Annotated in this window: 217 protein-coding genes, 1 tRNA gene and 2 pseudogenes (1 of these 220 running past the window's edge); 89 read left to right on the top strand and 131 right to left on the bottom strand. The window is 59.9% G+C overall.

Going from position 1 to position 228,317, the window contains the following annotated elements:
• The 3 genes from HF327_RS07850 to HF327_RS07840 form a co-directional block, all read left to right on the top strand.
• Positions 1-376, top strand: partial view of a serine hydrolase domain-containing protein gene (locus HF327_RS07850; RefSeq protein ID WP_169107699.1) — the 3' end only. 950 nt of this gene lie to the left of the window's left edge; only the last 376 of its 1,326 coding nucleotides appear in the window; its start codon lies beyond the left edge, outside the window; its stop codon occupies positions 374-376.
• A 4-nt stretch (positions 377-380) separates the two neighbouring features.
• The gene (locus tag HF327_RS07845) at positions 381-776 is read left to right on the top strand and encodes a hypothetical protein (RefSeq protein WP_169107698.1); all 396 of its coding nucleotides are present in this window, start codon (positions 381-383) and stop codon (positions 774-776) included.
• 165 nt (positions 777-941) lie between these two features.
• Positions 942-1,358: an organic hydroperoxide resistance protein gene (locus tag HF327_RS07840; RefSeq protein WP_169107697.1), complete on the top strand. Its 417-nt coding sequence runs from the start codon at positions 942-944 to the stop codon at positions 1,356-1,358.
• Between the two features lie 6 nt (positions 1,359-1,364).
• Here the strand turns inward: HF327_RS07840 and HF327_RS07835 are convergent, their stop codons facing one another.
• Positions 1,365-2,030, bottom strand: coding sequence for a 2'-5' RNA ligase family protein (locus tag HF327_RS07835; protein ID WP_169107696.1), 666 nt, complete (start codon positions 2,028-2,030; stop codon positions 1,365-1,367).
• 159 nt (positions 2,031-2,189) lie between these two features.
• Here HF327_RS07835 and HF327_RS07830 point away from each other — a divergent pair, with 159 nt between their 5' ends.
• Positions 2,190-3,224 (top strand): serine/threonine protein kinase, encoded by a 1,035-nt coding sequence (locus tag HF327_RS07830; protein WP_169107695.1) that lies wholly within the window; start codon positions 2,190-2,192, stop codon positions 3,222-3,224.
• 48 nt (positions 3,225-3,272) lie between these two features.
• Here the strand turns inward: HF327_RS07830 and HF327_RS07825 are convergent, their stop codons facing one another.
• Together HF327_RS07825 and HF327_RS07820 are read right to left on the bottom strand one after the other, a co-directional pair.
• Complete coding sequence (locus HF327_RS07825; protein ID WP_169107694.1) at positions 3,273-3,725, bottom strand: hypothetical protein; 453 nt, start codon at positions 3,723-3,725, stop codon at positions 3,273-3,275.
• A 10-nt stretch (positions 3,726-3,735) separates the two neighbouring features.
• Positions 3,736-4,443 (bottom strand): TetR/AcrR family transcriptional regulator, encoded by a 708-nt coding sequence (locus HF327_RS07820; protein WP_169107693.1) that lies wholly within the window; start codon positions 4,441-4,443, stop codon positions 3,736-3,738.
• Between the two features lie 122 nt (positions 4,444-4,565).
• Here HF327_RS07820 and HF327_RS07815 point away from each other — a divergent pair, with 122 nt between their 5' ends.
• Positions 4,566-5,777 carry an MFS transporter gene (locus tag HF327_RS07815; protein ID WP_198460438.1) on the top strand — a complete coding sequence of 404 codons (1,212 nt, stop codon included), beginning with the start codon at positions 4,566-4,568 and terminating at the stop codon, positions 5,775-5,777.
• 18 nt (positions 5,778-5,795) lie between these two features.
• Here the strand turns inward: HF327_RS07815 and soxR are convergent, their stop codons facing one another.
• Complete coding sequence (gene soxR, locus HF327_RS07810) at positions 5,796-6,299, bottom strand: redox-sensitive transcriptional activator SoxR (protein ID WP_169107692.1); 504 nt, start codon at positions 6,297-6,299, stop codon at positions 5,796-5,798.
• Between the two features lie 167 nt (positions 6,300-6,466).
• Here soxR and HF327_RS07805 point away from each other — a divergent pair, with 167 nt between their 5' ends.
• Positions 6,467-6,994, top strand: a complete 528-nt coding sequence (locus tag HF327_RS07805) for a RidA family protein (protein ID WP_169107691.1) — start codon at positions 6,467-6,469, stop codon at positions 6,992-6,994.
• A gap of 25 nt (positions 6,995-7,019) precedes the next feature.
• Positions 7,020-8,240: an MFS transporter gene (locus tag HF327_RS07800; protein ID WP_169107690.1), complete on the top strand. Its 1,221-nt coding sequence runs from the start codon at positions 7,020-7,022 to the stop codon at positions 8,238-8,240.
• Between the two features lie 206 nt (positions 8,241-8,446).
• Here the strand turns inward: HF327_RS07800 and HF327_RS07795 are convergent, their stop codons facing one another.
• Positions 8,447-8,938 carry a hypothetical protein gene (locus HF327_RS07795; RefSeq protein ID WP_169107689.1) on the bottom strand — a complete coding sequence of 164 codons (492 nt, stop codon included), beginning with the start codon at positions 8,936-8,938 and terminating at the stop codon, positions 8,447-8,449.
• A gap of 214 nt (positions 8,939-9,152) precedes the next feature.
• The gene (locus HF327_RS07790; RefSeq protein ID WP_169107688.1) at positions 9,153-10,043 is read right to left on the bottom strand and encodes a LysR family transcriptional regulator; all 891 of its coding nucleotides are present in this window, start codon (positions 10,041-10,043) and stop codon (positions 9,153-9,155) included.
• A 122-nt stretch (positions 10,044-10,165) separates the two neighbouring features.
• Between HF327_RS07790 and HF327_RS07785 the strand changes: the two are divergent.
• The 3 genes and pseudogenes from HF327_RS07785 (at position 10,166) to HF327_RS07775 (ending at position 12,818) form a co-directional block, all read left to right on the top strand.
• A pseudogene (locus HF327_RS07785) lies at positions 10,166-11,136 on the top strand (Bug family tripartite tricarboxylate transporter substrate binding protein).
• Positions 11,137-11,202: 66 nt separating this feature from the next.
• Positions 11,203-11,901, top strand: a complete 699-nt coding sequence (locus HF327_RS07780) for an RraA family protein (RefSeq protein WP_169107687.1) — start codon at positions 11,203-11,205, stop codon at positions 11,899-11,901.
• Positions 11,898-12,818, top strand: a complete 921-nt coding sequence (locus HF327_RS07775; RefSeq protein ID WP_169107686.1) for an NAD(P)-dependent oxidoreductase — start codon at positions 11,898-11,900, stop codon at positions 12,816-12,818. The genes HF327_RS07780 and HF327_RS07775 overlap by 4 nt, the downstream gene beginning before the upstream one ends.
• Before the next feature lie 88 nt (positions 12,819-12,906).
• Here the strand turns inward: HF327_RS07775 and htpG are convergent, their stop codons facing one another.
• The 3 genes from htpG to HF327_RS07760 all read right to left on the bottom strand — a co-directional run bounded on the left by htpG (position 12,907) and on the right by HF327_RS07760 (position 18,264).
• Positions 12,907-14,847: a molecular chaperone HtpG gene (gene htpG, locus HF327_RS07770; protein ID WP_169107685.1), complete on the bottom strand. Its 1,941-nt coding sequence runs from the start codon at positions 14,845-14,847 to the stop codon at positions 12,907-12,909.
• Between the two features lie 282 nt (positions 14,848-15,129).
• Entirely contained in the window at positions 15,130-17,334 is a 2,205-nt protein-coding gene (locus tag HF327_RS21885) for a pseudouridine synthase (RefSeq protein ID WP_206764367.1), read from the bottom strand.
• 198 nt (positions 17,335-17,532) lie between these two features.
• Complete coding sequence (locus HF327_RS07760; protein ID WP_169107684.1) at positions 17,533-18,264, bottom strand: Crp/Fnr family transcriptional regulator; 732 nt, start codon at positions 18,262-18,264, stop codon at positions 17,533-17,535.
• A gap of 229 nt (positions 18,265-18,493) precedes the next feature.
• Here HF327_RS07760 and HF327_RS07755 point away from each other — a divergent pair, with 229 nt between their 5' ends.
• The 9 genes from HF327_RS07755 to HF327_RS07720 all read left to right on the top strand — a co-directional run bounded on the left by HF327_RS07755 (position 18,494) and on the right by HF327_RS07720 (position 28,425).
• The gene (locus HF327_RS07755; RefSeq protein WP_169107683.1) at positions 18,494-20,431 is read left to right on the top strand and encodes an AMP-dependent synthetase/ligase; all 1,938 of its coding nucleotides are present in this window, start codon (positions 18,494-18,496) and stop codon (positions 20,429-20,431) included.
• Between the two features lie 11 nt (positions 20,432-20,442).
• Entirely contained in the window at positions 20,443-21,228 is a 786-nt protein-coding gene (locus HF327_RS07750) for an ABC transporter ATP-binding protein (RefSeq protein WP_169107682.1), read from the top strand.
• A gap of 10 nt (positions 21,229-21,238) precedes the next feature.
• The gene (locus HF327_RS07745; RefSeq protein WP_169107681.1) at positions 21,239-22,168 is read left to right on the top strand and encodes a branched-chain amino acid ABC transporter permease; all 930 of its coding nucleotides are present in this window, start codon (positions 21,239-21,241) and stop codon (positions 22,166-22,168) included.
• On the top strand, positions 22,165-22,296 hold the full coding sequence (locus tag HF327_RS22290; RefSeq protein WP_268904668.1) for a hypothetical protein: 132 nt from the start codon (positions 22,165-22,167) through the stop codon (positions 22,294-22,296). The genes HF327_RS07745 and HF327_RS22290 overlap by 4 nt, the downstream gene beginning before the upstream one ends.
• Before the next feature lie 17 nt (positions 22,297-22,313).
• Positions 22,314-23,378, top strand: a complete 1,065-nt coding sequence (locus HF327_RS07740; protein ID WP_169107680.1) for a branched-chain amino acid ABC transporter permease — start codon at positions 22,314-22,316, stop codon at positions 23,376-23,378.
• Between the two features lie 216 nt (positions 23,379-23,594).
• On the top strand, positions 23,595-24,908 hold the full coding sequence (locus HF327_RS07735) for an ABC transporter substrate-binding protein (protein ID WP_169107679.1): 1,314 nt from the start codon (positions 23,595-23,597) through the stop codon (positions 24,906-24,908).
• Positions 24,909-25,023: 115 nt separating this feature from the next.
• Positions 25,024-25,863, top strand: coding sequence for an ABC transporter ATP-binding protein (locus HF327_RS07730; protein WP_169107678.1), 840 nt, complete (start codon positions 25,024-25,026; stop codon positions 25,861-25,863).
• 128 nt (positions 25,864-25,991) lie between these two features.
• Positions 25,992-27,239, top strand: coding sequence for a phenylacetate--CoA ligase family protein (locus HF327_RS07725; protein ID WP_169107677.1), 1,248 nt, complete (start codon positions 25,992-25,994; stop codon positions 27,237-27,239).
• A 193-nt stretch (positions 27,240-27,432) separates the two neighbouring features.
• On the top strand, positions 27,433-28,425 hold the full coding sequence (locus HF327_RS07720; protein WP_169107676.1) for a tripartite tricarboxylate transporter substrate-binding protein: 993 nt from the start codon (positions 27,433-27,435) through the stop codon (positions 28,423-28,425).
• A gap of 73 nt (positions 28,426-28,498) precedes the next feature.
• Here the strand turns inward: HF327_RS07720 and HF327_RS07715 are convergent, their stop codons facing one another.
• From HF327_RS07715 to HF327_RS07705, 3 genes are all read right to left on the bottom strand, one after another.
• Positions 28,499-28,834 carry a DUF1840 domain-containing protein gene (locus tag HF327_RS07715; protein WP_169107675.1) on the bottom strand — a complete coding sequence of 112 codons (336 nt, stop codon included), beginning with the start codon at positions 28,832-28,834 and terminating at the stop codon, positions 28,499-28,501.
• 12 nt (positions 28,835-28,846) lie between these two features.
• The gene (locus tag HF327_RS07710) at positions 28,847-30,118 is read right to left on the bottom strand and encodes an SAM-dependent methyltransferase (protein ID WP_169107674.1); all 1,272 of its coding nucleotides are present in this window, start codon (positions 30,116-30,118) and stop codon (positions 28,847-28,849) included.
• 68 nt (positions 30,119-30,186) lie between these two features.
• Positions 30,187-30,804, bottom strand: a complete 618-nt coding sequence (locus HF327_RS07705) for a hypothetical protein (protein WP_169107673.1) — start codon at positions 30,802-30,804, stop codon at positions 30,187-30,189.
• 42 nt (positions 30,805-30,846) lie between these two features.
• On the opposite strand from HF327_RS07705, the gene HF327_RS07700 reads away from it, so the two are divergent.
• Together HF327_RS07700 and HF327_RS07695 are read left to right on the top strand one after the other, a co-directional pair.
• The gene (locus tag HF327_RS07700; protein WP_169107672.1) at positions 30,847-32,037 is read left to right on the top strand and encodes an aminopeptidase; all 1,191 of its coding nucleotides are present in this window, start codon (positions 30,847-30,849) and stop codon (positions 32,035-32,037) included.
• Between the two features lie 104 nt (positions 32,038-32,141).
• Positions 32,142-33,827: a phosphoethanolamine transferase gene (locus HF327_RS07695; RefSeq protein ID WP_169107671.1), complete on the top strand. Its 1,686-nt coding sequence runs from the start codon at positions 32,142-32,144 to the stop codon at positions 33,825-33,827.
• Positions 33,828-33,938: 111 nt separating this feature from the next.
• On the opposite strand, the gene HF327_RS07690 is transcribed toward HF327_RS07695, so the two are convergent.
• Genes HF327_RS07690 through HF327_RS07670 form a run of 5 tightly spaced genes read right to left on the bottom strand, consistent with a single transcriptional unit; the run spans position 33,939 to position 38,226 of the window.
• Positions 33,939-34,709 carry an ABC transporter permease gene (locus tag HF327_RS07690; protein WP_169107670.1) on the bottom strand — a complete coding sequence of 257 codons (771 nt, stop codon included), beginning with the start codon at positions 34,707-34,709 and terminating at the stop codon, positions 33,939-33,941.
• Positions 34,710-34,717: 8 nt separating this feature from the next.
• Complete coding sequence (locus HF327_RS07685) at positions 34,718-35,566, bottom strand: ABC transporter ATP-binding protein (RefSeq protein ID WP_169107669.1); 849 nt, start codon at positions 35,564-35,566, stop codon at positions 34,718-34,720.
• Positions 35,567-35,625: 59 nt separating this feature from the next.
• A complete protein-coding gene (locus tag HF327_RS07680) occupies positions 35,626-36,654 on the bottom strand; it encodes an ABC transporter substrate-binding protein (protein ID WP_169107668.1) in 1,029 nt (342 codons plus the stop codon).
• A 41-nt stretch (positions 36,655-36,695) separates the two neighbouring features.
• Entirely contained in the window at positions 36,696-37,196 is a 501-nt protein-coding gene (locus HF327_RS07675; RefSeq protein WP_169107667.1) for a nucleoside deaminase, read from the bottom strand.
• A 13-nt stretch (positions 37,197-37,209) separates the two neighbouring features.
• Positions 37,210-38,226 (bottom strand): ABC transporter substrate-binding protein, encoded by a 1,017-nt coding sequence (locus HF327_RS07670; protein WP_169107666.1) that lies wholly within the window; start codon positions 38,224-38,226, stop codon positions 37,210-37,212.
• 489 nt (positions 38,227-38,715) lie between these two features.
• On the opposite strand from HF327_RS07670, the gene HF327_RS07665 reads away from it, so the two are divergent.
• On the top strand, positions 38,716-39,711 hold the full coding sequence (locus HF327_RS07665) for an isopenicillin N synthase family dioxygenase (RefSeq protein ID WP_407927030.1): 996 nt from the start codon (positions 38,716-38,718) through the stop codon (positions 39,709-39,711).
• Positions 39,712-39,840: 129 nt separating this feature from the next.
• On the opposite strand, the gene HF327_RS07660 is transcribed toward HF327_RS07665, so the two are convergent.
• The 4 genes and pseudogenes from HF327_RS07660 to HF327_RS07645 all read right to left on the bottom strand — a co-directional run bounded on the left by HF327_RS07660 (position 39,841) and on the right by HF327_RS07645 (position 43,168).
• Positions 39,841-40,095, bottom strand: coding sequence for an acyl-CoA-binding protein (locus HF327_RS07660; protein ID WP_169107664.1), 255 nt, complete (start codon positions 40,093-40,095; stop codon positions 39,841-39,843).
• Positions 40,096-40,375: 280 nt separating this feature from the next.
• Positions 40,376-40,558: pseudogene (locus tag HF327_RS07655) on the bottom strand (quinone oxidoreductase); the annotation flags it as partial.
• Positions 40,559-40,711: 153 nt separating this feature from the next.
• Positions 40,712-41,923, bottom strand: coding sequence for a M20 aminoacylase family protein (locus HF327_RS07650; RefSeq protein ID WP_169107663.1), 1,212 nt, complete (start codon positions 41,921-41,923; stop codon positions 40,712-40,714).
• Between the two features lie 84 nt (positions 41,924-42,007).
• Entirely contained in the window at positions 42,008-43,168 is a 1,161-nt protein-coding gene (locus tag HF327_RS07645) for an ABC transporter substrate-binding protein (protein ID WP_169107662.1), read from the bottom strand.
• 155 nt (positions 43,169-43,323) lie between these two features.
• On the opposite strand from HF327_RS07645, the gene HF327_RS07640 reads away from it, so the two are divergent.
• Positions 43,324-45,381 (top strand): molybdopterin-containing oxidoreductase family protein, encoded by a 2,058-nt coding sequence (locus tag HF327_RS07640; RefSeq protein WP_169107661.1) that lies wholly within the window; start codon positions 43,324-43,326, stop codon positions 45,379-45,381.
• Between the two features lie 141 nt (positions 45,382-45,522).
• The gene (locus HF327_RS07635; protein WP_169107660.1) at positions 45,523-47,133 is read left to right on the top strand and encodes a sensor domain-containing diguanylate cyclase; all 1,611 of its coding nucleotides are present in this window, start codon (positions 45,523-45,525) and stop codon (positions 47,131-47,133) included.
• Positions 47,134-47,607: 474 nt separating this feature from the next.
• Here HF327_RS07635 and HF327_RS07630 read toward each other — a convergent pair whose 3' ends face one another.
• From HF327_RS07630 to HF327_RS07610, 5 genes are all read right to left on the bottom strand, one after another.
• Positions 47,608-49,233 carry an MFS transporter gene (locus HF327_RS07630; RefSeq protein WP_169107659.1) on the bottom strand — a complete coding sequence of 542 codons (1,626 nt, stop codon included), beginning with the start codon at positions 49,231-49,233 and terminating at the stop codon, positions 47,608-47,610.
• Entirely contained in the window at positions 49,223-49,630 is a 408-nt protein-coding gene (locus HF327_RS07625) for a DoxX family protein (RefSeq protein ID WP_169107658.1), read from the bottom strand. Before HF327_RS07625 ends, HF327_RS07630 begins: the two co-directional genes overlap by 11 nt.
• A gap of 1 nt (position 49,631) precedes the next feature.
• A complete protein-coding gene (locus tag HF327_RS07620; protein ID WP_169107657.1) occupies positions 49,632-51,521 on the bottom strand; it encodes an amidohydrolase in 1,890 nt (629 codons plus the stop codon).
• A gap of 104 nt (positions 51,522-51,625) precedes the next feature.
• Complete coding sequence (locus tag HF327_RS07615; RefSeq protein ID WP_169107656.1) at positions 51,626-52,303, bottom strand: isochorismatase family protein; 678 nt, start codon at positions 52,301-52,303, stop codon at positions 51,626-51,628.
• 85 nt (positions 52,304-52,388) lie between these two features.
• Positions 52,389-53,108, bottom strand: a complete 720-nt coding sequence (locus HF327_RS07610; RefSeq protein WP_169107655.1) for a pirin family protein — start codon at positions 53,106-53,108, stop codon at positions 52,389-52,391.
• Between the two features lie 177 nt (positions 53,109-53,285).
• On the opposite strand from HF327_RS07610, the gene HF327_RS07605 reads away from it, so the two are divergent.
• Positions 53,286-54,188, top strand: coding sequence for a LysR family transcriptional regulator (locus HF327_RS07605; protein ID WP_169107654.1), 903 nt, complete (start codon positions 53,286-53,288; stop codon positions 54,186-54,188).
• Positions 54,189-54,297: 109 nt separating this feature from the next.
• Here HF327_RS07605 and HF327_RS07600 read toward each other — a convergent pair whose 3' ends face one another.
• The 3 genes from HF327_RS07600 to HF327_RS07590 all read right to left on the bottom strand — a co-directional run bounded on the left by HF327_RS07600 (position 54,298) and on the right by HF327_RS07590 (position 57,547).
• On the bottom strand, positions 54,298-55,272 hold the full coding sequence (locus HF327_RS07600) for a Bug family tripartite tricarboxylate transporter substrate binding protein (RefSeq protein ID WP_169107760.1): 975 nt from the start codon (positions 55,270-55,272) through the stop codon (positions 54,298-54,300).
• Positions 55,273-55,370: 98 nt separating this feature from the next.
• The gene (locus HF327_RS07595; RefSeq protein WP_236024094.1) at positions 55,371-56,462 is read right to left on the bottom strand and encodes a TraB/GumN family protein; all 1,092 of its coding nucleotides are present in this window, start codon (positions 56,460-56,462) and stop codon (positions 55,371-55,373) included.
• A 17-nt stretch (positions 56,463-56,479) separates the two neighbouring features.
• A complete protein-coding gene (locus tag HF327_RS07590; protein WP_169107653.1) occupies positions 56,480-57,547 on the bottom strand; it encodes a fumarylacetoacetate hydrolase family protein in 1,068 nt (355 codons plus the stop codon).
• A gap of 108 nt (positions 57,548-57,655) precedes the next feature.
• Here HF327_RS07590 and HF327_RS07585 point away from each other — a divergent pair, with 108 nt between their 5' ends.
• From HF327_RS07585 to HF327_RS07575, 3 genes are all read left to right on the top strand, one after another.
• On the top strand, positions 57,656-58,447 hold the full coding sequence (locus tag HF327_RS07585) for an IclR family transcriptional regulator (RefSeq protein WP_169107652.1): 792 nt from the start codon (positions 57,656-57,658) through the stop codon (positions 58,445-58,447).
• A 27-nt stretch (positions 58,448-58,474) separates the two neighbouring features.
• On the top strand, positions 58,475-59,617 hold the full coding sequence (locus HF327_RS07580; protein ID WP_169107651.1) for a DUF3108 domain-containing protein: 1,143 nt from the start codon (positions 58,475-58,477) through the stop codon (positions 59,615-59,617).
• A 288-nt stretch (positions 59,618-59,905) separates the two neighbouring features.
• Positions 59,906-60,205: a BTH_I0359 family protein gene (locus HF327_RS07575; RefSeq protein WP_099735499.1), complete on the top strand. Its 300-nt coding sequence runs from the start codon at positions 59,906-59,908 to the stop codon at positions 60,203-60,205.
• A gap of 82 nt (positions 60,206-60,287) precedes the next feature.
• Here HF327_RS07575 and HF327_RS07570 read toward each other — a convergent pair whose 3' ends face one another.
• The gene (locus HF327_RS07570; protein ID WP_236024093.1) at positions 60,288-60,530 is read right to left on the bottom strand and encodes a hypothetical protein; all 243 of its coding nucleotides are present in this window, start codon (positions 60,528-60,530) and stop codon (positions 60,288-60,290) included.
• Positions 60,531-60,728: 198 nt separating this feature from the next.
• On the opposite strand from HF327_RS07570, the gene HF327_RS07565 reads away from it, so the two are divergent.
• The gene (locus tag HF327_RS07565) at positions 60,729-61,625 is read left to right on the top strand and encodes a ChaN family lipoprotein (protein WP_169107650.1); all 897 of its coding nucleotides are present in this window, start codon (positions 60,729-60,731) and stop codon (positions 61,623-61,625) included.
• Positions 61,626-61,656: 31 nt separating this feature from the next.
• On the opposite strand, the gene HF327_RS07560 is transcribed toward HF327_RS07565, so the two are convergent.
• A complete protein-coding gene (locus tag HF327_RS07560) occupies positions 61,657-64,374 on the bottom strand; it encodes a sensor domain-containing protein (protein WP_169107649.1) in 2,718 nt (905 codons plus the stop codon).
• Between the two features lie 51 nt (positions 64,375-64,425).
• On the opposite strand from HF327_RS07560, the gene purU reads away from it, so the two are divergent.
• The 5 genes from purU to HF327_RS07535 all read left to right on the top strand — a co-directional run bounded on the left by purU (position 64,426) and on the right by HF327_RS07535 (position 71,127).
• Positions 64,426-65,274: a formyltetrahydrofolate deformylase gene (gene purU / locus HF327_RS07555; RefSeq protein ID WP_169107648.1), complete on the top strand. Its 849-nt coding sequence runs from the start codon at positions 64,426-64,428 to the stop codon at positions 65,272-65,274.
• Positions 65,275-65,297: 23 nt separating this feature from the next.
• Positions 65,298-66,200 carry a LysR substrate-binding domain-containing protein gene (locus HF327_RS07550; protein WP_169107647.1) on the top strand — a complete coding sequence of 301 codons (903 nt, stop codon included), beginning with the start codon at positions 65,298-65,300 and terminating at the stop codon, positions 66,198-66,200.
• Between the two features lie 66 nt (positions 66,201-66,266).
• Complete coding sequence (locus tag HF327_RS07545; RefSeq protein ID WP_169107646.1) at positions 66,267-68,186, top strand: UvrD-helicase domain-containing protein; 1,920 nt, start codon at positions 66,267-66,269, stop codon at positions 68,184-68,186.
• A gap of 135 nt (positions 68,187-68,321) precedes the next feature.
• The gene (locus HF327_RS07540; protein ID WP_169107645.1) at positions 68,322-69,440 is read left to right on the top strand and encodes an ABC transporter substrate-binding protein; all 1,119 of its coding nucleotides are present in this window, start codon (positions 68,322-68,324) and stop codon (positions 69,438-69,440) included.
• A gap of 139 nt (positions 69,441-69,579) precedes the next feature.
• Positions 69,580-71,127, top strand: a complete 1,548-nt coding sequence (locus tag HF327_RS07535) for an FAD-linked oxidase C-terminal domain-containing protein (RefSeq protein ID WP_169107644.1) — start codon at positions 69,580-69,582, stop codon at positions 71,125-71,127.
• Between the two features lie 4 nt (positions 71,128-71,131).
• Here HF327_RS07535 and HF327_RS07530 read toward each other — a convergent pair whose 3' ends face one another.
• The 5 genes from HF327_RS07530 to HF327_RS07510 are packed head-to-tail and all read right to left on the bottom strand — an operon-like array spanning position 71,132 to position 78,664.
• A complete protein-coding gene (locus tag HF327_RS07530; protein WP_169107643.1) occupies positions 71,132-71,521 on the bottom strand; it encodes a hypothetical protein in 390 nt (129 codons plus the stop codon).
• Positions 71,518-72,858 carry a D-serine ammonia-lyase gene (locus tag HF327_RS07525; RefSeq protein ID WP_169107642.1) on the bottom strand — a complete coding sequence of 447 codons (1,341 nt, stop codon included), beginning with the start codon at positions 72,856-72,858 and terminating at the stop codon, positions 71,518-71,520. Before HF327_RS07525 ends, HF327_RS07530 begins: the two co-directional genes overlap by 4 nt.
• A gap of 34 nt (positions 72,859-72,892) precedes the next feature.
• The gene (locus tag HF327_RS07520) at positions 72,893-76,060 is read right to left on the bottom strand and encodes an efflux RND transporter permease subunit (protein ID WP_169107641.1); all 3,168 of its coding nucleotides are present in this window, start codon (positions 76,058-76,060) and stop codon (positions 72,893-72,895) included.
• Positions 76,061-76,074: 14 nt separating this feature from the next.
• A complete protein-coding gene (locus HF327_RS07515; protein ID WP_169107640.1) occupies positions 76,075-77,391 on the bottom strand; it encodes an efflux RND transporter periplasmic adaptor subunit in 1,317 nt (438 codons plus the stop codon).
• Positions 77,392-77,404: 13 nt separating this feature from the next.
• Entirely contained in the window at positions 77,405-78,664 is a 1,260-nt protein-coding gene (locus tag HF327_RS07510; RefSeq protein WP_169107639.1) for a TolC family protein, read from the bottom strand.
• A gap of 148 nt (positions 78,665-78,812) precedes the next feature.
• On the opposite strand from HF327_RS07510, the gene HF327_RS07505 reads away from it, so the two are divergent.
• Positions 78,813-79,502 carry a heavy metal response regulator transcription factor gene (locus HF327_RS07505; protein WP_169107638.1) on the top strand — a complete coding sequence of 230 codons (690 nt, stop codon included), beginning with the start codon at positions 78,813-78,815 and terminating at the stop codon, positions 79,500-79,502.
• Positions 79,503-79,518: 16 nt separating this feature from the next.
• On the opposite strand, the gene HF327_RS07500 is transcribed toward HF327_RS07505, so the two are convergent.
• Complete coding sequence (locus tag HF327_RS07500; protein ID WP_169107637.1) at positions 79,519-79,860, bottom strand: DUF5713 family protein; 342 nt, start codon at positions 79,858-79,860, stop codon at positions 79,519-79,521.
• A gap of 75 nt (positions 79,861-79,935) precedes the next feature.
• On the opposite strand from HF327_RS07500, the gene HF327_RS07495 reads away from it, so the two are divergent.
• The 3 genes from HF327_RS07495 to HF327_RS07485 all read left to right on the top strand — a co-directional run bounded on the left by HF327_RS07495 (position 79,936) and on the right by HF327_RS07485 (position 82,407).
• Complete coding sequence (locus HF327_RS07495) at positions 79,936-81,369, top strand: heavy metal sensor histidine kinase (protein ID WP_169107636.1); 1,434 nt, start codon at positions 79,936-79,938, stop codon at positions 81,367-81,369.
• 100 nt (positions 81,370-81,469) lie between these two features.
• On the top strand, positions 81,470-81,874 hold the full coding sequence (locus HF327_RS07490; protein WP_169107635.1) for a carboxypeptidase-like regulatory domain-containing protein: 405 nt from the start codon (positions 81,470-81,472) through the stop codon (positions 81,872-81,874).
• 101 nt (positions 81,875-81,975) lie between these two features.
• Positions 81,976-82,407: a hypothetical protein gene (locus tag HF327_RS07485; RefSeq protein WP_169107634.1), complete on the top strand. Its 432-nt coding sequence runs from the start codon at positions 81,976-81,978 to the stop codon at positions 82,405-82,407.
• A 103-nt stretch (positions 82,408-82,510) separates the two neighbouring features.
• Here the strand turns inward: HF327_RS07485 and HF327_RS07480 are convergent, their stop codons facing one another.
• A complete protein-coding gene (locus HF327_RS07480; RefSeq protein WP_169107633.1) occupies positions 82,511-83,836 on the bottom strand; it encodes a DUF445 domain-containing protein in 1,326 nt (441 codons plus the stop codon).
• A gap of 154 nt (positions 83,837-83,990) precedes the next feature.
• Here HF327_RS07480 and HF327_RS07475 point away from each other — a divergent pair, with 154 nt between their 5' ends.
• Complete coding sequence (locus tag HF327_RS07475) at positions 83,991-84,236, top strand: DUF3297 family protein (protein WP_169107632.1); 246 nt, start codon at positions 83,991-83,993, stop codon at positions 84,234-84,236.
• A gap of 205 nt (positions 84,237-84,441) precedes the next feature.
• On the opposite strand, the gene hmpA is transcribed toward HF327_RS07475, so the two are convergent.
• Positions 84,442-85,620 carry an NO-inducible flavohemoprotein gene (gene hmpA, locus HF327_RS07470; protein WP_169107631.1) on the bottom strand — a complete coding sequence of 393 codons (1,179 nt, stop codon included), beginning with the start codon at positions 85,618-85,620 and terminating at the stop codon, positions 84,442-84,444.
• A gap of 159 nt (positions 85,621-85,779) precedes the next feature.
• Between hmpA and norR the strand changes: the two genes are divergently transcribed.
• Positions 85,780-87,363 carry a nitric oxide reductase transcriptional regulator NorR gene (gene norR, locus HF327_RS07465; protein ID WP_169107630.1) on the top strand — a complete coding sequence of 528 codons (1,584 nt, stop codon included), beginning with the start codon at positions 85,780-85,782 and terminating at the stop codon, positions 87,361-87,363.
• Positions 87,364-87,378: 15 nt separating this feature from the next.
• On the opposite strand, the gene HF327_RS07460 is transcribed toward norR, so the two are convergent.
• The 4 genes from HF327_RS07460 to HF327_RS07445 form a co-directional block, all read right to left on the bottom strand.
• Complete coding sequence (locus tag HF327_RS07460; protein WP_236024091.1) at positions 87,379-87,750, bottom strand: FKBP-type peptidyl-prolyl cis-trans isomerase; 372 nt, start codon at positions 87,748-87,750, stop codon at positions 87,379-87,381.
• 117 nt (positions 87,751-87,867) lie between these two features.
• A complete protein-coding gene (locus HF327_RS07455) occupies positions 87,868-89,016 on the bottom strand; it encodes an aminotransferase class V-fold PLP-dependent enzyme (RefSeq protein ID WP_169107628.1) in 1,149 nt (382 codons plus the stop codon).
• A gap of 223 nt (positions 89,017-89,239) precedes the next feature.
• On the bottom strand, positions 89,240-92,539 hold the full coding sequence (locus HF327_RS07450; protein ID WP_169107627.1) for an acetyl-CoA carboxylase family protein: 3,300 nt from the start codon (positions 92,537-92,539) through the stop codon (positions 89,240-89,242).
• Positions 92,540-92,607: 68 nt separating this feature from the next.
• Positions 92,608-94,206 carry an AMP-binding protein gene (locus HF327_RS07445; RefSeq protein WP_169107626.1) on the bottom strand — a complete coding sequence of 533 codons (1,599 nt, stop codon included), beginning with the start codon at positions 94,204-94,206 and terminating at the stop codon, positions 92,608-92,610.
• A gap of 165 nt (positions 94,207-94,371) precedes the next feature.
• Between HF327_RS07445 and HF327_RS07440 the strand changes: the two genes are divergently transcribed.
• Both HF327_RS07440 and HF327_RS07435 read left to right on the top strand, forming a co-directional pair.
• Positions 94,372-95,160 (top strand): TetR/AcrR family transcriptional regulator, encoded by a 789-nt coding sequence (locus tag HF327_RS07440; RefSeq protein WP_169107625.1) that lies wholly within the window; start codon positions 94,372-94,374, stop codon positions 95,158-95,160.
• Between the two features lie 42 nt (positions 95,161-95,202).
• Positions 95,203-96,450, top strand: coding sequence for a branched-chain amino acid ABC transporter substrate-binding protein (locus tag HF327_RS07435; protein ID WP_169107624.1), 1,248 nt, complete (start codon positions 95,203-95,205; stop codon positions 96,448-96,450).
• A gap of 112 nt (positions 96,451-96,562) precedes the next feature.
• Here HF327_RS07435 and HF327_RS07430 read toward each other — a convergent pair whose 3' ends face one another.
• The gene (locus HF327_RS07430) at positions 96,563-97,285 is read right to left on the bottom strand and encodes a YggS family pyridoxal phosphate-dependent enzyme (RefSeq protein ID WP_169107623.1); all 723 of its coding nucleotides are present in this window, start codon (positions 97,283-97,285) and stop codon (positions 96,563-96,565) included.
• Between the two features lie 37 nt (positions 97,286-97,322).
• On the opposite strand from HF327_RS07430, the gene HF327_RS07425 reads away from it, so the two are divergent.
• The 3 genes from HF327_RS07425 (at position 97,323) to HF327_RS07415 (ending at position 100,684) form a co-directional block, all read left to right on the top strand.
• Entirely contained in the window at positions 97,323-98,366 is a 1,044-nt protein-coding gene (locus HF327_RS07425) for a type IV pilus twitching motility protein PilT (protein WP_099735472.1), read from the top strand.
• 141 nt (positions 98,367-98,507) lie between these two features.
• On the top strand, positions 98,508-99,644 hold the full coding sequence (locus HF327_RS07420) for a PilT/PilU family type 4a pilus ATPase (protein ID WP_099735471.1): 1,137 nt from the start codon (positions 98,508-98,510) through the stop codon (positions 99,642-99,644).
• A 131-nt stretch (positions 99,645-99,775) separates the two neighbouring features.
• Positions 99,776-100,684: an NAD(P)-dependent oxidoreductase gene (locus HF327_RS07415; RefSeq protein WP_169107622.1), complete on the top strand. Its 909-nt coding sequence runs from the start codon at positions 99,776-99,778 to the stop codon at positions 100,682-100,684.
• Between the two features lie 63 nt (positions 100,685-100,747).
• Here HF327_RS07415 and HF327_RS07410 read toward each other — a convergent pair whose 3' ends face one another.
• The 3 genes from HF327_RS07410 to HF327_RS07400 form a co-directional block, all read right to left on the bottom strand.
• Positions 100,748-101,401: a BON domain-containing protein gene (locus tag HF327_RS07410; protein WP_169107621.1), complete on the bottom strand. Its 654-nt coding sequence runs from the start codon at positions 101,399-101,401 to the stop codon at positions 100,748-100,750.
• Positions 101,398-102,006: an SIS domain-containing protein gene (locus HF327_RS07405; protein WP_099735469.1), complete on the bottom strand. Its 609-nt coding sequence runs from the start codon at positions 102,004-102,006 to the stop codon at positions 101,398-101,400. The genes HF327_RS07410 and HF327_RS07405 overlap by 4 nt, the downstream gene beginning before the upstream one ends.
• Before the next feature lie 86 nt (positions 102,007-102,092).
• Positions 102,093-102,509, bottom strand: a complete 417-nt coding sequence (locus tag HF327_RS07400) for a YraN family protein (RefSeq protein ID WP_169107620.1) — start codon at positions 102,507-102,509, stop codon at positions 102,093-102,095.
• Between HF327_RS07400 and rsmI the strand changes: the two genes are divergently transcribed.
• Positions 102,509-103,441, top strand: a complete 933-nt coding sequence (rsmI, locus tag HF327_RS07395; RefSeq protein WP_169107619.1) for a 16S rRNA (cytidine(1402)-2'-O)-methyltransferase — start codon at positions 102,509-102,511, stop codon at positions 103,439-103,441. The two genes, HF327_RS07400 and rsmI, sit on opposite strands and share 1 nt — an antisense overlap.
• Before the next feature lie 57 nt (positions 103,442-103,498).
• Here rsmI and HF327_RS07390 read toward each other — a convergent pair whose 3' ends face one another.
• From HF327_RS07390 to HF327_RS07295, 20 genes are all read right to left on the bottom strand, one after another.
• Positions 103,499-104,752 (bottom strand): Hsp70 family protein, encoded by a 1,254-nt coding sequence (locus tag HF327_RS07390; RefSeq protein ID WP_169107618.1) that lies wholly within the window; start codon positions 104,750-104,752, stop codon positions 103,499-103,501.
• A 190-nt stretch (positions 104,753-104,942) separates the two neighbouring features.
• Positions 104,943-105,019, bottom strand: a tRNA-Met gene (locus tag HF327_RS07385).
• A gap of 41 nt (positions 105,020-105,060) precedes the next feature.
• The gene (rplQ, locus tag HF327_RS07380; protein ID WP_099735465.1) at positions 105,061-105,444 is read right to left on the bottom strand and encodes a 50S ribosomal protein L17; all 384 of its coding nucleotides are present in this window, start codon (positions 105,442-105,444) and stop codon (positions 105,061-105,063) included.
• A gap of 132 nt (positions 105,445-105,576) precedes the next feature.
• Positions 105,577-106,575: a DNA-directed RNA polymerase subunit alpha gene (locus tag HF327_RS07375; protein ID WP_003050542.1), complete on the bottom strand. Its 999-nt coding sequence runs from the start codon at positions 106,573-106,575 to the stop codon at positions 105,577-105,579.
• A gap of 112 nt (positions 106,576-106,687) precedes the next feature.
• The gene (gene rpsD, locus HF327_RS07370; protein WP_099735464.1) at positions 106,688-107,311 is read right to left on the bottom strand and encodes a 30S ribosomal protein S4; all 624 of its coding nucleotides are present in this window, start codon (positions 107,309-107,311) and stop codon (positions 106,688-106,690) included.
• An 88-nt stretch (positions 107,312-107,399) separates the two neighbouring features.
• Entirely contained in the window at positions 107,400-107,804 is a 405-nt protein-coding gene (rpsK, locus tag HF327_RS07365; protein ID WP_003050538.1) for a 30S ribosomal protein S11, read from the bottom strand.
• Between the two features lie 17 nt (positions 107,805-107,821).
• Positions 107,822-108,187 (bottom strand): 30S ribosomal protein S13, encoded by a 366-nt coding sequence (gene rpsM / locus HF327_RS07360; protein ID WP_099735463.1) that lies wholly within the window; start codon positions 108,185-108,187, stop codon positions 107,822-107,824.
• 21 nt (positions 108,188-108,208) lie between these two features.
• Entirely contained in the window at positions 108,209-108,322 is a 114-nt protein-coding gene (gene rpmJ, locus HF327_RS07355) for a 50S ribosomal protein L36 (protein WP_003050535.1), read from the bottom strand.
• A gap of 117 nt (positions 108,323-108,439) precedes the next feature.
• Entirely contained in the window at positions 108,440-109,753 is a 1,314-nt protein-coding gene (gene secY / locus HF327_RS07350) for a preprotein translocase subunit SecY (protein ID WP_169107617.1), read from the bottom strand.
• A 24-nt stretch (positions 109,754-109,777) separates the two neighbouring features.
• A complete protein-coding gene (gene rplO, locus HF327_RS07345) occupies positions 109,778-110,209 on the bottom strand; it encodes a 50S ribosomal protein L15 (protein WP_099737787.1) in 432 nt (143 codons plus the stop codon).
• An 11-nt stretch (positions 110,210-110,220) separates the two neighbouring features.
• Positions 110,221-110,403 carry a 50S ribosomal protein L30 gene (gene rpmD / locus HF327_RS07340; RefSeq protein WP_099735461.1) on the bottom strand — a complete coding sequence of 61 codons (183 nt, stop codon included), beginning with the start codon at positions 110,401-110,403 and terminating at the stop codon, positions 110,221-110,223.
• Between the two features lie 14 nt (positions 110,404-110,417).
• Positions 110,418-110,939: a 30S ribosomal protein S5 gene (gene rpsE, locus HF327_RS07335; RefSeq protein ID WP_099735460.1), complete on the bottom strand. Its 522-nt coding sequence runs from the start codon at positions 110,937-110,939 to the stop codon at positions 110,418-110,420.
• A gap of 16 nt (positions 110,940-110,955) precedes the next feature.
• Positions 110,956-111,321 (bottom strand): 50S ribosomal protein L18, encoded by a 366-nt coding sequence (gene rplR, locus HF327_RS07330; RefSeq protein WP_099735459.1) that lies wholly within the window; start codon positions 111,319-111,321, stop codon positions 110,956-110,958.
• An 11-nt stretch (positions 111,322-111,332) separates the two neighbouring features.
• Positions 111,333-111,866, bottom strand: coding sequence for a 50S ribosomal protein L6 (rplF, locus tag HF327_RS07325; protein WP_099735458.1), 534 nt, complete (start codon positions 111,864-111,866; stop codon positions 111,333-111,335).
• 24 nt (positions 111,867-111,890) lie between these two features.
• Positions 111,891-112,286 carry a 30S ribosomal protein S8 gene (gene rpsH, locus HF327_RS07320; RefSeq protein WP_099735457.1) on the bottom strand — a complete coding sequence of 132 codons (396 nt, stop codon included), beginning with the start codon at positions 112,284-112,286 and terminating at the stop codon, positions 111,891-111,893.
• 20 nt (positions 112,287-112,306) lie between these two features.
• Complete coding sequence (rpsN, locus tag HF327_RS07315) at positions 112,307-112,612, bottom strand: 30S ribosomal protein S14 (protein ID WP_099735456.1); 306 nt, start codon at positions 112,610-112,612, stop codon at positions 112,307-112,309.
• An 8-nt stretch (positions 112,613-112,620) separates the two neighbouring features.
• Complete coding sequence (gene rplE / locus HF327_RS07310) at positions 112,621-113,160, bottom strand: 50S ribosomal protein L5 (protein WP_099735455.1); 540 nt, start codon at positions 113,158-113,160, stop codon at positions 112,621-112,623.
• Positions 113,161-113,170: 10 nt separating this feature from the next.
• A complete protein-coding gene (gene rplX, locus HF327_RS07305) occupies positions 113,171-113,491 on the bottom strand; it encodes a 50S ribosomal protein L24 (protein ID WP_099735454.1) in 321 nt (106 codons plus the stop codon).
• Positions 113,492-113,502: 11 nt separating this feature from the next.
• Complete coding sequence (rplN, locus tag HF327_RS07300) at positions 113,503-113,871, bottom strand: 50S ribosomal protein L14 (RefSeq protein WP_099735453.1); 369 nt, start codon at positions 113,869-113,871, stop codon at positions 113,503-113,505.
• Between the two features lie 423 nt (positions 113,872-114,294).
• The gene (locus HF327_RS07295; RefSeq protein ID WP_169107616.1) at positions 114,295-115,890 is read right to left on the bottom strand and encodes a glycerol-3-phosphate dehydrogenase/oxidase; all 1,596 of its coding nucleotides are present in this window, start codon (positions 115,888-115,890) and stop codon (positions 114,295-114,297) included.
• A gap of 525 nt (positions 115,891-116,415) precedes the next feature.
• Between HF327_RS07295 and HF327_RS07290 the strand changes: the two genes are divergently transcribed.
• The 3 genes from HF327_RS07290 to glpK are packed head-to-tail and all read left to right on the top strand — an operon-like array spanning position 116,416 to position 119,167.
• The gene (locus HF327_RS07290) at positions 116,416-117,180 is read left to right on the top strand and encodes a DeoR/GlpR family DNA-binding transcription regulator (protein WP_169107615.1); all 765 of its coding nucleotides are present in this window, start codon (positions 116,416-116,418) and stop codon (positions 117,178-117,180) included.
• On the top strand, positions 117,177-117,674 hold the full coding sequence (locus tag HF327_RS07285; RefSeq protein ID WP_169107614.1) for a GNAT family N-acetyltransferase: 498 nt from the start codon (positions 117,177-117,179) through the stop codon (positions 117,672-117,674). The genes HF327_RS07290 and HF327_RS07285 overlap by 4 nt, the downstream gene beginning before the upstream one ends.
• The gene (gene glpK / locus HF327_RS07280; RefSeq protein ID WP_169107613.1) at positions 117,671-119,167 is read left to right on the top strand and encodes a glycerol kinase GlpK; all 1,497 of its coding nucleotides are present in this window, start codon (positions 117,671-117,673) and stop codon (positions 119,165-119,167) included. Before HF327_RS07285 ends, glpK begins: the two co-directional genes overlap by 4 nt.
• A gap of 114 nt (positions 119,168-119,281) precedes the next feature.
• Here the strand turns inward: glpK and aqpZ are convergent, their stop codons facing one another.
• A complete protein-coding gene (aqpZ, locus tag HF327_RS07275; protein WP_169107612.1) occupies positions 119,282-119,980 on the bottom strand; it encodes an aquaporin Z in 699 nt (232 codons plus the stop codon).
• 153 nt (positions 119,981-120,133) lie between these two features.
• Between aqpZ and HF327_RS07270 the strand changes: the two genes are divergently transcribed.
• Positions 120,134-120,337, top strand: coding sequence for a hypothetical protein (locus HF327_RS07270; RefSeq protein WP_169107611.1), 204 nt, complete (start codon positions 120,134-120,136; stop codon positions 120,335-120,337).
• The gene (gene proC / locus HF327_RS07265; protein ID WP_169107610.1) at positions 120,334-121,173 is read left to right on the top strand and encodes a pyrroline-5-carboxylate reductase; all 840 of its coding nucleotides are present in this window, start codon (positions 120,334-120,336) and stop codon (positions 121,171-121,173) included. Before HF327_RS07270 ends, proC begins: the two co-directional genes overlap by 4 nt.
• Before the next feature lie 93 nt (positions 121,174-121,266).
• Here the strand turns inward: proC and HF327_RS07260 are convergent, their stop codons facing one another.
• From HF327_RS07260 to recG, 4 genes are all read right to left on the bottom strand, one after another.
• Complete coding sequence (locus tag HF327_RS07260; RefSeq protein WP_169107609.1) at positions 121,267-121,920, bottom strand: DUF1269 domain-containing protein; 654 nt, start codon at positions 121,918-121,920, stop codon at positions 121,267-121,269.
• Between the two features lie 212 nt (positions 121,921-122,132).
• Entirely contained in the window at positions 122,133-123,023 is an 891-nt protein-coding gene (gene ubiA / locus HF327_RS07255) for a 4-hydroxybenzoate octaprenyltransferase (protein WP_169107608.1), read from the bottom strand.
• A 145-nt stretch (positions 123,024-123,168) separates the two neighbouring features.
• Positions 123,169-124,137: a LysR substrate-binding domain-containing protein gene (locus HF327_RS07250; RefSeq protein ID WP_169107607.1), complete on the bottom strand. Its 969-nt coding sequence runs from the start codon at positions 124,135-124,137 to the stop codon at positions 123,169-123,171.
• A 143-nt stretch (positions 124,138-124,280) separates the two neighbouring features.
• Positions 124,281-126,479, bottom strand: coding sequence for an ATP-dependent DNA helicase RecG (gene recG, locus HF327_RS07245; RefSeq protein ID WP_169107606.1), 2,199 nt, complete (start codon positions 126,477-126,479; stop codon positions 124,281-124,283).
• 149 nt (positions 126,480-126,628) lie between these two features.
• Between recG and HF327_RS07240 the strand changes: the two genes are divergently transcribed.
• From HF327_RS07240 to HF327_RS07225, 4 genes are all read left to right on the top strand, one after another.
• Positions 126,629-127,849 carry an HD-GYP domain-containing protein gene (locus HF327_RS07240; protein WP_169107605.1) on the top strand — a complete coding sequence of 407 codons (1,221 nt, stop codon included), beginning with the start codon at positions 126,629-126,631 and terminating at the stop codon, positions 127,847-127,849.
• 87 nt (positions 127,850-127,936) lie between these two features.
• On the top strand, positions 127,937-129,025 hold the full coding sequence (gene queA, locus HF327_RS07235) for a tRNA preQ1(34) S-adenosylmethionine ribosyltransferase-isomerase QueA (RefSeq protein WP_169107604.1): 1,089 nt from the start codon (positions 127,937-127,939) through the stop codon (positions 129,023-129,025).
• A gap of 127 nt (positions 129,026-129,152) precedes the next feature.
• On the top strand, positions 129,153-130,013 hold the full coding sequence (locus tag HF327_RS07230; protein ID WP_169107603.1) for a Wzz/FepE/Etk N-terminal domain-containing protein: 861 nt from the start codon (positions 129,153-129,155) through the stop codon (positions 130,011-130,013).
• A 68-nt stretch (positions 130,014-130,081) separates the two neighbouring features.
• Complete coding sequence (locus tag HF327_RS07225; RefSeq protein WP_328701764.1) at positions 130,082-131,044, top strand: DMT family transporter; 963 nt, start codon at positions 130,082-130,084, stop codon at positions 131,042-131,044.
• 9 nt (positions 131,045-131,053) lie between these two features.
• On the opposite strand, the gene HF327_RS07220 is transcribed toward HF327_RS07225, so the two are convergent.
• A complete protein-coding gene (locus tag HF327_RS07220; RefSeq protein ID WP_169107601.1) occupies positions 131,054-131,791 on the bottom strand; it encodes a uracil-DNA glycosylase in 738 nt (245 codons plus the stop codon).
• Between the two features lie 172 nt (positions 131,792-131,963).
• Here HF327_RS07220 and HF327_RS07215 point away from each other — a divergent pair, with 172 nt between their 5' ends.
• Positions 131,964-132,368, top strand: a complete 405-nt coding sequence (locus HF327_RS07215; RefSeq protein WP_169107600.1) for a winged helix-turn-helix domain-containing protein — start codon at positions 131,964-131,966, stop codon at positions 132,366-132,368.
• A 22-nt stretch (positions 132,369-132,390) separates the two neighbouring features.
• Here the strand turns inward: HF327_RS07215 and trpC are convergent, their stop codons facing one another.
• From trpC to trpE, 6 genes are all read right to left on the bottom strand, one after another.
• Positions 132,391-133,191, bottom strand: coding sequence for an indole-3-glycerol phosphate synthase TrpC (trpC, locus tag HF327_RS07210; protein ID WP_169107599.1), 801 nt, complete (start codon positions 133,189-133,191; stop codon positions 132,391-132,393).
• Positions 133,184-133,345: a hypothetical protein gene (locus tag HF327_RS07205; RefSeq protein WP_169107598.1), complete on the bottom strand. Its 162-nt coding sequence runs from the start codon at positions 133,343-133,345 to the stop codon at positions 133,184-133,186. The genes trpC and HF327_RS07205 overlap by 8 nt, the downstream gene beginning before the upstream one ends.
• Positions 133,342-134,382, bottom strand: coding sequence for an anthranilate phosphoribosyltransferase (gene trpD / locus HF327_RS07200; protein WP_169107758.1), 1,041 nt, complete (start codon positions 134,380-134,382; stop codon positions 133,342-133,344). Before trpD ends, HF327_RS07205 begins: the two co-directional genes overlap by 4 nt.
• A gap of 119 nt (positions 134,383-134,501) precedes the next feature.
• A complete protein-coding gene (locus HF327_RS07195; protein ID WP_169107597.1) occupies positions 134,502-135,083 on the bottom strand; it encodes an aminodeoxychorismate/anthranilate synthase component II in 582 nt (193 codons plus the stop codon).
• Between the two features lie 4 nt (positions 135,084-135,087).
• Complete coding sequence (locus HF327_RS07190) at positions 135,088-135,420, bottom strand: chorismate mutase (protein ID WP_169107596.1); 333 nt, start codon at positions 135,418-135,420, stop codon at positions 135,088-135,090.
• Entirely contained in the window at positions 135,417-136,916 is a 1,500-nt protein-coding gene (trpE, locus tag HF327_RS07185) for an anthranilate synthase component I (RefSeq protein ID WP_169107757.1), read from the bottom strand. The genes HF327_RS07190 and trpE overlap by 4 nt, the downstream gene beginning before the upstream one ends.
• Before the next feature lie 424 nt (positions 136,917-137,340).
• Here trpE and HF327_RS07180 point away from each other — a divergent pair, with 424 nt between their 5' ends.
• Positions 137,341-137,946, top strand: coding sequence for a chalcone isomerase family protein (locus tag HF327_RS07180; RefSeq protein WP_169107595.1), 606 nt, complete (start codon positions 137,341-137,343; stop codon positions 137,944-137,946).
• A 1-nt stretch (position 137,947) separates the two neighbouring features.
• Here the strand turns inward: HF327_RS07180 and speE are convergent, their stop codons facing one another.
• The 3 genes from speE to rpe all read right to left on the bottom strand — a co-directional run bounded on the left by speE (position 137,948) and on the right by rpe (position 140,881).
• Positions 137,948-139,231 carry a polyamine aminopropyltransferase gene (gene speE / locus HF327_RS07175; RefSeq protein ID WP_169107594.1) on the bottom strand — a complete coding sequence of 428 codons (1,284 nt, stop codon included), beginning with the start codon at positions 139,229-139,231 and terminating at the stop codon, positions 137,948-137,950.
• A 137-nt stretch (positions 139,232-139,368) separates the two neighbouring features.
• Complete coding sequence (gene gph, locus HF327_RS07170) at positions 139,369-140,052, bottom strand: phosphoglycolate phosphatase (RefSeq protein WP_169107593.1); 684 nt, start codon at positions 140,050-140,052, stop codon at positions 139,369-139,371.
• Between the two features lie 148 nt (positions 140,053-140,200).
• The gene (gene rpe / locus HF327_RS07165) at positions 140,201-140,881 is read right to left on the bottom strand and encodes a ribulose-phosphate 3-epimerase (protein WP_169107592.1); all 681 of its coding nucleotides are present in this window, start codon (positions 140,879-140,881) and stop codon (positions 140,201-140,203) included.
• A 31-nt stretch (positions 140,882-140,912) separates the two neighbouring features.
• Between rpe and apaG the strand changes: the two genes are divergently transcribed.
• The 6 genes from apaG (at position 140,913) to HF327_RS07135 (ending at position 147,440) form a co-directional block, all read left to right on the top strand.
• Positions 140,913-141,320, top strand: coding sequence for a Co2+/Mg2+ efflux protein ApaG (apaG, locus tag HF327_RS07160; protein WP_169107591.1), 408 nt, complete (start codon positions 140,913-140,915; stop codon positions 141,318-141,320).
• A gap of 20 nt (positions 141,321-141,340) precedes the next feature.
• Positions 141,341-143,302, top strand: a complete 1,962-nt coding sequence (locus tag HF327_RS07155; RefSeq protein ID WP_169107590.1) for a site-specific recombinase — start codon at positions 141,341-141,343, stop codon at positions 143,300-143,302.
• A 143-nt stretch (positions 143,303-143,445) separates the two neighbouring features.
• Entirely contained in the window at positions 143,446-144,423 is a 978-nt protein-coding gene (gene thiL / locus HF327_RS07150) for a thiamine-phosphate kinase (RefSeq protein WP_169107589.1), read from the top strand.
• Between the two features lie 59 nt (positions 144,424-144,482).
• Positions 144,483-146,105, top strand: a complete 1,623-nt coding sequence (locus tag HF327_RS07145) for a DUF4139 domain-containing protein (RefSeq protein ID WP_169107588.1) — start codon at positions 144,483-144,485, stop codon at positions 146,103-146,105.
• Positions 146,106-146,205: 100 nt separating this feature from the next.
• Positions 146,206-146,805 carry a phosphatidylglycerophosphatase A family protein gene (locus tag HF327_RS07140; protein WP_169107587.1) on the top strand — a complete coding sequence of 200 codons (600 nt, stop codon included), beginning with the start codon at positions 146,206-146,208 and terminating at the stop codon, positions 146,803-146,805.
• Between the two features lie 101 nt (positions 146,806-146,906).
• Positions 146,907-147,440, top strand: coding sequence for a CinA family protein (locus HF327_RS07135; protein ID WP_236024090.1), 534 nt, complete (start codon positions 146,907-146,909; stop codon positions 147,438-147,440).
• Here the strand turns inward: HF327_RS07135 and HF327_RS07130 are convergent.
• From HF327_RS07130 to HF327_RS07065, 14 genes are all read right to left on the bottom strand, one after another.
• Positions 147,424-149,019: a pilus assembly protein TadG-related protein gene (locus HF327_RS07130; protein ID WP_169107586.1), complete on the bottom strand. Its 1,596-nt coding sequence runs from the start codon at positions 149,017-149,019 to the stop codon at positions 147,424-147,426. The genes HF327_RS07135 and HF327_RS07130 overlap by 17 nt on opposite strands.
• Before the next feature lie 24 nt (positions 149,020-149,043).
• The gene (locus tag HF327_RS07125; protein ID WP_169107585.1) at positions 149,044-149,487 is read right to left on the bottom strand and encodes a DUF3613 domain-containing protein; all 444 of its coding nucleotides are present in this window, start codon (positions 149,485-149,487) and stop codon (positions 149,044-149,046) included.
• A 30-nt stretch (positions 149,488-149,517) separates the two neighbouring features.
• A complete protein-coding gene (locus tag HF327_RS07120) occupies positions 149,518-151,227 on the bottom strand; it encodes a tetratricopeptide repeat protein (RefSeq protein ID WP_169107584.1) in 1,710 nt (569 codons plus the stop codon).
• Positions 151,224-152,168 carry a type II secretion system F family protein gene (locus HF327_RS07115; protein WP_169107583.1) on the bottom strand — a complete coding sequence of 315 codons (945 nt, stop codon included), beginning with the start codon at positions 152,166-152,168 and terminating at the stop codon, positions 151,224-151,226. The genes HF327_RS07120 and HF327_RS07115 overlap by 4 nt, the downstream gene beginning before the upstream one ends.
• Positions 152,168-153,136, bottom strand: a complete 969-nt coding sequence (locus HF327_RS07110; RefSeq protein WP_169107582.1) for a type II secretion system F family protein — start codon at positions 153,134-153,136, stop codon at positions 152,168-152,170. The genes HF327_RS07115 and HF327_RS07110 overlap by 1 nt, the downstream gene beginning before the upstream one ends.
• Positions 153,129-154,451: a CpaF family protein gene (locus HF327_RS07105; RefSeq protein ID WP_169107581.1), complete on the bottom strand. Its 1,323-nt coding sequence runs from the start codon at positions 154,449-154,451 to the stop codon at positions 153,129-153,131. Before HF327_RS07105 ends, HF327_RS07110 begins: the two co-directional genes overlap by 8 nt.
• Positions 154,448-155,794, bottom strand: a complete 1,347-nt coding sequence (locus tag HF327_RS07100; protein ID WP_236024089.1) for an AAA family ATPase — start codon at positions 155,792-155,794, stop codon at positions 154,448-154,450. The genes HF327_RS07105 and HF327_RS07100 overlap by 4 nt, the downstream gene beginning before the upstream one ends.
• A gap of 28 nt (positions 155,795-155,822) precedes the next feature.
• On the bottom strand, positions 155,823-157,175 hold the full coding sequence (locus HF327_RS07095; protein WP_236024088.1) for a type II and III secretion system protein family protein: 1,353 nt from the start codon (positions 157,173-157,175) through the stop codon (positions 155,823-155,825).
• A gap of 15 nt (positions 157,176-157,190) precedes the next feature.
• Positions 157,191-158,183, bottom strand: a complete 993-nt coding sequence (cpaB, locus tag HF327_RS07090) for a Flp pilus assembly protein CpaB (protein WP_169107579.1) — start codon at positions 158,181-158,183, stop codon at positions 157,191-157,193.
• A gap of 48 nt (positions 158,184-158,231) precedes the next feature.
• Complete coding sequence (locus tag HF327_RS07085) at positions 158,232-158,741, bottom strand: TadE family protein (RefSeq protein WP_169107578.1); 510 nt, start codon at positions 158,739-158,741, stop codon at positions 158,232-158,234.
• A 17-nt stretch (positions 158,742-158,758) separates the two neighbouring features.
• The gene (locus tag HF327_RS07080; RefSeq protein WP_169107577.1) at positions 158,759-159,229 is read right to left on the bottom strand and encodes an A24 family peptidase; all 471 of its coding nucleotides are present in this window, start codon (positions 159,227-159,229) and stop codon (positions 158,759-158,761) included.
• A 12-nt stretch (positions 159,230-159,241) separates the two neighbouring features.
• A complete protein-coding gene (locus tag HF327_RS07075) occupies positions 159,242-159,412 on the bottom strand; it encodes a Flp family type IVb pilin (protein ID WP_169107576.1) in 171 nt (56 codons plus the stop codon).
• 425 nt (positions 159,413-159,837) lie between these two features.
• On the bottom strand, positions 159,838-160,155 hold the full coding sequence (locus HF327_RS07070; protein ID WP_099735414.1) for a helix-turn-helix domain-containing protein: 318 nt from the start codon (positions 160,153-160,155) through the stop codon (positions 159,838-159,840).
• Between the two features lie 131 nt (positions 160,156-160,286).
• Positions 160,287-161,084, bottom strand: coding sequence for a YecA/YgfB family protein (locus HF327_RS07065; protein WP_169107754.1), 798 nt, complete (start codon positions 161,082-161,084; stop codon positions 160,287-160,289).
• A 198-nt stretch (positions 161,085-161,282) separates the two neighbouring features.
• Between HF327_RS07065 and HF327_RS07060 the strand changes: the two genes are divergently transcribed.
• Positions 161,283-163,031 (top strand): FMN-binding glutamate synthase family protein, encoded by a 1,749-nt coding sequence (locus HF327_RS07060; protein WP_169107575.1) that lies wholly within the window; start codon positions 161,283-161,285, stop codon positions 163,029-163,031.
• 68 nt (positions 163,032-163,099) lie between these two features.
• Positions 163,100-163,909 (top strand): RIO1 family regulatory kinase/ATPase domain-containing protein, encoded by an 810-nt coding sequence (locus HF327_RS07055; protein ID WP_169107574.1) that lies wholly within the window; start codon positions 163,100-163,102, stop codon positions 163,907-163,909.
• A gap of 106 nt (positions 163,910-164,015) precedes the next feature.
• Here the strand turns inward: HF327_RS07055 and HF327_RS07050 are convergent, their stop codons facing one another.
• Complete coding sequence (locus tag HF327_RS07050; RefSeq protein ID WP_169107573.1) at positions 164,016-165,350, bottom strand: dicarboxylate/amino acid:cation symporter; 1,335 nt, start codon at positions 165,348-165,350, stop codon at positions 164,016-164,018.
• Positions 165,351-165,655: 305 nt separating this feature from the next.
• Between HF327_RS07050 and HF327_RS07045 the strand changes: the two genes are divergently transcribed.
• The 4 genes from HF327_RS07045 (at position 165,656) to HF327_RS07030 (ending at position 170,011) form a co-directional block, all read left to right on the top strand.
• Positions 165,656-168,265 carry a hybrid sensor histidine kinase/response regulator gene (locus HF327_RS07045; RefSeq protein ID WP_169107753.1) on the top strand — a complete coding sequence of 870 codons (2,610 nt, stop codon included), beginning with the start codon at positions 165,656-165,658 and terminating at the stop codon, positions 168,263-168,265.
• A gap of 240 nt (positions 168,266-168,505) precedes the next feature.
• Entirely contained in the window at positions 168,506-169,042 is a 537-nt protein-coding gene (locus tag HF327_RS07040) for a DUF2867 domain-containing protein (RefSeq protein WP_169107572.1), read from the top strand.
• Positions 169,043-169,091: 49 nt separating this feature from the next.
• Positions 169,092-169,568 (top strand): hypothetical protein, encoded by a 477-nt coding sequence (locus tag HF327_RS07035; protein ID WP_169107571.1) that lies wholly within the window; start codon positions 169,092-169,094, stop codon positions 169,566-169,568.
• Positions 169,569-169,609: 41 nt separating this feature from the next.
• On the top strand, positions 169,610-170,011 hold the full coding sequence (locus HF327_RS07030) for a GFA family protein (protein ID WP_169107570.1): 402 nt from the start codon (positions 169,610-169,612) through the stop codon (positions 170,009-170,011).
• A gap of 94 nt (positions 170,012-170,105) precedes the next feature.
• On the opposite strand, the gene HF327_RS07025 is transcribed toward HF327_RS07030, so the two are convergent.
• The 5 genes from HF327_RS07025 to HF327_RS07005 form a co-directional block, all read right to left on the bottom strand.
• Complete coding sequence (locus HF327_RS07025) at positions 170,106-170,744, bottom strand: response regulator (RefSeq protein WP_169107569.1); 639 nt, start codon at positions 170,742-170,744, stop codon at positions 170,106-170,108.
• Positions 170,745-170,860: 116 nt separating this feature from the next.
• On the bottom strand, positions 170,861-171,835 hold the full coding sequence (locus HF327_RS07020) for a Bug family tripartite tricarboxylate transporter substrate binding protein (RefSeq protein WP_198460437.1): 975 nt from the start codon (positions 171,833-171,835) through the stop codon (positions 170,861-170,863).
• 100 nt (positions 171,836-171,935) lie between these two features.
• Positions 171,936-172,202: a DUF2783 domain-containing protein gene (locus HF327_RS07015; RefSeq protein WP_169107568.1), complete on the bottom strand. Its 267-nt coding sequence runs from the start codon at positions 172,200-172,202 to the stop codon at positions 171,936-171,938.
• Positions 172,203-172,233: 31 nt separating this feature from the next.
• Positions 172,234-173,922: an FAD-dependent oxidoreductase gene (locus tag HF327_RS07010; RefSeq protein WP_169107567.1), complete on the bottom strand. Its 1,689-nt coding sequence runs from the start codon at positions 173,920-173,922 to the stop codon at positions 172,234-172,236.
• A 161-nt stretch (positions 173,923-174,083) separates the two neighbouring features.
• Positions 174,084-175,040 carry an MBL fold metallo-hydrolase gene (locus HF327_RS07005; RefSeq protein ID WP_169107566.1) on the bottom strand — a complete coding sequence of 319 codons (957 nt, stop codon included), beginning with the start codon at positions 175,038-175,040 and terminating at the stop codon, positions 174,084-174,086.
• Between the two features lie 147 nt (positions 175,041-175,187).
• Between HF327_RS07005 and HF327_RS07000 the strand changes: the two genes are divergently transcribed.
• The gene (locus HF327_RS07000) at positions 175,188-176,015 is read left to right on the top strand and encodes an IclR family transcriptional regulator (RefSeq protein WP_169107565.1); all 828 of its coding nucleotides are present in this window, start codon (positions 175,188-175,190) and stop codon (positions 176,013-176,015) included.
• Positions 176,016-176,024: 9 nt separating this feature from the next.
• On the opposite strand, the gene HF327_RS06995 is transcribed toward HF327_RS07000, so the two are convergent.
• On the bottom strand, positions 176,025-176,840 hold the full coding sequence (locus HF327_RS06995; protein WP_169107564.1) for an IclR family transcriptional regulator: 816 nt from the start codon (positions 176,838-176,840) through the stop codon (positions 176,025-176,027).
• A 263-nt stretch (positions 176,841-177,103) separates the two neighbouring features.
• Between HF327_RS06995 and HF327_RS06990 the strand changes: the two genes are divergently transcribed.
• Complete coding sequence (locus HF327_RS06990; protein ID WP_169107563.1) at positions 177,104-178,090, top strand: Bug family tripartite tricarboxylate transporter substrate binding protein; 987 nt, start codon at positions 177,104-177,106, stop codon at positions 178,088-178,090.
• Positions 178,091-178,192: 102 nt separating this feature from the next.
• On the top strand, positions 178,193-180,544 hold the full coding sequence (locus tag HF327_RS06985; protein ID WP_169107562.1) for a cytochrome P450/oxidoreductase: 2,352 nt from the start codon (positions 178,193-178,195) through the stop codon (positions 180,542-180,544).
• Here the strand turns inward: HF327_RS06985 and HF327_RS06980 are convergent, their stop codons facing one another.
• Positions 180,545-181,375 (bottom strand): urease accessory protein UreD, encoded by an 831-nt coding sequence (locus HF327_RS06980; RefSeq protein WP_169107752.1) that lies wholly within the window; start codon positions 181,373-181,375, stop codon positions 180,545-180,547.
• Between the two features lie 168 nt (positions 181,376-181,543).
• Here HF327_RS06980 and HF327_RS06975 point away from each other — a divergent pair, with 168 nt between their 5' ends.
• Together HF327_RS06975 and HF327_RS06970 are read left to right on the top strand one after the other, a co-directional pair.
• Positions 181,544-182,611: a tripartite tricarboxylate transporter substrate binding protein gene (locus tag HF327_RS06975; protein WP_236024087.1), complete on the top strand. Its 1,068-nt coding sequence runs from the start codon at positions 181,544-181,546 to the stop codon at positions 182,609-182,611.
• Positions 182,612-182,637: 26 nt separating this feature from the next.
• Positions 182,638-183,627, top strand: a complete 990-nt coding sequence (locus HF327_RS06970; RefSeq protein WP_169107561.1) for a TauD/TfdA dioxygenase family protein — start codon at positions 182,638-182,640, stop codon at positions 183,625-183,627.
• A gap of 78 nt (positions 183,628-183,705) precedes the next feature.
• On the opposite strand, the gene urtE is transcribed toward HF327_RS06970, so the two are convergent.
• From urtE to HF327_RS06935, 7 genes are all read right to left on the bottom strand, one after another.
• The gene (gene urtE / locus HF327_RS06965) at positions 183,706-184,398 is read right to left on the bottom strand and encodes an urea ABC transporter ATP-binding subunit UrtE (RefSeq protein WP_169107560.1); all 693 of its coding nucleotides are present in this window, start codon (positions 184,396-184,398) and stop codon (positions 183,706-183,708) included.
• Positions 184,399-184,568: 170 nt separating this feature from the next.
• Positions 184,569-185,447, bottom strand: a complete 879-nt coding sequence (urtD, locus tag HF327_RS06960) for an urea ABC transporter ATP-binding protein UrtD (RefSeq protein ID WP_169107559.1) — start codon at positions 185,445-185,447, stop codon at positions 184,569-184,571.
• A complete protein-coding gene (gene urtC / locus HF327_RS06955; RefSeq protein ID WP_236024086.1) occupies positions 185,444-186,667 on the bottom strand; it encodes an urea ABC transporter permease subunit UrtC in 1,224 nt (407 codons plus the stop codon). The genes urtD and urtC overlap by 4 nt, the downstream gene beginning before the upstream one ends.
• Position 186,668: 1 nt before the next feature.
• Positions 186,669-188,282 carry an urea ABC transporter permease subunit UrtB gene (urtB, locus tag HF327_RS06950; protein ID WP_169107558.1) on the bottom strand — a complete coding sequence of 538 codons (1,614 nt, stop codon included), beginning with the start codon at positions 188,280-188,282 and terminating at the stop codon, positions 186,669-186,671.
• Between the two features lie 118 nt (positions 188,283-188,400).
• Positions 188,401-189,669 carry an urea ABC transporter substrate-binding protein gene (urtA, locus tag HF327_RS06945; protein WP_169107557.1) on the bottom strand — a complete coding sequence of 423 codons (1,269 nt, stop codon included), beginning with the start codon at positions 189,667-189,669 and terminating at the stop codon, positions 188,401-188,403.
• 213 nt (positions 189,670-189,882) lie between these two features.
• The gene (locus HF327_RS06940) at positions 189,883-190,614 is read right to left on the bottom strand and encodes a DUF4198 domain-containing protein (protein ID WP_169107556.1); all 732 of its coding nucleotides are present in this window, start codon (positions 190,612-190,614) and stop codon (positions 189,883-189,885) included.
• A 14-nt stretch (positions 190,615-190,628) separates the two neighbouring features.
• Positions 190,629-192,686 (bottom strand): TonB-dependent receptor, encoded by a 2,058-nt coding sequence (locus HF327_RS06935; protein WP_169107555.1) that lies wholly within the window; start codon positions 192,684-192,686, stop codon positions 190,629-190,631.
• Positions 192,687-193,033: 347 nt separating this feature from the next.
• Between HF327_RS06935 and HF327_RS06930 the strand changes: the two genes are divergently transcribed.
• The 4 genes from HF327_RS06930 (at position 193,034) to ureC (ending at position 196,062) form a co-directional block, all read left to right on the top strand.
• Complete coding sequence (locus HF327_RS06930) at positions 193,034-193,336, top strand: urease subunit gamma (RefSeq protein WP_099735397.1); 303 nt, start codon at positions 193,034-193,036, stop codon at positions 193,334-193,336.
• A gap of 72 nt (positions 193,337-193,408) precedes the next feature.
• A complete protein-coding gene (locus tag HF327_RS06925; RefSeq protein ID WP_169107554.1) occupies positions 193,409-194,026 on the top strand; it encodes a HupE/UreJ family protein in 618 nt (205 codons plus the stop codon).
• A 10-nt stretch (positions 194,027-194,036) separates the two neighbouring features.
• The gene (locus HF327_RS06920; protein WP_169107553.1) at positions 194,037-194,342 is read left to right on the top strand and encodes an urease subunit beta; all 306 of its coding nucleotides are present in this window, start codon (positions 194,037-194,039) and stop codon (positions 194,340-194,342) included.
• 1 nt (position 194,343) lies between these two features.
• Positions 194,344-196,062 carry an urease subunit alpha gene (ureC, locus tag HF327_RS06915; RefSeq protein WP_169107552.1) on the top strand — a complete coding sequence of 573 codons (1,719 nt, stop codon included), beginning with the start codon at positions 194,344-194,346 and terminating at the stop codon, positions 196,060-196,062.
• Here the strand turns inward: ureC and HF327_RS06910 are convergent.
• Entirely contained in the window at positions 196,047-196,538 is a 492-nt protein-coding gene (locus HF327_RS06910) for a gamma-glutamylcyclotransferase family protein (protein WP_236024085.1), read from the bottom strand. The two genes, ureC and HF327_RS06910, sit on opposite strands and share 16 nt — an antisense overlap.
• A gap of 96 nt (positions 196,539-196,634) precedes the next feature.
• Here HF327_RS06910 and ureE point away from each other — a divergent pair, with 96 nt between their 5' ends.
• The 4 genes from ureE (at position 196,635) to HF327_RS06890 (ending at position 199,664) form a co-directional block, all read left to right on the top strand.
• The gene (gene ureE, locus HF327_RS06905) at positions 196,635-197,165 is read left to right on the top strand and encodes an urease accessory protein UreE (protein WP_169107551.1); all 531 of its coding nucleotides are present in this window, start codon (positions 196,635-196,637) and stop codon (positions 197,163-197,165) included.
• Positions 197,155-197,886, top strand: a complete 732-nt coding sequence (locus HF327_RS06900) for an urease accessory protein UreF (RefSeq protein ID WP_169107749.1) — start codon at positions 197,155-197,157, stop codon at positions 197,884-197,886. Before ureE ends, HF327_RS06900 begins: the two co-directional genes overlap by 11 nt.
• On the top strand, positions 197,883-198,542 hold the full coding sequence (gene ureG, locus HF327_RS06895; protein WP_169107550.1) for an urease accessory protein UreG: 660 nt from the start codon (positions 197,883-197,885) through the stop codon (positions 198,540-198,542). The genes HF327_RS06900 and ureG overlap by 4 nt, the downstream gene beginning before the upstream one ends.
• 606 nt (positions 198,543-199,148) lie before the next feature.
• Positions 199,149-199,664, top strand: coding sequence for a GNAT family N-acetyltransferase (locus HF327_RS06890; RefSeq protein ID WP_169107549.1), 516 nt, complete (start codon positions 199,149-199,151; stop codon positions 199,662-199,664).
• Positions 199,665-199,773: 109 nt separating this feature from the next.
• Here HF327_RS06890 and HF327_RS06885 read toward each other — a convergent pair whose 3' ends face one another.
• Together HF327_RS06885 and HF327_RS06880 are read right to left on the bottom strand one after the other, a co-directional pair.
• Entirely contained in the window at positions 199,774-200,916 is a 1,143-nt protein-coding gene (locus tag HF327_RS06885) for a 3-deoxy-7-phosphoheptulonate synthase (RefSeq protein ID WP_236024084.1), read from the bottom strand.
• A gap of 44 nt (positions 200,917-200,960) precedes the next feature.
• Positions 200,961-201,281 carry a DMT family transporter gene (locus HF327_RS06880; protein WP_169107548.1) on the bottom strand — a complete coding sequence of 107 codons (321 nt, stop codon included), beginning with the start codon at positions 201,279-201,281 and terminating at the stop codon, positions 200,961-200,963.
• Positions 201,282-201,518: 237 nt separating this feature from the next.
• On the opposite strand from HF327_RS06880, the gene HF327_RS06875 reads away from it, so the two are divergent.
• The gene (locus tag HF327_RS06875) at positions 201,519-202,322 is read left to right on the top strand and encodes an SDR family NAD(P)-dependent oxidoreductase (protein ID WP_169107547.1); all 804 of its coding nucleotides are present in this window, start codon (positions 201,519-201,521) and stop codon (positions 202,320-202,322) included.
• Between the two features lie 38 nt (positions 202,323-202,360).
• Here HF327_RS06875 and HF327_RS22335 read toward each other — a convergent pair whose 3' ends face one another.
• The 8 genes from HF327_RS22335 to HF327_RS06835 form a co-directional block, all read right to left on the bottom strand.
• Positions 202,361-206,119: a pilus assembly protein gene (locus tag HF327_RS22335; protein ID WP_169107546.1), complete on the bottom strand. Its 3,759-nt coding sequence runs from the start codon at positions 206,117-206,119 to the stop codon at positions 202,361-202,363.
• Positions 206,120-206,130: 11 nt separating this feature from the next.
• Positions 206,131-206,787, bottom strand: coding sequence for a pilus assembly PilX family protein (locus HF327_RS06865; RefSeq protein ID WP_169107545.1), 657 nt, complete (start codon positions 206,785-206,787; stop codon positions 206,131-206,133).
• Positions 206,784-207,917, bottom strand: a complete 1,134-nt coding sequence (locus HF327_RS06860; RefSeq protein ID WP_268904674.1) for a PilW family protein — start codon at positions 207,915-207,917, stop codon at positions 206,784-206,786. Before HF327_RS06860 ends, HF327_RS06865 begins: the two co-directional genes overlap by 4 nt.
• The gene (locus HF327_RS06855; RefSeq protein WP_169107543.1) at positions 207,914-208,360 is read right to left on the bottom strand and encodes a type IV pilus modification PilV family protein; all 447 of its coding nucleotides are present in this window, start codon (positions 208,358-208,360) and stop codon (positions 207,914-207,916) included. The genes HF327_RS06860 and HF327_RS06855 overlap by 4 nt, the downstream gene beginning before the upstream one ends.
• Complete coding sequence (locus HF327_RS06850; protein WP_169107542.1) at positions 208,341-208,961, bottom strand: GspH/FimT family pseudopilin; 621 nt, start codon at positions 208,959-208,961, stop codon at positions 208,341-208,343. Before HF327_RS06850 ends, HF327_RS06855 begins: the two co-directional genes overlap by 20 nt.
• Positions 208,949-209,392, bottom strand: a complete 444-nt coding sequence (locus HF327_RS06845) for a type IV pilin protein (RefSeq protein ID WP_169107541.1) — start codon at positions 209,390-209,392, stop codon at positions 208,949-208,951. Before HF327_RS06845 ends, HF327_RS06850 begins: the two co-directional genes overlap by 13 nt.
• A gap of 454 nt (positions 209,393-209,846) precedes the next feature.
• Positions 209,847-210,341, bottom strand: a complete 495-nt coding sequence (locus tag HF327_RS06840; protein WP_169107540.1) for a PIN domain-containing protein — start codon at positions 210,339-210,341, stop codon at positions 209,847-209,849.
• Positions 210,338-211,636 carry a THUMP domain-containing class I SAM-dependent RNA methyltransferase gene (locus HF327_RS06835; RefSeq protein WP_169107539.1) on the bottom strand — a complete coding sequence of 433 codons (1,299 nt, stop codon included), beginning with the start codon at positions 211,634-211,636 and terminating at the stop codon, positions 210,338-210,340. The genes HF327_RS06840 and HF327_RS06835 overlap by 4 nt, the downstream gene beginning before the upstream one ends.
• 168 nt (positions 211,637-211,804) lie before the next feature.
• Here HF327_RS06835 and HF327_RS06830 point away from each other — a divergent pair, with 168 nt between their 5' ends.
• From HF327_RS06830 to HF327_RS06820, 3 genes are all read left to right on the top strand, one after another.
• Positions 211,805-212,143 carry a tRNA-binding protein gene (locus tag HF327_RS06830; RefSeq protein WP_169107538.1) on the top strand — a complete coding sequence of 113 codons (339 nt, stop codon included), beginning with the start codon at positions 211,805-211,807 and terminating at the stop codon, positions 212,141-212,143.
• A gap of 57 nt (positions 212,144-212,200) precedes the next feature.
• Entirely contained in the window at positions 212,201-213,433 is a 1,233-nt protein-coding gene (locus HF327_RS06825; RefSeq protein ID WP_169107537.1) for a DUF711 family protein, read from the top strand.
• A gap of 135 nt (positions 213,434-213,568) precedes the next feature.
• On the top strand, positions 213,569-214,492 hold the full coding sequence (locus tag HF327_RS06820; RefSeq protein ID WP_169107536.1) for an aspartyl/asparaginyl beta-hydroxylase domain-containing protein: 924 nt from the start codon (positions 213,569-213,571) through the stop codon (positions 214,490-214,492).
• A gap of 123 nt (positions 214,493-214,615) precedes the next feature.
• Here the strand turns inward: HF327_RS06820 and HF327_RS06815 are convergent, their stop codons facing one another.
• From HF327_RS06815 to HF327_RS06780, 8 genes are all read right to left on the bottom strand, one after another.
• The gene (locus HF327_RS06815) at positions 214,616-216,217 is read right to left on the bottom strand and encodes an RNA polymerase factor sigma-54 (RefSeq protein WP_169107535.1); all 1,602 of its coding nucleotides are present in this window, start codon (positions 216,215-216,217) and stop codon (positions 214,616-214,618) included.
• 142 nt (positions 216,218-216,359) lie between these two features.
• Positions 216,360-217,142, bottom strand: coding sequence for an LPS export ABC transporter ATP-binding protein (gene lptB / locus HF327_RS06810; protein WP_169107534.1), 783 nt, complete (start codon positions 217,140-217,142; stop codon positions 216,360-216,362).
• On the bottom strand, positions 217,139-217,795 hold the full coding sequence (gene lptA / locus HF327_RS06805) for a lipopolysaccharide transport periplasmic protein LptA (RefSeq protein WP_169107533.1): 657 nt from the start codon (positions 217,793-217,795) through the stop codon (positions 217,139-217,141). The genes lptB and lptA overlap by 4 nt, the downstream gene beginning before the upstream one ends.
• A 129-nt stretch (positions 217,796-217,924) precedes the next feature.
• Positions 217,925-218,575 carry a thiol:disulfide interchange protein DsbA/DsbL gene (locus HF327_RS06800; protein WP_169107532.1) on the bottom strand — a complete coding sequence of 217 codons (651 nt, stop codon included), beginning with the start codon at positions 218,573-218,575 and terminating at the stop codon, positions 217,925-217,927.
• A 178-nt stretch (positions 218,576-218,753) separates the two neighbouring features.
• Positions 218,754-219,482 (bottom strand): SPOR domain-containing protein, encoded by a 729-nt coding sequence (locus HF327_RS06795; protein WP_169107531.1) that lies wholly within the window; start codon positions 219,480-219,482, stop codon positions 218,754-218,756.
• 28 nt (positions 219,483-219,510) lie between these two features.
• Positions 219,511-221,220, bottom strand: coding sequence for an arginine--tRNA ligase (gene argS, locus HF327_RS06790; protein ID WP_169107530.1), 1,710 nt, complete (start codon positions 221,218-221,220; stop codon positions 219,511-219,513).
• Between the two features lie 82 nt (positions 221,221-221,302).
• A complete protein-coding gene (locus tag HF327_RS06785; protein WP_169107529.1) occupies positions 221,303-221,749 on the bottom strand; it encodes a DUF2214 family protein in 447 nt (148 codons plus the stop codon).
• 85 nt (positions 221,750-221,834) lie between these two features.
• Positions 221,835-222,770, bottom strand: a complete 936-nt coding sequence (locus HF327_RS06780) for a LysR family transcriptional regulator (protein ID WP_099735376.1) — start codon at positions 222,768-222,770, stop codon at positions 221,835-221,837.
• 388 nt (positions 222,771-223,158) lie between these two features.
• Between HF327_RS06780 and HF327_RS06775 the strand changes: the two genes are divergently transcribed.
• Both HF327_RS06775 and HF327_RS06770 read left to right on the top strand, forming a co-directional pair.
• Positions 223,159-224,373, top strand: a complete 1,215-nt coding sequence (locus tag HF327_RS06775) for a sensor histidine kinase (protein WP_169107528.1) — start codon at positions 223,159-223,161, stop codon at positions 224,371-224,373.
• A 12-nt stretch (positions 224,374-224,385) separates the two neighbouring features.
• Positions 224,386-225,072, top strand: a complete 687-nt coding sequence (locus HF327_RS06770; protein ID WP_169107527.1) for a response regulator transcription factor — start codon at positions 224,386-224,388, stop codon at positions 225,070-225,072.
• A 75-nt stretch (positions 225,073-225,147) separates the two neighbouring features.
• On the opposite strand, the gene HF327_RS06765 is transcribed toward HF327_RS06770, so the two are convergent.
• Positions 225,148-225,507 carry a hypothetical protein gene (locus HF327_RS06765; RefSeq protein ID WP_169107526.1) on the bottom strand — a complete coding sequence of 120 codons (360 nt, stop codon included), beginning with the start codon at positions 225,505-225,507 and terminating at the stop codon, positions 225,148-225,150.
• Positions 225,508-225,997: 490 nt separating this feature from the next.
• Between HF327_RS06765 and HF327_RS06760 the strand changes: the two genes are divergently transcribed.
• Positions 225,998-228,190, top strand: a complete 2,193-nt coding sequence (locus HF327_RS06760; RefSeq protein WP_169107525.1) for a malate synthase G — start codon at positions 225,998-226,000, stop codon at positions 228,188-228,190.
• Positions 228,191-228,317: the final 127 nt, after the last annotated feature.

Below are 228,317 nucleotides of genomic sequence, written 5' to 3'. Positions count from 1 at the left end.
GCTGAACACCACGCTGCGCGACCTGGCCAGATTTGGCGAGATGATGCGCAACAATGGCCGCGCCGCCAACGGTCAGCAGGTGCTGCCCAAGGCCGTGGTGGAGGACATACGCCGCGGTGCCGATCCGGCCCAGTTCGTCAAGGCCGGCTACACCACACTGCCCGGCTGGTCGTACCGCAATATGTGGTGGGTCTCGCACAATCCCAACGGGGCCTATATGGCGCGCGGCATTCACGGCCAGGCTATCTATATCGACCCCAAGGCCCAGATGGTGGTGGTGCGCTATGCGTCCCATCCGATTGCGGGCAACGCCGGCATCGACCCGACCAGCCTGCCCATGTACCAGGCACTGGCCGATACGCTCATGAAACAATGAGGGCGTGAATCTACGCCCCCAATACCACCTTCGCCCCAGCCCGCAAGGGCTGCTGGCCTGGGATGTGCGCAAGCTCATCGCTCTGGCCGCCCAACAGCAAATACAGCCGCGCTGGGTTGCGCTGTCTGACATTACCGAGCTGGATCAGCGCTACTGGTTCAGCGAGCCGGGCGACGAGCCCACACCCCGCGCGATTGCCGAGCACCTGAAGCTGGTCGAGGCGGCAGACACCGCCTATCCCATCCTGCTCGACGCCGAAGGCCGGCTGATGGACGGCATGCACCGCGCCGTCAAACGACTGGTACAGGGGCACACGGATATCTGGGCGCTGCAACTGCACAGCACGCCAGCGCCGGATTTTGTGGGCGCAGACCCCGAAAATCTACCCTACGATGACTGAGGTCGAACCACCAAAAATTATAGCTACCAGCGTTTGATAAATAAGAGCTAGCGGCAGATTTGATCAGGATTCATGCATTCTCCGCACAAGCGCCCTCACCCCTGCAGACGACTGGCGTCATCAACATGGGTTAGCGTATGCCTTTCACCAACCCAAGGAATCAACATGACCCAACTCGACAAGGTTCTGTACACCGCACACGCCCACACAACCGGCGGCCGCGAAGGCGCTTCGCGCACGGATGATGGCCGTCTGGACATCCAGCTGACCTCCCCCGGCGGCGCTGGCAAGGGTACCAACCCAGAGCAGCTGTTTGCTGCCGGTTACTCCGCCTGCTTTATCGGTGCCATGAAGGCTGTGGCCCCGCGCCAGAATGTGACTCTGCCAGCCGACCTGTCTGTGGACGCTGAAGTGGATCTGGGCCCCGTGGGTGAAGTGTTCGGCATCGCCGTGCGCATGAAGATCAGCCTGCCCGGCATGGACAAGGCCGCTGCCCAGCAACTTGTGGACGCTGCCCACAAGGTCTGCCCCTACTCCAACGCGACGCGCGGCAATATCGACGTGACACTGACCCTCGTCTAAACCTCGCTAAGTCAAGTCACGCCACAGGGCATCGGGGGCTGCAACGTAGCGCCCGGTGTCCAGCTCAAAGACACCCTCCAGCGTCAGCGGGCCGGCAATCTCTGCGCTCGCATAGCGGGCCAGCGCCAGCTGCGTGACCGTGATTTCGGGCAAGCCCTGGCCCAACGCCTGCAGCGGCTTCAACATCTCGCTTAAAGGCCGTTGCTTTGCATAGTGACCAATGGTCACATGGGGCAGATAGCGCCAGCCCGGCGCAGGCTCCTCGGGCACCAGCGCTGCATGCAGGCGCTGCAAAGCGGGCACATCTCCCTTCACACTCAGATACGGCACGGTGGTAAAGCTGTTTGCCCCAGCCACTTGCACAGCAAAGGGTTGCTGCTTCAGTTTTTGAAGCAAAGCCACATCCGCCCGCAGCGCCTGTGCGTCATATTCCTGCGCGGCATGTACCGCTTCGCCCTGACACAGCCCGCGATAGGCCAGCGTGATATGCGGCTGGCGCGCGTAACGAGGCAACAAGGCATCGCCCAGCCGCGCTCTGGCCTGCCGCAGCGCTTGCTCCAGCGCCGCATCTTCCAGCATCACCACCCAGACCGCGCACCACGGGCAGCCCTGATGCCATTCGGCAAAATCTCTATCCTCACAGGGCTCTGACAGTTCTGGGCGCACATCCATGACAGCGAGTGTGCCAGCTACACTGCAAAGCAGCCGTCTTTTGGGAAGCCCACCCAACGCAGACAGGCACCAGCCGCTCGCAAAACAAAAGCAGCACCGGGCAGATGAACACAATCCCATCCAGCCAAAACGGGCCGGAATGCGCATGACAATGCTGGCATGAGCGATACCCAAGACCCTTCTCACCCCTATGCAGACCTCACGCCAGATTGCGTGATGGATGCGCTGTGCAGCACGGGCCTTGTGCCGGATGGCCGCTTCACGGCGCTGAGCTCCTATGAAAACCGCGTCTACCTCGCGCATCAGGACGATGGCGATAAAGTCGTGGCCAAGTTCTACCGCCCCGGCCGCTGGAGCCGCGCGCAGATTGAGGAGGAGCATGCCTTCTCGCAAGAGCTGGCTGACAAGGAAGTGCCCGTGGTCGCCCCGCTGGTTCTGCAAGGCCAGACCGTACACGAGCACAGCGGCTTTCTGTTCAGCGTCAGCCCCTGGCGCGGTGGCCGCAGGCCCGAGCTGGATGACTGGGAGGTGCTGGAGTGGATTGGCCGCTTTCTGGCGCGCATTCACACCGTGGGTGTCACCCAACCCTTTGCCCATCGCCCGGCGCTTAATCTGAAAAGCTTTGGCTACGAATCCATGAACTACCTGCTGGAGCATGAAGTCGTCGCACTGGAAGTGCGCAACCGCTGGCAGCAGGCGTGTGAGAAAGCTCTTTCTTTAATAGCACCAGCCGCAGATGGATTAAGCGCTGCAGGTCATTTTGGCTTGCAAAGTGCGACACAGATACGCCTGCATGGCGACTGCCACCCCGGCAATATTCTCTGGACGCCGCTGGACGACGACGGCCACGGCGGCCCGCACTTTGTCGACCTGGACGACGCCCGCAGCGGCCCCGCCGTGCAGGACCTGTGGATGCTGCTCTCAGGCGACCGAGGCCAGCAGACCCAGCAGCTCTCCGCCCTGCTGGAAGGCTATGAGCAATTCCGCAGCTTTGACCGGCGCGAGCTGGCCCTGATCGAGCCACTGCGCACCCTGCGCCTGCTGCACTACAGCGCCTGGCTGGCACGCCGCTGGCAGGACCCTATCTTCGCCATCAACTTCCCCTGGTTTGGCAGCATGGATTACTGGCAGGGCCAAGTGGACATGCTCAACGAGCAGATCGAGGCCATGCAGCAAGAGCCGCTATACGCCTGATGCCGTGGCCTTGGAAGCCACGCATACGCGGCACCTGCCAGCCCAAACCTAGCAGCGCCCCTGCAGGCGGCATTCAGGCACCACATGTCCTCGCGCATCACGCCATTCAACCGCCTCGCCACCCTGAGCCGGAGCGGGGGGCGGGGCCGCAGGCAGCTCGGCCGCCTGCGAGCGATTCGGATCGTGCAGCACGGTCGAGGTACCCACCCCAACGCCCACACTGGCACCGCCCACGCCTGTAGATGCCCCCACACCGGCACTGCCCAGAACCTGCCCGCTCTGATTGACACCCACACCTACGCCCACCGGGCCAACGCCTGTACCTACACCTGCGCTCAGGCCACCGCGACCCAGGCCCACGCCCACGGAAAAAGGTCCAATCGGAATGCCCACACCAATGCCAGCACCCACGGAGCTGCAGCCGGGCAGAGCCATCAGCAACAGCGCAGCCAGCGTGGCGCTCAGGCCTGCTTTCCCGGTGATCTTCAAGGCAGTTTTCATCACAGCTCACTCATTGGCTTTTAACGGTGGCATTGTCGCCCGCCGATCTGGAAAAAAGGTTATCAATCAGTAGCTCGACCAGCGGCTTGAGTGCCAGCTTCTGAGGTGCATCAGGGGCCAGCAGACTGTTGTGCACCAGCACCATCCAGAACGGGCTGGCCAGCAACTGTGCACTGCGACTGACGGAGCGGGTCTTGAGCTCCCCCTCCTTCACCGCCAGCGCCAGCAAGTCCTGCACATAGGTCTGCCATGCATCAAAAGCCAGTTCTTTGTAGAGTCGAGCCAGTTCGGGGGCATGACTGGCTTCGCTGAGCACCAGCCGCGCCAGAAGGCCACGCTCGCTGTTTTCCACCGCTTCCATCGTCGGCAGCAAGCTGCGGCGCAAAAAGGCACGCACAGTCTCGCTTTTTCTGCGTTTGAGCGCCGTATAGACGGCCGAGTGCCTGAGCGCATGCTCAACCACCCCACGCAGTAATTCATCCTTGGAAGGGTAGTACAGGTAGAGCGTGCCCTTGGCCACCTGGGCGCGACGCGCAATGCGATCCATGGTGCTGCGGGCTACACCCACCTCGACAAACTCAGCCAGCGCAGCTTCGGCAATTTGCTGACGGGTCTGAGCCGTCTTGTCGAGACTAGGGCCACGCGTGCGACGTCTGGCCTGCGCGACATGGCCAATATCCGGGTCTGTGCAAGGGGCAGATGCATCAGCCTCAACCATGCGTTGCAATCCTTTTTTAGAATTCATAAATCTGACCAATAAGTCATTTTTAATAATTCTAGGTCAAGCTGATTTCCCCATGCCGGGTACGCAAAATGCCTGTCTTACCAAGTAGTCCCCAAATGCAATCTCGTCTGAGCCCCTATGCTTGGGTGTGCTTTTCCATGTGCGTAGGCGTCATGGGAACGGCCCTTGCCAGCCCGCTCTACCCCCTCTATCAGCAGGCCTGGGGGCTTCAACCCAGCCATATCACGCAGATCTTCGTGACCTATATGCTGGGCGCGCTGATCAGCCTCCTGTTTCTGGGGCGCCTGACAAACCGCTTTGGTTTTCTGAAGGTGCTGCGCATAGGTCTGATCATCATGACGGTGGGGGTCATCGGCTCGGCCATGGCCTGGAATGCTATCAGCCTGGGCGTTTGCCGCTTCATCATTGGTCTGGCGTCCGGGCTGATCACCACATCAGCCTCGGTGGGCATGACCCAACTGAACAACAAAGGCGACTTGCAACGCGCCGCCGCCACCACCAGCCTGACGATTGCCTTTGGCTTTGGCCTCGGCCCCGTGGTGGGCGGCTTGATGGCGCAATGGGTTCCGCACCCACTGCTCACCAGCTATCTGCCTCCCATCGCGCTGAGCTTTCTGGGCATCTACGCACTGTTTCAGATCAAGCTGCCAGCAACTTCGGAGCCTTCTTCCAGTGATGCACCCCGCCTGTCTTTCAAAGATGTGCTGCCCAGCATCTCCCAGCCACGCAAACCCTTTCTTTATCACTACGCTCTAGGCTGCATGGCTGCGTTTTCAGCCTTTGGCATGTTCAGCTTGTTTGCCGCCATGGCCCCCAGTTTCATGGCCAGGATGGTGCCCTGGCATGGGCCGGCCATTTCAGGTCTCTCGATCGGCGTCATCCTATTTCTGTCTGCCGGCATTCAGTTGATTGCACGCCCATACGCCACCAAAAGCGTGGCCGTCGTCGGCTTCTTCGCACTGACTGCCACCAATGCACTGCTCATCTTCAACAGCTTTGCAGCCTCGACGGCGCTGTTTGTTCTCTGCGTGATGAGCATGGCCTGCGGCCATGCTCTGTGCAATCTGGCGGGCATGTCCATCGTCAACAAAGTCTCCAAACCCGCTAACCGCACCGGCCTGCTGTCCACCTATTTGGTTGTGGGCTATGTGGGCACGATTATTCCCATTCTGGGCATGGGTTGGCTGTCGGACCATATCGGCCTGACGGGAGCGCTGATCGGCTTCTGCACCTGCCTGGGCCTGCTGACCACCTCGTTAGGCCTGCTTTGCCTGCGTGCCCGCGTTCTGCCTATTCCACGCAACTAAGAGCGGCTCTAAAGCCGCTTACCGGAAATGCGGACCAGCCCCTTGCCCGGCCAGGCAATCCTGCTCATTGCGCAGCGGGCAGACCTTGAGAGACAGGCAACCGCAGCCTATGCAGGAATCGAGCTGATCCCTGAGCTGGGTTAGCGTGGCAATGCGCTCGTCGAGCTGGCCCTTCCAGTGAGACGACAGGCTGGCCCAATCCCTTTTGCCGGGCACGCGGTTGCCGGGCAGATGCGCCAGCGCCTGTGCAATCTCGGCCAGCGGAACACCCATGCGCTGCGCCACTTTGATCACCGCCACCCGTCGCAGCACCGCGCGGGCATAGCGGCGCTGATTGCCAGCAGTGCGCGCACTCGCAATCAAACCCTGCTTCTCATAAAAATGCAAAGCGGATACCGCCACGCCGCTGCGGCTGGCCACTTCTCCCACGCTCAGCGACTGCCACCCATCTGCCTCCGGCAGATGCCTACCGTCGCACTCCACCGCATCAGCCCCCTCTTCACATTGCACGGTCGGTTCCATATTTCTCCTTGCTGTTCATGGCGGGCGTGTTATCGCCGCATTCCGAAGTGGTCTTACAAAACCCTTGACCTCAAGCTTAGTTGAGGTTGAACAATGCAAAGCAGCTTCCGGCCAAAAGCCCGCTCTTTGCAGGGCTTCGCCGGAGCAGGTTTTCCTGAAAGACTTCCATGGACTCCATGCCCAGCATCACCCCCCAGCTCCACACACAAGCGCAATACCTGCAACCCGCCGGTCTTTATGACTGCAGCCCTAACGGCTACACCCATGTGGTCACAGTCCAGGAGCCTCTGCGCTGGCTGTTCGTCTCGGGGCAGGGAGGAGAAGACGCACAGTCCGAATTGCCCGACAGCTTTGCCCAGCAGGCCGCGCAGGCTCTGGCCAACATCAAGATCGCCTTGGCTGCCGGTGGCGCGGACATGGGCCATGTGCTCAAGCTCACGGTGCTGATCGTCGATCATTCACTGGAGCGTTTCGAGCATTGGCAGCGCAGCGTGCGTCTGCACTGGGGCAGTGGCGAACCCGGCGACGCGCGACCGCGTTTTCCAGCCTGCACGCTGATCCCCGTACCCAAGCTGGCCTTGCCCGGCATGCTGATCGAAGTGGAAGCCACAGCAGCAGCCCCCATCGCAGCACTCACGCAGCCTGTCCTTGCCATATCACCGGCTCAGGCTCTCAGAGAGGCCACCGCGGCCTGACTTGCAACATCCATCCGCGCGCCTCATGAAACCCAACAACACGACCACGGCTCCGACGGTTCTCTCGAAAACAACCCTGCTGCTCATGGCTACGGCCTGCGGCCTGTGCGCGGGGGCCAATTACTTTAACCAGCCGCTGCTCAACTCCATGGTGCAGCACCTGCAGATCAGCGATGCCCAGGCATCCAGCACCGTGACCATGGCTCAGGTGTCCTATGGACTGGGCTTGCTGTTTTTGGTGCCGCTGGGCGACATGCTGGAGCGCCGTCGCCTGGTGCTCGTCCTGATGCTGCTGGCGGCCTGCGGCATGCTGCTCTCCGGCATCAGCGGCCTGGCAGGCAGTTTTGCACTGCTTGCGGCAGGCACTTTGATGGCTGGCGTGTTCTCCGTCGCCGCACAGGTTTTGGTGCCCATGGCCGCCACCTTTGCCGCCCCTGGCACCAGTGGCCGCGCAGTCGGGCTGGTCATGAGCGGGCTGCTGATCGGCATTCTGGCCTCGCGCAGCGTGGCAGGCATTCTGTCCGATCTGGGCGGCTGGAGTACCGTTTACTGGGTCGGTGCGGTCAGCACCGCCCTCATGGCCGTACTGCTGGCGCGCGCCCTGCCCTCGGCCGCTCCAGCCACCCCGGTGAGCTATGGCGCAGTCATGAAGTCGCTGGGCGAGCTGCTGCGCCAGCACCCACGTCTGCGCAGCCGTGCGCTGATTGGCGGAACCGGATTTGCCACCGTGAGCGTGCTGTTTTCCACCATGGCGCTGCTGCTGGCCGGACCGGGCTTTCAGCTCTCGGATTTGATGATCGGCCTGATTGGCATCGTTGGCATTGCCGGTGCGCTGATGGCCAATGTGGCTGGACGACTGGCCGACAAAGGGCTGGAGCAACCCACCACCATGGCGGGAGCCCTGCTCATGCTGCTGGGCTGGCTGTGCCTGTGGCTGGGCGGCACCAGCATCTGGTGGTTTATGCTGGGCCTGCTGGTTGTCGATGGCGCGCTGCAGGCGCTGCACATCAGCAACCAGAACGTGGTCTACGCACTGGCACCCGAGGCACGCTCGCGCATCAATGCCGTCTACATGACGACCTATTTTCTGGGGGCCTCCATTGGCTCGGCGCTGGGCTCCTGGGCCTGGCTCAACCATGGCTGGAACGGCACCAGTCTCATGGGCGGGTTACTGGGCCTGATCTCGCTGGGGGTGGTGCTCTGGGATCGCCGCTTGCTGGCGCAGCAAAAGGATCAACACTCTTGAATTGATAGCTCTCAGCGCTTTATGGATAAGTGCTGGAGGCAATTTTCATGTGCTTTTCGACTGAAAAAACCTGAGGCATAAACATCAAGTCAGTCGACCGAGAGGGATAGTGGTGACCTGTTGCAATTGCTCAGCACTCCTGAGCAAAGAACATCTCTTTATTTCCAAACCGCACGTGAAGTAAAGCCAGAGTCTTGCTCCTAGATTTAGTCCTCACTCGCACGCGGGTAGCCTGCGTCTGCCCAGCGCTGCGCAGATGCACGGGTAAGACCTTGGTCAGGACGGGCTCTTACCTTGGCCAGCTGGCTACCGTCCGCAGCAGTGGCCGTGAGAGTCGCCGTGGGGTTCTCTTCATCGGGCTCAATATCGAGAGCCACCACCACGCGCAGTCCACGAACTTCAATCTCTATCGTTTTGTGCAGCATCGCTGCCTGGTGCTGCTCATGCCTGCGTATTATTTCGCTGGCAGTCTTCACCAGCGTATTGAAGGCCGACACGTCAAGTGGCTTAGGACTTTTCTTGTCGCGACCCATAGTCCATGGGCCGACCAGAGCGGGCTCCGCCTGGCCGTCTTGAGTCATCGCTACTGCCCAGCCATCGTCATCTTCATTCTTGATCACGCGGGCTTCCCAGCCCTTGTGATGCCAAAGGCGGTCTTCGAAGATGGAGACGTCTTCTTGTTCGAGTTCTATTGACATGTTTGGCCTTTTTTTATGGAGCTACCAAGCTCTAATTTTACTGTTTATTTATACAGTTTTTGGACTAGGTGTATGCCAATGTCGAGCGTCTTGGGTTGCGCATTCCCTGATTAGGTCAATCCAGGGACGTTCATCTATCAACCCAGGTCCACTCGCGTCAGTTGCTAATGCGCCCAGCGAGTGCCCGCTCCCACGCTGGGTGGTTGGGCCATTCTTAATCGCTGACTGCCGCACTGGACAGCAAATCGATCAACAGTCTGGCCGCAGGCGCTACATAGCTTTTCTCGCGGTAGGTGACAACGAGCCGCCGGGTCATTGTTGTTTCCTTGATGGGAACTTCACGCAGACGAGATGCTGCATGGGTACTCTCAAGGTGATGACGTGAGATGAAGCTCAGCAGCTTGGTCTCTGCAATCAATGCGGGCAGCATCAATAGCATGGTGCTTTCTACCTGCACCCTAGGGCGCGGCAGGCGTTTACGGTCAAACGTGTGATCCAGCCAATCTCGGGTGGGAGCGCCCGGAGGTTGCAGCACCCAGCGGTACGCCGTCAAATCCCGCAAACCCGGTTGTATGCGGTGTATTTCATGCTCTGCGCTGGCAGCCACGACGATGGTGTCCGATGTCAGCACTTGTGAGATATAGCCGGGCTCATCGGGGCCTTCAGTCCCCACGAGCAAATCAATTGCCCCCGATTGCAGTTGCGGACGCAGCGTGTCAACTAGGCCCACCACGGTTCGCAACGTGACTTCCGGAGCCTGCGCCATGAGTTGCCGCGCCGCTTGTGGCAACAGAAATTGCGCAGCAGTCGGCACGATGCCCAGGCGAATATGGCCAGACAGGCCGAGGGCCATGTCTGCAATTTCCCGTTTTGCATCTTCAGCGTCGAAGCGCAGGCGTTGTGCCCATTTGAGCAAGACCTGACCTGCCGCTGTCAGTCGAATACCGCGGCCTGACTTTTCGAACAAGGGGGCACCACACTCTGCTTCCAACCGGCGTATGCAGCTCGTCAACGCCGGCTGGGTCCGGTGCAGGCGCTCTGTGGCTTGCCCAATATGTTCGAGTTCAGCAATGGTTTCAAAGTAGCGAAGATCACGCAGATCCATAGCAAAAGCTGTATTGATGTATTTGAAAGAATTATCGATTGGACTGTATCTTTTGCAGACCTAATACTCAAGCACATCACAAAAAATTCGGCGCTGTAGCCGATCCTAAATTGGAGACATACATGTTGCTGAACCGTCGTACCTTGGTCACTTTCTGTGTTTTCGCTGCTGCAGCAGCGACGTCGCACGCACAGAGCTACCCCAATCGCCCCATCCGGGTCGTTGTGCCTTTCCCCGCAGGAGGCGGCACCGACATCATTGCGCGCGAAGTCACACAAAAAGTGACCAGCGCCACAGGCTGGGTCTTTGTGGTGGAGAACAAGCCTGGTGCGGCCGGCAATATGGGGTAGATATGGCCGTCAAGGCACCTGCGGATGGCTACACCATCGTGCTAGGACAGTCCAGCAACCTCGCGATCAGTCCGTCGTTGTACGCCAAGATGCCCTATGACTCGGTAAAAGATTTGATGCCCATCGTGCTGGTTGCCAACGCGCCCTTTGTGCTGGTAACAGGCACCAATGCGCCGTACAAGACACTTGCTGACGTAGTGAGAGCGGCCAAAGCCAAACCCAAGCATCTCAACTTTGCGTCCCCCGGCAATGGCACGGTGGCGCACCTGACCGGCGAGCTGCTGCAGTCGGCAGCAGGAATCAAGATGCAGCATGTCCCTTACAAAGGCGCAGCTCAGGCATTGACCGATGTGGTCAGCGGAAATGTGGATCTGTACCTGGGATCGGTCCCCACGTTGATCGGACAAATCCGGCAAGGCAAGATGCGCTCGCTGGCCGTGACCTCCGCCAAGCGAGTGGATGACCTGCCTGACGTACCGAGCATCAACGAATCCGGCTACAAAGGCTTTGACGCCGTGACATGGTTTGGATTGCTTGCGCCTAATGGAACGCCCAAGGAAGTGATCACCAAGCTCAACAGCGAATTCAATAAAGCCTTGGGTCAGGCGGATCTACGGAAAAAACTCAGCGATCAAGGTGCTGTCCCTGTCGGCGGCACTCCTGAGCAGTTTGCCGCTTTGATCAAAGAAGACATCGTGCGCTGGGGGCAGGTGGTCAAGCAGTCCGGCGCGCGCATCGACTGATCCAGCCTCTTCCTTCTTTCTCACCCCTCAATCGGCCGGAATGCTCCGGCCCTCCTGGAGATTCTTATGAGTCAAGCCGCTGCATTGCCTGATGTGGTTCGCGATATTGCGCGCGTCGATGCGCAAGTGGTTGAACAAGCTGCCCAATTTCCTTCCTCCATCCTGGCCGACGTGGCCGGCCGCCGTGGCGGCCTGCACGGTCGCATTGCGCCGTTGGCTCCCAGCATGCGTTTTGCAGGGCCCGCCATCACTGTCGAGGTACGCCCAGGCGACAACCTGATGATTCATGCCGCCATGGCGGTGGCACAGCCCGGTGATGTCATCGTGGTGGATGGCAAGGGTGACCTCTCCAGTGCTCTGATGGGGGAAATCATGTCGCAGCAATGTGTAGCCTTGGGCATTGCTGCCGTGGTGATTGATGGCGCGGTGCGTGATAGTGAAGCCATCCGCGAACTGGGCTTTCCCATGTATGCCGCAGGCCTGAATCCGAATGGGCCGACAAAATTTGTTCCCGGTCGCTTGAATCACCCCATCTCCATTGGCGGTGTGACCGTACACCCAGGTGACCTGGTGGTGGGCGATGCCGATGGTGTGACTGTCATTGAGCGTGCCAAGGCGGCGGCGATGCTACCCCTGGCTGCCGACAAGGTGGCTGCAGAAACCAAACGCATTGCCGACATCCAAAATCGCTTAGCGCTGGCGCCGGCCTGGTTGGATGGTGCATTGCGCGCTGCGGGTGTGATCCGTGACGGGGAAACGCTATGAGCAAGCGCCCCGTTTTTTTGGTGACAGGTGCAGACCTGGCACCGCAAGCCTTGGCATTGTTGACCGACTTCGACATGGTGTATGCGGGCAAGACGCCCACTGAAGATGACGTGGTGCGTCTTTGCCAACAGCATGATCCGGTGGGCATCATCGTTCGCTATAGCAAGGTGGGGAAGCAGGCCATGGATGCAGCGCCCAGTCTGCGGGTGATTTCCAAGCATGGCAGCGGCACGGACACCATCGACAAACAGGCTGCAGAGGAGCGCGGCATTCGGGTCGTCGCGGCCGTAGGTGCCAATGCCGCGGCCGTCGCGGAGCAGGCCCTGGCTTTGATGCTGGCATGTGCCAAATCCGTGGTCCAGCTGGATCAACGCATGCGCGCAGGCCATTGGGACAAGGCTACGCACAAAAATGTGGAGCTCGAAGGGCGCACAGTCGGCGTCGTGGGCTTGGGCGCCATCGGTTTGCGTTTTGCCAAAGTGGCAAATGCCATGGGCATGCGGGTGCTGGGCTTTGATCCCTATGCCAAAGAGCTGCCGGCTTTTGTGCAGCGGGCAGATTGGAACGCCATTCTGAGTGAATCGGACGTCATCTCTTTGCACTGCCCTTTGACGAAGGAAAACGCTCATTTGCTCAATGCAAGCTCTTTGGCTGAATGCAAATCTGGCGTGCTCATTGTGAACACCGCCAGAGGCGGCTTGATTGATGAGCAAGCTCTGCTGGACGCGGTGAAGAGTGGTCAAGTGGGCGCAGCAGGTTTGGACAGTTTTGCGATAGAACCCATGGTTCATCCGCATCTTTTTCACGACGAGCCGCGCATCGTATTGAGTCCACATATCGGTGGGATCACGGCTGATGCCTATATCAAGATGGGTGTCGCGTCCGTACACAATGCGCTGCAAGTATTGAAAGCCTGAATCGCGCTGACTGGCACCCACCACAACCCATCAAAAAAATCCCCGCAGAGCCAGCACTCTGCGGGGATTTTTTATGAGGCTGAAGCGATTAAGCCAGCAGCGCGTTCACACGCTTGACATAGGCCGCCGGGTCTTCGGGCAGGCCACCTTCGGCCAGCACTGCCTGGTCAAACAGAATCTGCGCCAGATCATGGAAGTGGACGGAGCCGTCCAGCTTCTTGACCAGCGGGTGATCGGGGTTCACTTCCAGCACGGGCTTGGATTCAGGCGCTGCCTGACCGGCCTGCTTGAGCAAACGAGCCAGTTGCAGGCTCATGCCGTCATCGCTGACGACCAAGCAGGCAGGCGAATCCACCAGACGGCTGGTAGCGCGCACGTCATCCGCCTTGTCCTTGAGCGCTTCCTTGAGCTTGGCCAGCACGGGCTTGAAGACTTCAGCCGCTTCTTCAGCCGCCTTCTTCTCTTCGTCGTTCTGCAGCTTGCCCAGGTCCACAGCACCCTTGGCCACGGATTGCAGCGGCGTGCCGTCAAACTCATGCACAAAGTTCAGCGCCCACTCGTCCACGCGGTCCGTCATCAAGAGCACTTCAATGCCCTTTTTCTTGAAGACTTCCAGCTGCGGGCTGTTCTTGGCAGCGGCCAGCGTATCGGCGGTGATGTAGTAGATGGCATCCTGGCCATCCTGCATGCGGGCCTTGTAATCGGCAAACGAGGTATTCAGGCCTTCGTGCGTGGTCGATGCAAAGCGCAGCAGCTTGGCAATGCGGTCCTTGTTGGCTTGGTCTTCGCCCAGGCCTTCCTTGAGCACGGCACCAAACTCGTTGTAGAACTGCGTGAACTTGCCTTCCTTGGCCTTGTCGTCCGCATCCACCACATCGGTCACGCCGTCTGCACCCGCTTCGTGCTTGTCGTGGCGAGCCAGATCTTCCAGCATGGACAACACGCGCTTGGCCGAGCCTTCGCGGATCAGCTTCACGTCGCGGCTTTCCTGCAGCAGCTCGCGGCTGACGTTCAGCGGCAGATTGGCCGAGTCGATCACGCCCTTCACAAAGCGCAGGTACTGAGGCATCAGCGCTTCGGCGTCGTCCATGATGAAGACACGCTTCACATAGAGCTTGATGCCGGCGTGCTTGTCGCGCTGGTACAGGTCAAACGGCGCCTTGCCGGGGATATAGAGCAGCTGCGTGTACTCGGTATTGCCTTCAACGCGGTTGTGGCTCCAGGTCAGCGGGTCCTCGAAGTCATGGCTGATGGCCTTGTAGAACTCCTTGTACTGCTCTTCCGTGATGTCCTTCTTGGCACGGGTCCACAGGGCGCTGGCCTTGTTCACGGTTTCCCACTCGCCGGTCTTGACCATCTCGCCGGGCTGATCGTTCTCGCCGTCCTTCCACTCTTCCTTTTCCATCAAGATGGGCAGGCTGATGTGGTCGGAGTACTTGGCAATGACTTGCTTGAGCTTGTAGCCGTTGAGGAACTCTTCAGCATCATCACGCAGGTGCAGGGCAATGCTGGTGCCGCGCTCGGCGCGCTCGATTTGCTCGATCTCGAAGTCGCCCGTGCCGCCGCTGATCCAGCGCACGCCTTCAGACGTCGGAGCACCGGCACGGCGGGTTTCCACGGTGATCTTGTCGGCCACGATGAAGCCGGAGTAAAAGCCCACGCCAAACTGGCCGATCAGCTGCGAATCCGCCTTCTGATCGCCAGACAGCTTGTCCATGAACGCCTTGGTGCCGCTCTTGGCGATCGTGCCCAGGTTGTCGATGGCTTCCTGCTCGGTCATGCCGATGCCGGTGTCGGTGATGGTCAGCGTCTTGGCGGCCTTGTCAAAGGACACACGCACTTCCAGATTGGGCTGATCGCCGTACAGGCTGGCATCTGCCAGCGCTTCAAAGCGCAGTTTGTCGCAAGCATCCGAAGCATTGGAGATCAGCTCGCGCAGGAAAATTTCCTGGTTGGAATACAGCGAATGCGTAACAAGGTGGAGCAGCTGGGCCACTTCGGCCTGGAAGGAATGGGTTTGCTTTGTCATGTCTTTGTGAGCGAAAAACTGAAATCAAAAGCCGCCCGGAGATGCTCTCAAGGCGATTCATCGTCATAACTCGGGACAGCCCCTGATATTTCAAGGGGCTTTGGGCAAGAAAAAAGCGCAAGCGCTATTTCAAAAAGAATAGCTGCTTGCGCTTATCTATCAAGGGCTATAGCCCTATTTCATATCAAACCACCACACACCACCTCAGGGGCAGCGAGCAAGAGCCGCCTCGCCGCGAAGCTGCCCGTCCCCTTGGGGGAAGCCGCAAAGCGGCTCAGGGGATCAGAAACTCTCGTGAGGAGCCAGGTAACGCCACTGACCTACAGGCAAGTTGCCTAAAGTCACGCCGCCGATGCGGATGCGTTTGAGGCCCACCACGCGCAGACCCACTTGCTCGCACATGCGGCGAATCTGACGCTTCTTGCCTTCGGTCAGCACAAAACGCAGCTGCTCGGGGTTCTGCCAGTCCACCTTGGCGGGCTGCAGAGGCTGGTCGTCCAGCGACAGGCCATGGCGCAGCAGTTCCAGCTTTTCTTCAGGGAAGACAGACTGGATGTCCAGGTCGCGGTCACCCATGGTCACGCGCACCAGATATTCCTTGTCGACCTCAGAGTCCTCGCCAATGATCTGGCGGGCCACGCGGCCATCCTGAGTCATCACCAGCAGGCCCACGGAGTCAATGTCCAGACGACCGCAAGGTGCCAGGCCCTTGAGCTGGCTGAAGTTGAAGCGGGTCTTGCTGCGGTCTTCGTTCCAGCGGTTCTCGTTGGTGAACAGCACCACAGCCGGTTCGTGACCGTCTTCAGCCTGACCGCTCACATAACCCATGGGCTTGTGCAGCAGGATGGTGACTTGCTGCTCCTGGCGCTCCTGCGCCTTCTGGTCGATCTCAACCTTGTCGCCGGGAACCACGTTCTGGCCCATGATTGCGACTTCGCCGTTAACCGTCACCCAGCCGTTTTCCACCCACTCATCGGCCTCGCGACGCGAGCACATGCCCATGTCCGCAATGCGCTTGTTGATACGAACTGCGCCAGGACGATCGTCCTGACGAGCTTCCACCACTTCGGGCAGCTTGACGGGAATCACGCGGTCCGAACCATCCGCGGCGGGACGGTAAGTGCGGATACCAGTCGTTGGGCGGCGGGTCGCTTCAGAAATAAACGAGCCGGGGATATGGCGCTTTTCAGGCTCGCCACCACGCTCATTGCGACGGTCGTCGCGGCGCTCACCACGGCGCTCGTCATTGCGGCGGTCACCACCACGGTCGCTGCGGTCAAAGGAACGGCCTTCAGGACGGTCACCAAAACCACGGTTCTGTGGACGATCGCCAAAGTCACGACCTTGAGGGCGCTCATCACGGCGGCCTTCAAAGCGGTCACCGCCACGACGCTCAGCGTCGCGGGGCTGATAGTCGCGGCGTTCGCCGTCACGCGGACGGAATTCACGGCGCTCACCACCTTCGGAACGCTCAGGGCGACCATAGCCACGGTTTTGTGGACGATCACCAAAATCGCGGCCGCCTTGAGGACGGTCATCACGTCGGTCATCACGCGGACGGAACTCGCGGCGCTCGCCACCTTCGGAGCGCTCTGGGCGACCTTGGTCAGGACGGCCAAAACCGGACGAACGTGGACGGTCACCAAAGTCACGGCCACCTTGAGGGCGGTCATCACGGCGGTCGTCACTCGGACGGAACTCGCGACGCTCACCACCTTCGGAGCGCTCTGGGCGACCTTGGTCAGGACGGCCAAAACCGGAGGAACGTGGACGGTCACCAAAGTCACGGCCACCTTGAGGGCGGTCATCACGGCGGTCGTCACGCGGACGGAACTCGCGGCGCTCGCCACCTTCGGAGCGCTCTGGACGACCTTGGTCAGGACGGCCAAAACCGGACGAACGTGGACGGTCACCAAAATCACGGCCACCTTGAGGGCGGTCGTCACGCGGACGGAACTCGCGGCGCTCGCCACCTTCGGAGCGCTCTGGACGACCTTGGTCAGGACGACCAAAACCGGACGAACGTGGACGGTCACCAAAGTCACGATTTTGAGGACGATCGCCACCGCGATCACCATCACGCGACTCGCCGTAAGGTCGGAAGCCACGGTCACCACCGCCGAAGCTGCGTTCGCCGCCTTGAGCGGGGCGCTCATCGCGGTTAAATCGGGGACGATCATCACGTGGGGCAAAGCCACCACGGCGGTCGCCGTCATCGCGGGATGGGCGACCTTGCTCAGGGCGACCATAGCCGGAGGAGCGTGGACGATCGTCACGCTGAGGGCGTGCGCCGCGATCACCACGCGGTGCATCGCCACGGGAGCCACGATCGGAGCGGTCGCCGCCGGATCGGTAGCCACGGTCTTCAGCGGGCCTCTCGGCCTTGGCTGGTGCACGCAAAACAGGGCGTGCCGACGAGGAATCCGACGACGCGGAGGAATCGCCAGCACCAGGGGTGCCGGAATCTTTAGGAGTATTGACTGACATTTGGCCGCTATTTTCGCGCAACGCGCGTACGCGAGGCGAAAGTTATCCACAATTCCAGCGTGGCGCTGGGTTTTAGGACAAGGGGCCAGCGCAGCTTGCTTCAGAACGTGCTGAAGCTTTCTGGCTGCGCCCACAAACGCTATTGAATCAACGCCTTACGAAAAACACATGAAGTCAGCACAAACTTCATAGCAAACATCAGGCTACGGCCTTGCGCGGCGAGCTGAATTCGCCATAGCGCAGCGCTTCGAGGTCCAGCACGCGCAGTCCGCCGTACTCGATCTGAATCACCCGCTCGCGCTGCAGCACAGACAGTGCCTCGTTCACGCGCTGACGCGACAAACCGACGAGATTAGCCAGTTCCTGCTGGGTAATGCGCAGCACCTGCCCCACGCCGGGGTACAGCAAGGGGTTGAACAGCGCGGCCAGGCTGCGCGCCACGCGCAGGTCGGGGTTGCTCATGCGGTCAATCTCGCGCGCTGCGATGAACTGGCCCAGTCGTTCATTGAGCTGGTTCATCACAAAGCGGTTAAAGCCAATGGAGTGATCCAGCAGCCAGTGAAACATATCGATGGGCAAGCCGCCCACCACGCTTTTGCGCAAAGCCTGCACGTTGTAGCGGTAAGGTTCGCGTTTGATGACCGTGCCCTCGCCAAACCAGCCCCCTGGCGGAAGCCCGGCCAGCGTCATGCTGACCCCGTCGGCGTTCTCGGTGTTCATCTTGAACAGGCCATCCACCACGCCAAACCAGTAGGTGGGCGAGTGACCGGTGCGGCAGACATAGTCTCCGGGCTCGGCATCCCCCACCACCAGCACACGCTGCACGTTCTCGCGTTCAAGGGGTAGCAAAACCGGCCACCACGGAATGCCCTCCAGCTCAACAGCCAAAGGCTTGCGGCGCCTTTGATGCAATGACAGTTCTTGACTCATGGCATGCAGCATTGCCAAAGCCGGGCCAATGCAAAAGCGGGATTTCCACGAGGCAGCAAATGCGCCGTTTTCAGCAGCATTTGTCACAGCGGATATTCACTATGAAGGCTTTCCCGCAAATTGTCGCCCAACAGACATCCTGACGTCAAAGTCATCCTTAGCATGACTGCAAGACTTCAGGTTCCGGGTGTTCATCACGCCGGCACTCCCAAGACTCAAAGGACCCGGCATGACAACCACGTTTCCGCAACTGCTGCTCAAGCACGCGACAGAGCGCCCCGATGCGCCCGCCTTGCGTGAGAAGGAGTACGGCATCTGGCAAACCTGGAGCTGGCGCGAAGCCGCCCAAACCGTGCGCCACATGGCCTGCGGCCTGCGTGCGCTGGGGCTTGCACGAGGACAGAACCTGGCTTTTATCAGTGATAACCGCCCGCATGTCTACATGGGGTTTCTGGCGGTGCAGGCCTGCGGTGCCGTGCCCATCCCGCTATACCAGGATGCCGTGGCTGCCGAGATGATGTTTGTGATGGAGGACGCAGAAATCGCGTTTGCCTTTGCTGAAAATCAGGAGCAAGTGGACAAGCTGCTGGAAGTGCGCGAGAGCGTTTCCAGCATTCGCCACATCATCTATGACGACCCGCGCGGCCTGCGCAAGTACGACCAGCCAGGTCTCATCAGCACCGAAGAACTGCTGGCCAAGGGCAAAGAGTGGGATGCGCAAAATGCGGGTGCTTATGACGCCATGGTGAAGGCCGTGCAACCAGAGGATGTTTCAGTCATCCTCTACACCTCGGGCACCACAGGCAAACCCAAGGGCGTGTGCCAGACCCACGCCAGCTTTGGCGAATCCGCTCGCGGTGGCGCTCAGACCGACAAGCTCAATGCTTCAGACAACGTCATCTGCTACCTGCCCCCGGCCTGGGTCGGTGACCATCTGTTTTCCTTTGCGCAGTGGCTGGTGGCGGGTTTCACCATCAACTGCCCGGAGTCGGCAGCCACCATCTCCATCGACCTGCGCGAGATTGGCCCCAGCTATTACTTTGCGCCGCCGCGTATTTTTGAAGGCATGCTGACTTCGGTCTCCATCCGCATGGAAGACGCGTCGCCGCTCAAGCAATGGATGTACGCCAAGGCCATGGGCGTGGCCCGCCGCGTGGGCTCGGACATTCTGGATGGCAAGAACGTGGGTGCCATCGACCGGCTCAAGTACCAGCTGGGCAATCTCTTCATCTACGGGCCGCTGCGCAACGCCATGGGTTTGTCGCGCATCCGTGTGGCCTATACGGCGGGTGCGGCTATCGGTCCCGAGCTGTTTCGCTTCTTTCGCTCCATCGGCATCAACCTCAAGCAGCTTTATGGCCAGACCGAAACCTGCGCCTATGTCTGCCTGCAGCGCGACGGACAGGTTGAACTCTCCAGCGTCGGGCAGGCAGCACCCGGTATTGAGCTAAAAATTGCCGACAACGGCGAGGTACTGGTCAAGGGCGTCTCCGTGCTCAAGGAGTACTACAAGCGCCCCGACGCCACGGCCGAAGTGATGGATGCCAACGGCTACTTTCACACCGGCGATGCCGGCGTGATCGACGCCAGCGGCCAGTTGCGCATCATCGACCGCGCCAAGGACGTGGGCAAGACCAGCCGCGGTGCCATGTTTGCGCCCAACTACATCGAAAACAAGCTCAAGTTCTTTCCCCACATCAAGGAAGCCGTGTGCTTTGGCCATGGCAAGGACGAGGTCTGCGCCTTCATCAACATCGACTACGAAGCCGTCGGCAACTGGGCAGAGCGCCAGGGCCTGCCCTATGGCGGTTATGTCGATCTGGCCAGCAAGGCCAAGGTGCTGGAGCTGGTGGCCGAATGCATAGGCCAGGTCAACGCCGACCTGGCCAGCGAGCCTGGCATGGCCGACACCCAGGTGGCGCGCTTTCTGGTGCTACACAAAGAGCTGGACCCCGATGACGACGAACTGACCCGTACCCGCAAGGTGCGCCGCAACTTCATTGCCGACAAATACGGCGTACTGATTGAAGCGCTGTACACGGGCAAAAAAGAGCAGTTCATTGAGACGCTGGTGAAGTTTGAGGATGGCCGCACCGGCAGCGTCAGCGCCACGCTGTCCATCGTGGATGCGAGCATCCATCCCGCCGCCGTCAAAGCCGTCGCCTGAGAGGAATTTTCATGAATACAAAAACCGCTGGCGACGTGATTCTGGACATCAAGAACATCAGTCTGCGCTTTGGCGGCGTCAAGGCCCTGACCGATATTTCATTCAATGTCAAAGAGCATGAAATCCGCGCCATCATCGGCCCCAATGGTGCAGGCAAAAGCTCCATGCTCAACTGCATCAACGGTGTCTACACGCCATCCGAAGGCTCCATCACTTTTCGTGGCCAGACCTTCAACCACATGAACAGCCGGCAGGTTGCAGAGATGGGCGTGGCGCGCACCTTCCAGAACCTGGCGCTGTTCAAAGGCATGAGCGTGATTGACAACATCATGACCGGCCGCAATCTCAAAATCAGGAGCAACATCCTCATGCAGGCATTGCGCCTCGGGCCTGCACAGCGTGAAGAAATGCAGCACCGCGAGTTTGTCGAGCACATCATCGATTTCCTCGAAATTCAGGCCTGGCGCAAAACCCCTGTGGGCCAGCTGCCCTACGGCCTGCAAAAGCGGGTGGACCTGGGTCGCGCTCTCGCCATGGAGCCGCAGGTGCTGCTGCTGGACGAGCCCATGGCCGGCATGAACGTGGAAGAAAAGCAGGACATGTGCCGCTTCATCCTCGATGTGAATGAAGAGTTCGGCACCACCATCGTGCTGATCGAGCACGACATGGGCGTGGTGATGGACATTTCGGACCGCGTCGTGGTGCTGGACTACGGCAAGAAGATCGGCGACGGCGCTCCCGATGAAGTACGCAACAACGAAGACGTGATCCGGGCCTACCTGGGCGCGGGTCACTGAAGGAGCTGTCATGGGATTTTTCTTGGAAACCTTGTTCGGCGGCCTCATGGTGGGCACGCTTTACGCGCTGATCGCCATCGGCTTTGTGCTGATCTTCAAAGCCTCAGGCGTCTTCAACTTTGCGCAGGGTGCCATGGTGCTGTTCTCAGCCCTGACCATGGCGCGCTTTTCGCAGTGGATTCCCAGCTGGCTCGGCATGGAGCCCGGCTGGCTCGGCAACCTGCTGGCCATCATCGTCACGCTGGCGCTCATGGTGGTCGTGGCATGGGTGATTGAACGGCTGGCACTGCGCCACCTCGTCAATCAGGAACCCATCACCTTGCTGATGGCCACGCTGGGCATTGCCTACCTGCTTGACGGCCTGGGTCCCATGATTTTTGGCAGCGAGGTTTACAAGATTGATGTGGGCATGCCCAAGGACCCCATCTTCATCATGGATGGTCTCTTCCCCGGTGGCGTGATGATCAGCCTGGAAGACCTTTACGCCGCCGGCATTGCCGCCATCCTGGTGATTGCCTTGAGCATCTTCTTCCAGAAGACCAAGACGGGGCGCGCGCTGCGCGCTGTCGCCGACGACCACCAGGCCGCGCAGTCCATCGGCATTCCGCTGTCGCGCATCTGGGTCATCGTCTGGTCCGTGGCCGGTGGTGTGGCCCTGGTGGTCGGCATCATCTGGGGCAGCAAGCTCGGCGTGCAGTACTCGCTGTCGCTGGTGGCTCTCAAGGCCTTGCCGGTGGTGATTCTGGGCGGTCTGACCTCGCTGCCTGGCGCCATCATCGGCGGCCTGATCATCGGCGTAGGCGAGAAGCTCTCTGAAGTCTATCTGGGCCCTATGGTGGGTGGCGGCATCGAGACCTGGTTTGCCTATGGTCTGGCCCTGTGTTTCCTGCTGGTACGGCCTCAAGGCCTGTTCGGCGACAAAATTATTGATCGCGTATGAAATACGAGAGCAAGAATTTTGCGAAGTCGGCGCAGACTTTGCGCCGCGAAGACTGCAAGTGCAGCGACCTGCTGCACTTGGCTGCCGAAGGCAGCGCCCATGTGTACAAGATCATTGACCGCGTTTAAGGCCGAAGGAACGACCTATGTTTTATCGTGAAAACGGCCAGTTCAAGACCAGCTATGCGGCAGACCAACAGATCTTTGGCGTGGCGCAAGACCGCTGGGCCATCTTGCTGGTGCTGGCCTTCGCCTTTCTGATCGTCCCCTTTGTCGCCAGTGACTACACCTTTCAGGCGATCCTGATTCCCTTCGTCATCATGTCGCTGGGAGCGCTGGGTCTCAATATCCTCGTGGGCTACTGCGGTCAGATCTCTCTGGGAACCGCCGCCTTCATGGCCGTAGGCGCTTATGCGGCCTACAACCTGCAGGCCCGCATCGAAGGCATGCCGCTGCTGCTGGCATTGATCGGCGGCGGCGTGGTGGCCATGGTGTTCGGTGTGATCTTCGGCCTGCCCAGCTTGCGCATTCGTGGCCTGTATCTGGCCGTGGCCACACTGGCCGCCCAGTTCTTTGTGGACTGGCTGACCACCCGCGCTGCCTGGGTCACCAACAACTCCTCGTCCGGCTCGGTCAGTGCCAAGCCGCTGGCCATCTTGAGCTGGCAGATCGACACCCCCATGGAGAAATACCTGCTGTGCCTGGTGCTGCTGTGCGTGCTGGCCCTGGCGGCCAAGAATCTGGTGCGCAGCGCCATTGGCCGCGAGTGGATGGCCATGCGCGACATGGATGTAGCCGCCGCCGTGATCGGCATTCGCCCCACCTACGCCAAGCTCTCTGCCTTTGCCGTCAGCAGCTTCATCGTCGGCGTGGCTGGCGCACTCTGGGGCTTTGTGCACCTGGGTGCCTGGGAGCCCGCCGCCTTCAGCCTGGATCGTTCGCTGCAGCTACTGTTCATGATCATCATCGGCGGTCTGGGCTCGATTGTTGGCAGCATCTTTGGCGCGGCCTTCTTCGTGCTGCTGCCGCTGCTGCTCAATCAGGTGCCGCACTGGCTGGGGCTGCCCCTTTCAACGGCCACCGCCACCTATCTGGAACACATGATTTTTGGTGCCCTCATCGTGTTCTTCCTGATTGTGGAACCGCATGGATTGGCCAAGCTGTGGGCAACCGCACGCCAAAAGCTACGTGTCTGGCCCTTCCCACATTGATATGAAACACCTCCAGAGTCGCTTCGCGCCTTCCTCCTCTCTCGCTTCTCGGGAGGAGGACGACATCCTCGCTGCGGGGCGGCCCTTGCTGAATGCGTCTGAGACGGCTCTTGCCAGATCCAAAGACCGTTTTCATTGCCTTAGCTCATATTTTTCTTAAGACACCACAGAGTGCCTGCCCGGGACTTTGTCCCAAACCAACCAAGGAGACAGTTGATGATGTTCAAGAAAGTTGCGATGGCTGCCACTACTGTGGCGGCAAGCATGGGCGCCTTGATGACTGCGCCCGCCGTGCAGGCACAAGAACAGTTTGTCCCTCTGCTGGTGTACCGCACCGGTCAGTTCGCACCTCTGGGTATCCCATGGGCCGACGGCAAGCAGGACTACCTCAAGCTCATCAACGCCAAGGGCGGCATCAATGGGGTGAAGATCAAGTTTGAAGAATGCGAAACCGCTTATGACACCGCCAAAGGCGTGGAATGCTATGAGCGTCTGAAAGGCAAGGATGGCGGCGCATCCGGTTTTGACACCCAGTCCACCGGCATTACCTTTGCCGTAACGGACAAGGCCGTGGGCGACAAGATTCCTGTGGTCACGCCCGGCTATGGCCTGTCGCAATCGGCAGACGGCAAGGTTTTCGAGTGGAACTTCCCGCTGCTGGGCAATTACTGGACCGCCGCCGACTCCATCATCCAGGACATCCTGAAGAAGGAAAAAGGCAACCTCAAGGGCAAGAAGATCGCCCTCGTCTATCACGACTCGCCTTATGGCAAGGAGCCCATTCCATTGCTGGAAAAGCGCGCCGCCAAGGAAGGCTTTGAGTTGATCAAGCTGCCCGTGACAGCACCGGGTGTGGAGCAAAAATCGACCTGGCTGCAAATTCGCCAGAACCGCCCCGACTATGTGCTGCTGTGGTCTGCCGGCGTGATGACACCGACTGCCGTGCGAGAAGCACAGGCCACGGGCTACCCCCGCGAGAAAATGTATGCCATCTGGTGGGGCGGATCCGACCATGATGTGAAAGACATCGGTGCAGGTGCCAAGGGTTACAACACCGTGACCATTCACAACACGGCCGAGCGCGACAAGGTGCATGACGAAGTCAAGGCCCAGATTTACGACAAGAACCAGGGCACGGCCAAGGACGCCAAGGAGCTGGGCCAGCTGGCACACACCCGCGGCATGGTGATTTCCATGCTGCAGGTCGAAGCCATTCGCACCGCGCAAGACAAGTTCGGCAAGGGCAAGGTCATGACGCCCGAGCAAGTGCGCTGGGGCCTGGAGAACCTGAACCTGACCCAGGCTCGTCTCAATGAGCTGGGCTTTGGAAAAATGATTCGCCCCTTCAAGACCAGCTGCGACAACCACCTGGGCGCCGACTGGGCGCGCATTGCCACCTGGGACGGTGCCAAGTTCACCGTGACTTCCGACTGGTACCAATCCGACAAGACCTTGATTGATCCCCTGGTCAAGGAATACGCGGACAAGTACGCCAAGGAAAAGAACGTCAAGGTACGTAGCTGCAGCTAAGCAGCCCACAGGCCCGGCCCCTTGCGGGTTGGGCCTGTTTTCAAGATAAAAATGCCTCAAGAGCTTACCAGTCAAACGGAAGCCGCTATCAATTTAGAGATCATCAGGTGATGCCATGAGTGATACAGCGCCCACAGTTTCCGCCTCCACCAAGCCTGCGCCGCTGGTGGAAGTCAATGGCATCGAGGTCATCTACAACCATGTCATTTTGGTGCTCAAAGGCGTGTCGCTGCAGGTGCCCCACCAGAGCATCGTGGCGCTATTGGGTGGCAATGGCGCGGGCAAGACGACCACGCTGCGCGCCATCTCCAACCTGCTCAAGGGCGAGCGCGGCGAAGTCACCAAAGGCGGGATCACGCTGGAGGGCGAGCAGATTGCCAATCTCTCGCCAGCTGATCTGGTCAAGCGCGGTGTGGTGCAAGTCATGGAAGGCCGCCATTGCTTTGCCCACCTGAGCATTGAAGAAAACCTGCTGACGGGCAGCTACACCCGCACAGACAAAGGCGAGATCGCCGCCAATCTGGAAAAGGTCTACAACTACTTCCCACGCCTCAAGACCAGGCGCACCAGCCAGGCCGCGTACACATCGGGGGGCGAGCAGCAGATGTGCGCCATCGGCCGCGCGCTGATGAGCAACCCGCGCATGGTGCTGCTGGACGAGCCTTCCATGGGTCTGGCGCCGCAAATCGTGGACGAGGTGTTCCACATCGTCAAAGACCTCAACAGCAAGGAAAAAGTCACCTTCCTGCTGGCCGAGCAGAACACCAATATGGCACTCAAATACGCCGACTACGGCTACATCATGGAAAGCGGCCGCATCGTGATGGACGGCCCGGCTTCTGATCTCGCCAGCAATGAAGACGTCAAGGAGTTTTATCTGGGCGTTGGCGGTGGGGAGCGGAAGAGTTTCAAGGATGTGAAGAGCTACAAACGGCGCAAGCGCTGGCTGGCTTGATGGATACCCCCTGAGCGGCTTCGCCGCTTCTCCCAGCCTCACTGCGCGGCGGCGCTTGCTCGCTGTCTCAGACTTCAGGCCGCGCCAGTTTTAAAGATTTGCTTTCAGATTTTTCGACAGGATTTGCCATGAGTGCTTTCTACGACGCGCTGGAAACGCGCAGCCCTGATGAACGCGAAGCGGCATTGCTGGCTGCGCTGCCCACTCAGATCGCCCATGCGCAGCAGCGCTCCGGCGCTTTTGCAGAAATTCTCAAAGGTGTGAGTCCAGCAACCATCACCAGCCGCACGGCGCTGGCGCAACTGCCCGTGACGCGCAAGAGCGAGCTACTGGAGCGGCAAGGCGCACAGCGCCCGCAGCAAATTTTTGGTGGCTTCAACGCCATTGACCCGGGCCACGAAATGCCCAGGCTGTTTGCCAGCCCCGGCCCCATCTATGAGCCCGAAAGCCGCCGCCCTGATTACTGGCGCATGGCGCGCTCCATGTATGCCGCAGGCTTTCGCGCGGGCGAGCTGGTGCACAACTGCTTTTCCTATCACTTTGTACCTGCAGGCTCGATGATGGAAACCGGTGCTCACGCCCTGGGCTGCACGGTGTTTGCAGGCGGTACCGGCCAAACCGAGCAGCAGGTTCAGGCCATGGTCGACCTGCAGCCCGCCGCCTATGTGGGCACGCCCAGCTTTCTGAAAATCATTGTGGAAAAAGCGCAGGAGATGAACGTCAAGCTACCCAGTCTGACCAAGGCCATGGTCAGCGGCGAAGCTTTTCCGCCCTCGCTGTGCACGTGGATGCGCGACCATGGGATTGACGCGTATCAGAGCTATGGCACGGCTGATCTGGGCCTGATTGCCTATGAAACCTCGGCCCGTGAAGGACTGATACTCGACGAAGGCGTGATCGTAGAAATCGTGCGCCCCGGCACGGGAGACCCCGTGGCCGAAGGCGAGGTCGGCGAGCTGGTCATCACCACGCTCAACCCCGACTATCCGCTCATCCGTTTTGGCACCGGCGACCTGTCCGCCTATCTGCCCGGCCAATGCCCCACCGGCCGCACCAATGCCCGCATCAAGGGCTGGATGGGCCGCGCCGATCAGACCACCAAGGTGCGCGGCATGTTCGTGCATGCCAAGCAGGTGGCCGAAGTCGTCAAGCGCTTTCCGCAGATCGGTAAAGCCAGGCTGGTGGTCACGGGCGAGATGGCCAACGACCAGATGCAGCTGCTGGTGGAAACCACGGAAACCGCCCCCGGCTTTGCCCTGCAGGTGATTGAAGCCCTGCGCGAAGTGACCAAGTTGCGCGGCGAGGTACGGATGGTGGCACCGGGCAGCCTGCCCAATGACGGCAAGGTGGTGGAGGACGCCCGGTCTTACCAGTAAGTGCCAAAACCGGCTGGGTCGCAGCGGCACATTTGCGCAAGCGCAAGTCGCTCGTAAATACCCGAATGCTCACGGGATAACACTTAGAAAATAAGTAAAACCCTACACGTTCGGACTCCCTAGAATCCGGCCTTACACCTGATTCAGGCGATTTGCCTGACTCGTTCAGACTAGATTTTTAGGGGGAGACACCATGAAGACTTTTTTCAAAATCGCCACCGTGGCTTTGGCCGCTGCAGCAGCCATGAGCAGCCACGCCGACAGCAACTACCCTGTCGCCGGCAAGACCATCACCATCATTGTTCCGTTCACGGCCGGCGGCCCCACCGACAAGGTCGCCCGTGACCTCGCCGAGTCCATGCGCAAGCAGCTGGGCAATGCCACCATCGTGATCGACAACGCCGACGGCGCTGGCAGCACCATCGGCATCGGCAAAGCTGCGCGTGCCAAGAATGACGGCTACACGCTGCTGCTGACACACATCGCCATGTCGACCATCCCGACGCTGTATCGCAAGCTGCCCTTCAATGTGCTCAACGACTTTGAGTACGCCGGCATCATCAACGATGTGCCCATGACATTGATCGGCCGCCCGACACTGCCCGCCAAGAATTTCGCTGAAGTCAAAGACTGGGTCAGCAAGAATCAAGGCAAGGTGAACCTGGCCAACGCTGGCGTGGGCTCCGCCTCGCACCTGTGCGGCCTGATGTTCCAGTCGGCTCTGCAGCAAGACATGACGCCCGTGCCTTACAAGGGTGCAGCCCCCGCGATTGCCGATCTGATGGGCAATCAGGTCGACCTGCTGTGCGACCAGACCACCAATACCACATCGCAGATCGCTGCCAAGAAGGTGCAGGCCTATGGTGTGACCACCACCAAGCAGCTGACGACGCCTGCGCTCAAGGACCTGCCCACACTGCAGTCTCTGGGCCTGAAGGACTTCAACGTCACCATCTGGCACGGCCTGTACGCGCCCAAGGGCACACCTGCTGATGTGGTCGCCAAGGTCAACGCAGCCATGAAGACTTCGCTGAAGGATCCTGAGTTCATCAAGCGCCAGGAAGCGCTGGGTGCCGTGATCGCCTCAGATGACCGTATCAATCCCGCAGGTCACAAGAAGTTTGTGGAAAGCGAAATTGCCAAGTGGGGCCAGGTCATCAAGGCCGCAGGCATCTACGCCGACTAATCAAGCACCTGAACCAATAAAAAAGCCTGCGAAAGCAGGCTTTTTTATTGGTGGTCGGAGCAGAGAGCGCTGCTTACCAGGTGACATCCTTGCCCTCGGCTGCACTGCGGCGCAGCATATCGACCAGCGGCACGATGCGCTTGGCCAGAGCCACGCTGTCGTGGCTCACAGGATCGGCATCTTCGTCCTGCTCATCGCCCTCAGGCTGAGCATTGCTCTGGCCATTACGCCGCGCGGCTTCTTCTGCGGCGGCGGCTTCCAGAGCCGCGATGGCGGCCGGAATTTGCGCTACGGTGATGATGCCTTGCGCATCATCAGGCGACTTGCCCATGATTTCCAGCAGCGTGCGGGCATTGGCATCCAGCATGATGAGATCTGCGGTGGCGCGCGATTTGAATTTATAGGGCATGGTGCTGTTCCTTCAACGGTAGATGTATTCGCGGTTGAAAGGATAGCCGCTCTGCGCGCCTTTCATTTCACCGGTAGCCAGGTCGCCATCAGGTCTGCTGCACAGCATCTGATGCAGGGCAATCCAGCCATGCTCAAAACCCATGGCGCTGCCCGCCAGATACAAGCGATAAGCGCGTATGGCCTTGGCGGCCTTCGCCTCGTCATACTGGGCCTGCAGTATGGCCTGAGCCTCGCCCAGTTGCGCCTCCAGCGCATCCGACCAGGCCCAGAGCGTGCGCGCATAGTGGGGGCGCAGGTTTTCCGTGTCCACCATCTCCAGCCCGCTGGCCGCCACATCGTGCAACACGCGACTCACATGCATCAGCTCGCCGCCGGGGAAGATGTAGCGGTTGATGAAGTCGCCCATGCCCGCGCCCAGCTCTACGTTGCTGACGCCGCCTGCGGTGATGCCATGCACCAGCGCCAGCCCACCGGGTTTAAGCATGGCGTAGATGGTCTCAAAGTATTCAGGCAGATTGGCGCTGCCCACATGCTCGAACATGCCAACCGAGCCAATCTTGTCAAAGGGCTGTACACCCTCCATCTGCCGGTAGTCCCGCAACTCCACCTGCACGCGGCCCTGCAGGCCTTTTTCGGCAATCAGCCGCTGGACATGGTCAAACTGGTTGCGCGACAGGGTGATGCCGTGGGCCTGCACGCCGTAGTGCTCTGCGGCCCAGAAAATCAAGCCACCCCAGCCCGAGCCAATGTCCCAGAAGCGTTCGCCCGGCTGCAGCTTGAGCTTTTTGCAGATGTGGTCCAGCTTGGCTTCTTGCGCCTGGGCCAATGTCATGCCCGCCTCTTTGTAATAAGCGCAGGAATAAACGCGGCGCGGGTCTAGCCACAGCGTGTAGAAATCATCCGAGAGGTCGTAGTGAAACTGAATTTGCTCAGCATCATGCGTCAGCGTGTGCATGGCCAGCGAGCGAGCCTTGGAGATGGTCTGCCCCAGCCATGAGGGGGTATGACTGATCGGGTCTCCGTGCAGCAGGCCAGCAGCCACGGCCATGATGTCGCGCGGGCTGCCCTGCACTTCGACCCAGCCCTCAACAATGGCCGAGGCCACAGAACCTACCTCGCCCCCTAGCAGCGCCGCAAACGCTTTGGGAGAGCGAAAGATCAGCTGAACCGCACTGCCTTCAGGGCCGGTACGCTCACCCGAGGGGAGTTGCACCGATACCGTCACCGGAAGTTTTTCAAGCAGCGGCGCCAATGTGCTCAACAGGTTTTTCATGAAAACCATTGTTCACATCGACTATGGCAGGGTCAAGACGGGAAACTTCTCAACTACAAGGAAAGCCAGTTCAGGGCTCAGCTGCGAGCATTCACCAGCTTTTGATAGGCCTTGAGCGTTGCGGGTGCCACGGACTGCAGCACCTGTTCATACGCCGTCTTGTGGCGTGCCAGCAGGCGCATGGATGCCACGGTGCGGCCACGGCAGAACCAGTGGCAGGTGTGCTGCATCAGCATCAGCTCAGCCGTCATGGTGAAGGCACGGCGTTTGCGCTCTTCCTCGTCGGTGGCATCACCCACGCGGGCCGCAGCCATGGCCTTGGCGTGCAGCTTCATGGCCTCGCGCACATCCAGCGTGGCCGATGGCAGAACGCGGGTCATATAAGGCAAAGCCAGTGGCAAGGTGCTGGCGCGCGTCTGCTCAGCAGGCAGGGTGGCAAATTCATCGGCAAAGCGCTGAAACTGACTGACCAGACTGCTTTCGGTATTCTCAAGCACGGGCCAGATCTGATCACGGCGTTGGGCATCTGGCTCACCCAGCACGCGCAGATAGCCCTCCATCAGGTTGGCCATGAGTTTTTCAATCTGAAAACTCGACAAGTGCTGGCCCAGCAGCTGGGTGTGCTGGCGCTGCTCTTGCTTCTTGAGCACAAAGAGCACGGTGGTGACAATGATGGCGAGAGTTAAAAAATCCATGAAACAGAACCAGACTGGCGGACAAGCGCAATGAGAAAAAGGATGAGTGTAGTCAGCCTGACGGCTGCACTAGGCATTAGCGCCGTAATTGTCGGTCTTGCGGGCTGCAGCAGCGCAGGCTATTACTGGCAAGGATTCAAGGGGCAGATGCAAATCATGCAGGCCGCCAAACCCATTGATGACTGGCTGACCGACGAGGCACTAAGTCCGGCGCTGCGCCAGCGGCTGCAAACCGCGCGGCAGATGCGGCGCTTTGCCAGCCAGCAACTGGCCCTGCCCGACAACACCAGCTACACCCGCTTTGCCCAGCTGCAGCGCCCGTTTGCCGTGTGGAATGTGGTGGCCGCGCCGCCCTACAGCCTGACCATGCACCAGTGGTGCTTTCCCATCACCGGCTGCATTGCCTACCGCGGCTATTTCGCCAAGGGCGATGCGCAGACCGAGGCCAGCGCCATGCAAGCCCAGGGGCTGGAAACCAGCGTCTACGGCGTGCCCGCCTATTCAACGCTGGGCTATCTGAACTGGCTAGGGGGCGACCCGCTGCTCAGCACCTTTACCCACTGGCAGGAGGGCGACTTTGCCGGCCTGTTGTTCCATGAACTGGCGCATCAGCTGCTGTATGTGAAGAACGACTCGGCCTTCAACGAATCCTTTGCCAGCACGGTGGAGCGGATTGCCACGCCGCTGTGGCTGCAAACCCATGCCAGCGCCGCCACGCAAAAGCGCTGGCAGCAAGGCCAGCAGCGCCGCTCACTCTGGCAGCAGCTGAAGCGCGAGACCCGCCAGCGCCTGCAGAGCATTTATGAGTCAAACAGCACTCAACCGCTTGATGAGCAAGCGCTGATAGCTATCAAAAAAACAGTGTTTTCAGAATTTCGTGCCAGTTATGCACAGCTCAGAGCGCAATGGCTGGCCGTCGATGAGCCACTGCTCACCACGTTTGCACTGCGTGAGCAGTACCTGCAGCGACTGGCCCAGACCGATGACTGGGTAGCGAGCGCCAACAACGCCAGCTTTGGAGCCCTTTCCACCTACGACGACTGGGTTCCGGCCATGACGCACTGGTGGCAGCAGCTGCGCGGCAATGACCCGGCAACACCCGAGACTTGGCAGCGCTTTTACGCCCAAATGCGCGAGCTGGCCGAATTGCCTGCCGATGAACGCCGCCAACGCCTGTGCGCGCAGTGGAATGAAGCCGCTACGGCAGTCGCGCTCTGCCAATCAACCCGGTAAAAAAAATAAACAATTGCTTACAGGGGTTAACCATCTAGGAGGCTTCAGCGGTTTTTAAGAAAGTCCCGCCAGACTTCGCCGATACCTATTTACCCGCTGACGTTGTGGCTAACCTAGACTCCGCACTTCCCCCCTCGCACAAGCGACTTTTCCAGCCCCGGACCCCCCAGTTCATCGCTCTGGCTCTGGCCATCTGGCTGACGCTGACAGCCAACTGGGCCTTGTGGCTGCGCCTGCCTGAACTGGATGGCTACCACGGCAGCCTGACCCTGCTGGCCATTCGCATCCTGCCACTGGTGCTGGGTGCCAGCCTGCTGGCCACGGCCCTGTTCGCCTGGCCTCGCTTTACCAAGCCTTTCTGGATGGCGCTGCTGCTGGTGGCAGCCAGTGCCCAGTACTTCATGGTCAGCTACGGCACGGTCATGGACAAAGGCATGATTCACAACATCCTGCAAACGGATGCGCGTGAAAGTGCCGACCTGTTCAACATCAAGCTGCTGGGCGAGATGCTGGTGGTCGCCATACTGCCGGCTATCTGGCTGTGGAAAACCCCTCTCAAGCCTGCTCGAAGCGCTCTGCGCAATGTGCTGCGCACGGCGCTGATGCTCGTGCTGGGCGCAGCGCTCATCGCAGCGTCGCTGGCCGTGTCGTACAAAGACCTGGCGCCTGTGGTGCGCAACAACCTGTGGCTGCGCTACATGATCAACCCGATCAACCCGGTGCTCTCCGCCGCATCGGTGGCGCTGGACCCTATCCTCAACAAGACCAAGCCCTTTGTCAGCATCACGGCGGGCGCGGCGCTGGGCACAAGCTATGCCGCCGCTCAAAAGCCACCGCTGCTGGTGCTCGTGGTGGGTGAGACTGCCCGCGCCAAGAACTTCAGCCTCAACGGCTATGCACGCGACACCAACCCCGAACTGTCCAAACTCGACGTGCTGAGCTGGCGCAATGCCCGCTCCTGCGGCACCAGCACCCGCGAGTCCGTGCCCTGCATGTTCTCCAATCTGGGGCGCGAAGGCTATTACGCCTCCAAGATCGAGCATGACAACCTGCTCGACGTCATACAGGCCGCCGGTCTGGCCGTGCTCTGGGTCGACAACCAAGCAGGCTGCAAAGGCGTGTGCAAGCGCATTCCCATGGCCGATACCGCCGACAGCGTGAACACCGCTGCAGGCAAGGCGCTGTGCAGCAAAGACGGCGAATGTCTGGACGGCCTGCTGCTCAATGGCCTGGATGAACGTATCGCCAAGCTGGACCCCGCACGCCGCGCCAAAGGCCTGGTGCTGGTCATGCACCAGATGGGCAGCCATGGCCCTGAGTACTTCAAGCGCTCCACGCCCGATCTCAAGGCCTTCAAGCCTGAGTGCGCCACCAACGCCCTGTCGAGCTGCAGCAAGGAAAGCGTGGTCAACGTCTACGACAACTCCATTCGCTACACCGACCACTTTCTGGCCCAGACCATCGACTGGCTCAAGACCCAGCAAAGCCAGTACGAAACCGGCATGTTCTACATGTCCGACCACGGCGAATCACTGGGCGAGCTGGGCGTGTACCTACACGGCATGCCCTATGCCATGGCGCCTGATGACCAGAAGCATGTCCCCATGATTAGCTGGCTGGGCACGCTGGGCGCGCGCACCCGTCTTGACCAGAGCTGCCTGAGCAAGACGCTGGATCAGCCGTTCTCGCACGACAACCTGTTCCACACGGTGCTGGGCTTGATGGATGTGACAACGCCTACCTACAAGCCGCCTATGGACGCGTTCTCCAGCTGCCGCAAAGCCAGCTAAGCGTCACACTCTGCCGAAAACAAAAGGCCTGCCAGATTCATGATCTGGCAGGCCTTTTCCTTTTATGGATAGTGCTCAGGCAGCTATCAAAATCAGTGCGATGGTTTCAAATCACTCACCCTGTGAGCCACGATGGGCCCAGCCCGTGGTGTGCTTTTCGACCAGGTTGAACAGCTCATACATCACCATCGCCATAGCGCCCACCACGATGAGCCCGGCAAACGCCAGCCCCATCTGCATGGAGGAGCCGGCGGAGACCAGAAGGTAGCCAATGCCTTCGTTGGCGGCCGTCATCTCGCTGACAGTAGTGCCCACAAACGCCAGCGTGATCGCCACTTTGAGCGAACCAAAAAAGTAGGGCAACGAACGTGGCAGACCGACCTTCATCAGCACATCCCAGCGCTTGGCACCCAGCACGCGCAGCACGTCTTCCAGCTCAGGCTCCAGCGTGGCCAGCCCTGTCGCGATATTGACCATGACGGGGAAGAAGCTGATAAGAAACGCCGTCAGAATCGCCGGCCCCGCGCCAATGCCGAACCAGACCACCAGAATCGGCACAAACGCCGCCTTGGGCAGCGCATTGAACGCCGTCATCAACGGGTAGAAGGCTGCATAGGCCAAGCGCGAGGAACCGATCAGAAAGCCCAGTAGCACGCCCACCACAATCGCCAGTCCAAAGCCCGCCATCGTCACCCAGTAGGTGCGCCACGCGTGCATGGCAATCGTGCCTGCAAACTCATAAAGTTGATGACCTATGGCCCAGGGGCTGGGGAAGATGAATTCCGACACGCCAAAGCCCGCGCAGATCACCTGCCAGAGCAGCACGATCAGCAGCAGCAAGACCCACGGTGCCCAGCGTTCCGCTATTTTTTTGTGCTTCATGGTGCGCCTTATTGGTTGATCACAGTGGCGCTTGACGCGCCACTCTTGCGCATGGCACCGATATGGCCACGCAGTTCATAAACAATGTCTGAAAACTCTGGCGTGTAGGTCACTTCCAGATCACGCGGACGTGGAAGATCGATGTCGCGGCGCACCACAAATCGACCAGGGCTCTTGCTCATCACATAGATGGTGTCGGCCAGAAAAACGCTTTCGCGCAGGTCGTGCGTGACCAGAATCACGTTGAACTTCTGCTCGGCCTGCAGGTCCCGCAAAATGCACCACAGCTCCTCACGGGTGAAGGCATCCAGCGCGCCGAAGGGCTCATCCAGCAACAGCATCTGCGGCTCATGAATCAATGCCCGGCAAATGCTGGCGCGCTGCTGCATGCCGCCTGAAAGCTGCCACGGGAACTTGCGCTCATAGCCCGCCAGCCCCACCTTGGCCAGCAGCGCAATCGCACGCGCCTCATATTCCTTGCGCTTTTTCTTGAACTGCGAGCGGTGCGGCTCCACGATCTCCAGCGGCAGCAGCACATTGTCCAGCGTGGTGCGCCAGGGCAGCAGCGACGATGACTGAAACGCCATGCCCGAGATTTTGAGTGGTCCGGTCACGCGCTCGCCATCCACGGTAATCCGTCCTATGGACGGCATCTTCAGCCCCGTAGTCAGCTTCATAAAGGTGGACTTGCCGCAACCCGACGGACCGACGATAGCGATGAACTCGCCACGCTTGACCGTCAGGTCAATCGCCTCCACCGCAAAGTGATTGGCCTGCAGCAATTCCTCGTTGTAGGCCAGCCAGACATCCTTGAATTCGACAAACGGTCTGGCAGTTTCAGTATCTGATGAGTTCATAAGAAACAGGGCTGTAGCGCTTATCAATCAAGCGCATCCAGCTATCAATCAATGAGTAATTACTTCTTGGGGAAGACGTCGAGATCGGCAACAGGCGGCAGAAATCGGCCGCTCCAGACCAGATCAGGATTCACGCGGGTCTTGGTCGCGTACACATCCGACACCTGCGATGCCATCAGCGCCATGCGTGTGGCATTGATCTGGCCAAAACCCTCGGCACGTGCATCGCTGGTGTTGACCACGCCATCCAGCGCCAGCTGCAGGCGGCGGGTTTCCATGGCGGTGTTGACGATGCCGTCACGCTCTTTCACATAAGCAATGGAAGCTGCCGGGCTGGCCATGACCTCCTTGGCCCCTTTGGCAAAGGCTTTGAGAAAAGCGCGAATGGCTTCGGGGTTCTCGCGCACCATCTTGGCGCTGGCGATGATGGCGTTGCCGTAGTGCTTCACACCGTTGTCCGCAAACGGCATGACCACCACATCAGAAGCCTTGACACCACGCGCTTCCAGATTCAGCAGCGATGTGAAGCTGAAGCCCGTGATCGCATCAATATCACCACGCACCAGCATGGTCTCGCGCAGTGGTGGGTCCATGCTCGTCCACTGCACATCGCCCACCTTGTTGGCCTTGGCAAACAGCGCAAAACCACGGCGGCCACCATCAAACACCGGTGCGCCCATCTTCTTGCCCGTCAGATCCGCAGGCTTGGCGATACCGCTTTTCTTCAGAGCCAGCACCGATGATGGCGTGCTGTTGTAGACCATCATCACGGCCACAGGCTTGTCTTTCACCTCGGGGTTATTGGCGTAAAACTCCATCAGCGCTGCCATGTCGGCAAAACCCATGTCATACGACCCTGATGCCACGCGCTGAATGGCTCCGCCAGAGCCACTGCCCGCATCCACCACCACATTCAGACCTGCGGCCTGAAAGTAGCCCTTAGCGACAGGCTGCAAGAACAGGGCAGACGGCCCTTCAAAGCGCCAGTCCAGCTGAAACTTGATGGGCGTGGCGGCAAAGGCTGCCGTGGTGCTGGCGTAAGCACCCAGAGCCAGCACGGTCTGCATGAACAGTCGCTTGGTTTGCATGGTGAATTCCTCTCTCGTTGGCTTATAAAAATTCAATTCGTTCAGCTTTTCCAGCCACCCTGGTGCGACTGGCTAGCCTCGGCGATGAGTGACGGGCCAATACATTCAATGGGGTGTGACGAACGCTCAAAAACGTCGCGGCAAGACAGCTCTGCATCCTTCTGATCCAGCCTCTCTCCACGAAATACGCGCAGGCGCTCGGCATCAATGCCATAGACCACGCGGCCAATCGCAGACCAGAAAATGGCGCCCGCGCACATCACGCAGGGCTCGGCCGATGAATACAGCGTGGCGGTGGCCAGCGCATCACGGCAGTGCAGCGGGCTGGCCAGGCGAATAGCCGACAGCTCGGCATGGGCCGTGCAGTCGCCGCTTTCGCCATTGGCATTGCTGGCCTCGGCCAGCACGCGACCATTGGCCGCCACAATCAGCGCGCCAAACGGGCGGTTGCCGCGCTCACGCGCTTTGTCAGCCAAGGCGATGGCCTGGCGCAGATAGCGGCCATCCACGTCATTCAGTGCTTGTTCTTGAGGCAAGGACATGTGCATCTGCTCCTCAGGCCTTGAGCATTCGCACCGACTTGGGCGGCAACATGCTGCTGTTGAACAGGGCATCCGCCGATGGCGTTGTTTTGAGCGCAAAGGTTTGCACCACGCTGTCCACCTGCTGCTCCAGAAGGCGCTTGCTGAAATCGCCCAGACCATGGCTTTTCGTGTCTGCCGCCGCAATGTACTGGGTGGTGATGGCCCAGCGCGCCAGCTCCGTTTTTTCATCCAGAATCGGTTCGCGCTGGCGCACGGCCGCGACTGCAGCGGCCGGGTTGGCAATGCACTCCACAATCGCTCGGTTGGTGGCGCGCAAAAAGGCGGCCACCAGCTGCGGCTTTTCGGCAATCAATGCGCTGGATGCAAGGATGGCGTTGCCATACAACTGCACGCCCGCATCGGTGTAATGCAGTATGGAAAGCTCTTCGGGCTTGATGCGCGCAAACAGCGACACCGCAGAGTCATGGAAATAAGTGGCGGCATCCACATCACCCCGCACCATCACGTTATCGCGGGCAGAAAATTCGGTGGTAGACCATGAAAACAGATCGGCAGGCAGATGCTTGTTGCGCGCAACCATGGGCCATGCACGGCGCGTGGATTCCACCGCCGCAGCGGCGACCTTCTTGCCCTTGAGACTCAGGAAATCAGAGGTAATCCCGCGATCTTTGCGTCCAATGATGACGAAGGGTGCGCGGTTGTAGTACTGATAGACCACCTGCACACGCGGCGTTCCAGCGTTCTGCGCATTGAACTCGATCAGCGAGCTGATATCACCCAGTCCCAGTTGGTAAGCGCCGCTGGCAATGCGAGTAATCGAAGCCACCGAGCCTGACCCCACGTCCAGACTCACATCCAGCCCTTCTTCGCGGTAGTAGCCGTTTTGCAGCGCCAGAAAAAAAGGTGCCGTCTGCGAGGTGACCCGAAAATCCAGCGTGAATTTCAGCGGAGTCAGCGACTTGCCCTGCGCATGCACCCAGGGCGCAGAACATAGGGGTAAGGCGGCGAGAAAATGACGACGTTGCATGGCGGAACTCTCAAGTCTTGGGGCACAGATCCAGCAGCACAGCCACTGGCAGAACATGAGCAATTTCCGGGCGCTGCGTGGATGGCAGGCTGAACGCTTCTACTCGTTCATCAACTAAGCAATTGGCGTGCCTGCTTTTTGACGCCTCTTAAAAGTAGCGCCAACGACTCACAACGGTGCAAGCCACCAACCACTGTGCATGCGTTGATGCACAGGTCTGCACCAAATTAAAGCAATGCACCAAAAATGCCGCCTCCTGCCCCGTAAGCCTTGCTGGCACGGTGTTTGCTGCACTTCAATCAAGAGTAGAAGCGTTCAGCACGGTGCACTGTTCTCAACCCGAGTTCAGCAGCTTCGCGGGTCATTGCTCTTGAAGCGGGTACGGCTTTGGCCGCACCTGTTCCTCACACTTCAGAGGCCCGCCATTTCAAGCCAACGCTCCCTGCGCGTGCGTCTGAAGTCATTGCAAGAGAGAGACTTATGCAGACCATGAATGCCAGCCAATCCACTTACGCACTGGGCGAACTCAACAAGGAAGCCCGCATGGGCGGACAGGGCGCAGAGACCAGCGCCCGCGAAGTGCGCGTCATCGATATCAGCCACTTTGAAGCGCGCAAGCCGGAAATTGCCGAACAGCTATGGAGCGCTTCGGTAGATATCGGCTTTTTTCAGGTGTCGGGCCATGGCATTGCACAGGCCGATATCGATGCCGCGTTTGAGCGTGCGCAGCAGTTCTTTGCCCTGCCCGCAGTAGTGAAGGCGCAATGGCCGCTGGCGCGCAACGCCGGCTGGGAGCACAAGGCGCAGATTCGCCCGTCCACCAAGACCCCAGACCAGAAAGAGTCCTACCAGGTCACACGCCCGCGCATGGAAGGGCTGTGGCCTGCGGAAGAAGAACTGGCAGGCTTTCAGCAAGCCACACTGGCGTTTGAACAGCAATGCTGGAAGGTTGGCATGCAGCTGCTGTCTTGCTTTGCCTACAAACTGGGTTTTGATGAAGACTTCTTTACCCGTGCGCATAACCCGGAAGTACCCAGCTATCAGAGCACGCTGCGCATGCTGCATTACTTTGCGGTAGACCCGGCATTGAAAGAAGAAACAGGCCTGTGGCGTGCCGGCGCGCATACCGACTTTGATTGCCTGACCCTGCTGTTCCAGCGTGCCGGTCAGGGCGGACTGCAAGTGCTGCCCGGCAAGGAGGCCGAGGCCCAGCAATGGACGCCAGTAAAGCCCGTCGACGGCGTCATCACCTGCAATATCGGCGACATGCTGACGCGCTGGAGCGACGACCAGCTACCCAGCAACTTTCACCGAGTACGCAATCCGCAGCCGCATGAATACCAGGGCTCGCGCTACAGCTTGGCGTTCTTCTGCCAGGCCAATGAAGATGCGGTGATTGAAGGCCCGGCAAAAAAATATCCGCCCATCACAGGGGCGGATTATCTGCGGCAGCGCATCTCGGCCAACTTCTCGAACAAGTACTGACACCTCCTGAACGGCTTCGCCGCCTCCCCCTCTCTGGCGCTATGCGCTAGAGGGGAACGGACAGCCTCGCTGCGAGACGGATCTTGCACGTTTTCTCTGGCTTCAGGCTGTGCCAGTTTCAAGCAGTGGTCACTTCAACGACGCGATCAGGTCAATATAAAGCTGCTTGGCTTCATCGGGCGAGGTGCCTTCGAGCTTGGCCCAGGCATCCCACTTGGCACGCGCCACCATGTCGGTGAAGCTGGGCTTCTTGGTCTCGTTGTCGCCATCTGTGGCCTGCTTGTACAGACCATAGATCTTGAGCAGCGTGGCGTTATCGGGGCGCTCGCTGATCGAGGTGGAATTCTTAACGGCTTCTTCAAACGTGGTGTTCAGATCGGACATGAAGGGTCTCCTAGGCTTTGAATAGTTCAGCTCAGTGTAGCCAAAAATCCATAAAATTAGAACGACCGTTCTTTTTATTTCACAGGGCGCTCAATCCTTGAAAAGCAGGACGTAGCGAAAGCCAGATTGGCACGTCACAGCCACGCCAGCCTTGGGCGCCTCACTCAGCTTCAGAACACCATGCGCAGACCCAATCAAAGAAAAATGCCAGCGCTTGGGGATAAAGCGCTGGCACAGATCTCAGCAATGGCTTTACAAGCCCTGCATTTTCACCACGCTGTCACGGCACGAGCACGGTAGATCCCATGGTCTTGCGCGGCTCCCGCGCGCGATGGGCTTGCGCAGCATCCGCCAGCGCAAACTCCTGCTGAGGCTCGCTGACGAGACGCCCCGCCAGCACGTGACCAAAGAGCTCTGCAGCCATGTCCAGCATATGCGAGCGAGGCTGGATGTAATGCATCATGAAGTTCGATACGACCTGGCACAACGCTGTGTGCACAACCCGGAGTACTCCGTCGGCCAGATCGCGTCCATACTGGGCTACAACAGCCACAGCGCCTTCACGCGCTGGTTCAGCACGACTGCCCGCCGGGCAAACTCCAGCAGACAGAAGCAATCACCCGCGCGTTGGCTGCTCCAACCAGCGTTGTGCCAGCTTGACCCAGAAGGTTGCGCCCAGTGGGATCAGCTCGTCATTAAAGTCATAGCTGGGGTTGTGCAGCGTGCAGGGGCCGCCACCGTGGCCCAGCGCGCGGTGGTCGCCGTCGCCGTTGGCGATAAAGCAGTAGGCACCGGGCTTTTCCAGCAGCATGAAGGCAAAGTCTTCTGCGCCCATGGATGGCTCCTGCGGCACCACGCCGGCATCGCCCAGAATCTCACGCATCACGTTTTGCGCAAACTCGGCCTCAAGGGCGGTGTTGATGGTGGGCGGGTAGTTGCGCACAAACTCAAACGTGCATTGCGTGCCGTGGGCGGCGCACAGCGATTCGCTGATCTGCTTCATGCGCTGCTCGATCAGGTCCAGCACCTCCAGCGAGAAGGTGCGCACCGTGCCTTGCAGCTCTACGCTGTCGGGCACAACGTTGGTGGCTTCACCCGCATGAATCATGGTGACGGAGATCACGCCCGCTTCAATCGGCTTGACGTTGCGGCTGACGATGGTCTGAAAAGCCATGATGAGCTGGGCCGCCACGGGCACCGGGTCCACCACCATGTGCGGCATGGCTGCGTGACCGCCCTTGCCCCGCACGACGATCTTGAATTCATTGCTGGAGGCCATGGCCGGGCCTGCGCCCACGGCCATGGTTCCGGCCTTCATGCCGGGCCAGTTGTGCATGCCATACACGGCCTGCATGGGAAACTGGGTGAACAGGCCGTCATTGACCATCTCACGCGCTCCGCCGCCGCCTTCTTCTGCAGGCTGGAAGATGGCGTAGACCGTGCCTTCAAAGCTCTCGCGATGGGCCGCCAGATATTGCGCGGCGGCCAGCAGCATGGCCGTGTGGCCATCGTGGCCGCAGGCATGCATCTTGCCGGCGTGGCGGCTGGCATGTTCAAAGGTGTTGAACTCCTGCATCGGCAGGGCGTCCATATCGGCACGCAGGCCAATGGCGCGGCCATTCTTGCCACCATCGCGGCCGTGGATGATGCCTACGACCCCGGTTTTTCCCAAGCCTCTATGGGTAGGAATACCCCATTGCTCCAGCTTTTCAGCGACCAGATCGGAGGTGCGAATCTCCTCAAAACACAGCTCCGGGTGGGCATGAATATCGCGGCGCAGGGCGGCAATGTCAGGGGCGCTTTTTTGAAGTTCGGGCAGCAGGGCCATGCGCTCTCTCCTTGGGGTCATCATTAGCAAAAACAATATGATGACCCAAAGCAAGAGAGGCTGCGCCCTCGCTGCATCAAAGCCTCAAACTCTCGCTTTACCGTCGCTTGTGAGCATGGACAACTCCACAAAACCCGGCTTGCCTGCCTGTGGACGGAAAGCAATGGGAAAACCCGCAACCTGCTGGCCGTTCAGGGCTTCCAGCGCCGCCACTAGGCCGTCGCGCTGCAGCCGACCAGCGGCGGCGGCAGACTTCAGCGCCTCGCCGACAACACGGGCGGCCAGATAACCTTCCATGCTCGAGTAATTGGGCTGCAATGCGGCGCCATTTTTCTGCAGTGCCGCCTGAAACTCGCGCGCCAGAGGATGTGATGTCTTAAAGGGCGAGGGCACGACCTGGGTCACCACGACACCCTCGGCCTCCTTGCCCAAAGCCTGCGCCAGCGCCGAGGTCCCCACAAACGACACGTTGTAGAACTGACCGCCATAGCCGGCCTGTCGCGCGGCGCGCACAAAGGCAGCGCTGGCCGCATAAGTGCCCACCTGCACGATCACATCCGCCCCCAGTGGCAGCAATGTCTTGATCGCCTTGGCCACATCCTGAGAGTTGCGCTCCACAGTGGCAGCGCCCACGGGTTTAAGGCCCTGGCTTTGCAGTGCCTGGGTCACGCCGTCCAGACCCGACTGGCCATAGGCATCGTTTTGATAAAACACCGCGATCTTCTTGAGGCCCAGTGAGACCAGCTGCTTGACCATGAGCGCGGTTTCATCGGCATAGGAGGCACGCAGATTGAAGACCGTCTGCGCCAGCTTGGGGTCACGCAAAACGGCGCTACCTGTCAGCGGCGCAATCAGCGGCACCTTGGCTTTTTGCAGCAAGGGCAGTGCCGCCATGCTGGTCGGCGTGCCAAGATAACCAAACAGGGCCATCACGTTATCGGCCAGAAATTTCTGCGTATTGGCCACGCAGCGCTCGGGCTCGTAGCCATCATCCAGCGTGCGCAGCTCTATCAGGCGGCGGCCGATGCCGCCCTGGCTATTGAGCTGATCGAAGTACAGCTTGGCACCCTGCGAGAACTGCGTACCCAGTTGTGCTGATGCCCCTGTCAGTGCGCAAGACTGGCCCAGCACGATGGGGCCTGTCGCCTCCTGTGCGTAGCTGTTAACGCCCCAGACTCCAGCGGCCAAGCCTGCCGTGGCAGTCACAAACTGACGACGATTCCATCCCATCTGCATGTCTCGCATTGCTCTCGCTCTCATTACTGGCTGTTCATCGTTAAGAGCCTGATCGGCTCATTTCTGGTAGGTCGCATTTCACGTTTTTTGACATTCATGCGAGTCGCATAATAGGCTGACAAAGCGGTTTGTCCGCGAATTGCTCCTGTTTTCGAGCTCACAACATGCCCCACATCGCTCAAGTACGCGGCGCCTGCCCGCATGACTGCCCGGACACCTGCGCCCTCATCACCACCGTCGCAGACGGCACGGCCATCAAGGTCCAGGGCAACCCAGAGCATGCACACACCGATGGTGTTCTCTGCGCCAAGGTCAGCAAATACACGGAGCGCACCTACCATGCAGGCCGCGTGCTGCAGCCGCTCAAGCGCAGCGGCCCCAAGGGCAGCGGCCAGTTCACCCCCGTCAGTTGGGACGAGGCCCTTGCCGACATAGCCCAGCGCCTGCACCACATTGCGCAGCACAACCCCGAGGCGATTCTTCCCTACAGCTACGCCGGCACCATGGGCCTGGTGCAGAGCGAAAGCATGGACCGGCGCTTTTTTCACCAACTGGGTGCCAGCCTCCTGGACCGCACCATCTGCGCCAGCGCGGGCAGCGAGGCGCTGACCCACACCTATGGCGGCAAGTTGGGCATGCGGGTGGAATTTTTTGCCGAAAGCCAACTCATCCTGATCTGGGGCAGCAACAGCATTGCCAGCAATCTGCATTTCTGGCGCTATGCGCAGGTGGCCAAGCGCAATGGGGCCAAGCTGGTCTGCATAGATCCACGCAAAAGCGAGACCGCCGACAAATGCCATGAGCATCTGCAACTGCTGCCCGGCACCGATGCCGCGCTGGCACTGGCGCTGATGCATGAGCTGATCGTCAACAACTGGCTGGATCACGACTATCTGGCGCAATACACGCAGGGCTGGGAGGCCCTCAAAGCCAGAGCGCTTGAGTGGCCACCAGAGCGATCCGCTCAGGTCTGCGGGCTGACGGTGGAGCAGATTCAGTCACTGGCCCGCGACTACGGCACGACCAAGCCGGCAGCCATTCGCCTCAACTACGGCATGCAGCGCGTGCGCGGCGGCGGCAATGCGGTGCGAGCCATTGCCTGCCTGCCCGCCTTGATTGGCGCCTGGCGCAATCGTGCCGGAGGGCTGCTGCTATCAAGTTCAGGCGTATCGCCCTTCAACCGGCCTGCAGTGCAGATGCCGCAACTGCTGGGCCAGCGCAGGCCGCGCACGCTGAACATGAGCCAGATTGGCGATGTGCTGCTCCATGAAGGCGATGCCCAATTTGGCCCCAAGGTACAAGCAGTGGTGGTCTACAACAGCAACCCCGTGGCCGTGGCCCCGGAGTCTGCCAAGGTGGCGGCCGGTTTTGCACGGGAAGACCTGTTTACCGTGGTGCTTGAGCATTTCATGACCGACACGGCTGACAACGCCGACTATGTGCTGCCCGCCACCACCCAGCTCGAGCATTGGGACATTCACGGCAGCTACGGCCACACCGATGTGCTGCTCAACCGCCCCGCCATTGCGCCCGAGGGTCAGGCCCGCAGCAACGGGCAGATATTCCGCGACCTGGCCTCTCATATGGCCAGACTCGACTCTGCCTTTGCCGCAGCGCACTTTTCGGATTCAGATGAGGCTCTATGCCGCGCAGCCGTTGCGCATACAGCTATTGATTTTGAAGAGTTGATGGAGCGCGGCTTTGCGCATATCCCGCTGCCCGATGCGCCGTTTGCTGAAGGGCGCTTTGCCACCCCCTCAGGCAAGTGCGAGTTTGACAATCCGGCGCTGGCCCGGCTGGGCATCAACACCCTGCCCGACTACATTCCCAATTACGAACCCCCTACGGCCGACTACCCGCTGGCCATGATCTCACCGCCGGCGCGCAACTTTCTCAACAGCACATTTACCAATGTGGCCAGTCTGGCCCGCATGGAAGATAAGCCCATGCTGGAGATGCACCCTGACGACGCTGCCCTGCGCGGTATTACCGACGGTGACCGGCTGCGTGTCTTCAATGCTCGTGGCGAGCATGTCTGCCACGCCAGCCTCAACGGCCGCGCGCGTCTGGGGCTGGTGGTGGGACTGGGCATCTGGTGGCGCAAGCAAGGGGCCAATGGCACCAATGTGAACGAGCTGACGCACCAGAAGCTCACCGACATTGGCCGTGCGCCCTGCTTTTACGACTGTGCAGTGCAGGTTCAGCGAATAGCGCCGACCTGAAACGCCCCGGATCGTGGTTGACCGCGAACCGGGCTCTGGCCCGAAGAACCATAATGCGGGCAAGTACTCCATGAACATGTGACCGGGACTGCCCGCCCTGAAGCCCAGGAAACAGGCCGCTCCGCCACCGCAACATACACAGTGAAGAAATCCAACACATGGCGCCGCAGCCTCGCGCCCTCCCGGCTTGACCTGCGGCGTCTGATCCTCGCGCTGACTATCGCCAGCGCGCTGATTCCGTTTATCAACACCTTCTACGCCGGCTATCTGGTGCAGCGCCAGCAGTTGATAGACACCACTCTGGAAGGCCACCACGCCTACGCGACCAAGCTAGCCAAGAGCACGGACGATTTTCTGCAGTCCGCTCTGCAGCAACTGGCGTACAGCGCCCAGCTCATGGCCTCTCACATGAAGGAGCCTGGGTACCTGACCCAGGAAGCCCATCGCCTGCGCCTGCAGACCAAGAGTTTCAACTCCGTCACCATCATCGACCCCACGGGTTATGTGCTGGCCACCTCACCCGAAACCTTGCAAATCAAGGGCAAGACACTGCAAAGCGCAGGGGTCGTGGAGACGCTGACCAAACGCGGCCCGGTGGTCAGCCAGCCTTATTTGTCCACTGCGGGAAACTACATCGTCTTTATCTCGCAGCCCATTTTTAGTACTGACGGCCAATACCTGGGTGCCGTGGGGGGCAGCGTCTACCTCAAGGAAGACAATATTCTCGACACGCTGCTGGGCTCGCACTTTTATCAGGACGGCACTTACGTCTATGTGGTGGACAAGAACAAGCACATCATCTACCACCCCGACAGCCAGCGCGTAGGCGACAGAGTGATCAACAACGATGTCATCAACTCCGTGATCAAAGGGGAATCCGGCGCAGCGACCGTGTTCAACAGCAAGGGGGTTGAAATGCTGGCGGGCTACGCCATCATTCCCGTCGCAGGCTGGGGGATCGTGGCCCAGCGCCCCAAGGCCACCACGCTGGCACCGCTCAACAAGCTGATGCGCGCCGTGCTCTACAAAACCCTGCCCATCGCGCTGGTCATGCTGGTCGTCATCTGGTGGAGCGCACGCCGCATTGCCAGCCCGCTGCGCCAGCTGGCGAATGGCGCACACGATATGGACAAGCCCGAGACCGCGCAGAACATTCAGGCCGTCAAGTCCTGGTACTTTGAGTCTCATGAGCTGAAAAAAGCCATGCTCAAGGGTCTGAACCGGCTGCAACGCAACATCACCAAGCTGCGCGAAGACGTCAACACCGACCCGCTGACCGGCCTGGGCAACCGTCGCCATCTGGAAGCTGCGGTCACGGCCTTTCAGACACAGGAGCTATCCTTCTCCGTCATCGCCATCGACATCGACCACTTCAAACGCATCAACGACAGCTTTGGCCATGACACGGGTGACGAAGTGCTCACGCAACTGGCCCACACCATGCGCGAAGTCTCGCGCGTGGGCGATGTAGCCTGCCGTGTGGGCGGCGAAGAGTTTCTGCTGCTGCTGCCCAACACACCGCTGGATGCCGCCGCCAACGCCGCCGAGCGCTTGCGCCAACTGGTCGAGGACATGGCGCTGGCCGATGTCGGCCACATCACCATTTCGCTGGGGGTAGCGCACTGGCCCGACAGCGACATGGACATCAAAGCCGTCTTTCAGCAAGCCGATGCCATGCTCTATGCCGCCAAACGCAGCGGACGCAACCGGGTCATGGTCAGCGAAGCAGGCAGCATGCCGCACAAAACCTGAATCACGCTCGGGCATCCCTGCTGCCACGATGCCTCAAAGGCGTATCCGCAATGGTGGATGCGCCTTTTTCATTCATTCTGTGACTCAAATTAGTGAGCATCCATCACAAGCGATACATAGGCTTTATCAATATTTTTCTGACATCAACAACAAGTGACCGATTTCATTGCGCTAATGCACTAAAGCCCAGCGCTGGCACAGCTTTTGCTGAAACCGACTGCCCCCTGCACTGCAGGAACGGTGGACCGCTCAACAGCCAAGGAATACCCAACCCAACCTGCCCGCGCGCTCGGCCTTCCGGATTGCCGCCCTGGCCAACCCCGCCTGGTATGTGGAAATCGAGGTGGTGGCCGTGCACGCGGCCAAAACAGCCAAGTGAGTTGCTGCGCTGGCAATGATCCATCAACTGACTCTGCATAGAAATTGAGGAGCACTCATCGCTTATTCCATCAGCGATGAGTGCCGATTTCATATTCAGTGAAAGGACACACCCGGGCCTGCTTGAGTGCTGCGTCCATCTAGGGACAGGAAATGATGGACCACGGGCTTGTCAGGTCCCTGGTGGTAGCGCAGCGCTGCAGCCTGCAGATCGGCATCAGCCTTGGAAACCCGACCATGCTGACGCAGGTGCTCGGCCCAGGATTCGACCAGGAACCACTCGATCACGCGGCCTGGCTCTCCCGTGTGCTCGGCCACACCCCAGGCATAAGCGCCATCACGGCGGCGCTCATGGGCCACCTGCTGCATGGCCTGAAAAAAGGCGGGCAGGTCTTCGCCGGCGACCTGGTACTCGATCTGGATCATGACCGGGCCACGGTCGTGGGCCACAGGTTCTGCCAGCAGGGGCTCGGGCCAGTGGTTGGACGGCTGCAGATCGGCTTCGCCGCCAGGCAACTTGACGCGGTGGAAGACCAGGGACACCAGCACCAGGCCCACGGCTCCGATCAGCAACGTGACCGGAAGGCCCAACTGGCCAGCGATCAGGCCCCAGCCCAGGCTGCCCAGGGCCATGGCGCCGTTGAACACCATGAGGTAGATGGCGAGACCCCGGCCGCGCACCCAGTTGGGCAGCACCGCCTGGGCCACGCCGTTGAGCGTGGTCAGCGCGACAATCCAGCCCAGACCCAGCACCAGCATCAGCGCCACGGCAGCCCACTGGGGCGGCGCCAGGGTCAGGACGCCCATGACCAAGGCCGTCACCACAGAAGCCAGCAACACCAGACCGTCGGTGTCGAGGCGCTTGCGCAGCTTGGGCAGCAGCACGGCGCCCAGGATGGCTCCGGCACCGACGGCACCCAGCATCACGCCGTAGAAACCGGCCGTGCCGCCCAGCATGCGGCGCGCCACCAGGGGCAGCAAGGCCCAGACCGAGCTGGCGAACAGGAAAAAGACCGCAGCGCGCAGCAACACCACATGCAGCTCGCGACTGGCACGGGCATAGCGCACGCCGGCCCGGAAGGCGCCGAAGAACTGCTCATTGAGCGCCGAGGCCTCGGCCTTGGGGCGTTTCCACCAGACGAGGGCGGCGATCACGAACACATAACTGAGCACATCAAGCCCGTAGGCCGCAGCAGCGCCGAAGCTGGCCAGCAGCAGACCACCGGCGGCCGGGCCGATGGCACGCGCGATGTTGATGCCCAGGGAGTTAAGGGCCACGGCGCTCTTGAGTTCGCTGCGCGGCACCAGCTCGGGCACGATGGACTGCCAGGTCGGGCCCATGAGGGCGGCACCGATGCCGCCGACAAAGGTCAGGGCCACCAGGTATTCCACCGTGAGGGTGTTGCTCTGGGCCAGCACCAGCAGCGTACCGCTCACGGCTCCCAGCAGCACCTGCACGCCGATGAGGAAACGACGGCGGTCCAGGATGTCGGACAGCACGCCGGCGGGAATGGCCAGCAGAAAGACGGGCAGCGTGGCCGCCGTCTGGATCAGGGCCACGGCCGTGGGGCTGGATGAGAGTTCGGTCACCATCCAGGCACTGGCCACGTCGCGCATGAAGCTGCCGATGTTGCCCAGCACCGTGGCGGCCCACAGCACAGCGAAGACGGGGATGGCAAGCGGCGCGAAGCTGCCCGAGGCTGCTTTTGGGTTATCCGGCATGGGAGCCTCCGAGATCGTGCCAGGCGACGAGCAACATGCCGCCGACCAGGCCCCAGTGTTCAAAAAATGCGTTGGCAGCACGCTGGCGCTCGGCCTGCGGCGCTGCCCAGAAACGGTCGGCCAGCAAGGCCGCCAGCACCGTGAAACCTGCGAGGGCCAGCGCACCCAGCCAGCGGTACCAGCCTGTGAGGATCAGGGCCGAGGCCGCTAGCTGCAGCACCAGGACGGCCGCTGCAATGGGAGCAGCCGGAGTCAGGCCCAGGGCCTTCACCTCGGCCACTGCCCCGCGGAAATTCAGGGCCTTGTACCAGCCACCTTGCAGGTAGGCCGCACACAGGCACAGCAGGGCCAGCGACTGCACCCAGGGGGCGGTGGCAGCAGCGTGCAGCGCACCCATATCACACCGCCCAGCAGGCGCAGCCCAGCGCGCCCCAGAAGCCCTTGAGATCGGCCACGGGCAGCTTGCTGCTCCAGGCCGTGGCATGGGCGTGGCCGTGCATGCTGCAGTTGCTGGCGCAGCCGCAGTTCGCCGCAGCGTTGCGCATGACCGACTGCAGCGGTGCACCTTCCTGCACACCCCAGGCGCCATAGCCCTTGAAGGTGCGCACGGGGGACCAGTCAGGCATGGCCAGGGGCGGGGCCGATTCGTCGAAGTCGGCGAAGGCGCCGACGCCGTAGACCACCTTGCCGCCCACCACGGTGAGCAGGGCCGAGGTGTCGGTAATGTCGGACTCGGGGCAGGCGAAGAAGTCACGGTCGGGCACGATGAGGTCGGCCAGCTGGCCCACCTGGATGCGGCCTTTCTTGCCCTGTTCATTGCTGAACCAGGTCACGTTTTCGGTCCACATGCGCAGGGCCTGGTCGCGGCTCAGGCAGTTGCGCTGGGGCGTGAGCTGCAGACCGCCAACGGTCTTGCCCGTGATCAGCCAGGACAGCGAAACCCAGGGGTTGTAGCTTGCGACGCGGGTGGCATCGGTGCCGGCTGACACGTTGACGCCTTTCTCCAGCATGCGCTTGACGGGCGGCGTGGCCTCCGCTGCGGCGGCGCCATAGCGCTCGACGAAGTATTCGCCCTGGTAGGCCATGCGATGCTGCACGGCCACGCCACCGCCCAGGGCCGCGATGCGGTCGATGGACTTCTCGGAAATGGTTTCGGCATGGTCGAAGAACCAGTTCAGACCAGTCAGGGGCGTGTCTTCATTGACCTTCTCGAACACGTTGAGGGCGCGGTCGATGGTCTCGTCGTAGGTGGCGTGCATGCGCCAGGGCCAGCGGTTCTGGGCCAGGATACGTACCACTTCTTCGAGCTCGCCTTCCATGCCTGGCGCCAGCTCGGGCTGGGGCTGACGGAAGTCCTCGAAGTCGGCGGCCGAGAACACCAGCATCTCGCCTGCGCCGTTGTGGCGGAAGTAGTCCGTGCCCTGCTTGTACTGCGAGGTGGCGGTCCAGCGCAGAAAGTCGTCCTTCTCTTCCTTGGGCTTTTGCGTGAACAGGTTGTAGGCCAGACGGATGGTGAGCTGATCGGCATCGGCCAGCTCCTGGATCACGTCGTAGTCGTCGGGATAGTTCTGCATGCCACCGCCCGCGTCAATGGCGCCGGTCACACCCAGGCGGTTGAGCTCGCGCATGAAGTGGCGTGTCGAGTTGACCTGGTAGTCGCGCGGCAGCTTGGGGCCCTTGGCCAGTGTGGCATACAGGATGGAAGCATTGGGTTTGGCCAGCAGCAGGCCCGTGGGGTTGCCGGCGCTGTCGCGCAGGATCTGGCCGCCGGGGGGCTCGGGCGTGTCTTTGGTATAGCCCACGGCGCGCAGGGCGGCGGCGTTGAGCAGGGCTCGGTCGTACAGATGCAGGATGAAGACCGGGGTATCGGGCGCCACGGCGTTCAGCTCGGCCAGCGTGGGCAGACGCTTTTCCACAAACTGGTGCTCGCTGAAGCCGCCTACCACACGCACCCACTGGGGCGCAGGAGTCACATCCACCTGGGCCTTGAGCATGGCCATGGCATCGGCCAGGCTCTTCACGCCGTCCCAGCGCAGCTCCATGTTGAAGTTCAGGCCGCCACGGATCAGGTGCAGGTGGTTGTCGATCAGGCCCGGCAGCGCACTGCGTCCGCCCAGATCGATGCGTTGGGTCTGCGGGCCGGCCAGGGGCAGGACTTCGCGGTCGCTGCCGACGGCGCTGAAGCGCCCCTGGCTTACTGCCACGGCCGTGGCTGTGGGGTTGCTGCGGTCCAAGGTAGTGAAGCGGCCGTTAAACAGAATCAGTTCGGGCGTGGTGAGCTGGGTCATGGATGTCTCTGGAAGTTCAGCGGCGCAAAGAGTGCGCCAGGTTTCGTGGCGCGCAGACCGCAGATGCGAGATCGGTCTGCACGGCAGAAAGATGGTGCGCCTTTTTAGCCTTCGTGAGCGCCGAACATGGTCTTGGCGTAGGTGATACCAATGCCGTAGCCGCCGCCCAGTTTCTTGGCGATACCGGTTGTCATGTCATAGGTCTCGGTACGGGCCCAGTCGCGCTGCATTTCCAGCAGGTATTGCAGCGAGGTGATGGGCTGGGCACCGGCCTGCACCATACGGTCCATGGCGCGGTTGTGCGCTTCGGCGGAGATGTCACCGCAGGCATCGGCGATCACAAAGACTTCAAACCCTTGATCCAGAGCCGACAGGGCCGGGCCGACGATGCACACGCTGGTCCACAGGCCGGCCAGCACGATGCGGGGCTTGCCGATCTCGTTGACCTTCTTAATGACGGCATTGTCTTCCCAGGTGTTCATCGAGGTGCGGTCCAGCAGGGCCAGGCCGGGGAAAGGCGCGGTCACTTCCTCGAACATGGGGCCGGAGAAGCTTTTTTCGGCCACCGTGGTCAGGATGGTGGAGGCACCGAAGCCTGCTGCGGCCGAAGCGACCAGGGCAGCATTGGAGCGCAGCTGCACGGGATCGATGGAGTGCGTGGCAAAGGCCATCTGCGACTGGAAGTCGATCATGATCAGTGTGTGGTCATGAGGGTTGAGCAGCTTGGCACCGGGCTTGGCGACGGCGACGGGACGGGCGATGGAAGCGTTGGCGTTGGACATGGTGAAACTCCTGGGGAAAAGGTGAGCGAGAGGCTGCAGGGAAAACAAGAAAGCAGAATGAAAAACGGGGTATGAAAACTGTTGCTTACAAGGTGGGCAGTTCACGGGGGCGCAGGTCAAAGACCAGTACCTCGGCGCCTTCGCCGTGATCGAAGCGCAGGGCCCCGGCGTTGCGGATGCGGGCACCGTCGCCTTCGGACAGGCGCTCACCGTTCACGCTGAGGCTGCCGCGGGCCACATGCACATAGACATGGCGCTCGGGCCCCACATCGAGCTCGGCGGACTCTTCGCCGTCGAAAAGGCCGGCATAGACCCGGGCGTCCTGGCGCACGGCCAGCGTGCCGTCTGCGCCTTCGGGGGCGATGATCAGGCGCAGGCGGCCGCGCTTGTCGGCATCGTCCACATGAACCTGCTGATAGCGTGGAGCGGCGCCGCGTTCGGCGGGCACGATCCAGATCTGCAGAAAGTGCACCGGGTCCTGGGCCGAGTGGTTGAACTCGCTGTGCTGGACGCCGGTGCCGGCGCTCATCATCTGCACATCGCCGGGACGGATCACCGAGCCCGTGCCCATGGAGTCCTTGTGCTCCAGGGCGCCGTCGAGCACATAGGAGAAGATTTCCATGTCGCGGTGACCGTGGGTGCCGAAGCCCTGACCGGGGGACACATGGTCGTCATTGATGACCAGCAGATCCGAAAAGCCTTGCTGATTGGCGTCGCGGTAGTGGCCGAAGGAGAAGGTGTGGCGCGATTGCAGCCAGCCATGATTGGCGCGACCGCGGTGGTTGGATTGGCGAACTTCAAGCATTTTCATCTCCAAAAAAATCGATCGGTTTCACACTTCCTGCTGCAGGCATGTTTGCCTTGTTTCGCTGCGTTTCGTGTTGCGATGGATGAAGTATCGGCGGCCAACAAAGGTCAAATATTGAAAGAAAAATGCTTTAATCATCGAAAATTTCGATGATTATTTTTTACGCACATCATCATGCTCAAACTCTCTCTGGAAGCCATTGAACTCGTGGATGCCATCGCGCGTTATGGTTCTTTCGCCAGCGCAGCCGAACGGCTGCACAAAGTGCCATCAACCATCTCCTATGCCGTATCCAAACTCGAGGAGCAACTGGGCCTGAACCTTTTCATGCGCAACGGCCCGCGCATAAGCCTCACGCCAGCGGGCGAGGAACTGCTCAAGGAAGGGCGCTGGCTGCTGGCAGCCGCGCGTCAGCTCGAATCGCGGCTGCGCCAGATCGCCACAGGCTTCGAGACCGAGGTGCGCCTGGTGCATGACTCGCTGATCCCCACCAGCGCCTTCGGCGCCGACATTCAGGCCTTCGAGGCGCTGAACAGCGGCACGCGCCTGCGCATCGGCAGCGAGACGCTGACCGGCACCTGGGAAGCCCTGCGCGAAGGCCGGGCCGACCTGATCGTGGCGGCAGGAGAAGGCCCGGCCGGCGGCGGCCACAAGGCGGTGGCCGTGGGCCAGCTCGATTTCGTCTTCTGCGTGACGGCCAGCCACCCGCTGGCGCGATTGGGTCGGCCACTGGCGCGCAGCGACCTGCTGGAACACACGGCCGTGGTGGCGGGGGACGGCGCGCGCTCGCTGACCGACCGCACCGTGGGCCTGCTCACCGGCCAGCGGCGCATCACCGTGCCGAGCATGCAGGCCAAGATCGAATGCCAGGCCGCCGGGCTGGGCCACGGCTTTGTGCCGCGCGCCTGCGTGCGTGTGGAACTGGAGACCGGGGTGCTGGTGGAGCTGGCGGTGGAAGAACCTCGTCCGCCCGAAACCTTCTGGCTGGCCTGGCGCAGCGATGCCCGCGGCCGGGCCCAGCAATGGTGGCGCGAGCGCCTCAGCCGCCCACTGCTGCCCGGCGTACTGCCCTACTGAAACGGCCCTGCAACTCAAGGTGGCAGGGCCGTGGTGATATGAGCCGACGAGGTCTGCGCAAAGGCTTCAAGCCATGCTCAGGATCGCATGTAGCTCAGAGGAAAGACGATCAGTCCAGCTTCACGCCAGCCGTCTTGATGACCTCACCCCAGCGCTTGGCTTCGGTGCGTGCCAGCTGGTGGAACTGCTCGGGCGTGCCGGGCAGGGCTTCCATGCCGAAGTCGGCCATGCGCTTGACCACGTCGGGGTCCTTGAGGGCTTTTTGCAGGTCTGCATTGAGACGCTGCACGATGGCTGGCGGCAATCCCTTGGGACCCAGAATGCCCTGGAAGGCATAGACCTCGGAATCCTTGAGACCCAGCTCGGCCAGCGTGGGCACATTGGGCAGGTTGGGCACGCGCTTGGCCGTGCCTATGGCCAAAGCCCGCACCTTGCCGGACTGAATCACCGGCAGGCCCGATGCCAGATCCAGGAACATGCAGGGCACCTGGCCGCCCATCACATCGGCCAGCGCGGGCGCAGCGCCCTTGTAAGGGATATGGGTCAGACTCGCGCCAGTGCGATTCTTGAACAGCTCCATGGCCAGATGGTGGGGCGAGCCATTGCCGGGGGAGGCGTAGTTGAGCTTGCCGGGGTTGGCCTTGGCATAGGCTAGGAATTCCTTGAAATCCTTGGCTTCGAACGCGGGGTTGACCACCAGCGCCATGGGGAAGCGGCTGATGCCGCCCACATAGGTGAAATCCTTGTCAGGGCTGAAAGGCAGCTTGCTGAACAGGTGCTCGTTGAACGCCAGGATGGCGTTGTCGGCCGACATGATGGTGTAGCCATCAGGCTTGGCCGCAGCAACGAGCTGGCCACCGATATTGGTCGAAGCGCCGGGACGGTTGTCCACCACGATGGTCTGGTTCAGCGTCTTGCGCATGGACTCGGCCACAGTGCGGGCCAGCACATCGGTACCGCCTCCGGGTGGGTAGGGCACAACCCAGCGCACGGGGTTGGCGGGCCAGTCCTGCGCCATGGCGAAGGGGGAGGCTCCCGCAGCCGAAGTGGCAGCTACTGCGGCCAGAAATTGTCGACGATCCATCATTTGTCTCCTTAGGTTTATGTTTGGGGCGATGTAATCTTGTGCTGTCTTCGCAAGGCCGCTTGCTCTAATTGATTCATAGCAGCCTGCGCTTGTCTTTATTCGGTCTTCATGGGTTTTGACGATTTTTTCTGCAAGGGCCATGGTGTGAACTCCACCCGTTCGACCCGGTAGCCCTTTTGACGCAGTAGCTCGGGCAAGCCCATGGGACCGACCATGTGCAGCGCACCCACGGCAGCAAACACCGTTTTGTCTTGTTCAAGCAGCGCCGCAATGCCGTCGGCCATGCCGGGGTTGCGGCCGTCAATCATGCGTTTGAGCTGGGCGCGCTCGCGTTCGGTATTGGCACAGTCACACCAGTCGGCATAGTTCTCCAACTTGCTCGCATTACCGCTGGCCCACACCTGCGCCAGCAGTTGCAGCATCTCGGGAGCCATGCCATCTTCCAGCTGCTTGAGCCCGTCATCCACGGTTTCGGCGATCTCGATAGGATCATCGGACACCAGCTCGTTGAGCTGGGTCTGCACCGCTTCCAGCCCAGTGATGGGCTTGCCCAGCGCATAGGCCATTCCCGCCAGCGTGATATCTACGCCGTACTCCGCATTCAGCCCTTGCCGGCTCCCAGTCTTGGCCAGCAGGCCCAGAATCTGCGCTTCGGGCCGCAACCGAATCAAATCTTCGGCGCAGGCCAGCTTGAGCTGCCGGTTCAGTCGCTGGCTCAAGTCTGCAGCCAGCGGCGGCGCATCAGCACGCGCCTTCAGGCCTTCTGCCAGTGCTTTTCCCACCTCAGGGTCCAGAAGATTCAACTCCAGCGCCAGTTGATCTGCGCCCTGCACGGCACGCACAATGCTGCGCCCCGGCATCAGCCATTCGCGCTTGCCCACGTGCATGGTTCCGTAAAGCCAGCTGGCACGCGTGCCATCACCTTGGCTATCTGTCACGCGCCAGAGCAAACCCCTGTCCTGCGCCTGCGCGGCCAGCGCTTTCATCTCAGCCGGTGTAGGCACAGCGGGCTTGGCCGGGCAGATAACGGCCGCTTGCGCGGCGCTGCTGGCCTTGCTGCCCGCCTTCACGCCGTGGGCAGGCGATGCCGCCAGTACCAGCCCCGAAGTCAGTGCAGCGGCCAGCGCCAGAAAGCAGCGAGTCAACGGCGAGCAAGCAGGCTTGGGAGTCAGCATTCGGGCAGCCATCAGCATTCCAGCAAAGTTCAGACCTTGGGAGTATCGGCTGCGGCGCTTTCTGAAGCCTCATCATTGCCACCGGGCGGCGCAATGTTCTGGTCGATGGCGCCAAAAATGCTCTGGCCATCCTTGCCCTTCATCTCGATGCGAATGGTGTCGCCAAACTGCATAAACTCGGTCTTGGGAGCGCCATCCTGAATAGTCTCGATACAGCGCTTTTCAGCGATACAGCTATAGCCCTTGGGCCATTCCATACGCTTGTTCTTGCCGCTGCCAGTCTCCACGCCACGATTGCTCACGGTGCCGCTGCCCACGATGGAGCCGGCGCGCACATTGCGGGTCTTGGTGATATGGGCGATCAACTGACCGAAGTGGAAAGTCATGTCCTCGCCCGCATCGCACATGCCGACCTTGCGGCCATTCCAGGTCGATTGCAGCGTCAGGTGCAGACGCCCCCCCTTCCAGGCATCGCCCAGCTCGTCCAGCGTCACCGCCACAGGGCTGAAAGCCGTGGCTGGTTTGCTCTGGAAAAAGCCGAAGCCCTTGGCCAGCTCATTGGGAATCAGGTTGCGCAGGCTGACGTCGTTGACGAGCATGACCAGGCGAATACCGTCCAGCGCATCTTTGGCATCCGTGCCCATGGGCACATCGCCGGTGATGACGGCAATCTCGGCCTCAAAGTCGATTCCCATGGCCGTGCTGGGCACGATCACATCGTCACAGGGACCGATGAAGTCATCGCTGCCGCCCTGGTACATCAGCGGATCACTGTAGAAATTGGCGGGTACCTCGGCGTTGCGCGCCTTGCGCACCAGCTCCACGTGGTTGATATAGGCCGAGCCATCGGCCCACTGGTAAGCACGTGGCAGCGGCGCCATGCAGCGCAGCGGGTCAAACGGGAAGGCATGGCGTGCCTTGCCGCTGTTGAGCTCATGCGACAAATCCTGCAACTGGGGAGCCATATAGCTCCAGTCATCCAGCACCTGCTGCATGCGGTTGGCAATGCCAGTGGCATAGCAGGCCTGACTCAGGTCGCGCGACACCACGACCAACTGCCCGTCACGCGAGCCATCCTTGTACGTTGCCAGCTTCATGCTCTATCCCTCTGCTTTACTGGCGTTGCTGGCACAATGCCTGACAACGCTAGCCAAAATTACGATTGGTTAAATTGATTTAACTAAACAAAACACGATTCTATTGCAATGGATAAGGAACGCGCAGGGATTCAGTCGGTTGAAGTGGGTTTCTCCCTAGTCGAAGCACTGGCGCAAGCCAGCGGCCCGCTGATGCTGAAAGATGTTGCCGCCGCCGCCGGCATGAGTGCGGCCAAGGCTCACCGCTATCTGGTGAGCTTTCAGCGCATCGGCCTGGTCAGTCAGGACGAGCGCAACTCGCGCTATGACCTGGGGCCAGCGGCGCTCCAGATCGGCCTAGCCTCGCTGGCCCGGCTCGACCCGGTGCGTCTGGCCCGAGAGCGCATTCCCGGCCTGCTCGACACCCTCAACCACACGCTGGCGATTGCCGTCTGGGGCAATCACGGCCCCACCATCGTGCACTGGGAAGAGTCGGCGCAGTCCGTCACCGCCAATCTGCGTCTGGGCGATGTGATGCCCATGCTGGCCTCGGCCACAGGCCGCTGTTTTGGTGCCTGGCTGCCCCGCGAAATCACCGCGCCGTTGCTGGAGCCCGAGCTCGAGCGCGCCCGCAAGGCCAAGCGCCAGGACCTGCCGCTGACCGAAGAAGCCGTTGCCGCCATGCTGACCGAGGTGCGCGAGCGCGGCACGGCCCGTGTGGTCGACACAGTGTTGCCCGGCATCGTGGCCTTTTGCGTACCGGTCTTCGATGCATCAGGACACATCGTGCTGGGCCTGATGACCCTGGGCTCGCTGGCGACTTTCGACCCCGAATATGGTGGAGCCATCGACGCGCCGCTGCAGTCCGCCGCCCGCCAGCTCTCCAGCGATCTGGGCTGGCGCGCCACAGTCGGCCAATAAGCCACTCCCAGCCAATCCCCACAGCCCATGGGCCACACCACTCAGCCACGCAAAATCCTGCTGCCCATCACCGGCACGGTGCTGGTGGCACATGCACTGGCGTTATGGGGTCTGCCCCAGCTCAACCCACCCCAACCCGCAGATGCCCCCATCGTGATGGAGACACGCATGGTGGAAGCGGCTCCGCCGCCACCCACGACGCCGGCTCCCAAGCCCGCGCCTGAACCGGCGGCCCCTGCCCCCAAACCCACCAAGCCACGACCTGCGCCAAAGCCACCCGCTCCAGCGCCGGCTCCTGCGCCCACAGAGCCAGAACCTGAGTCCAATCAGCCTCCAGCCCAAGATACGCAAGCGCAACAAGCTCCTGAAACAGAAGCACCCGCAGAAGTACCACCACCTGCACCACCTCCAGCCCCTGAACCCCCAGCCGAGCCACCCGAAACCAACGGCGCAGACACCGCCCGCCCGATTCAGGTTACCCCCGCAGGCGGTGCGCCGCTGCCACCGGGCACGGTGCTGCCCGTCTCCCTGCCCAACTCGGCCACGCTGGAGTTCAATGCTTCCGGTCAGGTCAAAGGCTTTCAGTACTCGGCCGGTGCCCAGTTGCAGTGGCAGCATGACGGCCAGTATTACCAGGCGCGCCAGTCCATCAGCATGTTTTTGATGGGCGAGCGCTCTCAGACCAGTGAGGGCCTGATCACGCCCAGCGGCCTGCAGCCGCTGAACTTCAGCGACAAAGGTCGAAAAAACCAGTCCGCCAGCTTTGACGTAGCCAGCGGCAAGGCCAGATTCAGCGGCGGCACGGCCGACGCGGCGATTGCCGATGGCGTACAAGACCGTCTCAGCGTGTTTTTGCAGCTCTCCGCCCTCATTGCGGCGGACCCCGGCAAATACCCGCCCGGCACATTGATCGAGATGACCGCCAGCAGCGCCCGCTCAGCCGCCCGCTGGCAGTTCCGAGTGGGCGCGACCGAGGCACTGGATTTGCCGTTTGGCAGCGTCATGGCACTGCGGCTAGACAAGCTTCCCGGCATCAGCGGCAACGACCAGCGCGGGGCCGTCTGGCTGGCTCCAGCCATGCAATACCTGCCCGTGCGCATCAAACTCACACAGGGGCAGGATGATTTTGTCGACCTGCAACTCAAAAAATACTCGCCAGCGCCGCAATAGCCGCAAACCGACTTGCTCCTGACGTAAACCCCGAGCCCGCGCCAGATCAAGCACTCACACCCAGAGTGAAGCAAGGCCCGCCGCCTGCAAGCCCAAGAGCCCCGCGCTGGCGCGCCGCCCACAGCGTGGCCTACCACAGCAGGCGAAAGCCGGGCCTGCACAGCACGGCCCAAACCATGGAATACTGTGATCAAGTGCCAAGAGCAGGCATTTCCAGCTTGAAATGCGGCACCCTGTCGCCATATCCATGGCAGGCATGCTCATAACGGAAATGAAAGGGGGATCACCATGCAAATGCTTTACGACTCGGAATCCTTTGCGGTGCTCCATCTGCGTCCAGACATGGAGGCAGACGTTCCGGCAGGCACTGCCCCGGCCGCAACAGAGCGAAAGCACCAACTGCCCCGCCACGGCTTTGAAATTGTGGACAAGCGCTCGGGCAAAGAGGTGTATCTCGATGGTTCCTGGGCCGAAATGTTCCAAAAGACCATTTTGGCCTGGCAGCAAGACGCCCCCACTGAAGAAGAGGTAGAGGAAACGCTGGACAAGTACACCGGCCTTGCCCAGCAGCCAGTCATCATCCACTGAGCGATCCGTCTCACAACCAAAGCCACTCCATCACTTGAGTGGCTTTTTTCATGATTGACATAGATGCAAGAACAGCTTCCAGCTATGCTTTTTGCAACGTCTGCAGCACCCAGAGCAGCAATCCGCCCAGTGCCATGCTCGCTGCAAAACCCAACACCAGCCCCGCCCCACCCAGCGCCAGCCAGTAACCCCAGTCCACACCCAGCTCTGGGCAATGAATCTCGCATTGCGCGTTGTGCTGCCAGGCCATCCACATAAGAACAGCGCCCAGCAAACCGCCAAGGCTCAGGCTGATAAAGGTGCAGGTGCGCCAGTGCTTTTTCATCAACCCATTATGGTTTTGCGCAATGAGGCCCTGAATAAAGAGGCACTTTACGCAGCAAAGCTGCCCGCCAAGGCCTGACAATAGCTGCTAGGCAGCGGCCAATACCCGCTGCCTCATGTCAAATTTCGGTGGGCAAAGCCGGTGCGATTTTCTGAGGTACGAAGCCATGCCCCGTCTTTCAAAACAGGACTGGTCAATATGTGGACTTCTTCGCAGCTACTTCAACGCCCTTTTTTCAAACCGCTGGCGAAACCTCTCGTTCTTGCCACCGCCTTGCTGCTGGGCGGCTGCGCCCATCAGAAAAGCACAGAGCTGACTAGCGACGCCCAGTGGCAACAGACGCTGGCGCAATGGTCAGGTGCCCCCGCCATCTTGCTGGGCGAGCAGCATGACCAGACATCTCACCACCAGTGGGAAGCGGCCACTGTGCGCCACCTGGCAGCACAGGGGCAACTGGCTGCTTTGGTGATTGAGATGGCACCAGCCGGCGGCGATACCCGCGCCCTGAAGCCCGGTGCCAGCGATGAAGAGGTGAAGACCGCACTGCTGTGGGCACAGGGCGGCGGCCCCGGTGGCTGGCCTTGGCAGGACTATGGCCCCATGGTGATGGCGGCGGTGCAAGCGGGCGTGCCCGTGCTGGGCGGCAACCTGCCTCGCGCCCAGATGAAGCAAGCCATGGGCGAGGCCCGCTATGACAGCCACTTGCCCGCCGCAGGCTGGCAGCTGCAGCTGGATGCCATCAAGCAAGGCCATTGTGGCCTGCTGCCCGAGTCCCAGTTCGCCCCCATGGCCCGCATTCAGCTAGCGCGCGATGAAGCCATGGCCAAGGTCAGCACGGCTGCGCACAAACAGGCCAAGCCCGGCCAGACCGTGCTGCTGGTGGCAGGCCGCGGCCATGTGCGCAGCGATATTGGCGTACCGACCTGGCTGGCTGCAGATTTCGAGCCCAAAGTAACCATAGCGCAATCAGATAAAGCGCAAGTAGCTATCAATATGAAAGCAGACAAGCTGCTGACACTGCCAGGCACCGCCTCCAAAGATCACTGCGCAGAGTTAGGCGAGCAGTGGAAGAACAGGGCCGCACCCAAGCCCTGATTCCACGAATTAGCGTATCGGCAACTGACGCTCAAATCACCACAGGCTCGGCAGCCACAGCGATATCCACCAGCGGCAGGCCGTCACGCGCTTTCTCCAGCAGCCGCGTGAAGTCTTCCGCCGGAACGGGGCGGCTGCAGAGGTAGCCCTGAAAGTAGTCGCAGCCTTTTTCCTGCAAAAATGCCAGCTGCTCGCGCGTTTCCACCCCCTCGGCCAGCACCTTCAGACCCATGGCGTGGCCCAGTGCAATGACTGAGCTGCTGATGGTCATGTCGTCCGCGCTATGGGGAATGTCGCGGATAAAGCCCTGATCGATCTTGAGAAGATCGAGCGGAAAGCGCTTGAGGTGAGCCAGAGACGAATATCCCGTACCAAAGTCATCAATGGCCAGGCGCAGGCCCAGTTCACGCAGACGGGTGAGCACGGCCAGCGCGTCTTCAGGCTTTTCGGCCAGTGCGCTTTCGGTGATTTCAAGCTCCAGGAACTCCGCCGGAAAGCAGGATTCCGCCAGCACCTGGTTCGTCGCGCCCACCAGATCCGTGAGCAGAAACTGGTGCAACGAGACATTCACGGCAATCGTCAGATCGGGCAGGCCCGCAGTACGCCATTGCTGGCCCTGACGGCAAGCCTCGCCCAGCACCCACAACCCCAGCGGACCGATGACGCCCGAGCTTTCGGCCACCGGAATAAAGCGCGCCGGAGAAATCAGGCCCTCTTCAGGGTCCAGCCAGCGCAGCAGCGCCTCAGCGCCCATCAGGCGGCCGGTCTGCAAATCAATCTGAGGCTGGTAGTAGAGGCGCATATGGCCCTGATCCAGCGCACGACGCAGCCGCGCCTCCAGCTCAAGGCGCTCACGTGCGGCCTGCGTCATGTCTTCATGGAAGAAGCACCAGGCGTTGGAGCCTCGGCTCTTGGCCCCATACACTGCGGCATGGGCGCCTTGCAGCAAATCCTCGGCAGTCTGTGCATGCTCGGGGTACAGACAAATACCAGCGCTCACGCTGACCACGACCGACAGGCCATCTGGTGTGGTCCATGGTTTGCCCGCAGCAGCCATCAAACGCTCTGTCACCTCTATGGCGGCTTGGCGGCTAGGGAGGGAATTGGCTACCACACACAGCTCATCCCCGGCCAGTCGACCAATGATGTCGCCGCAGCGCAAGGCGGCCTGCATCTGATGCGATACATGCCTGAGCACCTCATCGCCAATGGAGTGACCGTAGCTGTCGTTCACGTCCTTGAAGCGGTCAATATTGAAGAGAATCACCCCCATGCCCGCACCGGTGAGCTGGCTGTCCGCCAGCGCATTGCCCAGCATCAGGCTGAACTGCGAGCGATTGGGCAGACCGGTCAGCACATCACGGTGCGCGAGAAACTCCAGCTGCTGCTCACGCGCCTTCTCGGCCGAGATGTCGGTGAACATGCAGACGTAATGGGTGACATGGTCGTTGGCATCCTTGACCGCGCTCAGCGACATGCGCTCGGGAAAGACTTCCCCGCTCTTGCGGCGATTCCAGATCTCGCCCTGCCAGTGCCCATGGGAGCGCATTCTTGCCCACATGGCGTCGTAAAACGCCTTGTCGTGACGGCCGGATTTGAACATGCGCGGGGTCTGGCCCAGCATTTCCTCTTCAGAAAAACCCAGCAGACGCGTGAAAGAGCGATTGACCGAGAGAATGCGGCTGTACGCATCGGTCACCACCACGCCCTCGATGGTGTTTTCCACCACGGTGGATGCAAGTCGGCGGCGCTCATCGGCCTCGCGGCTGGCGGTCTGATCAGACAGCAGGCCTGAAATGCGCAGCAATCGGCCATCCGCATCTTTGTGGGCCTGACCACGGGCGCGAAACCAGCGGTACATGCCATCAAAGCACAACAGCCGCGCCGTCAGCACCAGCATGCTGCCCTGCTCCAGCGCCTGATCCACCTGCAGGCGTGCCGCCGCTGCATCTTCGGGGTGCAGGCGCTGGTAGAAATCAAAGTCCGCAGCCAGGTCCTGGCCCTGATATTTCAGCAAGGCGCCCATGCCCGAAGAAAAGTTCAGGCGCAACGCCAGCGCATCCCATTCCCAGACGCCATTACCGCTGCCTTCCAGCGCCATGCGCAGCATGGTTTCACTGCGCACCATGGCATTGCGCGCATTCACCATCTCGCTTAAGTCTTGCAGCACACAGACCAAGGCCACCGGCCCGCCCACACCCGAGGACGCCACGCGACTGGTGGTGCACAACACAGGCGTGACCTTGCCGGTGGCGGCGTTGACGCAGCTGCGCAGAGCCTGGTAGTAGTTGGTGCTGCCGTCGAGCAGGCGCTCAAGCTGCAGGGCGATTTCTTCCTTGTCGTCAGCAGGCACCAGAACGCGAAAGTCCTGACCGCGCAGAGACTCCACGCTGCAGCCCAGCCAGCCAGCCAGCTTGGCATTGGCCCAGGCAATTTTGCCGCCGCCCAGGTGCACTCGGGCCATACCGGCCGGTGCGTAACGCACGATCAGCTCCAGCTCCTGCGCCGTTTCCCGGCTGCGCTGGTCAGCTTGCCGCTTGCGCTGCATGAACCACAGGGCCACCAGCGCAGTCACCAGCAACCAAACTAGAAACAAGCCTATCTGCCAACGCAGCGACTGGCGATTGAGCGATACCGCAAAATAGTCAAGCACGCTTGCCTGAGCGCCCAACCACATCATTCCCGCACACACATAGAGGGTGACAATCACCCAGGGTGTGAGGCGAGAATGGCCTCCATCGCTTTTCATGAATTTCCTTTGTCCGCAGGGTCCTCGCCTTGCTGCGACAATCGTCGAGCTATGACCCAAGCCTATATTTTGACTTTATCTTGCCCAGATCGACTGGGCCTGGTGCATGCCGTTTCGGGCTTTTTGCTCGAACAAGGCGGCAATATTGAAGAAGCAGCGCAGTACAACGACACGGTGACTGGCCTGTTTTTCATGCGCGTGCAGTTTGCCTGTGACGGCAAGGACCCCGCCGCTCTTAAAGCATCTGTCGCTGAATTAGCTGATCAATATCAAATGCAGTGGAGTTTGCACTCCAAAGCTGAGCGGATGAAGACCGTGATCATGGTCAGCAAGGAAGGCCATTGCCTCAACGACCTGCTGTTCCGCTGGAAGTCGGGTCTGCTGCCTATCGAGATCAAGGCCATCCTCAGCAACCACCGCGAGTTCTATCAACTGGCGGCGAGCTACAACATTCCCTTCCACCACATTCCTGTGACGGCTGCGACCAAGGCCCAGGCCGAAGAGCGCCAGTACGAGATCATTCAGGAGGAAGGCGCGGAGCTGGTCGTGCTGGCCCGCTACATGCAGGTGCTGTCCAACGATCTGTGCAAGAAATTGTCTGGCCGTGCCATCAACATCCACCACAGCTTTTTGCCCAGCTTCAAGGGCGCCAAGCCTTACTACCAGGCGCATGACCGCGGCGTCAAGCTGATCGGCGCTACCGCTCACTATGTGACGGCTGACCTGGACGAAGGTCCGATCATTGAGCAGGACGTCGCCCGTGCCGACCACACCGACACGGTGGAAGACCTGACCGCCCGTGGCCGCGACACCGAAAGCCAGGTGCTGGCCCGCGCCGTGAAGTGGCACAGCGAGCGCCGCGTGATCTTGAACGGTCACAAGACCGTAGTCTTCCGCTGACCCTCAGGCTTGGGACTTTTTGCATGACCCGCAGCCCCAGCGCCTTGAACAGCATCACCGCCCGGCGCATTCCGCCGATCCAGTGCCTGCTGACGTTTGAGGCCCTGGCACGGCTGCGTTCAGTCACGCAAACGGCAGAGGAGCTGTGCGTGACGCCCAGCGCCGTCAGCCACCGGGTCAAGCAGCTGGAGCAGATGCTGGGCTCGCGCCTGTTTGGTCGGGCGGATTTTTCGCTGACCACAGACGGCATCGCCTATCTGGCCCATGTCCGCGAAGGTTTGGGCGCGCTGCAGCGCTTTCCCGGCGCAGCCGCATCCCCGGGGCGCAGACGCCTGAAACTGGCCGTCACCCCGACCTTTGCGCGCGTGATTCTGATCCCGCGTCTGCGCCAATTCACCGAGGCCTACCCGGAGATCGACATTGCGCTGCAAGTCTCGATTCCGCTGCTGGACGTGATCGCAGAAGATGCCGATCTGATGGTGCGCTTTGGTGCAGGTCACTATGCCGATGTGGAGCATATCGAGCTGGCACGCGACACCATCACGCCCCTGGCATCCCCCAGCTTCATCCGGGAACATGGCCCTTTCGAGCGGCCAGAAGACCTTGAAGGCATGCCGCTGCTGCGCAGCCCGCTGGAGCCCTGGCGCACCTGGTTTGCAGCCACCGGCCTCGACATGGCCGAGCCCAACGAAGGCTCGCAATTCAACGACATTGGCCTGATGTGCGACGCCGCATCCGCCAGCATGGGCATTGCACTGGTGCGCCACAAACTGGGCGCGCCCTGGCTGGAGAACGGCACGCTGGTACGTCTGTTCGACACCGATGCCCACAGCCCGCATGCCCATTACCTGTGCTGGAAGACCGGCATCATGGACCGCTGGGAATGCGCGGCCTTTGCCGAGTGGCTGCGCAAGGCCATGAGCTGAGGACGGCTCCAAGAAGCACCCTTTGCATGGGCTGCGCCATGCATAACGACGATGGAGTATCACTGCATGAACCTTCAGCCCAGGCATTACCCCGGCCTTGACCAGAACCAGGCACTCAACAGCGAAGCGCCCTCTCTGCTCATCCGTGCCTTGGCCGGCACAGGCAAAACAACCACGCTGGCCATCAAGGCTGCCGACCTGATCCACACCAAGGGCGCGCGCAACGTGCTGATGCTGGCCTACTCGGAAGCCGGCATCAAGGCTATTCAGGCACGGCTGACCCGGTTCACCGCCGTGCAGCTCGAAGACCTGCATCTGCTCACACTGGAGCAGCTGTGCGCCCAGATGCTCCAAGAGCAAGGCGACCCTGTTCCCGTTCTCTCCTCCGATCTGGAAAAGAACCTGCTCATCGCTCAGGCGCAGGGAGCACTGTCTCAAGAGGTCGAACGGCACGCAGAGATAGACATCCCCGAGCTGGCCGACTACTTCGCCCGCCCTCTGGACATCAGCGCCTTTCTCGCCTTCGAGGCACAGGCCAAGCAGCGCATGCTGGAGCTCAGCATCGAGGACAGCGGCCTTGGCGCGCTGGCTTATTGCCGCGACAACGCAATGGACTACGGCCTGTACCGACTGTTGCGCAGCTATGAGCGGCTGCGCGCAGGCCCCACTCAGGAGCCACTGTTCTACGCACCCGGCGACTGCACCTATGCGCTGGCCTGCCAGTTGGCCGCACTGGACTTCAATGCCTACTTCGCGCCACTGCAAGGCCGCTTCGATGCGGTGCTGTTCGACGAGCTGCAAGACCTGGACGAAGCCGCACTGCTGGTGCTGCGCCACCTGGCGCGTGGCAACGGCAGCTTCATCGGTGTGGGCGACTTCAACCAGCACATCCTGCCGGGTGCATCCTCTGTTTTTGGAGACGGTGCCCAGCGCATTCTGCAAGAGCTACCCGCCGGAACGGCCCAGAGCACACTCAACACGACCTATCGCTTCGGCCCCGCCATCTGCCAGCAGCTGAACCGGTTCTTCAGCGTGGAGTTCGACGCCCACTACCGCAATGCTGCGGCATGGTTCGAGCATCGCCACGGCGATGATGAGGACTGCGCACGGCAATTGCTGGATATCCATGCCACGGTGGCCCGCCTGCCCCGCAAGCCACAAGACCCGCCCGCCGTGCTGCGAATCATCCTGCGCTCGCCCGAAGATTCGGTGCTGCTCGAATGGCTGTTCGCCCATGAAGGCGTGCACTATGCCTGCAAGGGCATGCAGCGCTTCTACCAGCGCCGCGACATCGCTCTGGTGCTGGCCATGCTGTGGGCCATGCAAGGCTGCAGCGGCAGCGCGCGGCTCTCACAAGGTATTTTGAACAGCGCAGCCGAAGGGCTGATGCGCTACGTGCGCCATGCCGCCTCGCCCGACCGTGACCTGCTGGCCAACGGCCTGTTCGACATGGGCGCATTGGGCGAGGTACCTCCTGAATCCGACACGCTGCGCATTGCCGCCGAACTCATGGGCCAGCAGGCCGCCATGCGCCGCTTCTTTGCCGCCCACATCACATCAGACTCGCCTGCTGCCCAGCTGCTAGCCCTGCCCGCTGACCAATGCGCCGATGCAGGGCGGCTGTGTCAGCACCCTCTGATGCGGCAATTCTTCGCGCAGGCCCCCATCAGTCAGGACGAACTGCGCCAGTGCCTGGCAAGCCTGAAAGCGCTGTCACGCATCTGCACCGGTCTTTCCGTCGATGAATTCCTGGGCCGTCTGAGCCTCATGATCCAGTCGAGCATTGCACAGCATCAGCGCCAGGAAAAGCCGAGCCTGCAACTGCTCACGGTGGAGCGCAGCAAAGGCCATGAATATGAGTTCGTCGCTGTGCCCTTCGTCGATAGCAGGCATCTCTCGCCCAATGCGAGCGACCCGGAGCGCAACATGCTCTACGTTGCCATGACCCGTGCCAGCAAGCGCCTGTGGATGCTGGAAAGACGCTGACCCCGGTCAAATGACCAAGCCATACGGGGGTCAAAACAGCATAACGTCGCCACCAGCCGACATAGCCACGGTTGCCCTCTCCCTCAGCTGTTGCAGCCCAACCACCATGGGCTGATAACAACGAGGAGGAGAGATATGCAATCCCTATTGCGCAGCGCCTGGCTTCTGGCCGCCGCCACCACCGCCCTGTCGCTGCACGCACAGGAAAGCAGCATCACCATCGGCACCAGCCTGCCCCTCTCCGGAGCGCAGGCCGAGGCCGGCAAGGAAGGGCTGGCCATCATGCAAGCCCAGATTGATGCACTCAACAAGCAAGGGGGCCTGAGCGGGCGGCAACTGACCCTCAAGGTGCTGGACGATGGCTATGAACCGCAGCGCGCCGCCAGCAATGCACGCCAGCTGACTCAGGAGGGTGCTGTCGCCCTGCTCAACTGCTGGGGCACGGCCAGCTGCGCCGCCATGCAGCCCGAAGTACAGCAGGGCCAGACCCCGTTGGTCGGCGTGATTGCCGGTGCCGGCAATATGCGCCAGCAACCAGGCCGCCACGCTTACCCGCTGCGCGCCACCACGCAGGCTGAAATCACCGCCATGCTGCAGCAAATGCAGACTCTTGGACTTCAACGTGTTGTCATCGTTTATCAAAATGATGGCTTTGGTAAAGACGGCCTGCAGATCGCAATGACCGCCTTCACCGCCAAGGGCTTGAAACCAATAACCACCCTGGCTGTGGAGCCATCAGGCGCCAATACCCCAGACCTGGCCAAGCAACTGGCCGCCCAGTCCGATCTGCAAGGCGTCATCGTGCTGGCTGGCACCCCTGCCACCATTGGCCTCATCACCATGGCAAGGCAGGCCCACATCACCGCTCCGTTCTACAACCTGGCCGCACAGGCCAACCGTGCCGTGGTGCAGGGACTGGGACCGTACACACGCGGCATTGCCTTCACCACGCTGGTGCCCAGCCCGTGGAAGGGTGCGGTGCCTGCCGTCAAGGATTACCAGCAGCTCGTCAGCCACAGCGGCATGCCGCCTGCGTCTTATCTGGGGCTGGAGGTTTTTCTCAACACCCGTACCCTGCTCGATGGTCTGCGCAAAGCCAGCCCTGCCACCAGTCGCGCAGCGCTGACCACCGCACTCGATGCCATGGGCGAAATTCGCTACGGCGCCATGAGCCTGCGCTTTGCCGCGCCACGCACAGGCTCCAGCTATGTGGGGCTGACCATGATTGATTCCGGCGGTCAATTCAGAGAATAAAAAGCCTTCGACGCTTACCAATAAACAGCTGTTAGCTATTATTCAAATAGCATTTAACAGCCTTATGCGCAGCGCATTTCAAGCAGCTTTGCAATAAAGCTCACACCACTGTGCGGGCTCATCCCCTACATTTGCAGGCATGACGCCCGCCAGCACCTTCACCGATCTTGTCGCCACCTCCAGCGATGCCGCCAACGCCGCGCACCGCCAGCCAGAACTGTCTGAGCGCGCCCAGCGCCAGGCCGAGGTGCTGGCCGCCTTGCGCCCCCATGTGCCAGCCCATGCCCTGCTCTACCAGAGTGAAGACACCACGCCCTATGAGTGCGATGGCCTGACCGCCTACCGCCAGCGCCCGCTGCTGGTCTGCCTGCCCGAGACTTATGCACAGGTACAGGCCGTGCTCAAGGCCTGCCACGCCATTGGCGCGCCGGTCATTGCACGCGGTGCGGGCACAGGTCTGTCGGGCGGAGCCATGCCTCACCCCATGGGCGTGACGCTGTCGCTGGCCAAGTTCAACCAAATTCTGAGCGTCGATGCCCATAGCCGTACGGCGCTGGTGCAATGCGGCGTGCGCAACCTCGCCATCAGCGAAGCCGCTGCGCCCTACGGCCTGTATTACGCCCCCGACCCCAGCAGCCAGATTGCCTGCACGATTGGCGGCAACGTGGCTGAGAACTCGGGCGGCGTGCACTGCCTGAAATACGGGCTGACGGTACACAACGTGCTCAAGGTCAAAGGCTTCACCATCGAGGGCGAGCCGGTCGAATTCGGCTCAGACGCGCTGGACACGCCGGGCATGGACTTGCTGGCCATCATGATCGGCAGCGAAGGCATGCTGGCCGTGGTCACCGAAGTCACCGTCAAGCTCATCCCCAAGCCCCAGCTCGCGCGCTGCATCATGGCCAGTTTTGACGATGTGCGCAAAGCCGGCGCGGCCGTTGCCGCCGTGATTGCGGCCGGCATCATCCCCGCAGGGCTGGAGATGATGGACAAGCCCATGACCGCCGCCGTCGAAGACTTTGTGCGCGCCGGCTACGACCTGACGGCCGAAGCAATTCTCTTGTGTGAGAGCGACGGCACGCCCGAGGAAGTAGAAGAAGAGATCGCCCGCATGAGCGAGGTGCTGCGCACCGCCGGTGCCACGGCCATCACCGTGAGCGAGAGCGAGGAAGAGCGCTTGCGCTTCTGGAGCGGACGCAAAAATGCCTTCCCCGCCAGCGGCCGTATCAGCCCTGATTACATGTGCATGGATTCGACCATTCCGCGCAAACGCCTGGCCGACATCCTGCTGGCGATTCAGGAGATGGAGAAGAAATACCAGCTGCGCTGCGCCAACGTCTTTCACGCCGGTGACGGCAATCTGCATCCGCTGATTCTGTTTGATGCCAACAACCCAGACGAGCTGCACCGCTGCGAGCTGTTTGGTGCCGACATTCTGGAGACCAGCGTGGCCATGGGCGGCACGGTGACGGGCGAACATGGCGTGGGCGTGGAAAAGCTCAACAGCATGTGCACCCAGTTCACCACCGCTGAAAACGCCCAGATGTTCGCCCTCAAGGCCGCGTTTGACCCACAAGCCCTGCTCAACCCCGGCAAGGTGATTCCCACACTCAACCGCTGCGCTGAGTACGGAAAAATGCTGGTGCGCGGCGGGCAGATCGCCCACCCCGATCTACCGAGGTTTTAAGCCTTCAACGCAGCTGAGCCAGTTGCTCTGCCAGCTCAGCGTCCTGCAAGGCCAGCATTTCCAGCTGTGCAAACACGGCGCTGGCTGCATCGGTCTTTTGCAGACCAAACAAGGCCTGATAGCAGTCCATGAACGGCAGAGCTGCATCATGCATGTGCAGCCACTGCGGCGCGCAGGCCAGCAAGGCCTGCTGCGCCTGTTCATGATTCCCCATTTGTGCAATAGCCCAAAGCGCAGACTGCGCCTCCACCTCATCCAGATCGGCATGGTCTTGCACCAGCAATTGCAAGGCAGCGCACTTGTCGGCATCGGCCACGGCAGGGTCGCCCAGCAGTCGGCCGATTTCTGCAATCGCCGGCACGCGAGACGGCAGGCCGTGGTTGTTAACGCTCATGCAGCCATCAGCGCTGCGCCGCGCTGCAAAAACTTGACGTATTCCTCATCGGGCACAAACAGGCCGCCCGTGGTCCAGACGATATGCGTGGCATTGGGCAGATGGGCCAGCAGGTTCTGGCGTTGCAGATAGTCCTGCCCGGCGGCGCTTTGCAGCAGCTCGCGCGGGCCGCTGAAACCTGCGGCAGCCGATGGCTCGATGTTCAGGCCTTCGCTGTTCTTCAGCAGGTAGAGGTGGCGAAACAGGGTTTCATCTTCCACCGTGAACACGCCGCCCAAAAAGCCGCGTACCACATCAGCCGCCAGCTCAGATGCGCGCGGTACAGCCAGACCATCGGCCTCAGTCTGGTTGTTCAGGCCCAGTTCATAGACCGAAGGATGCGCCTCCAGCCCCGGCAACGCAGACGCGCCAGCCAGCATCTCGACGATGAAACAAGGCGACTGCACGGGTTCGGCAAAAAAGCAGTGCACATGCGGCCCAAAGGCTTGCTGCAAACCCAGCGCCACGCCGCCCGGCGCACCGCCCACGCCGCAGGGGATATAGACAAACAAAGGGTGCGTTTCATCTACAGCGCGCTTGCTTTCTTTGATCTGAGCTACCAGATGCGGAGCAGCTGCGGCATAGCCCAGCAGCAGCGAAAGCGAATGTTCATCATCCACAAAGTGGCAATGCGGGTCTTGCTCGGCCAGCGCGCGGCCAGCGGCCACGGCCATGGCGTAGTCACCCGTGTGCTCCACCACTTGCACGCCACGGGCGCGCAGGCGCTGCTTTTTCCACTCCTTGGCGTCAGCAGACATGTGTACTGCGGCCTTGAAGCCCAGCGCCGAAGCCATGACGCCAATCGACAGGCCCAGATTTCCGGTAGAACCCACCGCCACCTGGTACTGGGCAAACACGGAGCGCGCGGCATCCGAGGCCAGCAGCAGATAGTCGCCATCGGCCAGCAGACCATGCTCCAGGGCGATGTTTTCGGCGTACTCCAGCACCTCGTGCACACCGCCACGCGCCTTGACGGAGCCTGCTACCGGCAGACTGTGATCAGCCTTGAGCCACAGCTGACCGGCCTCTGGCGGCAATTGCAACGCCTGCTGCATCTTCGGCACTTGCAGCAAGGGCGAATCGATACGGCCACCGGAGGCTGTCAACTCCGGGAACAGCTTCATCAACAGAGGTGCAAAACGCTCAAAGCGCAGCACAGCCTCCTGCACTTGCTGCGGGCTGATGTCGTGGGTGGACTGCTCCTTCGCACCCCGCCCTGCCCACAGCGTGGGCTTGGCGCTCTGCAAGGATTCAATGATGCTGGCTTGCAGATCGGTGGGGGCGGAGGATGGATGCATGACGAGGCTCTCTCAAAACCCGTATGTTAAGTGCTCACTCAGCCTTCAAAATCGTCGCCGCGTCGGCTTTTACACCTTGCTGTGACTTGTCGCCATAAACCAGTCGATACAGCAGCGGCAGCACCAGAAGCGTCAGGATGGTGGACGAAATAATGCCCCCAATCACCACCGTGGCTAGCGGCCTTTGCACCTCGGCTCCGGTGCCCGTCGCAATCGCCATGGGCACAAAGCCCAGCGATGCGACCAGCGCCGTCATCAGCACCGGGCGCAGGCGGGTCAATGCGCCTTCGGTCACGGCCTGCTCCACCCCCATGCCCTGCTCACGCAGAGAACGGATGTACGAGATCATGACCAGCCCGTTAAGAACGGCCACCCCGCACAGCGCGATAAAGCCAATGGCCGCCGAAATCGACAGCGGAATGCCCCGCAGCCACAGCGCGGCAATGCCGCCCGTCAAAGCAAACGGAATGCCGGTGAAGACGATAAGACCATCACGCACGTTGCCAAACATGGCAAACAGCAGTGTGAAAACCAGTGCCAGCGCCACGGGCACCACGATCAGCAGGCGCTTGCGAGCAGATTCGAGGTTCTCGAAGGTGCCACCCCAGCGTGTCCAGTAACCGGCGGGCAGCGCAATGCCTTGCAGCTCTTGCTGGGCCTGTGCCACAAACGAGCCGATATCACGCCCACGCACATTGGCGCTGACGACGATGCGGCGCTTGCCATCCTCACGGCTGACCTGATTGGGGCCGGGTGCCAGCTCTACCGTGGCAATGGAAGACAGCGGCACAAAGCCCAGTCGCCCGTCGCCACCGCGCGGCAACGCGATCGGCAGACGGCCAATGCCATCCATATCGCTGCGCACCGCCTCGGGCAGGCGCACCTGAATGGCAAAGCGGCGGTCGCCCTCAAACACAGTCCCCGCCTCACGCCCGCCCAGGCCGGTGCTGATGGCGTCCTGCACATCGCCCATATTCAGGCCATAGCGCGAGGCTTTCTCACGGTCGATCTGCACCGTGAGCATGGGCAGACCCGTGGTCTGCTCCACCTTTACTTCGGATGCGCCGGGAATCTTCTGCAGCATGGCAGCCACGCTTTGCGCGGACTTTTCCAGCTGCTGCATGTCGTCGCCAAAAATCTTGACGGCCACATCGCTGCGCACACCCGAAATCAGCTCGTTGAAGCGCAGCTGAATCGGCTGAGAAAATTCATAGTTGCTGCCCGGAATTTGCTCCACCGCTTCTTGCACTGCAGCCAGCAGATCATCACGCGTGCGCGCTGGATCCGGCCACTGATCGCGGGGCTTGAGCATGATGTAGCCGTCCGAGATATTGGGCGGCATGGGGTCAGACGCAATCTCGGCTGTTCCGGTGCGCGCAAACACACGCTCAATCTCCGGAAACTCCTTTTTCAGCGTGCGCTCCAGTTGCATCTGCATCTCTACCGATTGCGTGAGACTCGTGCCCGGTATGCGCAGCGCCTGGACGGCAAAGTCGCCCTCGTTCAGGTTGGGCGCAAATTCGCTACCCATGCGCGTAGCCAGCAACAAGCTCAATGCGACGACCACACCTGCCGCCGTCAACACCACGGCGGGTGCGTGCATGACCTTGTCCAGCACCGGCGCATAAGCACTGCGTGCCCAGACCATGAGGCGGTTTTCTTTCTCTGCAACCTTGTCGCCCATGAACAGCGCAATCGCTGCGGGGATAAAGGTGATGGACAGCAGCATGGCCCCGAGCAGCGCAATCACCACCGTCAGCGCCATCGGGTGGAACATTTTTCCTTCAACGCCCGTCAACGCAAAAATGGGCAGGTACACCACCATGATGATCAGTTGCCCAAACAGCAATGGGCGACGCGATTCCTTGGCGGCGGCAAACACTTCTTCAAAGCGCTCGCTGCGCGTGAGCGAGCGGCCTGCTGCCTGCTGCGCGTGAGCCAGACGCCGCACGCAGCTCTCCACAATCACCACCGCACCATCAATGATGATGCCGAAGTCCAGTGCCCCCAGACTCATCAGATTGGCGCTGACACGCATTTGCACCATGCCCGTGAAGGTGAACAGCATGGACAGCGGAATAATCAGCGCCGTAATCAGCGCCGCACGCAGATTGCCCAAAAACAAGAACAGCACGACCACCACCAGCGCAGCGCCTTCGACCAGGTTCTTCTTCACGGTGGCAATGGCTTTGTCCACCAGATGCGTGCGGTCGTACACAGTCACTGCCTTCACGCCGGGCGGCAGGCTTGTGTTGATCTCCTGCATGCGCGCATCCACGGCCTGCGACACGGCACGGCTGTTCTCGCCAATCAGCATGAAGACAGTGCCCAGCACCACCTCGCGCCCGTTATCCGTCGCAGCGCCGGTGCGCAGCTCGCGCCCCAGCTCCACATCCGCCAGATCGCGCACGCGAATGGGCTGGCCCTGGGCCGTGCCCACAATGACCTCACGAATATCGGCCATGCCCCGTACCTGGCCTGGTGCGCGAATCAGGTACTGCTCCCCCTGGCGCTCGATATAGCCTGCGCCCACGTTGGCGTTGTTGCGCTCCAGCGCCGTGACGATATCGGCCAGCGTAAAGCCATAGGCCGCCAGCTTTTGCGGCTGCGGCGCGACCAGATATTCCTTGGCAAAGCCTCCAATGGAATTGATCTCTGTGACCCCCGCCACATTGCGCAGCTGGGGTTTGATGACCCAATCCTGAATCTCGCGCAAGTCCATGGGGGTATAGGGCGACCCGTCGGGCTTCTTGGCGCCGTCATCGGCCTCCACCGTCCACAGATAAATCTCACCCAAACCGGTAGAAATAGGCCCCAGTGCCGGGGCCACGCCCGCAGGCAGGGCATCCCGCGCCTGCTGCAAACGCTCGTTGACTAGCTGGCGCGCAAAGTAGATGTCGGTGCCATCCTTGAAGACCACGGTGACCTGCGACAAGCCATAGCGCGACAGCGATCGCGTCTGCTCCAGGTGCGGCAGGCCCGCCATGGCGGTCTCGATGGGGAAGGTCACGCGCTGCTCGGTCTCCAGCGGCGAATAGCCGGGCGACGAGGTATTGATCTGCACCTGCACATTGGTAATGTCCGGCACGGCATCAATGGACAGGCGCTGGTAGTTGTAGATGCCAAGACCGATCAGCGCGATGGTGGCCAGCATGACCAGCCAGCGTTGGACAATGGCGAAACGGATGATGCGTTCAAACATGAAGAATCACCCTGTCAATGAACGTGTTCAGCACTGGCTTTGCCCAGCTCAGACTTCAGCACAAAGCTGCCGCCCACCACATAGCGCTGGCCTGCGCTCAGGCCCTGCAGCACTTCAGTGTTCTGGCTGTCGGCCTTGCCCAGCTTCACGCTTTGCGCCTTGAAGCCCCCTTGCACCGGCACAAACACCACGGTTTTTTCGCCCTCCATTTTCTGAATGGCTGCGCTGTTCACCGTCACCGCCGCCTTCTGGCTGGATGCCGTCAAATCCACATTCACAAACAGACCCGGACGCCAGATGCCGTCTGGGTTATCCAGCGTGATGCGCGCGGGGGCCGTGCGTGTCTCCTGGCCAATCAACGCTCCCACATAGGCCACCGTACCCGTGCCCTTGGATTCAAAAGCCGTGGCATGCACCGTGGCCTTTTCGCCCACGCGCACAAATGGCAAGTCAGATGCGGCCACCTTCATCTCGGCCCAAACGGAGCGCAAATCGGAGATGGTGAACACCGCCGTGCTGTCCTGCACGGCTTCGCCCACGGACAAATGCTTTTCCACCACCACGCCATCAAACGGTGCCCGCAGCTCAAAGCGGTTCAGCGCGCCGCCAGAGGCCACGCCAGCGCCAATGGCAGCCAGCTTTTGCTGGGCATTGGCCGCGGCAATTTCGGCTTCACGCAGCGCCTGCTGGGCCTGCAGATAATCCTGCTCGGCCGAGATTTTTTCCTGCCACAGCTGTTTTTCACGCTGATACGTGGTGCGCGCCAGACCCAGTCGTTTTTGCGAAGCCATCAACTCGCTGCGCTGCTCGGACACTGTGGGGCTGGTCAAGATGGCCAGCAACTGCCCTTTTTTTACCACCTGCCCCAGATTGGCGGCCACGCTCTCGGCCACACCCGCCACGCGCGGCACGACGTGGGCGGTCTTGTCTTCGTTGAAGCGAATTTCACCCGGCAATTGCAGCGTGCTGCCGATGCTGGCAGCACCTGCTTCGGCCAGCGTGACACCGGCCACCTTGGCGCGAGCGGCATCGAGCTGGAGCACGCCTTCTTCATGCTCTTCTCCGCCTTCTTTGGCGTGATCATGATCGTGATCTTTCTCACCTTCTGCAGCGGGCTTTTCATGACCCTGGTCATGGTCGTCATGCGCTTCATCTTTGCCATGCGAATGCGCATCTGACGATTTTTTTTCGCCTGCATGGGAGTGGCTGTCAGCGCCCGCAGCGGCAGGTTCCGTGCCGCGAACAATGAAAAAAGCGGCGGCCGCGCCCAGCGCCAGAATGGCGGCAATGGCAATCGCCGTGCGGCGCGATGTGGTGGGTTGTGCGTTCATGGGTGGTGACTATTTATTCAAGACCGGGCACATCGCCCAGCTGACGGGTGATGTCGGCAGCCGCCTGATGGGTGGCGACCAGCTGCTCCAGATACAGGCTGCGCGCATCGGCCAGCGTGCGCTGCGCATCCAGCACTTCCAGATAGCTGAATTTGCCCAGCGCAAAGCCCTTGGCAGAGACCTCGTAAGCGGACTCTGCCGCTGGCAACACCTGCTGCGCCAGTTGCAGCGCCTGTGCGCGGCTGGTTTGCAGCAGCTCCAGTTGCTGTTGCAGCTGCGCGTTCAGCTGCTGGCGCGTGGCCAGCAACTCGTCTTCCGCTTTGTCCGCCAGCCGCAGCGCCTGCAGCTGGTTGCCACGGTTGCTGTCCAGAATCGGCAGCGGCACCGAGATACCGACCACCAGCTGATTGCGCCCCACTTCCTGCGCGCGCTTCATACCCAGACTCACGGTGGGATCAGGCAGGCGCTTGGCGCGCTCCAGCTCGGCCACCGACTTTGCCTGCAAAACAGCCTGCTGCGCGCGCAGCATCTGAGGTGAATGCTCCAGTTTTTCTAGCATGGCACGGCTATCTGGCAAGCTGGGCAAATCTCCCAGTTCGCCCACGGCGCGCCCCATGGATGCGGGCTGTGCACCCCACAGCAGCGCCAGTTGCTGGCGGGCCACACGCAGGCCCGACTGGGCTTGCGCCAGCGCCAGCTGGGCGCTGCTCTCGGCCACACGGGCCTTGGTTTCTTCCAGCGGAGCAATCTTGCCGGCCTGCACACGCTTGGCGGCGGCATCGCGGGCGTTGCTGGCAATCTCCAGAGTTTTCTCATGCAGCTGCACGCGCTGCTGCCCGGCCAGCACCTTGGCAAAGGCGGCACGCACATCGGCACGCAGACCGGCGCGGGTGGCATCCAGCTCGGCCTGCACCAGATCGCGGCCATGCTCGGCAGCCTTCATCCGTGCAGCGCGCTTGCCGCCGATTTCTATGGGCTGGTTCCACTGCAGCGTCATGGAGCGGGTTTCGCGTCGCGTGTCTTCCTGAGAATAGGCCAGCTCCGGATTAGGTCGCGCCCGGCTTTGAACGACGGCGCCTTCGCTGGCGGCCACGGCTTGCGCAGCGGCACGCAGACTGGGGTTGTGCTCCATGGCCAGAGCCAGTGCGGCCTGCAAGCTCATAGGGGTCGGCGTGGCCGCAATGGCTGGCGCCTGCTGCGCCCAGCCCAAGGGTGCTAGCAGGCTCAGCCCGCCGCCCAGCAGCACTGCGGCTGCCTTGGTAATGAATGTCATGGTGATACTCCGTCTGCAAGACTGCCCTCCCGTTGGCAGACCTTTGCAGGCTGGGCGAATCTAGCGCGCCAGCCCCGACAGAGCACTGTCCTGAAGATGACAAATTTGTCATCTTCAGGGCTTGCCGACTTGCTCGACAATCTGTGCCATGAAGCTTCTAGTCATTGAAGACGAAACCAAGCTCGCCGAGTACCTGCAAAAAGGACTGAGCGAGGAAGGCTTTGTGGTCGATACCGTCCACAACGGTATTGACGGCCTGCACCTGGCGACCGAGCAGCCTTATGACCTCATCATTCTGGATGGCATGCTGCCCGGCATCGACGGCCTCGCCGTGCTGGCTGCACTGCGCCTGTCACGGCAGACGCCCGTGCTCATGCTCACGGCTCGCGCGCAGGTGGAAGACCGCGTCAAAGGCCTGCAGGGCGGTGCCGACGACTATCTGGTCAAGCCCTTTGCCTTCTCTGAACTGGTGGCCCGCATCCATGTGCTGCTGCGCCGGGGCCTGCAGACGCAAGCCACGCCCGAAGCCACAGTGCTGCGCATGGCCGATCTGGAGTTGGACCTTCTACGCCACCGCGCCACCCGCGCCGGACAGCGGCTGGATCTGACGGCCAAAGAGTTCAACCTGCTGAGTCTGCTGCTGCGCAGACAGGGCGAGGTGCTGTCGCGCACCGAGCTGGCATCGCAGGTCTGGGACATGAACTTTGACAGCGAAACCAATGTGGTCGAAGTCGCCGTGCGCCGCCTGCGCCTCAAGCTCGATGCACCGTTTGAGCTGACCCTGCTGCACACCGTACGCGGCATGGGCTATGTGCTGGAATTGCGCACGCAGGATTAAGAAGGCGAAACAGCGCTTACCAGTCGCGCTCGCTGATCAACGCTTCACGGTCGGCATTGTCAAAACCATAGGCATGGGCAATAGCCAGGAAATCGGTGCCAATGCAATCGCGGGCCACTGTCTCGATCTCGCTACCTTGCTCATCAAATTCTTGCTGCAAGTCATTGAAGCGCTCCGTCGCTACCAAGGTCAGCGCATAAAGCTGTTCCAGACTGGCAGGCTTTTGCGCCTCAATCTGCTGGCACAGCTCCACCAGAATGTCTGCTCCTTTTTTTACCAGTGCGCCGGGGTAATACGCATCGTCATACATTTCTGCCAAAAAGCGATGGCCCGTCATTTTTGAATTGCTCAAGCTCACAAAATATCTCCTGAATACAAGGCCGGTGCAGCATAGCAGCGCTATGTGGCAGGACCTGATCCCCAAGGAAAACCCATGACCCCATCCATTCCCCATCTGGGCAAACGCCTGTCGCGCTCTCTGGCTCTGCAGACCATGCTGGGGCTGGGTCTGGTCTGCGTCGCCGTCTACTGGGGCAGTCTGCTGGCGTTGACACTGCGCCAGCAGGAAAGCCTGGAACAAAAACAGGCCACCGTGATGCACCTGCTCCAGCAAGGCCGGGACAGCCATTCCTCCAGCGCCATGCAGCACATGCTGTCCGACTTTCTGACGGGGCATGAGGACATGTCCATACGCGTCACCCAGCAGGACAACCAGCTGTTTTTTGAGAAGCTGAATCGGCCACTCGACGATCGCCACAGCACAAGACGCAGCTTTAGCGTTGAGCTGCCAGCCAGCGCTGTCGATCAGACACCTCAAACCCTTCAGGTCTTGCTGCTGCTGGACCGCCGCCCCGACGATGCGCTGCTGCGCCAGCTGGCCTGGATTCTGGGTCTGGCCGCCGTGAGCAGCTCGCTACTGGTGTCCCTCACCAGCGCCTGGCTGGTACGTCGCGGGCTGGCACCGCTGCATTCGCTGGTCGAGCAGACCCGGCAACTGGGCGCACAAGACTTGAGCCGCGACTGGCAAAAACGGCTGGACGACACCGACCAGCCGCAGGAGCTGCGCCCACTGATCGCCCAGTTCAACGCCCTGCTGGAGCGACTGGCCGTGGCCTACCGGCAGATGGAGGCCTTTAACGCCGATGTCGCGCATGAGCTCAACACCCCGCTGACCACACTCATCAGCAGCTGCGAGCTGGCCCTGCGCAAGCCGCGAGATGCCGAGGAACTGCGCGACATTCTGGCCTCCAACCTCGAAGACCTGCAGCGCATGGCCGGCATCGTGGCGGACATGCTGTTTCTCTCGCACGCGGATAGAGGCGAGAGCGCGCACCGCATTCAAGTCGCCAGCCTTGCCAGTCTGGCCGCCGAAGTGGTGGACTACCACGAGGCTGCCTTGCAAGAGGCTGGTCTGCAAGTGCGCGTGCAGGGCGATGCGCAAGCCCAAGTCGATGCCCGCCTGCTGCGCCGCGCGCTATCGAACCTGCTGGGCAATGCCACACGCTACGCCACGCCGGGAAGCTGCATTGAAGTGCAGATTCAGAGCACATCACAGGACGCTGCGCAGGGCATATCTCAGGACACCGCTCAGGAAACCATCACACTGAGCGTACAAAACCACGGCCCGACCATTACCGCCGAGCACCTGCCCCGGCTGTTTGACCGCTTTTACCGTTCAGACACCGCCCGCAGCCAGGCTGACCGTAACCACGGGCTGGGGCTGGCGATTGTGTCCGCCATTGCACGCATGCATGGCGGGCAAGCGTTTGCACGATCCGACATGACTGCCACCACCATCGGGCTGAGCTTGCTTGCAGATCAGAACCCACCGCCCCCACCGGTCGATACCGTCAGCAACACTTCGTAAACGCCCAAGGTCCCCACAAGCAGCACATAGCAGAGATGACATACGACAACGCCGCAACGCCGCAATATCTCCTGTCTGTGCATCTCTGAAAGAAAACACCATGCTTGGTTTTCGAAACACGGCCTGCCTGGCCCTTGCCGCCAGCGCCTGGCTCAGCCTGCCGGCCCTGGCTCAAGGTCAGATTCCCGAAATGCAAGAGGCCGGTGCATTGCGTTACAGCTGCGGCGGCATCGGCGAAGACGAATCCACGGCCATGCGTTCCGCGATGAAAAACTACCCGCTGGCGCTGCTTTTTGCGGAAAAAAGCGGGGCCTATCTGGCCAATGTCACCGTCGACATTCGCTCCAAGCAGGTCAGCAGCCAGTTCACGGCCGAAGGCCCGGTCTGCCTGATCAAGCTGCCCGCTGGCAGTTACAAGATCACGGCCACCACCAAAGGCGGCAACAGTCAGTCTCAATCGGTACAGGTCGGAAAAACTCCGCGTCAGCTCGATTTCCGTTACTAGCCAAGAATCAACGACCCGCCGCAGGCAAAGCCCCGAGGCAGCGCAGGGGACATGAACCTCGGCGCGCTCCGCACGGCCAGGCAATGAGGACAATACCGGCCATGCCCCAAGATCAAGACGCATCCAACTACCAGGCCCATCTGCAGGCCGGCAACGCACTGGTTCAGCAAGCCCAGAAGATGGCCACGCAAGACTTCGAGCAGGCCCGCGGCCTGTGGCAAGCCGCTGGCAAAGAGTTTTATCTGGCGCACAAGGCCGATATGGACGAGCCAGAAGCCGCCTTCCGCCTCGCTCAGGCCTGGATGGCCGAGGCCCATGCACTTCAAAAAGAAGGCTCGAACAATGCCCAGGTCATGTGGGCCAATGCCGCCGCGCAGTGCGAGCTGGCTTTTGACCTGGAGCCCGAAAATGGCCGCCTAGCCATGACCGCCGCCAGTTGCCACCTGTTTGCAGGCCAGAACGACGCCGCCAAGGCCTGGCAGCAAATCGGCAAGCAGCTGCTGCCGCCAGAGCCTGTTGAAGCACAGAAGTAAAAATACTTTATTGATAGCTTTCAGCGCTTGTGTTCATTGCACTTCAGGCGCATTACGGCATCAAACCCTTGATGAACAAGCGATGGAAGCTATCAAAATTGAGTCACCCCAAAGACTGCATCGCGCTGCGCCACAGAATTCCGGCGTGCGAGATGAGAAAGAGCAGCAGCCCGATCGCCCCGCCCACCAGCGTGCCGTTGATGCGGATGTACTGCAAATCCTTGCCGATATGGGCCTCGATCAACTCTGAGAGCTGCTCCGCATCCCAGCGTTTGACGGTGTCTGCAATATGCTGGCCGATGAACTTCGAAACATCGGGTGCCAGCGTCGTCGCCCAGCGTTTCAGGCGCTCGTTCATCGAGGCTCTCAGCGCCTCGTCATGCGCCAGCGCCTGCCCCAGCCAGCGCCCCATCACAGCGGCGCGCCGCGCAAGAGCTGAGTTTTCATCGGCCAGATCACGCTCAAGCCGCGCGCGCCAGCCCGCCCACAGCTCGCGCAGATAGGCGGCAAGCTTCTCGTCGTGCAGCAGATAGTTGCGCAGCTTTTCCACGCGCTCTGCATAAGCCGGATCGTTTTGCAATCCCTCAATCAGCCGCTGCACCGAGCCATCAAATGCCTCCCGCAGGCGATGATCGGGGTTGTGCGCCACATCTTGCAGCAGGCTATCGAGCGCACTGGCAATCAGGGCCGCGCCCTTGTCGCTGAGCCAGTCCGTGGGCAGCATTTTTTCCTTGATCGGGTGCTCGCGCTTGAGCCAGACCACGATGGTCTGCGCAATCAGCACATGGGTCTGCTCTTTTTGCAGCACGCGGCTGATGCGTGCCAGCACATCGTCGAGTACCTCTTGATGGCGGCCACCCGCCGTCAGCCCCGACAGCAGCGAAGCCGCCGTGCGCGACAGGTCCACATGCGCCATCACGGCCTTGAGCGACTGGGTCAGAAACCTCTCGACCTGCTTGTCCTGCACCATCTCCAGTGCAGCCAGCGCCAGCCGCGCCACCTGCTTGCCCAACAGCTGATGGTTGGCGGGTGCCGTCAGCCAGTCGGCCAGCGCCTGCGCGGGGTTATGGCGCTCGATCAGCGCGACCAGCGATGGGGCATCCAGAAATTTATCGCGCACAAACACGGCCAGGTTCTCGCCAATCCGGTCTTTGTTGCGCGGAATGATGGCCGTGTGCCGCCCCACCAGCGGCAGCGGTATGCGCCGAAACAGAGCCGAGACGGCAAACCAGTCGGCCAGCGCGCCGACCATGGCGGCCTCGCAGATCGCCCGCAGGCACACCAGCCACAGCGGCACGGCCTGCCCGGCAATGCCCCAGCGCGAGCCAGCCAGCGCCGTAGCGATGAATCCAGCCGTCACCAGCAGCAGCAAAATCAGCGGCAGCCGCTTGGCGTGCTGCAATGACAGGCGTTGTTCTTGGGTCAGCATGAACGCCAGCATACGGCCAGTCGGACCCGTTCGCCTATGCCGGCAGCCCCGATGAGCGGTCGTCGCCTGTCTTACACAATTGCGTCAGTCCAAGGCAGGCTTTTGCAAATGCACCGAAAATGGCCCCCTTGTATTTCCTGAATCTCGAAAAATCATGACCGACGCCATCCGCCCCGAACTGCCCGACCACCTGTCCATCGATCCTCGCAGCCCCCACCATGTGGCCGCCGTGTTCGAGCATGACATCGGCATCCTCTTCAACGGCACCGACCGCTTCGACGTCGAGGAATACTGCGTCAGCGAAGGCTGGGTCAAGATTCCTCACGCCAAGGCCATCGACCGCAAGGGCAAGCCTCTGCTGATCAAGATCAAGGGTACGGTCGAGGCGTATTACCGCTAAGCCCCCTGAGGCGCTTTCGCGCCTTCCCCCGGAGGGCGAAGACGGCTTTGCTGCGGGGCGGCCCTTGCTGGCCGTCACGGACTCAGGCCGCGCCTCAATAAAAAGAGCTGCTTGCGCTGGATTGATATGGGTTTCAGATGCTTTATGCATGAAAACCCACTAATACCAAGCGCTAGCAGCTCTTTTTTAATGAGCAACCCGTTGATCAGGCCAATGCTTCGGCGGGGCCAAAGAACTCGTAGTGCACCTGTGCATCGGGCACGCCCAAAGTGCTCAACGATTGCTTGACGCTGCGCATAAAGCCGCGTGGGCCCAGGAAGTAGACGTCTGCATCCCGCGATGCTGGCAACCACTCGCCCAACTGCTCGGTGCTCAGCAGGCCTTGGGCATCCACCTCGTCGCCAGCCATTGCGGCGTCGTAGCAATAGCGGCGTGTGAGCTGGCTGTGGGACGCTGCCAGCGCATCAATCTTCTCGCGGAAGGCGTGGACACCGCGATCGCGTGCGCAATGAATGAAGGTGATCTCGCGGCCCGTGGGCAGCGCGGCCTGCAGCATGGGCAGGGTGGGTGTGATGCCCACGCCGCCGCTGATCAGCACCAGCGGCTTGGCATTGCTTTGCAGTGTGAAGTGGCCTGCAGGCGGGAACAGCTCCAGCGTATCGCCCACGTGAACGCTGTCATGCAGATAGTTGGAGACCTTGCCCCCCGCCTCGCGCTTGACGCTGATGCGGTAGCTCTTGCCATTGCTGGCCGCCGACAGCGAGTAGTTGCGGCGCTGCTCCACGCCATCCACCACCGCGCGCAGGCCGATGTACTGGCCGGGCTGATGGGTGATGACCGCGCCGCCATCCACGGGCTCCAGATAAAACGAGGTGATCTCGGCCGACTCGGCCTGTTTTTGCACCAGCTTGAAGGCACGCGCACCGCGCCAGCCACCTTCGGCCGCAGCGGTCTGCTCATACACCGCGCGCTCTGCACCGATCAAAATATCGGCCAACTGCTGATAGGCGGCGGCCCAGGCGGCAATCACCTCATCCGTCGCAATCTCGGCGCCCAGCACCTCGCGAATGGCACGCAGCAGGCAGGCGCCCACCACAGGGTAATGCTCAGGCTGCACCTGCAGCGCCACATGCTTGTTGATGATTTGCGCGGGCAGGCTGCCCAGGTTTTCCAGACGGTCAATGTTCTTGGCATACATCAGCACGCTGTTCGCCAGCGCGCGTGGCTGGGCACCGCTTTGCTGGTGCGCCTGATTGAACAGCGGGCGCACTTCTGGATGCTCGGCCAGCATGATTTGGTAGAAATGGGTGGTCAGCGCCTCGCCGCCGGTTTCCAGCAGTGGTACGGTGGCTTTGACAATCTCGCGTTGACGTTCGTTAAGCATGCAAATCTCCTGATGACAGCCTTGCCAGCTGCAAGGTTTGATTGAATCAATGCAAGCTACATGCCAGATTAAAGACCATTACAAAACAATGGCTTGCAAAAATATGAGTCAATATGACATCTAACAAAAGAAGTCTTATTGACCCTTATTGATGTCGTTATGACAACATCCCACATCCTCAATGCCGTCAGCCCGCTGATTGCGGATCTGGCCCAGGACCTGAGCGAACGCGAGCGCCTGCGCCGCCTGCTGGCCGCGCTGCGCAATCTGCTTCCCGCCGATGCCGTCGCTCTGCTGAAACTGGAAGGCGAATGGCTGCACCCCATGGCGATTGATGGCCTGATGCCCGATACGCTGGGCCGCCGCTTTCGTCTGGCCGAGCACCCGCGCTTCGCCCAGTTGCTGGCCGCCGGTCAGGCCATGCGCTTTGAGCCGGACAGCCCCCTGCCCGACCCCTACGATGGTCTGGTCGCCCACAAAGGCCAGACCATTACCGAGCTGCATGTGCATGACTGCATGGGCTGTGTGCTGCAGCTAGGCGGCATGCCCTGGGGCCTGCTGACGCTGGATGCGCTGGAGCCCGGCCGCTTTGCCGATCCGGCGGCGCTGGCCATGCTGCAGGCTTTCAGCAATCTGGCAGCGGCCACCGTGGCCACGGCAGAGCGCGTGCACCAGCTCTCTCAGCTGGCACGTGGATCCAGCCACACCACCAGCACCGCAGCCGTGCCTGAGCGCGGCTTGCAGGGTTCCAGCCCCGCCATGCGCCAGCTGCAAAAAGACATCGCCCTCGTCGCTGCCAGTGATCTCAGCGTGCTCATCACCGGGGAAACCGGCACTGGCAAGGAACTGGTGGCGCAAGCCGTACACGCACAGTCAGCCCGCGCAGGCAAGCCCATGGTCAGCATCAACTGCGCGGCCCTGCCCGACAACCTGGTGGAGAGCGAGCTGTTCGGCCATGTGCGCGGAGCCTTTACCGGCGCGCTGACCGAGCGCAGTGGCAAGTTTGAGCAGGCGCAGCAAGGTACGCTGTTTCTCGATGAAGTGGGAGAGCTTTCGCTGCCCGTGCAGGCCAAGCTGCTGCGCGTGCTGCAAAGCGGGCAGCTGCAGCGCCTGGGCTCGGACCGGGAGCACCATGTCGATGTGCGCGTGATTGCAGCCACCAACCGCGATCTGGCGGCGGAAGTCAGCGCCGGGCGCATGCGCGCGGACTTCTATCACCGACTCAACGTCTACCCGCTCAACGTGCCGCCGCTGCGCGAGCGTGACAGCGATGTGCTGCAGCTGGCAGGCTATTTTCTGGAAGAGAACCGCTCGCGGCTCAAGCTGGGCGGCCTGCGGCTGGAGGCCGCTGCGCAAGCGGCTTTGCTGAACCACCGCTGGGCCGGCAATGTGCGCGAGCTGGAGCACTTGATCAGCCGTGCCGTGCTCAAGGCATTAAGCCGCAACGATGGCAGCTCTGGCCGTGCCAGTAGCCGGCTGCGTATTGTGACCCTGGGGGTGGCCGACCTCTGGGACCAGCCAGAAGCCATAGTGGCGACACCTGCGCCACAGCCCCCCGCCACTCAATCGCTACCCGCGCCAGAGTTGGGTCTGCGCGATGCAGTCACCACCTATGAGCGCGAGCTAGTCAACGCCAGTCTGGCGCGCCATCACGGCAGCTGGGCTGCAGCGGCGCGCGAGCTTCAAATCGACCGCGCCAATCTGCAGCGGCTGGCCAAGCGGCTGGACATCGTCAAGCCGTGAATTCAAAACCGCAAATCAGCGGCCCTGAATGCCCAGCAATTCGACATCAAAGTTCAGCGTGGCATTGGGCGGCACGGCACGGCCTGCGCCTCGGGCTCCGTAGGCAATGCCGGGCGGGCAGGTAAGCTTGGCCTTGCCGCCGACCTTCATTTTCTGCACGCCTTCCGTCCAGCAGGGAATCACGCCGCTGAGCGGAAACTCAATCGGCTGCTGGCGCGCGTAGGAGCTGTCGAACTCTTTGCCGGTATCGGGAAAGTAGCCACGGTAATGCACTTTGACGGTGTCTGTTGCCTTGGGGCTGGGGCCGCTGCCCTCGACCTTGCTGTCATAGATCAGGCCGCTGGCGGTGGTGACCGGCGTAGCCTGAGCGGCTGTGCCAGCAACCATGGCACACAAGACACAAAGGGCAAATGCTGCTTTTTTCATAGGAATGGGCGGTAACAACAAAGCCCCGACTGTAGTACGAAGCGGGGCTTTGCAGATGTCATTGCCGCAAGGCGGCTCTTAATTCGGGGCAGCGGGAATGCCAATATCGTCCAGCGCCTTGGAGAGATGGCCCACCGTGCGATCGGGATCGTGCCACTTTTCCAGCCCGAACAAGCCGATACGGAAGCTCTTGAAATCTGGCCCTTCATCGCACTGCAGCGGCACGCCAGAAGCAGTCTGCAAGCCCACCTTCAGGAAGGCGCGGCTGCTTTGAATTTCGGGGTCGGTGGTGTAGCTGACCACCACACCGGGGGCTTTGTAGCCATCCATCGCCACGCTGGGGAAGCCACGCGACTCCAGCAGCATGCGCACCTTGCGGCCCAGCTCGATTTGCTCTTCACGCACCTTGGCAAAGCCGTATTCACGCGTCTCCAGCATCACATCGCGCAGGCGCAGCAATGCATCGGTGGGCATGGTGGTGTGATAGGCGTGCTGGCCTTTTTCATAGCCCTCGGCAATCAGCATCCACTTCTTCAAGTCACAGGAAAAGCTGGAGCTTTGCGTGTGTTCAATCGCTTCACGGGCACGCGCCGACAGCATGACCATGGCGCAGCAGGGCGAGCTGCTCCAGCCTTTTTGCGGTGCCGAGATCAGCACGTCCACGCCGGTCTTTTCCATGTCCACCCACATGGCACCCGAGGCCACACAGTCCAGGACAAACAGCGCGCCCACCTCGTGCGCAGCATCCGCCACCGTGCTCAGATAGTCATCGGGCAGCATGATGCCGCTGGCGGTTTCCACATGCGGAGCGAACACCACCTTGGGGCGCTCGACGCGAATGGTCTCCGCCACATCGGCGGCGGGGCAAGGTGCCCAGGGATCCTGGCTGCCTTCCCCCTGCTTGCGTGCCTTGCAGACGATAGAGCCTCCACCCAGGCCCGCATCGGCGTCGAAAATCTGCGTCCAGCGGTAGCTGAACCAGCCGTTGCGCACGATGAGCACCTTCTCACGATTGGCAAACTGGCGCGCCACGGCTTCCATGCCGAAGGTGCCACTGCCGGGGATCAGCACGGCCGTATTGGCGTGATAAACCTCTTTGAGCGTGGCCAGCACATCCTGCATCACACCCACAAATTTCTTGGACATATGGTTGAGCGCTCTGTCGGTATAGACCACCGAAAATTCGAGCAGGCCATCGGGATCAACATCGGGCAAAAGTCCAGGCATGAAATATCTCCAGTCGCAAGAGCGGTAGCAGTCAAAAGTGCCCGTCACAGCCACCTTGGCGGTCAGGCAATTTCGGCAAGACTTTCAGCTTAGCATGAGGCTGAATATGGTTTTCTGTATAGAGAAAATATCAAAAACAGGAGCTATAAGCGCTTGATACATAAGCGCCAGCAACTGATTTCATTTTGAATCTCAAACACTGAGCCAGCGAAAATCTCAGCGTTTACCATGTGTCCACAAACGCCCCTTGGCTCTCACGCAGCTGTGCACCGGCCAGAGCGCGCACCAGCCAGTGGCGGGTGTCCGCGGGGTCGATGACGGCATCAATCTCCAGCGTGGCAGCCATGTGCATGGCCTCGCCGTGTGCGTACTGCTGAGCCAGCAGTTTCTGAAACAGCGCATCGCGCTGCGGCCCCTCGGGCAAGGCTTCCAGCTCCTTGCGAAAACCCAGCCGCACTGCACCTTCCAGCCCCATGGCACCAAACTCTCCGGTAGGCCAGGCCACGTTGAAGATAGGTGCATGAAAGCTGCCCGCTGTCATGCCCATCGCCCCCAGCCCATAGCCCTTGCGCAGCACCACGCTGAAGTACGGCACGCGCAGCTTGGCAGCCGTCACGAACAAGCGGCTGACATGGCGCACCTGGGCCGTCTTTTCAATCTCAGGCCCCACCATGAAGCCGGGCGTATCCACCAGACTGATGATGGGAAGGCCGTGCGCATTGCACAGCTGCATGAAGCGCGCGGCCTTGTCGGCGGCATCGGCATCAATCGCGCCGCCCAGGTGGCCGGGGTTGTTGGCCATCAACGCCACGGGCCGCCCTTCAATACGCGCCAGCGCGGTATGAATGCCCAGACCAAAGCCGGTGCGCAGCATGAGCAGACTGCCCTCATCCACCAGCCCGACCATGGCGGCGCGCGTGTCGTAAGCGCGCAAGCGATTTTCTGGCACTACATGGCGCAAATGGCGCTGATCAGGCACTGACCACTGCGCGCTGCTGCGGCCCTGAAAAAATGACAGATAGTGGCGCGCCGCGGCCACGGCCTGCGCTTCATCTTCCACCAGAATATCGATCACGCCATTGGCATGCTGCACGCTGCTGGGGCCGACTTCTTCGGGCTTGAAAACGCCCAGCCCTCCGCCCTCGATCATGGCTGGCCCGCCCATTCCGATGGTGCTGGAACGCGTGGCGATAATCACATCGCTGCAGCCCAGCAGCGCCGCGTTACCCGCAAAGCAGCGGCCATGCGTAATGCCAATCACCGGCACCTGCCCCGAGAGGGCTGCATAGGCCGCAAACGTGTGGACATGCAGGCCCGCCACCACGGGCGTATCGGTATCGCCGGGGCGGCCACCGCCACCTTCGGCAAACAGCACTACGGGCAAATTTTGCTGCAAGGCAATGCCCAGCATGCGATCGGTCTTGGCATGATTGCGCGCCCCCTGCGTGCCGGCCAGCACCGTCGCGTCATACGACATGACAACGGCTCGCGATTTTTCTTCGCCAAACTGCTGGCCATTGATGGAACCAATGCCTGTCACCATGCCATCTGCGGGCGTGTTGGCAACCAGATCGTCAATGCTGCGGCGGCGTGTTTGCGCAGCAATGGCCAGCGCGCCGTATTCGGTAAAACTGCCTTCATCACACAGGTCTGCAATATTCTCGCGGGCGCTGCGGCTGCCCTGCGCGTGGCGCTTGGCCATGGCATCGGGCCGCGCAGCATCCAGCGTGAAGGCATGGCGATCTTTCACGCGCTGCAGGTCGGCACGAATGTCATCAGGGTCCAGTGCTTGCTGCTGCACCTCGGCGTGGGCGGCATCGCCCTGCGCATCACCCAGCACCAGCAGCGCCTGGCCCTGCACCACATAGCTGCCGGTCTCTGCCAGCAATTCCTGCACTACACCCGCAGCCTGCGCAAACAGCACATGCTGCATCTTCATGGCTTCAAGAATGCCTAGCTCTGCGCCCTTGGCCACCACATCACCAGCGGCGATAGCCCATTGCACGACTCTGGCGGGCATGGGTGCCAGCACTGCATTTTCAGGAGCTGCTTGCGCTTGATTTGATTGGGTTTCAGCCGCTTTCAGCACTGAATCATTTTGATGATTGACACTAGCAGCTATCTTTTCAGAAGCATCTACCAGCTGCGGCAAAACTTCTTCCAGCCAGCGCGTGTGCACAGCCTGGCTTTGCATTTCAGGCCGCTCGGCCAGCGCCTGCAGCAGCGGCAGGTTGGTGTCAAAACCGGTAATGTGGCACTCGGCCAGCGCACGCTGCGAGCGGCGCAGCACATCCTCAAAGCGCGGGGCATTGCTGTGCACGATGAGCTTGGCCAGCAAGGTGTCGTAATGCGGCGATGGGCTGGCGCCCTGCTGCGCATGGCTGTCGATGCGAATGCCCGGCCCTTGCGGCCAGCGCAGCTCAGCAATGCGGCCGCTGCCAGGGTGGGCGTTGCCTTGCGCATCCAGCGTTTCGGCATTGATGCGCCACTGCATGGCATAGCCGCGCGGCTGTGGTGGCTGATTGACGTTCAGACCCAGATCCGCAAAGTGATCACCGGCGGCAATACGAATCTGCGCCTGCACCAGATCGACACCAAAGACCTCTTCGGTAATCGTGTGCTCAACCTGCAGGCGCGGGTTGGCCTCAATGAACACATAAGGCAAAGTCGGCGATTTCAGATCGACCAGAAACTCGAAGGTTCCCAGACTTTCATAACGCAACTGCGCCGCCATGCGCAGCGCATCTTGCGTAATGCGTTCGCGCAGCGGCTGCCGCAGGCTGGGGCTGGGCGCAATCTCCACCAGCTTTTGAAAGCGGCGCTGCAGCGTGCATTCGCGCTCGCCCAGCGCCATCGGCCATTCGCTGCCGTCGCCCAGCAGCTGAATCTCGATATGGCGTGCGCCCGTCATCAGGCGCTCTACATACACACCGTCCACACCAAACGCCGCTTTTGCCTCGCTGCGGCAGCGCTCATAGGCAGCAGCCACATCACCGGCCTGATTCACCGCCCGCATACCGCGCCCGCCGCCACCGCCAATGGCTTTGATCATGATGCCGCTGGCGCCATCGGCCTGCTGCTGAGCAAAGAACTGCTGCGCCTGCGCAAGCGTCACCACCTCGGTACTGCCGAGCATCAAAGGCACACCGCATTGCAGCGCCAGCGCACGGGCTCTGGCCTTGTCGCCCAGCAAAGCCAGTTGCTCTGGCGTGGGGCCGATAAAGCGCACATCGGCAGCAGCACAAGCCAGCGCAAAGTCTGCGTTTTCACTCAAAAAACCGTAGCCGGGGTGCAGCGCATCGCAGCCCTGTGCCTGCGCTATCTGCAGTAGATGTGCGCCATCCAGATATGCCGATGGGCCGCTGGCGCCCAGTGCGACGGAGGCGTCTGCGGCCTGCACATGGGGAGCCTGCGCATCATCCTGCGCATAGACCGCAAGGCTGGAAATGCCCAATTCCTGCAAGGCGCGGATGATGCGCAAGGCGATTTCGCCACGGTTGGCGATCAGGACTTTTTCAAACATAGAACTCTCGTTTTAATAGCTTTTAGCGCACACCCATCAAGGACTTGAGGCATTTTTCACTCGAAACATCAAGGAATATCGCGCAACAAGCGGCGCAGCACTTTTCCCGCGCCGGTGGCGGGTAGCGCCTCAATAAAACGCACCTCACGCGGAGCCTTGTAAGTCGCCATGTTGTCTCTGGCCCAGGCCAGCAGCGCATCGGCTTCCAGACTCTGGCCCGGTTTGCGCACGATGAAGGCGCGCACCACTTCGCCCTTTTGCGCATCGGCCACGCCAAGCACGGCGGCCTGCGCAATGGCGGGGTGCTTGATCAAAATGGTTTCAACCTCTTCGGGGAAGACGCTGTAGCCCGAGACCTTGATCATTTCCTTGAAGCGGCCGATGAAAGTGAGGTAGCCGTCTTCATCAAACTTGCCCATGTCGCCGGTGTAGACCCAACCGTCTTTGAGCGTCTTGGCCGTGGCTTCGGGCTTGTTCCAGTAGCCCTTGAAGTTGCCCCGGCCGCGAATGATGATTTCACCCACTTCACCGGGAGGCAGTTGCACGCTGGTTTCGGGATCGATAACGCGAATTTCATTGCCCGGTGAAGGCTTGCCGTGCGTGCCCCAGCGAATGGCATCGCCGGGCATGAAGGTGTCCATGGTGTGGGTTTCCGACAGGCCGTAAGCCGCTTCGCTGGAGATGGCGTTGGGCGTAAAGCGCTTCCACTGCTCGGCCAGCGCCTGTGTGTAGGTAATGCCAAAGCTGGTGACGGTGTTGCGGCGCAGCGCACTGAAGTCCATCTGCTCGACGCCGGGCACCTGCATCAGCGCCACGTTCATGGGCGCAATGCTGTACCACCATGTCACGCGGTAGCGCTCAAGCGCCTGCGCTACGGCCAGCGGATCAAAGCGGTGCAGCAGCACGCAGGGCGCGCCCGAGTGCACGGGCATGTTGACACCCATGGACATGCCGGCAATGTGATAGAGCGGTGCCACGGCCAATAGCACATCCTGATCACTCACCCCCGTCACGGTCGATGCGCCTGCGGTCTTGTACGCCGCCGCGCCAAAGCTCAGCATGGCGCCCTTGGGCAGGCCGGTGGTGCCCGAGGTATAGGTCATCAACGCCACGTCATCCATGCTGACGGCAACCGGCTGGGGCTTTGCGCCGCTGCGCATGATCGCCCAGAACGATTCCACATGGGCGGGTAGATCCTGCGCTGGCACTTGCAACTCTGGCGGCAGGGCCAGCGTGGTTTGGGCAGGCAACCAGTCGCCATAGCGCACGGCCAGCACATGCTCAATCGCCGTAGTGCTGCGCACCTTGTCGACCACGGGCAGCAAGCCATCGGCCGCGATGATGATGCGTGCCCGCAAATCGTTAAGTTGGTATTCCAGCTCATGCTCTTTGTTCAGCGGCCCACAGGGGCAGACGATGGCACCGATTTTCTGCACCGCGTAGTGCGCGACGATGTACTGCGGGCAGTTGTTCATGAACAGCGCCACCGGTTCACCTTTTTGCACGCCCAGCTGCTGCAGGTGAGCAGCCACGGCATCGCTGGCCTCATCCACCTGCCGCCAGCTAATGTGCTGGCCATACCAGATATAGGCAACGCGCTCGGGATGCTTGCGCGCATTGCGGCGCAGGGCCTCATGCAAGGGGATGAGGGTCTCGGATTCAGCCATGGTTTGTCTCCTGGGTGTCTCGTTAAAACCGAGGCTTGGTGCGCTTTTAGCGTCATCTCAGGGATAGCCTTAGGCCGATTCCCGCCCCGATGTCTTGCCAATGTATACCTGCCGGTAGAACAATACTACCCATCGGTATAACGAACGTGACACACGGAAACCCGCATGGCTACCGCCCCCAGAAAAACAAAGAAATCGCTCACCCTAGCTGTTGCCACACCTGTGGCTCCGAAGGGGCGCCAGAAGCTTCAAACCGCCGGCTCTGACGAGAAGCGCGAGCGCATTCTGAAAGCCGCCGAAGCGCTGTTTGACCGCTACGGCTACGCCAGCACCACCATTGAGCAGATCGTGCAGGCGCTGGGCGTGACCAAGCCTTTTGTGTACTACTACTTTCGCAACAAGCAGGAGATTTTTGAGACCCTGTGCTGGGCGCCCACCGAGGCCTGTTTTACGGTGCTGGACTTTGCGGCAGACGACCCTCGCCCCGCGCATGAAAAAGCGATTGATGGTCTGCAGCGACTGATTGCGGCCACCATTGCACATTACCCGGCAGGCTTTTTTCCGTACCGCGAACCACAGGCCTTCAGCCCTGCCTACCTCAAAGCTTCACGCGAAGTGGCACAGCAGTTTTACCAACAGTTCTGCGCCTTGTTGGAAGAAGGGCGCGCCAGCGGACATTTTGATTTTCGCGATGCCCGCATCACGGCGCAGGCCGCCTGCAGCCTGCCTGGCTTTCTCTACAACTGGTACCAGCCAAACGGCAAGCTCGGCCCCGCCGAAATGGTGGTGGAACTGACAGATCTGGCCTCGCGCGTGCTGGGACTGCGCAGCAGCGCAGCACTTGCCCCGCCCCCTTACCGCAAGCGAAGCACAAGCAAGGCAGCGCCAGCCGCCAAAGACGCCCCGCCCAAGCGCCGCAAGAGCGCCCCATCCCCCAGCAGCACCGCCGCATAAGAAAACGGCTACGGCGCAATTCATCCCCTGGAGACAACCACCATGTCCGTTCGTTTTTCAGCCATTGCACTTGCTGCCAGCCTTTGCGCTGGCGCCGTTTCTGCCCAGACGGCAGAGCCGTTCAAAATTGCCTTTATCGACCCGCTCTCTGGCCCGTTTGCCAACGTGGGCGAAGTGATGCGCAACCATGTGCTGTATGCGGTGGATGATGTCAACGCCAAAGGTGGGCTCTTCAACGGCGCTAAATTTCAGCTGCTGCAGTTCGACAGCAAGCTCTCCGCTCAGGAAAGCCAGAGCGCGCTGCAGGCCGCCATTGATCAGGGCGCGCGCGTGGTGGTGACGGGCGGCTCTGGCTCGTCCGTCGTCACCGCACTGGTACAGGCCGCATCGCGCTACAACCAGCGCAATCCGGGCAAGGAGGTGCTGATACTCAACCACAGCTCCATCGATCCCGAGCTGACCGGGAAGGCCTGCAGCTTCTGGCATTTCATGTTTGACGCCAACACGGCCATGCGCATGCAGGCGATTGCCAACTACATCAAGACCCAGCCGGAAATCAAGAAGGTTTTTCTGCTCAACCAGGACTACGCACACGGCAAGCAATGGGCCAGCTTTGGCCGCAACATGGTGGGCAAGGCAAGGCCGGAGATTCAGTTTGTGGGCGAGACGCTGCACCCCATGGGCCGCATCAAGGACTTCGCACCCTATGTGGCCAAGATGAAGGAGGTCAGCACCGACTCCGTCATCACGGGCAACTGGGGGCAGGACATGGCGCTGCTGCTCAAGTCCGCAGGCGACTCCGGCTACAACCTGCGCTATTTCAACCATAGCGCAGGCGGCTTCCCGGGCACCGTGACCTCCATCTCTCAGGCCAAGATCGGCCAGGTGACCTGGGTTGCCGAATGGCACCCCGGCATGGCCGACCGTACCCAGGCCGACGCCCGCGCCAAGGAATACAAAGCCAAGATGAATCAGGACTTCCTGGCACCGCGCATGGACCTCGTTCCCCGCATGCTAGCTGCGGCCATGGCCAAAGCCCAATCCACCGAGCCCGTCAAAATCGCCAAGGCCCTGGAAGACATGCAGATGGACACCGTCTTCGGCGCTGTCAAGATGCGCGGCAAGGACCATCAGTTGCTGCTGCCCCAGGTCGTCAACACCATCGCGCCCGTGGACGGGAAACTGGTCAAAACCGGCTGGGAAGGCACAAACTACGGCTTCAGAACCGATGCCGTCTATTCCGCCCAGCAGCTTGATCTACCGACCGAATGCCAGATGAAGCGGCCTTGAGTACAAGCCTAAAACTGCCGTGGGCTGGCAAAGAGACACCGAGGAAGGGCCGCCCCGCGCCGAAGGTGTCGTCCCCCTCCGCGAAGCAGAGAGGGGGAAGCGGCGCAGCCGCTCAGGGGGTGTAGCTCCGCTTTCCAAAGATCCCACTCCCCACCCGCACCATGGTGCTGCCCGCTGCCACAGCCGCGTCCAGATCACCTGTCATACCCATGGACAGCGTGTCAAAGCGCTCCAGCCCCGACAAACCACTGACCTTGATAGCATCAAAAATGGCTGCAGCCCTTTGATGGAGAGCGCATTGCGCTTCAAAATCAGGAGTGTCATCGGGAATACTCATGATGCCGCGCAGCACCAGATTGGGCAGTTTCACAATGGCTTCAGCCAGCGCCAGCGCATCCTCAGCCATCACACCCGACTTCGTGGGACCACCATCCACATTGACCTGAATGCAGATATTGAGCGGTGCCATGCCTTGGGGGCGCTGGGCCGAAAGGCGCTCGGCAATCTTGAGCCGGTCCACGGTCTGGGCCCAGTCAAAGTTCTCAGCCACCAGCCGCGTCTTATTGCTTTGCATGGGGCCAATGCAATGCCATTGCAAGGCTTCTGCGCCGGACAGTTGCATGGCGCGCACAGCGGCAATCTTTTCGACCGCCTCCTGTATATAGTTCTCACCAAAGCTGCGCTGACCGGCCAGCACCGCCTCGCGTACGGCATCTGCGCCAAAAGTTTTGGAAACAGCCAGCAGTTGCACCGCCGTCACAGGTCGGTTTGCCTGAGCGCAAGCTGCTGCCATACGGGCATGAATCTGCCCCAGATTGTTTTCAATCGTCGTCATAATTGGCGCCAGAGTATCAAACAAGAGAGGGATCTCCGTGGATATCACGCAATTGCTGGCATTCAGTGTCAAGAACAAAGCTTCGGACTTGCATTTGTCGGCGGGCCTGCCGCCCATGATTCGCGTGCACGGCGATGTGCGCCGCATCAACATCGACCCGCTGGATCACAAGACCGTGCATGCCATGGTCTACGACATCATGAGTGATGCGCAGCGCAAGCAGTACGAAGAGTTTCTGGAGGTGGACTTCTCCTTCGAAATTGAAGGCCTGGCACGCTTTCGTGTGAACGCGTTCAATCAAAACCGTGGCTCCGCAGCCGTGTTTCGTACCATTCCCAGCAAGATTCTGACACTGGAGCAACTCAACGCTCCCAAGATTTTTGGCGACCTGGCCTTGAAGCCACGCGGCCTGGTGCTGGTGACCGGCCCTACAGGCTCGGGCAAGTCCACCACGCTGGCGGCCATGGTCAACTTTCTGAATGAAACCGAGTACGGCCACATTCTGACGGTGGAAGACCCCATCGAATTTGTCCACGAGTCCAAGAAGTGCCTGATCAACCAGCGTGAAGTCGGCCCGATGACGCTGTCCTTCGCGGCAGCGCTCAAATCTGCGCTGCGTGAAGATCCGGACGCGATTCTGGTCGGTGAAATGCGTGACCTGGAAACCATTCGTCTGGCCATGACAGCTGCCGAAACCGGTCACCTGGTGTTCGGCACGCTGCACACCTCGTCGGCCGCCAAGACCATCGACCGTATCATTGATGTCTTCCCGGCCGAAGAAAAGGAAATGGTGCGTGCCATGCTGTCCGAGTCACTGCAGGCCGTGATCTCGCAGACGCTGTGCAAGACCAAGGACGGCCAGGGCCGCGTGGCCGCGCACGAAATCATGCTGGGCACGCCCGCGATCCGTAACTTGATCCGCGAGGCCAAGGTGGCGCAGATGTACTCCACCATCCAGACCAGTCAGAACGTAGGCATGCAGACGCTGGACCAGAACCTGACCGACTTGGTGCGCCGCAACCTGATCAGCCCGGCCGAAGCGCGCAGCAAGGCCAAGATTCCTGAGAACTTCCCTGGATGATGTCTCCCCCCTGAGCGGCTTTGCCGCTTCCCCCTAAGGGGGGCAACATCTTCGCGGCGGGGCGGCTCTTGCTCGGTGTTTCTCGTCTGGGCCGCGCCAGTTTTTTGACAGCGGTTATGGACCGCTGCATAAGGAGTGTTCATGGAACGCGATCAGGCCAGTAAATTCATCAACGATCTGCTCAAGCTCATGGTCAGCCGCAATGGCAGTGACCTGTTCATCACGGCAGAATTTCCGCCGGCCATCAAGATTGATGGCAAGGTCACCAAGGTATCGCCTCAGCCGCTGACGCAGCTGCACACTTTGGCGCTGGCACGCTCCATCATGAGTGACAAGCAAGTGGCGGACTTCGAGCACACCAAGGAGTGCAACTTCGCCATCTCGCCCGCCGGCGTAGGGCGTTTTCGTGTCAACGCCTTTGTTCAGCAGGGCAAGATTGGCATGGTGCTGCGTACCATTCCCACCACCCTGCCAACGATTGATGGACTGGGCGTGCCGCAGGTGCTCAAGGAAGTGACCATGACCAAGCGCGGCCTGTGCATCATGGTCGGTGCGACGGGCTCGGGTAAATCCACCACGCTGGCCGCCATGGTGGACTGGCGCAATGAAAACTCCTTTGGCCACATCATCACGATCGAAGATCCCGTGGAATTTGTGCACCCGCACAAGAACTGCGTAGTCACCCAGCGCGAAGTGGGTCTGGATACCGAGAGCTGGGAAGCCGCGCTGAAGAACACGCTGCGCCAGGCCCCCGATGTGATTCTGATGGGCGAAATTCGCGACCGTGAGACCATGGAGCATGCTGTGGCCTTTGCCGAAACGGGTCACTTGTGCCTTGCCACGCTGCACGCCAACAGCGCCAACCAAGCGCTGGACCGTATCGTCAACTTCTTCCCTGAAGAACGCCGCCCGCAGCTGCTGATGGATTTGTCGCTCAACCTTCGCGCACTGGTCTCCCAGCGCTTGCTGCCCAAGCAGGACAGCAAGGGCCGCGTGGCAGCGATTGAAGTGATGCTCAACTCACCGCTAATTGCCGATCTGATCTTCAAGGGCGAGGTCGCCGAGATCAAAGAAATCATGAAGAAGAGCCGCAACATCGGCATGCAGACCTTTGACCAGGCGCTGTTTGACCTGTTTGAGGCCAATCTCGTCACCTATGAAGATGCGCTGCGCAATGCCGACTCGGTCAACGATTTGCGCCTGCAAATCAAACTCAACAGCCAGCGCGCCCGCACGCTGGATCTAGCGGCGGGTACCGAGCACTTGACGATTGTGTAAACCCTGAGGCGCTACGCGCCTCAGGACAGCCGTTGCTGCGGGAGGCCTTTAATGGCCCTCCTGACTACCGGCCTGCGCGCAGTACGATGGGCAACTGGTTTTCCCTGCCGCCACGTATTCAAGGACTTCTCATGACCGCTTCCATCACATCTCGCAGCTACCAGCCATCGCCCTCCACCAAGGTTGCATTTCTGGGCCTGGGCGTCATGGGCTACCCCATGGCGGGGCATCTGGCGATGGCAGGTCATCAAGTCACCGCCTACAACCGCACAGCCGCCAAGGCTCATGCCTGGGCCGAGGAATTCCCCAGCGGCCATCAGGCCGCCACACCGCGCGAGGCCGTCAAGGGCGCACGCATGGTGTTCTGCTGCGTAGGCAATGACGATGACTTGCGGGCCGTCGTTCTGGGAGACGATGGAGCCTTCGCAGGCATGGAGCCCGGGGCCATCTTTGTGGACCACACAACGGCCTCAGCCCAAGTTGCACGTGAGTTGTATGCCGAAGCGCAAAAGCGCGGCCTGCACTTTATCGATGCACCGGTCTCGGGTGGCCAGGCTGGAGCCGTCAACGGCCAGCTCACCGTCATGTGCGGCGGCGATCAGGCCGTGTTTGATCAGGTCGCCCCCATGGCCGATGCGTTCTCGCGCGCCTTTACCTATATGGGTGAATGCGGCAGCGGCCAGCTGACAAAGATGGTCAACCAGATCTGCGTGGCCGGTCTGGTGCAAGCCCTGTCTGAAGCCATTGCCTTCGGCCTGCGCGCCGATCTCGACGTGGAGAAGGTGCTGGATGTCATCGGCAAGGGTGCCGCCCAGAGCTGGCAACTGGACAACCGCGGCAAGACCATGGCCGTGGGCAAGTTTGACTTTGGCTTTGCCGTGGACTGGATGCGCAAGGATCTGGGTCTGGTGCTGCAAGAAGCCCAGCGCAACGGCGCTCGCCTGCCCGTCACGGCACTGGTAGACCAGTTTTATGCAGACGTGCAGGCCATGGGCGGCAGCCGCTGGGATACATCGAGCCTGATACAGCGTCTGCGATAAGTCATTCGTCTCCATAAAAAAGCCGGACTCAGATCCGGCTTTTTTATGGAAGGCCGAAGCGCATCAGTTGACGCTGGCCTGGTCCTCGGTCACGGGAGCCGCCTTGGGCGTCATGGATGACAACTCGTCTTCAGAGATGACTTCAAACAGTCTCACCACCTTTGTCACATCATTGACGCCACGCGCGATCTCGGCCGCACGCTTGGACTCACGTGGCGTGACGATGCCCATGAGGTAGACCACATGGTTCTCGGTCACGACCTTGATGGCCGATGAGGTGATGTCCTTGGCATTGACCAGACTGGCCTTGACCTGGCCGGTAATCATGGTGTCCTTGGAGCGCTGGCCCAGCGTGGCCGTGAACGGAACGACTTCGATCTCGTTATAGACCTGACGCACAGTGGCTTGCTCGCGCACCAGTTTTTCAATCGTGGCCTTATCTGTGGCATTGCCAGCCTGCCCCGTCAGCAGCACCACGCGGTTGTAGCTGGTGACGCTGACACGGGCTTTGTCACCTATCACTTCACTCACCCGGTTACCTGCGCGCAACTCAATCCCCTGATCTTCCACCTGTGTGCCTGTTGTGCGGCGGTCAACTGCCGACATGCCGGCCACGGCAGCACCGCCACCCACCAAGGCAACGCAGCCACTCAAAGCGCCGCCCAGTGCGGCTACGGTCAAGGCGGCACATGCCACACGGGTCCACTGCGACTTCATAAAGGCATCTCCTGGTCACCAAGCAATTGAGAGTCCACACCGTCAGCCAGACAGTGCAATATCAAAGTATGGGCTTCACGCACGCGGGCACCACGGTCATGGGGCACGCAGATCAGTACATCTGTCTCGCGCACCACCGTTGCCAGATTGCCACCTGTGCGACCCGTCAATACAACCGCCATCATGTCGCGTTCATGGGCCGCCTCCAGCGCGTCCTGCACTGCCACGTCGTTACCCGTCACGGACATGACCAGCAGCAGGTCGCCGGGCTGGCCCAGCGCACGCACTTGGCGCGCCAGATACTGGGTGGCATTGCCACCCGAGCCTGTCGTTCCCACGGAGCCCAGCAGGCCACCGTCTGACGTCAAAGCCAGCGCAGCCAGCTCAGGGCGGTCGCGTTCAAACCCTGTGACACACAGGGAGGCAAATAATTGGGCATCGCTGGCCGAAACGCCTGCGCCGCAAGCCAGAACCTTGCCGCCGCCGGTCACGCAGGCCAGCATGGCCTGTACGGCAAAAGCGATAGGTTGGCTCAGCGCTTGGGCGGCCTGGTACTTCAGGTCGGCACTGTCGATGAAATGCTGTTGGATTCGTTGCTCTAGCATGGAGGCCCGATGATACCTGCCAGCTGTTATCTCTTTGCTAGCAAACCGTTATTTACGCAGCCGTGTTGCGCGCAAATTGTGACGAACTACATCGCATCAAAGGCCGCCTTAAGCCATTCCATCGCTGCAGGGCTGGCCGAACTGTCTACCAGCACCACATCAAAACGGCACGGCGGCGGTGCCGCCAGTCTCATCAGGTAATGCCGGGCGGCCAGTACTATGCGCTGCTGCTTGGCGTGGCCAATACTGGCACCCGCGCCACCAAAGCGATCGGTATTACGGCTTCGGACTTCTACAAACACCAAAGACCCGTCACGGTCACGCACGATCAGATCGATTTCACCGCCGCCTCGGCCCGGCGTCCGATAATTGCGATCAACGAGCTTCAAGCCCTGCGTCTGCAAATAGGCCAGCGCCGCATCTTCGGCCAACTGGCCACGCGCGGTGGTGTTATTCACAGGTTTGACGGCAGGCCTTTGCGGCCGCTTTCCAAGGAAATCCATTGACTACCTCTTTCGCCTCTGCACTGACTGCCGCACATGAAGCGGCCGCTTCCCAGCATTATCCGCAGGGAGCCCTGTATGTGGTGGCGACGCCCATCGGCAATCTGGCCGACATCAGCCTGCGGGCTCTACATGTGCTGCAAATGGTGGACTGCATTGCCTGCGAAGACACCCGCCACACACAAGGCCTGCTGCGCAGCTATGGGCTCGATCGCCCCGGCAGCCAGTTGCTGGCCGTGCACCAGCACAACGAGGCAGAGGCCGCGCAGCAGATCATCAGCCGCCTGCAGCAGGGCCAGCGCATTGCTTATGTCAGCGATGCCGGTACACCCGGCGTTAGCGACCCTGGCGCACGCCTTTGCGCAGCGTTGCAGACCGTGGGCTTGCGCAGCATTCCGCTGCCCGGTGCCAGCAGCGTGACGTCGGCCATCAGCGTGGCTGGCGCGGTGACGCCCGGGCAAGGTGAAAGCGGTTTTCTGTTTGCCGGTTTTCTGCCCACCAAGAATGCGGAGCGTCTGTCTGCCGTGCAGAAGCTGGCGGACGAGCCGCGCTGCACGGTACTGCTGGAAGCACCACACCGCATCATCGACATGGCACAAGCTCTGGCGCTGCTGGGCGACCGTCCCGTCACACTGGCGCGCGAGATCACCAAGCAGTTTGAAGACATTGCCACCATGCCAGCCAGCGAGTTGGCGAGCTGGCTACAGGCATCGCCTAACCGTGTGAAGGGTGAGTTTGCCATCGTGCTGCACCCTGTCGCTCAGCAACAAGGCGAGGGTCTGGATTCTGAGGCCGAGCGCGTGCTCAAGCTGCTACTAGCCGAGCTGCCCACCAAAGCCGCCGTCAAGCTCGCCACCGAAATCACCGGAGCCAGCCGCAACGCGCTGTATGACCGTGCGCTGGAACTCAAGCGCGCCGCCGAAGAAGAGTAAGCATCAAAAATGCCGATAGCGCTTGTGTATCAACCGCTATCAGCTCACTTTTTGATATCAGGCGTAGGCCAACCCTGTAGCGACGCCGCCGAACAAATCACCTTCCACCTGCGGAACATCGGGAAATGCTGCGCGCAGCGCATCGCGCAAAGTACGCAAAGCCGACGAGCCGCCCGTCAGATAGATGGCATCCGGCGTGGCAACACCCGCTTGCTTTACACAGTCTTGCGCACACTCCACCACTTGCTGCAACAAGGCTTGCAGTTGCTCCTGCAGCACCTCGGGCGAGATTGCTGCAGGCAAGCCCTCTTCCAGCCAGCCCAATGCAATCTCCGCCGCCGCATGGCTTTGTGAAGCGCCAATCTTGGCCTGCTCCACCGCATCGGCCAGCCTATGGCCTTCGCGCCAATCCAACACCTTCATCAGGCGCTGGTGCAGTTGCAGATCGCTGTAGTCGGTCTTGAGGCTACGTGCCGAAGCCAGAGACTTGGCCGTGTAAAGCCACTGAATCAGGTGCCAGGTCGAAAGGTCAAAAAACACACCACTCGGCACTTCGCGCCCGCTGGGGCCAATGTGCTTGTAGCCCAGCAGCGGCATGACCTGTGCCACATTCAGGCGGTGGTCAAAGTCGGTACCGCCAATGTGCACACCCGTCGTGGCCAGAATATCCTGATTGCGATCCTCATGCTTGGCTTGCTGCGGGCCAAGGCGCACCACGGTGAAGTCCGAGGTGCCGCCGCCGATATCGACCACCAGCACCAGTTGTTCTTCGCTCAGGCGCTGTTCATAGTCCAGCGCTGCCGCAATCGGCTCCAGCTGAAAACTCACTTCACCGAGACCTGCCGTGCGCGCAGCCGCAGCCAATGCATCTTGCGCCTGCCGGTCACGCTCTGGATGGGCGTCGACAAAGTGCACAGGGCGACCCAGCACCACACGCTCAGGCAGCGCACCATTCAAGGCCACACGCGCCTGATCGGCCACACGCTTGAGGAAGATGGCAATCACATCCTGATAGCTCATCAGCTGCTCATGTACACCCGTCTTCTCCAGCAACAGGCTGCTGCCCAGCAGGCTTTTAAGCGAACGCATTAGACGGCCTTCTTCACCCGCCAGGTATTGCTGCATGGCATCGCGGCCATAGTGCGTGCTGCGCTCTTCGGTGTTAAAAAACAAGGCCGTTGGCATGCCGGTCGCAGCCGATTCCAGAGGGAGCAGGCGGGCTACCTCACCCATCACACGGTAGGCCGCAGCCGAGTTCGAGGTGCCAAAGTCGATACCCAGCGTGCCGGGAACAGTCAATGCATTTGCCATGAGAGTACAAAAATTGAAGCAGCAACCGCTTGCTATTACTTAACCCTGAGTCACTTTGATCTTCAAAGTCATCAGCATTAAGTACTGGTTGCTCACATTTTTACCAGCAGGTTGTTCAGACGGTGCTGACAATTAAAAATGAAAAGCCAAAAACAAAAACGCCCGCTGATGTCAGCGGGCGTTTTTAATTTGGTTGCGCGAGAAGGATTTGAACCTCCGACCTTTGGGTTATGAGCCCAACGAGCTACCAGACTGCTCCATCGCGCGGTATTTCCAAATTATAGCAGGCTTTTCAGCCTGCCATTTGCTTATTCAGCAGCTGCGACGGCTTCTTCAGCGCGCTCAACCAGCTCAACATAGGCCATAGGAGCGTTGTCGCCGACGCGGAAGCCCATCTTCAGGATACGTGTGTAGCCACCGGGACGCGTTGCGTTGCGGGGACCCAGCACGTTGAACAGCTTGGTCACGCTGTCGCGGTCGCGCAGACGGTCAAAAGCCAGACGGCGGTTAGCCACGGTATCAACCTTGGCCAGAGTGATCATGGGCTCGATCACGCGACGCAGTTCCTTGGCCTTGGGGACCGTGGTCTTGATGGCTTCGTGCTCGATCAGCGAGTTCATCATGTTCTGCAGCATCGCCTTGCGGTGAGCAGAAGTGCGGTTCAGTTTGCGGAGTCCGTTGCCGTGACGCATGGTGCTTTTCCTTTTGCTCCGTTTTTATCCGGAGATCATTTCTAAATTAAATCAGGCAGCCGTATCAGGTACTGCCCGATGCACTTGGGCTTTTGCCGAAATCAATCCCAGCAAAGCCCATGATTGTAGCAATTAACGCTTTTCCAAGCCAGCAGGTGGCCAGTTTTCAAGCTTCATGCCCAGAGTCAGACCACGGGAAGCCAGGACTTCCTTGATCTCGTTGAGCGACTTGCGACCCAGGTTAGGAGTCTTCAGCAGCTCGTTTTCGGTACGCTGAATCAGGTCGCCGATGTAGTAGATGTTCTCTGCCTTCAGGCAGTTAGCAGAACGAACGGTGAGTTCGAGCTCATCCACAGGACGCAGCAGGATTGGATCGAAGGACGTAGCAGCGCCACGACCACCGGCAGGAGCGTCAAACACGCTGGCGATATCGCCACCGTCCAGCTGTGCGAACACAGCCAGCTGTTCCACCAAAATCTTGGCAGATGCGCGCACTGCATCTTCAGCGGTGATAGCACCGTTGGTTTCAATTTCCAGAACCAGCTTATCCAAATCGGTACGCTGTTCCACACGTGCGGATTCGACAGCGTAGCTCACGCGCTTGACGGGCGAGAACGAAGCGTCGAGCACGATACGGCCAATCGACTTAGTCGATTCGTCACCGTAACGGCGCACGTTGCCGGGCACATAGCCACGGCCCTTTTCAACCTTGATCTGCATGTCCAGCTTACCGCCTTGCGACAGGTGAGCAATCACGTGATCAGGATTGACGATTTCTACGTCGTGGGGTGTCTGGATGTCACGTGCAGTAACAACACCTTCACCATCCTTGCGCAGGCTCAAGGTGACTTCGTCACGGTTGTGCAGCTTGAACACCACACCCTTGAGATTCAGCAGGATGTTGGTCACATCTTCCTGGACGCCATCGATGGAGGAGTACTCATGCAGCACTCCAGCAATCGTCACTTCAGTCGCTGCGTAACCCACCATGGAGGAGAGCAGAACACGGCGCAGGGCATTGCCCAGCGTATGACCGTAGCCACGCTCAAACGGCTCCAGAACCACCTTGGCACGGTTGTGACCAAGTTGTTCGACATTAATTGTCTTGGGCTTCAGCAAATTCGTTTGCATGCAGACTTCCTCTCAATACCCTCGGCTCGTTACACCGGTAAGGCTGGTGAAGCACCCACGGCGCGATGCCTCGCGCCGTGGGAACGTTTAACAGAAATGTCGCTGCTAAGAATTAACGCGAGTACAACTCAACGATCAGAGATTCGTTGATGTCAGCTGCGAATTCATCGCGGTCAGGAGACTTCTTAAAAGTACCTTCTGCTTTGTCAGCAGACACTTCAACCCATGCGGGGAAGCCCACTTGAGCAGCCAGCTGCAGAGCTTCGACAACGCGAGCTTGCTTTTTGGACTGTTCACGCAGAGCAACCACGTCGCCTTCCTTCACGGAGAAAGAAGGAATGTTCACGGACTGGCCGTTCACGGTGATAGCCTTGTGCGAAACCAACTGACGTGCTTCAGCGCGAGTGGAGCCGAAGCCCATGCGGTACACGACGTTGTCCAGGCGGCACTCCAGCAGAGACAGCAGGTTGGCACCAGTGTTGCCGCGCTTGCGATCAGCTGTTTCGAAGTAGCGGCGGAATTGCTTCTCCAGCACGCCGTACATGCGCTTGACCTTCTGCTTTTCACGCAGTTGCAGACCGTAGTCCGAAGTGCGCTGACCAGAAGTACGGCCATGCTGACCAGGCTTGGTGTCAAACTTAGCCTTGTCAGCGATAGAGCGACGTGCGCTCTTCAGGAACAGGTCGGTGCCTTCACGGCGGGAGAGTTTAGCCTTGGGGCCAATATAGCGTGCCACTTGATTTCCTTTGTGTCATCTACCGTGCGCAAACACGGGAGCCGCCCGCGATGCTAAAGCACCTGGGCGGCGGTGGGCTTGATAAGAATTAGATACGACGACGCTTTTGAGGGCGGCAGCCGTTGTGGGGAACCGGTGTCACGTCCGAAATGGAAGTGATACGGATGCCCAGAGCACCTAGGGCGCGAACCGAGGATTCACGGCCTGGACCGGGACCCTTGATTTCGACTTCCAGGTTCTTGATGCCCTGTTCGATAGCAGCACGACCAGCCACTTCCGAAGCGACCTGAGCTGCAAAGGGAGTCGACTTGCGCGAACCCTTGAAACCCTGGCCACCCGACGAAGCCCACGACAGAGCGTTGCCTTGACGGTCGGTGATAGTGATGATCGTGTTGTTGAACGAAGCGTGCACGTGTGCAATGCCGTCAGAAATATTCTTACGGACTTTTTTGCGAACGCGAGCAGCTGCGTTATTTGCGGGAGACTTAGCCATAATGATCTTTCAATCTCTTATTTCTTCAGAGCCGCTGCACCCTTGCGCGGACCCTTACGAGTGCGAGCATTCGTACGGGTACGTTGACCGCGCATAGGCAGTCCGCGACGATGACGGAAACCGCGGTAGCAGCCGATGTCCATCAATCGCTTGATGTTCATCGTGGTTTCGCGACGCAGGTCGCCTTCCAGAGTCATGGGGTTCAGCAGATCGCGGATCTTTTCCAGATCAGCGTCCGTCAGATCCTTGATCTTCTTGGAGTATTCAATACCGCATGCTTCGCAAATTTTACGAGCTGTTGTGCGACCGATGCCGAAGATGGCGGTCAGGCCGATTTCAGCATGCTTGTGCGGCGGGATGTTAATGCCAGCAATACGTGCCATATTAGTCCTCTATGCTTTCAATCAACCTTGGCGCTGCTTATGGCGCTGGTCAGTGCAGATCACGCGCACGACACCTTTGCGGCGGATGATCTTGCAGTTGCGGCAGATTTTCTTGACCGAAGCCGAAACTCTCATTTTATTCTCCTAAAACTATCCATCCACTATCGGCCTATCGACCGGGGACAATGCCCGCGATAGCTCGATGGGCGTCTACTAACTTTTGGCAGGCTGCCCCTCAGGGCAGCCCTATCATCAAATACCAGCCTTAAAGTTCGCTTTTTTAAGAAGCGACTCGTATTGCTGCGACATCACGTAGTTCTGCACTTGTGCCATGAAGTCCATCGTCACGACCACAATGATCAGCAGCGATGTACCACCAAAGTAGAACGGAACGTTGTACTTCAGGATCATGAATTCGGGCAACAAGCACACGAAGGTAATGTAGATCGCGCCAGCCAGGGTCAGGCGAACCAGAATCTTGTCAATGTAGCGGGCCGTCTGTTCGCCAGGACGAATCCCGGGGATGAAAGCACCACTCTTCTTCAGGTTGTCGGCAGTTTCCCGGCTGTTGAAGACCAGGGCCGTATAGAAGAAGCAGAAGAAAATGATCGCTGTAGCGTAAAGGATGACATAGATTGGCTGACCAGGGGTCAACGTGCTCGAAATATCCTTCAGCCAGCGCATAGATTCCCCTGCACTGAACCAATTCACCACCGTTGCAGGCAGCAAGATGATCGACGAAGCGAAGATGGGAGGAATCACACCTGCCATGTTCAGCTTCAGTGGCAAGTGCGAAGACTGACCACCGTACACCTTGTTGCCGACTTGTCGGCGTGCGTAATTCACCAAGATCTTGCGTTGACCTCGTTCGACATACACGACGAAGTACGTCACGGCTGCCACAACGAGAACAATGAAGATTGCCGCCAGAATGCTCATGGCACCGGTTCGCACCAGTTCCAGCAGACCACCAATGGAGCTCGGGAGACCTGCGGCGATACCGCCGAAGATCAGTATCGAGATACCGTTGCCCAGACCACGTTCTGTGATCTGTTCACCGAGCCACATCAGAAACAAGGTACCAGCCGTGAGACTGACTACCGCAGTCATGCGGAAGCCAAAACCAGGGTTCAGAACCAAGCCTGCAGAGCTTTCCAGAGCAACAGCAATTCCCAAGGACTGAAACAGCGCCAGGCCCAATGTGCCGTAGCGGGTGTACTGGGTAATCTTGCGACGACCCGCTTCACCTTCCTTTTTCATCTGCTCGAATGTAGGGACCACGTAGGTCATGAGCTGCATGATGATCGATGCCGAGATGTACGGCATGATCCCCAGTGCAAACACTGTGAAACGCGAGAGCGCTCCACCCGAGAACATATTGAACAGATTGAGAATGCCGCCCTGCTGGCCAGAGAACAGCTGCTGCAGCTGCGCTGGATCGATTCCCGGAACGGGGATATGAGCCCCGATTCGGTATACGACCAGCGCAAGCAACAGAAAAACCAGACGACGACGTAGGTCGCCGAATTTTCCAGTCTTTGCAATTTGAGCTGCGCTAGTAGCCACGGATGTCTTCTTTCAGAACTTTAATCAGGCGATGCTGCCACCGGCAGCTTCGATGGCGGCTTTGGCGCCGGCAGTAGCGCCGATGCCGTTGAGCTTGACAGCCTTAGTCAGTTCACCACGCTTGATGATCTTGACGACCTTAGCGATAGAACCAACCAGACCGGCTTGCTTCAGAGCAGCCAGATCGACTTCAGCCAGGCCAAGCTTATCCAGCTCAGACAGGCTCACTTCTGCATTGAACTTCAGCAGATGCGACTTGAAGCCACGCTTGGGCAGGCGACGCTGCAGAGGCATTTGACCGCCTTCGAAGCCTACCTTGTGGTAGCCACCCGAACGCGACTTTTGACCCTTGTGGCCACGACCGGCGGTCTTACCCAGACCAGAACCGATACCGCGACCCACGCGACGCTTCGCATGCTTGGAGCCATCTGCAGGCTTGATGCTATTGAGTTCCATCATCAATCCTTTCAGAGAACTTTCACCAAGTAGGCGATCTTGTTAATCATGCCGCGCACTTCAGGAGTGTCCTGCAGTTCGCTGACGCTGTTCAGCTTACGCAGACCCAGGCCACGCACAGTCGCACGGTGCGACTCTTTGGTGCCAATGGGGCTACGAACCAGCTGAACCTTGACAGTTTGTTGTGTTGTCATGTGCTGGTCTCCGATCAGGCGGTGAAGATGTCTTCAACCGACTTGCCGCGCTTTGCTGCCACGTTCGCAGGGGTCGTGGAGTTCTTCAAAGCGTCGAAAGTTGCGCGAACCATGTTGTAGGGGTTCGACGAACCGTGGCTCTTGGCCACGATGTCGGTGATACCCACCACTTCAAAAACAGCGCGCATTGGGCCGCCAGCGATGATGCCGGTACCCTTAGGAGCTGGGTGCAGTTCAACCTTGGCTGCGCCGTGATGGCCCTTCACCGAGTGGTGAATGGTGCCGCTCTTCAGTGCAACCTTCATCAGGTTGCGACGGCATTCTTCCATCGCTTTTTGCACGGCAGCAGGCACTTCCTTGGACTTGCCCTTACCCATGCCAACGCGGCCATCACCGTCGCCAACCACGGTCAGTGCAGCGAAGCCGAGAATACGACCACCCTTCACAACCTTGGTGACGCGGTTAACCGCGATCATTTTTTCGCGCAGACCGTCGTCATTGCCTTGGTCTTGCACTTTGGGGGAAAACTTTGCCATTTTCAATCCGCTCCGCTTAGAACTGCAGGCCCGCTTCGCGAGCGGCCTCTGCCAAAGCCTTCACGCGGCCGTGGTATGCAAAACCGGCGCGGTCGAAAGCGACTTTCTCAACGCCAGCAGCCTTTGCCTTTTCAGCAATACGCTTGCCGATCAGTGTGGCTGCAGCCACGTTGCCACCCTTGCCAGCGGCGCCGATTTGGGCGCGCACTTCGGCTTCTGCAGTGGAGGCCGAAGCCAGCACCTTGGTGCCGTCTTCCGAAACCACGGAAGCGTAGATGTGGAGGTTCGTGCGATTCACGCTCAAACGCGCAACGCCTTGCTGTGCAATGCGGATACGTGTTTGACGCGAGCGACGCAGACGCTGCTCTTTCTTGGTCAACATAATGCAGCTCCTTACTTCTTCTTGGTCTCTTTGATCGTGACCTTCTCATTCGCATAGCGAATGCCCTTGCCCTTGTAAGGCTCGGGAGGACGAACGGCACGGATCTCAGCAGCCAATTGACCGACCACTTGACGGTCAGCACCCTTGATCACGATTTCAGTCGGAGTGGGGGTAGCAATAGTGATGCCGGCAGGCATCTCGAAGTTGACGGGGTGCGAGAAGCCCACTGCCAGGTTCAGCTTGGAACCGGATGCAGCAGCCTTGTAGCCCACGCCAATCAGCGTCAGCTTCTTCTCGAAGCCTTCAGTCACACCCTTGACCATGTTGTTGACCAACTGGCGGAATGTACCGGCCAGAGCGTCAGCTTCACGGGAATCGTTCGAGGGAGCGAAAGACAGCTTGCCGTCGTTGTTGCCGATGTTCACCAGGGCGTTCAGAGCCAGCGACAGATCGCCGCCCTTGCCCTTGACCTTGATGGAGTCAGCGTTGATAGACACATCCACGCCAGCGGGGATGGTCACAATAGCTTTTGCTACGCGAGACATTTCAGTATTTCTCCTTAATGTCCGTTAAGCCACATAGCACAGCACTTCACCGCCGATACCGGCAGCACGTGCTTTGCGATCTGTCATCACGCCCTGAGGGGTAGTGATGATGGCTACGCCCAGGCCGTTTTGGACCTGAGGGATTGCGTTGCTACCCTTGTAAACGCGCAGGCCAGGACGGCTCACACGTTCAATACGTTCGATCACAGGCTGACCGGCGTAGTATTTCAGGGTAATTTCGAGTTCGGACTTGCCACCTTCGGACTTCACTTCGAAGCCGTCGATATAGCCTTCTTCCTTCAGCACCTGTGCAATAGCAACCTTCACTTTGGAGGAAGGAGCCGACACGGTGGTCTTGGAGACCATTTGTGCGTTGCGGATGCGTGTCAGCAAGTCAGCGATGGGATCACTCATGCTCATGTTTAATCTCTCCTGCTTGCTTACCAGCTGGCCTTGGTGACACCGGGGATGTCGCCAGCAAAGGCCAATTCACGCACCTTGGCGCGGCCCAGACCGAATTGACGGAATGTGCCACGTGGACGGCCAGTGATCTCGCAACGGTTACGCTGACGAGTGGGGTTCGAGTTACGGGGCAGCTTCTGCAGACCCAGGCGAGCGGCATCGCGCTCTTCGTCGGAACGCTTTGCGTCGCCGGCGATTGCCTTCAGTTCTGCATACTTGGCAGCAAACTTGGCTGCCAGCTTTTCGCGCTTGATTTCGCGCTGAATCATTGCTACTTTAGCCATGCGCCACCTCAGTTCTTGAAGGGGAATTTGAACGCTGCGAGCAGTGCCTTGCACTCTTCGTCGTTCTTCGCTGTTGTCGTGATGCTGATGTTCAGACCACGCAGAGCGTCCACCTTGTCGTACTCGATTTCAGGGAAGATGATTTGTTCTTTGACGCCAACGTTGTAGTTGCCGCGACCATCGAACGAACGGCCCGAAATACCACGGAAGTCACGAACGCGGGGCAGAGCCACGGTCACGAAACGGTCCAGGAATTCGTACATTTGAACGCCACGCAGGGTCACCATGCAGCCAATTGCTTGGCCTTCACGGATCTTGAAACCAGCGATAGCCTTCTTGGCCTTAGTCACCACAGGCTGCTGACCAGCAATTTTGGTCAAATCAGCTACGGCGTTGTCCATCACCTTCTTGTCGGCCACGGCTTCGCTCACACCCATGTTCAGGGTGATCTTGCTCAGACGAGGCACTTCCATAGCGGAGGTGTAACCGAACTTTTCTTTCAGTTCAGCCGCGATCTTTTCGCGATAGAGTTTTTGCAGTCGTGCCATGTGTTACTCCTCAAGCGGCCTTGATTTCGGCGCCGCTGGACTTGAACACGCGAACACGTGCGCCGTCGGCGTTGACCTTGATGCCCACGCGATCAGCCTTGCCAGTCGCTGCATTGAAGATAGCCACGTTGGACTGGTGAATAGGCATAGCCTTTTCAACGATACCGCCGGTGGTGCCCTTCATGGGGTTTGGCTTGGTGTGCTTCTTGACGAGGTTGATACCGTCCACGATAACGTGGGAGTCATCCTTGCGCAGAGAAACAGTGCCACGCTTGCCCTTGTCACGGCCAGTCAGCACGATAACTTCGTCGCCCTTGCGAATCTTGTTCATGGTGCTTTCCTTTAGAGAACTTCAGGGGCCAGCGACACGATCTTCATGAACTTTTCAGTACGCAGTTCACGAGTCACGGGGCCAAAGATGCGGGTGCCGATAGGCTCCAGCTTCGCGTTCAGCAGCACGGCGGCATTGCCGTCGAACTTTACGAGCGAACCGTCTGCACGACGGATGCCCTTTGCGGTGCGCACCACCACAGCACTGTAGATCTCGCCTTTTTTGACGCGACCACGAGGAGCTGCTTCCTTGATGCTCACCTTGATGATGTCACCAACGCTCGCATAGCGACGATGAGAGCCGCCCAGTACCTTAATGCACTGAACAGACTTCGCACCGGTGTTGTCGGCAACCTCTAACCGAGATTCTGTTTGGATCATTTCAATATTCCCAACTTGCTCCAGCAAACCAGACAGCCCCAGAGTCTTCTCAAGGGCTGATCAAGCAGCCAGTCAGTCTTGGGCCCGTCGTCCACACCACGAACCATTTCGTAGTGCTTCCACTGGGCAGAACACTTCACGTTTTTATATGTGAAGCAGAAGATTGTCGCAGTAATTCCTTTGTACGTCAAGCGCTTAGCCTGCAATACCCGCAACAACCACATCAACAATTGATGCAGGCAGCTGCTCCTGCATCAATCATCATCAAAACCATAGCAGACAGAGCCTGCCATGGTTTGATTTCATGAAAGAAAACGCTTGAAATCATTAAGAATCAAGCGCTTTCAGCTCATTTTTTCCAACGCCTTGCGGACAGCGCCGCTGTTGCAGCTCCGCCATACCCCCTTATCGATAAGAAACCGCTCAGGCCTGTACTGGCAAATATTGCTGGGCCAGCACCATGAAATCGTTGAGGTTCGCATCCCGCCCCAGCTCTTCGACCAAGATGGCGGCCACGCGCGGAGCGATCTCGGCCGCCTTGCGTGCATCAAGGAACAGCAGGCGGCTGCGGCGCGCCAGCATGTCTTCAACCGTGCGCGCATATTCAAAGCGAGCGGCAAAGCGCACCATGGCTTCGGACAAACCATCCATCAGCCAGTTCTGCGCACCAGGCAGCGAAGCGACCGCTTCTGCATCCGTGCCATAGGAGTGCAGGCCTTGCGCCTGATTCATGCTGTGCGTCACCGCCGCTTCCGCTGGCGCACCAACCAAGGGCAAATTCACCGTCACACCCGCAGGCCGGCTGGGCAAGCGGCCAATCTGGAAGCATTCGGCCAGCACATCTTCAGACATGGCACGGTAAGTCGTCCACTTGCCGCCCGTGACCGTGACCAGACCGGTCTTGCTGGCCATGACGGTGTGTTCGCGGCTGATCTTTTTGGTGTTTTCGCCGTCATCGTCCTGGGGCTTGACCAAAGGGCGCAGGCCCACCCACATGCTGCGCACATCGGCCAGCGTGGGCTGACGGTTCAGATACTTGCCGGCTTCGCTCAGGATGAAGTCCAGCTCTTCAGGGAAGGGCAAGGGTTCACGAGCCAGGTCGTGGCGCGGCGTGTCTGTCGTGCCCAGAATGACCTTGCCCAGCCATGGCACGGCGAACAGCACACGACCATCGGCGGTCTTGGGCACCAGCAGTGCGTGATCGGTCGGCAAAAACTCACGATCAACCACCACGTGAACACCCTGACTAGGCGCAACCATGGGTTTGACGGGCTTGCCCTGCGCCTCGGCATCTTGCTGGCGGAACAGGTCTACCCAAGGGCCTGTGGCATTGACCACGCACTTGGCCCGCACGGTGTAGCTTTGGCCAGACTCGGTATCACGACAAACCAGACCCGCAATCTGCCTATCTTCGTAGATCAGCTTTTCAGCAGCGCAGTAATTGACAAGCAGAGCGCCCTTGGCCGCTGCCGTGCGGGCCAGCGCCAGCGCCAGCCGGGCATCGTCAAACTGACCATCCCAGTATTTGACGCCGCCTTTGAGGCTTTTCTGCTGCACTGTTGGCAGGTATTTCACCGTCTTGGCAGCCGAGAGGAATTCCGTGGAACCCAGGCCTGCCTTGCCGGCCAGCGCGTCATACATCTTGAGGCCGATGCCGTAGAACGGCGTATCCAGCAGCTTGTATGAAGGCATGACAAAGGCCAGCGGCTGGGCCAAATGCGGCGCATTGTGCAGCAGCGTGGTGCGCTCATGCAGGGCCTCGCGCACCAGAGAGATGTTGCCCTGCGCCAGATAGCGCACACCGCCATGCACCAGCTTGGTAGCACGCGATGAGGTGCCCTTGGCAAAGTCCATGGACTCCAGCAGAACCACCTTGAAGCCGCGCGCCGCCGCATCCACCGCCACCCCCAGCCCGGTGGCTCCGCCCCCTACGATCGCCAGGTCATAGGTTTCAGACTGCGCCAGACGCTCCAGCAGTTGCGCGCGCGTTGTGGCCAAGGGTTGAGTGGACTGATTCATGGAAAGATTTCTGCAGTGACATGCCGGGCAGCACCCACATCACCCCAAGCAATGTGTTGCGCAAAGCAAAGAACAAATTTCAGATCGTGTATTTTCGCTCTTTTTCGTTTCTACGGTATTCAACCCTGGAAATAATGATTCGTTTTAGCGCGATTTAAGAAAATCTCCGTTCACAGACAGGCCTGAGTGGATACGCCCACTGTTACCTCAAGGCAACCCAAAAGCAAGCAGAATCCGCCGCATGTCCTTGAACGCAACAGACCCAGGCATCCCAAAAATGTTGATATAGCGGGCTCAGTCACAACGCAGACAGGTTCTGCACCCCGACACTTCTAACGTTCCAGATCCGTCATAACCGCTCAACGCGCATTCATTTTTGTTTCTTACAGCGCAAATCCATAGAAAATCCCCCTATTAGAGGTTCGTTTGGATTCGCCCACAATCCGGATTCAGCGCAAGGCAAGCATCGTTGAGCGAGCCAAGACAGGCAATGCGCCAAGTCACCTATATAACTAGTCAGAAGCCATGAACAGCAACCCCCGTCAGCTACAGCTTGTCGAAGAAGTCCGCGCCCGCCAGTCCACCTCGGTGGAGCATCTGGCCGAAACCCTGGGCGTCACGCTGCAAACCGTGCGCCGCGACATTCAAAAACTGGCCGATGCAGGCTTGCTGGTGCGTTTTCACGGTGGCGTGCGCGTGCCCAGCGCTACGGTGGAGAACCTGGCCCACACCCAGCGCCAGGTGCTGCACGCCGAGGGCAAGATGCGGATTGCACGGGCCGTGGCCGACGCCATCCCTAATGGGTGCTCGCTGATTCTCAATATCGGTACCACAACGGAAGCTGTGGCTCAGGCCCTGCTGCACCACAAGGGTCTGCGCGTCATTACCAACAACCTGAACGTGGCGGCCATCCTCAGCAGCAATGCGGATTGCGAAGTCATCGTGGCCGGCGGCGTGGTGCGCACCCGCGACCGCGGCATTGTGGGCGAAGCTGCGGTGGACTTCATGCGCCAGTTCAAAGTCGATATTGCCGTGATCGGCATCTCGGCCATCGAGTCCGACGGCAGCCTGCGCGACTTTGACTTGCGTGAAGTAAAAGTGGCCCAGACCATCATCGGCCAGTCTCGTGAAGTATGGCTGGCCGCCGATCACAGCAAGTTTAGCCGCCAGGCCATGGTGGAACTGGCCCGCCTGAACCAGATTGATCGCCTGTTTACCGATGTGCCGCCCTCCCCCCCCTTCGACGCCCTGCTGCGCGATGCCGAGGTGCAGTGCACGATTGCCCAATGAGCGGGCCCAGCTATGTCATTCGCCCTGCCTTGCCCTCTGACGCAGCAGGCATTGCCGGGCTGCTCCACGGCATCGGCTGGTTCAAGGCTTATGAAAACCAGACTTCAGACCAGAACCAGCAGGCCTTACAGACTTTGCTGGACCACGCACACACCGAACCAGAACGCGATCTGCTGCTGATCGCAGAAGACGCTCAGCAGCGCATTCACGGCTACTGCGCTGTGCACTGGCTACCCATCGCCGTCTTGCAGGGCTGGGAAGCCTATGTGAGCGAGCTCTTTATTGCTGAGACCGCACGCGGCGCGGGTCTTGGCCAGCAATTGCTTGACGCCGCCACGCAGGCGGCGCGCGACAAGGGCTGCGTACGCATCTGGTTGCTCAACAACCGCGAGCGCTTATCCTATGTTCGCGGCTTCTACCCTCAACAGGGCTGGAGCGAGCAAGCCGAAATGGCGCGCTTTGTTCTCCCCCTCAGAACGACAGATCCATCATGACCACTTATCTGCTCGCCCTGGATCAGGGCACATCCAGCTCCCGCTCCATCGTGTTTGACACGCAGGGCCGCATCGTCGCATCGTCCCAGCAAGAACTGACGCAGATCTACCCTCAGCCGGGCTGGGTGGAGCACGACCCGCGCGAGATCTGGCGCACCCAGCTGACCACTGCCAAAGAGGCGCTGACCAAGGCAGGCCTCAAGGCCAGCGACATTCGCTCAGTCGGCATTACCAACCAGCGCGAAACCACCATCGTCTGGAACCGCAAAACCGGCGCGCCCATTCACCACGCCATCGTCTGGCAGGACCGCCGTGCAGAGCCCACTTGCGTACAACTGCGCGAGGCGGGCCACAGCGGCAGCATTCTGCAAAAGACCGGGTTGCGCATTGACGCGTATTTCTCGGGCACCAAGCTCAAGTGGCTGCTGGACAACGTGCCCGGTGCACGCGCCGCTGCACAAGCCGGCGAGCTGGCCTTTGGCACGGTGGATTGCTGGCTGATCTGGCAACTGACCGGCGGCAAGCGCCATGTGACGGATGTGAGCAACGCCAGCCGCACCATGCTGTTTAACGTGCACCGCAACCAGTGGGATGCCGACCTGCTGGCCCTGCTGGACATTCCCGCCAGCCTCATGCCCGAGGTTCTGCCCTCGGCCGCCGACTTTGGCCAGACCGCTGACGACGTGCTGGGCGGCCACATCAATATTGGCGGCGTGGCGGGCGACCAGCAAAGCGCCCTTTTCGGCCAGGCCTGTTTTGACGCGGGCATGGCCAAAAACACCTATGGCACTGGCTGCTTCACGCTCATGCACACGGGCAGCCACTTTCAGACATCGGCCAACGGCATGCTGACCACCAGCGCCGCCCAGACCAGCGCCACGCCCCAGTTTGCGCTGGAGGGCAGCGTATTCGTCGGCGGTGCCGTGGTGCAGTGGCTGCGCGATGGCCTTCAGGCCATTGAACACAGCGGTCAAGTACAGCAATTGGCCGAAAGCGTGCCCGACAGCGGCGGCGTGATGATGGTCCCCGCCTTCACCGGTCTGGGCGCCCCCTACTGGAAGCCCGATGCCCGCGGCACCATCACCGGCCTGACACGGGGCACCACCATTGCCCACATTGCCCGCGCCGCGCTCGAATCCATCGCCTACCAAAGCGCCGCCCTGCTGCAAGCCATGAGTCGCGATGCCGTCAGCAACGGCGGCCGCCCTGTCAGCGAGCTGCGCGTGGATGGCGGCGCCAGCGTGAACAACCTGCTCATGCAGTTTCAGGCGGATCTGCTGGGCATTCCCGTCGTGCGTCCTGCCTGCGTGGAGACCACCGCTTTGGGCGCGGCGTATCTGGCTGGTCTGTCCACCGGTGTCTATCAAAGCACCCAAGAGCTATCCGCCCTGTGGAAGGCAGATCGCCGCTTCATGCCAACACTGAGCAAGGACCGTGCCGACGAGCTGATGCAGCGCTGGGAACAAGCCGTACGCCAGACCACAGCGCTTTAAAACTATCAATTCAGTAGCTACCAGCGCTTGTATATCAAGCGCTAAAGACGTGAAAGACCATAAAAAAGGGATGCCAAGGCATCCCTTTTGCATTCAGCACATGGCGACGGCTGATTACTCCTCATCGCCCAGCAGCGCCTTGTGAATCACTGCGCCGATGATGGCTCCCAAAATGGGGGCCAGCCAGAACAGCCACAGCTGCTCCATGGCAACGGCCGGACCAAACAATGCAGGGCCCGTGCTGCGCGCAGGATTGACCGAGGTGTTGGTCACGGGAATCGAGATCAGGTGAATCAGCGTCAGGCACAGGCCGATGCTCATGCCCGCAAAGCCCACAGCAGCCTTCTTCGAGGTGGAGCCCAGAATCACCAGCAGGAAGACCGCAGTCAGCACCACTTCAATCACCAGTGCAGCCAACATATTGAACTTGCCCGGCGAATGCTCGCCAAAACCGTTGGTGGCCAAATCGGTCACATTGGCACCGGCTTTGCCGCTGGCAATGAAATACAGCACAGCAGCAGCCACGATGGCACCCAGCACCTGGGCAATGATGTAACCCGGCAGCTCGGCAAAGCGAAAACGCCCCGCGACCGCCAGGCCCACCGACACCGCCGGGTTGAAGTGACCGCCAGAGACCGGGCCAAACGCATAAGCGCCCGTCAGCACCGTCAGGCCAAACGCGAAGGACACGCCCAGCAAACCGATGCCTACTTCGGGGAAAGCCGCTGCCAGTACCGCGCTGCCGCAGCCGCCAAAGGTAAGCCAGAAAGTTCCCAGAAACTCCGCGGACCATTTCTTGACATTGGATGACATGATTGCTCTCCCCGCCCATGCTGAAGGTCGCCCATGCAACCCCGCGCTGCACGGCACGCATCGCAGATGCATCTTAAAAAGAGGCTTGCGAAAAGCACAAGCCACTGATTTGCACAATCCACGACATATCGTTCATTCGCCTGTCTTGAGCTTTTGCGTTCTTTTCCAGGCTGCACGGCGGCACCAGTCACAACGCCTGTCATCTGCCGGGGCATTCTGGCCGACGGCCCCGATCACCTGCTGGTGCTGGAGCGCTCATTTACCGCTACCACAGCGACGCAGGTTTATAGTGCCGGTCTGCGCCTGAAATCAGGCTCGTCCATTTGCGCCACTGCAGACCGAATCGAATCACCATGAGCCAGACCTCCCCCTCTCACACCGTTTTTCCGCCCATCGCCTTTATCGGCGGCGGCAATATGGCAAGCGCCATCATGGGCGGCCTGATTCGCCAAGGGGTTCCGGCCAGCGCCATCACCGTGATCGAGCCTTTTGAAGCTGCACGCGAAACACTGAAAACCAATCTGGGCATCGATTCCCTTCCCGCTGCGACTGAAGCCTTGCAAAGCGCCCAGCTGGTCGTATGGGCCGTCAAGCCCCAGTCCTTTAAAGACGCAGCAGTCCCGGTCGCTGCCCACACCCGCAACGCCCTGCACCTGAGCGTGGCCGCCGGCATCACCACCGACAGCGTGGCCGCGTGGATCGGCACCAGCCGTATCGTGCGCGCCATGCCCAATACCCCCGCGCTGGTAGGCAAGGGTATGACCGGCCTGTTCGCCCGCCCCGAGGTGGACGCCGCTGGTAAAGCCCTGATCGAATCCGTGATTGGCAGCACCGGCGAGTTCACCTGGGTGGACAAGGAAGAGCATCTGGACGCCGTGACGGCACTCTCCGGCTCCGGTCCCGCCTATGTGTTTCTGTTCCTCGAAGCCATGACACAGGCGGGCGTGAACATGGGCCTTTCTGCCGAGCAAAGCTACAAGCTGGCCGTGGCCACGTTTGCCGGCGGCTCTGAGCTGGCCGCCCGCTCCAGCGAAAGCGCCGAAGTCCTGCGCCAGCGCGTGACCAGCAAAGGCGGCACCACCTATGCGGCCATCACCCATATGCAAGAGCAAAAGCTGCCTGAGCATTTCATAGAGGCCATGCGCAAGGCCGAAGCCCGCGCCAAGGAGCTGGCGCAGGAGTTTGGCCGCTAAGCCAGCAAGTCGCTCGGACTTGCTTTTCCCGCACAGAAAAAAGCCAGGCAATGCCTGGCTTTTTTCATAGCTGCTTGCGCCCTGTTTGAGATCCTAGGAGCCGGATTTCTTATCCGAACTGAAAGCATGCTCTATGCGGGCCTTGAGCTTTTCTAGGCCTTCGCCCAGGTCGTCCTTCCAGTCGTCGAGCTTTTCGCGCCACTCTTCGGTCTGCTTGCCGCGCAGCACGCGGCGCGCTTCCTTGGCCGCTGCGGCCTGGGCTTCGTTCTGGGCATCCACCTCTGCCTGCACCACAGCCAGAGGGCGGCGCATCACGCTGCCGTCGAGCTTCTGCACCATGCCGTTGATCACCTCTTGCGCATACTCGCCCACCGTGGCGATCAGCATGGTGGAGCCATTGGGCATGGCATCCATCATCTGTTCAAGCACGCTCAGCCGATCCTTGGCCTTGTCGATGGCAATCGTGCTGCCAATCAGTGCCCCCGAGGCGCTGCCCAGCAACACGCCCAGAGGTCCGGCCAGCAGGCCAACCAAGGCGCCGATTAATGTGCCCGCCAGCGGCCCGGTGGCATCGGCACCATCACTGGCTCCATCCTTGACCGAGACTGTGCCATTGCGATCCCGGCTGACGACAGCAGCATTGATCAGTTGTACCTTTTGCTGAAGTGCCAGCGCCTTCAGCTCCGACAAGGCTTGGTAGGCCTTGCTTTCCTCGGCAAAGCTCAGAACAACGACGTTTTGATCCATAACAAGCACTCCTATTCATGTTTTCAACACCCCAAACCTGCACCGGCGAATGCGCAGAACGATTGGGTAACAGCCTAGAGTAAGAAGCAGGCTAGAGACATCAAAAAAATTTGATGAAGCCCAAACAACATGTAATGCCCTGAAGCAAAAAATCAATCAAAACCACTTCAAAGGCTTTCTATACGGACGCAACCAGCTATCAAAAAAATTTACTATCGGAATGCAAACCCCAATACCACGCCAGCAAAGATGCTGGCTCCAATCCAGTGGCTCTTGCTGAAGGCCACGAAGCAGCCCTCGCGCGTGCGGTTGCGAATCAGTGTGTAGTGCCAGACGATCTGCGCAGCAGCCACGCCCATGCCCAGCCAGAACGGCCAGCCCAGCTGATACGACGCCAGCACCCCGGCCGTCAGCCCCCAGCACAGAGCAAAAAACACCATGACACCCAGCACATCAAAGCGGCCCAGCGTGATGGCCGAGGTCTTCATGCCGATCTTCAAATCATCGTCACGATCCACCATGGCGTATTCGGTGTCATAGGCCAGCACCAGAAACATATTGGCCAGCCATAGCGTCCACGCCGTGGCGTTGACCTCGCCCGCCACCGCCGCAAAGGCAATCACGATGCCAAAGTTGAACGCAATGCCCAGAAAGGCCTGGGGCATGGCAAAAAAGCGTTTGGTGAAGGGGTAGAGGATGGTGAACAACACCGCCGGCACCGACCATGCCACCGCTTCCCAGCGCGTAGACAGCACCAGACCGAATGAAATCAGCGTGAGCACCAGGCCGACCATGGCAGCCTCTTTGACAGAGACCTGCCCACTGGTGATGGGGCGATTGGTAGTGCGCTTCACATGCCGGTCAAAGTCGCGGTCTGCAATGTCGTTGATGGTGCAGCCCGCGCTGCGCATGAGTACCGTGCCCAGCACAAAGACAATGAGCAAATGCCAGCCCGGAAAGCCATTGGATGCGACCCACAGCGCCACCAGCGTGGGCCAGACCAGCACCAGCCAGCCAGCAGGGCGGTTAAAGCGAATCAAATCCAGATACAGCGACAGGCGGCTGCGCTGCGCTGCTGGAGCGATGGGGTTGGAGGCAGTCATGGCAAAAGTCTTGGGTTTACGGCTGCGCTTATTGTGCCGCGCATAAACGCAGCACCGTCACCGTCGCAGCCACATAGCCATTCAGCGAGCATGAAAAAGGCCGCATTCAGCGGCCTTGGGAAGAGTCTGCCACTGCGAACGATTTTTACTCGGACAGACGCTGCACACCGGGCAGCGGGCTGGCATACACAGCGTTGCGCAGTGCCGCAATCGCTTCATAACGCGTAAAGCTGCGGCGCCATGCCAGCACCACGCGGCGGGTGGGCGGCGCAATGCCGTCTTCCTCATGAATGGGCAGGTAGCGGATATGTGGCTCATCCACGCGGCGGCGGCGCTCGGTGGCAACCAGCGCTTCTTCGGGCACGGACAGGCGCGGCACCAAGGTCACGCCCATGCCAGCAGCCACCATGTATTTGATGGTTTCCAGCGACGAGCCTTCAAACGTGCGGCGAATGCCTTCGGAATTGCTGGCGTAGCGCGCAAATTCGGGGCAGACCTCCAGCACATGGTCACGGAAGCAGTGGCCCGCACCCAGCAGCAGCATGGTCTCGTTCTTGAGATCGGTGGTGGAGACGCTGGTTTTTTGGGCCAGCGGGTGCGCACTGGGAACGGCGGCCATGAAGGGCTCATCGTAGAGTGGGGCCAGCGCCAGACCGGTATCCGGGAAAGGCTCGGCCATGATGGCGCAGTCAATCTCACCCGTGCGCAGCATCTCCAGCAGCTTGATGGTGAAGTTCTCCTGCAGCATCAGCGGCATTTGCGGCGTCATGTTGATGGAGTTGCGCACCAGATCCGGGAGCAGATAAGGGCCGATGGTGTAGATCACACCCAGCGTCAGTACGCCGGACAGAGGGTCCTTGCCACGCTTGGCAATTTCTTTGATCTCGCTGGCCTGCTCCAGCACGCTTTGTGCCTGGCGCACGATTTCCTCGCCCAGCGAGGTCACCGACACTTCCCCAGCACTGCGCTCAAAAATCTTGACATCCAGCTCTTCTTCCAGCTTCTTGATGGCCACGGACAGCGTGGGCTGGGAGACGTAGCAGGCTTCGGCAGCACGGCCAAAGTGCTTTTCCCGGGCCACGGCCACGATGTACTTCAATTCAGTGAGAGTCATTTAGAGAGTGGGTAATTGAGACTATCAATAACAGCATTGACTCATCTCTTTTCTTGCATTCAATCACATATCGGATCGGCAAAGGATTACAGATATTCCTAAAACAGCATAACCAGTTACGTTTCAGCACACATTAGCCGTTTTCAGGCCTTTAGATACTCGGCTTTTCCACCCAACCAGCGGCTGACATGGCGCGCGGCCAGCATGGGGTTTTGTTCAAGCATACGTGGCGCCAGTTCTCGCGCCCAGTCCAGCAGCAGCACATCCTGCTCCAGATCGGCAAAGCGCAGCATGGCTGCGCCTGATTGCCGCGCACCCAGAAACTCGCCAGGGCCACGAATTTCCAGGTCGCGCCGGGCGATTTCGAAGCCGTCATTGGTTTCAGCCATGGCGCGCAGGCGCTCTTTGCCGGTATCGGACAGTCTCCCGTTGTCGTTCACCGAATAAAGCAGCACGCAAGCCGATGCGGCGGCTCCGCGCCCCACGCGCCCACGCAACTGGTGCAGCTGCGAGAGGCCAAAGCGCTCGGAATGCTCAATCACCATCAAGCTGGCGTTGGGCACGTCCACACCGACTTCAATCACGGTGGTGGAGACCAACACGCCCATGATGCCGGCCGAGAACAGCTCCATCACGGCCTTTTTTTCAGCCGTGGGCATGCGCGAATGCAGCAGGCCGACCATGACGCCTGGCAGCATCTCGCTCAAATGTTCATGCGTGGCCGTGGCGTTGGAAAGGTCCAGCGCCTCGCTCTCTTCAATCAGCGGGCAAACCCAGTACACCTGCCTGCCGCTGGTGACCTGCGCCGCAATGCGCTCAATCACCTCGTCTTTGCGGCTGTCACCAATCAGCTTGGTGACGATGGGCGTGCGCCCCGGCGGCAGCTCGTCGATGGTGGAAACATCGAGGTCGGCGTAATAGCTCATGGCCAGCGTGCGCGGGATGGGCGTGGCGCTCATCATGAGCATATGCGGCTCAAGCCCCGTCGCCGCCAGCTTTTGCCGCAGCGCCAGACGCTGGGCCACGCCAAAGCGATGCTGCTCATCAATCACCGCCAGCGCCAGATTTTTGAATTGCACCTGGTCTTGAATCACTGCGTGGGTGCCGACGACCAGCGCGGCCTCGCCGCTGGCCACCAGCGCCAGCATTTCGCCCCGCTCTTTCTTCTTTTGCGCTCCCGCCAGCCATGCCACCTTTTTGCCCAAGGGCCCCAAAATCGGCTCCAGCCAGCCGACCAGCTTGCCAAAATGCTGCTCGGCCAGAATTTCGGTAGGTGCCATCAGTGCACATTGCCAGCCTGCCTCAATGCAGGCCATGGCCGAGAGTGCTGCCACCACGGTTTTCCCCGACCCCACATCGCCCTGCAGCAGGCGGTGCATGGGAATGCGGCGCTCCATATCGTTTCGAATCTCGGCCACCACACGCTGCTGCGCCCCGGTCAGGCCAAACGGCAGCTGGGCCAGGAATTGCTGCGTCAGGTCTGGCATGTCCGCCAGCGGCTTGAGCACCGGAGCACGCAGCCTGGCTCGCTCGCGCTTGGCTTCGTATTGCGACAGTTGCTGGGCCAGCAGCTCTTCAGCCTTCAGGCGCTGCCAGGCGGGGTGGGAGTGATCTTCCAGCGTGACCAGCGCTACATCCGCCGTCGGGTGATGCAAAAAGGTGAGCGCATTGCGTAGATCATAAAAGGGCTGCAAGCCGTTTTGACCATAAAACTGCGCCACAGGGGGCTGCTCACCATGCGGCAGGGTTTCTGCCAGATCAGCACGCAGCAAGGCCGTGGCAATAGCCCGGCGCAGATACGCCTGGGGCAGCGTGGCCGTAGCGGGATAGACAGGCGTCAGCGCCGTGGGCAGCTCACCGCCCGCCACGCGAAAGGCCGGGTGCATCATCTGCCGCCCCCAGAAGCCGCCCTTGACCTCGCCCCTGATGCGCAGGCACGCACCCACGGCCATGGTTTTTTGCTGCGACGGGTAGAAGCTGAAAAAGGTCAGCAGGCAAGTGCCTGTGCCGTCATCCACGGTAACTTTGAGCATGCGCCGGGGACGCAATTGCACCTCGCTATGCATAACCCTGGCTTCGATCTGCACCGTATCGCCATCCCGTGCGTTCTTCAGCGGGGTGATGCGGGTTTCATCCTCGTAACGCAGCGGCAGGTGCAGGGCCAGATCGATATCACGCGTCAGCCCTAGCTTGATAAGCGCTTGCTGGGCTGGGCTGATGGTCTTTTTGGGCGCAGCCTCAGTGTCTGCCCCAGCCTTCTTGGCACGGCCAGCACCGCGCTTGGCGGAATCTGCCTTAGCAGCAGGCTTCGGCTCGGCAACAGGCTTTTTTGACACAGACAACTCAGACTCCTTGGCTACACTGCCCACTCACAGGCAAATAGTGTATTTATATACAGCATTTTGCACGTTTTCCAGCAGCCGTTTGTCAGCGAGCTGCCGTCAAAATCGCTAACATCTCAATTTGTTACCCTATGTTTTTTTGATATTCCATGTTGAAGCGCATTGCTGTCGAGCACCTCTGCCCTGAAATGTTTGTGCACGAGTTTTGTGGCTCATGGATGGAACACCCCTTTCTGCGCACCCGTTTCCTGCTCACTCAGCCCAGTGACCTTGAGCGTCTGCGTGCAACCACTGTCCGTCAGGTGTGGATAGATACCAGCAAAGGCGCGGACCTGCCGGTCGAAATAGTCGCCGCTAAAGAGGTCGCTTCGCCTGCCGATGAGGCAGATCAGCAACCCGCCCCGCAGATCAAGCCCATCAGCACCAGCAAGGAGCTGCATCAGGCCCGCGAAATCATTGGTCAGGCCCGCGAAACGCTCAAGACCATGCTCCAGGACATCCGGCTCGGCCACTCGCCGGATCTACCTGCATCGGTGCAACTGGTCGATGAGATGACGCTCTCCATCAAGCGCAATCCTCATGCACTGATCAGCCTGGTGCGCTTGAAGACGGCCGACAACTACTCCTATATGCATAGCATCGCCGTGGGGGCGCTGATGATTGGGCTGGCGCGCCGCATGGGGCAGGACGATGACAGCGTGCGCCAGGCAGGTTTGGTAGGCCTGCTGCACGATGTAGGCAAGACCCGCGTTCCCTTGGCCGTGCTCAACAAGCCCGGCCCGCTGGACCAGCAGGAATGGGCCATCATGAAAGCGCATTCGCAATGGGGCTTCGAGATTCTTCAGCCACTGGGGCTGGATGAGGCTATTACCGAGGCCTGCCTGCATCACCATGAGAAAGTGGATGGTTCTGGCTACCCTGATGGTTTGAAACAGGGCGAAATCAGCCTGCTGGCTCGCATGGCATCTATTTGCGATGTGTATGACGCTATCACCTCAGACCGCCCTTACAAGGAAGGCTGGCAGCCGGCCATTGCACTACAGCGCATGGCGCAGTGGGCCCCTCAGCAGTTCGACAAGAGCATCTTTGAGCAATTTGTTCAGACCGTCGGCATCTACCCTCTGGGATCTTTGGTGCGCCTGCAGTCCGAGCATCTGGCCGTGGTGATTGATGTCTCTGAAAGCCGCCTGCTGACTCCGCAGGTCAAGCGCTTTTACTGCCTGCGCGAACAGCGGCGCATTACCCCCGAGATTGTGGACCTGGCCACGCCCATTGCCCGCAACAGCATCACCGGGCGTGAAGATCCTGCGGACTGGCCTTTCAAGAATCTGGAAGATTTGTGGCACGGTTTCACTACGGCACACCCCTGAGGGCTGCAGCCCTAATGGTGATTTGAGACAATCGCACACTTGTTTGATTGAACTTGGAACGGGCCCCGTTCGGCCCTCAAGCCCCGCATGTCTTCCAGCACCCGTGAATTCACTCTCAGCGATTTCGACTTTGACCTGCCAGAGTCGCTGATTGCCCAGCATCCCACCGCCGTTCGCAGCGCATCGCGCCTGCTTGATGGCCGTAGCCTCCCACCCACCGACCGAATCTTCCGCGAACTGCCCGATCTGCTGCAGAGCGGCGATCTGCTGGTCTTCAATGACACCAAAGTCATCAAGGCACGCGTCTTTGGCGAAAAAGCCAGCGGCGGCAAGATTGAGCTTCTGGTTGAGCGCGTGCTGCAGAACAACGAAGTCGTAGCCCATATGCGCGTGAGCAAGAAACCCTTGCCCGGCGCAAAAATTCACCTGTGCGGCGGTCTGAAAAATGGCGGGTTTGAAGCGACCCTGCTGGGCCGCTGGCCCGATGAAAACGGCCCGCTGTTTCACCTTTCCTTCAAAGGCATCAACGGCGCGTCGCCCTACGATTTGCTGGAGCAGTTCGGTCACCTGCCGCTGCCCCCCTATATCGAGCGCCAGCAAAACGCCGAGCATGACCCTGACGAAAAAGAAGACAGCGAGCGCTATCAAACCGTGTTTGCAGCCCACCCCGGTGCGGTAGCAGCACCGACAGCCGCCCTGCACTTTGACGAATCCGTGCTCGCCGCCCTCGAAGCCAAGGGCGTGGAGCGCGCCAGCGTCACTTTGCACGTAGGCGCAGGCACCTTCCAGCCCGTAAAGACCGAAAACTTGGCCGACCACACCATGCACAGCGAGTGGTACGACGTCCCTATGGCCACGCTAGCCGCCATGGAGCGCTGCCGCCAGCGCGGCGGCCGAATCATCGCCGTAGGCACGACCACCGTGCGCACGCTGGAATCCTGGGCCAAATACGGCAATATTACGGGCGACACCAGCATCTTCATCACCCCCGGCTTTCAGTACCAGGTCGTGGACATGCTGATCACCAACTTTCACCTGCCCAAAAGCACGCTGATGATGCTGGTCAGCGCCTTCGCTGGCTATGAGCACATCATGGGCATGTACCAACATGCGATTGCCCAGCACTACCGCTTCTTCAGCTACGGCGACTCGATGTTGCTGGAGCGCAAGCGCTGATTAACGACAAAGTGAACTTGCATTTCATGCACTTGGAATATCGAGTTACATGAAATGCAACTTGAATCACTGCTTGGTGGTAGATTCTTCGGTTTAGTCAAAATATTTGCTCATTCGTAAGAACTCAATGGAAATACAAAACCAAAACCCACAAGATGAAGAGCTTGATCTGCTGGATCTCCTGGTCACACTCGCAGAAAACTGGAAGCTTTTAATTTTTGGGCCACTGATCGCAGGAATCGTGGCATTTGGCATTGGTTTTGTCATTCCAAAGACTTTCGAAAGCAGCTCCGCTGTTCAAGTAGAGCGCCCTGGATCAAGCTTCTCGGCCCCTATGGCCGCCAGCTTGGTGATGTCCGCCGACGTTCTTCACCAGATTGCCCCCGTTGCAGGCCTGGATGACGGTCTGACCGCCGAAGAAATTTACAAAAAACTCAGCAAACGCATTAAGGTCAGCGTCGGCAAACAAGACAAGCTGCTGAACATTGAGACACAAGCTAAATCGCCTGAAGCCGCTCAAAAGTTGAACCAGGCTTTGCTGGACACGCTTTTCCCGTTCAGCAAGCCGCGCGGCCTAGAGAAGAAGCAGCTTCAAATGCAGCTGGATAGCGAGAAAGTACGCTTGCAAGAAGCTCTCAAGCTGGAGCATGAGACTGCCACCAATATTGCATCTGGCAAAAGCGTGAGCGAAGCGACCAGCCGCCTTTATGGCGAGCTTCTTTCGGCCAACAGCGGTCGCCAAAGAGCTATTCTGGATATGGAGCGCCGTATCGAAGGTCTGGACAAGGACGACGTCATTCAGACGCCAACCTTGCCTGAGCAATCCATCAAACCCAAGAAATCACTACTGGCCATTGGTGGCGCAGTCGCGACGGCCTTTGTATTGCTGCTGTTCGTTTTCATTCGACAAGCCCTGCGCACGGCCAAAGAGTCTTCGCCTGAACAAGCCGAAAAGCTGGCCCGCATTCGCAGCGCGATGCCCTGGTAAATCAAACAATCGCCTCTCAAGCCCGCGTCAACCTTCGCGGGCTTTTTTTATTCGCGCAATGGATAGTGATGCCATCCCAGAATTCCCGCCTTGCTTCACTACCATCGCCACATCAACTCGCCCCAGATATGTGTTCTCGCCGGCTCTCTTTTCTCTCGCCGTCAGCACAGTCTGCAGCTCTTGGCGTCATACTCACCGTTGCAGCCTGTGCGCTATTTGCGGTTCTGGATAGTGCCACCAAATTCAGCGGCCAGCTTCTACCCGTACTCATGGTGCTGTGGCTACGCTTTCTGGCGCAGGCCTGCGTGACCAGCGCTCTGGTCTTGCCAAGGCACGGCTTTGGCGCACTCAAAACCCCACACCTGAAATTTCAGTTGCTGCGAGCCGTTGCCGGTCTCTTGACCACAGTTTGCGCATTTTTCTGCATTCAGAGCATGCCTCTGGCCAACTTCACTGCCATCTGGTCTGCAGCTCCCCTGTTTATCGTCGTGGCCTCTGCGCTCATTTTTAAAGAGCGAGTCAGCACTGCGCGCTGGGCATTGCTAGTGATGGGCTTGCTCGCAGTGATCGTCATTGTCCGCCCAGAAAATGACGGCCATAGTTTGGGCCTGTCAGCTCTCTGGCCCGTGGGTTTGCTGATTTGCGGCACCACATACCAAGTACTGGGCAGCCGCCTCTCGCGCCTGGACTCCCCTTCCACCACCCAGATTTACTCTACCTGGCTACCCATCTTGTTGACCACGCCCTTGGTAGGTTGGGTATGGCAGCCCATCGACCACTGGCAAATCTATGCTGCAGCTGCAGTCATGGGGCTTTGCAGCGGCATTGGCCACCTGATGCTGCTGCAGGCCTACACATACGCCTCACCAGCCACCGTGGCGCCATTTCTCTACAGTCAGATCGGCTTTGCCATGCTGATGGGCTGGCTGTTCTTTGGGCAGATGCCGGATGCACTGTCACTGGCAGGCATGAGCGTTGTCACACTCAGCGGCCTGCTTGGCGTCTGGCTTGGGGTGCGAGAAACGCGCTAGCCCCCAGCCTCAATACCCGTGCTCGATGCGAAACGCCTTGGCCTTACCAAAGTGCCCGTTGCCGATAAACGGCACGGGCGAGCGCAGCGCCGACAACGGTGAGGGATGATTGCTCATCAACACCAGGTGCCCTCGATCCTCAGGAATGAAAACACGCTTGGCTTGGGCATGAGCGCCCCAGAGCATGAAAACGGTAGGACGACCTTGCTCGGCTACATGCCGAATGATGGAGTCGGTCAGCGCTTCCCAGCCTTTTTTAGCGTGACTGGCGGCCTGTCCTTCTTCAACCGTCAGGCAAGTGTTGAGCAGCAGCACGCCATGCTCGGCCCAACTAACCAAACTGCCACCGGGCTGGGGAAAAGCGGGATATGGCGCGCCCAGGTCGCGCAGCATTTCTTTGAAGATGTTCTGTAGCGAAGGTGGAATGCGCACGCCAGGTGCGACCGAAAACGATAGCCCCTCGGCCTGACCTCGGCCGTGATAGGGGTCCTGGCCCAGGATGACGACACGCACATCCTCTGGCGCCGTCAGCTCCAGCGCTCGCAAAGGCTTGGGCGGGAAGACAACCGCGCTCGCATCCAGTCTTTGCTGCAGAAACTGCAGCAGCTTCTGCCCCGTCGCCCCTTCAAAAAAGGCATCTGTCAGCGCCTGCCAGCCAGGTGCCACAGGCCAGGCCTGCGGATCAGCACTGTGCAATTGCGTGGGGGTGGATTCGTCCGGGGTCAGACTCGCGCTTGTGAGGTTCATACGCGGATTTTCGCAACTTCCGAGGGATTCACAGCCCATAAAACCAAGGGTTTCCACTAAATTTAAGGCTAAAAATACCTGATTTCAGTGAGTGACATATGGTCACCAATTGCAAAGAATTGACTCCAGTACAGCTGACCATTTGATGGCTCAGGCTCACAAGGAGTTATCTATGCACACCGCGTCCGCCACCCAAGCTGGCTCCACAACCCCAAAAGGCTTCTTTGCGTCCGCCCGCTCTGCTTTCAATCTGGGTCCACAAGGCTTCAAATTCGCCGACTGGGAACTGCGCCTGCGCTCGCGCAGCCTCATCAGCGATGCGGGGCAGGAGGTGGGCCTGACAAAAACCGAATTTGCGCTACTGCTGGTCTTGCTCAAGCGCCCCAGGCAGATCATGAGCCGCGAGCAGATCATGGACATGACGCAGGCTGAAGACGAAATCTTTGACCGGGCCATTGATGTGCAGATGCTGCGCCTGCGTCGTAAGGTGGAGCCGTCCAACCGCACCCCGACGCTGCTCAAGACCAAGCGTGGGGCGGGCTATTTTCTGGATGCGGATGTGCAGGTTCTGGCCTGAACCTGCACCGCTTGTTTGCAGATTACTGAAACAGTTTGGCCAGGGCTTCGCCCGGCTCATGGGCACGCATAAAGGCCTCGCCCACCAGGAAGGCATTGATGCCCGCACCTCGCAGGGTCTGCACATCAGCCTGGGTCAGGATGCCGGACTCTGTCACCAGCAGGCGGTCTGCAGGCACATCCTTCTTGAGGGCAATCGTGGTCTGAATATCCACCTCAAAACTGCGCAGATTGCGGTTATTGATGCCTACCAGCGGTGTCTTCAGCTTGAGTGCGCGCTGCAGTTCCTCGCCGTCATGCACCTCCACCAGCACGTCCATGTCCAGATTGAAAGCAATCTGCTCCATTTCGGCCATTTGCGCGTCATCCAGGCAGGCGGCAATCAGCAACACACAGTCAGCGCCCATCACGCGTGATTCGTAGATTTGGTACGGATCAATCATGAAATCCTTGCGCAGCACGGGCAGCAGCGTGCTGGCGCGGGCCTGCTTCAGATAGTCGGGCTGGCCCTGAAAAAACTGGCGGTCGGTCAGTACCGACAGGCAAGCCGCGCTGACCTTGCCGTCGCCCACCATATAGCTCTGGGCGATATCGGCAGGGTCGAAGTCGGCTCGAATCACACCCTTGCTGGGGCTGGCCTTCTTGACCTCGGCAATCACACCAGCCTGACCCTTGGCGATTTTGGCGCGAATCGCACCCACAAAATCACGCGTGGAGACACGGCTTTCCGCATCGCGGCGCATCTCGGTGAGGGGGATGGACTTCTTGGCAGCAGCCACTTCCTGGACTTTGACGTCACAGATTTTTTTCAGAATGTCAGACATGTTTTTCCTTGTTGGTGGCGTCGCCCTGCGGCCCGCGCAAGATCGTCATGATGACGCGGTGCATCACGATGCCGACCACGATAAAGAGAAGGGAGATACCCAACACAATCCAGGTGCCGGCATCGTTCCAGATAGGGGCATCCAGCAGGCTCATGCCGCGGTGCTCAGCCTTTGTGAATAGCTCACCAAGTCCTTGAGCTTGGCCAGCGCCGCGCCGCTATCCACGGCCTTTTGCGCACGATCCAGACCGTCTGCTATGGAGCTGGCCACATTGGCGGCATACAGCGCCGCGCCAGCATTCAGGCAGACGATATCGCGTGCCGGGCCTTGTTCACCCTGCAGCACACCCAGCAGCATGGCTTTGGATTCTTCGGGGTTCTCGACCTTGAGCGAGCGCGTTCCTGCCATGCGCAGACCAAAATCTTCGGGGTGGACCTCGTATTCACGCACCACGCCATCTTTGAGCTCGCCGACCAGCGTGCCTGCACCCAGGCTGATTTCGTCCAGACCATCGCGGCCATAGACCACCAGCGCATGCTCTGCACCCAGGCGCTGCAGCGCGCGCACCTGAATGCCGACCAGGTCTTCGTGAAACACGCCCATCAGAATATTGGGAGCACTGGCAGGATTGGTCAGCGGGCCCAGGATATTGAAGATGGTACGCACGCCCAGCTCTTTGCGCACGGGCGCCACATTCTTCATGGCGGGGTGATGGTTGGGCGCGAACATGAAGCCGATGCCTACGTCGCGGATGCAGTCCGCAATTTGCGCAGCGTTCAAGTTGATGTTGACGCCCAGCGCCTCCATCGCGTCTGCGCTACCGCTTTTGCTGCTGACGCTGCGGCCACCATGCTTGCTAACCTTGCCACCGGCCGCCGAAATCACAAAGGTGGAGCAGGTGGAGATGTTGAAGGTGTTGGCACCATCGCCGCCCGTGCCCACGATGTCGACCAGATGGGTCTTGTCATGCACGTTCACCTTGTGGGAGAACTCACGCATCACCTCGGCTGCGGCCGAGATTTCGCCAATCGTTTCCTTCTTCACGCGCAGGCCGGTGAGGATGGATGCCGTCATGACCGGGGACAGCTCGCCACGCATGATCATGCGCATCAAATGCAGCATCTCGTCGTGGAAGATTTCGCGGTGCTCGATCGTGCGTTGCAGCGCTTCCTGGGCAGTAATCATTGCAATATCTCTCTATGTTTTTAAGAGCTGTTTGCGTTTGTCTTTACTAGCTTTCTTATCATTTTCATTCTCAAACCCAGATAAGACGAGCGCCAGCAGCTATTGATTAATGAGTAAAACCCGGCTTACTTCTGATCCAGAAAGTTCTTGAGCATGGCATGGCCATGCTCGGTCAGAATGCTCTCGGGGTGAAACTGCACGCCCTCAATCGCCAGCGTTTTATGGCGCACGCCCTGAATTTCACCATCTTCACTGGTGGCCGTGATTTCAAGGCAGTCCGGCAGCGTGTTTTTGTCGATCACCAGCGAGTGATAGCGGTTGACCGTGAACGCCTTGGGCAGCTCGGCAAACACGCCCTTCTGATCGGTGTGGATGACGCTGGTTTTGCCATGCATTTGCTGGCCAGCGCGAATGATGTCGCCACCAAACGCCGCACCAATGCTCTGGTGGCCCAGACACACGCCCAGAATCGGCAGCTTGCCCGCAAAATGCCGGATCGCCGCCACCGATATGCCCGCCTCGTTGGGCGAGCAGGGGCCGGGCGAAATCACCAGTCGCTCAATGCCTTCGCGAGCGATCAGCGCTTGCACTTCGGCCACGCTGGCTTCATCGTTGCGGACCACCGTCACCTCGGCACCCAGCTCACCAAAGTACTGAACGATGTTGTAGGTAAAGCTGTCGTAGTTATCGACCATCAGCAGTTTCATGGTCTTACTCCTCGGTGGATCCGCTATGACTGCGCTGACGCGCAAATTCCTGGTGTTCGTAGGCGATGCAGGCTTCCATGAGCTCACGGTACACCTGCTCCATCACATCGGGCTGGCCGCCTTCCTGCACCGTGCGCTCACGCACGCGCTGCACGATGGCTTCGATGCGCGCCTCGTCGCGCACCTGGCCCACATCACCTTTGATGCGCGCGGCCTGCTGCATATAACCGATGCGTGTGACCAGCAACGGCACCAGCACATCGTCAAGTGCATTCACATTGCGGCGCACATCTTCCATGGTGGTGCAGGGCTGCACCAAGTCAATTGCCTTGTTCATTCCAGACCTTCTTCCACCAGTTCAGCCGCACGCAGCAAGGCACGGGCCTTGTGCTCAGTTTCTTTCCATTCCATCTCGGGCACGGAATCGGCCACCACGCCAGCAGCTGCCTGCACGTAAAGCATGTTGTCTTTGATGACGCCGGTACGAATCGCAATCGCCAGATCCATATCGCCCGCAAAGCTCAGGTAACCGCAGGCACCGCCGTAAATGCCGCGCTTGGTGGGTTCGAGCTGGTCGATGACTTCCATGGCATGCACCTTGGGAGCGCCGGTCAGCGTGCCTGCGGGGAAGGTGGACTTGAAGACATCCATATTGTCCATGCCGTCCTGCAAGATGCCTTCCACATTGCTCACGATATGCATGACATGGCTGTAGCGCTCGATCGAGAAAGCCTCGGTCACCTTGACGCTGCCAGTCTTGGCAATGCGCCCAATATCGTTGCGCGCCAGATCAATCAGCATCACGTGCTCGGCACGCTCCTTGGGATCAGCAACCAACTCTTGTTCGGTCGCTTTGTCGGATTCCACGGTGCTGCCACGCGGGCGGGTACCGGCCAGCGGGCGAATGGTGACCTTCTGGCCATCGGTCGTGCGCTCCTGGCGCACCAGAATCTCGGGACTGGCCCCCACCACATGGAAGTCCCCAAAATGGTAGAAGTACATGTAAGGACTGGGGTTCAGCGAGCGCAACGCGCGGTACAGACTCAGCGGCGATGCGGTGAAGCGCTTCTGAATGCGCTGACCAACCTGCACCTGCATGAAGTCGCCCGCGGCAATCAAATCCTTGGCCTTTTGCACTGCGGCCAGATAGTCCTGCTTGTCAAAACTGCGCTCGGCAGGATAGCTCTCACCCGCACGAATTTGCGGCGCGCTGACGGAGTAACGCAGCTGATCTTTCAGCTGGCGCAGGCGCTTCTTGGCCTTGCCAAAGGCTTCAGCCTCTGCTGGGTTGGCATAGACGATGAGGTAGAGCTTGCCCGATAGGTTGTCGATGACGGCGACCTCTTCGCACTGCAGCAGCATGATGTCGGGCGTGCCCAGGCTATCGGGCGGGCAGGATTTTTCGAGCTTTTTCTCGATATAGCGCACAGCGTCATAGCCAAAGTAGCCAGCCAGGCCACCGCAAAAACGCGGCATGCCGGGCGTGACGGCGACCTTGAAGCGCTGCTGATACGCAGCGATGAAGTCCAGCGGGTTGCCGCTGGCCGTCTCCACCACCTGACCATCAGTCACCACCTCGGTTTTGGCGTCTGCACCAAAGCCCGAAGCACGCACAAAACTGCGTGCGGGCAGGCCGATGAAGCTGTAGCGGCCGAAGCGCTCGCCACCAACCACGGATTCCAGCAAAAAGCTGTATTTGCCGTCGCCATTGGCATGAGCCAGCTTGAGGTAGAGAGAGAGCGGAGTTTCGAGGTCAGCAAAGGCCTCGATCAACAAGGGGATGCGGTTATAGCCCTGGGCCGCGAGAGACTTGAATTCCAGTTCCGTGATCACGGTGAAAACTCCGGATACATGGCGCATGGCTCACCTGCTCTGACTTTTGAGATGGCAGGTGACGCTGATTGTCTGGGGGATGCGCCGGTTCATTCCATGGCCTAAGGTCAGGCCGCGAGTGCACGCCGGGCTCGTGCCGGGTGCTTTAGCAGTTCGGATGTGCAGGCTTACGCCAGGGCCAGGCTCCCCGGTCTCCACAACCTGCATTGAACGTGCGATGAATGAACATGATGCAAACAGTGTAGCGCATACAGAGGCAGGCCATGGCGCTCACGCGGTTTGCCGAGCGGCGAGCCGTAACCGCCGCATCTTCACGGCGCTGGGGTGAGTCCTTATTGCAGTGAACGCTTACAAATTTAAACATACACAACCCAACCGGCAGCCACCAGAGCTTCAACGCCGGCCTACCGAGGAGACACACCCCATGCCCAGCTCTCGTTTTACGCGTGCCCTGCTGCTAGCGGTAGCGCTTGCGAGTTCCGCCACTCTGGCGCAGGCCGCGTCGACCGACCCCGTCAAACTCCACGGCGTAAGCTATCCAGCTACGATTCAGTCGCAAGGCAAGGCGCTGGAACTCAACGGCGCGGGCACGCGCTACAAGGCAGTTTTCAAGGTCTATACCGCCGGTCTTTACCTGGAAAAGCCCGCCCACAACTTTCAGGACGTGGCAGCCCTTAGCGGCCCCAAACGCATCACCGTGACCATGCTGCGCGACATTGATTCGGCAGAACTGGGCAAGCTGTTCTCACGCGGGATGGAAGACAACATGGAGCGCGCCGCGTTCTCCAAGCTGATTCCCGGTGTGATGCGCATGAGCGAGCTGTTCAGCCAGCACAAAAAACTGCTGGCGGGCGAAAACTTCTCCGTGGACTGGATTCCCGGTCAGGGCAGCATCGTCACCGTCAAGGGGCAGCCGCAGGGTGAAGCCTTTAAAGAGCCCGAATTCTTCAACGCCCTGCTGGGCATCTGGCTAGGCCCCAGGCCCGCCGATCAGCAGCTCAAGAAGGCCCTGCTGGGTGAGGCCGGCTGACTCACTGCGGTTTCAGCAGATCGCGGTAATAACCGGGCAGCGCAAACAGTGCGCCGTGCACCTGCGCGTTGTAGTACTGCAGATCGCCCACATTGCGTTGCTTGAGGCGCTCGGCCACTTTCTGCTCCCTCAGCTCCAGCGGGTCCAGTTCGTCAGAGGCCACCGCCAGTCCCCAGTAGGCACCATAAAGCGGAATGTAGAGGCCATAGCAGCGCACCACCGCAAACTGCTCGCGCAGGCTGCGCACCAGCTCAGCCACCTGCTTGCCGTGAAAGACCGGGCTACCCAAGTGCAGCACCAGCGCGCCACCCGGTGCCAGCACGCGCTTCATGCACGACAGTGACGCTGGCGAATACAGGGCACTGGCCGGCGTATCCGGGTCTGTCAGATCCATCAGCGCCAGGTCAAAGCGCTCATCGGTTTCGTCCATCAAGGCCAGTCCGTCGCCTATGCAGACCTGCACGCGCGCATCATCGAGCGCGCCGCGATGCACCGCATGCAGATGCTGACGCGAGAACTGCACCACTGCCTCATCCAGCTCGGCCAGCACTACACGCTCAATGCTCGGGTGCTTGAGCAGCTCTTCGGCGGCACCACCGTCACCACCACCCAGAATCAAGGCCTTGCGCGGCGCGGGATGGGCCATGGCGGCCGGGTGAACCAGCGCTTCGTGGTAGAAAAATTCCTCGCCCTCGGAGGTCATAAAGCGATCATCGAGCCTCAGCACCTTGCCAAACTGCGGCGTCTGCAGCAGCTCCAGCTGCTGAAACGGTGTCTGCTGCTTTTCGCTGCCCGTGGTGCGATAACCAAAGCGGGTGTTCGGCGTGAGTTGCTCCATGGCCCAGCTGGATTCAGTCTGCGCCGCGCTCTCAGGTACCTCCTCAGACGCGCCTTCAGCAGGCGTCGCCATGCGGATGTCGCCACGCATCAGATGCTGACGCAGCACGCGCTGGGGTGCAAACGCGCCGATCACGCCTTCCATCAGACTGCGGGCCTTGCCCGAGTTGTCATCCGAGAAGTTGCACACATAAACGTCAATGGTGACGCTGCCCGTTTCCGGCCAGGTGTGGATGGCCAGATGCGACTCCGCCAGCAAAACAGTTCCCGTCACGCCGCCGGGCTGACCTTCATAGGGCGGAAATTTCACCCATGTGTCATCCACCAGCGTCAGGCCCGAGGCCGCAGTCTGGTCGCGGCAAAGTTGGGCGATAGCATCGGCTTCGAGCATGTAGCGCTCGTGGCCTGTGCATTGGTAAAGATCGGCAGTCAGGTGCAGTCCGTGCATGTGGCGTGAGTCCCCCTTCGTTCTCTGCCAGCACCCCAGTACATCTGGGAGCGGCATGGTTCAGGCAAAGCGAATGACTCTATCAAATATGCTTATCCGCACTCTTTCCTGCCAGAAATGCGGACAACGCCACAGCATCACACAGCAAACTGCGCCAGCGAATGCAAATGTGCCTTGGCATCCACCGCCGTGATGGGCTCACCATGGTTGTAGCCATAGGTCATCAGCACCACCGGGCAGCCGGCGGCGTGAGCGGCCTGTGCGTCGTTGCTGGAATCCCCCACCATCAGCGTGCGGGCCGGCTCACTGCCCAATGCCTTGCAGGTCTCAATCAACGGCATGGGGTCGGGCTTTTTGCGGGGGAAGGAGTCACCACCAAACACGCAGTCAAAAAAGCCATCCAGCCCTTTGGCAGCCAGCAGCGGCTGGGCAAAAGACAAAGGCTTGTTAGTCAGGCAGGCCATGCGCAGCCCCATGGATTGAAGCGCCTGCAAACCCTCCAGCACGCCGGGGTAGAGGTCAGCAAACTGGCCGTTGATGGCCAGATAGTGATGCTCGTAGCGCAGCCAAGCTTGCTGGTAAACCGCATCGATATCTGCCGCGCCCACATGCGCCAGCACGGAGCGAATCAGGTTCTCGCTGCCCTTTCCAACCATGTTTTCAATGGCTTGCGGCGCAATGGCGGGTAAAGACAGATCCGCCAGCATGCGGTTGAGCGCTTCGGCAAAGTCACCCAGTGTGTTGACCATGGTGCCGTCCAGATCGACCATGACGGCATCAATATCCAGAGCAGCAGCGGGAGTGGGCAGGTTCAGCTTCATACAACTATCATTTCAATAGCTGCAAGCGCAACCCAATAGCGCACTTGCAGCCAAAAAGACTCAAAAAAAAGCCTGCATGATGCAACCATGCAGGCTTTGCTTCAAACGACTCCAGCACGGACGCCAAGCCAGAGCCGCTCAGGGCAAGTTAGCCCAGGTTCTTGCGCATCTGGTCGATCACAGCCTTGTAGTCAGGCTTGCCAAAGATGGCGCTGCCAGCCACAAAAGTGTCGGCACCGGCATCGGCCACGGCGCGAATATTGGCTTCCTTGATGCCGCCGTCCACTTCCAGGCGAATGTCCTTGCCAGAAGCATCAATCAGCTTGCGGGCCTTTTCAATCTTGCGCAGCGTGCTATCAATAAAGCTTTGACCACCAAAACCGGGGTTGACGCTCATCAGCAAAATCAGGTCGATGTCTTCGATCATCCAGTCCAGCACATCCAGCGACGCGGCGGGATTGAAGGTCAGACCGGCCTTGCAGCCGTGGGACTTGATGTTTTGGACGCTGCGGTGCACATGCTGCGATGCATCGGGGTGGAAGCTGATGTAGTCGGCACCGGCCTTGGCAAAGGCGGTGGCCAGATCGTCCACGGGCTGAACCATCAGGTGCACATCGATGGGCACGGGCTTGCCATCGGCCGTCACGGCGTGGGGCTTCAAAGCCTGACAGATCATGGGGCCGAAAGTCAGATTCGGCACGTAATGGTTGTCCATCACATCGAAGTGAATCCAGTCAGCGCCTGCAGCAATGACATTGCGCACTTCTTCGCCCAGGCGGGCAAAGTCGGCAGACAGGATGGAGGGGGCAATACGGTAGGTGGGGCTCATGGTTAGCAATTGTCGCAGTTACCATTGGGCCATGCCAATGCACGAGTTTCTGGTTCAAGTCCAGCCCGCCTATTTGCCCGAGCAGTCCACCCCGGCCGCCGGCGTCTATGTGTTTTCTTACACCATCACCGTGACCAACACGGGTGAGGTGCCCGCGCAGCTGATTGCGCGGCACTGGGTCATCACCAATGAGCTGGGCCATGTCGAAGAGGTCAAGGGCCTGGGTGTGGTGGGGCGCCAGCCGCTGCTGCAGCCCGGTGAGTCGTTTGAGTACAGCAGCGGCTGCCAGATGCGCACCCCTTCGGGCACCATGCGTGGCACCTATCTGTGCGTGAGTCACGAAGGTGAAACCTTTGAGTGCGAGATTCCCCTGTTCGTGCTGCAAATGAACGACTCTGGCGAGCCTATGCCCATGCCCGAAACACGCGTTCTGCACTAAGACGTGATTACCGTTACAGCATGAAAAAAAGCACTCTTGACCTGCCCGGCCTGCTCACGTCTCTGGACCCCGACGCAGGCCTTGCACAGCGCCATCTGTGGCTGATTTATCTGGCCGAATGGATACGCGCAGCCCAGCCGTCGGTCGATGGCGCTGTCCGGCGCGTCGAGGAAATCGTGGCTGCATTCGAGGCTGACCCCGAGGCGCTGAATCGCCTGCGCCGCTGGAGCAAGACGCTGGTGGAGACGGTGGACATCACCGCCTTGCTGGCCGACTTTGGCTTTGCGCCGCGCACCGCCATGGCCAGTGAAGTGGTCGAGCGCCTGCGCTACAAGCTGCCCAGTACGCCCGAGACGGTAGATGCCTCAGAGCTGTTCATGCTGGTCTTTCCCGACCGCTTTGATGCCCGCTGGCTGCATGCGCTGGATAGCCCGCTCATGAACCGCATCACGGCGCTACTGGCCCCGCAGCAGGAAGAAAGCGTCAGCTTCTGGGAGCGCAATCTGCTCGACGCCATCACCTATTGCTCGGGCCAGATTCTCTCCACGGGCTTTGCGCCCGAGCTGCGTCTGCGTATGAGCGAACAGGCGCGCGAGGAAAAGCCGTTTCACGCACTGATTCACGACGTGGAAAACCTGCGCGTGGAAGTCATGCTGCCGCTGCGCACCACAGATCGCCGCGATGCCGCGGCCGCGCAGTTGCGCGAACGCCTTGAATCCTGCCGCGCCGCTGTGTCATCGGTGTACTCCTACGTCGAGGCCGAAGGCATTTCCGTCGGCCTGATCTTCAGACTGCGCCAGGTGCGCGCGCGCATTGTGCGCATTCGCCGCCTGCTGGACTGCCTGCTGTCAAATGACCGCTCGTATGAAACGTCCGAGCTGCTCTCCAACCTCGTCGCTGTGGGCATTGAACGTCGCAGTGTGCGTGCACTGATGTCCACCAACTCATCGCTGCTGGCCGCCAAAGTGGCCGAGCGCAGCGCCGAGACGGGCGAGCACTACATCACCCGCGACGGTGCCGAATACCGCAGCATGATGGCCAAGGCCGCCGGTGGCGGCTTTGTGATGGCATTCACCACGCTGGCCAAGTTTGCGCTGTATGCGCTGGGCCTGTCCGTCTTCTGGTCGGGGCTGGCGGCGGGCTTCAACTACGCCATCAGCTTTGTGCTGATACAGATGCTGCATTTCACGGTAGCCACCAAGCAGCCCGCCATGACGGCACCCGCCATGGCGGCCAAGCTCAAGGACATCCAGACCGACAGCTCCATTCAGGAGTTCGTCGACGAGGTTGCCCACCTGGTGCGCTCTCAGGTCGCCGCCATTCTGGGCAACGTGCTGATCGTCTTCCCCGCCGCGCTGCTGCTGTCCCTTGGATACGCCTATCTTGCAGGCCATCAGGCACTCAGTACCAAGCATGCAGAGCAGGTGCTGGATTCGCTGAGCCTGCTCGGCCCATCGGTGCTGTTTGCGGCATTCACGGGTGTGCTGCTGTTCACCAGCAGCCTGATTGCGGGCGGTGCAGAAAACTGGTTTGTGCTGCGCAATATCGACTCGGTCATTCGCTACAATCCAAGCATCACACGCACACTGGGCGCGGAGCGTGCAGACCGCTGGGCAACGTTTTTGCGCAAGAACATCTCCAGCCTCGCATCCAATATCTCGCTGGGCTTCATGCTGGGACTGGTGCCCGCATTTACGGCCTTCTTTGGCCTGGGCATGGAAGTGCGCCACGTCACCCTGTCCACCGGCCAGATCGGCGTCGCCGCGGCATCGCTGGGCTGGGAGGTGCTGCACGACGACCTGCTGTGGTGGGCCGTGGCCATGCTGCCCTTTAACGCGGCGTTGAATGTGGGCGTGAGCTTTTACATGGCTTTCCGCGTGGCGCTGCGTGCCCACAACGTCAGCGGTGTGGACCGCTCGCGCATCTACAAAGCCATACGCCAGCGCTTCTGGCGCAGGCCATGGAGCTTTTTCTGGCCGTGAATCCAAAGAGCCGTCCCGAAATTTGAGCGGCTTTCCGACCATCTGCCATGTCACGGTCACGCACGCCGAGGCACTGGAACAGTTTTAACCATGGCCGTTGACCAGCGGCCCAACGTGCCGCCTTTCAAGCGGCCAGTGATTTCATGGGTGAATTTGATCTGATCCGCCGCTACTTTCAGCGGCCCGTGCGCCGCGCCGCTTTAGGCGTGGGCGACGACTGCGCGCTGCTGGCCCCGGCCCCTGGCATGCAATTGGCCATCTCCAGCGACATGCTGGTCGAAGGCCGCCACTTCTTCCCCAACGTCAATCCGCGCCTGCTGGGCCACAAGGCACTGGCCGTCAACCTCAGCGATCTGGCTGCCAGCGGTGCCAAGCCCCTCGCCTTCACCCTCGCCCTGTCGCTGCCCCGCGCTGATGAGGCATGGATCAGCGAATTTGCCGCAGGCCTGCTGGCACTGGCCGATGCCCATGACTGCGAGCTGATCGGCGGCGACACCACCGGCGGCCCGCTCAATATCTGCATCACCGTGTTTGGCGAAGTACCGCCCGGCCAAGCCCTGCTGCGCAGCGGCTCCAAGGTTGGCGATGAAATCTGGGTCAGCGGCCATCTGGGTGATGCCAGGCTGGCGCTGGAGGCCCTGCAAGGCCATCTCCCGCTGCCCGCCGCCTTGCTTGAACAAGCCCGCCAGCGACTGGAAAGCCCCACGCCACGCGTCGCCCTGGGTCTTGCCCTGCGCGGCATTGCCAACAGCGCGCTGGATGTGAGCGATGGCCTGCTGGGCGACCTCGGTCATATCCTTGAACTGTCGCAAGTCGGTGCCACGGTCGATAGCCGCCTCACTACGCCTTTGATAGCTGCCAGTGCTTATCCAAAAAGTGCTTCATGGCAATTTGACTTGAATCTTCAGCAGCAATGCACGCTGGCCGGTGGCGACGATTACGAGCTGTGCTTTACCGCACCGGCCGCCCGCCATGCCGATGTGCTGGCCGCAGGTGCCGCCAGCGCCACACCCGTGACCTGCATAGGCCACATTGATGCCGAAGCGGGCCTGCGCGTCATCGGCGCTGATGGCGCTTTGATGTCCAGCCAGTGGAAGTCTTTCGACCACTTTGGCAGCTAAGCGCTGTCAACGCTCTCGGTTAAGCTCCAACCTTGTTCACTGGAAACGAGAGCTGCCTCATGCGTTCACGCCATCTGCTGCCTGTCTACTTTGTCGGCCTTGCTGCGGCCCTGCCTGCATGGAATGCGCAGGCTGCCGATGGAGCCAGCCTCAGCGTCTCAGGCAGCCGTGCGCCGATTACGGAGGTCACCCTCTACCCCGGCATTGCCGCTGTGCAACGCGAAACCCGCATTGAAGCCCAGACCCGTCAGCTGAGCTTTGAATGCCTGCCCGCCAGCGTAGACACGCAAAGCCTGCAGATCAGCGGTGACGAAGGCCTGCGCGTGGGTGAAATCAAGGTACTGATGCAGGCCCGCCAGATGGCGGCCAAAGAATGCACCAGTCCGCTGGACCAGCAGATACGCACGCTGGAAGACCAGCTCGCCAGCATCGAAGCCGAAGAAAATGCCGCCAAGCTGGTGGGCGACTTTCTGCAGGGCGTGAGCAAGCCCGGCGACGAAGCCCGAGTCACGCCCACGCAGATTGCGAGCACCAGCCAGGTCCTGCGCCAAAGCAGCCGCGACAACAGCATGCGCGCCCATCAGGTTCAGCGGCAAAAGCAAGACCTTCTGGCGCAATTGCAGCCGCTGCGCCAGGAACGCGACCGCACAGGCGGTCAGCAGTCACAGGTCATGAAAATCACCGTGCAACTGGCCAGCCCGCGCGCGGCCAATGTGCGGCTGAGCTATCAGGTCCGCGGCCCCAGCTGGCAGCCCAGCTACCGCGCGCAGCTGAATACGGTCAAAAATCAGGTACAGCTTGAACGACAGGCACTGGTCGTGCAGGCCAGCGGCGAGGACTGGAGCCAGGTGCGCCTGCGCCTGTCCACCGGCCAGCCCACACGCAACACACAAGGTGCCATGCCCCGCCCCTGGGTGGTCGATGTCATCCAGCCCATCGCCCTCGCAGCGCCTGCGCCAGCACCCGCCATGATGGCCCGCGCCAGCAGCGCCAAGATGACGGCCGAACTTGCTGCTGCGCCGGCTCTTCCAGATTTGGATGTCTCCAGCATCAACACCGCGTACAGCACGCAGTTTGTGGTGCCCTACAAAATCACCGTTCCCTCCAGCGCCGAGCGCACCACGCTCTCGCTGGGACAGGAAAATTTGGCCACCAGCCTGCTCACTCGCACAGCCCCTGCCGTCGAAGACGCTGCCTACCTGATCGCCACGCTGCCGGCGCCACAAGGCATCTGGCCCGCAGGCCCGATCACCCTGTTCCGCGACGATGCACTGGTCGGCAATGGGCGGCTGGACTTTGGCAACGCCCAGGCACTGGCACAGGGCCTGTCTTTTGGCCGCGATGAAAAAGTGGTGGTGCGCCGCCTGCCAGCACAGAGCAATACCGGCAGCAGCGGCTGGGCCAGCAGCAAGACCGAACGCACTGTGGTGCGCAGCTACGCCGTAGAAAACCGCCACGACCAGTCCATTGCGCTGCAGGTGCTGGACACGGCTCCCATCTCTGGCAATGAGCAAATCAAGGTGCAATCGCAATACGCGCCCCAGCCCACCAGCACCCGATGGAATGCACAAAACGGCATGATTTCCTGGGAACAGAACCTGGCCGCACGCAGCACAGCGCAATTTCAAGCCACCCACGAGATTCGCTTTCCCGAAAACCTGCCCGTCAGCGGCCTTCAGTAAAAGCGATTGACACGCACCTTGCCCGCGAAAAGGGCAAGGCTCGGCGACGCCCTGACCAAGTGAGAATTGGCAGAGCCAAGGCCACGCGTATCATCAAGTCATGACCGACGAACCCTCAAATATCGCTGAAGCGCAGGCAGATAGTGCGCAAGCAGCTATCAATAGCAAAGCGCACGCTGAGATGGGAACTGCTCCCATCGCTCACCCCTCGGTCAGCTTCATGCTGCAGCACCCGGCCCACATGATTGCGCTGGGCTTTGGCTCAGGCCTGCCCCGCATAGCACCCGGCACCTTCGGCACGCTATGGGCCTGGCTGGCCTATCTGGTGCTGGCTCAGTGGCTGGATAAAACACAGATCGGCTGGGTGATTGCCGCCAGCATCCCCGTGGGCTGGTGGGCCTGCACGGTCACCGCCCAGCACATGCGCGTGGCCGACCCCGGCCATATCGTCTGGGATGAAGTCGTCGCCATGTGGATCATTCTGTGGCTGTGCACACCTCTGGGCTTCTGGGGCCAGTTGGTCTGCTTTGCACTGTTCCGCTTCTTCGATGCCGTCAAACCCCAACCCGTCAAATGGGCCGACCGCCTGTTCAAAGGCTTCGGCCCGCGCGGCGGCTGGGGAATCATGTGGGATGACCTGGTGGCAGCCTTCTGCACGCTACTGGTGATCGCGCTGTGGCGGCATTTCTCTGCCCCCTGAGTCGCGCTTCGAGTCCTCCCCCGAGGGGGAACGACACCCTCGCCGCGAGGCGGCTCTTGCTCGGTGTCCCTTGCTCGGACGCGTTGCACTAATCCTGGCCCATGTACGGATGTTCAAAGAGTCAAAACACCATGCTCACAGAACCACAGCCCCGCATTGAAGAACTGGTTCAACAACTGGCAGCCAAGCTGACCGAAAAAGGCTGGATGCTGGCCACCGCAGAAAGCTGCACCGGCGGCATGATCGCCGCCGCCTGCACCGACCTCGCAGGCTCCAGCCAATGGTTTGACCGCGGCTTTGTGACCTATTCCAACGAAGCCAAGACCGAGATGCTGGGCGTGCCCGCCGAACTGATCACCCAACACGGAGCCGTCAGCGAAGAAGTCGTGCGCGCCATGGCCGAAGGTGCGATTCGCCACTCACGCGCTCAGGTCAGCATTGCGGTGACGGGGATTGCCGGGCCGCGAGGCGGGTCGGTGGAGAAGCCTGTGGGGACGGTTTGGGTGGGGTGGTGTGTCAACATGAAAGTCAGCTCAGTGTTACTACACGCACATGGAGAAAGAAATCAAATTCGTGAAATTATAAAAAATCAGTCATTACAAATATTGAATGAAATATTTAATAAACCAAGCTAGGTTGAAATCCACAATTCATTTGAACACCAACATCAACCTGTGAAAGATTTATACCCAGCGCCGTAATCAAAAGACCCAATATCCCATCTATAAGAAGTTTCAACGACCCCAATAAATCCTTCAAAATTTCCGAGCCTACCCCCTGACCCAGCAAGGCATCAAAAATACCATCCAATAATACAGTTCCGATTGAAAAATTCATATCAAAACTCTCCCATTTTTGATTATTTTTCATACTTGGAGGGTCTTTAAATAAATGCGCCGGAATATTTTTCTCAAAAGGGATTTTTAAATTCAAAGGAATACTTATCAATCCTAGCAAAAGCTTAACAGAGCTTCCTTCTGTTGAAACTTTCAATAGACCAGATCCTACATCAACATTCAAATATTTACTAGGATTGCATGAATACCCAACCACTTTAGCCGTTCCACTTGCAACCTCCAATTTCAACTTCAAATCCACTGTGGCAACAAGCGGCACAATCAAGCTGGCTTCTGTATTTAATTGTATTTGAGCTGTCTTCGCCTGAATGACATCAACAGCAGGATTCCCCAACGCCCACTGAGGAGGCTCTATCACCTTGAGTTTCAACCTTACATTTGCAATCAATAAAGATATGCCAAGATCAACATTTGCAGCATTTTTACTATTCGCTAACAGTATTGATGAAGAAACCAAGTCCAATAAATTAACCTTAGCATCCAAGGCAGTATCATTCAAACCCGCCCCCAAATTCAACAATTGAGAAAGCTTTACAGAAACCGGGCTAACTTTCACAGCTGCAAATATTTTTTCTAAAACTGCAACTTGAGCTGATGCCGTGGAGTCTTTTTGGACAAGCTCAATCATTGCCCCCAGCAAAACACCCACATTGGTATTTACATCTAGCAACCCCGTATAATCCCCCGCCTTTACATTTAATTTTGCAGCCAGTAAATTCAAGTACTGCAGCAGATCCAAATCGATATTAGCCAGCCCTCTCCACCCAATTGCATTTATATTTACTGTAGTCCCCAACAACCCTTTCAGCACAGGACTCAAAATTGAATCATCGGTATTAAGCGACAAGAGGGTTGTACGGGCAGTGATTTTTGCCAACTGAGGGGTCTGCCGTGCAATTGCTGCAGCGCTAACAGTTCTTTCTTCACTTCCTGAAGCAAAAAATATAAAAAGATATGGCACATTTCTTTTTATATTGACTTTACAGGCATTGACTTCTTTCGATTTTGCACCGGCAACCTCAAAACCTTTATTGTCATTGCCTGAATTACTGGCTATCCATTTCCCGATAGCAGTTTCCAGCAGATCGTCAGCAAGTAGCCCATTAGCAGACGCATTCAAATAGGCAGATGCACTTTTATTCGAGCTGCAAGATGATGCCAATGGCCCACTCGCCCCCGCTAGCGCCGCCAGATCCGCAATCTTCTGCAACTCACGCTTTTGCCAGAACACATTGCCGACATCAATGGTGGCCAGGCAGATCACGGCGATCATCAGCCATAGCGCGCCCAGCATCGCCACTGCACCAGATTGGCGACGTATGCGGGCACAGCTCAGACCTGTTGCAAAAGACGACATGTGGATAAACCTTGTGGCAGACGCTTATTTGCTACCGCCAGATTTGCTGCCCACTTGCGAATCCGAGCTTTCAGGAATCTTGTGGGTAAAGCTTTCGAGGTAGCGCGCATAGGTTCGCTGCGCCACATCGCTGGTCACAGGGTAGGCATTACGTGATGCGTACTGCCCTCCCGCCTGCAGTGCCAGCAAATAGCTGGTGGCATCACCCACGCGATTAGTCGCAGGCGGGTTCAGCGATGTGTTGCTGGGTGCCTGCGACTGAGTCACCGCAGCCTGTGCAGCGACTGTTGCCGCAGGAGTCGCTGATACGGGTGCAACGCTTCTGGGCGGACTCATATTGGTCACCCCGCTGCTGCTGCCTGTGCTGGTACTGGCCTGCTGCGCAAGGGCCGCCGAAGCCATACCTGCCGTCATGACCACCAGGGTGAATACACGAGCCAGCGTGACGGAAGGAGTCTGGATTTTCATAAAATTTCCTTTGAGGTTCACGCAAGCGAATCAGGGCCACACACGCTCTGGCGTGGCGGTCTTGGCTGAAGAGGCTGACTGGCTGCTGGCTTCGACTTCCGGGGTTTCAAAAAACAATCCCCCGGATGAGCTGCGGTGCGGCAATATGGCTTGCACCGTTTGCTTGCTGTCACTGACTGGATTGGCCAGACGAACGGCAGCAGGGCTTGCGACAGCCATGACGACGGAGCCTTCTTGCAGCGATCGCGCAGGCCTCGTGGGCTGAGGTGGCACGACGGACGGATTGAGAGACGGGTTGGCGGCTTCAGGTCGCAGCACAGGTGCCTGTTGCTCAGGCCATTTCTGCACGGCTGCGGGAGCAAGCGTTGCTACAGATACAGGAACTACTGGCGCTTTCTGCACGGGCGCAGGGGCCAGATAAGGCCTCACAGGCTCCTGCACCACGACGAGGGCTTGGCTGGCCGCTGGCACTGCGGGCTTTGGCTCGACTGGCGCACGCGTTGCAGCCACTTCTACGACTGGAGGCACAACAGCTACTGTTGCAGAAATATGAGCCACCGGCGCAGCCTGGACGGTCGCAGGTGCTGCATAGGCATAGGTTTGCGAAGCCGAAGGCGTGAACTGGCCTGGGTAGCGCGGGCGTGCTGAATCAAAGCTGCTGCCAGACACCATCCACTGCCCACCACTGGGCGCACGCGCCACGCTTTGCTGCAGCATGGGCTGCGCTGCGGGTAAAGGCAGATCGGCTACGGCAGCAGGCGCAGTGACAAACGTTGCAACCGCTACAAAAGCTGGCGGCTGAGCCGCAGCCATGACCGGAGCCTGTGCCACCTCAGGCTCCGGCAGGGATTTTTTTGCGGCAGGTACCTCCTGCAGTTGTGTAGGCTCTTGCGCAGGGGCAGGAGCAACCGTTTTAGCCACTGTTTCTGCAGGCGGCGTCACCTCAGGGCGCGAGAGGTTGACGACCTTGCCGGTAGCCTGCGTCGCGGGGTCTGGAACCGACGGAGCCGCAGCCTGCTTGGCGCCCTTCAGCCACTCGCTGGCTTGCTCCTTCACTGCCTGCTGAGTCTGCGCATCCAGCTTGCGCTGGCGCATGAATTCTTCGGCCTGCGGGGCCTGGCCGCTGACCATCATGAACAGGCTCAGGTTGACATTGGCCTGCGCATCTTCGGGGTTGAGCTGCGCAGCCTGCATAAGGGGAATGCGCGCCGCATTCAGGTCACGCGCACGCAGATGGGCATAGCCCAGATCGGTCAGCAACTGCGAATCCACAGGGTTGCTCATGCGCGCCTGCTCCATCTGCTGCGCGGCATTGCGAAAGTCGCCTTTCTCGGCCGCAATGCGGCCAAGACCGTAGCGTGCTGCGCCGTCCTTGGCACTGCCCAGCAAGCCTTGGTAAATAGTCGCCGCCGCATTGAACTGCCCCACCTGACGTAGCGCATCCGCACGCATCAATCGCGAATCGCTGGAAGCGCCCCATTGCTTGTCCAGCGCATCCAGGTGAGCGATGGATGCATACCAGAGCGACTTGGCCTGCATCTGCTTGACCAACGAGAGGTAAGTCTCCTGCGTGTTGACCACAGCTTCTTTTTCCAGCGGCATCTCGGCAGCTGCTTTGGCGGCGGGGGAGAGCACTGGCTGGTTCTGTCCTAGCAGACTGCCCATGCTGGAACAGCCTGCAAGCATGGATACGGCGACCGCAGCCAGTGGCAACATCAGGTACTGGTTTTTTCTTCTCATTTTGTCATCCCTCCCAGCGCGCGGATCACGGCCAGAAAGCCGGGGCCCGCTGTAATAATGATCAGGGCCGGAAGCAGCGTCACTACCATGACGCCCGTCATCTTGACCGAGATCTTTCCAATCAACTCTTTCATTTTGGCCTTGCGCTGTTCGCGCAGACGCTCGCCAAATACGCGCAGCGGCTCTTGCACCGCACCGCCATATTTATCGATCTGAGCCATCAGCGATGTCAGATTGGCCAGGTTTTCGTTTTGATAAACCTCGCTCATGCGGCCAAAGGAACGCTCACGCGTACTGCCTCGGCTGTACTGCTGATTCGCCAGCATCACCTCTCGAGAAAGCACGGGCATGACGTTGCCAAAGTCCGAGCCAATGACCTGTAGCGTCTGATCCAGACTCATACCCGTGCCCTGCAGCAAGCCCAGCAAATCCACCAGCAGCGGCAGCTCACGCGCCACACTGGCACGGCGGCGGCCAGCCACGCTGCGCAGCACCCATTTAGGAATCAGAAAGCCCACGGTGAACGCTGCAAAAAGAGAAAGCAGAAAATGTTCGCTGCCCGAAAACACAAAGGCGCAGAGTAGTGGAAGCATTACAGCGCATACGCTGCGTGCTATCAAATACTGCAGCTGTGAGCGGGAGGAGCCCCAGCCACATCGGCCCAGCAAGATGCGGTCTTCTTCTGCCACCAGCGCCTTGCCAAACGAGGTATTAAGCCAGTGCTCTGGCAAGGCTTCCTCGCCATCAAGAGAATTCAGAATATTCGCGGGTTTACCGGGCGCAGCAGGCGCCATCACACCGCTGCGATTGAGGGCATCCATCACGACCCGGCTGCTGCGTTCACGCCGCTGATGTCCGTAGGCAACAACACCCGCTGCAATCAAGGCAGCCAGTGCAAGAAAGGCCGCGCTCAGCATTAGAAGAAGACGTGAACTCTCCATTACTCAGCCCCTTCATCCAGCTTGGCCAGGCGGTAAAGCAGCATCACACCAAAAACCTGCAGCGCCGCAGCGGCCCAGATGATATTGCGACCACTGGCGTCGTTCCACATCTTCAAAAAGTAGCCTGCATTAAAGGAAATAATCAGCCCGCACACCGCGACTGGCAGCAGGCTCAGCACCCATGCAGACATGCGCGTTTCTGCCGTCATGGCGGACAAATCCTGCTCGGCTTGTTCACGATCGCGCATGAAGTTGGCGACACGCTCCAGCAGCAAATCCACTCGGCCGCCATATCGCACGCTGATGCGCAAGATGGCTGCCAGCAAATGCAGCTCATCAAGCCGCGTCTGGCGCGCCACATGGGCCACGGCGTTTTCAAGATCCATGCCTGCACGAGCCAGGCTGGCTGCTTTTTCCATCACCGACTGCAGAGGATCTTTGGTCGTTGCCGCCGCCATCTGGAATGCGGCTTGAATGGAATTTCCAATCGTCACCAGCCGTACCGTGTTGTCCAGAAACCCTGGCAACTGGCGCGTGAGCCGGGAACGGAACTTCTGCGCGCGCGAGTACAGAAAAAAGAAGAAGGCGATACCCAGCACCACCACTCCGGCACTGGCCGCCAGCCAGCCGGCGGTAAGGCCGACGACCAGAAACGTCAAAAGAATCAGCGCCAGCCCGCCATAGAACAGCTTGGCGCTGACCGTGCCAATCAAGATGGCTGGGACAGGCCAACTCGCTTTTTTGTCTTTGGCCAGCAAGGCATCGGCCACTGAGTTATCAAAGGCTGAGGCACTGGCATCTCTGGCCACAACGCCTGCTGCAGCGGCTGCGCTTTTTTCAAGGCTTTGCTCAAGATGCAGCGCCATCTGCCGCATCTTCTGCTGCCGTCTGGCAAACATCCACAGCACGACAGCCGCCGCCGCTATCAGCAGTGCAAGACTTAGCAGCAAGAAAGCGTTGCTAGCCATGGCGCATCCCTGCGTTGTTGCCCGCGTGCTGCAGCACTGCTCTGAAGCGCGCCAGCTTGGGCGTATGCGGCACCATGCCCAAGGTGGTCCAGCGCTCTTGGTCTTCACCCTCAGGCTGCGGCAGCAGCTCGTGCCGATAAAGCTCCTGCGTTGCAATCACGCTGTCGGTGATGCCGGTGACTTCGGTAATCGACGTAATGCGCCGCTTGCCGTTGGGCAGGCGACTGATCTGCACAATAAAGTCGAGCGCATTGGATATCTGGCGGCGCAGGCTGACTTCGCTGCCCTGAAAACCCGCAAAGCCCGCCAGCATTTCCATACGGTGCAGGCATTCACGCGGTGAGCTGGCATGAATCGTGGCCATCGATCCGTCGTGGCCCGTGTTCATGGCCTGCAGCATTTCCAGCACTTCAGCACCACGCACCTCGCCCACCACAATGCGGTCAGGGCGCATGCGCAAGCTGTTGCGCAGCAGGTCTCGAATGGAGACAGCGCCCGCACCTTCAAAGCCACCGGGTCGGCTTTCCATTCGCACCACATGTGGGTGCGGCAGCGTCAGCTCAGCCGTGTCTTCAATGGTCACAACGCGCTCATTGACCGGGATAAAGCCGGCAATCGCGTTGAGCATGGAGGTCTTGCCGCAGCTCGTCCCTCCGCTAATGAGAATATTGCAGCGCTCGCGCACGGCCAGCTCCAACAGGCGGGCCATGCCTTCATCCAGGGTGCCGAAATTAACCAGATCCTGCACCAACAGAGGATCATTCCGGAACTTGCGGATAGAGACGGCCGGGCCATCCAGCGACAGCGGCTCAATCACCACATTGATACGTCCACCGTCGGGCAGGCGCGCATCAACCATGGGAGTGGATTCATCGAGACGGCGACCCAGCGGCGAAATAATGCGGCGCACGATACGCAGCACATGGGCGTTATCGGTGAAGTGCAGAGTCTCCTGCTGCAGCACGCCTTTGCGCGAAACAAAGACATTTTTGTGGCCGTTGATCAGAATGTCTTCGACCTCGGGGTCGGCCATCAGATCATCCAGCGGTCCAAGGCCCGATAGTTCTTTGTTCAGGGCCTGCGCAATCCACTGCACTTCCTCGTCGTTGACGGGAAAGCGCTGCTGGCGCACAAACTGCTCGAGTTCTTGGTGCACAAACTGGCGCACCCGACTGGTCGACCATTTGGCAAAAACAGCGCCCAGCTCTTCCACACGTGTCAGCAGATGCTCATGTGCGACGTTCTTGATCAGCAGCAGCTGTTTGGAATCCGAAAAATTGCTGCTTTTTTCGGCGAAAACGATATCCATGCTCATTCGCCTCTCCTCAAACGCTTGGCCCATTGCCCCAGAATGCTTGGAGTTGGTGGTGCCGCCGCTTTGTCGCCAGCCATCGCATCGCCCAACAAGGTGCGCGCCATGCTCCGTATGCCCATCACGTAGGGATCGCCTCTCAGAGTTTGCGACAGCAGTTGCCCGCAGCTGGCGGCATTCAGCAGCACGGTGGTGCGGTCAGGCACCACATGCAGCAGATCAAGCCCCAGGCGCTGCGCCACTTCTTTTGCCGGCAGGCCGGCTTGTGCATTAAAGCGATTGAGCACCAGCTTGAGCGTGCGACGATCCACGCCCTTGGCATCCAGCTCCTTGAGCATCTGCGCCGTAGACACAATGCCGCCCAGCGACTGATCGCATACCACCCAGCCTTGCCCGCATTCGCGCAGTACGGGGGCCAGAAAGTCGGCCTGCATCATTCCTCCCAAGTCAATCACCTGCGCCTTGAGCAAGGCCTTGAGCCTACTGACCACACTGGCAGCCGCAGAAGGACTGACATCGCGCAGCTGCCCCAGGTCAGATGGCCAGGCAAGAGTTGCCGTGCCCGTAGAGTGCTTGGTAAAGGCGGAATCAATCAGCGTCGAATCCAGACGGCGCATGCTTTGCACCGCATCCACAAAACTGAAGTCACCCGCCACACTCAAATACAGCAAACCATCACGTGCCGGTAAACCCAGATCAAGCAGCGCTGCATGCGCGGCATCATCCTGCGGCAGCTGACTGGCTCCAAAAGGTCTTGCTAGCTGTTTGCGGCGCGTTGCGTCGCTCAGATCATGGGCCTGCATTTCCTGCAACATCACCGCAAGATGTGTGGCCAGCGTAGTAACGCCCATGCCCACGCGCGCGCCCAGCAAGGGCAGCGCGAAGCCTTGAGTCTCTGGCTCCAGCGCCAAAGCCGTTGCGGCAGGTGCCTGGGCGCGGGCTTGAAGCTGCTGTTTGATAACAATGCTGGCCTCGCCTTCAGTTGCCTCCCAGTCAATAAATTCAGCCACGCCGCATCGCAAGGCTGCACGCATGGAGGTCGGCTCTGCTGCCGCACCTGCGCCCATGATGATTACGCTAGGGATAATTCTTCGCAGCTCGCTCACCAGACCCACCGCTGCGTCTGTCATCGGTGAAGAAAAGTCCACCACCACAACTCCCATGCCGGGGGCAGAAATCGTCGACTGCAGCAACGCAAGGTCGTTGGCCACGGGAATCACTTCAGCGTCGTTACCCAAAGCGCTCGCCAACCAGAAGGCATGTGCTGACGATTGCGTCACCAGCACCACTCGCGCATTGCCAGCACCTGAAGAAGGCTGTGCGGTGTTGAGGTAGGAGGAGTCCATGCGCATATTCATGCCTCAACCCTTGCTCTCAACGCGAGAAGCCCGGTGCCACGCCGGGTGACAGGCCGCCAGCGATCCACGGGCCCCAGACAGAAGGGTTACGCTGCTCTGTGCGCCCGGGCAGCAATGCATCCACATTCACATCGCGGGCCAGCGGCTTGACCAGACGCGGTGTCACCACAATCGCCAGTTCGCTTTCCTTTTGCTGAAATTCCTGGCGTTTGAACAGCACGCCCAAGATCGGAATATCACCCAGCAAAGGTACTTTATCGGTAGCCGAGCTCGTGTGGCGACTGACCAATCCCCCAATCACAAAGCTCTCGCCATCCCCCAGCTCGACCGTCGTGTCAGCGCGGCGGGTCGTTATGGAAGGGACCGTAGCGCTATTGAGAACAATGCTGTTGGCGTAGTCCAGCTCGCTCGCCTCTGGTGCGACCTTGAGCGCAATGCGATCGTTAGACAGCACCGTGGGAGAGACGGTCAAGGCTATGCCATAGGGCTTGTACTGAATGGCCACCAGGCCGGTGCCAGCGGGCACAGGAACGGGTACCTCACCACCCGACAGGAAGCTGGCACTCTGACCAGACAGTGCGACCAGTGTCGGTGCCGCCAGCACCTTCGCCAGGTTATTGCCTTCGAGCATGCCGATATTGACGCCGATACCGGCCTTGTCAAACTGCATCAGCAAATTAAAGGCCTGAGTCAGTGGATTCGCAGCAGCACCGGGGATAGAACTCCCCCCACTAATACCGTAAGAGCCACGGCCAAATATACCGAAGCTAAAACCCGAGCTATTGGGCGCAGTGTTGAAAAGGTTGAGCCCCACCTTCTTCATCAGTGTCTTGTTGAACTCAACCACCTTGACGTCAACCTGCACCACATTGCTTTTGAGCTGAACGCTGGAAAGGTCCACGGTCTTGACCTTATCGCCAGATTGAGCGTTGGCCAACTCATTGGCAAACTGCTGCTCGATCAGGCTGGATGCCTTGGCCGTACGCAGTTCCACACGCTGCTGCACATTCAGCACATAGGTCTGAGCATGCGCTTCGCCACGCGGCCAGACCATAAATGAAGTGCCACCGGGCTTGAGCGGATTCAGCAAAATTTTGGCGGCTGCCCCCTTGCCCGAGCGCTTGATATGCACGCCCGCCACTGTGTCGTCCCCAATCGCAATGCGCTCTACACCATTGGGCAAGTTCAGCTCATGCTGGGTTCCCATGACGAGCTTGATTTCTTTCGCACCCGCAGCTTGGCCTGCTATTTTTTCAGAAGCGCCAACCGCTTGCTGTGCAAGCGCTGAACCACTAAACACCATCAACGCCAGGCTGCAAAGGACGGACAGACGATTCAGCGTCAAGGTGCGGGCAAAGGTAGAAGTCATCTTGTGATGCATAGATCAGTACCGCACTGTTTGGGAATTAGCACCGCGCACAAATTCAACAGACAAAGAGGGGTCTGCAGACGCGGTTCGGGCTCGGGGCACTGCAGGCTTTGCAACACCTGCCGTCATAGGCTTGGATGCATTCATGCGCCTTGCGGGAACCCCTGTGGAACCCGCCAAGGCACTCATCGCCACGCCTGCCTGCGCGGCATCAGCGCCTTCCAGAGGAGCATTGGCCGTTGCCCCTTTGGGCAGAGAAACAGCCAGCACGCCGGGCAGCGGCGCAAATTTTTCAAGATCAGGCTCACTCATATCCGTGGGGTTGCGCAAAGCCAGCACCAGGCTGCCGCTGGAGCCGCCCAAGGCCAGCTGGCTTACCTCTGCCACAGGTACCGCCAGCACGGCTGTGCGGGCGTTGTCAGGACCATTCGCTTGTTTGCCATCGGTCTTGTCAGCAGTGGTCAATGCATCCACCGATGCAGCGCCATAAGCCAGAACGCGCTTACGCGAAAGCAGCAAACGCGCCTGGCTTTGGTCAATTTCGGTGCCATCGCGGCGCAGTACAAAAAACACATCGACAAAGTCACCAGGCCGGATGCGATTGCCAGCGCCATTGCTCTCATCGACCTTGACCGCCACTGCGCGCTCACCATCAAGAACCTTGAGGGCCAATCCAGTAACCATCTGCCCCTTGAGCACCGGTGCGCCCTGGGGAATATCTACAGCGGGTACGGAACCCACAGCCGCAGGCACATCGTCATAAGCACCATCGGGTTTGGAAGGGAGGCCAGCGACCTGCAAGTCTTCGGCCTTGAACGCCTGGCCAGCAGGTATCGCTTTTGCAGCGACCACTACATTCACTGCTGCGCTGGATTGAGCACCAGAGCTTGATGTCTGCGCCTGAGGATCTGAGGCAGTCGGAGCTTTGGCGAGCATCCACCCATAAATGCCCAAAGCCAGCGCAACCGCCAGCAAAACACCGACCGCGATCTTTGCGACATTCACCATAACTTCCTCTCTTCTTGCCCAACATCTTTGGCTGAGCTTTCTATTTCATTAATCCAACAAACTAACCTGTGCCACTGCACCACCTCTTAACACATCAGGTGTAGGCAGACTTAAAAGTGGACCGAGCAATTTAGGAATCAAAGGGGAACTTGCATAGCTGTAATTAATGCGCACATTGACGCAGGAGAAGCCTGTGCTCGAAGATATTCCCGCGCAGTCACCAGAAGAGACATAAATACCTGCCGCATCGCCAGTCGAACTATCAATGCAAGAGCTTCCTCCTAAGCCGCTACCCATTTTTCTCAGCCAGTCCAAGGTTCCATTTGCCATTGCGCAAGCGGCATTTTTACGAGCAGCTAGCTGAGATGTATTAGCGGGCAGTTGGGCGGGATAGCGCACTGCGGCTCTGGCACCTTCTGCCGCGGCCAAGGTCAATGTCTGCTGGGCTGCGAATATCAGCCCGTATGTCACCACCGCATAAAAAATTAAAAAGAAAACAGGAAAGAGAATTGCAAATTCAACCGCTGCAGCACCTTGCTCATATTTCTTGATTTGCACATTTTCTCCTTCCCTATCTATTTTCTCAGTACCAAAACAATAATTGTGGCTAGCGAGAGATAAGTCACATAGGGAATAAATTTCCTCCCCTTGACTTCCACCTCTGAATTTATTGGAATCCATTTCCAAAAAAAATATTTGAAATTACTTTTAGCATATAACCCATGCACAACGGCAAATGCACAACTTAAAGCCCATACTATTAACAATAGCTCCCAACCTATCCACAGCCCTAGCACAGCTGCAAATTTCACATCTCCTGCGCTCATCATTTTCAACGCATAAAAAATTATAAGAACCAGCAAAGCTCCAAAAAATCCAAAAACACTATCTGCAATAGATATCTGTACTGGATGCGTTTCAGGAATCAGAATGGCGGAAACCAAAGCCAATCCAAAACCTGAAATCACATACCAGTTATAACATTTTCGATAAATCGCATCGAAAACTGCTCCTAAACATATCCACAATAGGAATATGAAGCTCATGCAAATGAGATTTTATGGTTTCGGCAAACTAGTTTTAATTTTTTCAAAAATTTCATTCAGTTTTTCACCGATACCAGTTGCACCAGCAATAATTCCGATAGAAATCAACCCCGCAATCAGCCCATACTCAATAGCCGTTGCACCTTCTTCGTCGCGCCAGAATTTAACGATTTGGTCTTTCATGATCAGCTCCTTCAACAATCAGGTTTAAGAATCGCTGTGGCGACCTTTTCGACCACCGCGGTACTGATCTTACGAAGATGGAAACATTTTGAAATATTTGAAATAGCTATCAACAACTTCACAACATAGCTCTTGGCAATTATTTTTCATTGATAAGCAGTTCCCGAAAAACCAAAAACCCCAATAAAAACAAACACTTTTTTTGCTAGCGCGAGACAAACGGCAGGTCTCAAGTACAACTCTCACACTGCAGCCCTCTTTCAAGCTACACAATCTTCATTGGTTTCCTACAGATTATTTGATTTAGTCCTACATTGACTAATCGGGTTAACCCTTTGCGTCTGTTGCAAAAACAAAAAGACCTGCCAGCAGCAGGTCTTTAGAGAAAGCAAGAAATGGCCTGAATGGCAGAAATTCCGAAAGAATCACTGCAAGGCTTTAATCAATTTAAGAGCGATGTCTTGTAGTGGCGGCCCCAGCTTTCGATAGCTGTCAAGCAATCGTTGCTCGTCGGTGGGCAGCGATGCGGTCTCGCTGTGCAGGCCCTCCATCAACTCCAGTGCCGTTGTCTGCAATCCCACCGCGAGACGGGAGAGCGTGTCGTTCTTGAGGGTGCGGATGGCACCCGATTCAATCTGAGATATCGCGGAAGCCGTGACATCCGCCATCTGCGCCAGCCGCCCCTGGCTCAAGCCCAGCTCTTGTCGCCGTGCGCGTATGCGTTCACCTAAATGTGTCGTCATCAACCTAACTAACCGATCTAACTTTGCTTGCAGCCTCTAACAAATCAGAGGCTGCAAGCAAAGGCCGCCCTGCGGCGATGCAGCCGTCCCCTTTGGGGGGAAGCGGCAAGGCCGCTCAGGGGGTAGCCTAGTTAGGCACCATGGCACTTCTTGAACTTCTTGCCGCTACCGCAGTGGCAAGGATCGTTACGGCCGGGCTGCTCGCCCTTGACGATGGTTTCCTGGCGGGGGCCCATGCTCTTCCATAGGCGATGCAGGTCATACACGGCCCAGATGGCTTCACCAAAGGCGTCCACGCGCTCCTGGCTGGTCGATGCAGGGCCCGATTCTTCGTACAGGTTCAGCGCAGGAGTGTCTGTGTCGTCTTCGGTCAGGTTGACGATGAACTCCATGGCAGCATCCAACCACTGGGCAGCTTCCTTGTCACGGGGAGCGGCCCATTCTTCGGCCCAGTTTTCCACCACGAACATGAAGCCCAAGGCCCACACTTGCGAAAAGGAAGGAATCTCTTCGTCCGCCAGCTCGGCCTGTTCGGCTTCTGGCAGGATCAGGATGGCGCCACGGGTGTCCAGCGCTTCGGGCTGGAAGGCGACTTCGTCAGCCAGAGACTTGATGTCGGTGTTCAGTTGCTCACGCACTTCGTTCATGCGCAGCTCGAACAGCTCCATGAAACGCGCTTGCTGGGCTTCGTCCTTGAAGGCTTCCAGCTTGGGCAGGGGCTGACCGGCGGCCACGTCCAGCGTTTCACCGTCGCCCAGCAGCATGGGCAGGTATTCAGCGGCTTCAATGGGGCGGCGTGTGCAGACCAGAGCGGTCAGAAAACCGTCGCAGAACTCCCACTGGGGGATTTCATCGCCACGGGTGCGCATTTCGTCGAGCAGGGCATCCAGCTCTTCAAGCTGATCGTTGCTCAGTGCGCCCTCAGGCATGTCGGCGGAGGCCGCATCTTCTACGGCGGGGTTGGGTGCTTGTTCTTGCATAGGGAAAGGCTTTTATGATGGCCCGGACTGTTTTCATCACTATCGAGGAGCAGGGCCGGGCGATGGACCAAGGGGACTGAAGCATCTGGTGTAGATGCGCCCCGTACAGGACTGAATTTTAGCGGGCCACCATCAACACCCCCTGCCATGGGAGTATCTGCAGTGAATCGTTTTCTCAATAGTCTGCCCCTGCGTTACGGCGCTCTGATCGTTTCCGTGGTCGTTTTTGGAGCATCGCTCTATACGCAGACAACCGCTGGCAAGGGCTTGTGGTGGCTGATTGCCTCGGCTGTGCTGGTGCTGGTGGGCCTTCACGATCTGCTGCAAAAGCCCCATGCCATCTTGCGCAACTACCCCATCATGGGTCACTTTCGCTTCTTTTTTGAATTCATCCGCCCCGAAATTCGCCAGTACTTCATCGAAGGCGACACCGAGGCCCAGCCCTTCTCCCGCGCTCAGCGTTCACTGGTCTATCAGCGCGCCAAGGGGCAGGTGGATAACCGCCCCTTTGGTACCCAGCTTGATGTGGGCCAGCAAGGCTATGAGTGGGTCAACCACTCCATGCAGCCGACCAAACTGGGCTCCCACGACTTTCGCGTGTGGATTGGAGGCTCGCCAGAGCAGGCTCAGGAAGGCCACGAGCCCTGCAGCCGCCCCTATCACGCCAGCGTCTTCAATATCTCGGCAATGAGCTTTGGCGCGCTGTCGGGCAACGCCATTCAGGCGCTGAACCAGGGTGCCAGGATGGGCGGATTCATTCACGACACGGGTGAAGGCTCTATCAGTCAGTACCACCGCATGCATGGCGGTGACCTGATTTGGGAAGTGGCCTCCGGCTACTTTGGCTGCCGCAACGCGGACGGCACATTCAGCGAAGAGAAATTCATCGCCAACGCCACCGATCCACAGGTCAAGATGATTGAGCTCAAGCTCAGTCAAGGTGCCAAGCCTGGCCACGGCGGCATGCTGCCCGGAGCCAAGGTCACTGCTGAAATTGCAGCGGCTCGCGGCATCCCTGTGGGCGTGGACTGCATTTCGCCCTCCAGCCACAGCGCATTCTCAACCCCTGTGGAGCTGATGCAGTTCATCGGCAAACTGCGTCGCCTCTCAGGCGGCAAGCCCACGGGCTTCAAGTTCTGCGTAGGCCACCCCTGGGAATGGTTTGCCATGGTCAAGGCCATGCTCGAAACCAATATCACGCCCGACTTCATCGTGGTCGATGGCGCTGAAGGCGGCACCGGAGCGGCACCTGTGGAGTTTGTCGACCATGTGGGCGTGCCACTGCAAGAAGGTCTGCTGCTGGTCCACAACACGCTTCTGGGGGTGAATCTGCGCCACCGCATCAAGATCGGCGCGGCGGGCAAGGTCATCACCGCCTTTGATATCGCCCGCATGATGGCTCTGGGCGCCGACTGGTGCAACTCGGGGCGCGGTTTCATGATGGCGCTGGGCTGCATTCAGGCCCAGAGTTGCCACACAGGCACCTGCCCTACCGGCGTGACCACTCAGGATGCCGTGCGCCAGCAGGCGCTGGTGGTGCCCGACAAAGCCACGCGGGTGGCCAACTTTCACAAAAACACGCTGCACGCGCTGCAGGAGCTGGTGCAGGCCGCCGGGCTCAAGCACCCGAATGAGATTACAGCCCATCACATCGTGCGAAGGCTGGACGATACGCAGGTCAGCCTGCTGTCCAACCTGATCCTGCGCGTAGAGCCGGGGGGCCTGCTTCAGAACCTGCAGCGCCAGCACAAGGTCTTTCAGAATTACTGGCCGCTGGCCACGGCGCAGAGCTTTCAGCCCCTGCATGAACCGGTTCTGCGCCCATCTGCTCCGGCCAGTGCCGACAACGCGGCACAATCGCAGACTTTGCCTTTGCGCCACGGTATCTGGACCTGAGAAGCCAGAACCCAGCGCCTGCCAGACCCTCCGCCGTGACATTTCAGGATAATCCCGCTAAAGCCCATATGCAAAAAGCGCAGACAGCTATCAATTACGAAGCATTTCTGCGCGAGCATCTGAACCAGCCCCACAGCATCATGCGTTATGAGCTGGCACATGAAACCCTCTGGGTCAAATGCGCCAGCAAAGGCAACCCGGCCTTGAACTACTGGCTGCTGAGCACGCTGGCCAAGCTCTTCAGTGCCGCCGTGCTGCAACCCGTGCCCAACCCTGGCGGGGCCGAGTCCATTCAGACCGAGGTGCGACGTCTGCGCAACTTCAAGGCCAAAGGCTTGCGCGTGCCTGAAGTGCTGGCCACGACGGAGCAAGCTTTTGTCATGCGCCATCTGGGCAGACCCGGCGAAGAAGCGCCGTCGCTGAGCAACGCCATTGAAGACGCCATTGCCCAAGGCTCAGCCGCCACCCTCACGCTGTGGCGACAGGGTCTGGATGCGATTCATGGTGCGCACACCAAGGGCGAGGTGCTCAGCCAGGCCGTGGCCCGCAACATGGTGGTCTGCGCAGATGGGGTGATTGGCTTTATCGACTTTGAAGATGACCCTGCCGCCCACCTGCCCCGCGCCGTGTGCATGGCGCGTGATGCGCTGAACTACGCCCAGTCCACTGCCCTGTTTTTGCAACAGGCGGGGGCGATGGAGGAAGCCCAAAAGCATTGGCTGGCCTTTATTCAGCAACTGCCCGCCGATGCCCAGCAAGTTCTGGCCCGTACGGTCAGCAAACTGAGCTGGGTGCGCTTTCTACCCCGCAGCAAGCGGCTGGGTCGCGACACGCTGCGCGTGCTGGCGGCCTATGATTTGCTGGCGTCCACACGCTAAAACACCAGGGCATCAATTTTCATAGCTGCTCGCGCTTGAATATCAAGCACCAGAAGCCAAAAACACCATAAAAAAGCCCTGCATGCAGGGCTTTTTTTTCCGCGAATTACGCCTGTCGAGGCTCAATCGTCAACTCTACATCGTTGGCATCCGGCACCTTGCCGTCCAGCGCGGCATTCAGCTGCTCATAGTCGAGCGCCTTTTCCCACTTGGAAACCACCACGGTGGCCACGGCGTTGCCGATAAAGTTGGTCAGCGAGCGGCACTCGGACATGAAGCGGTCCACACCCAGAATCAGCGCCATGCCGGCCACTGGCACTTCAGGCACCACGGCCAGAGTAGCGGCCAGGGTAATGAAGCCCGCGCCGGTCACGCCCGCTGCGCCCTTGGACGACAGCATGGCAACCAGCAGCAGAGCGATCTGGTGACCCAGCGTCAGATGCGTGTCGGTGGCCTGAGCGATGAACAGCGCCGCCAGCGTCATGTAGATGTTGGTGCCGTCCAGGTTGAAGGAGTAACCGGTGGGAACCACCAGACCCACCACCGACTTGCTGCAGCCAGCCTTTTCCATCTTCTGCATCAGCGAAGGCAGAGCCGACTCCGACGACGAGGTACCCAGTACCAGCAGCAGCTCGTCCTTCAGGTACTTGATCAGCTTGATGACCGAGAAGCCGCAAGCACGGGCCACAGCACCTAGAATCACCAGTACGAACAGCGCCGAGGTGATGTAGAAGGTCAGCACCAGCTCGGCCAGATTGACCAGCGAGCCCAGACCGAACTTGCCGATGGTAAAGGCCATGGCACCAAAGGCACCGATGGGGGCGAACTTCATGACGATGTTCACCAGCTTGAAGATGGGCTTGGTCAGCGACTCCAGGAAATTCAGCACGGTCTTGCCGCCTTCGCCGGCCAGCGCCAGCGATACGCCAAACAGAACCGCAACCAGCAGCACCTGCAGGATGTTGTCACCCACAAAGGGACTGACCAGCGTCTTGGGGATGATGTCCATCACAAAGCCGGTCAGCGTCATCTCGTGCGACTTGGCCACATAACCCTTGACGGCGCTCTGATCCAGATCGGCGGGGTTGATGTGCATGCCAGCGCCTGGCTGCATCACGTTGGCAACCACCAGACCGACCACCAGCGCCAGTGTGGAAAAGGTCAGGAAGTACGCCATGGCCTTGCCGAACACGCGGCCCACGGCGCTCAGGTGCGTCATGCTGGCAATGCCGGTGACGATGGTCAAAAAGATCACCGGCGCGATGATCATCTTGATGAGCTTGATGAACGCGTCGCCAAACGGCTTCATGGCCTCGCCATAAGCCGGCGAGAAGTGACCCAGAAGCACGCCCACGATGATGGCGAACACCACCTGAAAATACAGTTGGCGGTAAAACGGCAGGTGCTCGCGAGGAGCGGATTCAGTGGGTATTGAGTGCATGCTGCATCTCCCGAAATGAGGGGCGCACCACCGTGGTGCACCGATTTGTTGCCGTTTGTACCCCCGCGCCGTTTTTGTGCCGATAACCTATTGGTATTAGATGCAGCCTGCCCCCCTAGGAGAGCAAGTACAAACCTAGGGAAACCCCTAGTGCACCACAATCCCCTTGAACGCGTCTGCCCACCCACACTGAGACGCCTGATCGTCCATAGACCCCGCGCTCCGAGTTCCATCTTGTGCCCAATCTCGTTCAAAAATTTGCGCGAAACCGCCTGCTTCTGACCCTGCTCGTCGTGCTGGCCGGCATGCTGCTGTGCATGTTTGCCGCCAGCCGCATTGCGCTGCAGACCTCGCTGCACGACGAGAGCCAGAGCGTGCAGCGCCAGCTCACCCTCCACGCGCAGGCCATGCTGCAGCGCGTGGACCGCTACCGCACCCTGCCCGAGGTGCTGGCGCTTGATAACCAGCTCAAAGACGCACTTACCCACCCTTTGAGTGCGGCGGAGGTGGACAAGCTCAACCGCAAGCTGGAGCAAGCCAACGGCGCCAGCCGCGCCTCCACCCTCACCCTCATCGACAAGGGGGGCAGGGCACTGGCCGCCAGCAACTGGCGCGACTCGCACACCAATGTGGGCGAGGACTACAGCTTTCGCCCCTACGTCACACAGGCGCTCAGCCATGGCAGCGGCCGCTTTTACGGCATCGGCATGACGACCGGCCTGCCCGGCTACTTCCTGTCTCAAGCCATTCGGGCGGATGACGGCTCTGTGCTTGGCCTCATCGCTATCAAAATTTTGCTCCAGGAACTGGAAGGCGAATGGCTACAGTCGCCAGACATCGTGCTGGCATCCGATGAGCATGGCGTGATCTTCCTGTCCAACCGCGATGAATGGCGCTACCGCCTGCTGCAACCGCTTTCCGCCAAAGACCAGCAGGAAGTACAGGACACGCACCAGTACGCAGACCAGACGCTGCAACCGCTGAGCTACCGTCTCAACCAGACCGCTGAAGGCCGTGGCGTACTGGCCTCCTTCAGCCAGCCCCAGTTGGCCGACCCCGTGCTCTGGCTGCGCATGGACTTGCCAGAAAGCCGCTGGCAGCTGCACCTGCTGCACGACATCAGCCACAACCAGTCCACCAGCCACTGGGCCGCCATTGCCGCAGGCGGCCTGTGGCTGGCTGCAGCGCTGCTGGTGCTCTACATACGCCAGCGCCAGCGGCTGGCCGCACTGCGCCAGCGCAGCCGCAAAGAATTGGAAACCGTGCTGCACCAGCACGCACAGGAGCTGCGCACCGCCCAAGACGGCATTGTTCAGGCCGCCAAGCAGGCCGAAACCGGCCTCTCCCGCAGCCTGCAGCACCTGCCCCAGGGCGTGGTGGTGGTCGACCCGCAATTGCGGCTGGTTGCGTGGAATTCACGCTATATCGAGCTATTTCGCTATCCACCCGAGCTGATGCGCGTGGGCCAGCCCATTGAGACCTTGATACGCCACAACGCCAAGCGCGGCTTGCTGGGCAAGGGCGATGTGGATCAGGCCATACAGCGCCGGCTAGAGCACCTGCGCAGCGGCAGCCCGCACCTGCATGAAAGTGCCAAGGGCGATGGCACGGTGCTGGAAATTCGCGGCAACCCATTGCCCGACGGCGGTTTTGTCACCAGCTACGCCGATATCACCAGCTACAAAAACACCGCTCGCGAGCTGCGCAATCTGGCCGACACGCTGGAGCAGCGCATTGCTGAACGCACGCACGATCTGGCGCAGGCCAAGCAAGAGGCAGAACGCGCCAACCGCTATAAAACCCGCTTTGTCGCATCCGCCGTGCACGACCTGCTGCAACCGCTGAACGCCGCACGCATCTTCACCAGCCTGCTGCCCGCCTACCTGCAAGACGATGCAGGCCGCCTGTTGGCACAGCGCGTGGACAAGTCACTGGCATCGCAAGACGCCATCCTCACCAGCCTGCTCGATATCTCGCGCATGGAGTCGGGCCAGCTCGAAGTCCATGTGCGCGACTTCACCATCAGCTCGCTGCTGGAAGTGGTGCACAACAACTTTGCGCTGCAGGCTGAGCATGAAGGCCTGAGCCTGCGCTGCATCCCCAGCCAGCTGGTGGTGCGCAGCGACGAAGCCCTGCTGCGCCGCATTCTGCAGAACTTTGTCTCCAACGCCATCCGCTACTCACACAAGGGTCGCATCGTCGTCGGTTGCCGCCGTGAACACCGACCCAATGGCGACCATGTCCGCATCGAGGTACACGACCAAGGCCCCGGCATTCCACCCGCCCTGCAAAAAGAAATCTTCGAAGAATTTCGCCGCCTCGACGAAGGCCATGCCGACGACCGCGGCACCGGCCTGGGCCTTGCCATCGTCGAGCGCCTTGGCAAGCTGCTGGGCCATGAAATCGGCCTGCGCTCAACGCTGGGCAAAGGCAGCATCTTCTGGGTCAGCGTGCCACTGGGCAACGCCGCAGCCGTGGCACCCACCTTGCAGGAACCATCACCCAGCACGCGCAGTGACAGCCCGCTGCAAGGCGCCGCCATCTGGTACGTAGAAGACGACCCCCCCACGCGCGATGCCACCTGTGCCCTGCTACAGCGCTGGGGCTGCAAGGTACTGCTGGCCGCCAACGCCCCCGAGGCACTGGCACACGCCCAACCCGGCAACGCCCCGCAACTCGTACTGCTGGACGTACACCTGGGCCAGCTCTACGGCCCCGATGTCTATGCCCAGCTCTGCGACCGCTGGGGCCAGCAGCCGCCCGTCATCCTGCTCACCGCCGAAGGCGACAGCACCCTGCGCCGCCAGGCCGCCGAGCGCGGCTGGGGCTTTCTGGCCAAGCCGGTGCGGCCACCGGCGTTGCGCGCGCTGATGAGCCAGACCTTTCTGCGCGGTCGCGAGGGCGGGAACCAATGAAACACTTCATCCGAAAAACTCACCCTAGCCCTTCAGGACATGCGCAGAGTGCTATGAATTTCAGCCATCAAGCGCATGTGAGACGAGAGCGACAGAATTCAGCCCGGCATCTGCCTCCTGAGTGCACCGCCGATACGCAAAGATCGCTGCGGCGTTTTCTTCGGTATGCTGCTTGGGCAGCTGCGTGTTTTCGGCCCCACCTTCACAGGCAGCACCGTTCGTTACTCCCGATCAGGCAGCATGAACCATAGACCCCTTGAATCCAGCATCCCTCCCGGCAGCCGCGTCTCAGAACTGCTGGCCGGAGCCAGCTTTCATGACTCCTGGAGCATCACCTCGAACGCAGTCGGGCTGTCGGCACTGGAGCAGTTCATGCTGGCGGCGAAGCGAACGCCTCGCTGGATCGAGATCTGCATGCAGGCCCGCAATCTGGCTGGCCGACTGGTCGGCCTCAAGAACCTTGGAACATTGTCCGCAATAGAGTCCGGCAAACCCGCATCCGCTTATCAGCCGGGCGATCGCGTGGGCATCTTCACGGTATTTGAAAACACCTTCGACGAGGCCCTCATCGGCGACCGGGACAAACATCTGAATGTGGTGCTTAGCATCCACCGCAAGGACGGCATTGAAGCTCACAGCACCGTCATCACCGTGACCACCGTGGTGCATGTCAAGAACGCGCTGGGTCGCCTCTACATGCTGCCCGTCAAACCCATGCACAGGCTTATCGCTCCCGCGGTGCTGTCCCACCTGGGAAGGCGATCTCATGCCGCATGAAGGTCTAATCCCGCCGATGTCAGCTGCCCCCTGAACTGATCCCCAAACCATGCGCACCTACGATGGCATCGCCCATCAACACAGCAGTGAAGACGGGAGCCGGGAGAAGTCCCTGCCCCTCATCGTCAATCTGCTCGGTTTTCCACCTGCAGCAGAGGATTTGCGCTATGCGCTGGGCTTTTATGCGGGAGGCTGCGGCATGGATGACCGCTTGGCCATCCGCTGCCGAGTCGATCCTGCCCTGTGGCCTGAGGTCGTTCTCAGACTGCGCCTGAGGTCCATCCACGAAGTGCCGGGTGATACGGACTGGGAAGAGGACTTTCGCTGGCTGATCGATGCCGAAGATGTCGCGGGCCCTCTCGACACGCACTGCCATCGCTTCATCAATGCTGCAAAGCATGACTTTCAGGATGAAACCGACCATCGCTGGCAGATCTTCTTTTCCCATGGCAGCGATATCAATGCCTGGTGTGCCGTTTGGCGTAGCCAGGAACATCTGAACTATCTAAGCTTCGATCAGGGCTGACATGCCGATGGCGGCCCGTCTCAACACAGGGGGATCGCCAGATGCTGAAATCCTATCGTGCCAGCTGCCATTGCAGCCGGGTTCAGATTGAAGTCGGCCTGGACCTGAGCCAGCCCAGCTATCGCTGCAACTGCTCCATCTGCAGACGCAGCCGCTTCTGGCCCGCCATCGCCAGACCCGAGAATTTCCGCCTGATTACGGGTGAGAAGGAGCTCAGTCTCTATGTGTTTGGCCCGCAAAAGAACCAGCATTTTTTCTGTAAACGTTGCGGCATCCGCGTCTTTGGCGTAGGCAACGACACGCCGATGGGCCAGATGTACGGCATCAATATCGGCTGCCTGGAAGGCGTGTCGGAGCAGGAGCTGTCACGGATTCCCATCACCTATGTCGATGGCATGCATGAGCGCTGGGACGCAGCGCCGGAGTTCTTCACCCATCTGTAGCCAGCAGACTCCGCCGACGCAGCATAGATCTTCAACCAAATCGGCAGAAAGTCCTTATCCATCAAGCGCCAATAGCTATCAAAAAGGAAAGCCATCACACCTCGTGATCGTTCTCCAGACTCTTCACCAGAACCGCCGCCTGCGTCCTTGAATAGCATTCCAGCTTCTTGAGAATCGCCGTCACATGCACCTTCACCGTGTTCTCGGCCAGGCCCAGCTCATGGGCAATCTGCTTGTTCAAAAGTCCATCCGCAATGCACAGTAACACCCGAAACTGCTGAGGGGTGAGCTGGGCCAGACGAGCGGCCAGTGTGGCATCGGCTTCAGAGCGTTCTGCCACCATGGATGGAAAGCTCACATCGCCGTTGAGCACATCGTCAATCGCTGCACTCATGTCCTCAGCGGCGGCGGACTTGGAGATAAAACCAGCCGCGCCAAACTGCTGGGCACGACGGATGATGCGCGAGTCATCGTTGGACGAAATCACGATCACCGGCACCTGCGGATATTCACCGCGCAAATGCAGCAGCGACGAAAAACCGCGCGCGCCGGGCATGGCAAGATCCAGCAACACCAGCTCGATCTCGGGATGCTCCTGCATGGCGGTGCCTACAGTCTGGGCGCTGGCCGCTTCAACAATGCGAAATTGCGGATAGCGGTCGTGCAGCACCTGAATCAGCGCCGCGCGAAACAGCGGATGATCATCGGCAACGAGAAGAGTGGGCAGGGACATGGCCCGGAGTCTGCCACGGCTGGCATGGCCGCGCATCTGCAAAAACGCATATCCCGCCGCGTTCCGGCCTGTCCGTCACCCGGGCACAAGATCACGAAGCCGGGTGACCTTCGCCATCAATCAAGCTTGATGTTGTTGGCCGTGATCACACGGCCCCATTTACCGCGCTCGGTGCTGACAAATTTATCCATCTGCTCTGAGCTGCCGGGCATGGGCTCGACCCCCATGGCGGCCAGGCGGGCCTTGGTGCGCGTATCGGCCAGAGCAAACTGCAGCGACTGGCTGAACTTCTTGACCACCTCGCCCGAGCTGCCCTTGGGCACAACGATGCCCTGCCAGGCATAGCCTTCAAAGCCCTTGAGGCCTTGCTCCTGCAAGGTGGCAACCTTGGGCAGCACATCGATGCGTGCCGGGCTGGCCACACCGATGGCCTTGAGCTTCTTCTCGCCGAGGAAAGGAATGATGGTGGCGCTGTCGGCCCACATGGCCGGAATCTGGCCACCAATCACGTCCTGCACCGCTGGTGCGGCACCACGATAGGGCACATGGGTCATATTGCCCAGACCTGCTTCTTCGCGGAACAGCTCGCCGACCAGATGGTGAGGGCTACCCAGACCGGCAGAGCCCCAGCTCACGCCGGTTTTCTGCTGCTTGGCCCAGGCGATGAACTCGCTCAGATTGTTGACAGGCACATCGTTGTTGACGACCAGCAGCATGGGAAAGCGCACCAGCATGCCCACGGGTTTGAAGTCTTTTTCGGCGTTGTAGTTGAGCTTGCGAAACAAAAAGGGATTGGCCGCCAGCGTCGCAAAGTCCGCCGTGAACATCAGATTGCCGTAGTCATGCGAGCGCGCGCTGTACTCGGCCGCGATATTGGTGCCAGCGCCGGGCTTGTTGTTGATGACGATGACCCTCTCCAGATTGCGGCCCATAGACTCGGCAATCACGCGGGCGACCACGTCGGAGCCTCCACCTGCGGCATAGCCGATGACCCATTCCAGCGGTTTTTCCTGAGCCATGGCGGCAGGCCCTGAGGCCCAGGCCAGGGTCGAGCAGGCCAGTGTGGCCAGAAATTGTTTGCGTTGCATCATCCTTGTCTCCTTGATTGGCGGCACCCCTTGAATAGATATAAGTGGCAGGGGCACCTTTTGGGGGGATGGCGCAGCCGCTATGCAAGCGGTGCGCTGCTTCTCAAGCGGCGGCGTGTACCGGGGCAACCGGCATCACGGCGCCGCGCTCGGCCAGTTCCGCAACGGCAGGAGCAAATCCTGCGCTGGTGCGGGCCAGTTCGAGCGCATGCAGCAAGGTTCCCTGATGACCAATGTGATTGGCCAGCAGCAGCACCAGGCGGGCATTGAGGGCATGGCTTTGCGCGGTTTCCAGGCCCTGATGCGTGGCGATCAGAGCTTCGTAGAAATCGTCGCAAGCCTGCAAATTCGGGCGAGTGGACAGCAGCATGGCAGTCTCCTGTGGATGGGGCGTGGGTGGTTCAGACAGCGGATGCCGTGGCGCTGCAGGCGCGTTGCAGCGCGGCGCGCACGCCGGCCTCATCGGGGCGGCGCCAGCGGGCGCAGACATGCTGGTCGGGCCTCAGCAGGTAGCTGGTGCCGGGGCGCGCATCCAGGCGCTTGGCGGCCAGGCCTTGCACATCCAGCAGGTCGGCATGTGCGGCATGGGCCTCACCCTCGCTCGCTATCGAAAGATTGGTCACGCCGGCAAGCTCGATTGCCCAGGCCGGTGTAGGGCCGAAGTGCAGCAGCGTGAAATCGCTGCCCAGTGCGCGCAGCAGCCAGATCGTGGCGGCGTCGCCAGGGCGTCTCATGGGCGCGTCGCTGAGCACGGCACCGGGCAGCTGCGTGCCATCGAAAACCTCACCGTCCGGCGTGTTGAGCGGCGAATAATGCAGCGTGGCGGGCACCGACAGACGCCCGCTGTTGACGATGCGACGCGCAAACTCATGCTCACGTGCCAGTGCCAGCGCCGCGTCGCGGAACAGGCGGCTGATCTCACTCTTTGGCGTGATGAAGTCGGTGGCGCGTGTGGAGTTACGGATGTTCTCGTCGGCCGCATATTCGCGCTCAGCGCCATAGGTGTCGATCAGCGCCTCATCGGCCTGAGCACGCAGCACGCGGTCCAGTTTCCAGGCCAGATTCTCGGCATCCTGCACGCCGCTGTTGGCACCGCGTGCGCCAAAGGGCGAGACGCCATGCGCGCTGTCTCCCGCGAAGACCACGCGGCCGTGGACAAAGCGGTCCATACGCAAGCAGGCAAAGGTATAGACGCTGGCCCATTCCAGCTCGAAGTCCGCATCCTTGCCCAGCAGCGCGCGGATGCGCGGAACAATGTTCTCGGGCCTTTTCTCTTCCTCGGGATCGGCATCCCAGCCCAACTGGAAGTCGACGCGCCAGACATCGTCGGGCTGGCGATGCAGCAGCACGCTCTGGCCCGGGTGAAACGGTGGGTCGAACCAGAACCAGCGCTCGGTGGGAAAGTCGGCGTGCATCTTCACATCGGCAATCAGAAAGCGATCGCGGAAGATGCGTCCATGGCTTTCCTGGCCCAGCAGGCCGCGCAAGGGCGAGCGCGATCCGTCGCAGGCCAGCACCCACTGGGCTTCAATCCGGTAATCGCCATCGGGCGTTTCCACCGTCACTGAGGCACCATCGGCGCGGGGCGTCAGCGCCGTGACTTTGCTGTGCCAGCGCAGATCGATCAACGGCAACTGCAGCGCGCGCTCGACCAGATAGGCCTCGGCGTAGTACTGCTGCAGGTTGATGAAGGCCGGGCGTTCATGGCCGTCCTCGGGCAGCAGGTCAAACTGGTACAGCGACTGGTCTTGGGCAAATACCTTGCCCAGATTCCAGGACACGCCCTTGTCCACCATGGGCTGGCCCACGCCCAGTCGATCCCAGATCTCCAGCGTACGCTTGGAAAAGCAGATGGCGCGCGAACCCGTGGACAACTTGCAGTCGTTATCGAGCACCACCACCGGCTGGCCGCGCTGGGCCAGATCAATGGCCAGCGATAGGCCCACGGGGCCGGCACCGACGATAACGACGGGGTGCTGCACAGGTTCTGCCACATCCTGATCCGGATGGCGCACATAGGGAATCTGAATGGCCTGAATGTCGGCGCCGCTGCCGCGCAGGGCCTCAAGGGGTATGGCTGTGTTGGGCATGGCGTTCATCAAGGAAAACGGTGAGAAAACGACGACAGCAGAGAAATCTCGGGCAAAAGCCATCCCTCCAGCGCTTGGCAGCCGGATAGGTCATCTGTTTTGATAGCTGTCAGCGCTTATTTATCAAGCGCTTGAAGGCAGTTTGGCTCTTGAAGAGCGAATCAACCTTCCAGCGCCAGCCACATCTCGCGGTCGCGCTCGGCGGTCCAGATGCGCGGATCGGCATGGCCCGAGGCCTCGTCGTAGGCGCGGGTCACGTCGAAGGGCATGCAGTGGTTGAAGATCACCCACTGGCCGTACTTGGGCTTCAGCTTGGCAAAGGCTGCCTCGTAGACCTTGCGCAGGTCCTGTTTGGCGTCGGCGCCTGCCTTGACCTCGGCCCAGAGGTCGCTGATGAAATTGCGCGTGCCCGCCAGACCGGCCTGCACCTCGGCTGCGTTTTGCAGCGCTGCGCCACGACCCGGCACCAGCTTTTCGGGCTTCAGCGCTGCGATGGCATCCAGTGTCTGCGGCCAGTCCTGGAAATAGGCATCACCGGCATAGGGCGTGGCATCGAACTCGACCAGATCGCCGCTGAACAGCACCTTCTCCTGGGGCAGCCAGACCACGGTATCGCCCTTGGTGTGGCCCCGACCCAGTTGCAGGATCTGCACTTCGAGCTTGCCCAGCCACAGTGTCATCTTGCCCGTGAAGGTGATGGTAGGCCAGGTCATGCCATAGGGCACGCTTTCCACGTTCTGGAACAGGCGCGGGAAGCGGCCAATCTCGCTGGCCTTGTCCTGCTCGCCGCGCTCGACGATGAGGTCGTAGGTGTCCTGGCTGGCGATGATGTGTTCGGCACCATAGGCCGAGGCACCCAGCACGCGCACCGCATGGTAGTGGGACAGCGTGACGTATTTGATGGGCTTGTCCGTGACCTCGCGAATGCGGCGGATCACGTCCTCGGCCATGACGGGCGTGGCCTGGGTATCGATGACCATCACGGCATCATCGCCAATGATGATGCCGGTGTTGGGATCGCCCTCGGCCGTATAGGCGTAGGCATGCTCGGAGAGCTTGTCGAAGCTCACCTTCTTGATTTCGAGATCGGCGGCGGAGGCAAAGGTCTTGGTGTTCATGGGCTTCACATTTTTGTTTAGAACAAATGCATTTGTCTTTATCGAATTTTTGAATGCTACGCAGAAATTCAACATTGAACAATTCATTTGTCATAGTGAAAAACCCTTGAAGCTCTCCAGCCCCTTTTCACCCGTCACAATGCCGCCATGCCCGACGCCACCCGACTCCTGAACGACGCCCGCTTTTCCCTCGATGCCGCAGACGACGAACCCACGCGCGGGCCGCGTGGCATACAAAGCGTGGAAGTCGGCGGCCAGCTGCTCAAGGTGCTGGCACGCACGGGACGGCGCATGGCGCTCAAGGACCTGGCACGCGAGGCCGAGATGACGGCCGCCAAGGCCCACCCCTACCTGGTGAGCTTCTGCAAACTGGGCCTGATGGAGCAGGATCGCGCCAGTGGCCATTACGGCCTGGGGCCGCTGGCCATACAAATGGGCTTGATCAGCCTGCAGCAGGCCGATCCCGTACGCATGGCGATTGCAGAGCTGCCCGCACTGGCGCAGGAGGTCGGTTACACGGTCTCGGTCGCCATGTGGAGCGGCCAGGGTCCGATCATCATTCGTGTGGAGGAAGGCCCCACCCATGTCTATGTGGCCATGCGCCATGGCACGCCGGCCTCTTTGCGCCATACGGCCACGGGCAAGATTTTTGCGGCCTTTGGCGACCCCGCACGTATCGCGCCGCTGCTGCAGGCCGAAGGGCATAGTCTGGACGAGCCGGCGTTTGCGCAGGAGCTGGAAGCGATCCGCGCCAGCCACCTGAGCGTGGTCGAGAACCAGCTGCTGTCGGGAGTCAGTGCGCTGGCCGTGCCGGTGTTCGACGGTTTTGGCCAACTGGTGCTGGCGATTGCTGCCATCGGCCCATCGGTCACGCTGACGCTGGACCCCGCCGGCCTGCCGGCACAGAAGCTGCAGGCTCAGGCGCGCCAGCTCTCGCAGCGCCTGGGTGCCCCAAACACGCTGGCCGAGGCCTGATCCTCGCCGCTAGGCGCGATAGCCCAGCGAGATGCTGACGCTGCGCGCCTCCTCACACACGGCCGCTGCAATGCGGCCCTGCGGATCAGGGTCGAAGCCTCCGCTGGCACCCAACGCGCATAGCACGGCCACCACATGACCGTTGTAATCGAACAAGGGCGCAGCCACGGCGCTGATGCCGGGCAGGTTCAGGTCCTTGATCGCCGCGCAGCCAGCCGTGCGAATTTCGCTGCGCAGCTGATCCAAAGGATGGGCCGCATGCAGCAGACGACGCCGCTCGGGACTTGCCGCCGCAAGCTCCTGGGCCAATAGCGCATCGACCTCGGCCTGCGGCTCCGCAAAGGCAAAAAAGGCGCGCCCCGTGGCCGACCACAACATGGACATGACCGAGCCCACACGCACGTTGACGGTGATGGGCAGACTCGGTTCCTCGAAGCGCACGATGGTCGGCCCCATATTGCCCATGACCGCCACAAAGCTCGTGACCTGCAAGGATTCACGCAGATGCAATAGCGCCGGTTCGGCCATGCGAATGGGATCGTTCTGACGCATGGCAGCCAGACCGACATGGATGGCCTCCCGCCCCAGTGCGTACTGGGTACCGCCGCGATCCTGCTCCACTAGGCCTTCGGCCATGAGGCTGGCCAGATAGCGGTGGACCTTGGCCGGACTCTCATCGACGGCAGCGCCGATGGCCGTGAGGCTGGCACGCCCGCCCAGCCCGGCCAGCGCCTTGAGCACAGCCAGGCAGGTCTCGGCGGCCTGAACACGCTGGCGCCGCTCTCGCCCATCCGCGACATCGACCTCCGCGCTCTTTCTCTGCATCGCTCTGGCTTTGGATTTGTCCCCATCGATCGCCGGCAACGCCGCGTTTGCACTCTTATCTTTTTTCATAGCTGTACACGATTGTCTCCAGAGCTTTAACTGGCATTTTGATTCAGACCCATGGCTTGAGTCATGGAAATCCCTGAAATCAATATTACGCAATGCGTATCAAAATTACGCAAAATAAAAAATCAAAGTTGAGCGCAATGCGGGTCTCTGTCATCCGCAGCCAGAACAACACCACAGTCCAGGAGACACCTTCAATGAAGAAACGCCTTTTTACCGCCTCGGTTCTGGCCACCAGCATGCTCTGGCTGGCTGCAGCCCCCACAGCAGCTATCGCTCAGGACAAGTTCCCCAGCAAAAGCGTGCGCTGGATCGTGCCCTACGCCGCCGGCGGTGGCTCCGATTTTCTGGCCCGCACCATCGGTCAGGCCTGGGGCGGACAGGCGCACCAGCCCATCGTGGTGGACAACCGCCCGGGTGGCAACACGGCCATAGGCGCATCGGAAACCGCACGCGCTGCAGCCGACGGTTATACGGTACTTTCGGCCGACAACGGCACGCTGATCTTCAACCCCGTGCTCTACAAGAGCCTGAGCTACAACCCCGGCAAGGACCTGACGCCCATCACGCTGATGGGCCGCTTTCCCATGATTCTGGTAGCCGGCCCTGCCGAAAAAGCCAAGACCGCCAAGGAGTTCATTGCCGCCGCCAAGGCCAGCGCCGACGGAGTGAACTACGGCTCCGCCGGGGCGGGCAGCCCTCACCACCTGGCCATGGAACTGCTGAAGTCCGAAGCCGGGCTCAAGCTCGCTCATGCACCCTATCGCGGCGCGGCTCCGGCGCTGGCCGATGTGGCGGGCGGCCAGATTCCAGTGATGATGGTGGACTTGGCTGCTGGCGCGGGGTTCATCAAAGGCGGCAAAGTGCGTCCGCTGGCCGTGGCCAACGCCACGCGCCTGCCCCAGTTGCCCGATGTGCCCACATTTGCGGAGCTGGGCCTGCCCGGCGTGCAAGCTGCGGCACTCGTCGGCATGGTGGCACCGGCCAAAACGCCAGCAACGATAGTCGCCGCACTCAACAAGCAGGTAGTGGCAGCCATCAACGAGCCCGCCGTCAAGCAAAAGCTCGTCGACTTTGGCGTGGAGCCCGTGGGCAATACGCCCGAGCAATTCCAGACCCTGATCCAAAGCGAAAGCACACGCTGGCAAAAGCTGATCAAGGATCTGAACATCACGCTGGACTGATTACCCACTGATCCATGCCGCAGAGGCTGGCGGCAGGCCGCCTCTGTACTCTCGTTCGATGGCTCAGGCCGTCTCCTGCCTCTTTGCGTTTGCGAGATAGCCATGACCGTTTCCACCCTCAGCCGCTGCCCCATCGATCACAGCCAGTTCAGTCAACCCAGCGGCCAGACCGGCCCCACGGGTTGCCCCATCAGCCACGGTGCGGCTGGCTTCGACCCCTTTGCCGATGGCTACCAGCAGGATCCGCCCGAATATGTGCGCTGGGCGCGCGAGCAGGAGCCCGTGTTCTACAGCCCCCAACTGGGCTACTGGGTGGTCACGCGCTTTGACGACATCAAGGCCATCTTTCGCGACAACCTGACTTTCAGTCCCTCGATTGCGCTGGAAAAAATCACGCCCACCAGCGATGAAGCCAATGCCGTGCTGGCCGGTTATGGTTTTGCACTCAACCGCACCCTGGTCAACGAGGACGAGCCCGCCCACATGCCGCGCCGCCGTGCGCTGATGGAGCCCTTCACGCCCGAGGCACTCAAACACCACGAACCCATGGTGCGCCAGCTGGCGCGCGAATATGTGGACCGTTTCATCAATGATGGCCGCGCAGACCTGGTCGACCAGATGCTTTGGGAAGTGCCGCTCACGGTGGCCATGCATTTTCTGGGCGTGCCTGCTGACGATATGGACACGCTGCGCGAATACAGCATTGCCCACACCGTCAACACCTGGGGCCGCCCCAAAGCCGAGGAGCAGGTAGCGGTGGCCCATGCCGTGGGCAATTTCTGGCAGCACGCGGGCCGGATTCTCGACAAAATGCGTGCCGCCCCCGATACCGAAGGCTGGATGCAGTACGGCATTCGCAAGCAGAAAGAACTGCCCGAGGTCGTCACCGACTCCTATCTGCACTCGATGATGATGGCCGGCCTCGTCGCAGCGCATGAGACCACCGCCAATGCCACAGCCAATGCGGTCAAGCTGCTGCTGCAGCACCCCAAGGTTTGGCAGGAGATCTGCACCGATCCCTCGCTGATCCCCAATGCCGTCGAAGAATGCCTGCGCCACAACGGCTCGGTGGCCGCCTGGCGCCGCTTGGCCACCCAGGATGTCGTCATCGGCGGCCAGGCCATTCCCGCAGGCAGCAAGCTACTCATCGTCACCTCTTCGGCCAACCATGACGAACAGCATTTCGTCGATGCCGATTTGTTCGACATCCATCGCGACAACGCCAGCGATCACCTGACATTCGGCTACGGTTCGCACCAGTGCATGGGCAAGAATCTGGCGCGCATGGAGATGCAGATCTTCCTCGAGGAATTCACGCGCCGCCTGCCGCATATGCAGCTGGCCGAGCAAAATTTCAGCTATGTGCCCAACACCTCGTTTCGAGGCCCCGAGCATTTGTGGGTGCAATGGGATGCGAGCCGCAACCCCGAGTGCAGCAACCCCAGCTTGCTGGGCGAGCAACAGCCCGTGCGCATCGGCGAATCCTCGCAAGGCGGCGTCAGCCGCAGCATGCTGGTGGAAAGCACCGAGCTGATCGCACAGGACGTGCTGCGCGTGCGCCTCAAGGCTCCCGACGGCCGCGACCTGCCACGCTGGACGCCGGGCTCGCATATCGATCTGCAATGCGGCGACACAGGTATCTCGCGCCAATACTCGCTGTGCGGCGATCCACAGGTAGCCGATACCTATGAAATCGCCGTACTGCGGGAAGAGCAAAGTCGCGGCGGTTCGGCCTGGGTGCATGGCGCACTGCAAGCCGGCATGAAGGTTCAGATGCGCGGCCCGCGCAACCACTTCAAGCTCGACGAAGGCGCGCAGCAGCTGATTCTGGTGGCCGGCGGTATCGGCATCACGCCGATTGCGGCCATGGCGGCTCGCGCCCAGGCTCTAGGCATTCCCTATGAAATTCACTACAGCTGCAGCCAACGTGAGCGCATGGCGCTATTGAAATCATTGCAAGAAGCGCATGGCGAGCGGCTGCATGTCTACATCGCGCAAGAAGGGCTGCGCGCCGACTACCCCCGCCTGCTTGCCACCGCGAAAACCGGTGCCCAGATCTATGCCTGCGGCCCGCAGCGTATGCTCGACGGGCTTGCGCAGGCCAGCCTTCACTGGCCCGAGGACAGTCTGCGCGTGGAGCATTTTTCCAGCACACTAGGCGCACTTGACCCAAGCCAGGAGCATGGCTTTGAAGTGGAGTTGCGCGATTCCGGCATCACACTGCAGGTGCGCAACAACGAGACCTTGCTGGACGCGCTGCGCAGCGCCAATATCGATGTGGAATGCGATTGCCGCGAAGGTCTGTGCGGCTCCTGCGAAGTACAGGTCATCGAGGGCGATATCGACCACCGCGACATGGTGCTGACCCGCGCCGAACGCGCGGCCTGCACCAAGATGATGAGTTGCTGCTCACGCGCCAGAACACAGGAGTCCAGGATCGTGCTGGCACTTTGATCACATGGACCAGATTCTGGGCGTGCTCCCTTGCAGCTTCCAGAGCTCTTTTCTCCAAAAAGCCCACACGGTTTTCCACAGCATCATCACAGGCTCAACCACAGGTGATACACCGCGCAGAATCAGCATGTTTTCATTGGGAGACGTCACGCCACTCAACATCCCGCCGGGAGCTGATTCCAGCAGCGCATGCGTGCCCTCCAGCAAGGCCTCGCGCTGCTGGCGGGTGATAGGGCTGCCGCTGGCAAAAATCAGACTGGCCAGACAGCGATGGCCCGCCAGCCCTAGGTCACCGCTGAGCAGCAAGTCATCGTGCGCGCTGATCACGCCTCGCTCCAGAAAGCGGCCCGGCCATTCGATGTGCTGCTCAAACATGCCCGCTTCATAAGGCTGGGCCGCCAGCGGCAGGCCCAGCGCCGTCACATCCCAGGTCAGCAGCTGCGCGCCCTCTTCCAGCTCAAACTCAAGGTGGTTGATGGCATCGCAGGCGTTATACGCAATCGCCTCCAGCGGCAACCACTCCAGCCGTGCACCCGGCTCCAGATGCAGCTTGGTGCGCTGCAAGGCACGATGCCCATTGCTTTTGTAAAAACGCGTGGCACCGGGAGTGGTGATCAGCGCATGCGCGCCTTCGGTCACCCGCACATCCATATCCAGGACATCGCCGCCCACCAGCCCGCCGGGTGGATGAACCAGCACGTTGTGACAAATGCCCGCGCCTTCTGGATACAGACTTTTGAGAATGCGCAGCGGTCCATCGTGCGTGAAATGCACCGATGTTTTATCCGCCTGCCGTGTGTAGTTCAGTGCCAGTTTTGCGTGCCAGGTCATCGTCATCTCCGCTCCCTCAGGCAAGGCCTGCAGGGTAAAAAATCAAGCTCAGCTCTTTTGCTTACTTGCTCATAAAAAATGCTTCGTTGTTGCAACGCAGCACAACTCTTAAAGTAATTCACACGTTATGCCAATGAAGCGCATGGCGATTGAATTCAGGAGTTTTCCATGTCTGTCAGCACGGCCTTTCACCCCCGCCCCCATGCAACTCTGGCCCCTTGGCTGGCATCGATGGCGGTGATGTGCTGCACGCTGCTGACAGGCCCCGCAGCAGCGCAAACCAGCACGACAGCTCCCGCGACGTGGAAGCCCAGCAAGCCCACAGAATTCATTGTTCCCAGCGGCGCAGGGGCGGCACTCGATCAAGCCGCGCGCAAGCTTACCGAGCTGCTGGCGCGTGACGACCCGTCCCAGTCGTTTGTGGTCAGCAACAAGAGCGGAGCACACTCGATCGCAGCACTGGAAATCCTGCACCGCCACCCCGGCAATGCCCATACGCTGATGACGCTCAGCAGCAGCTACGGCAACAGTCTGGCGCAGAACGCGCTGCCTGCTCATCTACAAAAAGGCACGCCGCTGGTGACGCTGTTCAGAGAATTCACCACCGTGGTGGTGCGTGCGGACTCCCCGCTGCGCAATGCGCAGGATCTGATCGCCCAGTTGCGCAAGGATCCCGAAAAATATTCGATTGGCATTGCCACCACGCTGGGTAACCACATTCATCTGGGCGTCGCCTCGCCACTGCAGCAGGGCGGCGTGAATATTCAGAAGCTGCGCATTGTTCCATACAAGTCCTCGGCAGAGTCGATGGTGGCGCTGGCAGGTGGGCATCTCGATGTGGTGTCTGCCACCACGCCCAACTTGCTTCCGTATCTGCAGTCGGGCCGCGTGCGCGTGCTGGCCATTGCTGCGGACAAGCGCCTGGATGGCGCATTCGCCCAGTCGCCCACTTGGAAAGAGCAAGGTATCAACTACGTCAGCGATTCGTTTCAGGGCGTGATGACCGCACCCGGAACCAGTCCCGCGCAGCAGGCTTACTGGGTGAATGCACTGCGCAAAGTTTCCGAGAGCCGCGAGTGGAAGGAGTTTGTGACACTGAACCAGTGGGACCCCTTTTTCCTCGGCCCGCAAGACACCTCTCGCGCCCTGCACGCACAGGTCGAACGCAGCCATACCTTGTTGACCGAACTGGGCCTGCTACCCAACACCAGCACCCGCGTTGCACAAGCTCGCTGAGACACCTCCATATTCAGGAAAACATCATGAACATGCCCCTGCCCCACGCCCCCCTGCAACGCCTGAATGAGCAGTTGAGCGCCGCGCAGCATGCTGCCCCACATATCCAGATCGCGCCACAGTCGGCTCATATTGGCGCGCTTATCAGTGGAGTGAATCTGCAGCAGGCATTGAGCCCTGCCGAAGTGCATACCGTTCGCTCGGCTTTGCTGCGCTGGAAGGTGGTTTTCTTCCGCGGCCAGCACCTTAGCCACGAGCAGCAAATTGCCTTCTCGCGCCAATTTGGCGAGCTAACGCCAGGCCACCCGGTCTTTGGCCATGTCGATGGCTATCCAGAGCTGTACTCCATTGCCAAGCACCGCAAGGCCAACCGTCACAGCGGTCAGGCAGAGCAGCGCCCGTGGACGGGCTGGCACGCTGACGTGACCGCCGCCCACAACCCGCCTGCCGCCTCGATTCTGCGCGGCGTGACGATTCCACCCTATGGTGGCGATACGCAATGGACCAATCTGGCTGCCGCGTATGAAGCCCTGTCCAAGCCTCTGCAAAGCTTTTTGCAAAGCCTGCGCGGCCAGCACCATTTCAGCGCGCCGCAAGGTGCCACGGCATCGCAGGAATATCTGGAATTGGTGCGCAACAACACGCTGATCAGCGAGCACCCCCTCATCACGGTCCACCCTGAAACGGGCGAGAACGTGCTCTACATCAGCCCCGGCTTTCTCAAGTTCATCGTGGGCCTCAATACCCGCGAATCACGCGCGCTGCTAGAGCTGCTGTGGGAGCATGCCGTGAACAGTGAATTCACCGTGCGCTTCAAGTGGGAGCCGGGCTCGCTGGCTTTCTGGGATAACCGCTCTACGGCCCATGTCGCACCGCAAGATATTTTTGCACTGGACTTTGAGCGCCAGCTCTACCGCACCACGCTGGTGGGTGAAGTGCCTGTGGGCGCTGACGGCCGTGCCAGCACAGCCATTCAGGGCGACCCGGTGCTGGCCTCGCACAACGCGGCGTATTGACAAGTTGAGTTGTCCTCCGCATATGAGCTGAGGTCTTGGGGTGCCGCTCGCGGCACCTTTTTTTTTGGGGCAGCCCCATCAGATCGCCACCAGCGACCGTACATTTTTGGCCAGCATCTCGCTGCCGGGCCCCGATGCAATCACCTCCCCGCGCTCCATCACCACATAGTGATCGGCCAGCTCTTCGGCAAAGTCGTAGTACTGCTCGCACAGCAGGATGGCCATGTCGCCACGGTTGGCCAGCATGCGGATCACGCGACCGATGTCCTTGATGATGCTGGGCTGTATGCCTTCGGTGGGCTCGTCCAGAATCAGGATTTTGGGCTGTGGCGCCAGCGCGCGCGCAATGGCCAGCTGCTGCTGCTGACCGCCCGAGAGATCGCCGCCACGGCGGTGCAGCATCTGCTTGAGCACGGGGAACAGCTCATACAGCTCGCCCGGAATCCGGGTGCGCGCCGAGCAATACGATAGGCCCATGCGCAGATTGTCTTCCACCGACAGCCGCGAGAAGATTTCGCGGCCCTGCGGTACATAGCCTATGCCGCTGCGCGCCCGCTCATAGGGGGTCTTGCGTGCAATGTCACTACCCTGCCACTCGACGCTGCCGCTTTTGATGGGCACCAGACCCATCAGGCTTTTGAGCAGCGTGGTCTTGCCCACGCCATTGCGACCCAGCAGCACCGTGACCTTGCCGATCTCGGCCTGAATGTTCACATCGCGCAGGATATGCGAGCCGCCGTAGTACTGATGCAGGTTTTGGACTTTAAGCATTTTTGGCCTCCAGCGCTTACACATCATGCGCAAGCAGCTATTCTTTTTGATTCACCATCCCGAACACTGACGCTTCTCAGGCCAGAGACACCGAGCAAGAGCCGCCTCGCGGCGAAGGTGTCGTGCCCCTTCCGAAGAGAAAGGGGGAAGGCGTGAAGCGCCTCAGGGGGTTAACGCCCTAAATACACCTCGATCACCCGCTCATCGGCCTGCACCTCGGCCAGCGTTCCCTCGGCCAGCACCGAGCCATCACAAAGCACCGTGACCTTCTCGCTGATGGTGTCGATAAAGCTCATGTCATGCTCCACCACCATCAGCGAATGTTTGCCCTTGAGCGTGAGAAACAGCTCGGCCGTGCGCACGGTTTCCTCATCGGTCATGCCCGCCACAGGTTCGTCGAGCAGCAGCAGCTTGGGCTCCTGCACCAGCAGCATGCCGATCTCCAGCCACTGCTTCTGGCCGTGACTGAGCAGTCCCGCCTGACGCGTCACGCTGCCTGCCAGATGAATGGTGTGCAGCACCTCGGCAATGCGATCATTCTGCGTACCGCTGAGCTTGAACAGCATGGATGCCGCGAGGCCCTTGTGGGTCTTGAGCGCCAGCTCCAGGTTCTCGAACACGCTGAGTTCTTCAAACACCGTGGGTTTCTGAAACTTGCGGCCAATGCCCATGGCGGCAATCTCGGGTTCCTTGTAGCGCAGCAGGTCGATGGTGGAGCCGAAATACACCGTGCCGCTGTCGGGCCGGGTCTTGCCGGTGATGATGTCCATCATCGTGGTCTTTCCCGCACCATTGGGGCCGATGATGCAGCGCAGCTCGCCGGGTGCAATATCAAGGTTCAGGCCATTGATGGCCTTGAAGCCGTCAAAGCTCACATGCACGTCCTCAAGATAAAGAATTCGGCCATGGGTAACATCGACCTCGCCCGCCACCACAGGCCGCGCCATGCTGGCGCTGCGGCCGCCGGATTCCGTGGCGACTAGGGCTTGCTGCCGAGCTTGGTAATCGGTAAGGCGCTGTGCACCTTCCTGCATCAGATCGGGGGTCATGCGCGGGCTCCTTGGTTCAACGGGGCTGTGGCCTCGGTAGCTGGTGCGGTGGCATGCAGTGGGGCATCGCTCTTGGTGTCTGGCTTTGTCTTAGCCTGCACCCTGCGCTTGTCGCGCCATTGCCTGAGCTGCTGTGGCAGACGAATCAGCCCACCGGGCATGAACAGCGTCACCACGATAAACAGCGCGCCCAGCACGTACAACCAGTACTCTGGCGCAGCCACGGTGAGCCAGCTTTTGCCGCCGTTGACGGCAAAGGCACCGATGATGGGACCAACCAACGAGGCGCGACCGCCCACTGCCGTCCACACCGCCATCTCGATGGAGTTGCCCACACTCATTTCGCTGGGATTGATGATGCCCACCTGGGGCACATACAGCGCACCCGCCAGCCCGCACATCATGGCCGAGATGACCCAGATCGACAGCTTGTAAGGCAGCGGGTTGTAGCCGCAGAACATGGTGCGGGTTTCGGCGTCACGCACGGCCTGCAGCACGCGGCCGTATTTGCTACGCACCAGCCAGCGCGAGAACAGAAAGCAGCCCAGCAGCGCCAGCCCCGACAGCGCAAACAGCAGCACCTGAATGCGCTGCGAAGTCAGCGAAAAACCCAGCAAAGTTTTGAAGCCGGTAAATCCGTTGTTGCCGCCAAAGCCGGTCTCGTTGCGAAAGAACAGCAGCATGGCCGCATAGGTCAGCGCCTGCGTGATGATGGAGAAATACACGCCCTTGATGCGCGAGCGAAAAGCGAAGTAACCAAACAGTCCCCCAATCAGGCCCGGCACCAAAAACACCAGTAGCACGGTGGCCGCAAAGCTGCCCGACAGTGCCCAATGCCAAGGCAATACCTTCCAGTCCAGAAAACTCATAAAGGAAGGAAGAGCGTCAGGACCAGCGGCCTCACGCATCAGATACATGCCCATCACATAACCGCCCAGCGCAAAAAACAAGCCGTGGCCCAGACTCAGAATTCCGGTGTAGCCCCAGATCAGATCAATGGCCAGCGCGCAGATGGCGTAGCACATGAACTTGCCCAGAAGGCCCAGCATGTAGTCGGACAGATGCAAGGCACTGTCTTCCGCCACCCATAGATTGAGGGCCGGAGCCACGGCGCAGATCACGATCAGCGCGACGAGAAAAACCGTCCAGGCCTTGCGGCTCAAAAGGCGCTCGGGCGGCGGCAACTCGATGCTTGACGATGTTGAATTTGCAGCTGTCATATCATGCCTCCGCGCTACGACCTTTGAGGGCAAAAATTCCCTGCGGACGCTTTTGAATAAAGATCACGATGAACAGCAGCACGGCAATCTTGGCCAACACCGCGCCCGTCCAGCCTTCGAGCAGCTTGCTGAGCAAACCCAGCCCCAGCGCAGCATAGACCGTGCCAGCCAACTGACCCACGCCACCCAGCACCACCACGAGGAAGCTGTCAACGATGTAGTTCTGACCCAGGTCGGGGCCTACGTTGCCAATCTGGCTCAAGGCGCAGCCAGCCAGACCTGCAATGCCCGAGCCCAGCGCAAACGCATAGGTGTCGGTGCGTGCTGTATTCACGCCTACGCAAGACGCCATGGCGCGGTTTTGCGTGACGCCGCGCACAAACAAGCCGAGGCGCGTTTTGGCGATCATGAAAGCCACAGCGCCCAGCACCGCAAAGGCGAACACGATGATGGCGATACGGTTGTAAGGCAGGGTTAGATTGGGCAAAAGCGCAATGCCGCCACTCATCCAAGCGGGGTTTTCCACGCCCACATTCTGCGCGCCAAACAGGCTGCGCACGGTTTGCTGCAGCACTAGGCTGATGCCGAAGGTGGCCAGCAGCGTCTCCAGCGGACGACCGTAGAGGAAGCGAATCACGCCACGCTCCAGCACCGCACCGACCAGCGCCGAAGCGAGAAATGCGACCGGAATGGACACCACCAGATACCAGCCAAAAGCAGCCTCAGGCAGATAGCGCTGAAACATGATCTGCACCAGATAGGTGGCATAGGCGCCGATCATGATCAGCTCTCCATGCGCCATGTTAATAACGCCCATCAGCCCATAGGTAATGGCCAAGCCCAGCGCTGCCAGCAGCAGCACGGAGCCAAGGCTGATGCCGCTAAAGGCAGCGCCCAAGCGCTCGCCCCAAGCCAGCTTTTCGGCAATACCGGCCAGCGCCGCTTTGATGGCTTTTTGCACGTCAGGATCAGCCTCGTCGGCCAATCGCTGATTGAGCACCAACTGCGTCTCTGGCGTCTGCGCATGGGCTAGTTGCTCCACGGCCTGAAGACGCTGCTGCCTGTCACCGCTATCCAGCAAGCTGGCGGCTTTGGCGCGGCTCAGCAGGGCTTTGACTTGTTCATCGGTTTCGCTGGAAAGCGCCTTGTCGATCAAGGCGAGGCGCTCAGCATCAGGCTCGGCGGCCAGCTTTTTCGCCGCACTGCGGCGCGCTGCAACATCGCTGCTACCCAGCGCCAGCGTAGCCTGCGCTGTGCCGATGACAGAGCGCATGTAATTGTTGTTGACGACGTCTTCGGAATCTGCCGGTAGCTTGGCAGCCTGCCCCGTCGCCGCATCAGTGACCACATCGCCGCTGACCACATAGGCCTTGCCTTGCGATACCCGCACCTCATCATTGGAGAGTGCGGCAAGGTAGGCAACAAGGCGTGCGCCATCGCTCTGAGCATAAGGAGCAAGCACCGCTTGATTGATGGCCTGTGCGCGCTGCTCGGCGCCATCTGCCGCAGCCATTGCATAAGCCTGCTCGGCAGTCAGTGCGTGACTGGAAAAGCTCAGCAAAGCACCCAGGCTGGCGGCCAGAGCCCATCTCCATCGCTTGCTCAATATGTTCATAGAGGTATCTCGGATACTTTCTTGCTACAGCCCTTATTCAAAAAGCTCTAGCAGCTATCTTTTCAGGACTGGAGAGCCCACCAGACCTCTCCAGCCCGCGTTCCACGCCGGTGGTGAATCAGGAGCTCTTGCCGTTGGGCTCGTCCTTCTTCTTGTCGTTGCCTTCGATAAAGGGGCTCCAGGGCTGAGCCTTGATTGGGCCCTTGGTCTTCCAGACCACGCTGAACTGACCGTCCGCCTTAATCTCGCCCACCATCACGGGCTTGTGCAGGTGGTGATTTTTTTCATCCATCTTTACGGTGAAGCCATCGGGTGCGACAAAGGTCTGGCCAGCCATGGCGGCGATCACTTTGTCGGTGTCCGTGCTCTTGGCTTTTTCCACGGCCTGCTTCCACATATGGATGCCAACCCAGGTGGCTTCCATCGGGTCGTTGGTCAGTGGCTTGTCTTTGTGGCCCGCGATGTTCTTGGCCTTGGCGTAGTCGCCCCACTGCTTGATGAAAGCGGTGTTGGTGGGGTTCTTCACGCTCATGAAGTAGTTCCACGCGGCCAGGTGGCCGACCAGCGGTTTGGTGTCCACACCGCGCAGCTCTTCCTCACCCACACTGAAGGCGACCACGGGCACATCCTTGGCCTTCAAACCTGCATTGCCCAGCTCTTTGTAGAAGGGCACGTTGGAGTCGCCATTGATGGTGGAGATCACCGCCGTCTTGCCACCGGTGGAGAACTTCTTCACATCGGCAACGATGGTCTGGTAGTCGCTATGACCGAAAGGGGTGTAGGTTTCCATGATGTCGGAATCCTTCACACCCTTGGACTTGAGGAAGGCACGCAGAATCTTATTGGTGGTGCGTGGGTACACATAGTCGGTGCCCAGCAGCACAAAGCGTTTGGCGCTGCCGCCTTCCTTGCTCATCAGATATTCAACGGCAGGAATGGCTTGCTGGTTAGGCGCTGCGCCGGTGTAGAACACATTCTTCGACAGCTCTTCACCCTCGTATTGCACGGGGTAGAACAGCAGGCCGTTATTCTGCTCAAACACGGGCAACATCGATTTTCGCGAGACGCTGGTCCATCCGCCAAAAACCACGGCTACCTTGTCTTGCGTGATCAGCTGCTTGGCTTTTTCCGCAAACAGCGGCCAGTTGGATGCGGGGTCTACTACCACGGGCTCAAGCTTTTTTCCCAGCACGCCGCCCTTGGCATTGATGTCTTCAATCGCCATCAGCACCGTGTCTTTAAGCACGGTCTCAGAGATCGCCATGGTGCCTGAGAGACTGTGCAAAACACCCACCTTGATGGTGTCGGCTGCCAGTACCTGTGAAGTCAAACCCAGGCCCAGAGCCATGGATGCAGCCAGTGTTGTAAGGGTTCCGCGACGATTCATTTCAGCACTCCCAGGAGGTTTTTCGGTCACATTGACCGCATCTCCTCAAGTGCAAATACCGTGCCAGCGTTCCTTGCCCCTCAAACGACTCTTTCATGCGCCGCGCGGCCAGTAACGCGCTGCAAGGCACCGCACTATGGCAGTGCGTCACGCACCAGATACAGGCGCAGTACAGGGCGTGGCACTATTGAAGTGCATGCCCATTGCTACCCCTCAGTGCACGGCAAAGCGCAGCAGATATTCGTAGCTGTTTTGCATCGTTTTCATATCACCCTGCACCGCTTCGCGCCAGATGGCCTGCAAGATATTGGTGCCTGCGGAAGGCGTCACGCTGACCATGCCTTGCGCATCGCTCACAGTCGGCGCACCGTTTTCATTCCATGACAGGCGTGCACCCGCCAGCGGCTTGCCGTTCAGCAGCACCTGCACCTTCAAAGGCTGGCCTGCATGCGGCGCCTGCCCTGTCAGTGGCACGATTTCAAAAATCTGGCCCAGCGGCTTTTGCATCACCGCACCCCATCGCACCACGGTCTTGTGAAACTTGCGCGCATGCACGCCGCGCACGGCACCGGGGTTCTTGTCCATGGGCAGGGGCAACATGTCACCTTCAGGTTTGACGCTACTGAAGTAGCCGTTATCCAGCTCCACCGCAATCAGTGCAGCTTTGGCATTGGGCTTGACGCGAATGCCGCCATGCATGTTCTGCACATCGCAGCTCACCTCGCGCCCGCGCAGGTCGTAGGCATGCACACGCTGCAGCTTGGCCGGGTCAAAGGCTTCGGTCCTGCCTTCGTGGCCGCCGAACTGCATGACATAGCCACCCTGGGTATCGGGCTCCAGCCATACGTTATGGGCATACACAGGATTGGCGCAGAGCAGCCAGGCCGCAGCGGTCGTGCAAAGAATGCGCGCGATCACGCTTTTACGGGTCAGGGGCTGAGACATGAAAACTCCAAAATTTATAGTGAAAACTGCAAGCCCAGTTGCAGGCTGCGCGGTGCGCCTGGTGCCACAAGACGCTGGCCGCCGATCAGGGTCGTCGTGCTGGCATAACGGGTGTCTAAGGCATTGCGCAGCCACAGGTTCAAACTGGCATTGCGCGCCATGTGGGCGGGCAAGCGGTATTGCAGACCCAGATCGATCCAGTGGTAGCTGGCCGCCCATTCGGTATTGCTGGTGTTGATGGGCGAGCGGCCCACATGGCGCAGCACGCCATGCACGGTGATATCGCTGCGCGGCATCCAGCGCGCATGCAAGGTGCTGGTGTATTCGGGCACCGCCACCACACGCCTACCGAGCAGCGCCGCAGAGGCGTTCTGCGTGACTTCAGAGCGGTGATAGCCATAGGCCCATTCGAGATGCCAGGCAGGCCCGGGCAGCCAGTGCAGCTGCATCTCGGCGCCCTTGCGCAGCGTGGCACCCAGGTTTTCATACTCGCCAGGGGCGGTGTTGCGAATCTCCTGGCTGGAGGTGATGCGGTAGACAGCGGCATCGATCAGCCACTGACTCGACGGCTTCCACTGCACGCCCAGCTCGGTCTGGCGGAAAAGGTTCGCGCTCAGGTCGCTGTTGCGCAGCGCATATTTGGCAAAGTCGCTGGGCAGGGAAAATCCTTGCGACCAGCTGGCACGCACGGCCGTCCGGGCATTGAGCTGGGCCAGCGCACCCAGCTTGGGACTGGCCTGGCTGCGGCCCTGCATGCGATGGCATTCATCGCCGCCGGTCTCGGTACCCAGCAGACGGCAACTGCCGTCAAAATGGTCCCAGCGCAGCGCGGCCGAGGTCTGCAGCCAATCCGCAGCCTGCCAGTGGCCCTGGCCATACAGGGCGGTGTTGTTCAGCCGCGTATTGCGGTCATCCAGCGCGGCAGCCATGCGCTGGCGGTTGACCAATCCATCCCAGTAGCCGTAGTCGGTGGATTCGCGCACCTGCTCCAGCCCCAGCATCCAGTTCAGTTCGCGCGCGGCAACAGCCGTCTTGCCGCTCAGGTTCAACCCCGCGCCCAGCACGCGGCGGTCATAGCGTTCCTCACGCTGCATCCAGCTGCCGCCGCGCGGGCGCGTGAACCAGCGCACAAAATCTTGCTGCGTGGCATAGGCAAAGCCCAGCAGCCGGGTTTCTCCGCCGAGCGCGTACTGGGCGTCAAGGCGCAGCGTGCCGAAGTGCTTGTTGGCACCGTCTCCCACCACGCGCGCATCTTTACCCTGTGGGTCCTGCCGCCACTGCGCTTCGGTCAGATAGCTGGGCGAATCGCCACGCGCCTCATGCCAGCGGCTGGACAGCGAAATATCGAGTTTTTCATGCACCTGGTGCTTCCAGGTGCCGCTGAGGGTGCTGCGCTCAAAGCCCGAGCTGGGCCGCGCACCATCGCCGCGCGAATGCTGGGCCGCCAGATTGAGCTGATCGCCGCCCTCCAGCCCGCGCCCCAGCGCGGCCTGCGTATCCCACAGGCCGTGCGAGCCTGCGCTGACCTCCACATCGGTATAGCTGCCGCTGCGGCGCGTGCGCAGCTCCACCAGACCGGCGCGGTTGTAATTGCCCTGCAGCACCGATACCGGGCCGCGATAGACATTGACCTTGTCCAGCTCCAGCGGCACCACCACATTCAGATCGAAGTAGCCATCGGCATGTGACGTGGCTTCGTTCAGTGGAATGCCATCCAGCGTGGCCGCCACATCACCGCCATGGCCGCCACCGCCAAAGCCGCGCAGTACCAGCCCGTTGGCCACGCCGCTGAGCTGGTAGTGATGGACATGCATGCCAGGCACCTGGCTCCAGAGCGATTCGACCTCCTGGCGCGGCTGCTCACGCAAATCGTCACGTCCTATTTCCGTCACCGAAAAAACCGGCTGCACCGCATCCAGCGACTGGCCCTTGACCTGGACTTCAGCCAGCCGAACTTCGGCCTCATGCGCCCACACATTGCCATGCAGCAGCACATAACAGGCCAGTGCGGTGTACCCCAGCGTCACCGCCTGGCAGCGACTTCCGAACGCTGAATTCTTCTTTGTCCTCATGCGCCAGATAGAGCAAGGTCCATGCCATGCAATGCACCGATTCCGCTCCTACCCCACCCCCGCATGCACCACAACCCGACACACCTGTCAGATGTTGGTGCAATGACGCTCCACAGATGCACCAGCAAGGTGCACCTTCATTCATTTCAGGCCATGTGACCGCAGCGCAAACGCACCGCTTTGGCACAGCACTTGCTAGATACCAGCACATAGAAATCACCGCACACAGTGAGCCGCACCGACTGCGCGAGCCAGCGACCCCAGCCTTGAGTACAAGGAAATGGAACTGACACCCCGCGGTCATTCGGCCCTGCCGAATGCGCGATCTGACGGAGGAATTAAAGAAGATGGAACTGACTCCTCGCGAAAAAGACAAGCTGCTGATCTTTACCGCCGCCCTGCTGGCAGAGCGGCGCAAGGCGCGCGGCCTCAAGCTCAACTACCCGGAGTCCGTGGCGCTGATCAGCGCCTTTGTGATGGAAGGCGCGCGCGATGGCCGCACTGTCGCCCAGCTCATGAGCGAAGGCCGCAGCGTGCTGACGCGCGCCGATGTGATGGAAGGCATTCCCGAGATGATTCCCGACATACAGATCGAGGCCACCTTTCCCGACGGCACCAAGCTCGTCACCGTGCACGAGCCCATTGCCTGATCCATCACCTGATTCAGCAGCAACTTCAAGCCTTTTAGCCCGCTAGCCCTTACCGATCAAGCGCAGACAGCTATGAAATTCAAGCAAATCATTATCACCACTGCCGCTGCCGCAGCGGCCCTGCCCCTGTCCGCGCTCGCCCATGTGGGTGCCGATGGCGGCGGCCACCATCACTTTCTCGACAGCCTGAGCCACGCTTTTGCCCACCCTTTCACGGGTGCAGACCATTTGGCCGCCATGCTGGCTGTGGGCGCGTGGAGCGCCCTGACCATGCCCAGCCTGCGCACCGCATGGCGCGCCCCTGCCGCCTTTGTCGCCTTGCTGGTAGCAGGCGCACTGGCCGGCTTTGCGGGCCTGTGGGTGCCGGGTGTGGAGCCCATGATTGCCGCATCGGTGCTGGTGCTGGGCCTGCTGGTGCTGGTACAGAAAAAAATGCCCTGGAGCGCTGCGGCCGCGCTGGCCGGCGTGTTCGCTTTTTTTCACGGCGCAGCACATGGGTTTGAGCTGGCCGGTGACAGCGGCATGGCAGCTGTGGGGGCACTGGCAGGCATTGCGCTGGGTTCAGCCACCCTGCATATCGCGGGCATTGTGCTTGGCCATGCCGTCATGCAGCGCCATCAGTGGGTGGCCAAGCTCGGCGGGGCCGCAACCGCTGCCCTTGGCGCTTTCATGCTGACCAAACTCGCTTGAGGAGGCGCACATGATCCCCGGTGAACTACTGCTGGACGAAGGCGCTCACAAACTCAACCCCGGACGCACTGTGACCACGCTGGTGGTGCAAAACGCCAGCGACCGGCCGATTCAGGTCGGCTCCCACTACCACTTTGCAGAGACGAACGCGGGCCTGTCGTTTGACCGCGAAGCCGCCCACGGCAAGCGCCTGAACATTGCCAGCGGCATGGCCGTGCGTTTTGAGCCGGGCCAGCAGCGCACGGTGGAATTGGTAGACATCGGCGGCGACCGCCAGATTTATGGCTTTCGCGGCTTGATTCAAGGAGCGCTCTGACATGGCAACGATGGACCGACGCGCCTACGCCGAAACCTTTGGCCCCACCGTGGGCGACCGCCTGCGTCTGGCCGATACCGAGCTGATCGTGGAGGTGGAGCAAGACTTCACGCTGCGCGCCGGCGGCTATGGCGAGGAAGTGAAGTTTGGCGGCGGCAAAACCATTCGCGACGGCATGGCGCAAAGCCAGCGCACACGCGCGCAGGGGGCCGTAGATACCGTGCTGACCAATGCCCTGATCATCGACCACTGGGGCATTGTCAAAGCCGATATCGGCCTCAAGGACGGGCGCATTGTGGCGGTTGGCAAGGCGGGAAATCCGGACACCCAGCCCGGCGTGGACATCATCATTGGCCCCGGCACCGAGATCATCAGCTGCGAAGGCAATATCGTCACCGCAGGCGGCATCGACACGCACATCCATTTCATCGCGCCGCAGCAGATTGAAGAGGCGCTGACCAGTGGCGTGACCACCATGATTGGCGGCGGCACCGGCCCCGCCACGGGTACGTTTGCCACCACCTGCACGCCCGGCCCCTGGCATATGGAACGCATGCTGCAGGCGGCAGATGCCTTCCCCATGAACATCGGTTTTCTGGGCAAGGGCAATGCCAGCCTGCCTGCCGGGCTGCACGAGCAAATCAGCGCGGGGGCCATCGGCCTGAAGCTGCACGAAGACTGGGGCAGCACGCCTGCGGCCATCAGCAACTGCCTGGATGTGGCCGAGGAGACCGACACCCAGGTGGCCATCCACACCGACACACTCAATGAATCCGGCTTTGTGGAAGACACGGTGGCGGCCTTCAAGGGCCGCACCATCCACACCTTTCACACCGAAGGCGCGGGCGGCGGCCATGCGCCCGACATTCTGAAAGTGGTGGGCGAGGCCAATGTGCTGCCCAGCTCCACCAACCCCACGCGTCCCTACACGATCAACACACTGGACGAGCATGTGGACATGCTGATGGTCTGCCACCACCTGGATGCTGGCATTGCCGAGGATCTAGCCTTTGCCGAAAGCCGCATCCGCAAGGAAACGATTGCGGCTGAAGACATACTGCACGACATCGGCGCGATCAGCATGTTCAGCTCCGACAGCCAGGCCATGGGCCGCGTGGGCGAAGTGATTTTGCGCACCTGGCAGACCGCCCACAAGATGAAGCAGCAGCGCGGTCCTCTGCAAGGCGACGGAGCCAGAAACGACAACTTCCGCATCAAGCGCTATATCGCCAAATACACCATCAACCCCGCGATTGCGCATGGCCTCAGCCACGAGGTGGGCAGTATTGAGGTGGGAAAGTGGGCCGACATCGTGATCTGGAAGCCCGCCTTTTTTGGCGTCAAACCCTTTTGCATTTTGAAGGGCGGCAGCATTGCCATGGCGGCCATGGGCGACCCCAATGCATCGATTCCCACGCCCCAGCCCGTGCACTACCGGCCCATGTTTGCCAGCTTTGGCGGAGCGATTGCCAGGACATCACTCACCTTTGTCTCGCAAGCCGGTCTGGCCGCAGGCATTGGCCAGCGCTTTGGTCTGCACAAGACTTTGTCGGCGGTGAAGGGCATTCGCAATGTGAAGAAACAGCACATGATTCACAACGATCTGGCACCCCACATGGAAATAGACGCCCAGACCTACGCCGTGCGCGCCAATGGCGACTTGCTGACCTGCGAGCCCGCCACCAGCCTGCCCATGGCGCAGCGCTACTTTTTATTCTGAGCGCTGTTGAGAGAAAACGCGGTATCCGGATGCTGAACACCCTTGCCCTCAAACCATTGCAGCCAGTCGCTGGCGGCAATGCGCGGGGCGTACTGCACGGTGGCGGGCATGGCTTCGTACACCAGCACCGCCAGTGGTTGCTGGCGGCCATCGCAGCACATCACAGGCAGGGTCAGGACCCGCTTGCGGTACTCGCCCATGTCCTGCGGCCACAGACCTTCAATGCGGTCCATGGCCTGCTCCAGCGCGGCGCTCATGGGGTAGACCTCGGCCACGACAGTCTGCGTTCCATTGAGTGTCAGGCCGGGGTACCAGCCCAGGTCAAACAAGCTGCCCGTGAGCTGCGTTCTGCCCATGCAGACAATGCCCGGCTGCAGTCTGGCAATGTCGTTGATGCCACCTGCACGCAAAGTGCCATAAACCGCCACATGCGCAGCACCACAGGCTTGCCAGCCCGTCGAAGATTCTTTTTCCATCACCATATCCAGAGAGTTTTCAAACCGTTTGGCAGCAGCAAAAAACACGCCAACCTATTTGATGATCTGCGAAGCACGCTCCTATTTTGATTGCCCATGCTGACTGCCAACAAACTGCTGCCTCAGGGCCAAGGCCTTTCCACCGTACTGCTCAAGCGTGCCGCCACGATTGAGCTGGACTGGGATGTGCGCCAAAAATCCCGTTTTGCCGCCACCGACAACCAGGGGCGGGCGCTAGCCATCTTTTTGCCACGTGGCCAGGCGGTGCGGGGTGGTGATGTACTGGTGGCGGAGGACGGAAGCCTGATCCGCGTGCTGGCCGCGCCGCAAAAAGTGCTGCGCATTACGGCCTGCGCCGAGCATGGCACGCCGTTTGATCTGATGCGCGCCGCCTACCACCTGGGCAACCGCCATGTGCCGATTGAGCTGCAGCCCGATCACCTGAAAATCGAGCCTGACCATGTGCTTGCCGATATGTTGCGCAGCATGCATATGACCGTGGTGGAATCCGATCTTCCCTTTGAGCCCGAAGGCGGTGCCTACGGCGGCCATGTGACCAATGATGGACACAGCCATCACCACGGGCATGGTCACCCACATGCACACGATCACGGGCATGAACACTGAGACCCAGCCCGCAGCGCCAGCCCCGCAACCGGGGCTGAGCCAGCACAGCTTTTTGCAGCTGATGTGGCTGGCTTCGCCTGCCTTGCCGATTGGAGGCTTTTCATACTCAGAAGGTCTTGAAGCGGCCATTAATGCTGCGCTGGTCACTACAGAAAAAGAAGCAGCCAACTGGCTGGTGCAGCAGCTCCATCTGACCCAGTCGCGTGGAGATATGGCGGTGATTGCACAGGCGGTTGCGGCATGGCAGCAGCACGATCTGCCCCGCGTTGCAGCGCTGAACCAGTGGGTGCGTACCACGCGCGAAACGAGTGAGCTGCGGCTGCAGACCGAGCAAATGGGCCGATCGCTGACCGACTGGTTGCGCAACCGCCATGCCGACGCCCCCGAACACCACAACGCCATCGCCTGGCTGGCCGCTCAAGATGCCAGTTACCCCGTGGCCTTTGCGTTTGCGGCTTTCTGCACGGGTGCGGCACCCCGCGATGCGTTGCTGGCCTTTGCCTTTGGCTGGGCGGAGAACATGGTGCAGGCCGCCATCAAAGCCGTGCCTCTGGGCCAAAGTGCAGGTCAGCGCATTCTGGCAAAGCTGACGCAAGAAATCCCCCAAGCTGTTGACCATGCGCTGGCACTGCCAGACAGCGGGCGGCAGGCTTTTTCGCCCATGCTGGCTATTTTGTCGGCCCAGCATGAACACCAATATTCACGCCTGTTTCGATCATGAGCACTGCACTGCACCACATCCCCAACCGCACCAAAAAACTCCCCCCCCTGCGCGTGGGCATTGGCGGGCCCGTGGGCTCGGGCAAGACCACCATTCTGGAAATGCTGTGCAAGGCCATGCGTGAAAAGTGGGACCTGATCGCCATCACCAACGATATCTACACCAAGGAAGATCAGCGTCTGCTGACCGTCAGTGGCGCGCTGCCGGCTGAGCGCATCATGGGCGTGGAAACCGGCGGCTGCCCGCACACCGCCATTCGTGAAGACGCATCCATCAACCTGGAAGCCATTGACCGCATGCTCAAGGACTTCCCCGATGCCGACATCGTCTTCATCGAATCGGGCGGCGACAACTTGGCTGCCACCTTCAGCCCCGAACTTTCGGACCTCACGATCTACGTCATCGACGTGGCAGCGGGCGAAAAAATTCCGCGCAAGGGCGGGCCCGGCATCACCAAGAGCGATCTGTTTGTCATCAACAAGACCGATCTGGCCCCCCACGTGGGGGCCAACCTGGAGATCATGCGCAGCGACACCATCAAGCAGCGCACCACGCCCAAAGGACTCAAGCCCTTTGTGATGACCAACCTCAAAACCCTGGACGGCCTGGACGAAGTGGTGGCCTTCATCGAAAAGCAGGGCCTGCTGACGAGCTGATTTCAGACGAAAAAAAGCCGCCTCAAACGGCGGCTGTTTCTATCACCAGTGCGTGATTACTGGTTTGCCAGATCCAGATGGAACTCGCGAGCTTCTTGGATGAATTCGATCAGGGAGTTGAGAGCTTGGCGCATGATGAACTTTCTATGAAATCAAGAGATGCACTTCAAGCGATGGACAGTACGCATCTCAAGCACTGCCAGCACCGGGTTAAACCTTAAGGGTTAACCCTTGCGATAAGTATAAACCACTACTTTTTGCTTTGCAAGCGCTGCTGAGCGCAGTTGCCGCACGCCAATGCTCAAAAACGACATCCAGCCCAGTCGAATCGCTTAATCAAGCCCAGATTTGCCAAATTCCTGCATCCAATTGAGTGAAATTTGCTGTACTTTTTAACAGTACGTCGCCAGGCTTGTGTGCTGACTGCTACGCTATGGGCTGTTGACAATCTTTGAGGCGGGCTTACAGCTCCCGCAGGTGGAAAGTGGAAATGGCGCGTGATTTGGGTTTGCAGCAGATGGCCGGGGCTCCGGTTGATCGAATGAACGCCGACATCCTGCCCGGCGAATATGCCGCGCCCCGGTTTTGCCCTTGTGGAGTCTGTGCATGACATCCACACTGACCGGCCCCAGCACCCCCGCCTCGTGGAACATCACGACCATGAACCCGGCAGAAGCCCCGTGGCATCTGCTGCTGCTGGCCGACCCCTCGCGTGAGCGCATCAAGCGCTACCTGCCCCACTCCACCTGCTTTGCGGCCCGCCAGACCGCCCAGTTCACGCCCAGCGGTCTGGGTGCGCTGATTGGTGTCTGCGTGCTGACGCCTGAGGGTGACGGGCAGCACAAGTGGGAGTTGATCAATATGGCCGTGTCCACAGCCTGGCAGCGCAACGGCATTGGCTCGGCCCTGCTGCACCGCGCCATCCGCGATATGCGCCAGCGCGGCGTGCGGCAACTGGAAGTGGGGACCGGCAGCTTTGGCGATCAACTGCTGTTCTACCAGCGCATAGGCTTTCGCGTCACCGACATAGAGCGCGACTTTTTTTTGCAGAACTACACCACCCCGCTGTGGGAGCGCGGCGTGCAGCACAAAGACATGCTCAAGCTGACGCTGGATTTGTAGTTCCATTCAAAAACAATAGCAACTCGCGCAAGTTGCAAAAGGGCTACCGCGCAAAAACAATAAGAGGCACCTTGGTGCCTCTTTCGTGAGATCGTCAGACCCGAATGGTTCAAGCGGTCTTGATACTACGACGCGCACGCACGGCCTGCGCCAGCTGCTCCAGCACCGGAATCGTCTGCTCCATGCTGATGCAGGCATCGGTCAGAGACACGCCGTAGGCCAGCTCTTCGCCTTCCACGATGTCCTGACGGCCTTCGTGAATATGGCTTTCAATCATCACACCGGTGATGCGTGCATCACCCGCCGCCACCTGCTGCGCCACATCGGCACCGACGTCGATCTGGCGACGGTGCTGTTTGCTGCTGTTGGCGTGCGAAAAATCAATCATCACCTGCGGGCGCAGGCCGGATTTTTCCAGAATCTCGCTGGCAGCCTGCACATGGGCAGCGTCGTAATTGGGGGCCTTGCCACCGCGCAGAATGACATGGCAATCCTGGTTGCCGCGTGTCTCGAAGATGGCGCTCTGGCCCATCTTGGTCATGCCCATGAAAGCATGGCTGGACTGTGCGGCCAAGATGGCGTCGCTGGCTACTTTCAGGCCGCCATCGGTGCCGTTCTTGAATCCCACAGGGCAGCTGAGGCCGCTGGCCAGCTGGCGGTGGCTCTGGCTCTCTGTCGTGCGCGCACCAATCGCGCCCCAGCTGACAAGGTCGCTGATGAACTGGGGCGACAGCAGGTCCAGAAACTCCGTCCCCGCAGGCAGGCCCAGCTCCAGAATGTCCAGCAGCAGGCGGCGCGCCAGCTCCAGCCCCTCGTTCACGGCAAAGCTACCATCGCGGTAGGGGTCATTGATGTAGCCCTTCCAGCCCACGGTGGTGCGCGGCTTTTCAAAGTACACGCGCATGACGATGAGCAGATCGTCCTTGAGCGCATCGGCCTGCACCTTGAGCTGGCGAGCGTAATCCATGGCCTGATCGTGGTCGTGAATCGAGCACGGGCCGACCACCACCACCAGACGGTCATCCTGCCCATGCAGCACGCGCGAGATGGCTGCGCGGCTGGACTCCACCAGCGCATAGGCTTGCTCGGTAATGGGTAGCCACTCTTCCAGCAGTGCGGGCGTGAGCAGCGGGCGCACGATCTTGATGCGCGTGTCATCCACGCGGGTTTTATCCAGAGTGGTCAGCTTGGGGGTGGCGGGCACGGCCTTGCGCGGGGCCGGTGCAGTCGTGGAAGGCGTGGAGGAGTTCATGCCTCTATTGTCGCCTTGCCCGGGCAGCTGCGCGGGCAGACCTGTTATTCGCCGCTGGAGAGCTTCATCAGCACCAGCCCGCTGACGATCAGCACGGCGGCACCCACGCGCATGGCACTGATCTGCTCACCCAGCACCGTGATGCCCACCACAAAGGCACCTACAGCGCCAATGCCCGTCCAGATCACATAGGCCGTACCGAGGGGCAGCGTGCGCATGGCAATCGACAGCAGGCCAAAGCTGGCAATCATGGCCACGATGGTGATGACGCTGTATCTGAAGTGAGTGAAACCATTGGACTGCTTCATGGTGAAGGCCCAGAGCACTTCAAGAACACCAGCGATCAGCAGATAAACCCAAGCCATAGCAAACCTCTTTGGAGATGAATGGCCAGGTCGTCCCGGCAAGAAAAAAGCCATGTGCAACATAGCCAGGCAGGGTCGTCCCTGTTGATTGAATGCTAACCGGCAGCGGCAAACCCGGTCCAGCCTTGGGTGGTTCATGCGCCACAGGCGCTGGCAAATACTTCGTCCAACTCAACGATGCCGACACGCTGAGGCTCACGCACAGTGAGCCTGACAAACCCCAAGGAGAGATGACACATGAATCGACTGCAAGACCGCGTCGCCCTGATTACTGGCGCAGGAGCCGGCATTGGCAAAGGCGTTGCGCGCCGCTTTGCCGCCGAGGGTGCCAGCCTGTGGCTCGCCGATATCAATGCCGAAACCTGCGCCGCAGCGGCGCAGGAAATCAGCGAAGAGTTTGGCGTGCAAGTCGGCTACTCGGCGGCAGATGTCAGCGAACATGCGGCCGTGCAAACCATGGTCGATGCTGCGCTGGCGCGCTTTGGCCGGGTGGACATCCTGGTCAACAACGCCTGGGGCCGTCGCCCCGGCGCCAAGCCCGGCTTTGCGCAGGTAGAGACGCTCAGCGATCTGGACGCCGACTGGGCCTGGCGCATTGGCGCACAGTCTGCGCTGTGGGCCATGCAGGCCGTCTTTCCCGGCATGAAGGAGCGCGGCTGGGGGCGGGTCATCAATATGTGCTCGCTCAATGGCGTCAATGCCCACCCCTATTCGGTGGACTACAACATGGCCAAGGAAGCGCTGCGCACTCTTACCCGCTCCGCCGCACGTGAATGGGCGGCCCATGGCATCTGCTGCAACGCCATCTGCCCTGGCGCAGCCACCGAGGCTTACCAAAAGTTCGCCACCGCCCAGCCGGACAATGCGGCCGACATGCTGCGCATGAACCCCATGGGCTATATGGGTGACCCAGAGCGCGACATTGGCGGCGCTGCGCTCTTCCTGGCCAGCGAAGACTGTCGCTATGTGACCGGCAACACGCTGTTTGTCGATGGCGGCAGCCACATCAACGGCGTGCCGTGGCTGCCGAAACAGAGGTAAAAAAGCCCCGCTCGAAAGCGCGGGGCTTTTTGCATCTATCAGTCAACGGCCTTCAACTCTCTCCAGTTAATGAGACGCACATTCATTGATGCTCGCTTATTAAATGAAATTTCCTGGGTTTTCCCATCAGCACCGCCTGCAACGCCTCCCAACGTGCCATCTTTTTTGATGATGATATTGTCTGTTGGTGAACTGCCAAGCGCCAGGTAGGCGACAGACTCCATCGGATTCGTTTTACTGGCCAGCACTGATTCCCCGCTGGCGTAATCGACTGCATATGCTCTACCTTGACCTGCAGGGCTGCAAGCATCGCCACTCGTCAATGTGGCAGTAAAGAGTGCAATCCCATCAGCAGCTGAAGGAGTGATGGTGATACGCCAAGCCACATTGTTATCAAGAGGCAAGTCGTAGTACCAGCCACGCGACGTACTAGGAATCACAACAGAAGTCGTCAATGATGCAACCCCTGTCAGTTCATTACGGCTCAGTGCAGAAGTAGGAGCCACGGCAAACTGGTTGTTGTTGCCGTCAATCACCGAGTAAAAGCTCTGGCGCTGAGTCAGACTCACGTCCTGTCCATCCAACAACTTACCCGTTCCAAACAGAACCATGCGATTACGTGTGGTGGGGTGAATTTCCGCAATAGGGGCAGAGGTAATCGGTTGCCCCCCTCCATCAGGAGAAACCGCCTGGAACAGCACCACGGGTCTATCGAAAGATCCGGTCGTCTTGGTCAAATCAAAACGCCAGAGCCTGCCATCCAAATCACCCGCATAAACGGCATCCGCAATGCCGTCCGTGTAATTCTTGATAAAGGCAGAGGCATGAGTCATGCCTGGCGCAGCCTGCCCCGTTCCAATCGTCTCCAGCAGCTCACCTGTACGCGGGTTCACCAAGTACAGATAGCCTTGTCCATCTGTATTGTTATAGCCAGATGTCAGTATCAGCGTCCAGCCATATTTGGCCGTTTTGACCATCACAGGTACTCCGTAGCTGTAGCCCATATTTTCAAAGCCGCTTGTCGTATTGCTGATCTCCCACAGTACCTTGCCGGAAACATCCGCCTCAGTGCTCATTGCTGAGGGGTCTGTGATATCCAGCGCATAAAAGCCCCTTCCGCCCTTGCCCAGACCACCGACCACCATCGTCGTCCACGCTGGATCGCTCAAACCTGAGGCATAGGTCTTGGCGAAATCCACATCAAATACCTGAGGCGTGGCATCCACGTAATAGCGATGCTCGTAAGCTGGATTGCCAAGTGCCGCGAGACCTCTGGTATTGGCATTCGATATGCTGCTGCCCTCAGGGCCGTAGTAGGTGAGAGAAGGCACGTAAGCAAACATCTCCTTGCCCGCCGAGGCTCCTGAAGTGCTGCCATTGAGCACATGAAGCATGCCGTCATTGGCACCGAACAACACCATGGGCGTACGCGATGCTTGGCTGCGTTTGAATGCCGCGTAGCCTCTATTGAAAACTTCCGAGTAGCGCATGCTGGGAGGATTGGCTAGCACCAGCTTGGAGTTCACCACGTCCCCCAATGGAGCGGTTCTGGTGCGATAGACATGCTTGCCAGTCGTTGTCCCCACCTCGTTGGCCTTGTCCCCACGCAGATAGTTCAGGTAGTCTGCCGAGTCGTCACCTGGGACATAGCTGGTATCCAGGGCCGACTTCATGCTGGCAGAAATACTGTTCAGCCTGAATGGAACGCCGCGAGCACCTCGGTCGTGGTCCTTGTTCCAGGTCACTACACGACGATCCGTGTTCCAGCCAGACGCTGCCAACTGGTTTGCCAGCGAAGTATCGCTTGTCCAGATATCCGTCAGCTCGGCCCCATTGCTGCCAAATGACAAGGTCGCTGCCTTGATGGAACCGGACCAATGCTCGCTGCCATAGCTGGCCGAATATGAGGTGGTGCCAGCGCTGGTGAACACGTTGGACGACGGAGTGACCGCTGTGGTGAATGCATTGACCGATGCAGCAATACTGGTAAAGGCCTGCGTCAGGCCATCTACCATCTGCGCCGCATTACCCGCCAAGAAGTAATTGCTGGGTCTTTGACGTGTTTGCTTGTTGTTGTTGGGCTTTGATGCTGAAAAGCTACCCTTGGCATACATGGGAACCGTGTCGCCAGTTGTGGTCCACCACTCATCTTTCCAAGTCTGCGTACCGTCATACCCTGCTGGCACAGCAAAGCCACCGTACTTCGCTGCAAGCCAGTAGGGATTGCGATCCTGCGCATACTGTCCCTCCATCACGTCCATCCAGTAGGTGCTGACCGTCTGCTTTCCAACCAAATCGGAACGCATGTCATTGACGTGATTGCCATATGCCAAACCAGCTATATATCCAGAACCATCATTACCCCAACCCATATTTCGAGTGGCAACATTTCCACCTTCTTTGCTCTCCACCCAGCTCGTCCACAAGTCGGATTGATTAAAAGTATCAGCATTCACCGATCCTGGCTTGGTGCGTCCACTGCGTACCAATGTCCCACCGCCCGTGTTTTTGTCAAAGTGTGTATTGCTGTCACCTATCCCCAAAACAAAATTTTTCTGGCAAGAGTAAAGAATTGGATCTGTCCAAACAGCGGGAGCGGGGAACCCATCTTTTCGACCGATATTGCTCCCACTCGTATTATTCGTCCACTCCGGCACATTTCCTATATTTTGGAAATAGCGCATCACGGCATAATACATTTCACTCACGTTGTCATTCGACATGTATTTCTCAGAGGCATTACCAAACTGGTTCAAATAATTCATTACCCCGCTATTTGAAACACCGCTATCTCTGGCCAAATCTGAGTCAGGGTTGCCAACCATAACCCCAGTTGTCTTATTCCATTCTGCATTGGCATTTACTTCAGGAGTGGTAGACATGGGCACTGGCTTTTCAGGGCCAATGAATCCCATTTTCGCACGTAAAACTCCGCCTTGCCGATTCGTTCCACCCTCAAAAAGATAGCCAAATGCGCTATAGCGAATCTTATTGGAGAATTTTTGCATCAAACCTTCTGGCTTGTAGCTATTCCCGTACTTTACGCAATTATCTTCAAGACCACCAGCAGAGCTGGAGTTATCACAGACCTTCACTCTTATCCGGACTGAATAGTTTTCATCTTTGCTGGAACCATCGCCATAGTGCTTCAGATTCGATGGATTGTCACTCTGATATCCATCTGTGCTTTTGGTGGTGAATTGCATTACCACCCCTCTATTCCAGATGCGTGATTTAAAAACACTTCCAGAAAATGGGGTTACCTTGGGCACATCAGCAGCAGGTAAATCATTATCCGTCAATCCTGTTCCACGATATGGATAGTTGGACCCGGCGCCTCCTTGATTAGATCCATACGCTTTCTGAAGAATAGTTAGATTTTCCGTATCAGTTGCCCGGTAGCCTCCTGTCAATGCCCATCTAAATGGGTCGATAGTAGGCATGGCAACCCAGTTCATGAAGTTTCCACTCCATTTCTTCGAACATGTATGATTGTTTGCTTTACCTGCGGGCTGGAAATAGCTATTTTCCGGGGTACTTTTATCGTAAAAATAATCGTAGCATTTATTGGAGTCAAAGTACCCCAAGTAAGTAGTCGCATGAACGTAGTTTCCCAAGTTGGCAACACTAATAGCCGTTGGATATTCCACCGACAATGCCAGCGCTAAGTTACCAGGAACACTGGTATTGGAAAAAATAGGCGCATCCGAAAGAGGAACTGCGTGAGCGGGCTCTCCCAAAGAAACGAAAAGAGCGATAACACCTAAAACCCAGGCAAACTGACTTTTTTTAATCACGAAACACCTCATCAATTCGGCTTGGTAAAGGTATTCTGCAAATACGCCTCTGAACCTCGCGGCCCTTGAATACGCACAGAAACACGATAAATTGGTGCAAAGCCAGGACGGATGTCTGAACCCATCTGCGTACTGCTTCCGCCCAGAATGGGATTGGGATCCGGTTCATGGATGCAATGCTCACGCCCCAATGCGCCAGACTCGCCAGACTGATCGCACAGGCGCTCAATCACATATCTGATGACGGTGTTGCTGGCCTCATCCTTGATGTCATTGCTGCTCTCGCCAACCCCGTCAAATTGGGTCTCGCTGATCAGTGCCAGCGGAATCCCCTGATCATTGGTCTCCAAGGCTAAAGCACTGTAGTTACTGCTCTTGCTGGAGTTGGCCAGATTTGCCTCAGTGGAAAGAGCACCGCCTGAGCGCAGCAGTGAAAATATCTTCACATTGGCAGCATCAGCACGCGCCAGAATGTCTTGCTGAAAGGCTGAATTACCGCTGGTAGACAGACTCAGACCGCTGGACTGCATGACCGATACGGCAGCTACCAGCAAGATCACCAGCGCAATCAGAGAAAAGAACAAAGAAAAGCCGCGCTGTTGGCTACGGCTTTGACGAAAGCTTGCTCGCACCGCTATTGGCGGCCAGTTCAAAAGAGGACGACTCATGACTCAATCTGCAGGTTGTTACGCAGTGGAATAACAATTTCCATCACGCGATATCGCTGGGAACGTTGCTCCGAACTCAGGCTCAGCTCACGCTTGAAGTCATTGCCAAGGCTGTTAAACACCGTGATTTTTCCAGGACTCACATTGGCTTGATTGACTCCGTGCGAGCGCGCCACCACCGCCAGGCGAACCGCAAGAATTTGCCGAATCTTGAGCGCAGAGGCCATGACTTCCGATGCAGTCCAGCCAGATGCTGCGGGGCTGACCCAAGAGTCCACTTTTCCGTCAGCGTCCGTATCCACGCCATACAGAGCAAGTAGGTGCGAAACACCATCTGTGATGGGCTGTGGCGTCTGGCTTTTAAGATTCAGCAAGTCATACCGAAAGAGCACATCACCACTTCCCACTCCAAGCAGGCTCATGGTTGGATAAGCCGCACTGACACCACCCAGCGGAGCGATGAATGCCGGTGTGGCAGCCGCAATGGAGGCCACGGACTCAGCGCCGTCCTGGGAGGATAGAAAATAAGGCCCACCCAAGGTAATAGAGTTCTCAGCAGCAGAACTGGAAACTGAATCAATCTGCGACAGATAGCAATCTCGCTTTTCTTCCGCCGCGACGATCAGCAGATCCTTGCTTTTGAGTCCTATGACATTTTCAAAGCTCAATGTGTCGCCACTGACCTTGCTCACATAGCGCGGCACATTGGAAAATGCGCCATTGCCACCCATGACAAACAGCACATCAGAACCATTCGCGCCCACACCCGCTTCTATGACCAAAGGAGCCATCACAGGGGCAGCTAGACTCGTCACACTGGAAAAAGGCGCGGTGAGCGTGGCGGGTAGCAAAGACTTATCCGCATTTGCTGCACGCAACTGGCAGCAAAAAAAGCCCAGCTTCCAGCCATTGGAAAACCCAGACCCAGCACTGCGCACATAATTATCAAGCTGAGACAAAGCTGTGACGACGGCCTGATCTCTCGTATTGATTGACGTAGATATGCTTTGCTGACGCAAGGATTGAACAATGACCGCCGTCATCCCCAGAGTCAGAAACAGACCAACGGTCATTGCGACCATCAGCTCCACCAGCGTCATGCCGCGCTGCTTGCTGAGCGAGTTTTTCATTGAGGAATCAACACCTGGGTAATAAACTGGCTTTTGGCCTCGCCACCAGACTGCCCAGAAGTCTGGCCTGCAAGCTTGCGAGAAGGAGCAAGCCATTTGATGGAAATCGTGGCGTCCTGCCCTGCGGTGGTCTGCGTGACGTCCCCCTCACCATTGGGCAGGGCATCCTTGACTTGCTCTTTCCAGGCGGAAACAACGCTATCGCCCAAGCTAGTGCTTTTAATCACCCACATCTCACTAGACAAGCTTTGCGCCAACAAGGCGGCCCTTGAGCGATCCTGAGCATCGTTGCTGGTTTGCAAAGCATGCGCCTGCACGCCCATTAAACCGACGACACCCAGTGAAAAGATCAAAAGAGAAACCAGTACTTCGATTAATGCGAAGCCCTGACTGGGGCGAGTACGCTTGCTTGGGAGGTTCATATCAGGAGCAGTTAAAAACATCACTGGAGTTCACAGTCCCAATACAACTGGAGATCTTGCCTAAGGGACTGACACTGACCTGCCAAGCCTTGCCACCACGAGAGGCATGTACTCTCAACTCAGTACCGTTGGCAGGGTCAGCACAACTGGCTCCTGAAACTCCGGTAGCAGAGTTCGCTTTAAGAGTGCCGTCTGGCAAAAAGCACAGTCCAGCAGAGCTGGCAGACAAGATCACATCCGAGCTGTTCTCTGTATAGCCTCCCACATGAATCAGCTCAGCCTCGTCGCTATCGCTATTGGCCAAAGGCAGCGCAACACTGGCCCAGTTTTGACCGCTGGCATCACCCTTTAAGGACGATGAAGGCTTGATGCTGGAAGTCAGAGTGAACAGAACCTGACGATTGCGCCTGAACGCTTCAAACTGCGCACTCTGGATGGCTGCCGTCAACTGCGCTGCCTTGCTCTTGGCCCTGTTTTCCGCCATGAAGGTGGAGAACGAGGGCAAGGCAATTGCCGTCAGCACCGCCATAACGGCCAAAGTCACCATGAGCTCGATCAGCGTAAAGCCGTGAGCCCTCCCCCGTGCCTGGTGATGTGCGACAGCAGGCATTACTGCGGGCATTTCTGCCCCTTCTTCAGCATCCAGCCATTGCTGCTAGTTGTGCAAGTGTTATAGCCTGAGCCATTGCGCACCGCAGTCGTAAAACGCTCGTTGAGCTGGTTAATACTGAAAGTGAAACCGTTCGCAATGCCCTTGCCTACCGCCTGCACGGTAAATGCTTTGTTATCGCGTGTGCCCGTACAGTTCAGGTCAAAGGCCTCGATGGATCGCCCAACAGCACATGGTGCCGTAGCGCCCGCATAAGTCCGGTTGTCTTGGTAGAAGCGTTCCATATCGGTACGCATGCTCTCCATGGCACCCACCGCCTCAGAGATTCTGCTGCGCAAGACATAGTCTTGATAGCTGGGATAGGCCACAGCTGACAAAATTCCGATGACAGCCACGACCACCATGACCTCAATCAACGTAAAACCACGCTCTCGCTTTTGCATGTTCTTCATTCAGCTACAAGATAGAACAGACGAACGATCCAAGCACATGCCATTCGCCAAAGCGAAAAATGCACACGCGCGCTTAAGAATCAATCCAGCCAAGTCAATCAGGCCCCACTCTCCCTAAGGAACCCAGAGGACATATCAATAATCCGTTTTGGAGGCTTATGACCCTGCAAAATTGATTTATCGACTTTATCCTACATTGAAATAGGATATTTACCATTCAAAAATAGGGTTCGGTTGTCGTATGTCATTTTGTGGAAGATTCACATCTAAGACACGAAGACATCGCAACGACTTCGTCTGAAAAGCATTGGTTTGCTATAAAAATCATTACATACAAGGCATGTATTCCTTTGACAGCCTTCACAAACACATGCTTTTCCTGGGGAAAGCGGAGTCTAAGCAGCTACCCTGCGCATGAGTAGCTAGTGTCAAGCTGCCGTTACAGTCAAAGTGCCTCGGTCGCCATCTCCTCCAGCAACACCATATTCCCTACTGTCGCGCCATAGTGCGTCGCCACGCGCTTGCGCTGCTTGAGCACGGCTCGGTCTTTGCTGACCAGCACGGCCTTGTGTAGGCTGGCCAGATCGAGGAAGTGCTGGTCGTCCGGGTCGGTGCAGGTGAAGCGAATTTTGGGCGCTTCGGCCACGTATTCCACCGCCGCATCAAACGCAGCCATCACGCCTTCGGGCGTCTTGCCGTAAAAGCTCACGCGCGGAGCGATCTGGCTGTAGTGCAGCACGCGGCCCAGTTCTATGCGCTGGGCTTGGTCGGCAATCCAGCGAACCTCGCCCTTGGCAACCAGTTCGCGAATCGATGGGATATGCGGGTCGTCAAAGATCAGCATGTCCAGCACCACGTTGGTGTCCAGAATCATGGGACGCGGCAACGGGCCTTCGTAGCCGGCGTTACAGGCCGGCCAGCGCAAGGGGGCGATCTTCATTCCGCTTCGCCTGCTTGCGCATTGCCGTCTGCGGCTCCATCGGCATTCTTGCGGGGCTTGGTCGAACCCTTGATCATGTCGAAGCGGAACAAGCGACACTCGATCGGGCCGTTCCACATGGGCGTGCGGCGCGATTCTTTGAGGCGCATCTGGCTGGGCAGCTTCAAGTCGGGCGTCAGCATGAAGGCGCTCCAGCCGCTGTAGTTCTTCTTCCAGTGGCTGGCCAGCTGGCTGAAGAACTCACCGCCGTCTTCAGTCTGCGCAGTTTCGCGACCTGCGCGCTCGACCTCGCCCATGCGCTCTGCCGCATTACGGCCATAGCTACCGGCGGCGGCAATACGCTCGCCATAGGGCGGGTTCAGAATCATCATGCCGGGCTGGTCGGTGGGCGGCATACGCTGCAGCGCATCGCCACCGCGCAGGTTGATGGTCTCGGCCACGCCCGCACGCTCGGCATTGCGCTGGGCAAAGTCGACCATACGGAAGGAAATGTCCGAGCCATAAATGCCCACGGGCGACTCGGGCAGGATGGCGGCCTCGGCCTCATCCTGAATCGCTTCCCACACATGGCGCTGAAAGGGCACCAGCTTTTCAAACGCAAAACGGCGCAGGATGCCGGCCGGAATCTTGCGCGCAATTTGCGCCGCTTCAATCAGCACGGTGCCGCTGCCGCAGCAGGGGTCGTACAGCGGCTGAGGGTTGTCGCCGTGGGGATTCCAGCCACTGGCTGCAATCATGGCGGCGGCCAGGGTTTCCTTCAGCGGTGCATCGCCCTTGTCCTCGCGCCAGCCGCGCTTGAACAGCGCTTCACCCGAGGTGTCGATGTAGATGGTCGCGCCGTCGGTGGTCAGGTGCAGGTGCACGCGCACATCGGGATGATGGGTTTCCACGCTGGGGCGCACGCCATGGCGCTTTTCGCGGAAGCGGTCGGCAATCGCGTCCTTGACCTTGAGCGCGGCAAAGTTCAGGCTGGTCAGCGGGCTGTGCTGGGCCGTGACCTCGATCTTGAAGGTCTCCTTGGGCGAGAACCAGATCTCCCACGCCACCTCGCTGGCGGCGCGGTACAGGTCGTTCTCGTTACGGTACTGGGTATACGACAGCTCGACCAGCACGCGCTGCGCAAGACGGCTGTGCAGGTTGAGCAGCATGGCATCACGCCACATGCCGCGCAGCATGACGCCGCCCCGGCCCACGAGCAAATCTTGCCCGGTGGCGCCGGTGATGGCGTGGACCTCGTCGGCCAGAAAACCCTCGACGCCGGCGGCGCAGGGCAAAAACAAATGCAGTTGGTTCATAAAAATCAATGCGCGCCAGCTGCGGTGTCAGGTGCCTGACACTCGATATGCGCGTTACAGGGCATAAGCATACGCGCTAGGCCTTTTCCGGTGCCAGCGCACGGCAAGCGTTGCTCGATAGATACGCGCGGTGGCGCGGTCATCATGACGGTCCAAGGAGTCTCAAAAATGGAAGAAATCAGCTGGAACGACTTTATGAAGGTGGAACTGCGCGTAGGCCGCGTGCTGCAGGCCGAGGTCTTTGCCGAAGCGCGCAAGCCCGCCTACAAACTGCTGCTGGATTTCGGCCCCGAGCTGGGCCAGCGCAAATCCAGCGCCCAGATCACCGAGCATTACCAGCCCGAGGACTTGATTGGCCGGCTGGTGGTCGCGGCGGTGAACTTTCCCCCAAAGCAGATTGGCCCGCTAATGAGCGAATGTCTTGTAACCGGTTTTCACGATGTCGCAGGAGCCGTGGCGCTGTGCGTGCCCGACAAGGAGGTGCCGCTGGGCACGCGCCTGCTCTAGCTCTGACGTCTGCATGCAAAATGGCCGACAGCCCTTTTACAGACTGCGGATACTGCTATGAATATCAGCTTCAACCCTCTGGTGCGCCTGCGCACCATCACCGCCTTTGTCAACATGCCCACCGACCGTGCGCAGTGGCAGGCAAGTCTGAGCCAGGCCAAGCAGCAGTGCGATGCCATCGCCGATGCCATCGAGGCTCAGGGCTACCGGGTGCAGTCGATTCGCATCGTGAGCAACCCGTTTGGCGAGTTCATCAATGTCTCCGGGATTGATTCGGCGCTGGCCGATTTGCAGCACATCACGCAGTTGCTGAGCGCCATCAACACCGGCGCACGCCGCATTCGCTTTGCCATTGGCGAGGCGCGCAACGCACAGGAGGTGGCGCTGCTACCCCAGCTGATCGCTGCCTATGGCGACCTGTGCAATGCCTGCGTGAATATCGACTTGGACGAGCACGGCTTTTTGCAGACCGAGCTACTGGCCCACAGCGTGCAGGCGGTTCAGGAAATTGCCCGCACCACGCCACGCGGCGAGGGCAACTTCAACTTCACGGTCAACTTCAACTGCGCACCCGGCATTCCCTATTTTCCGGCCAGCTACCACCGCGGCCAGCACCATGGCGCGCTGGTGCTGGGTCTGGAAACGCCAGACCTCATGGTCGCCGACCTCCAGGCACTGCAAGCGCAGCGCCAGCAACTGGACCACGCAGACTGGTTCAAGCTGGCCTTCGAGCGCCTGAGCCAGTCGCTGACCGAGCATGCCTCCGCCATCCAGCGCTGCGCCGACGGCGTGACGCTGGCCGAGGGCTGGCGCATTGCGGGCATGGACACCTCGGCGGCTCCCTCCAAGTCCTGCGCCTCCATGGTCGAGGTGTACCAACTGCTGGGCGTGCCGTATTTCGGCGCCAGCGGCACGGTGGAAGCCTCGGCCCTGCTGACCCGCGTCTTCAAGTCCGTCCAGGGCGTGACACCCATCGGCTTCAGCGGCCTGATGCTGGCCGTGACCGAAGACCAAGGTCTGGCCCAGGCAAGTCTGAACCACGAGTTCGACATTCGCGCCCTGCTGACCTATAGCAGCGTCTGCGGCATTGGCCTCGACACCGTGCCCGTGCCCGGCGACAGCAGCACCGAGCAGATCGCCGCCGTCATGCGCGACACAGGCACCATGGCCTTTCGCCTGAACAAGCCGCTGACCGTGCGCCTGTTCCCCGTGCCGGGGCTGAGCGCAGGCGATAAAACGGCCTTTGAAAGCGACGACCTGTGCAACTGTGCGGTGCTGGCTTTGCCCTGAATTTCATCTAAAACAAGGCTCTAGCACTTACCAATCAAGCGCCAGTAGCTATCGTTGTTGATATTCCCCTACCCCGGTTCTGTTTGACCTGCCCCCATGGTCGCCACCGGGGTGCCCCCGGTAAAATTGACCCTTATGGCAAAAATAATCGTTCTGGCACTGGTGCTGCTTTTCTTTGGCTGCGGGCTGTACATGCACCTGCGCGGCAAGGTGCGCCACAAGGTGGTGAAGCAACTGTTTGATCACTCCACCTTCACCGCGCCGTTCAACGTCTTCATGCTGATGTTCAGCAAGGTGCCCCGCACGCCTTATCTGCCCACCAGCACCTTCCCTGAGCTGGCACCGCTGCAGGCCAGCTGGCGCGAAATTCGCGAAGAAGCCGTCAATTTGCAAAAGAACATGCAGATCAAGGCCGCCGCCAATAACGACGATGCAGGCTTTAACTCCTTCTTCAAGACTGGCTGGAAGCGCTTTTACCTGAAGTGGTATGGCGATGCCCACCCGTCGGCCATGGAGCTGTGCCCCAAGACCACCGCACTCGTCAAATCCATTCCCAGCATCAAGGCAGCCATGTTTGCCGAGCTGCCGCCCGGTGCCAAACTCAACCTGCACCGCGACCCCTATGCGGGCTCGCTGCGCTACCACCTGGCCGTACTGGCACCCAATGACGACCGCTGCATGATCGAGGTCGATGGCAAGCCCTACAGCTGGCGCGAGGGCGAAGGCGTGATCTTCGACGAGACCTATATGCACTGGGCTGAAAATCGCTCGGAAGGCAATCGCATCGTGCTGTTTTGCGATGTGGAACGCCCCATGACCAACGGCTTTGCCCAGTGGCTCAACCACTGGCTGGGCAAGAACGTCGTAGCCGCTGCCAGCTCGCCCAACAACGAGGGCGACCCGCGCGGCATGATCAGCAAACTGTTCAAAATCTCGTTCTACGCCGGCAAGTACCGCCGCGCCTTCCGCAGCTGGAACCCGACCTTCTACAAAATCCTCAAATTTGGATTGATGATTGGCGTGCTGGCGCTCTTCATCTGGTGGTTGATTCCGAATTAACCCCTGAGGCGCTTTGCGCCTTCCCCCTTTTTCTTCGGAAGGGGGCGACATGCTTTATCGAGCTGCATGCACCCCATAAAAAAGCCGCTGAATCCATCAGCGGCTTTTTTGTTTCTGGGATGTTTACAGCGCCTTGCGCAGCGTCGTCGTCGGAATCTTGAGCTGCTCGCGGTATTTAGCCACCGTGCGGCGCGCGCATTCAATGCCTTGCTCCTTGAGCATATCGGCCAGCTTGGCGTCGGAGAGCGGCTTTTTAGGACTCTCTGCATCCACAAACTGCTTGATCAACGCCCGCACCGCCGTGCTGGAGGCGCTGCCGCCGGTCTCCGTTCCCAGACCCGAACCAAAGAAGTATTTGAGCTCAAACGTGCCCTGCGGCGTGGCCATGTACTTGGCCGTGGTCACGCGGCTGATGGTGGATTCGTGCAGGCCCAGCTGATCAGCAATATCGCGCAGCACCAGCGGACGCATGGCCAGCTCGCCATGCACAAAGAAGTTTTTCTGCCGCTCCACAATCGCTTGGGACACGCGCAAGATGGTGTCAAAGCGCTGCTGAATATTCTTGATGAACCAGCGCGCCTCCTGCAATTGCTGTTGCAGCGCGGCATGGCCTTCGCTGCTTTTGTGGCGGCGCAGCACCCCGGCGTAAATGTCATGGACCCGCAGGCGCGGCATCACATCGGCATTGAGCTGCACGGAAAAATCGACCCGCCCTGAGCTGACGCGCACCGGGCGCACGATGACATCGGGCACGATGATATTGCGCTCCACATCCACAAAGCGGCGACCGGGGCGAGGCTCCAGCCCGGCAATCAGGCTCATGGCTTCGCGCAGCGGCTCCTCGCGTGCGCCGCACAGGCTGGTGAGCTTGCGCAAATCGCGCCGTGCCAGCAAGTCCATGGGCTGCTTGCAAATGGCCTGCGCCAGCTTCAAGCGGTTCATGTGCGCCTCGGTCGTGCCTTCGTCCTCGGCGGCGTGAATCAAATCACGCAGCTGCAGCTGCAGGCATTCGGACAAATCACGCGCACCCACGCCCACAGGCTCCAGACTTTGCAGCAGCTTCAGCGCAATGGCAAAGCGCTGCTCCAGCTCTTCGCGCTCTTCCAGATCGTCGCCGGCCAGACTCTGGGCCAGCTCCTGCAGCGAGTCTTCAAGGTAGCCGTCGTCGTTGAGCGATTCGATCAAAAAGCGCAACGCCGCGCAGTCTTCGGCACCCAGACGCAGACTGAGCGCTTGCCGGTGCAGAAATGCGGTCAGGCTTTCATGCTCGCGGGCCAGGTCAATGGCATCAGTTTCGCCATCACCATCGCGGTTGCGGGTGGAGCCGCTGCCCGAGGGTGAATCCCACTCGCTGCTGGATTCACCACCCCATTCACCATCCTGGCCGTCCATGCCGTCGGCCTCCCAGTTCAGTGCTTCCGGGGTTTCGGCGCTGGTAGCCTCTGCTACAGAGTCGCTAGCTGCTTGCGCCTGTCCTACCTCTTTTTCAGATGAAATAGAGTCTGAAGCGCTGTATTCATGAGCGGCAGGCGCTATCTCTGCAGGAGCATCGCTTACTGCATCGGCCTCATCGCCAGAGCGTTCCAGAAATGGGTTGTCGACCAGCATCTGTTCGACTTCCTGCGCCAGCTCCAGCGTGGACAACTGCAGCAGCTGAATGGACTGCTGCAACTGCGGCGTAAGCGAGAGATGCTGCGAAACGCGTAGCGAGAGACCTGGCTTCATCAGCGAAATGCCTCCAGCCGGCGGCTGCAGCAAATGCTCGCGCTACTCAGGCTTCGCCGCCGGGCGGCTTCCATGCGCTGGCCCGCTCCGCTGGTCAACGCCAGCGCCGGGAGGAATGTGGGAGAGCGAAAGCCTGTGCTCATCACATGCGGAAATGTTCGCCCAGGTAGACGCGGCGCACATCGGCGTTCTCCACAATCTCCTCGGGGGTGCCTTCGGCCAGCACATGCCCATCGCTGATGATGAAAGCATGGTCGCAAATGCCCAGTGTTTCGCGCACGTTGTGGTCGGTAATCAGCACACCAATGCCGCGCTCTTTGAGGAAGCCGATGATCCGCTGAATTTCGATCACCGCAATCGGATCGATACCGGCAAAGGGCTCATCGAGCAGAATGAAACGCGGCTGTGTCGCCAGTGCACGCGCGATTTCCACGCGGCGACGCTCACCGCCGGACAGCGCCAGCGCGGGCGATTGGCGCAGGTGCTCAACGCGCAATTCCTGTAGCAGGCCTGTCAGGCGTTTTTCGATCTCGTCGCGCGTCAGCGCCTTGCCCTGCTCGTCTTTTTGCAGCTCCAGCACGGCGCGCACATTGTCTTCCACGCTGAGCTTGCGGAAGATGGAGGCTTCCTGCGGCAGATAGGACAGACCCAGGCGCGAGCGCTGGTGAATCGGCATGCCTCCGACAGGCTGACCATCAATAAAAATCTCGCCACCATCGCTGCGCACCAGACCCACGATCATGTAAAACGAGGTGGTCTTGCCCGCGCCATTGGGGCCGAGCAGACCGACCACCTCACCTTTTTGCACGGACAGGGATACGTCCTTGACCACCTTGCGACTGCCATAGGACTTGGCCAGATGCTTGGCCTCCAGACGACTGGCAGACTCGCCGGTACGGCTGCTGGAGAAGGTGGGCTCAGTCATTTCTTCTCGTCCGCTTTCTCGCCACCCAGAGTCATGCTCTGGCGTAGCTGCGTGGCTGGTGTCGCAGGCTTGGGCTGAGCCCCCGGCGTGCCTTCCTTGGGCGCCATGATGGCGCGCACACGACCGCCCTGACCGATGGAAGAGCTGGGCAGGCCGCCGCTGGTCTTCTCGCCATCGACCGTGTAAACGTCCGTAATGTTGTTGTAGACGATGATGGAGCCGGTGACCTGGTCACTGAGCTGGCCGCCACGGTAGCGGCGCATCTCGCCACGGCGAATGAATTTGACGATGTCCGCCTTGCCGTCGTATTCGATGACTTCACCTTCACCTTCGATGAATTCTTCAGGCTGACCCGGCACACTGTCGCGCTTCTGGCGGAAGAAGGCGCGCTTGCCCGGCTCCGCCTTGATCACGCCGAACTGATAGCCCTCGGCATCCTGGCGCACATCCAGCTGCACGCCGCGCAGCACGATGGTGCCCTTGGTCATCACCACATTACCGGTAAAGACGCTGGTCTGCTGCAACTCGTCATGGCGCAGCGCATCCGCCTCAATATTCATGGGCTTGGCGCTGTCGGCTTTTTCGGCATGCGCAATGCCGGTCGCTGCTGCCAGGGCGCAGGCCAGCGCAAGAGGTAGGAGTGATTTTTTCATGGAAGGCACGTTTCTTGCATCCATTGTAGTCATTCCCTTTTTAGAACTCGCGTAAAAAACACCCATAAAAAAGCCCGCACGGCGGCGGGCTTGCTGAGCATCAAGGCTTGATGACTTGAGTCACCGGCCTTATGCCTTGCGGCTGGAGGCGATCAGCGCATTGACGACGCGCAGCACGTTGTCCATATTGCCGGCCTTGGTGCCGTCAGTGTAGTAGCGGCCGGCCACGCCCATGGCCGGCACACCTTCCACGTCGTACTCGTTTTGCAGCTGGGCAGCCTTGCGCGCCTGATTGGCCACGGTAAAGGAGTTGTAGACCTCCTTGAACTTGGCCACATCCACGCCTTGCTTGCCGATCCATTCAAAGATGGCATCGTCGTTTTTCAGGCCGTTTCGCTCCACGTGAATGGCGCGGAACACCTTGGCGTGCAGCTGGGGCAGCAGGTTCATGCCTTCCAGTGTGAAGTACAGCTTTTGCTGGGGCAGGAAGGAAGCATTGAAAGCCACAGGCACGCGGCGCACCACCACATCGGCAGGCTGGCTCTTGGCCCAGGCTTCAAATTGGGGCTCGAACACATTGCAGTGCGGGCAGCTGTACCAGAAGAACTCGATCACTTCGACTTTACCGGCAGGTGCGCTCACGCTGGCAGGCTTGGCGAGCTTGATGTAGTCCTTGCCTTCCTTGGGAGCTGCGGCTTGCGCCCAGCTGGAGGAAGTACCCAAGGTCAGGGTACCGGCAGCAGCTACCGAGGCAGCCAGAGAGAATTCGCGACGTTTCATCTAAACAAACTCCTGTATCAGGTCTGCAGTATCAGAGACTGCAGATCAAAAAAAGTTCAGTAGCTAACAAACACTGGCGTACTCCAAGCGAGAGACACCGAGGAAGGGCCGCCCCGCACCGAGGGTGTCGTCCCCATCCCGAAGAGAGAGGGGAAGCCGCAAAGCGGCTCAGGAGGTGTTATTTACCCGACCTCACCAGCGTGGAATCCACACCAGCGCCATCGAGCTTTCCTTTGAGCTGCTCGGCGTCATCGCGCTTGCTAAATGGACCCACGCGCACGCGGAAGACGGTAATACCATTTTGCTCACGCTCGCTGATACGCGACTCCCAGCCCAGCATGGCCAGCTTGGCGCGCTGCGCTTCGGCTTCGCTCTGACCACGGAAAGCTCCGGCCTGCACAAAGTAGTTGAAGGCAGTATCAGAGGAGCTTGATGCCTGCGCAGCCGCTTTTTCCTTGTCAGCACGTGCTTTTTCGGCCTTGTCAGAAGCCGCAGAGCGCTCCTTAACCAGATCACCCAGCGGGTCGCCAGTGGCGGGCTTGGTGGGCTTTTCCTTTTCAGCCACGGGCTTTGGCGTTGTTAGCGGCACTTCAGGCGTAGTCACACCACCCGTCGCTGTGGGCTGGGCTGCAGGCGTGGGGGGGGTTACCGTCACGTCGCTGGGCGGCTGCACAGGCGCGGCCACTGGAGGCTGTGCGGGCTGGCGGTTTTGCAGCGGGGCGTTGGGGTCCCAGTTCTTATTGCGCTCGGCCTCGACGGCATCGCGCTGGTTGTTATTGCCACCCTTGTTGAGGAACGGCACAGGCACCTTGGTCACATAAATGGCCACGGCCAGAGCCGCAGCCAGGCCGATGACCATGCCAAAGATAAGCCCCAAGATGGTTCCACCGCGTTGCTGGTTCTTCATATCAGTCGCTTAACGCTTTCTGCTTTGATTACATGCGCTCGGGTGCGCTCACACCCAGCACGGCCAGACCATTGTGCAACACCTGAGCGGTGGCGGCGACCAGGGCCAAGCGGGCGAGTTTGACCTTTTCGTCGTCCACCAGAATGCGCTCAGCGTCGTAGTAGCTGTGGTAGCTGGAAGCCAGGTCACGCAGGTAGAAAGTCACGTCGTGCGGTGCATTGCCTTCGGCTGCGGCAGTCAGCATCTCTGGGTACTTGGCCAGCAGCAGCATCAAGGCCTGAGCCTGCGGGCCTTCCAGTGCTGACAGATCCACATCCTTGAGCGCGGGCACGCGAGCGCCGCCAGCTTCTTGCCATGCGCGCAGCACGGACTGAATGCGGGCATGGGCGTACTGCACGTAGTACACAGGGTTGTCATTGTTCTGGGCCACGGCCAGATCGACGTCAAAGGTGTACTCGGTGTCGGGCTTGCGGGAGAGCAAGAAGAAGCGCACTGCATCCTTGCTGGTCCACTCGATCAGGTCACGCAGCGTAACGTACGAACCTGCGCGCTTGCTGATCTTCACTTCCTCGCCATCCTTCACCACACGAATCATGGTGTGAAGCACGTAGTCGGGGTAGCCGGCGGGAATGCCCACATCGGCAGCCTGCAGGCCGGCGCGCACGCGGGCGATGGTGCCGTGGTGGTCGGTGCCCTGAATGTTCACGACCTTGGTGAAGCCACGCTTGAACTTCTGGATGTGATAGGCGACATCAGGCACGAAGTAGGTGTAGCCGCCGTCAGTCTTGCGCATCACGCGGTCTTTGTCATCACCGTAGTCGGTGGACTTGAGCCACAGTGCACCGTCTTTTTCGTAGGTCTTGCCGTTGGCAATCAGGCGCTGAACGGTTTCTTCGACATGGCCGTTTTCGTACAGGCTGGATTCGAGGTAGTACTCGTCGAACTTCAGGTGGAAAGCCTGCAAGTCCTTGTCCTGCTCGTTGCGCAGATAGGCCACGGCGAACTGGCGGATATTGTCGTAATCCTCGACATCGCCATTGGCGGTGAACTCGCGGTCATCCGCCTTGATGGTTTCCTTGTTCAGGAACGCCTTGGCGATATCGGCAATGTAGTCACCGTTATAGAAGTTCTTGGCCAGCGGATTCTCGCTGTCAGTAGGCCAGCACTCATCACCGGGCTTGAAGCCCTTGGCTCGCAGCTGCGTGGACTTGGTCAGGGTGTCGATCTGCACGCCCGCGTCGTTGTAATAAAACTCGCGGTGTACCTTCCAGCCCTGAGTGGAGTACAGATTGCTGATGGCGTCGCCAATCGCGGCCTGACGGCCATGGCCCACGTGCAGAGGGCCGGTGGGGTTGGCAGAGACGAACTCGACCAGAATATTTTCGCCGCGATCAGCTTGAAAGCCGAACTTTTCAGCCAGCGCCAGCACTTCGCGGATGATTTCCTGCTTGGCAGCAGGCTTGAGGCGGATATTCAGAAAGCCGGGGCCCGCAATTTCAATGGCATCCACCCATTTCTGGAAAGCAGGTGTGGCTTCCAGCGCGGCTTTGAGCTGCTCGCCCAGAGCGCGAGGGTTCGCCTTCAGGGGCTTAGCCAGCTGCATGGCTGCCGTACAAGCGAAATCGCCATGGGCTGCCACTTTGGGGTTTTCAAACGCAGCGCGTGCGCCAGCGCCGGGCGAGAGTGTTTCGAGCTCAGCAGCCAGGGCCGCGAGCAATTCTTGTTTGACGGAAAGCATTCGGTGATTTTACGTGGCTGCCTTGATCTGCGCAGCCAAGCTGGATTGCAGGGACGCAACAAGTCGTTGCAGCCCCACAAAATCACATGCCGCGCGCCCAGAAGACGGCGACGACGGCAATCACCGGCACCAGATGGCTTTGCCACATCACCCACTTGCGGGTTTGCTTGACTTCTTCGAGGGCGGGCAACTGGCCGGTGGCGTCCAGCGCCTTCTTCCAGCGGCGGAAGGTAAAGGTGGGCTTGAGCGAGAGCAGCACGGCGATGACGAACAGAGTCATCTTGATATGAAACAGCGGCGATGCCACATAGCCGCCCATGCCCTTGACGCCCCAGACCAGACGCGCAATGCCGGTCAGCAGCAGCACGATGGCGGCAATTCCGTAAATCATGTCCAGCCTGGCAAGGCGCTGCACTACGGCGGCGTTCATCCACTCCACCCGGCACAGGGCGGCCTGGCTGGAGAGAAATACCACCAGCGTCAAAATAGCCAGCAGATGGACGCTGGCGAGAACGGCTTCAAAGGTCATGACTCAGCGGAGGAATGCCCATCAAACCCTGCCGAAACATTCCGCAGGGGCGACGAATTCATGCTCCGCCCTCCTTCCCCTCACATCATGCCAGCAAGCCGTTACGGAAAAATTCAGGCTGGTTGTAGTGATGCTTGAGGTAGTCAATCCACATGCGCACGCGCAAAGGCATGTGCTTGCGCTGGGGGAAGACAACGAAGATGCCGTTGGGCGGCGCGGCGAAATCTTCCAGCACAGGCACGAGGCGGCCAGCGGCAATTTCGGCCTCCACCTCCCAGGTGCTGCGCCAGGCAATGCCCCAGCCGCCAAGGCACCAGTCGTGCAACACCTGGCCGTCGGAGCAGTCCAGCGGACCACCCGGCTTGAAGTGCACCACTTCGCTGCTGCCGCTTTCAGGGTGAGGAATGCGGAAGGCCCAACCGCGTGTCTGCGACGCGTCGGACGACAGCGTCAGGCAGTCATGCTGGGTCAGCTCGCTGGGGTGCTTGGGCGTGCCGCGGCGATCCAGATAGGCGGGCGTGGCCACGCACAGGCGGCGGTTGTCGGCAATGCGCACACTGACCAGGGCCGAGTCGGGCAGGTCACCCACGCGCACAGCGCAGTCAAAGCCTTCACCGGCCAGATCGACGACGCGGTCGCTCAGGTTCAGCGAAATGGTGACATCGGGGTGCAGATCACGAAAGCGCGGCACCAGCGGTGCGACGTGGCGACGACCAAAGCCGGCAGGAGCGGTAATGCGCAGATGACCGGTGGCCTTGACGCCGCCGGCGGAAACGCTGGCCTCGGCATTGCACACATCGGAGAGCAAGCGCTGGCAATCTTCCAGAAATGCGCTGCCTTCGTGGGTGAGCGAGATGCGGCGCGTGGTGCGCACCATGAGCTTCACGCCCAGATGCTCTTCCAGAGCATCCAGCCTTCGCCCCATGATGGCGGGCGCTACACCTTCGGCCTTGGCGGCAGCTGTCAAGCTGCCTCGGGTCGCTACTGATACAAAAGACTCAAATGCTTTGAGTTTGTCCATGACCGCTGCTCCTGTCTTGTCCGTGTTGTCTCCTGTGTCAGCCGGGCGCCCTATTAATAAAAGAGCATCCACCGCACAAGCAGCCTTGATTATTTAAATGTTTTTATCGAAAGTCCTTTAAGCAAGGGCGCTATCTGCTCTCACCTTCAAGTGCGAGCAATCAGTGCTACATGCCTGTCACCTGTGTGACTTACTTCGATATAGCCTAACTATAAGTCACAAATTGCAAAGGAATCTTTAGTCTTTATATACCTTTATAGCAAAATTTGCCGTTTTCCCTAGGTAGGGAATATCGCTTATTCGCCTGCGCCATGAGCTTGCAGGCGACCAGTGCCTTTAAATCGATGAGCTGTAAAACACATTTACACAATCTGCACACCCCGAAGTCATGACCCCTTCACCTCTGTCTGTCAAGCCCTGCGCGGTCCCTGCCCAGCTCGTCGAGTTGTTGGGCCAGTCCGGCCAAGGCTATGCGCTCTGGAATGCAGAAGGTTATCTGCTCATGGCCACGCCTGCATGGTGCCAGTGGTTTGATATACCGCCAGACAGTGCCACCGGCCAGCTTCTTCGGCCCTTGCTGAGTGATGCTTCCTGGCAAACCCACAGCCAGCGCTTTGCCGCCGCAGGCAAAGGCCAGCGACAGGAATACGACGACACCCGGCACGACGACTTTGGTGCCCAGCGCCACCGGCGCATACAGCTCACCCCCGGCGCGGCAGATGCACAGGGCCAGCACGAGGTGCTGATGACACTGAACGATGTGGGCCGTGAATATGCGCGCGGTGCCGTCATCACACGCCAGCACGAGCAGTTGCAGTCCCTGCAGGGGCAGTTGCGCAGCCGCCGCGACGACGATGGCGAGCTGGAGAAGCTGCGCACCCTGCTGGACTGGCGCACCGCCATGCTGACCGAGCACAACGAGATGCTGCAACTGCTGTCGCACGAGATTCGCCAGCCACTGAACAATGCATCGGCGGCCATGCAGGCCACGCTCAAAGCCATTGACAACCTGCACCTGCCCGACGCCACCCCCGCCACCAAGGCCTTGCTGCGCGCCGAGCATGTGATGCAGCAAGTGATTGGTACGCTGGACAATACGCTGGCCGCTGGCACCATTTTGGCCGTAGGCGGCAAGGCCGGTGCATCGAGTGAAACTGATCTCCCCACCCTCATCAAACTGGTGCTGCACGATATTGCTGCCGACTTGCGCCCGCGCATTGATGTGCAGTGGCAAGCCCAGCCGCGTACCGTACAGCTGCACCCGGCGCTGATGCGGCTGACCATTCGCAATCTGCTGCACAACGCACTGGCCTACGCCCCGGCAGAAACACAGGTGGCGCTGCGCATTTCAGAGTCTGACGAGCCACTGGCCCTGATTCTGGAAGTGATTGATCAGGGCCCCGGCATTCCGGCAGAGCTGCTGCCCCGACTGTTCGACAAAGGCTCGCGCGGTAATCACAGCCACAACCGTCCGGGCGCGGGACTGGGCCTGTTCATCGTGCGCTCCGTGCTCCAGTTGCATCAAGGTACAGTAGAGGCGCTCCCTCACAGCCCGCATGGCACGGTCATGCGCCTGGTCATCCCCCAAGGTCTTGCTGAATAAGAACCGCCGCCCATGCTGCCTGCCACCCTTGCTCTGGTTGACGACGACACCGAATACTGCGAATTTCTGGCCCAGCACCTGCGCAGCCAGGGCATCGATGTCACCGCCTACAGCGACAGCAGCGACTTGCTGGCCGATGTCGCCCCTTACCGCTTTGACTTTTATGTGCTCGACCTGATGCTGCCGGGAGTGGACGGCTCCGAACTGATCCGCATCATCCGCAGGCGCACACAAGCTGGAGTTCTCATCGTCTCAGGGCGACTGGGGCCCGAGGTCTTTGCCGAAGTCATCAACGCCGGTGCCGACATGTATTTGACCAAGCCTGTGACCTTTGAGCAGGTGGAGCTGGCTGTACGCGCCGTGCATCGCCGCATCATGACCACGGCCAAAACGGCCACGGCCTGGAAGCTGGACAGCCAACGCAGCGTATTGACGGCACCCGATGGCCAGACCGTAGAACTGAGCGCCACCGACCGGATGCTGATGGAGTGTTTTTTGCAGGCCCAGGGCGAAACCGTCAGCCGCGACCACATTCGCGGCGTGCTCGGTCACACCAGTGGCGCCGACTCCGACAACAGCCTGCATGCAACCATCTACCGCCTGCGCCGCCGCATTGAGCGCGCAACGCCTGTGGCCGTACCGCTGCAGTCGCAGCAAAAAGTGGGCTACCAGTTCCGCGCCCCGCTGATTGCCGCTTGAGTTAGCACCCCAAAACAAAAACGGACCCAAGGGTCCGTTTTTCGTTGGCTCATTGGATACCGCCGAGCGCGAAGCTTACATTTCCATCTTGGATTCAACGTCCGCAATCTTGCGACGAGCCAGAGCCAGGTTGGCGCGGCTGCTGTCCAGCACGTAATAGATAAAGATGCCGTTGATTTTTTCTGCAGGACGCAAGATGTGGTATTGCTTGCCCAGGGTAATCAGAATGTCTTCGATGCTGTCATTCAGGCCCAGCGACTTCATGGTCTTCATCTTGGCGCGCACCACTTCGGTGTTACCAGCAGCCGCCAATTCCAGATCCACACCGCTACCGATGCTGCCCAGCAGCATGCCGCTGTTGTAGTCCACCGCGGCCGCGCAAAGAGCGCCGTCCAGGGTCATCAAATCTTGCAAGCTTTCGTTCAGATTCGCCATCGGGGGCTCCTTGGTAAAAAATCGACTGACAAAGATCAAAGAATGATCAACTGGTTTCAAGTTTAACAAATCATTTCTGATTTCGATTGTCAATTTATGACAGACAAGAACCCGCGTTACGCGAGTACACGCTGACTTAATTTTTACAAAGCGACCTTCAAGAATACCTATCAAACAAGGCCTTAGCCCAATATAAGAAAGCATTTGAAGCTACGCTTTCAGGAGTCACCCTGCATCCAGTGCGCTTTCAATCTGGAACGCCAGAGTTGCGCTCTGCCGATTCATTCCAGTCAGCAGGAATCAGAACTGATCAACATCATGATTTCGGTGGGTAAAACGCATAAATCCGGCAGACTCCATATAAAAACATCATGAGTTCCGAACTATTTAGGCTCTTTATGTACTGAAAGAATTCAAATAAAGTCCTCCTACATGCTGCCCTTCATGGGCACCGACTCCTGAATATCTGAGACATCAATCGAGGTTCCACATGACTGATCGCACCCAAGTCCACGGCCTGCAAGTCGCCACCGAGCTGTACAACTTTGTGAACGCCCAAGTGCTGCCCGGCACTGGTGTAGATCAAGAAGCCTTCTGGAAGGGCTTCGACCAGATCGTGGCCGATCTGGCCCCCAAGAATGCCGCTCTGCTGGCCGAGCGTGATCGCCTGCAAGTCGAGCTGGACACCTGGCACAAGGCCAACCCCGGCCCCATCACCGACATGGTGGCCTACCGCAAATTCCTGACGCAGATCGGCTATCTGGTGCCCGCACCTGCGGATGCCAAGGCCACGACCGAGAACGTCGACGCCGAACTGGCCGTCCAGGCCGGCCCCCAGCTGGTCGTGCCTATCCTCAACGCCCGTTACGCACTGAACGCCGCCAACGCACGTTGGGGCTCGCTGTACGACGCCCTGTACGGCACGGATGTGATCAGCGAAGAAGGCGGCGCCGAGAAGAGCAAGGGTTATAACCCCGTGCGCGGCGCCAAGGTGATTGAATTTGCCCGCAACTTCCTGGATCAGGCTGCGCCTCTGGCAAGCGGTTCGCACAAGGATTCCACAGGCTACGCTGTGGAAGGCGGCAAGCTGGTCGTGTCTTTGAAGGACGGCAGCCAAACCGGCCTGAAGGACGAAGCCAAGTTCGTCGGCTACCAGGGCGATGCTGCGGCTCCCACCTCCGTGCTGCTGAAGAACAACGGCATTCACGCCGACATCATCATCAACAAGTCCACCCCCATCGGTAGCACCGATGCAGCGGGTGTGGCCGACGTGGTGCTGGAAGCGGCTCTGTCCACCATTCTGGATCTGGAAGACTCCGTGGCCGCCGTGGATGCCGAAGACAAGATCAACGGCTACGCCAACTGGTTGGGCATTCTCAAGGGCACTCTGACCGAGTCCTTCGAAAAGGGCGGCAAGACCGTGACCCGCGGCCTGAACGCCGACCGCGAATACACCGGTGCCGACGGCCAGAGCCTGAAGCTGCATGGCCGCTCGCTGATGTTCGTGCGCAACGTCGGTCACCTGATGACCAACCCCGCCATTTTGTGGGGCGCCGAAGGCAAGGAAATTCCTGAAGGCATCATGGACGCCATGGTGACCACGGCTATCGCCATTCATGACCTCAAGGGCGGTGCCAACGGCATCAAAAACAGCCGCACCGGCAGTGTCTACATCGTCAAACCCAAGATGCACGGCCCGGCCGAAGCCGGCTTCGCCAACGAGCTGTTCGGCCGCGTGGAAAAGGTCCTGGGTCTGACCGAGAACACCGTCAAGCTGGGCATCATGGACGAAGAGCGCCGCACCAGCGTGAACCTGAAGGCTGCGATTGCCGCAGCCCCCGCACGCGTGGCCTTCATCAACACCGGCTTCCTGGACCGTACCGGCGACGAAATGCATACCGCCATGTATGCCGGCCCCATGGTTCGCAAGGCCGATATGAAGACCTGCGCCTGGCTGCCCGCCTATGAAAAGAACAACGTGCTGGTCGGCCTTTCCATGGGCCTGCGCGGCCGCGCCCAGATCGGCAAGGGCATGTGGGCCATGCCTGACCTGATGAAGGCCATGCTGGAGCAGAAGATTGCCCAGCCCAAGGCCGGTGCCAACACTGCCTGGGTACCCTCGCCCACCGGCGCGACACTGCACGCTCTGCACTACCACCAGGTCAATGTGGCCGAAGTGCAAAAGGGTCTGGAAAGCCCCAACGCCGACAGCGAGTGCGACAACCTGCTCAACGCCATCCTGCAAGTGCCCGTGTCCAGCAACCCCGTATGGACCGATGCAGAAAAGCAGCAGGAAGTGGACAACAACGTGCAAGGCATTCTGGGCTATGTGGTGCGCTGGATTGACCAGGGCGTGGGCTGCTCCAAGGTGCCCGACATCCACAACGTAGGTCTGATGGAAGACCGCGCCACGCTGCGCATCTCCAGCCAGCACATCGCCAACTGGCTGCAGCACGGCATCGTGACCGAAGCCATGGTGCGCGACAGCTATGCCCGCATGGCCAAGATCGTAGACGAGCAAAACGCTGGCGACGCTCTGTACAAGAGCCTGGTGGCCAACCCCGAAGGCGCTGCCTTCCAGGCCGCTCTGGACCTGGTGTTCAAGGGCAAGGAACAGCCCTCCGGCTACACCGAACCTCTGCTGCACGCTTGGCGTCTGAAGGTCAAGGCTGCAGCAAAGTAATAAGACCGATCAATGTAGCGGGATTTCGCTGCATGAATGCTTTCCAAACGACACCTCAGGGTGTCGTTTTTTTATGCAGCTAAACCGTCGGTCAGCTAATCAAAGAATTATTTTGTTGCATTTACAT

The sequence above is a fragment of the Comamonas suwonensis genome (assembly GCF_012844455.2).
Lineage (GTDB): Bacteria > Pseudomonadota > Gammaproteobacteria > Burkholderiales > Burkholderiaceae_C > Comamonas > Comamonas suwonensis.
The sequence above is the reverse complement of the archived record's forward strand: the minus strand, read 5'-3'. Positions and strand labels throughout refer to the sequence as shown.

Coding starts and splice junctions, on each gene's coding strand:
- HF327_RS07840 (WP_169107697.1), top strand. CDS start 942: ATGACCCAACTCGACAAGGTTCTGTACACCGCACACGCCCACACAACC.
- HF327_RS07835 (WP_169107696.1), bottom strand. CDS start 2,030: ATGGATGTGCGCCCAGAACTGTCAGAGCCCTGTGAGGATAGAGATTTT.
- HF327_RS07830 (WP_169107695.1), top strand. CDS start 2,190: ATGAGCGATACCCAAGACCCTTCTCACCCCTATGCAGACCTCACGCCA.
- HF327_RS07825 (WP_169107694.1), bottom strand. CDS start 3,725: ATGAAAACTGCCTTGAAGATCACCGGGAAAGCAGGCCTGAGCGCCACG.
- HF327_RS07820 (WP_169107693.1), bottom strand. CDS start 4,443: ATGGTTGAGGCTGATGCATCTGCCCCTTGCACAGACCCGGATATTGGC.
- HF327_RS07815 (WP_198460438.1), top strand. CDS start 4,566: ATGCAATCTCGTCTGAGCCCCTATGCTTGGGTGTGCTTTTCCATGTGC.
- soxR (WP_169107692.1), bottom strand. CDS start 6,299: ATGGAACCGACCGTGCAATGTGAAGAGGGGGCTGATGCGGTGGAGTGC.
- HF327_RS07805 (WP_169107691.1), top strand. CDS start 6,467: ATGGACTCCATGCCCAGCATCACCCCCCAGCTCCACACACAAGCGCAA.
- HF327_RS07800 (WP_169107690.1), top strand. CDS start 7,020: ATGAAACCCAACAACACGACCACGGCTCCGACGGTTCTCTCGAAAACA.
- HF327_RS07795 (WP_169107689.1), bottom strand. CDS start 8,938: ATGTCAATAGAACTCGAACAAGAAGACGTCTCCATCTTCGAAGACCGC.
- HF327_RS07790 (WP_169107688.1), bottom strand. CDS start 10,043: ATGGATCTGCGTGATCTTCGCTACTTTGAAACCATTGCTGAACTCGAA.
- HF327_RS07780 (WP_169107687.1), top strand. CDS start 11,203: ATGAGTCAAGCCGCTGCATTGCCTGATGTGGTTCGCGATATTGCGCGC.
- HF327_RS07775 (WP_169107686.1), top strand. CDS start 11,898: ATGAGCAAGCGCCCCGTTTTTTTGGTGACAGGTGCAGACCTGGCACCG.
- htpG (WP_169107685.1), bottom strand. CDS start 14,847: ATGACAAAGCAAACCCATTCCTTCCAGGCCGAAGTGGCCCAGCTGCTC.
- HF327_RS21885 (WP_206764367.1), bottom strand. CDS start 17,334: ATGTCAGTCAATACTCCTAAAGATTCCGGCACCCCTGGTGCTGGCGAT.
- HF327_RS07760 (WP_169107684.1), bottom strand. CDS start 18,264: ATGAGTCAAGAACTGTCATTGCATCAAAGGCGCCGCAAGCCTTTGGCT.
- HF327_RS07755 (WP_169107683.1), top strand. CDS start 18,494: ATGACAACCACGTTTCCGCAACTGCTGCTCAAGCACGCGACAGAGCGC.
- HF327_RS07750 (WP_169107682.1), top strand. CDS start 20,443: ATGAATACAAAAACCGCTGGCGACGTGATTCTGGACATCAAGAACATC.
- HF327_RS07745 (WP_169107681.1), top strand. CDS start 21,239: ATGGGATTTTTCTTGGAAACCTTGTTCGGCGGCCTCATGGTGGGCACG.
- HF327_RS22290 (WP_268904668.1), top strand. CDS start 22,165: ATGAAATACGAGAGCAAGAATTTTGCGAAGTCGGCGCAGACTTTGCGC.
- HF327_RS07740 (WP_169107680.1), top strand. CDS start 22,314: ATGTTTTATCGTGAAAACGGCCAGTTCAAGACCAGCTATGCGGCAGAC.
- HF327_RS07735 (WP_169107679.1), top strand. CDS start 23,595: ATGATGTTCAAGAAAGTTGCGATGGCTGCCACTACTGTGGCGGCAAGC.
- HF327_RS07730 (WP_169107678.1), top strand. CDS start 25,024: ATGAGTGATACAGCGCCCACAGTTTCCGCCTCCACCAAGCCTGCGCCG.
- HF327_RS07725 (WP_169107677.1), top strand. CDS start 25,992: ATGAGTGCTTTCTACGACGCGCTGGAAACGCGCAGCCCTGATGAACGC.
- HF327_RS07720 (WP_169107676.1), top strand. CDS start 27,433: ATGAAGACTTTTTTCAAAATCGCCACCGTGGCTTTGGCCGCTGCAGCA.
- HF327_RS07715 (WP_169107675.1), bottom strand. CDS start 28,834: ATGCCCTATAAATTCAAATCGCGCGCCACCGCAGATCTCATCATGCTG.
- HF327_RS07710 (WP_169107674.1), bottom strand. CDS start 30,118: ATGGTTTTCATGAAAAACCTGTTGAGCACATTGGCGCCGCTGCTTGAA.
- HF327_RS07705 (WP_169107673.1), bottom strand. CDS start 30,804: ATGGATTTTTTAACTCTCGCCATCATTGTCACCACCGTGCTCTTTGTG.
- HF327_RS07700 (WP_169107672.1), top strand. CDS start 30,847: ATGAGTGTAGTCAGCCTGACGGCTGCACTAGGCATTAGCGCCGTAATT.
- HF327_RS07690 (WP_169107670.1), bottom strand. CDS start 34,709: ATGAAGCACAAAAAAATAGCGGAACGCTGGGCACCGTGGGTCTTGCTG.
- HF327_RS07685 (WP_169107669.1), bottom strand. CDS start 35,566: ATGAACTCATCAGATACTGAAACTGCCAGACCGTTTGTCGAATTCAAG.
- HF327_RS07680 (WP_169107668.1), bottom strand. CDS start 36,654: ATGCAAACCAAGCGACTGTTCATGCAGACCGTGCTGGCTCTGGGTGCT.
- HF327_RS07675 (WP_169107667.1), bottom strand. CDS start 37,196: ATGTCCTTGCCTCAAGAACAAGCACTGAATGACGTGGATGGCCGCTAT.
- HF327_RS07670 (WP_169107666.1), bottom strand. CDS start 38,226: ATGCAACGTCGTCATTTTCTCGCCGCCTTACCCCTATGTTCTGCGCCC.
- HF327_RS07665 (WP_407927030.1), top strand. CDS start 38,716: ATGAATGCCAGCCAATCCACTTACGCACTGGGCGAACTCAACAAGGAA.
- HF327_RS07660 (WP_169107664.1), bottom strand. CDS start 40,095: ATGTCCGATCTGAACACCACGTTTGAAGAAGCCGTTAAGAATTCCACC.
- HF327_RS07650 (WP_169107663.1), bottom strand. CDS start 41,923: ATGGCCCTGCTGCCCGAACTTCAAAAAAGCGCCCCTGACATTGCCGCC.
- HF327_RS07645 (WP_169107662.1), bottom strand. CDS start 43,168: ATGCGAGACATGCAGATGGGATGGAATCGTCGTCAGTTTGTGACTGCC.
- HF327_RS07640 (WP_169107661.1), top strand. CDS start 43,324: ATGCCCCACATCGCTCAAGTACGCGGCGCCTGCCCGCATGACTGCCCG.
- HF327_RS07630 (WP_169107659.1), bottom strand. CDS start 49,233: ATGCCGGATAACCCAAAAGCAGCCTCGGGCAGCTTCGCGCCGCTTGCC.
- HF327_RS07625 (WP_169107658.1), bottom strand. CDS start 49,630: ATGGGTGCGCTGCACGCTGCTGCCACCGCCCCCTGGGTGCAGTCGCTG.
- HF327_RS07620 (WP_169107657.1), bottom strand. CDS start 51,521: ATGACCCAGCTCACCACGCCCGAACTGATTCTGTTTAACGGCCGCTTC.
- HF327_RS07615 (WP_169107656.1), bottom strand. CDS start 52,303: ATGTCCAACGCCAACGCTTCCATCGCCCGTCCCGTCGCCGTCGCCAAG.
- HF327_RS07610 (WP_169107655.1), bottom strand. CDS start 53,108: ATGCTTGAAGTTCGCCAATCCAACCACCGCGGTCGCGCCAATCATGGC.
- HF327_RS07605 (WP_169107654.1), top strand. CDS start 53,286: ATGCTCAAACTCTCTCTGGAAGCCATTGAACTCGTGGATGCCATCGCG.
- HF327_RS07600 (WP_169107760.1), bottom strand. CDS start 55,272: ATGGATCGTCGACAATTTCTGGCCGCAGTAGCTGCCACTTCGGCTGCG.
- HF327_RS07595 (WP_236024094.1), bottom strand. CDS start 56,462: ATGGCTGCCCGAATGCTGACTCCCAAGCCTGCTTGCTCGCCGTTGACT.
- HF327_RS07590 (WP_169107653.1), bottom strand. CDS start 57,547: ATGAAGCTGGCAACGTACAAGGATGGCTCGCGTGACGGGCAGTTGGTC.
- HF327_RS07585 (WP_169107652.1), top strand. CDS start 57,656: ATGGATAAGGAACGCGCAGGGATTCAGTCGGTTGAAGTGGGTTTCTCC.
- HF327_RS07580 (WP_169107651.1), top strand. CDS start 58,475: ATGGGCCACACCACTCAGCCACGCAAAATCCTGCTGCCCATCACCGGC.
- HF327_RS07575 (WP_099735499.1), top strand. CDS start 59,906: ATGCAAATGCTTTACGACTCGGAATCCTTTGCGGTGCTCCATCTGCGT.
- HF327_RS07570 (WP_236024093.1), bottom strand. CDS start 60,530: ATGAAAAAGCACTGGCGCACCTGCACCTTTATCAGCCTGAGCCTTGGC.
- HF327_RS07565 (WP_169107650.1), top strand. CDS start 60,729: ATGTGGACTTCTTCGCAGCTACTTCAACGCCCTTTTTTCAAACCGCTG.
- HF327_RS07560 (WP_169107649.1), bottom strand. CDS start 64,374: ATGAAAAGCGATGGAGGCCATTCTCGCCTCACACCCTGGGTGATTGTC.
- purU (WP_169107648.1), top strand. CDS start 64,426: ATGACCCAAGCCTATATTTTGACTTTATCTTGCCCAGATCGACTGGGC.
- HF327_RS07550 (WP_169107647.1), top strand. CDS start 65,298: ATGACCCGCAGCCCCAGCGCCTTGAACAGCATCACCGCCCGGCGCATT.
- HF327_RS07545 (WP_169107646.1), top strand. CDS start 66,267: ATGAACCTTCAGCCCAGGCATTACCCCGGCCTTGACCAGAACCAGGCA.
- HF327_RS07540 (WP_169107645.1), top strand. CDS start 68,322: ATGCAATCCCTATTGCGCAGCGCCTGGCTTCTGGCCGCCGCCACCACC.
- HF327_RS07535 (WP_169107644.1), top strand. CDS start 69,580: ATGACGCCCGCCAGCACCTTCACCGATCTTGTCGCCACCTCCAGCGAT.
- HF327_RS07530 (WP_169107643.1), bottom strand. CDS start 71,521: ATGAGCGTTAACAACCACGGCCTGCCGTCTCGCGTGCCGGCGATTGCA.
- HF327_RS07525 (WP_169107642.1), bottom strand. CDS start 72,858: ATGCATCCATCCTCCGCCCCCACCGATCTGCAAGCCAGCATCATTGAA.
- HF327_RS07520 (WP_169107641.1), bottom strand. CDS start 76,060: ATGTTTGAACGCATCATCCGTTTCGCCATTGTCCAACGCTGGCTGGTC.
- HF327_RS07515 (WP_169107640.1), bottom strand. CDS start 77,391: ATGAACGCACAACCCACCACATCGCGCCGCACGGCGATTGCCATTGCC.
- HF327_RS07510 (WP_169107639.1), bottom strand. CDS start 78,664: ATGACATTCATTACCAAGGCAGCCGCAGTGCTGCTGGGCGGCGGGCTG.
- HF327_RS07505 (WP_169107638.1), top strand. CDS start 78,813: ATGAAGCTTCTAGTCATTGAAGACGAAACCAAGCTCGCCGAGTACCTG.
- HF327_RS07495 (WP_169107636.1), top strand. CDS start 79,936: ATGACCCCATCCATTCCCCATCTGGGCAAACGCCTGTCGCGCTCTCTG.
- HF327_RS07490 (WP_169107635.1), top strand. CDS start 81,470: ATGCTTGGTTTTCGAAACACGGCCTGCCTGGCCCTTGCCGCCAGCGCC.
- HF327_RS07485 (WP_169107634.1), top strand. CDS start 81,976: ATGCCCCAAGATCAAGACGCATCCAACTACCAGGCCCATCTGCAGGCC.
- HF327_RS07480 (WP_169107633.1), bottom strand. CDS start 83,836: ATGCTGACCCAAGAACAACGCCTGTCATTGCAGCACGCCAAGCGGCTG.
- HF327_RS07475 (WP_169107632.1), top strand. CDS start 83,991: ATGACCGACGCCATCCGCCCCGAACTGCCCGACCACCTGTCCATCGAT.
- hmpA (WP_169107631.1), bottom strand. CDS start 85,620: ATGCTTAACGAACGTCAACGCGAGATTGTCAAAGCCACCGTACCACTG.
- norR (WP_169107630.1), top strand. CDS start 85,780: ATGACAACATCCCACATCCTCAATGCCGTCAGCCCGCTGATTGCGGAT.
- HF327_RS07460 (WP_236024091.1), bottom strand. CDS start 87,750: ATGGTTGCTGGCACAGCCGCTCAGGCTACGCCGGTCACCACCGCCAGC.
- HF327_RS07455 (WP_169107628.1), bottom strand. CDS start 89,016: ATGCCTGGACTTTTGCCCGATGTTGATCCCGATGGCCTGCTCGAATTT.
- HF327_RS07450 (WP_169107627.1), bottom strand. CDS start 92,539: ATGTTTGAAAAAGTCCTGATCGCCAACCGTGGCGAAATCGCCTTGCGC.
- HF327_RS07445 (WP_169107626.1), bottom strand. CDS start 94,206: ATGGCTGAATCCGAGACCCTCATCCCCTTGCATGAGGCCCTGCGCCGC.
- HF327_RS07440 (WP_169107625.1), top strand. CDS start 94,372: ATGGCTACCGCCCCCAGAAAAACAAAGAAATCGCTCACCCTAGCTGTT.
- HF327_RS07435 (WP_169107624.1), top strand. CDS start 95,203: ATGTCCGTTCGTTTTTCAGCCATTGCACTTGCTGCCAGCCTTTGCGCT.
- HF327_RS07430 (WP_169107623.1), bottom strand. CDS start 97,285: ATGACGACGATTGAAAACAATCTGGGGCAGATTCATGCCCGTATGGCA.
- HF327_RS07420 (WP_099735471.1), top strand. CDS start 98,508: ATGGAACGCGATCAGGCCAGTAAATTCATCAACGATCTGCTCAAGCTC.
- HF327_RS07415 (WP_169107622.1), top strand. CDS start 99,776: ATGACCGCTTCCATCACATCTCGCAGCTACCAGCCATCGCCCTCCACC.
- HF327_RS07410 (WP_169107621.1), bottom strand. CDS start 101,401: ATGAAGTCGCAGTGGACCCGTGTGGCATGTGCCGCCTTGACCGTAGCC.
- HF327_RS07405 (WP_099735469.1), bottom strand. CDS start 102,006: ATGCTAGAGCAACGAATCCAACAGCATTTCATCGACAGTGCCGACCTG.
- HF327_RS07400 (WP_169107620.1), bottom strand. CDS start 102,509: ATGGATTTCCTTGGAAAGCGGCCGCAAAGGCCTGCCGTCAAACCTGTG.
- HF327_RS07390 (WP_169107618.1), bottom strand. CDS start 104,752: ATGGCAAATGCATTGACTGTTCCCGGCACGCTGGGTATCGACTTTGGC.
- rplQ (WP_099735465.1), bottom strand. CDS start 105,444: ATGCGTCACGGCAACGGACTCCGCAAACTGAACCGCACTTCTGCTCAC.
- HF327_RS07375 (WP_003050542.1), bottom strand. CDS start 106,575: ATGCAAACGAATTTGCTGAAGCCCAAGACAATTAATGTCGAACAACTT.
- rpsK (WP_003050538.1), bottom strand. CDS start 107,804: ATGGCTAAGTCTCCCGCAAATAACGCAGCTGCTCGCGTTCGCAAAAAA.
- rpsM (WP_099735463.1), bottom strand. CDS start 108,187: ATGGCACGTATTGCTGGCATTAACATCCCGCCGCACAAGCATGCTGAA.
- rpmJ (WP_003050535.1), bottom strand. CDS start 108,322: ATGAGAGTTTCGGCTTCGGTCAAGAAAATCTGCCGCAACTGCAAGATC.
- rplO (WP_099737787.1), bottom strand. CDS start 110,209: ATGGAACTCAATAGCATCAAGCCTGCAGATGGCTCCAAGCATGCGAAG.
- rpmD (WP_099735461.1), bottom strand. CDS start 110,403: ATGACAACACAACAAACTGTCAAGGTTCAGCTGGTTCGTAGCCCCATT.
- rpsE (WP_099735460.1), bottom strand. CDS start 110,939: ATGGCAAAGTTTTCCCCCAAAGTGCAAGACCAAGGCAATGACGACGGT.
- rplR (WP_099735459.1), bottom strand. CDS start 111,321: ATGTTGACCAAGAAAGAGCAGCGTCTGCGTCGCTCGCGTCAAACACGT.
- rplF (WP_099735458.1), bottom strand. CDS start 111,866: ATGTCTCGCGTAGCAAAAGCTATTGTGACCATCCCCGCTGGCGTGGAT.
- rpsH (WP_099735457.1), bottom strand. CDS start 112,286: ATGAGCATGAGTGATCCCATCGCTGACTTGCTGACACGCATCCGCAAC.
- rpsN (WP_099735456.1), bottom strand. CDS start 112,612: ATGGCTAAAGTAGCAATGATTCAGCGCGAAATCAAGCGCGAAAAGCTG.
- rplE (WP_099735455.1), bottom strand. CDS start 113,160: ATGGCACGACTGCAAAAACTCTATCGCGAAAAGATCGCGGCTGAACTG.
- rplX (WP_099735454.1), bottom strand. CDS start 113,491: ATGAACAAGATTCGCAAGGGCGACGAAGTTATCGTGCTGACTGGCCGT.
- rplN (WP_099735453.1), bottom strand. CDS start 113,871: ATGATCCAAACAGAATCTCGGTTAGAGGTTGCCGACAACACCGGTGCG.
- HF327_RS07295 (WP_169107616.1), bottom strand. CDS start 115,890: ATGAATCAGTCCACTCAACCCTTGGCCACAACGCGCGCGCAACTGCTG.
- HF327_RS07290 (WP_169107615.1), top strand. CDS start 116,416: ATGAACAGCAACCCCCGTCAGCTACAGCTTGTCGAAGAAGTCCGCGCC.
- HF327_RS07285 (WP_169107614.1), top strand. CDS start 117,177: ATGAGCGGGCCCAGCTATGTCATTCGCCCTGCCTTGCCCTCTGACGCA.
- glpK (WP_169107613.1), top strand. CDS start 117,671: ATGACCACTTATCTGCTCGCCCTGGATCAGGGCACATCCAGCTCCCGC.
- aqpZ (WP_169107612.1), bottom strand. CDS start 119,980: ATGTCATCCAATGTCAAGAAATGGTCCGCGGAGTTTCTGGGAACTTTC.
- proC (WP_169107610.1), top strand. CDS start 120,334: ATGAGCCAGACCTCCCCCTCTCACACCGTTTTTCCGCCCATCGCCTTT.
- HF327_RS07260 (WP_169107609.1), bottom strand. CDS start 121,920: ATGGATCAAAACGTCGTTGTTCTGAGCTTTGCCGAGGAAAGCAAGGCC.
- ubiA (WP_169107608.1), bottom strand. CDS start 123,023: ATGACTGCCTCCAACCCCATCGCTCCAGCAGCGCAGCGCAGCCGCCTG.
- HF327_RS07250 (WP_169107607.1), bottom strand. CDS start 124,137: ATGACTCTCACTGAATTGAAGTACATCGTGGCCGTGGCCCGGGAAAAG.
- HF327_RS07240 (WP_169107605.1), top strand. CDS start 126,629: ATGTTGAAGCGCATTGCTGTCGAGCACCTCTGCCCTGAAATGTTTGTG.
- queA (WP_169107604.1), top strand. CDS start 127,937: ATGTCTTCCAGCACCCGTGAATTCACTCTCAGCGATTTCGACTTTGAC.
- HF327_RS07230 (WP_169107603.1), top strand. CDS start 129,153: ATGGAAATACAAAACCAAAACCCACAAGATGAAGAGCTTGATCTGCTG.
- HF327_RS07225 (WP_328701764.1), top strand. CDS start 130,082: ATGCCATCCCAGAATTCCCGCCTTGCTTCACTACCATCGCCACATCAA.
- HF327_RS07220 (WP_169107601.1), bottom strand. CDS start 131,791: ATGAACCTCACAAGCGCGAGTCTGACCCCGGACGAATCCACCCCCACG.
- HF327_RS07215 (WP_169107600.1), top strand. CDS start 131,964: ATGCACACCGCGTCCGCCACCCAAGCTGGCTCCACAACCCCAAAAGGC.
- trpC (WP_169107599.1), bottom strand. CDS start 133,191: ATGTCTGACATTCTGAAAAAAATCTGTGACGTCAAAGTCCAGGAAGTG.
- HF327_RS07205 (WP_169107598.1), bottom strand. CDS start 133,345: ATGAGCCTGCTGGATGCCCCTATCTGGAACGATGCCGGCACCTGGATT.
- HF327_RS07195 (WP_169107597.1), bottom strand. CDS start 135,083: ATGAAACTGCTGATGGTCGATAACTACGACAGCTTTACCTACAACATC.
- HF327_RS07190 (WP_169107596.1), bottom strand. CDS start 135,420: ATGAACAAGGCAATTGACTTGGTGCAGCCCTGCACCACCATGGAAGAT.
- HF327_RS07180 (WP_169107595.1), top strand. CDS start 137,341: ATGCCCAGCTCTCGTTTTACGCGTGCCCTGCTGCTAGCGGTAGCGCTT.
- speE (WP_169107594.1), bottom strand. CDS start 139,231: ATGCACGGACTGCACCTGACTGCCGATCTTTACCAATGCACAGGCCAC.
- gph (WP_169107593.1), bottom strand. CDS start 140,052: ATGAAGCTGAACCTGCCCACTCCCGCTGCTGCTCTGGATATTGATGCC.
- rpe (WP_169107592.1), bottom strand. CDS start 140,881: ATGAGCCCCACCTACCGTATTGCCCCCTCCATCCTGTCTGCCGACTTT.
- apaG (WP_169107591.1), top strand. CDS start 140,913: ATGCCAATGCACGAGTTTCTGGTTCAAGTCCAGCCCGCCTATTTGCCC.
- HF327_RS07155 (WP_169107590.1), top strand. CDS start 141,341: ATGAAAAAAAGCACTCTTGACCTGCCCGGCCTGCTCACGTCTCTGGAC.
- thiL (WP_169107589.1), top strand. CDS start 143,446: ATGGGTGAATTTGATCTGATCCGCCGCTACTTTCAGCGGCCCGTGCGC.
- HF327_RS07145 (WP_169107588.1), top strand. CDS start 144,483: ATGCGTTCACGCCATCTGCTGCCTGTCTACTTTGTCGGCCTTGCTGCG.
- HF327_RS07140 (WP_169107587.1), top strand. CDS start 146,206: ATGACCGACGAACCCTCAAATATCGCTGAAGCGCAGGCAGATAGTGCG.
- HF327_RS07135 (WP_236024090.1), top strand. CDS start 146,907: ATGTACGGATGTTCAAAGAGTCAAAACACCATGCTCACAGAACCACAG.
- HF327_RS07130 (WP_169107586.1), bottom strand. CDS start 149,019: ATGTCGTCTTTTGCAACAGGTCTGAGCTGTGCCCGCATACGTCGCCAA.
- HF327_RS07125 (WP_169107585.1), bottom strand. CDS start 149,487: ATGAAAATCCAGACTCCTTCCGTCACGCTGGCTCGTGTATTCACCCTG.
- HF327_RS07120 (WP_169107584.1), bottom strand. CDS start 151,227: ATGAGAAGAAAAAACCAGTACCTGATGTTGCCACTGGCTGCGGTCGCC.
- HF327_RS07115 (WP_169107583.1), bottom strand. CDS start 152,168: ATGGAGAGTTCACGTCTTCTTCTAATGCTGAGCGCGGCCTTTCTTGCA.
- HF327_RS07110 (WP_169107582.1), bottom strand. CDS start 153,136: ATGGCTAGCAACGCTTTCTTGCTGCTAAGTCTTGCACTGCTGATAGCG.
- HF327_RS07105 (WP_169107581.1), bottom strand. CDS start 154,451: ATGAGCATGGATATCGTTTTCGCCGAAAAAAGCAGCAATTTTTCGGAT.
- HF327_RS07100 (WP_236024089.1), bottom strand. CDS start 155,794: ATGGACTCCTCCTACCTCAACACCGCACAGCCTTCTTCAGGTGCTGGC.
- HF327_RS07095 (WP_236024088.1), bottom strand. CDS start 157,175: ATGACTTCTACCTTTGCCCGCACCTTGACGCTGAATCGTCTGTCCGTC.
- cpaB (WP_169107579.1), bottom strand. CDS start 158,183: ATGGTGAATGTCGCAAAGATCGCGGTCGGTGTTTTGCTGGCGGTTGCG.
- HF327_RS07080 (WP_169107577.1), bottom strand. CDS start 159,229: ATGAGCTTCATATTCCTATTGTGGATATGTTTAGGAGCAGTTTTCGAT.
- HF327_RS07075 (WP_169107576.1), bottom strand. CDS start 159,412: ATGAAAGACCAAATCGTTAAATTCTGGCGCGACGAAGAAGGTGCAACG.
- HF327_RS07070 (WP_099735414.1), bottom strand. CDS start 160,155: ATGACGACACATTTAGGTGAACGCATACGCGCACGGCGACAAGAGCTG.
- HF327_RS07065 (WP_169107754.1), bottom strand. CDS start 161,084: ATGCCTGAGGGCGCACTGAGCAACGATCAGCTTGAAGAGCTGGATGCC.
- HF327_RS07060 (WP_169107575.1), top strand. CDS start 161,283: ATGGGAGTATCTGCAGTGAATCGTTTTCTCAATAGTCTGCCCCTGCGT.
- HF327_RS07055 (WP_169107574.1), top strand. CDS start 163,100: ATGCAAAAAGCGCAGACAGCTATCAATTACGAAGCATTTCTGCGCGAG.
- HF327_RS07050 (WP_169107573.1), bottom strand. CDS start 165,350: ATGCACTCAATACCCACTGAATCCGCTCCTCGCGAGCACCTGCCGTTT.
- HF327_RS07045 (WP_169107753.1), top strand. CDS start 165,656: ATGCTGCTGTGCATGTTTGCCGCCAGCCGCATTGCGCTGCAGACCTCG.
- HF327_RS07040 (WP_169107572.1), top strand. CDS start 168,506: ATGAACCATAGACCCCTTGAATCCAGCATCCCTCCCGGCAGCCGCGTC.
- HF327_RS07035 (WP_169107571.1), top strand. CDS start 169,092: ATGCGCACCTACGATGGCATCGCCCATCAACACAGCAGTGAAGACGGG.
- HF327_RS07030 (WP_169107570.1), top strand. CDS start 169,610: ATGCTGAAATCCTATCGTGCCAGCTGCCATTGCAGCCGGGTTCAGATT.
- HF327_RS07025 (WP_169107569.1), bottom strand. CDS start 170,744: ATGTCCCTGCCCACTCTTCTCGTTGCCGATGATCATCCGCTGTTTCGC.
- HF327_RS07020 (WP_198460437.1), bottom strand. CDS start 171,835: ATGATGCAACGCAAACAATTTCTGGCCACACTGGCCTGCTCGACCCTG.
- HF327_RS07015 (WP_169107568.1), bottom strand. CDS start 172,202: ATGCTGCTGTCCACTCGCCCGAATTTGCAGGCTTGCGACGATTTCTAC.
- HF327_RS07010 (WP_169107567.1), bottom strand. CDS start 173,922: ATGCCCAACACAGCCATACCCCTTGAGGCCCTGCGCGGCAGCGGCGCC.
- HF327_RS07005 (WP_169107566.1), bottom strand. CDS start 175,040: ATGAACACCAAGACCTTTGCCTCCGCCGCCGATCTCGAAATCAAGAAG.
- HF327_RS07000 (WP_169107565.1), top strand. CDS start 175,188: ATGCCCGACGCCACCCGACTCCTGAACGACGCCCGCTTTTCCCTCGAT.
- HF327_RS06995 (WP_169107564.1), bottom strand. CDS start 176,840: ATGCAGAGAAAGAGCGCGGAGGTCGATGTCGCGGATGGGCGAGAGCGG.
- HF327_RS06990 (WP_169107563.1), top strand. CDS start 177,104: ATGAAGAAACGCCTTTTTACCGCCTCGGTTCTGGCCACCAGCATGCTC.
- HF327_RS06985 (WP_169107562.1), top strand. CDS start 178,193: ATGACCGTTTCCACCCTCAGCCGCTGCCCCATCGATCACAGCCAGTTC.
- HF327_RS06980 (WP_169107752.1), bottom strand. CDS start 181,375: ATGACCTGGCACGCAAAACTGGCACTGAACTACACACGGCAGGCGGAT.
- HF327_RS06975 (WP_236024087.1), top strand. CDS start 181,544: ATGTCTGTCAGCACGGCCTTTCACCCCCGCCCCCATGCAACTCTGGCC.
- HF327_RS06970 (WP_169107561.1), top strand. CDS start 182,638: ATGAACATGCCCCTGCCCCACGCCCCCCTGCAACGCCTGAATGAGCAG.
- urtE (WP_169107560.1), bottom strand. CDS start 184,398: ATGCTTAAAGTCCAAAACCTGCATCAGTACTACGGCGGCTCGCATATC.
- urtD (WP_169107559.1), bottom strand. CDS start 185,447: ATGACCCCCGATCTGATGCAGGAAGGTGCACAGCGCCTTACCGATTAC.
- urtC (WP_236024086.1), bottom strand. CDS start 186,667: ATGACAGCTGCAAATTCAACATCGTCAAGCATCGAGTTGCCGCCGCCC.
- urtB (WP_169107558.1), bottom strand. CDS start 188,282: ATGAACATATTGAGCAAGCGATGGAGATGGGCTCTGGCCGCCAGCCTG.
- urtA (WP_169107557.1), bottom strand. CDS start 189,669: ATGAATCGTCGCGGAACCCTTACAACACTGGCTGCATCCATGGCTCTG.
- HF327_RS06940 (WP_169107556.1), bottom strand. CDS start 190,614: ATGTCTCAGCCCCTGACCCGTAAAAGCGTGATCGCGCGCATTCTTTGC.
- HF327_RS06935 (WP_169107555.1), bottom strand. CDS start 192,686: ATGAGGACAAAGAAGAATTCAGCGTTCGGAAGTCGCTGCCAGGCGGTG.
- HF327_RS06930 (WP_099735397.1), top strand. CDS start 193,034: ATGGAACTGACTCCTCGCGAAAAAGACAAGCTGCTGATCTTTACCGCC.
- HF327_RS06925 (WP_169107554.1), top strand. CDS start 193,409: ATGAAATTCAAGCAAATCATTATCACCACTGCCGCTGCCGCAGCGGCC.
- HF327_RS06920 (WP_169107553.1), top strand. CDS start 194,037: ATGATCCCCGGTGAACTACTGCTGGACGAAGGCGCTCACAAACTCAAC.
- ureC (WP_169107552.1), top strand. CDS start 194,344: ATGGCAACGATGGACCGACGCGCCTACGCCGAAACCTTTGGCCCCACC.
- HF327_RS06910 (WP_236024085.1), bottom strand. CDS start 196,538: ATGGAAAAAGAATCTTCGACGGGCTGGCAAGCCTGTGGTGCTGCGCAT.
- ureE (WP_169107551.1), top strand. CDS start 196,635: ATGCTGACTGCCAACAAACTGCTGCCTCAGGGCCAAGGCCTTTCCACC.
- HF327_RS06900 (WP_169107749.1), top strand. CDS start 197,155: ATGAACACTGAGACCCAGCCCGCAGCGCCAGCCCCGCAACCGGGGCTG.
- ureG (WP_169107550.1), top strand. CDS start 197,883: ATGAGCACTGCACTGCACCACATCCCCAACCGCACCAAAAAACTCCCC.
- HF327_RS06890 (WP_169107549.1), top strand. CDS start 199,149: ATGACATCCACACTGACCGGCCCCAGCACCCCCGCCTCGTGGAACATC.
- HF327_RS06885 (WP_236024084.1), bottom strand. CDS start 200,916: ATGAACTCCTCCACGCCTTCCACGACTGCACCGGCCCCGCGCAAGGCC.
- HF327_RS06880 (WP_169107548.1), bottom strand. CDS start 201,281: ATGGCTTGGGTTTATCTGCTGATCGCTGGTGTTCTTGAAGTGCTCTGG.
- HF327_RS06875 (WP_169107547.1), top strand. CDS start 201,519: ATGAATCGACTGCAAGACCGCGTCGCCCTGATTACTGGCGCAGGAGCC.
- HF327_RS06865 (WP_169107545.1), bottom strand. CDS start 206,787: ATGAGTCGTCCTCTTTTGAACTGGCCGCCAATAGCGGTGCGAGCAAGC.
- HF327_RS06860 (WP_268904674.1), bottom strand. CDS start 207,917: ATGAAAAACTCGCTCAGCAAGCAGCGCGGCATGACGCTGGTGGAGCTG.
- HF327_RS06855 (WP_169107543.1), bottom strand. CDS start 208,360: ATGTTTTTAACTGCTCCTGATATGAACCTCCCAAGCAAGCGTACTCGC.
- HF327_RS06850 (WP_169107542.1), bottom strand. CDS start 208,961: ATGCCCGCAGTAATGCCTGCTGTCGCACATCACCAGGCACGGGGGAGG.
- HF327_RS06845 (WP_169107541.1), bottom strand. CDS start 209,392: ATGCAAAAGCGAGAGCGTGGTTTTACGTTGATTGAGGTCATGGTGGTC.
- HF327_RS06840 (WP_169107540.1), bottom strand. CDS start 210,341: ATGAAGATCGCCCCCTTGCGCTGGCCGGCCTGTAACGCCGGCTACGAA.
- HF327_RS06835 (WP_169107539.1), bottom strand. CDS start 211,636: ATGAACCAACTGCATTTGTTTTTGCCCTGCGCCGCCGGCGTCGAGGGT.
- HF327_RS06830 (WP_169107538.1), top strand. CDS start 211,805: ATGGAAGAAATCAGCTGGAACGACTTTATGAAGGTGGAACTGCGCGTA.
- HF327_RS06825 (WP_169107537.1), top strand. CDS start 212,201: ATGAATATCAGCTTCAACCCTCTGGTGCGCCTGCGCACCATCACCGCC.
- HF327_RS06820 (WP_169107536.1), top strand. CDS start 213,569: ATGGCAAAAATAATCGTTCTGGCACTGGTGCTGCTTTTCTTTGGCTGC.
- HF327_RS06815 (WP_169107535.1), bottom strand. CDS start 216,217: ATGAAGCCAGGTCTCTCGCTACGCGTTTCGCAGCATCTCTCGCTTACG.
- lptB (WP_169107534.1), bottom strand. CDS start 217,142: ATGACTGAGCCCACCTTCTCCAGCAGCCGTACCGGCGAGTCTGCCAGT.
- lptA (WP_169107533.1), bottom strand. CDS start 217,795: ATGAAAAAATCACTCCTACCTCTTGCGCTGGCCTGCGCCCTGGCAGCA.
- HF327_RS06800 (WP_169107532.1), bottom strand. CDS start 218,575: ATGAAACGTCGCGAATTCTCTCTGGCTGCCTCGGTAGCTGCTGCCGGT.
- HF327_RS06795 (WP_169107531.1), bottom strand. CDS start 219,482: ATGAAGAACCAGCAACGCGGTGGAACCATCTTGGGGCTTATCTTTGGC.
- argS (WP_169107530.1), bottom strand. CDS start 221,220: ATGCTTTCCGTCAAACAAGAATTGCTCGCGGCCCTGGCTGCTGAGCTC.
- HF327_RS06785 (WP_169107529.1), bottom strand. CDS start 221,749: ATGACCTTTGAAGCCGTTCTCGCCAGCGTCCATCTGCTGGCTATTTTG.
- HF327_RS06780 (WP_099735376.1), bottom strand. CDS start 222,770: ATGGACAAACTCAAAGCATTTGAGTCTTTTGTATCAGTAGCGACCCGA.
- HF327_RS06775 (WP_169107528.1), top strand. CDS start 223,159: ATGACCCCTTCACCTCTGTCTGTCAAGCCCTGCGCGGTCCCTGCCCAG.
- HF327_RS06770 (WP_169107527.1), top strand. CDS start 224,386: ATGCTGCCTGCCACCCTTGCTCTGGTTGACGACGACACCGAATACTGC.
- HF327_RS06765 (WP_169107526.1), bottom strand. CDS start 225,507: ATGGCGAATCTGAACGAAAGCTTGCAAGATTTGATGACCCTGGACGGC.
- HF327_RS06760 (WP_169107525.1), top strand. CDS start 225,998: ATGACTGATCGCACCCAAGTCCACGGCCTGCAAGTCGCCACCGAGCTG.